This is a genomic window from Janthinobacterium sp. GW821-FHT03A03 (assembly GCF_059421435.1).
Map to the genome: position 1 here is coordinate 911825 of NZ_JBWKUZ010000001.1, position 226682 is coordinate 1138506.

Consider the following 226682-nt stretch of genomic DNA (forward strand, 5'->3'; position numbering starts at 1 on the left):
CGCCAATGCAGACGCCGGCAGTAGACATACCAGCGGAAGCGCCGGCGGCCGAACTGTGGGGCGTTCTCGCCGACGCGGCGCAAGAGACACACGCGGCGCAGGAGGCGCCTGCGGAGCTGTGGGGCGTCCCCGATGAGCCAGCACCGGAATGCATGCCGCCACCGGAACAATGGGGCGTGGTCGCCATCGATCCCGTCGAGGAAGCGGCCAGCCTGTGGCAGGCATTCCTGGAACAGTCGCGGCGCCGCGATGCGGCCGCCGTGCTGGCCGGCTTCCTCGAGCGCGAAGAATTGCTCAACCTCGACGTGCGCGAGGAATTCGACGTGTGCGCGCTGCGCTATTGCGCCAGCGCCGGCTACAACCTGTCGCTGCGCAACGCGCTGTTCGAGCAGCTGGGCTGGGAATACGATTTTTCCTACCTGGCGCGCCGCCATGGCGACCTGGTACGCGCTGCCGTGCAGCGCTACCGGGCCGACCGCTCGTTCGCCCATTTCAGCGACAACCGCGACAGCTATCCCGGCCTGGACTGCATCCTGTCGCAACAGCCGCCGTCGGCGTATGTGCGCCAGATGCTGGACAAAAAATTCAACCTGCAGCTGCGCGGGCTGCTGCAGACGATACGCTGGCAGCATGGCGACATGCTGGCCTATAAACTCGATACGGATTTGTTCGAGCAATGGGAGCAGGCGGTTTTTTCGCGGCGCTATTTCAAACAGACGGCCTTCGCATCGGCAGGCCTGGGCTTCGTGCTGCACCTAATCCTGTCCAGCCTGTTCAAGGTCGCCGGCGGCAGCCTGGGCGACATGGGCGCGTATGCCAGCCTGCTGGGATTCCAGGTGCTGGCCTTTTCCCTGCTGGCCATGCATGCGCTGCGCTGGCCCGCCCCCCTGTTCACGCGGCTGCAGGCACTGCAGGAAGCGCTGCAGAAACGCCTGCCCATGCTGCAAGCGCGGCCCGGGCTGCTGCAACTGGCCTGGATCGTGCCCTATCTGCTGCTGGCGCTATTGCTGTTTTTACCCGAACGGGGCGAGGCGCTGCGCATCGCGACCTCGGTGGGCTTGTGCGCCTCGGCGCTGCTGGCATATGCCATGAACCGCCAACTGCTCAACGGCGTGCTGCTCGCCGCTGCCCTGGGCCTGGCAATGGTCGCCGCCATGTTCATGAACGGCAAAGGCTCTACGGCACTCGTCATCGCCAATGGCATGCCGATGATGTTCTGCCTGTTATTGCTGGCCTTGCGCAGCGCCGGCGGCCTGTATGAAGAATGCGGCTTGCCCGTGGAGCGCTTGCCGCGCCTGCGCGTGGCATGGCTGATCGGCTGCGCCGGCCTGCTGCTGCCCCTGTACCTGCGGCTGCTGCCAGCCGTGCCGCTCGGTGCCGCGCTGTATGCCTGGTCGTGCGCCGGTCTGCTGATCTCGCCCAGCGATTTGCGCTGGAGGACGGTCTGGCCGCTGGTACTGGTGCCATCCCTAGGCAGCGTCTTGCTGGCCGGCCAGGCCGCGCCCGTCCGTGCCATGTCGATGATGCATAACGGCGTCGAGCTGGCCCTGATCGTGCTGTACTTCACCGTGCGCTGCATCTACCTGCGCTACGGCGCCGCCTTATCCAGACCCGGGCTGTCATAATCAGCTCCATGAATTCAACCGCAACCACTTAACACCGAAATAAGCGCCATGTCCACACAAACCAATTTATTTGACGATGCCCAGCCTGAGCCGACCGAGCCGGATGAACCGGTATTCGACGGCGAAGCGCTGACCCTCTCCACCTTCGCCGAGCGTGCCTATCTCGATTACGCCATCTCCGTCGTCAAGGGCCGCGCCCTGCCCGACGTCTGCGATGGCCAGAAGCCCGTGCAGCGCCGCATCCTGTATGCGATGAATGAGCTGGGATTGAATGCCACGGCGAAGCCCCGCAAATCGGCGGCCGTGGTCGGCGACGTGCTGGGTAAATTGCACCCGCACGGCGACCAGTCCGTATACGATGCGCTGGTGCGCATGGCGCAGGATTTCTCGCTGCGCTACCCGCTGATCGACGGGCAGGGCAACTTCGGCTCGCGCGACGGCGACGGCGCGGCGGCAATGCGCTACACGGAAGCACGTTTGACGCCGATCGCCAAACTGCTGATGGATGAAATCGGCATGGGCACGGTGGATTTCCAGCCCAACTACGATGGTTCGACGGAAGAACCAAAGCTGCTGCCCGCCCGCCTGCCGATGGTGCTGCTCAATGGCGCCTCCGGCATCGCCGTGGGTCTGGCGACGGAAATCCCGTCGCATAACCTCGCGGAAGTGGCCAAGGCGGCCGTGGCCATGATCCGCGATCCGAAGATCACGCACGCCGAATTGATGGCCATCATGCCCGGCCCCGATTTCCCCGGCGGCGGCCAGATCATCACGCCGCCATCGCAAATCCAGGACATGTATGCGAGCGGCCGTGGCAGCATGAAGGTGCGCGCGCGCTGGAAGATCGAGGAACTGGCGCGCGGCCAGTGGCAAGCGGTCGTCACGGAACTGCCGCCGGGCACCTCGTCGCAAAAGGTCCTGGAAGAAATCGAGGAACTGACGAATCCGAAAATCAAGCTGGGCAAGAAGGCGCTGTCGCCGGACCAGGTGGCCCTGAAGGCGCTGATCCTCAATTCGCTCGACACCATCCGCGACGAATCTGGCCGCGCCGCACCCGTGCGCCTCGTGTTCGAACCGAAGTCGAAGAACCAGGACCAGACGGAATTCATGCTGATGCTGCTGGCGCATACGTCGCTCGAATCGTCGACCTCGATCAATCTGGTGATGATAGGCGGCGATGGCCGACCGCGCCAGAAAGGCCTGGGCGACATCCTGCGCGAATGGATCGATTTCCGCTTCGAGACCGTCACGCGCCGCACCGGCTACAAGCTGGGCAAGGTCAAGGACCGCATCCATATCCTGGAAGGGCGCGAAGCGATCCTGCTCAATATCGACAAGGTAATCCAGATCATCCGCAATTCGGACGAGCCGAAGGCGGCCCTGATCGAAGCCTTCAAGCTGTCCGAGCGCCAGGCCGACGATATCCTGGAAATCCGCTTGCGCCAGCTGGCGCGCCTGGAAACGATCAAGATCCAGCAGGAACTGGCCGAGCTGCGCAAGGAAGAAAAGTCGCTGCAAGACCTGCTCGACAACCCGGGTTCGATGAAGCGCGCCATCATCCGCGAAATCGAAGCGGACGCCAAGCAGTTTGGCGATGCGCGCCGCACCCTGATCGAGGAAGCGCAAAAAGCCGTGGCGGAGCAAAAAGTGGTCGATGAACCGGTCACCGTCATCATCTCGGAAAAAGGCTGGGTGCGCGCGCGCACCGGCATCGGCCACGATGCGGCGCAGTTCACGTTCAAGGCGGGCGATACCCTGCATGGCGCCTTCGAGTGCCGCACGGTGGACACACTGCTCGGCTTTGGCAACAATGGCAAGATTTACTCGGTGCCCGTCTCGGCGCTGCCCAACGCGCGAGGCGACGGCGTGCCGATTACGACCTTGTGCGACCTGAGCGGCGGCACGCCCGGCAACGCCGTGCGCATCCTGCATTACTTTGCGGGCAATGGCGCCACCAGCTTGCTGCTGGCGTCGAGCGCCGGCTACGGCTTCATCGCCAAGGCGGGCGACATGGTCAGCCGTCTGAAGGGAGGCAAGGCCTTCATCACCCTGGATGACGGCGACGTGCCGCTCGAACCGAAGGTCATCCCGGAAGCCGCCAGCGCCGTGGCCTGCCTGACGGAAGGTGCGCGCCTGCTGGTATTTGGCTTGCTTGAGATGAAAACCCTGTCCAAGGGCGGTACAGGCGTCAAGCTGATCGAACTGGAAGGCAAGGACAAGCTGCTGGCTGTGCAGCCGATCAGCCAGCGCGGCGTGGTCGTCTCCGGCATCGGCCGGGCCTCGAAGCCGCAGGATGCCTCGCTCGGTGCAACCGCCCTGGCCGATCACATCGGCAAGCGCGCGAAGAAGGGCAAGGCGCTGGCGGCCAAGCTGAAACCGGTGTCCATGACCCCCATCGGCTGACCGCCATCAAGCGAGACAAAAAGACAGGCTCGCCTGTCTTTTTTTTGCCCATCGCACGTGGCGGCGGTAGGGGAAAATAAATTTACAGATATGCGCCATGCTCCCGTTATCCCTGCAGGCATGCCACCGGCATGCCGCCCACGGACAGGAGAGCAAGGATGACAAACAACGTTTCAGGCAGGCCGCCATGCAGCGCCTGACCCCGGCAGAACGGCTGGTGGCGGCCATGGCAGCCGAAGGTCTGCCGTATAAAAGCATCGCCAGGGAACTGGGCAAGTCACCGGCCACCGTGCGCAACCAACTGCATGCAATTTACGAGAAGCTGGACGTGGGCAACCGCACGGCGCTCGCGCACAAGCTGCGCGGCCAGCCTTAATGCCGCGCCAGGCGCAGCACGTCGGGTGTCGCTTCGACGATATCGATCACATCCTGCTTCCCGGCTGCATCCCCCAAGGCATAGCGGCCCATGCCCAGCGGCACCAGCTTGGTAACGGGGCCGGCGCGGGGACGGTCGTCGGGGCCGGGCGCCATCGACGTCAATGTCGCCTCCCCTTGCGCCATGGCGCCGGCGGGTGCGCCGAATTCGAGTACCTTGCGCCCTTTGCGGCTGGGAGGAAAGGCAAACGTGGCGGTGGGCCGGTACACCTCGATACCATCGGCATCCTCCTCGAAGGAATGCGTCCAGCTGCCGCTGGGAAGTACCGTTGTCATATCATGCATGCCGCCTCCCGTTTACAATATTGCCATCAGAAACACGATACCACGCCGCCCAGGCTTTCATAGCCGCTCACGGATGGCGACCAGGCCGTACCGTTCCACGCCTTGTGGAACAGGGCGCCATTCGTGCCAGTGACAAAGACATCAAGGCGATTCGCCGCCCAGGCCGTGGCGCGCGGACGCGAGGTGCACACGCCGTCCAGGCTCTCAAAGCCCGTCAGCGACGGCGTCCAGGCCGAGCCGTTCCACGCCTTGTGGTACAGCGCGCTGTCCGTGCCGATGACGAACAGGTCGAGACGGTTGGCCGCCCACGACACGGCTTCCACCTCGCCCACGCAGATACCGCCCAGGCGCTCGAAGCCGTCAACGGACGGCCCCCATTTCGCGCCATCCCACCATTTATGGTACAGCGCACCGTCGGTGCCGCTGACGAAGACGTCGAGCCGGTTCGGTCCCCAGGCCACCGCCTTCGGCGACGAGGTGCAAATGCCACCCAGGCGCTCGTAGCCCGTCAGCGACGGTCCCCAGGCCGTACCGTTCCACCACTTGTGGTACAGGGCCCGGTCCGTGCCGATGACGAACACGTCGAGGCGGTTCGGCCCCCACGCCACGGCTTCCGGCTGGCCCAGGCAGATGCCGCCCATGGCTTCGTATCCCGTCAGCGACGGCCCCCAGGCGGACCCGTTCCACCATTTGTGATACAGGCCGCGGTCCGTGCCGACGACAAACACGTCGAGGCGGTTCGGCCCCCACGCCACGGCGCGCGGGTCGCCCACGCACAAGCCGCCCATCGCTTCGTAGCCCGTCAGCGACGGTCCCCAGGCCGTGCCGTTCCACCACTTGTGGAACAAGCCGCTGTCGGTGCCCGTGACAAACACGTCAAGCCGGTTCGGCGCCCACGACACCACCTGCGGCGCGCTGGTACAGATGCCGCCCTGCCCTTCATAGCCGGTGACGGACGGCGCCCAGGCCGTGCCGTTCCAGGCCTTGTGGTACAGCGCGCGGTCCGTGCCCAGCACGAAGACGTCGAGGCGGTTCGCGCCCCAGGCCACGACGGGTGAAGAACTCTGGCGCGGCGTGGCGCCCGTGCCGCCCGTCCCCGTGCCGATGCTGGCGCGCGGCCCATCGAGACAGGCTTGCATGCGTGCCACCTGGCCCGCCGTGAACATGAACATGGCGGGGTCGTCCACATAATCCATGTAGTTCATGAACATGTCGCCATTCGGCCCATTGCTGCAGGAAATATGGGGGAACGAAGGCTGGCCCGTGTTCGGCCCGCCCTGGTTCGGTGTGTCGGCCACGTTGTCCGTGCCCGAACACCCCGTGCCGTCGTCGCCCCAGATATGGTTCAAGTTCAGCCAGTGGCCGATTTCGTGCGTGGCCGTGCGTCCCAGGTGGAAGGGCGGCGCCGCCGTACCGGTCGTGCCGAAGGCCGATTGCAGGATTACCACGCCGTCGGTAGCGGCCGGGCCGCCGGGAAACTGCGCATAGCCGAGCAGGCCGCCGCCAAGCTGGCAGACCCAGACATTGAGGTAGGTGTCCGCCGGCCAGGCATTCATGCCGCCCGTCGCCTGCGATTTGACGGCATCGTCGGCACCGAAGGACGTCACTGTCGTCTGGCGCCGCTCGATGCCGCTGGTGGCCGCGCCATTCGGATCGATCGCGGCCAGCGCGAATTCCACGCGCGCATCGGCCGTCAGCGGCAGGAAGGGTGCCGGCGTGTTGTTAACATCCGGGTTGACGCGCCGGTAATCACGGTTCAGCACATCGATCTGGCTGGCGATCTGCGCATCCGAGATATTCTGCGCCGCCGTGTTCCACACTACGTGCACCACCACCGGTATCTGCGTCACGCCGGAGCGCCCGGCAATGCTGCTGTCGCCCTCATACAGTCCTGCCAGGTTTTCAATATCGGCGCGGATATTTGCATAGGACGGATCCTCGGTCAGCAAGCGGCGATGCACATCCATCGTGGCGCAGGTGCGCACCTGAGGCGTGCCACTGCCCTGCCCACCACCGTCGCCGCCCATGCCCCCTGCGCCGCCCCCGCCATCGCGGTCGCCGCCCATGCCGCCGCCATCACCCACGTGCATGCAACTGGCGCCGGCCATGCCCTGCGATGCCTGCTGCATGCCGCCACCGGGCATGGCGCCGGCATCCACGGCGCCGGCATGGATGGCAGCCTGGTCCGCATAGGACACGCCCAGGCGCGGCCCCGGCATGGCGTCTGCGTCGTCCACATCAGTGCCAGCATGCACGTCTCCCTCCACCGGCATGGACTGCATGGCAGGCGCGCCTTCAGCCGAACCGGTTGCCGGTGTCTTTTTCGTTTTAGCGGTGCTCATGATGTCTCCCTTCGTCTGTCTGCCAGTTCACTATGGCACGCCGATCAGGCAGGGAATTGAGGCACATCAAGGATGGCAAGGCCGGCACAAAAGGCCGACAAAAAAAAAAGACAGCCGAAGCTGTCTTTTTTTCTGCAGGGAAACCTGCACGCGCAAATGGCGAATTATTTTGCGGCGGCAGCCTTGACTTCAGCGTCGGCCTTGGCCTTGGCTTCTTCCGTTTTGGTGGCGGCGATGGCCTTGTCGGCGTTCGCTTCGACTTTTTCCTTGGCGACCTTGGCATTCGCTTTCACAGCGGCCTTGGTCGCTTTCGCATCGGCCTTGGCATCGGTCTTGTCTGCCTTGGCTTCCGCTTTCAGCTTGTCTTCCGCATCGGCGTTGACAACTTTATCGTGGGCCTTGGCCTTGGTTTTACTTGCCTTGTGATGGGCGTCAGCTTTCTTTTCGTCAGCCTTCATCTCGGCCTTGGCGACATTGGCGTCAGCCTTGGCATCGACCTTGGCTTCCGAAGCGGCAGCCTTGTTGACGTCTTTTTGCGCGGAAGCCTGGGCTTTCACGACAGCTTCCGTGGCCGGCGCGGTTTGAGCGAAGGCGGCGGTAGCGAACAGGGTAGCGATCAGGGCGGCGAGTAATTTGTTCATGATGAGACCTTTCAATATGGTTTAATTTTATTCTTACTATAGGCGGGCAAAATGTTCAAAATTTGCCAGGCATCGCGCTGTTTCTTGATGTAGCGCAATGGCATGACTTCATAGTAAAGACAAAACAAAAACCAGACTGTGCGTTATCGCACTCAACGGAAAATATGTGCATTTCAGCAAATTTCCCATCGAGCGCTGCCCTACGCTTCAGATCTTCATGCGCCCACGGCCAGGGCCGCGTGGCGTGCCGCCACCCACTCCTCGTTGGCCGGCTCCACGCCTACCACGATGCGGCTGGCGTCGGTGGAGATACGGCTGGCGTTGCGCGCATTGGCCTGCGCATCGAGCACGGGGCCGAGGAAACCCAGCTCGGCGCAAATGCGCTGCCGCAACTCGGCGCTGTGCTCGCCGATACCGGCCGTAAACACCAGCATGTCCAGTCCGCCCAGCACGGCCGTCAGGGCGCCGATCTCGCGCACGATGCGGCGGATATACAGGGCCAGCGCGGCGCGGATGCGTTCGCCCGTGGCATCCTGCCGCTCCTGCTGCGCCAGCAGCACGGGCGGGTCGGCCGACACGCCCGACACGCCCAGCAAGCCAGACTCGTGGTAGAGCACATGCGCCACTTTTTCCAGCGACAGCTTTTCGATTTCCATCAGGTAGATCACGGCGCCCGGATCGAGCGAACCGCAGCGCGTGCCCATCATCAGGCCGTCGAGCGCGGAAAAGCCCATGGTGGTGGCGACGCTGCGCAAATTGTCCATGGCGCACAGGCTGGCGCCGCTGCCCAGGTGGGCCACGATGACCTTGCCGCGCGCGACAGCGCCAAAACGCTGTTCCAGCACCAGCGACTGGTATTCGTACGACAGGCCGTGGAAACCATAGCGGCGCAAGCCCCGTTCCCATGCATCGTAAGGCAGGGCCAGCATCTGCTCGACCTGCGGCACCGTATGGTGGAAGGCCGTGTCGAAGCACGCCACCTGGGCGATGTCGGGCCGCGATGTGAGCAGCACCTCGATCGCTTCCAGTGCGAACGGCTGGTGCAGGGGCGCCAGCGGCACATAGCTTTTCAGGTCCGCCAGCACGGCGAAATCGATGCGCACTGGGGCGAAATACTTGCTGCCGCCATGCACCACGCGGTGCGCCACGGCGCGCAGCGCACGCCCGTCCAGCTGCGCCACCACTTGCGCGCGGATGTATTCGAGCGCCGCGTGATGCGGCTGCTGCGGGTCCAGCTGCAAGGCGACCGCCGGCAGGCCGCCGGCGCGGTACGTGGCGCTTTCGCGGCCGATGCCTTCGACCTTGCCGCTCCATTGCGCCTGCTGCGGCAGCACGCCGCCCGTCTGCTCGAACAGGGCGAACTTGATGCTCGACGAACCGCAATTGAGCACCAGGATCAGGGTGCCGTCGGCGTGGGTGAATGGCGCGTTCATGGCGGCGTGCTCCGGTAATGGTTGGCCAGCATCACGGCGATGGCGCACGAGGCGATGCGGCTGGCGCGCGAATCGGCGCGGCTGGTGAGGATGACGGGAACTTTCGCGCCCAGCACGATGCCGGCGCTGTCCGCGTCGCCCATGTATTCAAGCTGCTTGGCCAGCATGTTGCCGCTTTCCAGGTCGGGCACCAGCAGGATGTCGGCACGCCCCGCCACTTCCGAGACGATGCCCTTGACGGTGGCGGCGGCGATCGACACGGCGTTATCAAAAGCCAGCGGGCCGTCGAGGATGGCGCCCGTGATCTGTCCGCGGTCGGCCATCTTGCACAGGGCGGCCGCGTCCAAAGTCGCCGGCATGTCCGCGTTCACCGTTTCCACGGCGGCCAGGATGGCCACGCGCGGCCGGGCCACGCCGATCACGTGCGCCAGGTCGATGGCATTGCGCACGATGTCGGCCTTCATGGCCAGGTTCGGCGCGATATTGATGGCGGCATCCGTGATGATGAAGGGGCGCGGATAGGCGGGCGTCTGCATCAGGAAGCAGTGGCTGATGCGGCGCTTGGTGCGCAAGCCAGCACTGGCCGATAGCACGGCCGACATCAGTTCATCCGTGTGCAGGCTGCCCTTCATCAGCGCCTCGACTTCCCCCTTGCCCGCCAGTTCGGCGCCGCGCGCGGCGGCCGCATGGCTATGCTCGACGTCCTCGATGGCGATGCCGGCCAGGCTCAGGCCCGCTTCGGCCGCCACCGCTTCCAGGCGCGCGCGCGGCGCCACCAGCACGGGCGTGATCAGGCCTGCCGCATACGCATCGAGGGCTCCCGACAGGCTCAGTTCATCGCAGGGGTGGATCACGGCCACCCTGATGGGGCCCAGCGTGCGCGCGTGCTCCAGCAGGCGCCGCGTGCCGTCGCCGTTATGCAGGCGGACTTCCGGCAGGGTAGCGCGCGCGCGTTCGATCTGCTCGGCGGGCGCAATCACCTGCGCTTCGCCGTCGAGCACCACGGCGCCATGCTGGTTGACGCAGCGGCAAGCCAGGGTCACGTGGCGGCTGCGCGGCTCGCGCGCCGTGACGGTGACGCTGATGTCCAAGGTATCGCCCACGCGCACGGGTTGCAAAAAGCGCAGGGTCTGGCCCGTGTAGACGGTGCCGGCGCCGGGCAGGCGCGTGCCCAGCACGGCGGAAATGAGGGCCGCGCCCCACATGCCATGGGCGATCACGCCCTGGTAGCGGCTGGCGGCGGCAAATTCCGTATCGAGATGCTGCGGATTGTCGTCGCCCGATATCACCGCGAACAGGGAGATATCGTCCATGCTCAAGGTGCGCGTAATGCTGGCAGTGTCGCCGATGGCGATCTGCTCGAAGGTGCGGTTACGCACGATATTCAAATCATCGTCTTGGGTAGTAGTCATCGTGGTCTTCTAGACAGGGGTAATGTGTTTGGCCGGTTTGGCTTTGGGTCCAGCATGGGAGGCGCGCGCGTCCGGCTGCGGTGCCTTTTCCTGCGCCGTGGCGGCGCGGTCAAAGACGCCCAGCATCTGCTGCAGGCTCGCCTCCTCGTCCGGCGTCGGCGCTTCGGGCACCTGCAGCACCTGCTGCAGCCACTCGGCCAGCGCGCCGATGTCGTCCGGATCGGCGCGCGACAGCAAGGCCGGCAAAGCGGCGATGGCGGCATCGAAATCATGCAGCATCAGGCGCGCCTGCTGCCTCACGATGTGGCGGAACTCCTCCATGCTGACATCCTGCCGGTATTGCGGCTTGATCAGTTTCAGGGCCAGGTTGACCCTGCGTTCGTCGGCGATCATGCGGAAGCGGTAGATATAGAACAGCGCACGCACGGCTGCCTCCACCAGGCCGCCGCGCTGCATGTCCTCGTCCATCTTGCGCGTTTCGCAACGCACGTATTCGCAATGCTCGGGCGAGATGCCTGGATGGGGGCGCGGCGGCGCGGTATCGCCGATGGCTTGTCCCGTCAATGCCTGCACCAGCGGCGAACCATACACCAGGTCAAAGGTCGTTTCCTGCAGCGTATCGCGCCAGTCGCGCCAGCTGTTCAAGCCAGCCGTAATGGCGCCGGAAAACGCCTCCTGCATGGCCAGCAGCGGGTTGTCGGGCGATACCGGCTGACGCTGGGCGCGCACTTTTTCCGCTTCCCTGGCCACCAGTCTGGCCAGCGGATTGTGATCGGTCCAACGCTCGTACGATACGCGCAGCGGGTGCGCGAGCTGCAGAAACCGCGCCGACTGCGGCGTGACCATGGCGCGCACCAAAGGCTGCGCAAACGTGCGGTACAAGGCCAGGTTCACTTCGGACACGCGCGCGGCGGCAGCGAACTTGCGGTCGTTTTCCACGCTAGGCTGCACGATGGCGCGCACGTCCTCGATGCCGCGGTGCTCGACCTGCAGCACATAGTCGCCGCTGGCCAGGTCCGCGTTCGGCGTATCGGGCGTCTTGTCGACGATCCTCGCTTCATAGATACCGGCCGGCAGCAGGTTGATCAGGTCGATATTGCTGGCGAATTTCTGGTGTTCCTTGTGCCCCACCTTGGCCGAGACGAAAATGCCCAGGTGGCCGATGCTGTCGTGCACGGCATACACGATGGTCTGGTCGTGCATCAGCACGTCGTTGTCGTCGCGGTACAGGTCCGTAATCCAGCCCAGCGCCTGCGGCGGCGGCGTGATGTTGTCGCCGTTCGAGCAGAACACGACGATGGGCGAACGGATATTGCGCAAGTCCAGGCGCACGCCGTCGGAGGTAATCAATTCCGCCGTGGCCAGGCGGTTGCCGATGAACAGATTGTCGACGATGTACTGCATCTCGACGTCGTTCAGGAACACATGGCCGCCCCAGTATTTTTCAAATTCCAGGTAACGGGGCGCCTCCGTATCGATGTTCGCATACAAGTTGTACTGCTTGCTCCACAGGGTGTTGGCCGGATTCAGCTTTTCGAAATTCTGCACCAGGCTGGCGCCGTCGAAGCGGCCCTTGCCCAGGTCGCCCGCCAGCGCCGTGGCCCAGCTGCCGCCCATCAGGCCGCCCGCATAGCGCATCGGATTGCGGCCGTGCCAGCCGGCCCAGTAGGACACGGGCGCGCCGGCCACGATGATGGGGCCGAACAATTCCGGACGCATGGCCGCCGTCATGAGGATTTGCCAACCCGCCTGGCAATTGCCGATGACGACGGGCTTGCCCTCGCTGAGCGGATGCAGGGCGATGACTCTCTCCAGGAAGGCCGCCTCGGCGTGCATCACGTCTTCCACTGTCTGTCCCGGCACGGGATCTGGCAGAAAACCGATGAAATAGCAAGGGTGGCCGGCGCGCAGCGCCACGCCGATCTCGCTTTCCGCCTTGAAGCCGCCGATGCCGGGACCGTGGCCGGCGCGCGGATCGACGACGACGAACGGGCGCTTCGATGGATCAGGCTCGGGCGCATCAGGCGTCAATATGCGCGCCAGGCCGTAGTTGACGGGACGGGCCAGTTCCAGGCCCGACATCACCACCTCGGCGGGAAAATCGAGCACGTTCGGCACTTCCTCGGCCAGGTGTTCCTGGTACTGGTTGCCGCGCCGGCGCATCACGTCAGCGTACAGCACGATGCGCTGCCACGAGTCGCGCGCATAGTCGCCCAGCATGCCCAGGGACGGCAAGCCGCCGCTGGAGAAAAATGGAGCAGATTCTATCTTCATGGCTATCCTTTAGATGCAAAAAAACGCCGGGCGATCCGGCACGGAACCTACGCCATCTGGCTGATGGTCTTGCGAAAGCGGGCAAGGGCGAACGTGAACAGGGCCGTGCCGATCGCCAGCAGGGCCAGGAAAGGCTTCCACACCACATCGATGCCGGCGCCCCGGTACAGAATCGCCTGGCTCAATTCGACGAAATGCGTGGTGGGCGCGATCAGCATGATGTTCTGCACCAGCTCCGGCATGCTTTCGCGCGGCGTGCTGCCGCCCGAGAGCATCTGCAGCGGCAGCAGCACGAGGATCAATAGCATGCCGAACTGCGGCATGCTGCGCGCCACGGTGGCGAGGAAAATCCCCATCGAGGTGGTGGCGAACAGGTGCAGGGCCGCGCCGCACAGGAACAGCGCGATCGAGCCCTCGATCGGCACGTGCAGCATGCCGCGCACCACCAGGTTCAGCGACAGGGCCGCGGCCAGCAGCACCACGAGGCCCATCGACCAGACCTTGCCCAGCATGATCTCGGCCGGTGTCACGGGCATCACCAGCAGATGCTCGATAGTGCCGTGTTCGCGCTCGCGGATCAGGGCTGCGCCCGTAAGGATGATCGACAGCATCGTCACCTGGTTGATGATTTCCATCAGCGAGCCAAACCACGCCTGGCTCAGCGAAGGATTGAAGCGCGCGCGCATCACCAGCTCCACCGGCGAGACGGTCGCGCCCCGATAGCGTTTGGCGAATTCGGACACCTCGCCGGCGACGATCTGCTGGATGTAGCCGCTGCCGCTGAAGGCCTGGCTCATGCGCGTGGCGTCCACGTTCAGCTGCAATTCCGCGTGGCGCCCGCCCAGCACGTCGGCCTGCAGCTTGGGCGGTATCGTCAGCACGAAGGTGTACTGGCCCGCGTCCAGGCCCGCGTCGACCTGGCTCTGGTTGATCATGGCCGGCGGCGTGAACTGCGGCGGGAAGAAGGCCGAGGCGATGCGTCCGGACAGCGGCGAGCCGTCCTCGTCGACGATGGCGATCGAGGCCATGTGCAAGGTTTCCGGCTTGGCCGTAGCGGCCACATAGATGGCCAGCGTAAACGTGTAGAGGATCAGGATCAGCATCATCGGATCGCGGATCAGGCTCCAGATTTCCTTCACGCCCAGGCGGTAGATGTTTTCAAGGTGGCGCATACGCTTACGACTCCTGTTTCTTCAGCAGCGCCACGGTCACGCCGAGGATCACGGGAATGGCGACGATCAGGGGCCAGAACGAAGCGTGCAAGTCGCCGAAGCCCAGCGCCTTGTTGAACACGCCGCGGCTGATGTTGAGCATGTGCGTGGCCGGATACATCAGGCCGATGGCCTTGCCCACGCCTTCCATCGACGAGACGGGATTGAGCAGGCCGGAAAACTGGATGGCCGGGATCATGGTGCCGATCATGGTCACGAACAGGGCCGCGATCTGGCTGCGCGTAAACGTCGAGGCGAACAGGCCGATGCCGGTGGCGCAGATATTGAAGATGAAGGTGGCGCCGATCAGGGTCGGCAAGCTGCCCTTGATCGGCACGCCGAAGGCGGTGACCGCCAGCAGCGCCATGAGGACGAAGTTGAACATGGCCAGCACGACGTACGGCACTTGCTTGCCGAGCAAGAATTCCAGGCGCGTGACGGGCGTCACGTACAGATTGATGATGGAACCGAGTTCCTTTTCGCGCACCACGGACAACGCCGCCAGCATTGCCGGCAGCATCAGCAGCAGCAAAGGAATCACGGCCGGCACCATGGCGGGCAGGCTTTTCACGTCCGGGTTGTAGCGGTAGCGCGTCTGGATGGCGACCGGGTTGCTCATCGTGATGCCGTAGCGGTGCAAGGCCTGGTCGGCCAGCCACAGCTGATGCATGCCCTGCACGTAGCCCTGCACGGTTTCCGCGCGCATCGGCATGGCGCCGTCGATCCACGCGCCCACCTGCGCCGGCGCGCCGCGCTGCACGTCGCGCGCGAAGCCGGGCGGAATCTCGATGGCCAGCGACAGTTCCCCGCTGCGCATGCGCTTGTCGATATCGGCGTAGTCGCGCAGCGGCGCCTTCTCGACGAAGTAACGCGAACCGGCCAGGTTGTTCGTGTAATTCTGGCTCAGGGTCGTCTGGTCGTGGTCGAGCACCGCATAGCTGAGGTCTTCGACGTCCAGGCTGATGCCGAAGCCGATGACGAACAGCAGCAGCACCGAGCCGCCCAGCGCCAGCGTCAGGCGCACGGGGTCGCGCCGCAACTCCAGCGTTTCGCGCCACATGTAGCTGAGCATGCGGCCCAGGCTGAAGCGGCTGCGCTGCTGCTGCTGCTGCTGCTGCTGCTGCTGCTGCTGCTGCGGTGCGGCCGTTTCAGCTTTCTGCACGGGCGCTTCGCTTTCCTGCGCCGCCGGCGCCGTGCCGCCGCCCGCCTCTTCCAGGTAGGCGATGAAGGCCGCCTCCAGCGACGGTGCGCCCTTCTTGCGCACCAGTTCCGCCGGCGCATCGCTGACCAGCACTTTACCCGCATGCATCAGCGATATGCGGTCGCAGCGCTCGGCCTCGTTCATGAAGTGGGTGGAGATGAAAATGGTGACGCGGTCGCGCCGCGCCAGCTCGATCATCAGGCGCCAGAAATTGTCGCGCGCGATCGGGTCGACGCCGGAGGTCGGCTCGTCGAGGATCAGCATTTCCGGTTTGTGCACCATGGCCACGGCCAGCGACAGGCGCTGGCGTATGCCCAAGGGCAGGCTGTCGGGCAAATCCTCCATCACGTCGCACAGGTCGAAGCGCTGCGCCATTTCGTCGATCCTTGCCGCGATCTCGCCCTCCGGCACGTGGAACAGGCGCGCGTGCAGCACCAGGTTCTGGCGCACCGTCAGTTCGCTGTACAGGGAAAACGCCTGCGACATGTAGCCGACCCTGCGGCGCGTGTCGATGTCGTTGGAATCGACCTCCTTGCCGAACAGCCAGGCCTTGCCTTCCGTGGCCGGCAGCAGACCCGTGAGCATCTTCATGGTGGTCGACTTGCCGCAGCCGTTCGAGCCAAGAAAACCGAAGATCTCGCCGCGGCCAATGCGGAAATTCACATGGTCGACGGCCGTGAAGTCGCCGAAGCGCATGGTCAGCTCCTGCGCCTCGATGGCGACGTCCTGCGCGCTGGCCGCGTCCAGCGGCGTGATGACCACGGGCTGGTGGCCCGCGCGCTTGGCTTCGGGCAGCAGCTTGATAAAGGCCGCTTCCAGGTTGTCGCTTTGCGTGCGCGCCAGCAGTTCAGCCGGCGTGCCCGTGTCCAGTACCTTGCCGTCATCCATGGCGACGAGCCAATCGAAACGCTGCGCCTCGTCCATGTAGGCGGTGGCCACCATCACGCTCATTTGCGGGCGCTGCACGCGGATGCCGGCGATCAGGTCCCAGAACTGGGCGCGCGCCAGCGGATCGACGCCGGTGGTCGGTTCATCGAGAATGAGCAGGTCGGGATCGTGGATCAGGGCGCAGCACAGCCCCAGTTTCTGCTTCATGCCGCCCGACAGCTTGCCCGCCGGCCGCGCGAGGAAGGGCTGCAGGCCCGTGCTGCGGGTCAGCTGATCGATGCGGCGACGGCGTTCGGCCGCGTCGTGGCCGAACAGGCGCGCGAAAAACTGCAGGTTTTCCTCGACCGACAGGGTCGGATACAGATTCTTGCCCAGGCCTTGCGGCATGTAGGCGATACGCGGGCAGACGTCGTCGCGATGGCGCACATCCTGCATGTCGCCGCCCAGCGCCATCACGCTGCCCTGCTGCACGGCGCGCGCGCCGGCCACCAGCGACAGCAGGCTCGATTTGCCCACGCCGTCGGGACCGATCAGGCCAACCATGCGGCCGGCCGGCACGTCCAGGTCGATGGCGTCGAGCGCCACCGTCTTGCCGTAATGCTGGCTGACGCCCTTGATGCTGACGACAAAGGGGGTTGCGTCCATGCTCACTGCGGAACCTTGGCCGTCAGTTCAGCGGGCCATGCCTGCTTTGCATCAAGACGCACCCAGGCCACGCCGGGCAAACCCACTTTGACGAGGGCCAGATGCTTTAGCAGCAGTTCGCGGCTGATCTGCGCTTTCACGCGGAACATGAGTTTCTGGCGCTCGCTGGCCGTTTCCACCGTCTTTGGCGTGAACTGCGCGCTGGCGGCAACGAAGGAAATCGTCGCTGGAATCACATAATTGGGCGCCGCATCAAGGATGATGCGCACTTCGCCGCCCAGCGCCACCTTGCCGGCCGCCGTCTCGGGCAGGAAGAAGGTCATGTAGACGTCCGACAGGTCGACCAGGTTGAGCACCTTGCCGCCGCCCGCCAGCACCTCGCCCTGCTGCGCCACCAGGTATTGCACGCGGCCGTCGCGCGGCGCCGTCAGCTGGCCATCGGCCAGATCCGAATCGATGCGCGCCGTGGTCGCCTCGGCGGCCACCACGGCGGAACGCGAGCCGACCACTTGCGCTTTTGCCGCGTCGATGGCAGCCTGCGCCGCCGTCACCTGCGCCTTGGCCGCATTCAGGGCGGCGGCCACGCTGCGCACGCGGGCGCGGTCGTCGTCGAGCTCCTGCACCGAGGAAGCCCCCTCCTTCGACAGGGTTTCGGAGCGTGCCAGGCGGCGCTTGGCCGCATCGAGTTCGCTTTCGCGCTGCGCCACCATGGCCAGCGCGGCCGCCTTGTCGCTCTCGCGCACGGCCACCTGCGCCTGCGCGCCGACCACGGCATCGGACGCCTGCTGCTGGCGTGCGCGCGCCTCGTCGCGCTGGGCCGTCAGGGAATCGACCTGCATGCTGGCCAGCGGCTGGCCCGCCTTGACGAAGTCGCCCTCGCGCACGAGGATCTCCTTGACCCTGCCGGCCAGCTTGGTGGCAACGTCGATTTCCGTCGCCTCGATGCGGCCATTGCCGCTGACAAAGCCTTCGCCAGGGCCCGTGGGGCGCATTTTTTGCCAGGCCACGTAGCCCAGCACGAGAACGGCCACGACCAGCGCGGCGGGAATGAGTTTTTTCTTCAGTTGTGGAGTCATGGGTATCAGGGCGATCAAATTAGTGGGCGGAAGCGGTGGCTGAACTGGCGGAGGTGACGGGCGCACCGCCGCCCAGGGCCGCATACAGGCTGACCTGGCTCGAGAGCAATGCGCGGCGCGTCTGCACCAGCTGCTGCTCCACCGTCAGCAGGTCGCGCTGGGCATCGAGCACTTCCAGGTAGGGCGCGGCGCCATTGTCGTAGCGCAGCTTGGCCAGGCGTGCGCGTTCGCTCTGCGCGGCCAGGGTGGTTTTGCCGATATCGACCTGCAGCGCCAGCCAGCGCCGGTTCGACAGCGCGTCGGCCACTTCACGGAAGGCGCCCTGCACGCTCTTTTCATAGTTGGCGACGGCGACGTCGCGGCGCACTTCGGCCAGCTCCATGTTGGCGCGCAGGCGGCCTGCATCAAAAATCGGCAGCACCAGGCGCGGCGCAAAATTCCAGGCGCCGCTGCCCGAATCGAACAAGCCGCTCAGTTCCGCGCTGGCCGTGCCGTAGCCCGCCGTCAGCGAAATGGTGGGAAAGAAGGCGGCGCGCGCGGCGCCGATATTGGCCTGCGCGGCGCGCAGCTGGTGCTCGGCGGCGATCAGGTCGGGGCGCTGCGTGAGCAAGGCCGACGGCAGGCCCGCATGCAGCGGCTGCAGCACGCTGGCGTCGTCGAAGCGGCGCACCTCACCAGCGACCGGCGTCAGGTCGACGGGACCGCCCACCAGCTGGGCCAGCGCGTGCGCCTGCACGGCGCGCGCCTGCTCCAGCTGGGCCGACAGCGACAGGGCCTGGCTGAGCAGGGTTTCCACCTGCGTCAGGTCCAGCTTGGAAATCGAACCGACTTCGAAGCGGCGCGTAAAGATGCGCAGCGATTCGGCGCGGCTGTCGACCGTGGCGCGCGCCAGTTCCACGCGTTCGTCGAGTTCGCGCAAGCCCAGGTAGCCATTGGCCACCTGCGCCACCAGGGCCACGCCGACGGCGCGGCGCGCCTCGTCGCTGGCCAGCAGGGTTTGCAGCGCGCTGTCATTCAGGCTGCGCACGCGGCCCCAGAAGTCGAGTTCCCAGGCGCTCACGTTCAAGCCCGCCTGGTATTGCGCGCTCGTCATGGGACGGCCCGTCACGCTCAGGTCAGCCGGCACCCGCGCGCGGCTGCCGGAGGCGCCCAGCGCGATGGTGGGAAACTGTTCCGCGCGCTGGATGCCGTACGCCGCGCGCGCCTCTTCCACGCGCAGGGCGGCAATACGGATGTCGCGGTTGCCGGCCAGCGCCCGCGCAATGAGCGCCTGCAGGCGCGGATCGGCAAAGTAGGCTTGCCAGGCCACGTCGGGCGCATGTGCGCCGGCAGCGTCATTTTCAGGATACTGCGCCGCCACGGGCAGCGGCGGTGGCGCATATGGCGGCGCCAGCGAGGCGCAGCCGGCCAGCAGCAAGCTGGCAGCAAATGCCGCCATTCTGGCGCAAGGGGGCAAAGCAGAAACAGCCATGGTCATCATCTTCCAGTCAATTCAGAATGTTGTAGCCGCCATCGACATACAGGGTGCCGCCCGTGATGGCGCGCGCGCCATCGCCGGCGAGGAAAGCGCACAGCGCGCCCACGTCCTCGATGGTGGCCAGGCGGCGCAGGGGCGAGCGTTCGATGGCGTCAGCCATCAGGCGGTCGAAATGGGCAATGCCGGAAGCGGCCCGCGTCTCCAGTGGCCCTGGCGAAATGGCGTTGACGCGGATGCCTTGCGGCCCCAGTTCGGCGGCCAGGTAGCGCACCGACGCTTCCAGCGCCGCCTTCACGGGGCCCATCAGGCCGTAGTCGGCGATGACTTCCTCCGCACCCAGATAACTCATGGTCATCAGGCTGCCGCCGTCCGGCATCAGGGGTTCGGCCAGCTTCGCCATGCGCATGAAGGAATGGCAGGAGATATCCATCGCCTGCGCAAAACCGTCGGCCGAACTGTCCGCCACGCGGCCATGCAAGTCCTGCTTCGGCGCGTAGGCGATGGAATGGACGACGAAATCAAGCGTGCCCCATTGCCGTTCAATCTGCGCGAACAGGGCTTCCAGCTGCCCCGGCACGGACACGTCGAGCGGTGCCATGATGGCAGCCTGCACCTGCCGCGCCAGCGGCTCCACATGGGGGCGGGCCTTGTCATTGAGCCAGGTCACGGCCAGGTCGGCGCCCGCTGCGCGCAGTGCGCTGGCGCAGCCCCAGGCGATGCTTTGCATGTTGGCGATACCCACCACCAGCCCCCGCTTGCCCTGCAACGTCGGAGACGGCGACACGGGCGCCATCATGACCTGGACGGACGCAATGGCGGCCAGGGCGTGGCCGCGTGCACGCACGGCACCGCGCCAGCGCAGACGGCGGCGGCGCCAGTGGCCAGCGTCATGCCGCCGGCACGCGCATAGGGCAACACGATGGGAGTGTGGGGATGGAGGGTACTGCACGCGTCGGGCGCGGGGATCGGCATCTTCATGAATCTGGCTTCCGTCACTGAAATTCGAAGCCCGCACCAGTGCATTCTCGGGGAACTGGTACGGGGCGAAAATTACTCTACAGCATTTCGATGCGTGATTCGCGATGTGTCCGATCCGCATGCAGAACGCTTTTGAGCTAGGTCAACTATAAGTGCGATTGCGGCGATGCAACATTGATGTACATCAAATTCTACATCAATATTATTTAAATGAAATAATTTCTAAGCAATCGAATCGTCATATGTATTTAATAACAGTATCGGGCTGACGGGAAGAAAAGGGCAGCAGCAAACGTAAATTGGTATTGCTGGAAACACCAGCACAGATGCACGGCTGCGACGCAGGAAGGGGAGGAAAGGCAAAAAAGGCGGCCATGCTATTGCATTGCAACATGGCCTACCATGAATTACAGGAATGACAGAAACGGCATTATTTGCCCGGCGCTGCCGCAGGACGCGAATACAGGTCGATGATGGTGCTGATGCCATCCCGGCACACGGAACAGAAGGTCTCGCTGCGGTCAAACATGATGCATTGCATCTCGGGCCGGTAGTAACCGGACGATTCGTAGTTCGCCCCCTCGAACGCGCCCACCGCATGACGCTGCGGGGCCTTGGAAAACAACTGCTGCGTGTAGGCCAGGTCGGCCTTGAACAAGGCGCTCATCTCGCTTTCCGGGCGGTTCGCCGCCCGCAGGGCCGCGCGCTGCTGCTGATACTCACGCGCATGGCTGTCGTACGCTTCCTTCGGCCATGGCGTCGGCAGCGGCGTGCCGGCCTTGATGTGGCTCTTCCATTTCAGTTTGGACGGATCGCGCAGCGCCGTGGCGTTCGGCTCCCACGGTTCCTGGCGCTCGCCATTCGACTGATAGGCCACGGGCGAAGTGTAGTACTCGTCGGCCAGGCCGGCGAAATGGTGGCCGAATTCATGCACGAACAGGTAATTGGCCCAATCGTTGTTCGCCGCCGCCGTGCTGAACTGGCCGAAGATGCCGCCGCCGCCATAGGTATCGTTATTGACGAGGATTTCGATGAACTCATACGGCGCGTATTGCGCCAGGTCGCGCAGGGCGCGGTTGTCCGTCGTCAGCACATAGCGCTCGCTGCCGAAGATATCGTAGCGCGTGCCCAGCGGCGAGGCGTGGTGCACGCCCGTCGATGGACGCGACACGCCTGACTCCTGCGTCGGCGCGGCCATGGCCCACAGGTTGAAGTCATTGGCCCGCTCGCGAAATGGCGAGACGGTAAACAGGTGCTCGGCCAGCTTGCGCGCCGTCGCCTCGAACTTGTCCATTTCGGCCGCCGTGTAGCCGTCGCCCATGATCAGCAGGTCGACCTTGTCGCTCGATGGCCCACTGATGCGGATCGGTATCGGCTTGACGGGCGCCGGCGGCTGTTTGTGGATCACATCCTGCGCGGCAGGGTCGACATCGGTGCTCCACACAATGGAAAACAGGCCGCGCTCGTCGCGTTTCAGGATGCGCACGCGCACCGGGCGCTCGGGCTGCGGGAAGCGCACGGATTCCTGGAAGGCCCGCGTGGTGGTTTTCGCTTCGTCGGTGCTGGCCCATTCGCCGAAAATGGTGGAAAAACCACGCGAATACAGCACCTGACCCGACTTGATGTCGACCACTTCCAGCATGTTGTTGCCGCGATTGCTGTCGTCGATGGGGCGCGCCAGGTTGCCCGGCCATGGCAAGGGCTCGACCAGCACGCGCTCGACCGCATAATGTTCACCCAGCGCATTGCCGCTATGCTGGTAATCGAGGCGCATGGTGGCTGGCTGGGCCGCCTGCACGGCGGGAACCATGCCGGCGGCCAGCGCCAGCGCGCACAGGAGGGATCGGATCGGGGTCTGCTGCATCTCATTCCTAACACGGTAGAAAAACGGGTAAAAGAAACGGTTTTCCGAACAAACAGCGGCGCCGGCGGCGGGCATGGAAAAATCCGGTGCGGCACATTGTAGCGACAGGAATCGGCGCTGCAAAGCACCCAGCTTGACCGCGTCGCGTAATCCCTTTATATTAGACTAATTAATCGATTAATTAAAAGGGCCGCCAAACACCATGCGCACCATCGATCCCGACAAACATGCGGCGCGCCGCGCCGCCATTCTCACGGCGGCGCGCAGCTGCTTCGCCCGCAAGGGCTTTCACCAGACCAGCACCGCCGCCATCTGCGCGCAGGCGGGCATGAGTCCCGGCAACCTGTTTCATTATTTCCCCACCAAGCAAGCCATCATCGGCGCCATCGTCGACCAGGAAGGCAGCGAGACGGCAGCCTATTTCGCCGGCCTGCAAGGCAGCGCGGATGCATACGGCGCCTTGCTCGACTTCATGGACCTGGTGCTGGCGCTGGCGGCCGACGCGGACTTTGCGGGCCTGACGCTGGAAATTTCCGCTGAAGCGATGCGCGACACGGACATCGCGGCCAGGGTGGCGCGCAATGACGCCGGCCTGCGCGGCGGCCTGCAAACCTTGCTGGAAGAGGCGGCGGCAGCAGGCCAGATCGACGCGGCGCTGGACCCCGCGCAAACGGCCGGCTGGATCGCCGCGCTGATCGACGGCATCTTCAACCGGGTCGCCGTCGATCCCGATTACGCGCCGCTGGCGCAGCGCGCCGGTTTGCACCTGCTGCTGGCACGCTTCCTGCACCCGGTCCGGGCAACAGCGGCGCCATGAAAGTCCCGCCCACGCGCATCGCCGACGTCGACGCCCTACGCGGCTGTGCCCTGTTCGGCATCCTGGTCGTCAATATCGGCGCCTTCGCCACGCCGTGGTTCGGCCTGGGCTTGAGCGATCCGGCCTTTCACGGCGGCGTCGACCGCGCCACGCATTTTCTCGTCGCGCTGCTGTTCGAGACCAAGTTCTATCTGCTGTTTTCCTTCCTGTTCGGTTACAGCTTCACCTTGCAGATGCAGGCGGCCACGCGCGCCGAGGCGCCATTCGTGCCGCGCATGCTGCGCCGGCAAGCAGGCCTGTGGCTGATTGGCGCCATGCATGCCGTGTTCCTGTTTCATGGCGACATACTGACCACCTACGCCGTGCTGGGCATCGTCCTGCTGGCGCTGCACCGCTGCGGCGAACGCCAGGCGCTGTCCCTGGCCCTGGTGCTAGTCGTCGTCTGCGCGGCATTCTGGTCAGGCATGGCCTGGCTGCAAAGCCTGCAGCCGGCGGGCGACGCTGCGGACAGCGCCGTGGCGATGGCCCAGAAAGCGGCAAGCGCGCTGGCCGCCTACCGCGCCACGCCGGCCGCCGTCGTCAATCAGCACCTGCGCGAACTGAGTGAAATCTGGATCGTCCTGCTGCTGGTGCAGGCGCCCTGCGCGCTGGCCATGTTCCTGTGCGGCCTGGCTGCCGGCAAGCGCGAGATGCTGCTGCACGCCGCCGACTATCTGCCGCTGCGCCGGCGCCTGCTGTGGGCCGGCGCGCTGGTGGGTGTGCCCGGCGCGGCCATTTATGCGTGGACCTCCGTGTATGTCGACAGTCAGGCATGGCAGGTAGCGGGACTGGCCGTCGGCCTGGCGAGCGCGCCGCTGCTGGCGGGCGCCTACCTGGCGCTGGCGCTGGCCCTGTTCGAGCGCCTGCGCGACAGCATGCTGTTTGCGCTGCTGGCCGACACGGGCCGCATGGCCCTGTCGAACTACCTGCTGCAGTCGGCCGTCTGCGCCTGGCTGTTCCTCGCGTATGGCGCGCGCTTGATGGGCAGCGTCTCGCCGCTGGGCGCCCTGGTGCTGGCCGCCATCATCTTCAGCCTGCAGCTTCCATTGAGCCGCTGGTGGCTGCGCGGCCACGCGTATGGCCCCGTCGAGTGGCTGCTGCGGGCCTTGACGATCGCGGCCCGGCCCCGCTGGCGGCGTGCCGGCGCAAGCTACTTGTAGCGGTACAGGGGCTGGCGCAGCTGGATCGGGCGGATGTCAAGGCGCAGTTTCAGTACCGAGTACGCTTCCGCCTCGGTCGAGCTGTAGCCGACGCTGTTGACCGTTTTACTGAAGCGGAATTCGAAGCCCAGGTCCGGATACGGGTCGCGCGGGTTGCCGAAGGCGATGCCGATGGCTTCCTGCTGGGCATTGTCGATCAGGTTACCCATCAGGTCCAGCACGGCGTTGTTGCCGAGGATATCGTTGGTAAACACGGGTTCGCGCATGTCGGGCTGGTTCGGATCGAGCTTGTTGTCGGCCTTGTCGGGTGAGGGCGTAAACACGCGCGTGACGAGATTGAATTTGTCGCCCCGGTCCAGGTAACTGATGGCCGCATTGCTGATATTGAAATTCTTCACGCCGCGATCGCTGATGGCGCCCGACAGGTCGATCAACAGGGCGCCACTGTAGCCGATGACCTCCACATCGCGCATGGCGTCGACCACCATGGCGCTGTTTTCATCGATGCCCAGTCCCAGGTGATAGCCTTTTTTCAGCATCACGGGAATCATGCGCGCGAAACGGCCACGCACCAGCAAATGCTGGTCGACGAAGACGTCGCTGCCGATGAAGCCCAGGCCCGGCGCGATTTCGCGGCCATCCGTCACGCCCATTTTCAGCATGTCCAGCACGGGCTTGGCATCATAGAACATGGTGGTGCTCATGATGGCCGCGCCGGCGCTGGAACCGGCGATCACGCCGCCGTTGCGGTAGACCGACCAGATGGCTTCCAGCGCGGCCGTGCGGCTGCCGTCCGGGCGCAGCAGGGCTTGCGTGATGCGGCCCTGGTCGCCGCCGGCAAAATAGATGCCGGTGGCCGACTTGATCTGCGTCACGATGGCCGGGTCTTCTGCAGCCTTGCGGTAATCGCGATTGGCCAGCTTGACGGCCAGCGGCACGAAAAAGGCATCGGCGCCATATTGATTGAGTTTTTTGATAATGCTTTCACCCGATTTTTCCGGGTTCATCGCGGCCGAGGCCAGCACGGCGATGCGCGCGCCTGGACCACCCGACAACTTGACGATGCGCTGCCACACTTCGGCATTGTCGGCACGCAGGCCGCCGCCGATAATGACGAGGGTGCCCTGCGGCGCACTGCCGATGGCGCTGCCGCCGGGCGCCGCCATGGCGTGGAAGCAGCACAACGCCAGCGCGGACAGCAGCGTGGCACAGAATTTCTGATACAGGCTTGCGGATGATTTCATGGTGCCTTTCAAATGCAAAGAAAGTGGCGCACACTTGTTGATACTGGCATGCGCCTTTGCTGCCAATACTGCTGCTTGCAATCCAACTCCATCGAACTACGATACTACCCGCTGTGTGTGACAGCGGTATTGCGGTATCTCGTGTTTTCCGGCCGTTTACCTGAAACTGTAACTGGCGCTGGCATAGAAGCGCCGCCCACGCGGGTCCGCGTAGCTGGGGTCATAGCCGGACAGGAAAAAATACGCCTGGTTCGAGTATGGCGGACTGGTATTGAACAGATTCTGGATGCCGGCGCGCAGCTTGAACTGCTGGCTGACCGCATACGCGCCCGACATGTCCCACAGCGTATAGGCCTTCACCCGGTTCGCTTTGACCACGCTGCCGTCGTCGGTATTGATGGCCGAGTTCTGGTCATCGTAGCCGCTCGAATACGTGTTCGACAGGCTGGCCGAATACGGCCCGTGGTCCCAATCCAGGGTAATCGTGTGGCGCCAGCGCTGCACCACGCCGTCCGTGACGAATTTATTGAGATTGCTGACAAAAGTATCGCCAGGGCTGGTCTGGATTTTCGAATCGAGCACGTAGGTGCCGCTCAGGTGGCCGCCGAAATGCCCCCATGCCGTTTTTACGCCATGCAGGTCGGCCGTGATATCGATGCCCGAGGCTTTTTGCGCGCCGCGGTTTTCCTTGCGCAGCTCGATGTAGCGGATTCCATTGTCTTCGTCGCGGTGTACGAGGTTGCCGTACTTGGACAGGTTGGACAGGATGATGTCGTCGCCGATTTCGCTGATCAGGTCCGTGCGCCTGATATTCCAGTAATCCAGGCTGAAGGTCCAGTGCTGGCCGGGTTCGAGCACCACGCCGGCCGTGAACTGGCGGCTGCGCTCCGGTTTCAGTTTGTCGTTGCTGTAGCGGCGCGTACGCCAGTTGTCGGCGCAGACAGAGTAGTCGTTGTTCTCGGCTTCGCAGTACACGGGATCGGGCAGGGTCGCCGTCTGGCTATAGACAGTGGGCCGGTGCAGGTCCGACATCGACGGCGCCCGGAAACCCTTGCCGGCCGAGGCGCGCAGCAGCACCTGCTTGCTGGGCATGTAGGTCAGGCCGACCTTCGGACTGAGGGCGCCGCCCACCTGCTGGTAATGGTCATAGCGGCCGGACAGCTGCGCCTGCCATTGCTTGCTGAACGGCAATAACAATTCACTATAGATGGCTTGCACATTGCGGCTGTCGCTGGTGGCCACGCCGCCTTCGGGCGCGTCATCGTTGGTGATGTTACCGCTCATTAGCAATGCGGATGGCCGGAAGTCCGTGCGCTCGCGCCGCACTTCGCCGCCCACCGCCAGCGCCATGTCGCCGCCGCCCATGGACATCAAGGCACGCGACACCTTGAAATCGAGCGCATCCATGACGCCGCGCGCATGCCGCACTTCGTCGTTGACCTGGATGTTCTCAAGCAGCGCCTTACCCGCAGCGCTGGAGGGGCCGAAGGGATTGATGGTGCCATCCGTGATGCCCTTTTGTAGCTGGTCGGCCAGGAGGTAGCCGTGCGTGTCCTTGTCCCTGACCACATTGACACTGTGATTCAAGCCCACGTCGTAATCCCAGCCGCCCACGGTGCCGGTGGCGCCCACCACGTAGCGCTGGCTTTCGCTGGTCAATTCGCTGGTGCGCATGCCCGCTTCGTTCAGGCGGATGCGCAGGGCCAGCGTGCCGGTCAACCCGGCAGCGCTCAGCTGCGGCACCATGCTGGCATCGATTTCGCCATCCGGCCGCGCTGTCGATCCCACGTAATAGCTGCGCGAACGGCTCAACGCCACTTCCGCATACAACTGGTGATCGTTGTTCAATTTGAGGACGCCGCGGGTCAGCAGGTTCTGCTTGTCCGTTTTCGGATACAGCTCGGTGTCGCCCATATAGTTATAGGTACACGCATCGACGCCGCCCGTGCCGGCCGGCAGGTACACATTGGCCGGTCCGCTGCAGCCTGGAATCGACAGATTGATCAGGCGATTCGTGATCGGCTGGCCATTGAGCAGAAAACCCTGCTCCTGCAGGTAGTCGCGCTGGTCGCTGCTCAGGCGGATATTCGCCGGACTGGTGTAACTGGACAGCAAATGACCGAGGCGCTCCGGCACATGCAGGTTCGGAATGAACTTGCGCTGCGAGGTGCTCAGGCGGTCAGTTTTCTGCAGGTCGACCACGGCAAAGATATTATAGCCATCCTCCGCCAGGTCGCCCGTGCCTGCCGTGATGCTGGCCGTGCGCTTGCCGGCCCCGCCTTCCTGCGTGCCGCCGCCGTAGGCATTCAGCTCCACGCCCTGGTAATCCTTGCGTGTAATAAAATTAATGACGCCGCCGATAGCGTCCGTGCCGTACAGGGCTGAAGCACCGTCGAGCAATACTTCCACGCGCTGCAGGGCGGCGGCGGGAATGTTGTTCAGGTCAACGCCCGCATCGTCACCGGGCGAGGCAAAGTTGGCCATGCGCCGGCCATTAAGCAGCACCAGGGTCGATGACGTGCCCACGCCGCGCAGGTTGGCGCTGTTGAAGCCGCGCTGGTCGCCGCCCACGTTGATGCTGGCCCCATCGGTCAGTCCGCCCACGTTGGCCGACACGCGCGCCATCAGCTCGGCCGCCGTCGTCACGCCCGCTTTTTCGATATCGGCGCGCGTGATGATCTGCACCGGCAGCGCCGTCTCCGATTCCAGGCGCTTGATGGCCGATCCCGTGATTTCCACGCGCTGCAGTTTGGGCTGCGCCAGCTCTTGCGCCAGCGCGGCGCTGCCCGGCATGGCCAGCGCCGCCGTGGCGCTCAAAATGCCCAGCGTCAGGCGCACGGCATGCGCCAGTACCGCTTCACGTGGCAGCGCAGTTCCGTCCTGTTGTTTTTTCGTCTGCATTCCCGCTCTCCCGGATGGTGTTGACCCTGATTTTTATAATGACTGCTTTTTAGGTACCGCCTTGCGCTGCTGTGCTGCCGTTTTCCTGGGGGGCTGCACCCCGTATTCGCCGCCATAGAGGTAGGCGGCGATCACCTCGCTCAGGCGTGCGGCCTTGTCGACGTTGTCCCTGTTCGATACCATCAGCGCCACGGCCAGCGCCTCGATCATGGCCAGCGCCGTGCTGGCGCTGCTGGGCAGAACGGGATGCCTGCTTTGCGCATACAGCGCGTGGTCGGCCAATTCGGCCAGTGGCGACGCGGGAGAGTCGGTGAGCGCCACGATGCAGGCGCCGCGGTCGCGCGCAAAGCTGGCCAGGCCGACGCAGTCGAGCGTATAGCGGGGGAAGGAAATCACCAGCAGCACGTCCTGTGCCGTCAGGTTGACGAGGTGGCCGGCCGCCACTTCCGAGCCGCCGATGCCCACCACTTCCACCACATGCGGGCAAAACGGTTGCAGATGCTGCACCAGCATGCCTGCCAGGTTGGCAGACAGGCCAAAACCCATCACATACACGACCTTGGCGTGCGTCAGGCGCCGTACCACGGCGTGCATATCGGGCAGCGACAAGGCGGCGGACGTGGCGGCGATGTTCGCGGCCGCATATTCCAGACTTTCCGTGACTGGCGAAGTGGCGCGCGCGCGACGCTCTATCGTATGCCGTAGCTTGTCGACCGGCTGCAGCAGCGCCTGCAAGGTTTCGGCCATGGCGCCGCGCATGGCCGAATAATTCTTCTGGCCGATGTCGCGCGCGAAGCGGCTGATGGTGGCCGTCGACACCTGGCAGCTGTCGGCCAATTCTTCGATACCCAGCGCAATGACGCGCATCTGGTTGCGCAGCAGGTAGTCGGCGATCTGCCGCTGCGAGGCAGAACCGCTGGCCAGCACATGCATCAACGCCTGTCCCAACGAAGACTGAGCGAAGGCGGCATCGGGCGACGACTGCGTTGTGGCAGGTGTTGTGCGGCCGCTGCTTCTGGCAGGACTGGCGGATGCTTTCATATCACTGGCGGCCTGTGTTCTTGGATACTGGGGATCAATGGCGGAAAGGCGAAATCGGGTCGCTGGAACTTACTCTACTCATATCAAAAAGAAAACTCAACAAATATTTGTAAAAGGATTTTCACTGATTTACTTCGTGAAAATATTGCTACATAATCGACCGCAAGCCATCAACCGCGCCCCATGTAGGAGCGAATCACCATGCAAGCACACCAGCACCCCATCTCCACGCCGCACGCCAGCGTCGCCTGCCAGTTGAGCAGTTTTCACTTTGGCGGCGCGGCCGCAGACAGCCGCAGCGGCAAAAAGGTTTACATCCAGGCGGCGCTGCACGCGGACGAGGTGCCGGGCATGCTGGTGTCGCAATTCCTGCGCCGCGAGCTGCTGGCGCTGGAGGCCGCCGGCAAGGTACACGGTGAAATCATCCTGGTGCCGGCCGCCAATCCCATCGGCCTGGCGCAGGCCATCCATGGCGCGCCGTTCGGCCGCTTCGACCTGACCACCGGCATCAACTTCAACCGCGCCTACCGCCACGTGGCCGATGAACTGAAAACCACGCTCGACGGCCAACTGGGACAGGATGCCAAGGCCAACGTGGCCCTGATACGCGAGCATGCGCGCGCCGCCGTCGCCGCCTGGCGGCCGGGCACGGATGCGGAAACGCTGAAAAAAACCCTGCTGGGCATGGCCATTGACGCCGACATCGTCCTCGACCTGCACTGCGATAACGAGGCGGCCCTGCATATCTATACGGGCACGCCGCTGGCGGCGCAGATCTCGCCCCTGTCCGCCCTGCTGGGCGCGCGCGCCGTGCTGCTGGAGCTAGCAGCCGGCGAAGAGCCATTCGACGAAGCCTGCAGCCGCCTGTGGTGGGACCTCGACAACCACTTCGGCGGCCGCTATCCGATTCCCGCCGCCTGCCTGTCAACCACCGTCGAATTGCGCGGCGAAGTGGAAGTAAGCTACGCCCTGGCCGAACGCGACGCCGCCGCCCTGCTGCGCTTTCTCGCCATCGAGGGCGTGCTGGACATCGCCGGCGCCGGCGACGACCTGCCCGCGCCGCAATGCGAACCGACACCGCTGGCCGGCGTGGAACCGATCCTCGCGCCGCATCACGGCGTGCTGGTCTACCTGCGTGAAATGGGCGACATGCTGGCCGCCGGCGACGCCGTGGCCGACCTGATCGACCCAGTCAGCGGCGAGACAACGACCTTGCGCTGCACCGTCGCCGGTGTCTTTTTCGCGCGCAGCGCGCATCGCCACGTCCTGCGCGGCATGAACGTCGGCAAGGTCGCCGGCGCCGTCGCCTTCCGCGGCGGCAGCCTGCTGAGCCAATGACGCCATGAGAAAATTCAAGCTCCCCAATACCTTTGTCCTGCTGTGCGGCATCCTGGCCATGATCGCCCTGGCGACCTGGCTGGTGCCGGGCGGGAAATTCGACACCCAGCTGGTGAACGGCAAGCAGTTGATCATCCCCGGCACGTTTCATTACGTCGACAACAAGCCGCAGGGCCTGGCCGCCCTGATGATGGCGCCCATCAAGGGCTTCGTCGACGCCAGCCTGATCATCGGCTTCGTGCTGATCGTCGGCGGCGCCTTCGCCGTGCTGCAAAAGACGGAGGCCTTCGACTCGCTGATCAAGGCCATCGCCAAGGCGCACACCAGTTCGCGCTTCGTGCGCGCCGCCATCATTCCCGTCTTTTTCACCATGTTTTCTCTGGGCGGCGCCACTTTCGGCATGAACGAGGAAGCCATTCCCTTCATCCTGATCTTCGTGCCGCTAGCCCTGGCCCTGGGCTACGACACCATCACCGGCGTGTCGATTCCCTTCATCGGCTCGCAGGTGGGCTTTTCCGCCGCCTTTTTAAATCCGTTCAACGTCGGCATCGCGCAGGGCATCGCCGGCGTGCCGATCTTTTCCGGCATCGGCTACCGCCTGATCGTATGGGCCATCGCCACGGCGGTCAGCATCGTGTTCTTGATGTGGTACGCGGCGCGCATCAAGCGCCATCCGGAAAAAAGCCCGACCTACCTGCTCGACATCGAAAAGCGCAACGAGCACTCGATGGACCTGGACAGCTTTGCCGGCATGACGCGCACGCACCGCGCCGTGCTGTGGATTTTCATGGCCACCCTGCTGATGATGGTCGTCGGCGTCGTCAAGTACGACTGGTTCATCGATGAAATCGCCGCCCTGTTCCTGGTGATGGCCATCATCGTCGGCCTGGTCGGCCGGCTCGACATGGACAGCCTGGTCGCCTCTTTTGTACAGGGCGCACGCGACATGGTCAGCGTGGCGCTGGTCATCGCGCTGGCGCGCGGCACCATGATCCTGGCGCGCGACGCACAGATCATCGACACCATCCTGCATGCGCTCACGCCCCTGGTGGCCTCGTCGAGTCCCGTCTTCGCCGCGCAAAAAATGTTCTTCATGCAGTCGGTGATCAACTTCTTCATCCATTCGGGCAGCGGCCAGGCGGCTCTCACCATGCCCATCATGGCGCCGCTGGCCGACCTGGTGGGCGTGACGCGGCAGACGGCGATCCTGGCCTTCCAGTTCGGTGAATTCACCACGCCGATGATCCCCACCTCCGGCATCACTGTCGGCGTGCTGGCGCTGGCACGCGTGCCCTGGATTACCTGGGCCAAGTGGATGATCCCGCTGCAGCTGATTTACCTGGTGCTGGCGCTGCTGCTGCTGATTCCCCCCTGCCTGATGCACTGGCAGTGAGCGCCAGCCTATGGGCGCAGGCCATCAACGCTGGTAGATGCCCGGCACATACCGCTCCATCAGCGTCTCCGGCTTGAGCGGTGCCGTAAAACCGAAGCGCGCATACAGGCCATGCGCCGTGCTGGTGGCCAGCATGAAACGGCGCAGGCCCTGCAAGCCGGGATGGGTCATCACGGCCGCCATCAGGCGCTGGCCGTAGCCACGGCCGCGGTATTCGTCCAGCACATACACGTCGACCAGATAGGCAAACGTGGCGTAATCGGTCACCACGCGGGCGAACGCCACCTGACGGCCGTCCAGCGTGCCGCCAAAGCAGAGAGAATGGTCGATCGCGCGCTGTACGGTAGCCAGCGGGATGCCGATGGCCCATGTCGATTGCGTGCTGAGAAATTGGTGGATGGCTGGAACGTCGAGTTCCGCCTTGTCGGTGCTGATCATCAAATCTGACATCGCGCAGGCCCTGCTATCGTTGAAAACTCGATCATCTGCCTTTTTGCTGCGGCTGTCACCAGGGCCGGATAGAACCGGGGGCGCCGCCCGTTCTGCCTGTCCGTGATGCGGTGTTGCTGTTTGCTGCGAATGTTTTTCGTACTGCCTGCATTACAGCGCAGCTTTTTCTTCGGCGCTCAAGCGCTTGGCGCTGACGTACACGGTGTGCATGGTGGCTTGATCGGCGCTGGCGACGATGGGGGCGGGCGCGGCGCGGAACTTCGGCACGGCGGCGGTGGCCAGGCTGGTGGCGGCAGCGACGGCGATGATGGCAACGAAGATGGCTTCCATGTTTTTGGCGATGTTCATGATGGTGTCCTTTGAGTGGCTGGTTGTGTGCTGCGATGATTGAACTGTAGGCCGATCCCCCCTGAAGCGCCATCGGATTGCGACCAAACGCACGATTTTGGGGACAGAATACAAAAAGCGCGGATGGAACGCACAAGCTGCCCACGCCGTGGCATTTGAGGCTTGCCAGCCCCATTCCTGGCCATTTACGCGCCCTGCAAGCCCCGAAAAGCCCTACCGCCGGCCAACCTTGTTTATAATCGCCCTACACTAAAGGACTTCTTTCATGACTGATCAATTCTCCAAAAAGGGCGAAGCCTGGTCGGCCCGGTTTTCCGAACCGGTCTCGGACCTCGTCAAGCGCTACACAGCTTCTGTATTTTTTGACAAGCGCCTGGCGCTGTTCGACATCGAAGGCTCGCTGGCCCATGCGGAAATGCTGCATGCGCAGGCCATCATCAGCCCGGCCGACTACGCCGAAATCCAGCGCGGCATGGCGCAAATTTCGCAGGAGATCGCCGCCGGCCAGTTCGAATGGCTGCTGGACCTGGAAGATGTCCACCTGAATATCGAAAAGCGCCTGACCGAACTGGTAGGCGATGCGGGCAAGCGCCTGCACACGGGCCGTTCGCGCAACGACCAGGTAGCCACCGACATCCGCCTGTACGTGCGTGCCGCCATCGACGACATCACCGCCCTGCTGGCGACCTTCCGCAGCGCGCTGACGGACCTGGCCGAACAGCATGCCGACACCATCATGCCGGGCTTTACCCACATGCAGGTGGCCCAGCCGATCACCTTCGGCCACCACATGCTGGCGTATGTCGAGATGTTCGGCCGCGACGCCGAGCGCATGGCCGACTGCCGCAAGCGCGTCAACCGCCTGCCGCTGGGCGCCGCTGCCCTGGCCGGCACCACCTTCCCCATCGACCGCCTGCGCGTGGCAAAAACGCTGGGCTTTGACGACGTCTGCCACAACTCGCTCGACGCCGTCTCGGACCGCGATTTCGCCATCGAATTCTGCGCCGCTGCCGCCGTGCTGATGATGCACGTGTCGCGCATGGCCGAAGAACTGGTGATCTGGATGAGCCCGCGCATCGGCTTCATCGACATCGCCGACCGCTTCTGCACCGGCTCGTCGATCATGCCGCAAAAGAAAAACCCGGACGTGCCGGAGCTTGCCCGCGGCAAGACGGGCCGCGTCTACGGCCACCTGACCGGCCTGTTGACCCTGATGAAAGGCCAGCCGCTGGCCTACAACAAGGACAACCAGGAAGACAAGGAACCGCTGTTCGACACCGTCGATACCGTCATCGACACGCTGCGCATCTTCGCCGACATGGCCGGCGGTATCACCGTCAAGCCCGAAGCCATGCGCGCGGCCGCCCTGCAGGGCTATGCCACGGCGACCGACCTGGCCGACTATCTGGTCAAGAAAGGCTTGCCGTTCCGTGATGCCCATGAAGCGGTGGCCCTGGCCGTGCGCGCCTGTGTCGACGCCGGCTGCGACCTGGCCGACCTGTCTTTGGAACAGCTGCGCGCCTTCTCCCCATTGACGGGCGAAGATGTGTTTGAAGTGCTGACCCTGGAAGGTTCCGTTGCCGCACGCGACCACGTGGGCGGCACCGCGCCACGCCAGGTGCGCGCGGCGATCGCCCGCGTACGCACGCAACTGGAAAAATAAGCAGGCTGCGTCCCTCCAGCGCCCCGCCGCAGCGATGCAGCGGGGCGTTTTTCATTGCGCGACGATTTTCGACAGTGCGGAAAACGCCGCCCCCGTCTGCGACGCTTCCAGCAGCAGCGTCAGCTCCGTGTAGGTGCAGAAGATGTTAATCAGATTAATGCGGTCCCAGGCCAGGCGCTTGAGGATGGCGTGATACACGCCCGGCGTATAGCAGGTCTCGGGGGCCAGGTGCAGGGTCACGGCCGTCACCCGTTCCAGGCGCGCCAGCTCCTGCTCCGCGCCGAAGACCTCCTCCACCAGCGCGTGCAGGCTGCGGCTGCAGATCACCATCACCTCGTTGACGCCCCGCGTCACCGTGATGAAAGTGCCACGCTGGGGCGCGGCCAGCGCCAGCAACTGGCGCTGGCAGGCATATGTCTGGTCGGAATAGCGATAGGTAAAAACCATCAGCTCACTGCGCGTGCTCAGTTCTCCTGCGCGGTGCGCCAGCACGATCTCGCCACCTTTCTGCTGCGGCATCCGCTCGGCCAGGCGACGCAGCGCCATCACCACGGCAGCCTGGCCCACCGGTTTCCATAGGTCGGTCTGCAATTGCGGTTGCAGCTGGCGCGCCAGCTCCGACAGGTTGAGCAAACCCCGGCCCAATCCCTCGCTGAGAAACGCCGATTCCATCACGATCTGTTCCACTTTGGTCGCTATCGAAAGCATAGTTCATAGGGCCGGTGATGCCGGTGCACGCACCAGGAGCCGGCAACCCTTCCTGAAAAAGAGGATGCACTGCGCCAGCGGCCACGCCGGACGACGCGGTCGGACTCGTTGAAAAATCCCCTTACGGGGGAAGAACCAAGGTAGTGACGGCTAGGACGGTGGATGCAGCATTAATGCCGCTCCAGAGGGAAAATGGCTGAAACCAACAGCAGAAAACAGAACTGATGTCATGTGAAACTCCCGATTTTTTCCCGATGCGCCGTATCTGGACGCGGTCATTGCCGCGTGCGCTTTTTTGTCTGCGCGTGATCCGCTGGGAACCACGCGAAGACCTAGTGTAGATCGCAATATTTAAAAAATGCAACAGTGTTTTTCCAACAGAACACACCATTGAGAGAAGTAGTCCAAAACAAAATTTGCAGCTTGCGACAAATCAAACTTTCCTACGATGCATTGTCAATAAATGTTCAATTTTTAACAAAAATTCGCCTAGTGACCCATTTCTTAAATTTTTTGACATGGCGATCTCGACAAGTTTAGTGTCCCCCTACCCGGCGTCATGCCAGAAAAAAAACGGCAGGCCATGCGCCCGCCGCCAGGCAAGCCGGGGTGGCCATCAGACATTGCGGCCAGCTCATTCACCATTTCCTTAACCGATACCATGGAGCAGAAATGAATTTACGTTTGACGATAGTTGCCGCATCCATCGCCGCCCTGCCGCTGATGGCCACGACGGCCGATGCCGCCACGCCGCTGCCACAAACCCTGATGGCCGCTCCGGTCACCCAGGCCTCTCCACAAGAGAACGCCAGCCTGGTCAACAAGCTGGGAGCACAGGCGCGCAGCCGCGGCCTCAATACCGAACACGGCTTCGCCGTCGGCGCCCAGCATCCGGGCGTCAGCGGCACGCGCGTGAGCCGCGTACAGCACACCTATAAGGGCCTGCCTGTCTTCGGTTCCGAGACGGTGGTGGTCAGCAACAGCGCCGGCGACATCGTCAGCGAATCCGTGTCGGACCGCGCATCGGGCCTGGGCAGCGGCGGCGTCAATTCCGTCACCCGCAGCGCCACCACCGATATCGACACCGCGCCGGCCATCAGCGGCGCCGCCGCCATCGCCGCTGCCGTGAAAAGCATCGGCGTGCCGGCCGTCGACCATGTACCGCCCCATGCGCAGCTGCTGATCTACCCCGTCATGAAAACCGTACGCGTGGCCGGCGCCGAAAACAAATCGGAAGCCGCGCTGAATGCTCTCGACGTGCAGGACGTGGTCGACCACTACGAGCTGGCCTATCTGGTGCAGACGCGCATGATCAGCGGCAGCAAGCCGGTCTACTACGACACCATCGTGAGCGCCAGGGATGGCCGCATCCTGCGCCAGTGGAAAGCCCTGAAAACCGTGGCCGGCATCGGCAACAGCCAGTACAACGGCCAGGTGCCGCTCAATACCACGCTCACGGGCAGCACCTACACCATGAAGGACCCCAGCCGCGGCACGGGCGGCAGCTTCGGCGGCATGGCCATCACGAACGCCAACCACGGCACCACCTCGGGCAGCGTGTACAGCAACACCAGCAACACCTGGGGCGATGGCCAGCAGTACATCAGCGGTGGCAGCACCACCAACGCCAACGGCCAGACAGCGGCCGTCAATGCGATGTGGGGACTGATGAACACCTACGACACGCACAAGAACGTGCTGGGCTGGTCCAGCCTGGACGGCAACAACACGGCCACCCACATCGCCGCCCACGTCAACACGGCCTACGACAACGCCTACTACGACAGCAGCTGCAAATGCATGTACATCGGCGACGGCGGCAGCGCGTTCAACAACCTCGGCTCGATCGACGTCATCGGCCATGAAATGGGCCATGGCATCACGGATGCCACTTCTGGTCTTATCTACTCGCAGGAATCGGGCGGCTTGAACGAATCGAGCTCGGACATCGCCGGCGAAATGGTGGAAGCGTATGCGCGCGCCGGCGGCACGGGCACCACGATTCCCAACACAGGCAACGATTGGATGACGGGCAAGGAAATCGCCAAGAATGGCCAGCCGCTGCGCTGGCTGTACAAGCCGAGCAAGGATGGCAGCAGCCCGAATGCGTGGAGCAGCAGCATCAAGAACCTCGACGTCCACTACAGCAGCGGCCCGAACAACCGCATGTTCTACTTCCTGTCGCAAGGCTCGAACTCCACCTCGAGCAGCGACTACTACAGCTCCTACCTGAACAAGAGCCCGCTGGCCATGACTGGTATCGGCAGCGACAAGGCTTACCGTATCTGGTTCAAGGCCGCCACCACCAAGTTCACCTCGTCGACCAACTACGCCGACGCGCGCAACAAGGTGCTGCAGGCAGCTGAGGAACTGTACGGCGTGGGCAGCGCAGAATCGATCGCCGTCAAGCGCGCATATGCGGCAATCAACGTTGGCACCGACGTCGATGAATCGACGACGGGCGGCGCGGTGAGCATCACCAGCCAGCCGGCCAGCATCAGCGTCGCACCGGGCGCCACCGCCTCGTTCGCCGTGGGCGCGGGCGGCGGCACGGCGCCGTACACCTACACCTGGTACCGCAACGGTGCCGTGATCAGCGGCGCCACGTCGCCCGCCTACAGCTTCACGGCGCAGGCGGCGGACAATGGCGCCGTCTTCAAGGCCTCGGTGACGGATTCCTCGTCGCCTGCCGTGACGGCCACGTCGAACAACGCCACCCTGACGGTCGGCACCAGCAGCGCCACCGAACGCGTGACGAACGGCGGCTTCGAGTCCGGCGCCACCGGCTGGAGCGGCACCACGGGCGCCATCGGCACGTTTGCTGGACAAGTCGCGTACGAAGGCACGAAGTACGCCTGGCTGGGTGGCAATGGCGCCACGGCCAGTGAATCGCTGACGCAAAGCGTAGCCATTCCGGCAGCCGCCACCTCGGCCAGTTTGAGCTTCGCGCTGCATATCGACACGGCGGAAACGGGCAATACCGTGTACGACAAGCTGGTCGTCACCGTGAAGAACAGCACCGGCACCGTGCTGGGTACCCTGGCCACGTACTCGAACGTGAACAAGGCGGCCGGCTACCAGATCCGTACGTTTGACCTGATCGCCTACAAGGGCCAGACGGTGCAGATCTCGTTTGCCGCCACCGAGGATGCATCGCTGCAAACCTCGTTCGTGATCGACAAGGTCAGCCTGGTCACCCAGTAAGCAGGTAAGTGCGTGCAGACTGGCCTGGCCGGCTTTCTGCACGCACACGTCACACAACACGATTGATTTTCTTGCAATTCCAGTCTACCCTGAGGCAACTGCTTTTTGCTTGCTGCTTGTTTTCTGCCGGTACCCGCGACGACTTGAACTTTTTTTGGATTGTTCCCGACCGATGCCTACTTTGACCGCACGCGCCTTCCTCCATAGCAGCCTGTCCATGTCCGCTCCTGTCGCCATGCTCAGCTGAGCCGACGATGCAGTTCCACCTCCAGGTGCAGGGCCCGGCGGGCAGCCAGGCACTTTCCGTCGACGCCGCCAGCGAGGCCGAGGCCATCCGCGCGGCCGTGCGCGGCGGCTGGCGCGTACTGGCCGTGGACGACGGCGCCATCGGGAATGCAGGCGCCGCAGCCCGTCCCGGCAAGCAGGGCCTGAACCTGCTGCAATTCAGCCAGGAGCTGCTGGCCCTCCTAGAAGCGGGTCTGAACCTGGGCGAGGCCATGGCCACCCTGCACAACAAGGAAACGCGCACCGGCGCGAAGAGCACCCTGGCCGCCATCGTGCTGACGCTGCAGCAGGGACAAAGCTTTTCCGACACCCTGGCCGATTTCCCCGACATCTTCCCCGACATTTACATCGCCACCGTGCACGCGGCCGAACGCTCAGGCAACCTGCCCGAGGCGCTGGCGCGCTTTGTCGCCTACCAGCTGCAGTTCGACGCCATCCGCAAAAAACTCATCTCCGCCGCCATCTACCCGTGCATGCTGCTCGTCGTCGGCGGACTGGTGACCCTGTTCCTGCTCGGCTACGTGGTGCCGAAGTTCAGCGTCGTGTATGAAAGCTCGGGCCGCGAGATTCCCTGGATGTCGCAAATGCTGCTGGGCTTTGGCCAGACCCTGGCGGCCCATCCGCTGCTGTGCGCCAGCGCGCTGGCCGCCGTGGTGGCCGCCGTGGTCTTTGGCATCACCAATGCCGGCGCGCGTCAGGCGCTGGTGCTGCGCCTGCTGCGCCTGCCCGTGCTGGCGGACAAGGCGGCCGAATTTCGCCTGGCCCGCTTCTACCGGGCCCTGAGCCTGCTGCTGCACGCGGGTATCCCGCTGCACAAGGCGCTGGCCATGGTGGCGCCCATGCTGCTGCCGGCGCAGCAGGAGCAGCTGGCGCAGGCGCGCCGCGCGGTGCAGGAAGGCATGCCGTTTTCCAGCGCGCTGGAACAGGCCGGCATGGCCACGCCCGTGGCGCAATCGCTGCTGAAGGTGGGAGAAAACACGGGCCGCCTGGGCGACATGCTGGAACGCTCGGCCAAGTTCCACGACGAGGAATTCGCCCGCTGGGTGGACTGGGCTTCGCGCCTGCTCGAGCCGCTCTTGATGACCATCATCGGCGTGGTGATCGGCGGCGTGGTCGTGCTGATGTACATGCCGATCTTTGAACTGGCCGGGAGTTTATCGTGAACCTTATCGTGAAGGTCCTGGCATGAACGCGCGCGAGGAGGAACGCACCGTGCTCGACGCAGCCATGCTGCGTCAGGCCCATGCCAGCGCACTGGCCCAGGGTCGCCCGCAAATAGCCGTGCTGCAGGAAACGGCGGCCCTGCCACCCGAAGTCTTTTTGCGCCAGCTGGCCGCCCTGTTCCGCTATCCGGCCTGGACGATGACCGAACTGCAGGCCGCCCTGCCCGCCTTTGCCCTGCTGCCCTACACCGATTGCGCCCAACGCGACTGCGTGCTGCTGCAACCTGGCGTTCCGGACGCGCCGCCCGTGCTGGTCATCGGCAATCCCTTCAGCGAGGACCTGCTGCAGTGGGCCGACTTCGCCCTGTCCACGCCCTTCACGGTGGCGCTGGCGCATCCGGACGACCTGGCCGCCTACCTGCAGCAGCAGGAAAGCGTGCAGCAGGCGATGCAGGTAATGCAGCACCAGGATGACGACAGCGACGTGCCGGGACTGGACCAGAGCATCGAGGATATCTCGCTGATCCGCATCAGCGAGGACAGCAGCCCCGTGGTCAAACTGGTGAACTCCACCATCTACGACGCCCTGAAATTCCAGGCCAGCGACATCCACCTCGAATGCGACGTGGCCAGCCTGGTCATCAAGTACCGCGTCGACGGCGTGCTGGTGCAGGCGGGCCAGGTGCAGGGGCTGCAGATGGCCGAACAGATCATCTCGCGCATCAAGGTGATGGCCGACCTCGACATCGCCGAGCGCCGCATCCCGCAGGATGGCCGCTTCAAGGTGCGCGTGAAAGGGGCGGAGATCGATTTTCGCGTTTCCATCATGCCCAATATCTTTGGCGAGGATGCCGTGCTGCGCCTGCTCGACCGGCGCGCGCTGACGGAGGCGGCGCAGGCGCTGCGCCTGGAAAGCCTGGGCCTGAACGAGGATGCCATCGAACAGATCCGTCGCCTGGCCGCCAAGCCGCACGGCATGCTGCTGGTGACGGGTCCCACGGGTTCCGGCAAGACCACCACCCTGTACGCGGCCATCACGGAAATCAACACGGGACGCGACAAGATCGTCACCATCGAGGACCCCGTCGAATACCGGCTGCCGCGCGTGCTGCAGATCCCCGTCAACGAAAAGAAGGGACTGACGTTCGCGCGCGGCCTGCGCTCCATCCTGCGCCACGATCCCGACAAGATCATGATCGGCGAAATCCGCGACGACGAAACGGCGCAGATCGCCGTGCAGGCCGCGCTCACGGGCCACCTGGTGTTTACCACCGTGCATGCGAACAACGTGTTCGACGTGGTCGGCCGCTTCCTGCACATGGGCGTCGATGCCTACAGCTTTGCGGCGGCCCTGAACGGCATCGTGGCGCAGCGCCTGCTGCGCCTCAATTGCGCCCATTGCGCCGTCGACGCCAGCGCCGAGGTGCTGGCCGACGCGCAGCAGCTGCGCGACAGCGGCCTGGCCCTGCATCAGGTGCAGGACTGGCAATTCATGGCCGGCAAGGGCTGCGGCCACTGCCGCGGCACCGGCTACAAGGGCCGCAAGGCCGTCGCCGAGGTGCTGATGCTCAGCGATACGATGCGCGAAATGATCTGCACGCGCGCGCCCCTGAGCCAGATGAAGGAAGAGGCGGCGCGCAACGGTTTTCGCCTGGCGCGCGAAGCGGGCCTGGACCTGGTGCGGCGCGGCGAAACCACTTTAGCGGAGCTCAATCGTGTCACTTATTGAACGCCTTACCCGCGCCACCGTGTGCCTGCACCTGGCTCCGCACGGGCTGCACGGCGTGCTGCGCCGCGCCGGCCATCCCTTGCCCGACACCGCCTTTCACCTGCCCATTGCGAATCCCGACGCCAGCTGGGAAGTGGCGCTGGCCACCCTGCGCGGCTGGCTCGAACACGATGGCGGCAAAAAACTGCCGCTGGCCGTCAGCCTGGCCAGCCGCTGGTGCGCCATGCTGATGGTGCCATGGAGCGGTGCCCTGCTCGACCGGACCAGCGCACAGCGCTTCCTGCACAGCCAGTTCGGCGCCGTCTACGGCGAGGGCGCGCGTGCCTGGCGCCTGGCCGCCGACGATGCACCTTACGGCACGCCGCGCCTGGCCTGCGGCATCGATGCGGCCCTGCTGCAAGGCGTGCAGGATGCGGCCGCCGCGCAGGGCCGGCGCTGCCTGTCCATCGAACCGATCGCCGGACCGGCCTGGCGCAGCATCGCCAGGGGAAAACCCGCCGCCTTCGCCCTGGTGGAAGCGGGACGGCTGCTGCTGGCGACAAGCAGCGGCGGGCGCATCACGGCCCTGCACAGCCAGTCCTGCGCCGCCGCCTGGGGCGACGAACTGGATCGGGCGTGGCGGCGCTGGAACTTGCGCGCGCCGCAGCTCGACGCCATCGAACAAGTGGCCTTGATCGACCTGAGCGGCGTGCCGCAGGCGAACCTGCACGAACGCTTCGTACCCGTTGCCGTGGCCGACGCCGCCCACCTGATGCGGGAGGCCGCATGGGCCTGAGCCGTCTGGAATTCCTGCCGCCCGGGGCGGCACAGACTTTCCGCGGTTGGCGCCTGACCCTGTGCCTGGCGGGCGGCTTGGTGCTGCTGCCGGCCGCCATGTACTGGCTGGTACAGGCACAGGAAACGCGGCGCCTGGAGGCGCAGCTGGCGCAGCTTCAGCCCGCGCATCCCGTACGCGCGCCCCTCTCGGCGAGCCAGCAGCGCGAACGCGACATCGAACTGAAACAGGTGGCCGCCGCCGTGCGCCAGCTCAACCTGCCCGTCACGCGCCTGGTCAAGACCGTACAGGCGCCGCGCGACGTACGCGTGGCCCTGCTGGGGCTGGACCTGAACGCGCAGCAGGGACAGGATGGCGCCAGCGTACTGAAAATTGCTGCCGAAGCGGAAACCCCGCAAGACATGCTCAACTACCTGGCCTTCCTGAATCAGCAGCCCATGTTCAGCTCCGTGTATCTGCTCAAGCACGAGATGAACAGTAACGCGAATGCGAACGCGCCCGCACACCCTTACCGTTTTCAGCTGGAGGCGCAATGGCGGCAATAAAACCCGTGTTAAAAGCCGGCGCGCCCAGGACCCGCGCACGCCTCCAGCTGCATATGCCTCCTCGCCTGGCGTGGGAAGCGCGGCGCCTGTGGCGTACCCTGGGCTGGCCCAGCGCCATCGGCGCGGCCTGCCTGGCGCTGGCCGCCGTCGCCGTGCAGCTGGGCGATGCCCTCGCCGGACGCCAGCAGCCATTGCGCGCGCAACTGGCCGTGATGGCGAAACAGGCGGCGCTGCCGCCCGCCCCCGTCACCCTCGATGCGGATGCCGACAGCCTGGCCGCCTTCCACGCCTACCTGCCCGCGCATGACAGCATTCCCGAGCAGCTGAAAACCTTGCTGGAAGTGGCGCAACAGAGCGGCGTCACCCTGGCCAAGGCGGACTACAAGCCGCAGGAAGACGGCAACACGGCCTTTTTGCGCTACCAGATCATCCTGCCCGTAAAGGCCGAATACGTGCAGCTGCAAGCCTTTATCGTCGACGCCCTGCAGGAGCTGCCCACCCTGACGCTCGACTCCGTGCTCTTCAAGCGCGAGCAGATCGAGGCGGGCGAGATTGACGCGCGCATCCAGTTCATCCTGCTGGTAAAGAAGGCGGAGGCGCGCCCATGAAAAAAGCCGTACTGGGAGGCGCCGCCGTGGCGACCTTGCTGGCCGCCCTCTTCGCCCCAGAGGACGAAGGCAGCATCGTGGGACCGGCCACGGCCACCACGCGCCAGGTGGAGCGGGTCGCACCAGCGCTCCTCGCTGCAACCACTGCCACTTCCGTCTTGCAAACCAATCGGGCACTGGCCATCGCCCCGCGCCGGGGACCCGACGACGAGGAAGCGGCCACCCTGTTCGCCAAGCAAAGCTGGCAGCCGGATACGCCCAAAAAAATCATGCTCGACCAGCAGGCCGCGCAGGCCACGCGCGCTGTCGCCGCCGTCGACGCGAACGCGCCGCCGCCGCTACCCTTTCAATTCCTTGGCCGCTTTGTCGACGAAGGCAAGGCCGCCTACTTCCTGCAGGCGGGCGAACGCAACGTGGTGGCGCGCCCCGGCGACACGCTCGAGGAGCGTTACCGCTTCGACGGCGTGGTGCAGGGCGCCCTGCAATTTACCTATCTGCCGCTCAACCAGAAACAGACACTCGCCGTAGGGGACCTCAATTGAAACGACGCACACCACGTACTGGCATCACCCTGCTGCCGATGCTGTCCCTGCTGGCCGCCTGCGCCGGCAACCAGGCCTACAACGACGGTCAGGCCATGCTGGGCGCGGGCCGCACGGAACAGGGCCTGGCCCTGCTCGAACAGGCGGCGCGGGCCGAACCGACCAATGCCAAGTACCGCATCGCCGTCACCAATGGAAAAATGCGCGCGCTGAACAACCTCAATGGCCGCGCCGAGGCGCTGCGCCAGCAGGGCAAGCTGCCCGAAGCGCAGGCGCTGTACCAGCAAGCGCTGGCACTGGATGCCAGCAACGACGTGGCGCAGCGGGGCCTGGCCGGCGTGGCGCAGGACGAGCGGCACCACAAGCTGGTGCAGGAGGCGCAGTCCAGCTACCAGCGCGGCGGCGAAGCGAATGTGGCGCAGGCGCAGGAAGCCTTGCGCCAGGTGCTGCAGGAGCGGCCCGCGCAGCGCGAGGCGCTGGCCCTGAAAGGCCGCATCAGTGACGAACAGGCGAAAGCCCGGCCGGCCGGCGGCAAGCTGGCGGCCGCCTACCGCAAACCCGTGACCCTCGAATTTCGCGACGCCCCCCTGCGCTCCGTGTTCGACTTCATCAGCAAGGTATCAGGACTGAACTTCGTCTTCGACAAGGAAGTCGATCCTGCCCTGCGCGCCACCATTTCCGTGCGCGACACCAGCATCGAAGAGGCGATTGCCATGCTGCTGGGCGCCAACCAGCTGGAACAAAGTGTCACCAGCGACAAGTCGATCACGATTTACCCGAACACGCCACAAAAAGTGAAGGATTACCAGCAACTGGTGGTGCGCACCTTCTTCCTTGCCAACGCGGACGTCAAGACAGTGGCGTTTTCCATCAAAACCCTGCTCAAGGCCAAGGACGTCGTCACCGATGAACGCCTGGGCATCATCATGCTGCGCGATACGCCGGAAATGGTGCGCATGGCCGAGCGCATCATCAACGTGCAGGACCTGGCCGATCCGGAAGTGATGCTGGAAGTCGAGGTGCTGGAAGTCAAGCGCACGCGCCTGATGGAACTGGGCGTACGCTGGCCGGAGCAGGCCAGCCTGACACTGGCCGGCGTCGCAGGCAGCACGGGAGGCCTGGGCGGCCTGAAGGTGGCGGACCTGCACCGCATCAATGGCGACAATATCAATCTGGGCATCGGCGGCGTCACCGTCAACGCCAACAAGACGGACAGCGACAGCAATATCCTGGCCAACCCGCGCATCCGCGTGCGCAACAAGGAAAAGGCGAAGATCCTCATCGGCGACCGCGTGCCGGTGATTACCGTCACGACGAATAACGGCGTCAGTTCCGACAGCGTCAACTACATCGACGTGGGCCTGAAACTCGACGTGGAGCCGAACGTCTACCTGGACGACGAGGTAGCCATCAAGATCAACCTGGAAGTGTCGAACGTCGTCAAGGAAGTCATCAGCAAGACGGGCACGCAGGCTTACCAGATCGGCACGCGCAGCGCGTCGACCGTGTTGCGTTTAAAAGATGGCGAGACGCAGGTGCTGGCGGGCCTGATCAGCGACGAAGACCGGGGCACGGCCAACAAGGTGCCGGGCGTGGGCGAACTGCCTGTGCTGAACCGTCTTTTCGGCAGTCAGAAGGACGACGCCATGCGCAGCGAGATCGTGCTGTCGATCACGCCGCGCCTGCTGCGCAGCATCCGCCGCCCGGACCTAGTGACGGCCGAATTCAGGTCCGGCACCGAGGCGTCCGTGGGCGGGCGCGCGAGCGTGGGCGGCACACAGGAAGCAATCGCCGCGCCCGAGCAAGCCCCGCCGCGCGCCGGCTCGCCCATGACGGGCGGCGACGAAGCGCCCGCCGCCGACAAGACAAGCAAAGGTGGCCAGTGAAGCATAAAGGCTTTACCTTCATCGAACTGATGATCACCCTGGCCATCATGGCGACCCTGGCCACGGTGGCCGTGCCGATGGCGCAGGTGGCCTTGCAACGGGCGAAGGAGCAGCAATTGCGCAATGCCCTGATCGAGATGCGCGAGGCGATCGACGCCTACAAGCGCGCCTCGGACAATGGCCGCATCAAGCTGTCGCTGGGCGCCTCGGGCTATCCGAAGAAGCTCGAGGAACTGGTCGAGGGCGTACCCGACCAGCGCAGCGTCTCGAAGCAGAACATCTATTTTTTGCGCCGCCTGCCGCGCGACCCGTTCCAGCCCAGGGAAGCCGGCAGCGCGGCCGACAGCTGGAGCAAGCGCGCCTATGCCTCGCCGCCCGACAATCCCAGCGAAGGCGAAGACGTGTTCGACGTCGCCTCGCGCTCGACCAAGGCGGGCCTGAACGGCGTGCCGCTCAATCAATGGTGACCGCCATGCCTACCACGACCATACGCCGCGGCTTTACCCTGATCGAACTGCTGGTGGTGCTGGCCATCATCTCGCTGCTGCTGACGATCGCCATCCCCCGCTATTTCGGCTCGGTGGAAAAGTCGAAGGAAGTCGCGCTGAAGGAAAACCTGCAGGTGCTCAGGAGCGGCCTGGATAAATACTATGCCGACAAGGGAGAATACCCGGCCGCGCTGGCCGACCTGGTCACTCACCACTACTTCCGCAGCGTGCCGCTGGACCCTGTTACAGAGTCGGCCGCCACCTGGCAATTGATCCCTTCGCCGAATGGCGAGATCGGCGGCGTGGCCGACGTGCGCAGCGGCGCCAAGGGCAAGACGCGCGAGGGCATTCCGTTTGAACAGCTCTAGTTTCCGGCGCGGCACACGGGGCTTCGCGTATATCTGGACCCTGATGCTGGTGGCCTTCATGGGCGTGGGTCTGGTGCTGGCCAGCGAACTATTTGCCACGGCCGCGCGGCGCGAGAAGGAACGCGAGCTGCTGTTCATCGGCCATGAATTCCGCAACGCGCTGGGCCGCTACTACGACAGCACGCCGGCCGACGGGCGGCCCCGCTACCCGTTGACCCTGCAGGAACTGCTGCGCGACCCACGCTTTGCCAACGCCCGGCGCCATCTGCGCCGCCTGTATGCGGATCCCGTCACGGGCAAGGCGGAATGGGGCCTGCTGCGGCAGGAGGGACGCATCGTCGGCATCCATTCGCTGTCGCCACAGCTGCCCATCAAGCAGGACAACTTCCTCGACGAAGACGCCAGCCTGCGCCGCAAGCAGCGCTACGCGGACTGGCAATTCACCTATCCGCATGACCTCGTGCTGGCCCCGCCCGATGCGGCCGGCGGCGCGCCGGGGCTCAAGCCGAAAGGCGCGAACTGATATCATGCCCGCATTCCATATTCAGCATCGAGCAAAGGAGCAGGCATGAGCATAGGTGGCACTTCCATCGAACAGGCATTGGCATCGCTGTCGGACATGACGGGCGGCATGGTCGCCATAGGCAAGGACGAACATGCGCAACGCATCGCCAAGGCGCAAGCGTTCATGCGCGAACAGGGTATCGCCGCCATCTACCTGAACGCGGGCGCCAACCTCACCTATTTCACGGGCACCAAATGGTATGCCAGCGAACGCATGGTGGGCGCCATCCTGCCGGCCAGCGGCGCCATCGAGTATATCGCGCCCGCCTTCGAGGAAAGCACCCTGCAAGGCTTCATGCTCGTCGAAGGCCGTGTCAATTGCTGGGAAGAGCATGAAAGCCCGTACCAGCTGTTCGCCGACGTGCTGGCGCGCATGGGAATCGCCCAGGACGCGAATCAACCGCCGCGCGTGGGCATCTGCGAAAGCGCCGCCTTCTTCATCTATGACGGCATCAAGCCACTGGCCCCTGGCTACACACTGGAAAACGCGCGCGCCGTCACTGCGTACTGCCGCAGCCGCAAATCCGAGGCAGAAATCGCCCTGATGCAACGCGTGATGGACATGACCCTGGCCGTGCACATGGCTACGGCCAGCATGCTGTACGAAGGCGTCACGACAGTCGAGGTGGAAGAATTCATCCAGCGCGCGCATCGCAAGGTGGGCGCGCCCCGCTCGTATTTTTGCATCGTGCTGTTCGGCGAGGCGACGGCCTACCCGCATGGCGTCAATTACGTGCAAACCTTGAAAGCGGGCGACACGGTGCTGATCGACACGGGCTGCCAGGTGATGAACTACATCTCCGACATCACGCGTACCTATGTGTTTGGTGCGATCAGCGAACGCCAGCGCAGCGTGTGGAATAGCGAAAAGGCCGCGCAGGCCGCCGCATTCGCGGCCGCCCGTCTGGGCGTGCCCTGCGGCGACGTGGACCGCGCCGCGCGCGTGTCCCTGGAAGCGGACGGTTACGGCCCCGGCTACAAACTGCCCGGTCTGCCGCACCGCACGGGTCATGGCATCGGCCTCGATATCCACGAATGGCCTTACCTGGTGGGCAATGACACGACGCCGCTCGACGTGGGCATGTGCTTCTCGAACGAACCGATGATCTGCATCCCCGGCGAATTCGGCGTCCGCCACGAAGACCATTTTTATATGACGGAAAATGGTCCGCGCTGGTTCACGCAGCCGGCGCACAGCATCGACGATCCGTTCGGGCTGCAGGCCTAAACCTCCCTCGCCAATGCCTGCCGCTGTGCCTTTGGCACGGTGGCAATCGGCGCCAGGCCGCCCTGCGCCAGCTTGAACACGGCCAGCTCCGCGCCCAGCTGCATGGCGTATTCCTGCAGCGATTCGGCCGCCGCCGACGCTTCTTCCACCAGCGCGGAGTTTTGCTGCGTCATCTGGTCCATATCGCCCTTGGTGGTGACCACCTGGATCACCACCTGCCGATGACGCGATATCGGACTCCATACTGCCCAGTTTTGCATACATGTCCGTCAGTGCCGCCAGCAGGCTGGCCTGATCGGCCGCCTCGGCGGCGATCTCCCTCAACAGGTCGCCGTTGGCCAACGCCATGGCGATGCTGGTATTGCAGGCATTGTGCACGTTGGACACGCAGCGTTCCATGCCCTGCTTGAATTGCACTTGCGCCAGCTCATTCATCTTTGCCAGATCGCCGATCGGCATAGCCAGCGTGCCTTGCATGCTCACCACGCTCGCTCGCGGGCCATCCTCCTCCATTTGCGATACTCCACCACACCGCACCCAGCGCAGAATACCCGCGCGCCCCCTCTGGTGCGACGACATTGCAAATAAATACAAATTAACTTTTTAATAAAAAAATTTACATCTTTGCCACAGTCTGCTGTAATGGCCATCCAGGGAGAATAATATGGCCAAGATACGCGTGATTCAATTTCATCCTTATGATCCAACCCACCCAAATGTTGGCGGCATAGGCAGCATTATTCGTGCGCTGATTAAATTTGCGCCATCGGACTTCGATATCTATTTCGTCGGTGTCAGCGTCGATATCCAGCTTCACCCGGTCGGCCAATGGCAGCGGCTGAAATTGGATGGGCGCAGCTTTCATTTCCTCCCGGTCATGGAGGCCCCTGTCGGTCGATTCGAAAAAATACCACGAACCCTCAAGTTCGCCTGGGCCTTGTGGCGCCATCGCGCACAAATTGACTTGCACGACGCCCTGTTGGAATTTCATCGGATCGAGCCCAGCGCCATATTCTGGTTGGCGTCCAACCATAAAGTCCTGTTCCTGCACGGCCATCATGGGAAAGACTATTACAACCCAAAATCCGAAGTGAAATGGTCCCGCTTCCCAGCCATCTATTTCTGGCTGGAGCGCCATTTGATCGTGCGGATCAAGCAGGTCTATATTGTCAGAGCGGACGCGGTCGCGCATTACCAACAGCGTTATCCGGCCATGCGCGACTGCATCCAGTTCATTCCCACTTGGGTCGATGAGACGATCTTCCGTCCGTTGCCGGCCACCGGACGCAGGCAGCTGAAACAGCAATTCGCCCGCCAACACCAGTTTGATCGGGGCAAGAAAATACTGCTGTTCGTGGGACGTTTTGTCGGTCAAAAGGATCCGCTGTTATTGTTGCACGCGTATCAGGAATTCAAACGCCATCGCGACGACACCATTCTGGTCATGATAGGCGCGGGAGAGCTGGAATCGGACATGCGACGCTTTATACGCGAGCAGGGACTGGAGGCAAACGTTCGCATACTTGCCCCCCGTTCCCATCAGAAGATTTCAGAATGGATGAATGCCGTCGACTGCCTGTGCCTGTCATCGGCCTTCGAGGGCATGCCCGTGGTTCTCCTGGAAGCCCTTTATTGTGGCGTGCCGGTGGTCAGCACCGATACTGGCGAGGCGTCCCGCCTGATTCCCAACGATAGCATCGGACGCCTGGTACGAGAACACGCGCCCCAGCCGTTCATGCAGGCGCTCAGGCAGATTTTGTCGCAGCCGTCGGATCCTTGGGCGTGCCAGCAGCAGGCAACTCCGTACACGGCGCAGACGGTACTGCATAGGCTACACTCCCGCTATCGCGAATTGGCCGAAATCGTCGACGCAAAGCCGCCGTCAATGGCCGCTCGATAACCAGGTAGACGGCATACCCCAAGCCCATGGTCCCCAACAATACCAGCAGATAGGTGCAGCGGGGCCCGAGCAGCGCCGCCAGATGGCTCTTGATCAGCAGCTTCAGCAACAAGCCCTGGAGTTGCTCGTGGATCAGGTAAATGGTATAGGATGCGTTTCCCAGTGCGACCAAGATTGCTGGCACGCGGAGATATCGTGACGTCTCCAACTTGGCCGCGCCAGCCAGCAGGAAAGCAAAGCCCAGTATCAGTCCCATATATGATAGCTCATGGGGCATTGGCGCAACCCACAGTGCGGCTGCCGATATCGCGCCTCCCGCCGCCAGTTCGATCCAGCCGCGCCCGCCGCGACGGTATAGGTAGAACGCCCCCATGCCAAACAGGAAATACAAATTATAGGCAGCGGTATAGACATTCCCCGCGCTGCGCTGCGCTACGGCCGGATAGTTATAGTAAATAATGCTGAACAGGGCGGCCGCTGCAAATCCAGCTACGCCCAGGCGCCGGTTAAGAATCAACAGCGAAAACACGGCATAAAATGCCACTTCATGAAACAAGCTCCAAGCCACCGTCAATGGCGGTACAGCGGAGGTGAATCGTATCAAGGTCAATGATGTTATCCAATCCCCCAAGCTAGAGGGAATGCGCGCATCAGTGCCCAAGCCGGCAGCCACCAGCAGGCAAAATGGGATGTTATATAACCAATAAATGGGATACAGGCGAATAAAGCGCCGGTAGATATAGGGCCGCCAAGCCGACGGCTGGCCTATCTCGTGGTAATGGGCAAACAGAATAATAAAACCGGAAAGGACAAAGAAGAACCGCACCCCGCCAATATGGCGCGTCCATTCATAAAAAACCGGCTCACCACCATAACGCGGCACTCCCATGGCGATCGACAGATGAAAGGCGGCGACACTGATGGCCGCCAGCGCCCGCCCAGCTTGTAGTGTTTTTAGCATTCCATAATATTAACATTGAATATTTTAGGATGGCCTCAAATTATCCGTCAATCGTCCTTCCCCGTAGGCGAATCGCCGACCATGAGCGTGGTCTGTGTGCTGCCGAAAAACAGCATCACGAGACCATGTTCGGCCGCCGCGTTTTAGGGTGGCGGCGGACTTGCCCTTCACGTATTCAGTCAAATCGGGCCCCGTAGCCAGGGACGCCTTGCCACGGTCCAGCGCCAACTGCGTAGTGATGCGAATGTCACCCGCTAAACTGGCAGGTGCCGTCGATACTGTTAAAAGCGCCTGCGAATACATTTCGCAGCGCTGACGCTGCATGTATCCGCACAGCCGACATTGCGGCAATCGAAAGTCATGAAGACAGGCAGGCCGAAGCGCACGCTGAAGCTGTCCGACACTCCGCAAACGAATCACACGGTGTAGCGCCCATCGTCCGCCGCGTGCAAAAAAATGCCGCCCACGCAAAAAATCGCGGGCGGCACCGGGCTGGCCACTGCTGCGGTAACGCTTACTCGCGCTTCGACACCAGGGTCAGGATGTCATAGCTGGCCACCAGTTCCTCGTTCTGGTTGGTTACCTGCACGTCCCACGCCACCACGCCCTGGCCCACGCCAAACACGTCCTTGCGGTTGCGGTCGACCTTGCGCTTGCACGTCAGGCGCGCGCGGATGGTGTCGCCGATGGCGACGGGGGCGACGAAGCGCAGGTTGTCCAGGCCGTAGTTGGCCAGCACGGGGCCGACGCCCGGAGATACGAACAGGCCGGCAGCGGCCGACAGCACGAAGTAGCCATGGGCGATGCGCTTGCCGAACTGCGACTCCCTGGCCGCGATTTCGTCGAAGTGCATGTAGAAGAAGTCGCCCGAAATGCCGCCGAAGGCGACGATGTCCGCTTCGCTGACCGTGCGGCGGTGCGTCAGCAGCGAGTCGCCCGTCTTCAGGTCCTCGAAGTGCTTGCGGAACGGGTGGATCGGGCTTTCATTGACGTCCGCGCCACGCACATACTCACCGGTGATCGCCGCCAGCATGGTCGGCGAACCCTGCACGGCCGCCCGTTGCAGATAGTGGCGCACGGCGCGCACGCCTCCCAACTCCTCGCCGCCACCTGCGCGGCCAGGACCGCCGTGCTTCAGTTGCGGCAATGGAGAGCCATGGCCCGTCGAATCGACGGAAGCCACGCGCTCGAGCACGTGCACACGGCCATGCGTGGCCGCCACTTGCGGCACCACGCGCGCGGCGATCTTCGGATCACGCGTCACCAGGGTGCTTACCAGGCTGCCCTTGCCGCGCGCGGCCAGGGCCAGCGCCTCGTCGATATCGTGGTAGCCCATCATCGTGCTGACAGGCCCGAACGCTTCCACGTCATGCACGGCATCGTTGCCGAAGGCGTCGCGGCACAGCAGCAAGGTCGGCGAGAAGAAACTGCCGTCCTGCGCGCCATCGCCGAGCGGATTGAATCCGTCCGCCGCGCCGAACACCACTTCATTACCCTGCGACAGGGCGGCAACCCGTTCAGCCACGTCATTTTGCTGCTCTTTCGACGCCAGCGCGCCCATGCGCACGCCTTCGATGGACGGGTCGCCCACCACCACCTTGGCCAGACGCTCGCGCAGGCGCGTGCCGACGGCATCCATCAGGTGCTCGGGCACGATGATGCGGCGGATCGCCGTGCACTTCTGGCCCGACTTGCCCGTCATCTCGCGCACGACTTCCTTGACGAACAGGTCGAACTCCACGTCGTCGGGCGTGACGTCCGGCGCCAGGATGGCGCAATTGAGCGAATCGGCTTCGCCGTTGAAGGGCACGGACTGGGCGATCAGGTTGGAATTCGTGCGCAGCTTGGCGGCCGTGGCGGCCGATCCCGTGAAGGTGACGAAATCCTGGCCATTCAGGCGGTCCAGCAAGTCGCCCGTGGAACCGATCACCAGTTGCAGGCTGCCGGCCGGCAGCAGGCCCGATTCATGCATCATGCGCACGACGGCCTGCGTCAGATAGCTCGTCGCCGTGGCCGGCTTGGCGATGCAGGGCATGGCCGCAAGGAAGCTTGGCGCGAATTTTTCCAGCAGACCCCAGATGGGGAAGTTGAAGGCGTTGATGTGCACGGCCAGGCCGCCGCGCGGCACCAGGATGTGCGTGCCGGCGAAACCGCCCTTCTTGCCCAGCGCGATGGCCGGGCCTTCATGCAGCACGTTCGACGACGGCAGCTCGTTGCTGCCCATGCTGGCATAGGCGAACAGGGTGCCCGTGCCGCCTTCAATGTCGACCCAGCTGTCGGCGCGCGTGGCGCCCGACAGGTGCGAGATCGCATACAGTTCTTCCTTGCGCTCGACCAGGTACAGGGCCAGTGCCTTCAGGCGCGCGGCGCGCTGCTGGAAATCGAGCGCCATCAGGCCCGGCACGCCCGTCTTGCGCGCATACGTAACGGCTTCGTCGAAGTCGATTTTCTCGGCATGCGTGTGATAGATGACGCGGTTGTTCAAGGCGCTGTGCAGGGGCACGGCGGCGCTTTCGCCCAGCCAGCGGCCGGCGATCAGGCTTTGCAGGGTGGATATGTGAGCCATGTTTTACTCCTATGTTGGTTTACTGTGCTGCGGCGTTCTTGTGCAAATGCAGCGGCAAGGCGGATTCGAAATTCAGGCGCTGGCGGTTCGCCTCGACTTGCGTCAAGGCTTCCACTTCGCGCATCGTCTGCATCGAGCGCACGGCCAGTTCGTGGTACTGGCCCGTGCCCGAGCTTTTCCATTTGATTTCATCGTCGGTCAGCGCGCGGATGATCTTGGCGGGCGTGCCCACCACCATGCTGCGTGGCGCGACGATCATGCCCGCCTTGACGAAACTCATGGCGGCGACGATGGATTCCTCGCCGATGACGGCGTTATCCATCACCACGGCGTTCATGCCGACGAGCGCGTTGCGGCCGATGCGGCAGCCGTGCAGCACGGCGCCGTGGCCGATATGGCCGTCAACTTCGACCACCGTGTCGCAGCCGGGAAAGCCGTGCATGACGCAGGTATCCTGCAGGTTCGCCCCCTCTTCCAGGATCAATCGGCCGAAATCGCCGCGGATCGAGGCCAGCGGGCCGATATAGCAGCGCGGGCCGACGATCACGTCGCCGATCAGCACGGCCGATGGGTGCACATAGGCGCTGGGGTGGACGACGGGGGTAACGCCGTTGATTTCGTAGACTTTGACCATGTTGTTCTCCTATTCATGCATTGGGGTGACGCTTCCCTGCCCCCCAAACCTTGCACTGCCGGGGTCGGACCCTCAGGGTCCGACCCCCAGTATTTGCCCTTCGGGTTACATACCCAGGTACGCGCTTTGTACCTGCTCGTTATGCAGCAATTCGGGACCGGGACCGGACAAGGTGATGGCGCCCGTCTCGATCACATAGCCGACGTCCGCGATCGACAGGGCCGCGTGCGCGTTCTGCTCGACGAGGAAGATGGTGATGCCCTGGTCGCGCAGTTCGGCCACGATGCGGAAGATTTCCGCTATCAGCAAGGGCGCCAGGCCCATGCTCGGCTCGTCGAGCAGCAGCAGTTGCGGGCGGCCCATCAGCGCGCGCGCCATGGCCAGCATCTGCTGCTGTCCGCCGGAGAGCGTGCCGGCCAGCAGCAGGCGCTTTTCCTTCAGGATCGGGAACAGGCCGTACATGCGCTCCATGTCGCCTGCCACGTCCTGGGCCGGGCGTGTAAAGGCGCCCAGGCGCAGATTGTCTTCCACCGTCATGGGGCCGAACACTTGCCGTCCTTCCGGCACCTGGCAGATGCCGGCGCGCACGCGTTTGTCGGCACTCATGCGGCTGACGTCCTGGCCGGCGAAGGCGATGCTGCCGGCGCTGATCGGCTGCACGCCGGAAATCGCCCGCAGCAGGGTCGTCTTGCCGGCGCCGTTCGCGCCCACCAGCGCCACCAGCTGGCCCTGGCGTACCTGCAGGTCGATGCCGTGCAGTGCCTGGATGCGGCCGTAGTGGCTGGTCAGGCCGGCGATATCGAGCACCAGCGGCGTTTGAGGTTTTTCCATCTTCATCATGCCGCCGCTCCCAGGTATGCCGCCACCACGTCGGGATTGGCGCGCACTTCGGCGGCAGTCCCTTCGGCCAGCTTCTTGCCATAGTCGAGCACCAGGATATGGTCCGACAGATTCATCACCAGTTTCATGTCATGCTCGACCAACACCACCGTCACGCCCGATTGCGCCACCTTGCGGATCAGGGCTTCGATCTCGCCCGTTTCCGTGTGGTTCAGGCCCGCCGCCGGCTCATCGAGCAGCAGCACCTTCGGCTTGGCCGCCAGCGCGCGCGCGATTTCCAGGCGTTTTAATGCGCCATACGACATCTGTCCCGCCTCGTCGTCGGTGTGCCGGCCCACGCCGACGAATTCCATCAGGCCCGCCGCCTCGTCGCGGCATGCCGCGTCGGCACGGCGCACCGACGGCAAACGCAGCATGGAGGCGAACAGGTTCTGGTTCAGGCGCAGGTGCGCGCCCACCATCACATTGTCGATGGCCGTCATGTTCATGCACACCTGCAGGTTCTGGAAGGTGCGGCTCATGCCGCGCCGCGCCAGCGCATCGGGCGGCATGGCGGCCACGTTCTCGCCATTGAGCAGGATCTCGCCTCTGGTCGGCGTATAGACACCGGTGATCAAATTGAACAGGGTCGTCTTGCCAGCGCCGTTCGGCCCGATCACGGAGTGGATATTGCCTTCCTTGACGGTGAAGCTCACGTCCTGCACAGCGTGCACGCCGCCGAAGCTCTTGCTCAGGTTGTTAATCGTCAGCATCTCACACCTCCCGTGCAGATTGAGGCGGTGCTTTCGGGGTAGCAGAACGCTTGCGCGAACGGCTTGCCAGGCTCGGCACCAGGCCCTTGGGCATGAAGATCATGGTCGCCATCAGGATCACGCCAAACACCACCGTTTCCCAGCCTTCAAAACTGGACAGCAGTTGCGGCAAGACCGTCAGCAGCGCCGCGCCGATGATGGAACCGAAGATCGACGCCATGCCTCCCACCACCACCATCGTCACCAGCTCGATCGAGTGGAAAAAACCGGCCAGATTCGGGGTGATGAAACCGATGTAATGGGCGCTGATGCTGCCCGCGATGCTGGCGATGACGGCCGACAGCACGAACACGCGCACCTTGAAGCGCGTCGTATCGACGCCGACCACGCGGGCCGCCACTTCCGAACCGTGGATGGCCTGCAGCGCGCGGCCGACAGGCGAATCGATCAGGTTCAGCGCCAGCCACGTGACCAGCAACAGCAGCACGGCGCACACCAGGTACCACGATTTTTCACCGGCGATTTCCAGGCCGGCGACACTGAAGGCGGAGACGCCGATGCCGTCCGGACCGCCCGTCCATTGCGTCTCGTTGTTGATGACGATGGAAATGATGATGCCCAGTCCCAGCGTCGCCATGGCCAGCGTATGGCCCTTGAGTTTCAGCACGGGGCGGGCCAGCAGCAGCGCCAGCAAGCCCGTGGCGACGGCGCCGGCGGCCAGCGCGGCCAGCGGCGGCCAGTTGTAGTGCGTGGTCAGCACGGCCGACGCATACGCGCCCAGGCCGTAGAAACCCGCGTGACCGAGACTGATCTGTCCCGTGTAACCCATCAGCAGGTTCAAACCGATGACGACGATGGCGTTCAGCGCAATGCGGATCGCCACGTCATAGTAGAACGCATTAGAGAGGAACAGCGGCAGGATGGCCAGCACGAGTGCCAGCACCAGCAAGCCGCCATGGCGCGAGCGGGTAAGGAAATGCTTCATACACGCTCCGAATTTTTAGCGCCAAACAAGCCTTGCGGCAGGAAGAACAGGATCAATAAAATCAGCACGAACGGCACGGCGTCCTTGTAGGCCGACGAGATGTAACCGGCCGTCATGGCTTCGGCGATGCCGAGGATCAGGCCGCCGGCAATCGCGCCCGCGCCGCCACCGAGGCCGCCGAGGACGGCGGCGACAAAGCCTTTCAGCCCCAGCATGATGCCCGCGTCATACGAGGTGTAGGTGATCGGTGCGACGAGGATGCCGCCCGCCGCGCCCAGCAGGGCCGACAGGCCGAACGAGAGCAGCAGCACCTTGCGCGTGTTGATGCCCACCAGTTGCGCGGCCAGCTTGTTGTGCGAGGTGGCCAGCATGGCCTTGCCCATCAGCGTGCGGCCGAAGAACCAGCCCAGCACCAGCACGATGACGACGGTCACGCCCAGCACCCACAGGCTTTGCGGCAGCAGGCTGGCGCCCAAAAAATCGATCGGCGCGTCGCCGGAAAAGGCCGGCAGCGAGTGCGTATCCTTGCCCAGCCAGATTTGCACGAAGCCGCGCAGCACTAGCGAGGCGCCGATGGTGATGATCAACAGGGTGATGACCTGCGCGTTCTGCGCCGGTTCGATCACGGTTTTTTCCATCAACAGGCCAACGATACCGGTGGCGATGACGGCCAGAATGATGGCCAGCGGCAGCGGCACGCCGGCGGCCGACATCACGGCGGCCAGCATCCCGCCCAGCATGATGAATTCGCCCTGGGCGAAATTGATCACGCCGCTGGTGTTGTAGATGATGGTAAAGCCCAGCGCCGCCAGCGCGTAGGCGGAACCGACCGTCATCCCGGAATACAGAAATTGTAAAAATTGAGCGACTTCCATGGTGTCTCCATTATGTTCGGCTATGCGCGGGCCGCCTTCGAGGGCGGCCTCGCGCAGGTACTCTGGCTTACATCACTTCGACAATTGCCATTCGCCGTTCTTCACTTCCACCATACGGAAAGCCGACAGGTCCAGGCCCATGTGGTCCTTGGCCGACATGTTGAACACGCCGGTGGTGCCCACAAAACCCTTGGTCTGTTCCAGCGCCGTGCGCACTTTTTCGCGGTCCGTGTCGCCGGCGCGCTTGATGGCGTCCACCGACAGGTTCAGGGCGTCGAGCGCATAGCCGCCGAAGGTCGACGGATCGATCTTGTAGCGCTCTTTATACGTCTTGTCGTAGCCGACGACGACAGCCTTCTGCGCGTCGCTGTCGGGCAGCATGGCGCCGATCAGAAGGGCCGGCGTCGGCAGGCGCACGCCTTCGGCGGCCTTGCCCGACAGTTTCAAATATTCGTCCGACGCCACGCCGTGCGACTGGTACAGCGGCAGCGCGGACATGCCCAGCTGGCCATAGTTCTTGGTCACCACGGCCGGGCCCTGGCCCAGGCCGAAGACGAATACGGCTTGCACGCCGGCCGTGTTCTTGATGCGCGTGAGCTGCGCCGTGATGTCCGTGTCTTTCGGACCGTAGGTTTCATCGGCCACCAGGGTGATGCCGTATTTGGAAGCGACGATCTGCGATTCCTTGCGGCCCGAGGCGCCAAAGCCGCTCGTTTCCGACAGCAGGCCCACCTTGCTGATGCCGCGCTTCTTCATGTCCTCGAACACCTTCTCGGCCGCCATGCGGTCCGTGTGCGGCGTCTTGAACACCCACTTCTTGACCGGGTCGATGATGACCACGGCGCCAGCCAGCGAGATGAACGGCATGCTGGCGCGGTCCACCAGCGGCGCCATCGCCATCGTCGCGCCGGTGGTGGTGCCGCCGATCAGCACGTCGACCTTGTCCGACTCGATCAGGCGCTTGGTAAAACCGTTGGCCTTGGCCGCGTCGCTGCCATCGTCATAGTGCACCAGTTCCAGCTTGCGCCCCAGCACGCCGCCGGCCGCGTTGATCTTCTCGATATACAGCTGCAGGGTTTTCAGTTCCGGGTCGCCCAGGAAGGCGGCTGGCCCCGTGACGGACAGCACGGAACCGATCTTGATGTTATCGGCCGCGTACGCGCTCGCGGCGGACATGGCCAGCACGCCGGCGATCAGGGTTTTCTTGAAGATATTGGCAATCATTGTGGTCTCCACCAGGTTGGCACTACGGTCAATTATGGTTGGCGCTTTTTTACAAGCCTGCGCCTTTTTTGTTTTTTTACTTTTTTATACGCGTTCAATGACGACAGCAATACCCTGCCCCACGCCGATGCACATGGTGCACAGCGCATAGCGCCCTCCCGTGCGCTCCAGCTGGTTCAGCGCCGCCATCACCAGGCGCGCGCCCGATGCGCCCAGTGGATGGCCGATGGCAATCGCCCCGCCATTCGGGTTCACGTGGGCCGCATCGTCGGCCAGGCCCAGGTCGCGCGTGACGGCCAAAGCCTGCGCGGCAAACGCTTCATTGAGTTCGATGACGTCCATCTGCTCAATGCTCAATCCTGTCTGCGCCAACACCTTGCGCGACGCCGGCGACGGGCCAAAGCCCATGATGCGCGGGGCCAGGCCGGCCGTGGCCATGCCCAGCACCTTTGCGCGGGGCGTCAGCTTGTATTTGTCGACGGCGGCGGCAGACGCCAGCAGGATCGCGCAGGCGCCGTCGTTCAAGCCCGAGGCATTGCCGGCCGTGACCGTGCCGTCCGCTTTCACCACGCCTTTCAATTTCGCCAGCATTTCCAGCGAGGTATCCGGACGCGGATGTTCATCCATCGTCACCATCTTCGGCTCGCCCTTTTTTTGCGGCACGGCGACGGGCACGATTTCGCGATCGAACACGCCGGCCGCGTTGGCGACGGCCCAGCGCTGCTGGCTGCGCAAGGCCAGCGCATCCTGGTCGGCGCGGCTGATGCCAAATTCCACGGCCACGTTTTCCGCTGTTTCCGGCATGGTGTCGATGCCGTACTGCTCCTTCATCTTGCCGTTCACAAAACGCCAGCCCAGGGTGGTGTCTTCGATTTTCGCCGCGCGCGAAAACGCGCTGTCGGCCTTGCCCATCACGAAAGGCGCGCGCGTCATGCTTTCCACGCCGCCGGCAATGATCAGCTCAGCCTCACCCGCCTTGATGGAGCGGGCAGCCATGCCGACCGCGTCCAGGCTGGAGCCGCACAGGCGGTTGATGGTATTGGCGGGTACTGCCGCCGGCAAACCAGCCAGCAGCGCGGCCATGCGGCCCACGTTGCGGTTGTCTTCGCCCGCCTGGTTGGCGCAGCCGTAGAACACGTCGTCGATGGCGGACCAGTCGACGGACGGGTTGCGGTCGATCAGCGCGGCGATCGGCAACGCGCCCAGGTCATCGGCGCGCACGCCGGCCAGCGCGCCGCCATAGCGGCCGAAGGGAGTGCGCACAGCGTCACAGATAAAAGCTTCGTTCATGTTGTTTCCTGCAGTATCGGTGAGGAGAAAATTAGGAGAAAACCTTAGGGCGCTGATCGACCACGCGGCGCGCCTTGCCCGTCAGAGTGCGTTCGATGCCGGCGGCGGCCACCAGGCGCACGCGCGTGCTCACGCCCACGTGCGTCTTGATGCGGTGTTCCAGCTCGCGCGCCAGGGTGTCCGTTTCGCTGGCAGAGATGGTGGATGTCAGGTCGATGCGCAGCTCGGCGATCACTTCCAGCTTGTCGAGGTGGCCGTCACGCGTGACCACCAGCTGGTATTGCGGCGCCAGCTTCGGCATTTTGAGGATCAGCTCTTCGATCTGCGTGGGGAACACGTTCACGCCGCGGATGATCAGCATGTCGTCGGAACGTCCCGTTATCTTGCCGATGCGGCGCATGGAGCGCGAGGTCGGCGGCAGCAGGCGGGTCAGGTCGCGCGTGCGGTAGCGGATGATGGGCAGCGCCTCTTTCGACAAGGAGGTAAACACCAGTTCGCCCTCTGCGCCGTCCGGCAGCACCTCGCCCGTTTCCGGATCGATGATCTCCGGGTAAAAATGGTCTTCCCAGATGACGGGGCCGTCCTTGCTCTCGATGCACTCGGACGCCACGCCAGGCCCCATCACTTCGGACAGGCCATAGATGTCGACGGCGTCGATGCCGGCGCGCGCCTCGATTTCCGAACGCATGGCGTCCGTCCACGGCTCGGCGCCGAAGATGCCTACCTTCAGCGACGATTCCGCCGGGTCCAGGCCCTGGCGCGTGAATTCCTCGATGATATTGAGCATGTACGACGGCGTGACCATGATGATCGATGGCTTGAAATCCTGGATCAGCTGCACCTGCTTCTCCGTCTGCCCGCCGGACATCGGGATGACCGTGCAGCCCAGGCGCTCGGCACCGTAGTGCGCGCCCAGGCCGCCCGTGAACAGCCCGTAGCCATACGAAATGTGCACCATGTCGCCCGAACGCCCGCCGCCGGCGCGGATCGAGCGCGCCACCACGTTGGCCCAGGTATCGATGTCGTTCTGCGTGTAGCCGACCACCGTTGCCTTGCCCGTGGTGCCGCTGGACGCGTGGATGCGCACCACTTGTTCGCGCGGCACGGCGAACAGCCCGAAGGGATAATTGTCGCGCAAGACTTTTTTATCGGTGAACGGAAATTTCGACAGATCGGACAGCGACTTCAGGTCGTCCGGATGCACGCCCGCTTCGTCAAAAGCGGCGCGGTAATGGGGCACGTTGTCATACGCGTGCTTGAGCGTCCATTTCATGCGTTCGAGCTGCAGCGCCTGCAGTTCATCCTTGCTGGCGCGCTCGATCGGCTCGAGGTCATTCGGGGCGGGAATTCGTTGGACCATCATTGTCTCCTAATCGGTTCTTTTACTATGTAATGCTGCAACGGCAGTTCAAGCCTGCTCTTGTATGACTTCACCCGCCACGCGGATCGACTTGCCGCGGAAGAGCGCGATGGCGCGGCCTTCCTGGTTGCTGACCTTGACGTCGTAGACGCCGCTCTTGCCGGCCAGCGCCTGCTCGACGGCGTGCGCCGTCAGCACGTCGCCTTCGCGGCCGGGCGCCAGGTAGTCGATGGTGCAGCCGGCGCCCACGGTATTCATGTTGTAGCTGTTGCAGGCGAAGGCGAAGGCGCTGTCGGCCAGGGCAAAGATAAAACCGCCGTGGCAGGTCTGGTGGCCATTGAGCATGTCGGCGCGCACCGTCATCGTCATGCGCGCATGGCCCGGTCCCACGTCGGCCAGGGCGATGCCCATGGCGGCGGTGGCGTTGTCGCGCGACAGCATGGAGGCGGCGGCCGCTTCGGCCAGGGCCTGTGCGGTCATGTTGTGGTCTTCATTCGGCATGAAAGCGATCTCCATTGGCGAGTTTTCGGCGCAGCAGCGGCGAGACCCGGTAGCGGTCTTCGCCATAACCTTGCGCCAGGTGGTGCAGCACTGTCACGATGTGCTGGACGCCCACCTGGTCGGCCCAGGCCAGCGGTCCGCGCGGGTAATTGACGCCCTTCTGCATGGCGATGTCGACGGCATCCGCCGTGCACACGCCCTGGTTGACGGCGTCGGCCGCCTCGTTGGCCAGCATGGCGACCGTGCGCATGACGGCCAGGCCGGCCACGTCGTCCAGCCGCGTGACGGTAAAACCGGCCGCCTGGAACAGGCCGACGACGGCCGCATAGGCGGCGTCGCTGCACTGGTCGGCGCGGGCCACGGCGATGCGTTTTGCACCTGCGTAGTCGAGCGCCAGGTCGAACAGCACCGTATCCGGATGCTGGTTATCGTGCGCGCGCTGGGTGGCGCTGCGGCCATCGGTGAGATAAATCGCGGCGCCGTTGCAATGCAGGGCCGGCGCTTCGTCATGCGTCTGGCCTTCCTGCGTGACGCGGCGGCTGACCGTGATGCCAGCCTGCTCCAGCCGTTGCACCAGGCTGCGGATGATGCCGCTATGGCCACGCCCATCGCCGCCGACGGCGGCCGACAGGGCGACGAATTCCGGCTTCGGCTGCTGGCCTTCCGCCTGCGCGACAGGGGCAGGCGCGCCTTCGCCATACAGGTAAAAACCACGGCCCGACTTGCGGCCCAGGAAGCCGGCGTTGACCATTTCCTGCTGCAGCACGGACGGCGTGAAGCGCGGGTCGTTGAAGTAGGCGCCGAATACGGATTGCGTAACGGAGAAATTCACGTCGTGGCCAATCAGGTCCATCAGCTCGAATGGGCCCATGCGGAAACCGCCCGCCTCGCGCAGCACGGCATCGATGGTGGCGGGATCGCCCGCCTGCTCGCTCAACAGGCGCCAGCCTTCCGCGTAGAACGGACGCGCGACGCGGTTGACAATGAAGCCGGGCGTCGATTTCGCGTGCACGGGACTCTTGCCCCAGGCAATCGAGGTGTCGTAGACGGTGGCGGCAACTTGTTCACTGGTGGCCAGGCCACTGATCACTTCCACCAGCGCCATCAGGGGTACGGGATTAAAGAAGTGCATGCCGACCAGGCGTTCCGGCCGGCGCAGCCTGGCGGCAATCGCCGTGACGGAAATCGACGAGGTATTCGTCGCCAGGATGCAGTCGTCGCTGACTAACGCTTCGAGTTCGGCGAACAGGCCGCGCTTGACGTCGAGGTTTTCCACGATGGCTTCCACCACCAGGGCAGCATGGCTCACGTCGGCCAGGCTGCCGGCCGCCTGCAGGCGCGCCGTGGCGGCAGCGGCTTCGTCCAACGTCATGCGGCCCTTTTCGGCCAGCTTCGCATACATTTTGCCAATGTCCGCCAGCGCCTTGCTCACCGCTTCCGCGCGCGTGTCGTACAGTTTGACTCTGTAGCCGGCGGCAGCGGCCACCTGCGCGATGCCGGCGCCCATGGCGCCGCTGCCGATGACGGCGACGATACTGTTGTTGTCCAAAGCTGCCATATCAGTGTCCCTTGAATTGCGGCGCGCGCTTTTCCATGAAGGCGGCCACGCCTTCGCGGTAATCGTCGCTGTTACCGAGTTCGCTCATCATGCGCGCTTCCAGCGCAAGCTGCTGCGGCAGAGTATTGGCGCCACTGAGAGCCAGCGCCTGCTTGGTGTACGCCAGGCCCTTGGTCGGCGCCGTGGAAAAGTGCACGGCCAGCTTGCGCGTCTCTTCCGCCAGCTGCGCGTCGTCCACGCATTTCCAGATCAGGCCCCAGTCCTCGGCCTTTTCCGCCGTGAGTTTTTCACCGAGCATGGCCAGGCCCATGGCGCGCGCCGAACCGATCAGGCGAGGCAGGAAGAAGGTGCCGCCCGTGTCCGGGATCAGGCCCAGCTTGCAGAACACTTCGACGAAACTGGCCGACTTGCCGGCGATGACGATGTCGCAGGCCAGCGCCAGGTTGGCGCCCGCGCCGGCGGCCACGCCGTTGACGGCGCAAATCACGGGCATAGGCAGGGCCTTCAAGGCCAGCACCAGCGGCGCGTAGTTTTTTTCCACGGACTCGCCCAGGTCCACGCCCTTCGAGCCCGGTTCCACGGCGCGGTCGGACAAATCCTGGCCCGCGCAAAAGCCGCGGCCCGCGCCCGTCAGCACGAAGACACGCACGGAGCTGTCGGCATTGACTTTCGCAATCGCGTCGCGCACTTCCTCGTGCATGGCTTGCGTAAAGCTATTGAGCTTGTCGGGACGGTTCAGGGTGAGCGTCGCAATGCCCTGCTCGATGGTGAAGAGGATGTTTTGGTAGGTCATGGCGTGTCTCGCTATTTTAGTTATTGGCCCGCAGCGGAAATCTGAGGTTAGACCCGACGGGGTAATTCGCCCCAATGGGGCGAATTACGATTCCGCAGGAACTGACCCCGGCTTTATTCTGCCTGATCGAAGTCGACGACGACCTTGTCGGTCAGCGGAAAACTCTGGCAGCTGAGGACGAAACCGCGCGCCACTTCATAGTCTTCCAGCGCGTAGTTGACGTCCATCTCGACCTTGCCGTCGAGGATCTTGCAGCGGCAGGTCGAGCATACGCCGCCCTTGCACGAGTAGCGCATGTCCAGCCCGGCGCGCAGGCCGGCGTCAAGGATGGATTCCTTGTCCTTGTCCATCGTGAAGGTAGTGTGGTTGCCATCCATGACGACGGTCACTTCCGTTTCCTTCACGGCATCCGCGGCCAGCTGGGCGCGCGGCTTGTGGGCGTTTTTCGGGATGCTGGCGGCGAACAGTTCGATCTTGATATTCTGCTTCGGCATGCCGGCCGCCTGCAGGGCGGCGGACACGCCCAGCATCATGTCTTCCGGGCCGCAGATGAAGGCGTTGTCGTAGTCTTCGACTTTGATCCAGTGCTGCAGGAACTGCTCGCATTTTTCCTGCGTGATGCGGCCGTTGAACAGTTCGATGTCCTGCTGCTCGCGGCTCATCACGTAGACGAGGTTCAGGCGCTCCAGGTACACATCCTTCAAATCCGTCAATTCTTCCTTGAAGATGACGGACGACGAGGCGCGGTTGCCGTAGAACAGGGTAAAACGGCTCAGCGGTTCCGTCAGCAGGGTCGTCTTGATGATGGAGAGTATGGGCGTGATGCCGCTGCCGGCCGCAAAGGCCAGGTAGTGCTTGCGGTTGAGGCAGTCGAGCGGCACGTTGAAGTGGCCCATGGGCGGCATCACCTCGATGGTGGCGCCGGCTTTCAGGGTGTCGTTGGCCCAGGTGGAAAAGGCGCCGCCTGGCGTGCGCTTGATGGCCACACGCAGGGTGCCGTCCTGCACTGCCGAACAGATGGAATACGAACGGCGCACGTCTTCCGCATTGATATGGGCGCGCAGGGTCAGGTGCTGGCCCTGCTGGAAGCGGAACTGCTGCTGCAATTCTTCCGGCACGTCGAACGTGACGGCGATGGTGTCGCGCGTTTCGTTACGCACGCTCGCTACGCACAGCGGATAAAATTTACTCATGCTTCATCTCCAGTTTCTTCGGAACGTGTGCCTGATTTTTTTAGTGGCACTTGAAGTAGTCAAACGGTTCGCGGCAAGCCAGGCATTTGTACAGGGCCTTGCACGGCGTGGAGCCGAACTGGCTGGTCAGCTGCGTATGCGTCGAGCCGCAGTTCGGGCAAATGACGTCCAGTTTCGGCATGGCCTGGCGCTTGACTCCACCACGCAAGCCGCTGATGTCGATCACCTGCTGCTGCGGCGGGGCGATGCCATAGCCTTGCAGCTTGGCCTTGCCCGCCTCGCTCATCCAGTCCGTGGTCCAGGCGGGCGCCAGCTGGTTCACCAGGGTCACCCTGGCCACGCCATGGCTGCGCAAGGCATCGGTGACGGCGTCGGCGATCACCTGCATGGCCGGACAGCCCGAATACGTGGGCGTGATCGTCACGATGCACGCATCGACATCCGTGACTTCGACGGCGCGCACGATGCCCAGGTCCACCACCGAAATGACGGGGATTTCCGGGTCGGGCACGTCGCCCAGCCAGGCCCATACCTGGGCCGCGTCCAGCGCTGCCACGGGCGGGTTCATTACCACTCCGCCCCGGGATAGGCGCGCTGCAGGAACTGCATCTCGGCCAGAATAAAACCCAGGTGCTCCGTGTGCGTGCCCTGCTTGCCGCCCTTTTGCATCCACGCGTCGGGCGCCGGCATGACAAGCGTCGCTTCGGCGAAGATCTCGGCCACGTGTTCGAGGAAGGCCCGGCGCAGCACGTCCGATGGCGGCGCGATGCCGGCGGCGACCATGGCCTGGTCGACGGCGTCGTACCTGAACATCTCGCCCGTGTACATCCACAGCTTGTCTGCGGCCGCCTGCGTTTTCGCGTGGCTGTCCGCCGTGCCGTCGCCGAGGCGCACGATGAGGTCGCCGCTGCGGCGCAGGTGATACGTCACTTCCTTGATCGACTTTTGCGCCACTTCGACGATGCGCGCATCCGTCGATTTCGTCAGTTCCAGCAGCTGGAAGTAGTGCCAGCTGTCGAAGAAGAACTGGCGCATCATGGTGTCGGCGTAATTGCCGTTCGGCTGCTCGACCAGCAGGCAATTCTTGAAGTCGTGGGCGTCGCGCAAGAAGGCGATGTCGTCCTCGTCGCGGCCCGCGTTTTCCAGTTCGGCCGCATAGCTGAACCACAAGCGCGTCTGGCCCAGCAAGTCCAGCGACACGTTGCTCAGCGCCATGTCCTCTTCCAGCGCGGGCCCCTTGCCGCACAGCTGCGACAGCTGCTGGCTGAGGATCAGGGCGTTGTCGCCCAGGCGCAGCAAGTAGTTAACCTTGTCATCCATTGCAGGCGCTCCCATCACAGGTTCTTGACTTCTTCCGGCATCGGGAAGAAGGTGGGGTGGCGGTACACCTTGCTGTTCGACGGTTCGAACAGGGCGCCCTTGTCGCCGGGGCTGCTGGCGACGATGTCGGCCGCGCGCACCACCCAGATGCTCACGCCTTCATTGCGGCGCGTGTAGACGTCGCGCGCATGGTTGACCGCCATGGCGGCGTCGGAGGCGTGCAGGCTGCCCACATGCTTGTGCGCCAGGCCGTGCTGGCTGCGGATGAAAACTTCCCACAATGGCCATTCTTTGCTCATGTTGCTATCCCCTCTAGTCGTATTTATATTCAGGCTACCGCTTTGTTAGCGGCTTGCTTGTCGGCGTAGGCAACCAGTGCATCGCGGAACCACTCACCATCCTCGTACGCTTTCACGCGCGTTTGCAGGCGTTCGCGGTTGCACGGGCCATTGCCCTTCAGGACATTGTTGAACTCGGACCAGTCGATTTCGCCGAATTCATAGTGGCCCGTTTCCGCATTGAACTTCAGGTCGGGATCGGGCACGGTCAGGCCCAGGTATTCGATTTGCGGCACGGTCTGGTCGACCATGCGCTGGCGCAATTCATCGTTCGAGAACAGCTTGATGCGCCATTGCGCCGACTGGGCGCTGTTGACGGAGGCGGCGTCCGACGGGCCGAACATCATCAAGGACGGCCACCACCAGCGGTTCAGCGCATCCTGCGCCATGGCTTTCTGTGCTGGCGTGCCCTTGCACAGCGACATCATGATGTCGTACCCCTGGCGCGCATGGAACGATTCTTCCTTGCAGACGCGGATCATGGCGCGCGCATACGGACCATACGAGCAGCGGCACAGGGGAATCTGGTTGATGATGGCCGAGCCGTCGACCAGCCAGCCGATGGCGCCCATGTCGGCCCACGACAGGGTGGGATAGTTAAAGATGCTGGAATACTTGGCTTTGCCCGAGTGCAACGCGGCCAGCAAGTCGTCGCGCGACACGCCCAGGGTTTCCGCGGCGCTGTACAGGTAGAGGCCGTGGCCCGCCTCGTCCTGGATCTTCGCCAGCAGGATCGATTTGCGTTTCAGGGTCGGCGCGCGCGTGACCCAGTTACCTTCAGGCAATTGGCCGACGATTTCCGAGTGCGCGTGCTGCGAAATCTGACGGATCAGGGTCTTGCGGTAGGCGTCCGGCATCCAGTCCTTGGCCTCGATCTTGATGCCTTCGTCGATGCGCGCCTGGAAAGCGCGCTCTTCCGATCCCATCTCGTCGATGGAACGGACGTTCTTGAGGCCGGTTTCAACCATTTGTGCGTACATGATGTGTCTCCCATGTCTTTGATTTTGCGCAGCAACGCGGTGCGATGAACAGATAATACGATACAAAAAACGATTTGCATACACTTGATGTGAGTCATTTTAAAAATTCGTATCTTGTGCAGCTTTTTTGTGCGTATGATATTGCTTATGAGAAAACACCCAGGGGACGCCACCAGCGTCCCGGCAAATTATTGCCGCGCTACCCGCGCAGCCAAGTAAACTGCTGCTTTTATTGAATCGACCGCAACACGGCCAGACCGGAACCACATGAAGAACACCCGCTGCACGGCATGGATAGCCGATTTCCTGGAAAGCGACCCACCGCGCTCGAAGTCCCTGGTGATGACCATCTTTGGCGACGCCATCGTGCCGCGCGGCGGCGCCATCTGGCTGGGCAGCCTGATCGAACTGCTGGCGCCGTTCGGCGTCAATGACCGGCTATTGCGCACCAGCGTGTTCCGCCTGGCACAGGAAGGCTGGCTCAGCTCGCAACGCGACGGCCGCCGCAGCGCCTATGCAATACGCCCGGAGGCGCTGGCCCGCTTCGAACGCGCCTACCGCCGCATCTATGCGCCGCTGGTGGTGCACTGGGACGGCAGCTGGACCCTGGTGATCGGTCCGGCCGGCAGCATCGGCGCGGCCGAACGGGGCGCACTGCGCAAGGAATTATTGTGGGCCGGCTATGGCTTGATCTCGCCCGGCATCTTTGGCCATCCGGCCAGCAATACGGAGGCGCTGGAAGATATCCTCGTGCGCAACGAGGTGCAGGGCAAGCTGTATGTCTGCCACACAACAGAGTTGCCCGGTGTCAGCACGCGTCCCCTGCGCGACATGGTGGGCGACTGCTGGGACTTGTCGGAAGTGATGGCCGGCTATGCAAAATTCATCGCCAGCTTCCAGCCCCTGCTGACCTTGCTCCAACAGGAACCCGTATTTGACGCGGAACAAGCGTTCGTCATCCGTTCGCTGCTGACGCACGCCTACCGCCGCGTGCAGTTGCACGACCCGCAACTGCCCGTCGAACTGCTGCCCGAACCATGGCCCGGCACGCAGGCCTATGCACTGGCGCGCGCCCTGTACCGCATCACGTATGCGGCCGCGGAAGAACATATCCTGGCCACCCTGCGGCGCGAGGATGAACAGGCACCGGACGTGGAGCCGTGGTTTTTTGAACGTTTTGGCGGACTGAACACCTGATTAAACGTCCATGGCGGCGTTGCAGGGCCTGGGCGTACGTTCGTACTGCCTGCGGCCCTGCGCCTTGCCCTGGCTATTTTTCACGTGTTCAGGAATAAGAACACCTATCAAAACCTACTGCGCGTCGGTATTTGCGGCCTGCGATGCTCACTGTACCTTCGTACAGTTGCGCTTCTCAACCACAACTCCCTTCCGCTCGCTACGGTTTTACTAGGTGTTGCAAGTCACCGCCTGCTCACTGTTTTGCCACCACCTGCTTGGCCCCCGCCAGCAAATCCTGCCCCAGCTTTTCCAGCGCATTGGCCTGCACCAGCATGGTGTCGAGGATGGCGACGTTGAAGGTGAACTCGGCCGGCGTGGTGTAGCCGGGGAAACGTATAATACGCAGCAATTCCTGCAAGGTCGTGCCCTTGCCCAGGTGCGCCAGTGCGTCGCTGAGGGCGCTGATTTTCTTTTCCAGTTCGCGTATGTGGTTGCTATGGTCGTCCATGATGCTCTCCCCGTGTCCGAGCTTCCACGTTAGCAAAGCATGTCCCGCCTCGTTTGCGCCAGCACAAAGGCGTGGCTAAAACGGGTATCATCGCGCCATTGCACACGATGCAAAACCCATACGTTTTTATCAGGAACACTCATGACCATTAAAATCAGCCAGCAATTCGACGCCGGCGCGATCGAGGTGCTGCGCGCCGACGATGCCCAGTCCATCGAGCTGAACATCCGCAAGGATTCCCACGCCGACATCACGCAGTGGTTTTACTTCCGCCTGCAAGGCGCGCAAGGCGAGGCGTGCACGATCCGCTTCATGAATGCCGGCAAGTCGGCCTACCCGGACGGCTGGAAAGATTACCAGGCCGTGGCCAGCTACGACCGCGAAACCTGGTTCCGCGTGCCGACCAGCTTTGACGGCACGGTGATGACCATAGCACACACCCCCGAGGAAGAAAGCGTCTACTACGCCTATTTCGAACCGTACCCATGGGACCGCCACCTGGCCCTGATCGACAGCGCGCAAGCGTCGCCGCTGGTGCGCCTGATCGACCTGGGCAGCACGGTAGAAGGCCGCGACATGAATCTGCTGGTCGTCGGCGACGCCGATGCCGAGAAAAAAGTCTGGGTCATCGCGCGCCAGCATCCCGGTGAAACGATGGCCGAGTGGTTTGTCGAAGGCATGCTCGAAGCGCTGCTGGACCAGGCCAATCCGTTTGCCCGCCAGTGCCTGCAGGACGCCGTCTTCTACGTGGTGCCGAACATGAACCCGGACGGTTCCGTGCACGGCAACCTGCGCACCAACGCGGCCGGCGCCAACCTGAACCGCGAATGGATGACGCCGACCATGGAGCGCAGCCCGGAAGTATTCCTGGTGAAACAGAAAATGCATGAAATCGGCTGCGACCTGTTCCTCGACGTGCATGGCGACGAAGGCTTGCCCTACGTCTTCGTGGCCGGCAGCGATGCGCTGGAAACCTTCACTGCTGAACAAAAGGCGGAGCAGGAACGCTTCATCGCCGACTTCAAGGTGGCCAGCCCCGACTTCCAGGATGAGCACGGCTATGAAGACGGCCCGTTCACGCCGGAAGTGCTGACCATGGGCTCGCCCCACATCACCCATGCCTTCGGCTGCCTGTCGCTGACCCTGGAACTGCCGTTCAAGGACAATGCCAACGATCCCGACCCGCAAACGGGCTGGAGCGGCGCCCGCAGCGCCGCCCTGGGCGCGGCCGTGCTGCAGCCTATCCTGTCCACCTTGCGCGCCTGAGTACCTGGGCCGACACGGCCTGCCTGATCCCATGCCCCGCACGCCGGGGCATTTTTTATGCCTGCACGGCAAGCGTTGTTGAAGCAGCGCTTTTTTTCGCGAACATCTTGCCCGCCAGAAATTATCGTCCTACACTTGACGACAGATTCGGGCCGCGCCACGCTGCGCTGCCCCGCAAGAATACACCGCCGGGCCAGTCGCCACGACTTTCCGGCCAAAGGAAATACGCATCCATGGCCTCGGCCATGGCATCACGGCCCTATCCCTGCCGCGCCAGCTCTCTGTAACGCAAACTGACCGCATCAGCACCGTCATCGACGCCGCCTGCCCGCATGGCCGGCCAAGGCCGGGACGGCGCCGAGCGCACGCTTTCCGCTTTTCGCCCAGGATGGATGACCTATGTCTAAGCTCAAAATCAGTACGCGCCTGGCCTGCAGTTTCGGGCTGATCATTGCCTTGCTTGCCATTGTGGCATTTGTTTCCGTAAGCCGCATTCGCAACATCAACGCATCGACGGAAAAAATCCTCAATGACCGCTATGTCAAGGTCATGCTGTCCAATACGATCCAGTCCGAAATCAATATCCAGGCCCGTCTGCTGAGCAACGCCATCATCGGCGCCAACGATGCAGACGAAGTCAGTAGCGCCATAGGAAAACTGGAGGCGTCGCGGAAAAAGAACGTGGAATTGCTGGCGCGCCTGAAAACCCTGGTCAACACGCCCAAGGGCCAGGAACTGTTCCAGGCCGTGATGAACAGCCGCGAAACGTACAGCAAGACGCGCGATGCGAACATCAAACTGTTGCAAGAAGGAAAATCAGAGACGGCGGGCATCTTCCTGCTGACACAGCTGCGCTATCCGCAAGAAAAATTCCTGACAGCACTGGCAGCCATGGCCAGCTTCCAGGAAGGGCTGATGGCCGCCGAAGGCAAGCAGGCGCTCGCCGACGGGCGCATGGCCATCATCCTGACCCTGTCCCTGTCCATTGCCGCGACGTTCATCGCCATTGCCCTGGCCATCCTGATCAGCCGCTCCATCAGCCGCCCCCTGGCCGAAGCCGTCAAAGTGGCGCAGCGCGTGGCCTCGGGCGACCTGTCGGGCAGCATCGACGCGCGCGGCAGCGATGAAACCGGCTTGCTGCTGCAGGCCCTGAAGGCCATGAACGACAATTTGCAAGGCATCGTGGCCCGCGTGCGGCACGGCACGGACGCCATCGCGCACGGCTCGCGCGAAATCGCCTCCGGCAATATGGACCTGTCCTCGCGCACGGAGCAGCAAGCCAGTTCGCTTGAGGAAACGGCCTCGTCGATGGAAGAACTGACGTCGACCGTCAAGCAGAATGGCGAAAACGCGCGCCAGGCCAATCAAATGGCCCAATCGGCCTCCAGCGTGGCCAGCAAGGGCGGCCAGGTGGTGGCGGAAGTGATCTCGACCATGGATTCCATCAATGCCTCGTCGAAGAAAATCGTCGACATTATCAGCGTCATCGACGGCATCGCCTTCCAGACCAACATCCTGGCCCTGAATGCGGCCGTGGAAGCGGCCAGGGCCGGCGAGCAGGGCCGCGGCTTTGCCGTCGTCGCCACGGAAGTGCGCAACCTGGCGCACCGCTCCGCCGCGGCCGCCAAGGAAATCAAGATCCTCATCGACGATTCCGTGCAGCAGGTCGGTCTCGGCAGCACCCTCGTGCATCAGGCGGGCAGCACCATGGAAGAGATCGTCAGCAGCGTGCGCCGCGTTACGGACATCATGGCCGAGATCACCTCCGCCAGCAACGAACAGGAAGCGGGCATCGAGCAGATCAACCAGGCCATCACGGAAATGGATGCCGTAACGCAACAAAATGCCGCCCTCGTGGAAGAAGCGGCGGCCGCCTCCGAAGCCCTGCAGGGCCAGGCAGGCAGCCTGGCCGAAGCCGTCAGCGTCTTCAAGCTCGACGGCACGCAGGCGCTGCCAGCGGCGCAGGTGCAGGCCATCCGCGCCCCGGCACGCGCGCCAGCCAAGCCTGCCGCCGTACCGCGCGTCACGGCCACCGCCGCACCCGCCAGGAATGCAGACAAGGCGGGCGCCCTGGCCGTGGCCGCCGACGCCGAATGGGAACAATACTGAAGCAGCGCTTGCAGAGCCAGCCTCAGCCCTTGGCCACCTTGCGCAAGGCATCGACCAGCTGGTCCAGGTGCGCCTCTGGCGTAAAGATGCCCGGCGTCACGCGCAGGCAGGCGCCCGACGCCAGGCCATCGCGCGGCACGGCAAAGATGCCGTGCTCCTGCACCAACTTTTTTGACAAGGCAAAGTTGTCAGCCGCGCTCGTCTTGCCTTTCAGGCGGAACGAGGCGATGGCGCTCGTCAAGCGCGGATCGGCCGACGCCAGCACCTCGATGCCTTCGATGCCGCGTGCCGCTTCCACCCAGCGGTTGCGCAGCAGCCGCAGCCGCGCCTGCTTGTTGGCCACGCCTATGTGCGCATGCAAGTCCAGCGCCGTCGGCAAGCTCAGGTAGGCGGCGAAATTCACCGTGCCCGTATGCACGCGCGTGCGGATATCGTCCCCCGCAGCTTCTCCCATGTAAGGGTCGATATCGGCCACCCGGCCCCGCTTGATGTAGGCGGCGCCCACGCCCACGGGCGCGCCTATCCATTTATGCAGGTTGATGCCGGCAAAGTCCGCCTGCAAATCGGGGATGGTCATGTCCAGCTGGCCAAAACCATGCGCTGTATCAACAATCACGTCGATACCCCGTTCGCGCGCCAGGCGGCTGATCTCGGCCACGGGCAAGACCATGCCGTTGCGGTGATTCACATGCGTGAGCAGCATCAGTTTCAGCTTCGGCTGGCGTTCCATGGCGGCAACATAGGCGGCCACCACATTGTCATGCGTAAACGGTTCCGGGATGGCAATGGAGACCACCCGGGCGCCGCACCGCTGCTCCAGCCAGCGCGTGACGGTGATCATATTGTCGTAATCGATATCCGCATACAGCACCGTGTCGCCCGGCCGCAGGCGGTTGTAGCCGGCGATCAGTATTTGCAGCGCTTCCGTGGCGCCCCGCGTGAGGACGATTTCATCGACGCCCACGCCCAGCGCCTTGGCGGCCGCCGCGCGGGCCGCCTCGAAATCCGCGGGAAAGCGCATGCGCGCATACCAGGCGTTGTCGCGGTTGACCATGTTCAATTGTTGCTCGTAATGGGCCAGCACGGGCCTGGCCATGGAACCCCAGAAGGCGTTGTCCAGTTGTACCACCGCATCGGTCGTATCGTATTGCGCGGCGACCGCTTTCCAGTACGCCTGGTCGGTGGCCAGCATCTCCGGCGTAGTGCCGGCCGCAACTTTGGGCAAGCCTGGCAGGGCGGCGGCCGGCGGCGCGGCAGCCGCGCCGCCGGCGGCAAACGGCAGGGCCGCCGCCAGCGGACCGGCGCACAGCAGCGCGCGGCGTTGAGGATTCATTTTCAAAAAAGTTCCCCCTTAGAATTTAATTTTGTATTCTACATACAGATTGCGGCCATCCGTGTCGTATGGCGCATTGCGCGAATAAATCAAACCGCGGCTGGCCTGGAACGTCGCTTCATCGGGATAGCTATCGAGCACATTGTCGACGCCCACGCGCACGGATTGCTTGTCGTCAATCTTGTAGCTGGCCGCCAGGTCGAGAAACTGCATGGCGCCGAAGCGCTGGAAGATATCGCCCGTGGCATTGCCCGAATTGTCCGTCCATGCCCCATAGTGGCGCACGCGGGCCAGCGCATTCCAGCGGCCGGTATCGTAAATTGCGCTGAGGGTGGCCTTCTGGCGCGGCAGGCGCTCTTCGAAGACCTGGCGCTGGGCCGGATTGGTCACCAGGCTGGACTTGCCGCCATCGACCTTCGTCGTGTTGTAGTTGTAGGCCAGGGTGAGGTTCAGCTTGCCGTCGCCGTCGCCGACGCGGCTCAGGTGGCTGCCGACGATATCGATGCCGCGCGTGGTGGTGTCGAAGTCGTTCGTGAAATAGCTGACGGAGGTGTAGCGCAGCGGATTGGCCACGCCGGCCGGCACGGCAAACGCAGCGGAGGTGCTGAAGCGGTCGCTGACCTTGATGTCGTACACGTCGACGGAACCGGAAAAACCGGCCGGCGTCTTCCACGTCAAGCCCAGCGACAGGTTTTTCGATTTTTCCGGCTTCAGCGCCTGCGCGCCGAGCAGGATGGCCAGCGGATCGCTGTTGGCCAGGCGGCCGCTGGTAAACAGCAGCAAGGTCTTGGTGTCGAGGCCCTGATTCGTGCTGTTGGTGTTCGACTGGCCCGGCGTTGGCGCACGGAAACCCGTCGAATACGAGCCGCGCAGGGCCAGGCTCTCGCTCAGGGCATAGCGGGCCGACAACTTGCCGTTGACGGTGCTGCCGAATTCCGAGAAATGTTCATAACGGGCCGCCCCGCCCAGGCTCAACGCCTTCGTCACGGGCACTTCCACGTCCAGGTAAGCCGCATAGCTGTCCTGGCCCCAGCTGCCCGCCTGGCGATCGCTGAAGCCGGGCGCGCCGTTGGCGTTCGCGTCCAGGCCGATGGCCGCGCCCTGCCCCACCGTCCAGGAGGCCGCATCGCCCGCCTTCACGCCATACGTTTCATTGCGCGCTTCCGCGCCAAAGGCGATATTGACCGGCTGCGGCAGCGACGCCACGGGCAATTCATAGTTGAAGTTGGCGTTGAGAATCTTTTCCGCCTGCGACAACTGTCCCAGGTAGAACGCCGTCGGGCTGGCCGGCCCCATGGAGGCGTTGATGGAATTGGCCAGGTGGTAATCGATGCGGCTGCGGCCGTAGGAAGCGCTTACGTCCCAGCCGAAGCGGTCGCTGAAGCGGCCGCGCAGGCCTGCCACCACTTGCAGGTCGTCCTGCTCGTTCGAATAGCTGGGGCTGAAACCGAGCGGATACAGGCTGCGCAAGTCCCAGCCGGGGAACAGGCTGCTGGTTTTATACGCGCCCGTGCTGGTGTCGGGATTTCTCCAATTAAAATCCGAGCTGCCGTCGCTGCGGCTGAACAGGCCGAAACCGTACAGTTCCAGCGTGTCGGACAGGGCCATGCCGGCATTGAAGCCGAGGCGTTTGCTGTCGAGTTCAGGCTGGCCCCAGCGCTGCACGGGATTGGGCACCTTCAGTGCCGGATGGGCATTCTGGAAGGCGATGGCGTCGGCCCGCTGGCGCGTGCGCGACGTGGGGTCGGACTTGGCCAGCGCGCCGAAAATCGTCGCCTTGCCTGTCTCGCCAAACGCAAAGCCCGTCTTCAGATTGAGTTCGTTACCCTTGCCGTCGCCTTCCGAATATTGCGAATGGTGCAAGGAAAGCTCCGTGCCGACCGTGTCGTCGAGGATGATGTTGATCACGCCGGCAATCGCGTCGGAACCGTACTGGGCCGAAGCGCCGTCGCGCAGCACTTCGATGCGCTTGATGGCGGATACGGGAATCTGCGCCAGGTCGGGCGCCTGCGCGCCGCGCGCGCCCAGCAAGGCGCTGCGGTGGAAGCGCTTGCCATTGATCAATACCAAAGTCTGGTCCGGCGACAGGCCGCGCAGGGTGGCCGGGCGCACGAAGACTTGCCCATCGGCCATTGGCAGGCGCTGCACCACGTACGAGGGCACGAGTTGCGCCAGCACATCGTTCAAGTCCGACGACTCGACGGCGCCGATATCCTCGCGGTTGAACACATCGACGGGCGCCATGGTGTCGAACTGGGTGCGGTTGCTGCCGCGCGTGCCGGTGACAATCACGGCTTGCGGTACATCAAGGGAGTCGCTGGCGGACACCGGGACAGCGGACGCGGCTTGCGCCTGGCCGGCAAACACGGCGTGCATGGCGCACAACAGGGCCGCAGCGCGGGCGATGCGGGTACGGGAACAGGTCATGGGAAAGTCTCTATGCAGTGATCGATCAAACAACGACGTGCTGCTGCAAGACTCGCATCTTGCATGAAATATCACGAAGTTCGGCCTACTTACATTAAAAGCATCTAAATCACGCAAATAACGTCAGATGGCGCCATCATACGAAGCGATTGTTTCCGCCGTATGACGTGCTGATCACTGCCTGAAAAACGCCGCACATGCCCTCCACTGCGGCTCCGGCGCGAGGATGCAGCGGAAGTGCGCACCGCTTGCTCGCCGTTGCAGCCATGCAGCCGGCATGTCTTCACTCTCCAGACAACCATGTTTTCATTCCTGCGCATCGAGCAATTGGCGCCGCATTGAGAGAGGAAAGTAAGAGTGCGGTGAGACAATTCGATAGATTTCCTACAATCAACACTCCCTATAATGCGGCGGCGCAACGACACGCATTCTTGTCGCTAGATTAGGTTTAAAGATGAAGAAACACACCATATTGTGCGCTCTCGTCAGCTTGCTCGCCGCATGCGGCGGCGGCGGTGGCGACGGTGGCAGCGGCGGGAATGGCGGCAGTCCGGATCTCAAACCGGTGGTTCCACCGGCACCGGTGCTGACATCCATCAATGCCGCAGATGCATTAAAGAAATTCCTGGGCAGCGACCTGACCATTTCGAATCTGGCATCCAATGATGGCAGTCTTGGCACCGCGACGCTCATCATCAGCCAGGAGTTGGGACAGCCAGCCCCATTCGTTACCAATGGCGTGTCGCAACAAGCGGCATCCGTCAAAGTCATTTCACTGCTGCGTAGCAATGCCAGCGGCAAGCTGCAATACCGCAATACCTGGAAACTGCATCTGGACGCGAATATGCAGCCTATCGGCATGGCCATCGGCTACGCCGATGCCGGCTACAAGGCATGCATGTCCGTCACGGGCCGCAATGAGTTGCCCACGCTCAGCAATGCATCCGGGACGTATTTTTCGGGAATTCAAACGTCCACGTATACCGAAGGTTTCAAGGCAGGGAAATACGCGAATTACTGCGATCCTAGCGGCACGGCGACCGCCGACGCGGAATGGTCAGTCGCCGCAGGTTCGCCAAATCCCTATTTCTGCCTGACGATGCCTGGCAGTTTGTCCACGGCCAGGACGAGAATGTGCATTCCAGTCGATGCGGCGGGTACGCAGAATCATTCCGCGTGGGTTAGACTCATCAACCCCGATGGCAGTGTCGCGATCGATTACAAGAACACGGCCTTGAACAAACCGATCGAACAGCTGGGTACCGTCATCGATGCCAACAACTATTGGTATGGCGCAGTATGGCGTCCGCTGGACGGCTATATTTACCAGCGCTACCAGGATACCAAATTTGCATCACAGCAAGCATGCAGGGATCAGACGGCGATTAACTGGAAAGCGACCTGGGATGCTGCGAATATTTCGTGGACCTGCGTCAACGTCAAAACACTGTAAGAAGTTAACGCAGCACTTCCCCTGGCACCGTTACCGGTGACAGGGGCGGTATCGAGTCACCATGGCCGCGTCACTTGAAGCCGCTTGTCGCTGGCAAATGTGCTGCGCACAGGCAGGCCTCAGCCGCCGGCCACCACCATGCGCTCGATGAGGATGGAACCGGTCTGCTTGGTGCCCCGGCGCAGCACATCGGCGCCCACGGCAACGATGTTGCGCAGCATATCCTTCATGTTGCCGGCGATGGTGATTTCCTCCACCGGATACTGGATCACGCCATTTTCCACCCAGAAACCTGACGCGCCGCGCGAATAATCGCCCGTCACGTAATTGGTGCCCTGCCCCATCAGTTCCGTCACCAGCAAGCCCGTGCCCAGCTTTTTCAGCATGGCAACAAAATCGTCGGTGGCCGCCGTCTGGCTGGACGTCAGGTACAAATTGTGCGAGCCGCCCGCGTTGCCCGTCGTCTGCATGCCCAGTTTGCGGGCGGTATAGGTCGACAGGAAGTAACCTTGCACCACGCCATCCTTGACGACGTCGCGGCTGACGGTTTTCACGCCCTCCTCGTCGAACGGCGCGGAACCGACGCCGCCGATCACGTGCGGGTCTTCGAAGATCTGTACGTGCGACGGCAGCACTTGCGTGCCGAGCGAGTCCAGCAGGAAAGTGGATTGGCGGTACAGGGCGCCGCCCGAGGTCGCCTGCACGTAGGTCCCCAGCAAGCCGGCCGCCAGCGGCGCCTCGAACAGCACGGGACAGGTGCGCGTGCCCAGCTTGCGCGCGTTCAGGCGCGACAGGGCGCGCTCGGCGGCATAGCGGCCGATGGCTTCCGGACTCGACATTTTTGAGGCGTCGCGCACGGAGGAATACCAGTCGTCGCGCTGCATCTTGGCTCCCTTGCCGGCGATGGGCGCCACCGACAGGGTGTGGCGGGAAAACGGGTAGCCGCCGATGAAACCGCGCGAATTGGCGGAAACAAAGTGCGATTGCTGCACGTGCACGCTGGCGCCCTCGCTGTTCGTGATGCGCGGGTCGACGGCGAAGGCGGCCGCTTCGGCCCGCTGGGCCAGTGCGACGGCTTCCTCGGCGGAAATCAGCCAGGGATAGAACAGTTGCAAGTCGCGGGGCGCCATTTCCAGCATGTCCGCGTCGGCCAGGCCCGCGCAATCGTCCTCGGCCGTAAAGCGGGCGATGTTGTAGGCCGCGTCCACCGTGGCGCGCAGGGCGGCAGGGGAAAAGTCGGACGTGCTGGCGTTGCCGCGTTTCTTGCCGACAAACACGGTCACGCCCATGCCCTTGTCCTTGTTTTGCTCGATCGTCTCGATCTTGCCTTTTCGTACAGAAACGGAAAGCCCGCCGCCTTCGCTGACTTCGACGGCGGCGTCCGTGCCGCCGGCGTCCCGCGCAAAAGACAACACATCACGGGCTAGTTGCTGCAATTGCTCTTGGCTATGGGTAAATACGGAGTCGTTCATGCGCTGTTTTCTTCGGAAAGCCGCTAAAAAGGTTATCATAGCAGTCGTTTACAGTTTACAGGAGCGGTCCACAAGTCCTCTCCCGCCTTATATATCATGCCAAATCCAAACCGGGGAGCTTGCGGCTTCCAATCCTCCGAATTCGAACAGGAATATGAACGTCCGTCGAAATCGGAACTCAAGCGCCAGATGACCGTCCTGCAAAAGCTGGGCGAAGAACTCGTCAATGAAGCACGCGACCGCGTCAAGCGCGTCCCGATGCCGGAAGACGTGCGCGACGCCATCCTCGAATGCCAGCTGATCAAGGATCACGAAGGCCGCCGCCGCCAGCTGCAATACGTGGGCAAGAAAATGCGCACCCTGGACGAGGAAGAGGTGGCCGCCATTCAACGCACCATCGATAGCTGGAAAGGCTTGTCGAAAGCCGACACGGCCGCCATGCACGCGATGGAACGCCGCCGCGACAAACTGTTGACGGATGACAAAGCCCTGACCGTCTTGCTGTCGGAAAACCCGGAACTGGACGTGCAGCACCTGCGCACCCTGATCCGCAATGCCCGCAAGGAACAAGCCGAGAACAAGCCGCCGAAAGCCTACCGCGAAATTTTCCAGATCCTGAAACAGATCGCCAAGAAGCAAAACGGCGGCAAGGATGATGCGGATGAAGATGGCGTCGAGCCAGAAGCAGACGAATAAGCAACTGGGGGGCAGACCCGGCGGGTCTGACCCCGAAATGAGCTAAAAACCGGGATAATCCCGGTTTTATTGTTTTTACGACACTCCAGACTTTTATAGGCGACCGATGTCCACCACTCTCGAAGACGAATTGATTATCGGCCTCGTGTCGATCTCCGACCGCGCCAGCGGCGGCGTGTATGAAGACCTGGGCGTCCCCGCCCTGGAGAGCTGGCTGTCCGCCGCCATCCGCACGCCGTTCCGCCTGGAAAAACGTTTGATCCCCGACGAGCGCTCGCAGATTGAACACACCCTGATCGACATGGTCGACCTGAACCACTGCCATCTGATCCTGACGACGGGCGGCACGGGCCCGGCGCGGCGCGACGTGACGCCGGACGCCACGCTCAGCGTAGGGACCAAGGAAATGCCCGGTTTCGGCGAACAGATGCGCCAGATCAGCCTGCAATTCGTGCCGACGGCGATCCTGTCGCGCCAGGTGGCCGTGATCCGCGAAACGCCCGAGCGCGCTTGCCTGATCATGAACCTGCCGGGCCAGCCCAAAGCCATCAAGGAAACCCTGGAAGGCTTGAAGGATGTTGATGGGAATCAATTGGTAAACGGCATCTTCGCTGCCGTTCCCTATTGTATCGACCTCATCGGTGGTCCCTACATGGAAACCGAGCCGGCCATCTGCAAGGCCTTCCGTCCCAAATCGGCGCTGCGTCCGGCGCAACCACTACCAGAGGAAAATACATGAGCACCTTGCTGGAAACCATAGAACTCGACAGCGCACCGAATCCCGCCGTCTCCATCATCTGGATGCACGGCCTGGGCGCCGACGGCAACGACTTCGTGCCCTTGGTCAAAGAGCTCGATTTGCGCGGCTGTCCCGCCATCCGCTTCATTTTCCCCAGCGCCGGCACCATGCCCGTCACCATCAACAACGGCTATGTGATGCGTGCCTGGTACGACATCCTCGTGAGCGACCTCGTGCGCCGCGAAGACGAGAGCGGCCTGCGCGCCTCGCAAGTACAGATCGAGGCGCTGATCGCGCGCGAAAAGGCGCGCGGCATTCCCGCCAGCCGCATCATCCTGGCCGGCTTTTCGCAAGGCTGCGCCATGACCCTGCAGACGGGCTTGCGCCACGCGGAACCGCTGGCCGGCCTGATGTGCCTGTCCGGCTACCTGCCGCTGGCCGACAAGACGGCGCTTGAACGCACGCCGGCGAGCCTGCAGACGCCGATCTTCATGGCGCACGGCACGGCCGACCCCGTGGTGCACATCGCCCGCGCGCAGCAGTCGCGCGACTTGCTCACCGGCATGGGCTACAAGGTGGAATGGCACGAATACATGATGCAGCACTCGCTGTGCCAGGAAGAGATCGACGCCATCGGCGCGTGGCTAAAAAAAGTACTGGCCTAACATAAAACAGGCGCGGCTTGCGCCACGCCTGTCCTCCTACGAAACGCCGGGAACGATCAGTTCGCCGGCGTTTTTTCGTTCCAGATTTTCAGCATGTCGGCCGACGCTTCCGAGCGGATACCGTTGTCCGTCAGCACCGATTCCGTGGCCGCCAGCATGTCCTTGCGGGGCACGACGACCATTTCGGCGTCGCGCTGCTGGAAGCGGAAGGTCAGCAACTCATCCGTCTGGTCACGCAGCAGGGCCACCAGGTGCGCCAGGCTGCGCACGCGCACGCCATTGACGGAATCGACGACCGAGAAGAAACGGGTGCTGTAGCCATTCATCAGCTTGTGCGGGAAGAACGGCGCGGCGATCACCACCAGTTCCTCGCGCTCGGCATCGGGCGCGTCGCCGCGGCGCGTCATCAGCGGATTGCCTGCAAAACTCATGCCCGTCAACACGCCCGCATTGCCATTCGGACCGGCCATGAATTCCGTGGTGGCGCGCGAAAACACCATGGGGCCGAAGATGAAATACGAAGGATAGTTGCCCTGCAGGCTAGGAATGAGCATCGGGTGCGCCGCCGAGACGGGCACCTTGATTTTCAGGGGCGCGCCCTGGCGCACCACGCTCAAAGGCAACTGGCCGTCTTTCGCCAGCTGCTGCACGCGGTACTGGAAGCGCACGCGGCTGTTGGCATTCAGCTTGACCATGCCCTGGTTATCGATAGGAAATTCACCGATCTGCGTGATGACATCCCACTCCTTGAGCGGATAGGCGGCGTCCTTGCTGGCAGGCGTCATCACGACGGCGCCCTCGACGCCCTTGGCCAGCTTCAGGTAGCTGCGCAGCGCCGGATTTTCCAGCGTTTGCGTTACATCAAGCAAGGCCGGCTTGCCCTTGGGCACGCCGCTTTCCTGGTCGCGCAGGAACAGCTCGATTTCCTCGTTGGGAATGATGTAGCCGATGTTTTGCGCATTGAGCATGCCGGCAAAGGCCAGGCCGATCATCTTGTCGCCGGCGATCACGGGACCGCCGCTGTTGCCCGGGTTGATGGCCGCGTCGATCTGGATGCGCAGGCCGGAGACGGGGAAGTTGTAGCGCACGAATTCGATGCGCGATACGATGCCCTTGGTGATCGACAGCGAGGTGCCGCCCGTCGGATAGCCATAGGCCAGCACGGCATCGCGCACGTCCGGCAAGACATTGGCGCGCGGCACCGGCTTGTGGCTGGCGAAAAAGCCGTCATCGTCGATCTTCAGCAAGGCCAGGTCCATGCCCCGCGAAATGGCCAGCACCGTGGCCGGTATCTTGTCGCCCGCACCATTCGCCTGGATCTGCACCTGGCTCGCATAGCCGACCACATGCGCGTTGGTAAGGATGCGCCGGCCCTCGATGACGACGCCGGAGCCCGTCACCTCCTGCGGCTGGGCCTTGCTCCAGGGTTTATAGGGGTCCGGCCCGCGCAGGGTGGAAAACACTTTGACGACGGAATTTTCCAGCGCGGAAGCGCTGGCGGTCGTCTCGGCGGCCAGCGCCCGCAGCGTCGTCAAGGGGGAAAAAGAAAGGGCCAGCGCCAGCAAGGCGCGGCCCATCAGGGTGAAGCACGGACGAGTTTTCATTGAGCAATTTAGCAATGGAAGGGAAGCAAAATTATATATTGAATAATTGCAACTTCATTACACTTTGTCCATCTTTACCCGAAGAACGCCTCTAAGTAATCCTCAGGAAATTATTGTGAATTTATGAAGAACAGAACCGGATGCTATGCAAGGCGCCCGCTGCTAGCAGCGGGCAAGCCTCGTCGGCCACCTTGCAGAGCGCCGGTTATGGAAGTCAGAAATCACAATAATTTATTGGGGGTTACTGCATCAGGCCGGCAGTGGCGGCACGCCCAAGGCCGGCACGGCCGTCTGCGCGCCATTCATTACCATGGCTAAAAATGTGTAATAGCCATTGATACCCATCAAGTCGACCACGCCCTGCTCGCCGAACAGCGCCAGCGCGCGCGCGTACGTGGCGTCGCTGACCCGCTTGTTCTGCTGCAACTCGATACAGAAGTCATGCACGGCTCGCTCGTCGTCTTGCAGGGCCGCGGGCGGGCGCCGCTGCGCGATGGCGTCCACGGCCGCCTGCGCGATGCCGTTCTGCACGGCCAGCGGCGCGTGGATGGCCCACTCGACCTGCTGGTCCCACTGGCGCGCCGTCACCAGGATGGCCAGCTCCGACAGCCGCGTGCCGATGGCGCTGCGGTAACGCAAATACTCGCCCATGCGCTGCGCCGCTTCCATCAGCTCGGGACTGCGGATCAGCGGCACGAAAGGGCCGTACAAGGCCCCGCGCGGGCCGTCGATGATGGCTTGCGCGGCCGCGCGCTGCTGCGCATCGAGCTGCGCCAAAGGCAGCGGCGGCAGCCGGTCGATAGCAAAACCGGCCATCAGGCGGTCCAGGCGACGACGTCCTGCTGCTGCTCGCCCAGGCCGGCGATGCCCAGGCGCAGGCTGTCGCCTTTCTTCAGGAAGCGCTGCGGCTTGCGGCCCTGGCCCACGCCCGGCGGCGTGCCAGTGGCGATGATGTCGCCCGGTTCCAGGGTCATGAATTGCGACAGATAGCTGACGATCTGCGCCACGGTGAAAATCATGGTTTGCGTATTGCCTGTCTGCATGCGCTTGCCGTTGACTTCCAGGTACAGGTCCAGGTCCTGCTCGTCGATGACTTCATCGCGCGTCACCAGCCACGGGCCGACGGGTCCGAAAGTGTCGCAGCCCTTGCCCTTGTCCCACTGGCCGCCCCGCTCCAGCTGGAACGAGCGCTCGGAAATATCGTTGACGACGCAGTAGCCTGCCACGTATTTCAGCGCATCGTCTTCGCTCACGTATTGCGCGCGCGTGCCGATGACCACGCCCAGCTCCACTTCCCAGTCCGTCTTTTTCGAGCCTTTCGGCAGCACGACATTGTCGTCCGGGCCATTCAGGCAGCTGATTGCCTTCATGAAAACGATGGGTTCGGCCGGAACCGGCATGCCTGCCTCGGCGGCGTGATCCGCATAATTGAGGCCGATGCCGATGAATTTGCCGACCTTGGCCAGCGGCACGCCGAAGCGCGGATTGCCGCGCACCAGGGGCAGGGTCTGCTCATCAATCCTGGCCAGCTTGCGCAGGGCCTTGTCGGACAGTTGCGCGCCGTCAATATCGGCAATCACGCCGGACAGGTCGCGCAGTTTGCCTTCTTCATCGATCAGGCCCGGTTTTTCCTTGCCTGGACGTCCATAACGAACGAGTTTCATAGTCTTCCTTGGAGTTGATCATTGCCGCTGTGCAGGCTGCCATTTTACCGGATGGCCCGGCGCGCCTGTAGCGGTCCATGAAAAACACGGGAATCGGGCCATGCATGCGCAGGAGCAATCAGGGCACGGCGGTGTTGCCGGCCGCGCCGGTGAGGGCCACTCGCGTAAAGGCTACCTCGTTCGCGCGGCTTTCCGTGACCGTGAATCCTGCGCAGGGCTTCGATGCCATGCACTGGAACGTCACCAGGCCAAATGGCCAGGGGCCAACGAAACGCTGCTTGCCGAACGGCGCCAGCGCGACGTCGCCACGCGCATAGCCCAGCACCACGCTGCCCTCCTTCGCCGTGACAGTGTAGAGCGCATGCAGTTCATCGCTGTAGTATTCGCCCAGCAAAGGCTGCAGTTCCTGGCCGGACAGCCGCGCGGGCGCAAGGCGCCTGGCGCGCACGGCGCGCGCATTACGCAGCCAGGTGCCGCTGCCGATGACGCCAGCCGCATCGGGCGCATCGAAACGGAAGCTGGCGTTGCTCAGCTTGACGAAGAACTCGCGCTCGCTCGCCGGGTAGAACTGCATCTTCTCGTCGCCTGCCGTCCAGCCGAACAACTGGCCTTGTTCCCTGGCAAATGTGATCGCCGAACCGTTTTCCAGCGCATAGGTGCCGAGCAAGGCGTCCAGGCGGGCGGGAGCAAGCGACACCTGCACGCCGTCCGAATAGTCGGGAACAGGTTTCGGCAGGGGTTCGAGCTGGCCAGCGAGATAAATGTCGGCTATGCGCTGGCCGAGCCGGCCAGCCTGCACGTCGGCGCCGTTGGCGGCGACGATGATCGTCAGCCGCTGCTGGGGAAAGTAGGCCAGATAGCTGCGGAAGCCGGCATCCGCGCCGCTATGATCGATGCTTTTCAGGCCGCGGTAAGTGCCGACCTCGACACCGCCGCCATAGGCGGTGGGCGTGCCATCGTTAAAGGTGGCCGATGTTTGCATCTGAGCAAGCAAGGCAGGGCCGCCGACGCGGGCATCGTCGAAATTGTTTGCCCACAGTAGCAGGTCCTCCGCAGTCGTCAACAGGTTGCTGGGACCGACCGTGGAGTACGACAGGGCGACGCTGGCGTAGCCGCCCGCCGGTGCCGGCTGGTAGGACCGCGCGCGGCGCGCGACCAGGGTCCCATATTGCTCATGGAAAACGGTATGCCGCATGCCGAGCGGCTCGAAGATGCGTTCCCGCGCAAACGCGGCCAGCGGCTTGCCCGCCACGTTCCTGACGATGGCCGCCAGCAGCGTGTAGCCGGTGTTGTTGTAGGCGAAATCGCTGCCGGGCGCAAAATTGAGGGCGCGCTGGCGGCGCACCAGGCGCATCACGTCCTCGTCCGTGATGACATCGTCCATGCGCCATCCAGCCATCGCCAGCAGATTCCACTGGTCGCGCAGGCCGCTCGTGTGACTCAGCAGGTGACGGATGCGTATCGTCTGGCCGAATTCCGGCAGCTCAGGCACGTACTTGCGCACGTCGTCGTCCAGCGACAGCTTGCCCTCCTGCGCCAGCAGCAGGATGGCGAACGCGGTGAACTGCTTCGACAGCGAAGCGACGTGGATGGGCGTAAACGAGGTGATCGCGCGGCCCTGCTCGATGTCGGCCATGCCGAAATTGCCCCGGTAGCTAATCTGGCCATCCTGCACGACTAGCACCGCCGCGCCCGGGGAATCGGGCCGGTTCCATGCTGCAAACAGGGCGTCCACCAGCTGTCCCCGGGCGGCATCCTGCGCAGCCGAAGGCGCCACAGGGTTGGCCTGGGCAGGCGGCTGCAGCGCCAGCAAAACGAGCGCGAGGTAATAAAGTGCCTTCATGTCTTTAATTTCCCTACGGAAATGGCTGATGACTGGAATTGTATAATATTTAATTGTCATAAAAATACAAAATCAGCTAGCTGACCGGCAGCCAGCGGCATCGCACCTCGCGCATGGCGCATTCTTATCGCCAGCACAGGCCTTGCCTTGCCGGTTGACGGACACGATCGAGCCCCACTAATCATCCTTGGCGTTGATCATTGCCGCCGTGCCGGCCCCGATCTTGCAGGTACCCCCGGCACGCTTGCGCTGGCGCATGAAATACATCGCCAGACCCGGCAGTTGCAGCGCCACGAGCACGCCAAACGCCGCCTGGTAGGCCTGCGGCGGATACTGCTGCGAGCTGTTCAGGGGCCAGCAGCCGAGGATCAGGCCAAAGCCCGCCTGCACCAGGAAGGCGCCCGTAAAAATGAGCAAGTTCAGGCAGGTGGCCGCCCTGCCCGTCAGGCTGGCCGGCATGCTTTGCGCGACGATCGCATACTCGAGGCCCGTCACCGTACCCAGCAGGGTAAACAGCACGGACAGCATGGGCAGGCCGGGCACGACGTTGCACGCCATCGCCACTTGCACGGCAATAAACAGGGCGATGCCCACGGCCGCCAGTTGCACGGGGGCCATGCCGCGCCGGCCCGCCCATTCTGTCAGCATGCCCATGCCGATGGCGCCAAAGATGACGGCCGCCATCCCCAGGTACAGCAGAAACGCCACGTTATGCTCGGACAGGCCGCCCACGTCGGCCAGCCAGCGCCCTATCCACAAGCCCTGCACGCCAAAAAACACCGTATGCGGCAGCAGGATCAGCGCGATGGTGCGGCGAAAGGCCGCGTCGCGATAGACACCCCATACGCTGGCCTTGTTCACGGCAGCGGCCGGCACTGGCATGGCCGGCGACAGCAGGCGGATCAGCACGCCGATGGCCAGCGCGGCCAGCGCCAGGCCCAGGAACACCCCGCGCCAGTCCGTGTAGTGCAGGGCCAGCCTGACGGGCATGGTGGCGGTGGCCGCGCCCAGGCCGCCGACGGCGATCAGGTAGCCGTGCACGGAAGGCAGGCGCGACGGCGCGACGGCGCACGAGACCGCCTTCACGGCGGCCATGAAACAGCCGCCGAGCCCGGCGCCCATCACGGCGCGCGCCCACATCAGCTCGGCAAAACTGTGGCCCCGGCTGAACAGCCACACGCCCAGCGCCGCCAGCGCCATCAGCCACACTTGCACGGCGCGGGGACCGTAACGGTCGAGCGCCATGCCGACTGGCAATTGCACGCACGCAAAAGCGAGGAAGAAGGCGCTGGTCAGCAAGCCCAGCTGCGCTGGCGTCAGGGCGATGGAGGCCAGCAATTCCGCCGTCAGCACGGCATTGACGCCACGCAACAAACACGACAGGTAATGCCCGAGCGCAAACGGCAGGAAGACCAGGCAGAACACGGCCACACCGGAGCGGGCTGGTGCGCCGGCGCCACGCATGTTCAGGCAGCCTGCGCCAGGCGGATGACTTTATGCGGCAGTTGCGGCACGGGCTCATCCGTTTCGAAGAAGAATTTTTCCTGGCCGAACGCGGGTTTCAGATGATCCATCCACGTCGCTTCCGCATCGAACTGTGCATAAAACGGCCGGCGCACCCAGTCCGGGTTGCGCGCCTGCAAGAACTGCAGGGCGAACAGCTTTTCGCCATGGATGGTGACGACGCCATCGATGACGACCTTGCCGGGAAACGCGCTCATCGATGGGCCCCGCACCGTGCGCGACAGGCCCGACACCTTCTGGTAGGCGGCCTGGAAAATTTCATGCGCGCGGGCCAGCGGCAACTCGAAATAGCCGCGCGGGCCCGTGTCCCGTTCGACAAACATATAGTAAGGAATCGCCCCCAGGCGCGTGCCCGTCTGCCACAGCTCGGCCCAGCTGTTCGGGTCTTCATTGATGTGACGGATCAGCGGCCCCTGCATGCGCAGGGTGGCGCCCGTGGACACGATGCGCTTGACGGCTTGCTGCGCGATGTCCTGGCGCAACTCGACGGCATGGCTGTAATGGCCCATCACGGCCAGGTTCTTGCCCGCCTTGACGATGCGCTCGAACAGCCGCATCAAGTCGTCCGCATCGCGGTCGGAGACGAAACGCTGCGGCCAATACGCCACCGCCTTGGTGCCGATGCGAATGTTCTGGATGTGCTCGAGGCCCGGCGCCAGCAGCGGTTCCAGGTAGGCGGCCAGTTGCCGCGTATTCATGATCATCGGGTCGCCGCCCGTGATCAGCACGTCCGTCACCTCCGGATGCAGTCTCAGGTAAGCGGCCAGCTCGTGCGATTCGCGCGCATCGAACTTCATGTCGTCCATGCCGACGAACTGGGGCCAGCGGAAGCAGAAGGTGCAGTACGCGTGGCAGGTCTGGCCGGCGCTGGGAAAAAACAGCACCGTTTGCGCATATTTGTGCTGCAGGCCGCGCACGGGCGCGTCGTTGACCCGGGGCACGTTATGCGTCATCTGCCCGGCCGGATGGGGATTCATGCCCAGGCGCAAGCCATGCACATAGGCGTTGATGGCGGCCTTGTCCTGTTTGCGCAGTACCAGGTCGCGCAAATGCACGTACTGCTCGGGCGGCAGCATGTCGCGGTGGGGAAAGACGAGGCGGTAGATGGGATCGTCAGGAATATTGTTCCAGTCGATCAATTGATCGAGCACATATTCATTGGTGCGAAATGGCAACACGTGCGAGACCACTTGCACGGCTTCGCGCAACTCTTGCGGCAGCCATTCCCACTGCCGCGCCTGTTGTATGGTTTGCCGGGTGTACGGCTTGAACTTGGGTGAAGACGGTTCGGTGATCAATGCGGACACGGTCGGCTCCTTGCCAGTAAATAGCGATAACGTCCATGAAATCAGCCAAAAACCGGCCAATTCCACCCTGTTTCTTGCCATGCAGTCAGACCCTGGCATGCTGTGAAAGTCATCATAATTCTTGCCAGAAGGAACCAAATTGCCACATATCAACAAGCTTGCCGATAGGCAGAGAGATGCAATTCGGCAAGACCTTAGTTTGTTCCATCGCAATTTGATGGAAGCGGCGCCGACGTAAATTACGACTTGGCAACACTTCCCTCGATTTCACAAGGAGCTGTCATGAAACGCTTATTCACGGGTAGCCTGCTGTGCCTGGCATTTGCCGGCGGCAGCGTCAGTGCCGCGGTAGAACCGACGGAGAAAGACGCCATCGCCATGGCGGAACGGGGCGCCGCCTTCATGAAGGCGCATGGCAAGGAAGAAATGATGAAGAAAATCACGGCGAAAGACCCGGACTTCGTGCAGGGTTCGCTGTACGTGGACATGCGCGACATCAAGACAGGCATCGTGCTGGCCCACCCCATCAACCCTTCCATCGTGGGCAAGGATTTGACGGACGTGCCTGACGCGAATGGCAAGAAATATCGCCGGGAAATCATTGAGCTGGCGCAAAAGCAAGGCAAGGGCTGGGTCGACTACCAGTACAAGAATCCCACCAGCGGCAAGATCGAGCCGAAGACCACGTATATCTTGCGCGTCAACGATGTGGTGCTGGAAGCGGGCATCTACAAGAAATAAGGCAGTCCCGGCGCAGGCGCGGCGGGCGGCGCGAGCCGGCCTGCCGCTGGGCGCCGTTTGCTCAGCCATAGCCAGGAGTCAAGCATGCTCAATCAACTACGCCTCGGTCCAAAATTACTGCTGGCGCCCGCGCTGGTCTTGCTGCTGCTGATACTCAGTTCAAGCGGCGCCTGGTATGGCATGGTGCGGCAAAATGCCTCGCTGGAAAACATGGTGCGGGTGCGCATCGCCCATCTGAAGGCCGCCGCCGACGTACTTGGCGAGGCCAGGCATGTGCACGGCAATATGTACCAGTTGCTGTCGTGGACCAATGGCAGCTTTGCAAAAGCCCGCATCGATGCGTTGGAACAACAGATCAAGGCGCGCCACACCGCCATCGGCACCCAGCTGGCCGCGCTGCGGGGCACGGCCACGGGCGCCGAGCGCAGCTTGCTCGACACGGCCATCAAGGCCCTGGCCGGGTACCGCAAGGCGGTGCTGGAAACCATGGAAATGGCGCAGATGGACCAGTCGATCGCCACCAACTCCATGCTCAAGGCGGAAACCCAGTTCGTCCAGTTCAATGCGCAGCTGGCGCAACTGTCCGCCCTGGAAACGACGCTCAGCAGCCAGGCCCATGCGACGGCCAGCGCGGAGTTCCGCAGCCTGGGCTGGAGCCTGCTGCTGACGGTGCTGCTGTCGATTCTCGTCTCCATCGTGGTGACCATGCTGGTGCGCCGCGCCATGCTGGCGGAAATCCGCGGCATCGCCGACGCCGTGCAAGACCTGGCCGCCGGCAAGCTGACCGCCGGCGCGCCCCGGCAGGGCAACGATGAAATCGCCGACACGTCGCGCGTGCTGGACCAGGCCATCGCGCAGTTGAACCAGACCTTGCGCACCATCATGGACGCCGTGCAATCGATCGACACGGCATCGCGCGAAATTGCCACGGGTAACCTCGATTTGTCGGCACGCACGGAAATGCAGGCGAGCTCGCTGGAAGAAACGTCGAGCGCCATGGAAACCTTGACCATAGCCGTCAACGACAATGCCGGCAATGCCCAGCTGGCCTGCGACCTGGCGGCACAGGCATCGAGCCTGGCCGTGCAAGGGGGCACGGCGATGCAGCAGGCAGTGGCGACGATGGCGACGATACGGGCCAATTCGCGCCAGATCGTGGATATTATCGGCGTGATCGACGGCATTTCCTTTCAGACCAATATCCTCGCGCTGAACGCCGCGGTGGAAGCGGCGCGCGCGGGCGAGCAGGGCCGCGGCTTTGCCGTGGTGGCGTCCGAAGTACGCACGCTGGCGCAGCGCTCGGCGCAAGCCGCCAGGGAAATCAAGACCCTGATCGCCACGTCCGTCAGCACCATCGACGGCGGCAGCGTGGCCGTGCAGCAGGCAGGCGAGCGCATGGGCGCCATCGTGGCCTCGGTACAGCAAGTCAACGACATCATCCAGAGCGTCAAACAGGCCAGCGCCGAGCAGGCGTCCGGCATCACGGAAGTGAACCAGGCCGTCACGCAGATGGATGACGTCACCCAGCAAAACGCGGCCCTGGTGGAGCAGGCGGCGGCCGCCGCCGCCAGTTTGCAGGACCAGGCCGTCAAATTGTCGGCGGCAGTCAGCGTCTTTACCCTGGATTCAGCCACGCCGGCGGCGCGCGCCGGCGCGGACGAGGACGCCTTTCAAGACCCCGCCAGGACGCCCGTCCAGGAACGGCGCGCGCTGCACAGCCCGCTACGCGGCAGGCCACACAACAATGCGCCAGGTAACGCCTCCCGCCGCCAACGCGGTGTTTAATGCCAGCATCCAGCCGCAGGCACGTACCGGCACACTCAAGAACGCCTAACAAAACCGTAGCGAGCGGCAGTGCTTTGTGGCGGAGAAGCGCAGCTGTGCTGAAGCACGGGGCCGCCGAGGCAGCGAGCATCACAGGCCGCAAAGCGCGACGCGCAGCAGGTTTGCTTAGGTGTTTCTAGATCGGCTTGCTCAGATAGGGCGAGCCGGCCAGCGCGAAGCGCCACGGCGTGTCCATCGCCCTGGAAATGCCGATGCGCGGGCCCGCCTGTACCGTAACATCTTCCTCGCGGGCCAGCAGCATGAAGGGCGGCGCATCGAGCGCCAGGCGGTTCTGCAAATGGCTCACACCGAGCGCCTGGCACACCTTGCCCGGCCCTGAACACAGCTGCCGCGCCGGCTCCACGCCGCGCCGTTCGCGCATGGTGTCGAGGCCCGCCAGCGGCTCGATGGCGCGGATCAGCACGCCCGCGCCATGGCCCGCTTCGCGGCAGACAAAATTCAGGCACCAGTGGATGCCGTACGAACGGTAGACATAGGCGTGCGCGGGCGGACCGAACATGGCCGCATTGCGCGGCGTCAAGCCGCCATATGTATGCGAAGCGGGGTCCAGCCGGTCATACGCTTCCGTTTCCACGATGCGCCCGCCCACGCCGTCGACCAGCACGGTCACGCCGATCAGCTAGCGCGCCACGCTGCAGGAATCGTCGATAAAATCGATACCGGCCAGGATTTTTTTCATCCGGCAATTGTACCGCCGCACCTCCCGCCGCACGCCTTGCCTGCCTTGAAAACAAATACAACTTAATATTTTGATCATCACTTCCCAAATAAGCATCGTCGTAAAATGATGAAAATCGCGGTTGAAGCAGGTCAAAACGGGGATTTTTTCCAGAATAGTTTGCAGAGACGAACTATTGCCGTGCATAAACAGCGATAATCGTCGGGCACTGCGCCGAACGCCCACGAGGCCGGCAGCGGCAGCGCGACAGAATAACCACCATGTAGGGCAATGATGATGAGAGCGGCAGCGCAAAAGCAGGTAGTGCAGGAAGATCCGGTTGACGCCCTGATGCGTTCCATCCGTATTCCGCCGCGTCCCAGCCTGCTGGTCGACTTGCAGCGCGAATTGGCCGAGGAAGACCCTTCTCCGCGGCGGATTGCGCGCATTATCGCCGACGATGTGGGCATGTCGGGCGCCCTGCTGAAACTGGCGAATTCGCCGTTCTATGGCGCCGCGCGCAAGGCCAAGTCGGTTGAGCAAGGCATCAACTTCCTCGGCATCAACCAGTGCAGCGCCATGATGACAGGCTTGCTGGCGCGCCAGGCGCTGGAAGCGGAAGGCGTGGAACTGACCAATTTCTGGGATGTGTCGGCCAAGCGCGCGCGCGCCCTGGTATTTACCTCGCGCAAGCTGCGCATCGCCCCGCCCGACATCGCCCACACCTTCGGCCTGTTCTGCGATATCGGCGTGCCCCTCTTGATGAACCGCTTCCCCGACTACGTCAACACGTACGCGGCGGCGGCCAACGATGCGCACAACTGTTTTACCCGCCTGGAAGACGCGCGCCACCAGACCAACCACGCGGCCATCGGCTGCTTGCTGGCACGCAACTGGGGCCTGTCCTCCGATGTCTCGTGGGCGATCTTGCATCACCACGACTACACGGTGCTGGCCGACCCGTCCACGGACGACGCCATCCGCTCGCTCGTCGCCCTGTCGCTGCTGGCCGAAAAGGGCATTCAGCGCTACCATGGCAACAGTACTTCGCTGGAATGGGACAAGGGCGGCGAACTTGCCTGCCAGCATCTTGGCCTGTCGCAGGAAGAAGCGGCCGACCTGCTCGACGAATTGCACGAGATGTTCGATACCGACCATTGATGTGCGGGGCCAGGCCCCCTGTATCATTCCCCCGGCGCGAGGCAAGCCGCCTCGCCGCCCGTTCGCCTGACTTTTACCCTGATAACTAATTGACCGCCATGCCCAAAAATAAGCGCCCTGTCCCCCGCAAATCCGCCAACACCCCTGAAGACAAGGATGAAGCCGTCACGCGCATGCTGTGCACGATGGCCCTGAACCTGGCGGAACAGGAAGACAGCGAATCGCAGGGCACGGTACTGGCCGAGCAGGCCGTCGAGTTCGGCCGCATCATCCGCAAGGCCTTGAATCAAAAGAAGGATGAAGTGCTGTACGACGCCATCGAGCGTTCCAAGTACGAGGATGTGGGCGCCTACCAGTACCTGCGCAGCCATATCGAGGAAGCGGCGTCCATTTCCGTGATCCGCCGCGAAAATGCCCCGGCCATGGAAATCAACGCCTTCGTCGTGCCCCTGCTGGTGCAAAGCACGGGCGGCCTGCGGGAAACGGACAGTTTCCAGGACCAGGACGCGTTCGAAGCGCTGGTAAAAAGTTTCCAACAGGCACAATTGGAAAGCGCCAAGGCCAAGGTGGTCCTGATGAGCCATGCCTACGACCTCGATGAAATCGACCGCATCACCTACAGCCACCTGCACGACATGGTGCGCGACGCCTATGCCTCGATGACGGACAAGAAGATCGCCGCCACGCCGGGCCTGGAACGCAGCATCGTCGGCTGGAGCGAGACGGCCTTCGGCCCGCAGGACACGGCCGTCGAACTGCGCTTCCTGCTGGGCTTTGCGCTGAAGCGCGTGGACGACCCGTTCTATGTGGAACCGCAGGATGAAGCGGCGCTCGACGCCTGGTTCGACGCCCGCATGGCGCGCTACCAGCAGTGGACGACGGAAGTGGGCGACCTGGTGAAACGCTGCCTGGCGCCGGCCGGCAGCGCCCTGGAAGTGAGCTTCCTTTACCAGGATCTGTTCCATGGCGGCAAGGAACAGGGCATGAGCGAGTATGCGATGCTGCAAATGATGTCCGGCATCAACCATGCGCTGGCGGAAAACAAGGTCGATGCGGGCGACGTTTCCGTCGTCGTCGGCCCGGCCGACGAGCACGGTGAAATGTTGTTGCGCGTCAATGTCAGCACGGCGGGCGGCGCACTGCTGCACAGCGCCGACAAGCCGCTGGACCTGGCCGCCGACCTGCAGGAAGAAGTCGACGATATCTGCGACGCGCTGGCCACCATCGGCGTGACGCAACTGTCCGTGGCCCTGAAATTCGATGCCAAGGGGCAACCGCTGGAAGTGCAGGCCTACGCGCCGGCGTAAGGACCGGCAACACGATCAGCGCGCGGCCGGCTCCGCTAGGCCGCGCAGCGACAGCCACGCCTGCAATTTCTGCGCATACGCCAGGGTGTAGGCCGGGCTGCTCGAAGGCAAGCTGACGATGCGGTAGCGCTGCGCATGGTCGCCCAGCACCTTGACGCCCAGCTTCGCCGCCGTGCCGCCATTGAAGGCGATCGTCTGCAGCCGCGGCAGGCTGGCGGCCAGGGCCACCAGGTCGTTGTCGTCTCGGAAGCGGATATTGCTGTCGAGGCTGCCCGTGCGCTGTGCCTGCGCCACCACGTCCCACAGGCCCACGCCATGCGCCAGCAAGCTGGCCAGACGCTCTTCATAGGGCAGGCTCTTCAAATCCACGCCCAGCACCTCGCCCAGCAGCGTCCAGAACTTGTTTTGCGGATGCGCATAGTACTGGCTGTGCGCCAGCGATTTTTCACCGGGCAAGCTGCCCAATATCAACAAGCGCGTGCCGGCGTCGACGACGGGGTCGAAACAGCGCTTGCGGGTGTCCGGCATGGCCGGTTCAGCAGACAATAAGCGGGGCAAAAGAGCATCCTGCGGGAGTGGGGCCAGCGTCTATTTTACTGGGGCCACCGCACGGGCACGGACAGGATGCCCTTGTCATCCCACACCAGCACCTGCGCCGTATAAAACCGGCCTTCCGGCACGACGGACTCGCCGACGCCATTGACATGGTATTGGTAGCCCGCACCATAGCGCTGCGCCACTATCGCGCGCGCCTGCCGGGCCGTCTCGCCCTGCAAGGCCGCCAGCCCGACGACGACGCCGCAGGCACCAAGGATCAGCCCGGCAATGGCGGGTATGCGCAGATCGGGCCGCCGGTATCCCCTGGCATCGCAGGCGGCCATGACGGCAGGCATGCCCAACTGCCGGCAGACGTAGTGTATGAGCCACAGCAAGAGCACGGTTTCCAGCACCAGCCAGCCATGACGCACGGGCGCCAGCTTGAACTGCGTCAAGGTCAGGGACAGCGGCTGCATGAACAGGGAATCGAGCACCAGCACGGTGGGCACCACCGAGAAAACCGCCAGCCAGCGCAGCCATCTCGCCGCGCGCAGGTTGCCGCGCAACAAGAATATGCCAAAAATCAATAATTCGATACCGCCAACGAAATAATTCCAGCTATCGGCCAGCACGATGTCAAACCAGGCACTCACTCTCAACACGACCCATGTGAACAGCAGCGCATAGCCCGCGGACCGCAAGTGGGGCTTGGCCGCATCCTGGAGTGCGGCGGCGGCGGGATCGAGCGGCTGGTCCTGCGGCCGCGCCGCCCACTGGCGCTGCTGTGCTTCCAGGTCATCCTGCTGGCGCTGGGCAATTTCCGCTTCGATGCGCTGGCGCCGCGCCGCATCGGCTCCGTCGGCGCCGGACAGGGCTTGCTGCAGGGACGCCATGGAATAGCGCTGGTAATCTGGATGGCGGTCTGGCGATGTCACGGATGCCTTTGCAATGCACGGAAATATTTCCAACAGGAAATAATAGCGCAAAAGTACCATTTCGACAACTCGCCACGACGTGCCGCGTGGGGCAACGGGTGTTCCGGTGTAAAATTTCCAACAAGAACAACACGCGGGAGACGCCCATGCGCACCATCGACACCCTGCTGGCCCGGTATGGCGAAAGCCACCGCAACCACGTCAATGAGCGGGTCCACATCGTGTGCGTGCCGCTGATCGTTTTCAGCCTGCTGGGCTTGCTGTGGAGCGTGCATGCCAGCGTGGCGCTGCTCGGCAGTATTCTGGCCTTATACTACTATTACAAGCTGTCGCGGCCGTTTGCGGCGGGCATGCTGCTCATGCTGGCCGCCATGCTGGGCCTGCTGCTGGCCATGCCGGCGCTGACCATCCTGCCCTTGTCGCTGGGCGTGTTCGTGCTGGCGTGGATAGGCCAGTTCATCGGCCATCAGATCGAAGGCAAGAAACCGTCCTTCCTCGACGATATGCGCTTCCTGCTGATCGGCCCGCTGTTCGTGCTGGCGTTTCTGTACCGCCGCCTGCGTCTGGCATATTGAGCGGCAGGTGGTCCCGCGGGACCGGTAACAGTTTTTTACTATTCGCAACTAGTTATCTTAAGCAAGTGTCCTTATGATAAGTAAGTCCAACTTGCCGGTCGACGTAATCGGCAGACCAACTTTTGTCCAAGGGAGTTCCATATGAAAGCACCAATTATTGCAGTGGCATTGCTGGCCACCCTGGCCGGCTGCGCCGTACAACCGAACTCGGCGAATGTGTACAACGCGCGCCAGGCGCAAAATGAGCAGTCGGTTCGCATGGGCACGGTTGAATCCGTGCGCCAGGTCACCATCGACAAGGGCGAAACGGGCACGGGCGTGCTGGCTGGCGCGGCGCTGGGCGGCGTGGCCGGCTCGACAGTCGGCGGCGGCAAGGGCGCCATCGCGGCCAGCATCCTCGGCGCGGTCGCCGGCGGCATGGCCGGCAAGAGCATCGAAGCGAATGCCTCGAACAAGCCCGGCCTGGAAATCACCGTGCGCCTGGACAATGGCGACATGCGCGCCATCGTGCAGGACGCGGACGAGCTGTTCCGCCCGGGCGAGCGCGTGCGCCTGCTGTCGGATGGCCGCAAGACCCGCGTCACGCACTGACGGGATCGCCGGCGCATGCGCTCAGCCGAAGGCGCCGGCAGCCATCAGCAAGGCCGACGGTGCCATGCCGTCATGCAGCCAGATGGCAACCCAGGTTGCCACGACGACATACACAAGCACGCTCCATATTTTGATCTGCAGTGAGGCTGGCATGGCGGTCTCCGTTCAAAGATGCAATTCAGAAAATATTTACTTGATATTAATGTAAATATTTTCAGAAATTCAACATTCTCCAGAAGCACTGCGCTGGCTCAATGCGGCGTGTCTCCTGACGCTGCATCGAGCAAGCTCGACCAAGACTCGCCATCCCCGCGCGATGTCCGTATACTTGCGCGATGTCCTCTCCTCTCCTGTTCATCATTGCCTGCCTGATCTGGGGCTCCACCTTCTGGGCCATCACCTTGCAGCTGGGCGACGTCGCTCCCGCCGTCTCCGTCGTCTACCGCTTCGGCCTCGCTTCCGCCACCCTGTTCGCCTGGTGCGCGCTGCGCGGCGACCGCCTGCGCCTGCCCTGGCGCGCGCAACAATGGATGCTGCTGCAAGGCCTGGCCTCGTTCGCCCTCAGCTATGTGTGCACCTACAGTTCCGAGCAATACCTGGTCTCGGCCCTCGTCAGCGTGCTGTTCGCGCTGATGGTGTTCTGGACGCCCTTGCTCAACCGCATCGCTTTCGGCACGCCCATCACCTGGAGCACCTGCTGCGCGGCCTTCGTCGCCATCTGCGGCATCGTGCTGCTGTTCTACCAGTCCATCGGCGCGGCCCTGCACGATATTTTCGGCGGCGGCAATGGCGGCAATGGCCATTTCCTGCTCGGTTTTATCCTGGCCCTGGTCGCCACCATTTCCAGCACCTGCGGCAACGCCCTCGTCATGAAGGTGCGCGAGCAGTCCGGCAACGTGATGCTGACCATGGCCTGGACCATGCTGTGGGGCACGCTCATGGTGGCCGCCTGGGCCATCGCCACGGGCCAGTCCTGGCAATTGCCCGCGCGCCCCAGTTACTGGATGGGCTTGCTGTACCTGGCCATCTTCGGCTCGGTAATCGCCTTCAGCGCGTATTTCACGCTGATCGCCCGCATCGGCACGCAAAAGACCGTATATATCGGCGTCGTCACGCCCGTCATTTCCGTGCTGCTGTCAATGCAGTTCGAACATTACCGGCCCGCCCCCATCGAATGGGTGGGCATGGTGCTGTGCCTGTCCAGCGTCGCCTGGGCCCTGACGTCGGGCGCGCGCAAGACGAGTAGCATTGCTTCCCTTTCCACCACTCCATCGACAAAGGCAACATGAGCACTTCTTCCTCCCTCGCCATCCGTCCCGCGGCCGCATCCGACGTGGCCGCCATCTTCGGCATGATCCATGAACTGGCCGTATTTGAAAAACTCGAACACATGATGATCGCCAAAGAGTCGATGCTGCACGACAGCCTGTTCGGCCCGCACCCCGCGTGCGAAGCGCTGGTGGGCGAGGAAAACGGCGAGGTGGTGACGTTCGCCCTGTTCTTCCACAACTTTTCCACCTTCCTGTGCCGCAAGGGCCTGTACCTGGAAGACCTGTACGTGAAGCAGTCGGCGCGCGGCAAGGGCTATGGCAAGCAGATGCTCGTGGCGCTGGCGCAACTGGCCGTCGAGCGCGATTGCGGCCGCTTCGAATGGTCGGTGCTGGACTGGAATGACAACGCGATCAACTTCTACAAGGGCATGGGCGCGGACGTGATGCCGGACTGGCGCATCTGCCGGGTCGCGGGCGATGCCTTGACGCAATTGTCGGCAGGCACGCCGAAAGCGGCCTGATTGGAATTGTAGCGACGGTCTGACAATGCAAGTTCCCAAAAAAATCCCCGCGGGCTAGCGGCACCGCGGGGTGAACCCATTGTCAAGTGGGAGGGGGAGAATGCAATCAACGGTTATCAATATAAACGCTACGACTGGTCACCGCGCGGACCTTTACATTTGCTTACCGGGCCTTACATTTCCCTTAAATCCGCCAGCCACGGTCCATGGCAGGCAGTGATTATTTCCGTGGTTCAATCAATGTGCCATGCAGGCCTATGTGTTGTTGCGCAACACCGTCACCACCCTGCGATTTTTTATGGATTTGGTACACTGTCAAGCAAGCGATGCAGCCAGCAAGGAAGGCGGAAATGAGCATGCGACAATCTCCTGGATGGGGTCCGGTGCGGCAAGGACCGGTATGAGGGTCTGCGCATAACAGACAACTTATGCTTGCAGGGAAGATTCAGTGTGGCATCTCCAGCCCATCGGGCCTTGCGGAAGATCAAACGCGCCACATTGGCCGCAGGAGGGCGTTTGATGCGACGCAAAGTGGCGGCATTGTGCGCACACAAAATGAACGAATTGTTATGACTCTGGGAGCCACATCATGAATGTCTCTGCCAAACCGCTGGTCATGAAAATCTACCGCGCCTACCTGCGTTCCCGATTGGAACGCTACACGCGCGACTTGCAAGCCATCGCCGAACAGCGCGAAAACGACTTCCAGGCCGAACGCATCCTGCACCAGGCCGTCGTCTCGGTGCGCTCGAAACTGCACTCGCTGTGACGCGTTCAGCGCTGGCCGGCCACGGCCCAGCGCTCCACCAGCTCGAACAGGCCTTGCGTCAGCAGGGCCAGCACGGCTGCGGGGATGGCGCCGGCCAGCAGCATGTCGTTGTCGTTCAGGGCCAGGCCGATGGTGATGCGTTCGCCGTAGCCGCCCGCGCCGATGAAGGCGGCGATGGTGGCCGTGCCCACGCTCATCACGGCCGCCGTTTTCACGCCCGCCAGCATGACGGGCAAGGCCAGCGGCAAGTCCACGTGCAGCAGGCGGTCGCGCCGGCTCAGGCCCAGCGCCAGCGCAGCCATGCGCAAGCCTTGCGGCACCTGCAAGATGCCCGTGCACGTGTTGCGCACGATGGGCAGCAAGGCGTAGACGAACAGGGCCGCCAGGGCCGGCACGGTGCCTATCATGCCCAGCACGGGGATCAATATCGCCAGCAGGGCCAGCGACGGCACCGTCTGCAGCACGCCGACCAGCGCCAGCACCGTTTGCCGCAGCGGCGCCGAAAACGCCGCCAGCACGCCCAGCGGAATGCCGATCAGGCACGCCAGCGCCACCGACAGCAGCACCAGGGTCACGTGCTGGCGCGTCAGGGTCCACAGGTCGTCGCCGAGGAGTTTGGCCAGCAGCTTGCTGCGCCCGGCGGCGGGCGCCGGTTTATGCGCCTGCATGCCGGACGCCAGCCACTGCCGCGCCACGCCGGCAAAGCTCTTGCCATCGATTTCCACGGCCGCATTCATGGCGATCATGTCGGCCTCGCTGATGCGTCCCTGCAGCGCCTGCAAGGCTTGCCAGGCGGCGGGAAAGCGCCGCGGCACGTCGAGCCGGTACAGCAGCATGGCATCGTAGCGGGGGAAATACTGCCGCGTGTCGGCCAGCACGCGCAAGCCGTACCGGCCGATCTTCGCGTCCGTCGAATAGATGTCGATCACATCCACCTGGCGCTGCGCCAGCGCCTCATAGGCGATGCCGTGATCGAGGCCGCGCGGGCGCTGCGGCAAGCCATAGCGCGCGGCCAGGCCCGGCCAGCCATCGAGCCTGCCGATGAATTCATGCGACAGGCCGAATGTCAGGGCCGGGTGCTGGGCCAGCTGTCCCAGCTGCGTCACCGAAGCATCATCGCCGCGCATGGCCAGCGCATAGGTATTGTTAAAGCCCAGCGGCACGCCCACGCCCAGGCCCAGCGGCGCCAGCTCGCGCCGCATCTGCGCCAAGTCGATGGCTTGGTCGTGCTTGAGGATTTCGCTGGCGATGGTGCCCATGTATTCGGCATACACGTCAATGCTGCCCGCCTGCAGCGCGGCCAGCACGATGGCCGTGTTGCCCAGGCCCTGGCGGTGCTGCGTCCTGGCGTGCGGCGCGGCGCTCTGCTTGATGATTTCGCCGAGAATATACGATTCCGTGAAGCGCTTCGAACCCACCTTCAGGGTGCCGCCATCCATGGCATGCGCGGGCGCGGCGGCGAAGACCAGCAACAACGGCAGGTAAAACAGCAAATAAGCAGCACGCACGCGGCGCTCCGGACGGATGATCAATCCGCCAAGCTTACCACCGGCGCGCGCCAGACACCGCCATGCACCACGCCCGCGCACGGGTTCAGGCCCAGCGCATACGCCAGGTCCGCCGGGCGCGCGATGCGCCACAGGGCGAAATCGGCGCGCTTGCCCACTGCCAGGCTGCCCGTTACATGCTGCAAACCGAGCGCGCGCGCCGCGTGGCACGTGACACCGGCCAGCGCTTCCTGCGGCGTCAAGCGCCACAGCGTGCACGCCATGTTCATTGCCAGCAGCAAGGACGTCAGGGGCGAGGTGCCAGGGTTGCAATCGGTGGACACGGCCATCGGCACGCCGGCCGCGCGCAAGGCCGCGACCGGCGGCGGCTGCGTCTCGCGCAGAAAATAATACGCGCCCGGCAGCAGCACGGCCACCGTGCCATGCTGCGCCATGGCGGCGACGCCCTCCTGCGACAAAAATTCCAGGTGGTCGGCCGACAGGCCGCCGTAGCGGGCGACCAGCGCCGCGCCGCCCAGGTCCGACAGCTGCTCCGCATGCAGCTTGACGGGCAGGCCCAGCGCCTGCGCCGCGTCAAACATGCGCTGCGTTTGCGCCGGCGTAAAGCCGATGCGCTCGCAAAACGCGTCGACGGCGTCAACCAGGCCATCGCCGGCCAGCTTGGGCAGCATCTGCGCGCACAGCTGGTCGATATACGCATCGGCCTGGCCCGCGTATTCGGGCGGCAGCGCATGCGCGCCGAGAAACGTGGTGCGCACAGTGACCGGAACCTGTTTCCCTATCCTGCGCGCCACGCGCAGCATCTTCGCCTCGCTGTCCGCATCGAGGCCGTAGCCGGACTTGATCTCCACGGTGGTCACGCCCTCGGCCAGCAGCGCCAGCACGCGGGGCAGGCTTTGCCGCAGCAGTTCGTCGTCGCTGGCCGCGCGCGTGGCGCGCACGGTGGACATGATGCCGCCGCCGGCGCGGCTGATGTCTTCATAGCTGGCGCCATTCAGGCGCGCCTCGAATTCGTCGCTGCGGTTGCCCGCGTGGACGATGTGCGTATGGCAGTCGATCAAGCCCGGCGTCAGCCAGCAGCCCTGGCCGTCAATCAGCACCGCGCCGCTGGCCGGCAGCTCGTCGCCGGGGCCGAACCAGGCGATGCGGCCGTCCTTGACGGCGATGGCCGCGTCCAGCAGCTCGCCGTAGCCGTGCTCCATGGTGGCCAGGTGGATGTTGTGGATGACCAGATCCCAGTCTTGCATGGTGTGCCCCTCTCAGGTGAACAGGTCGACGCTCAGCACGGCCGAGCGCTGCAAGGCTTCCAGCCGCCATTCCTGCGCATCGTCCGCATCGAGCAGCAGCGCGTCATGGCGGGCCAGCGCGAACTGCTGGCCGCCTCCGCGCGCCAGCACGGCGCCATCGCCGGCGACAAACAGCAGGGTCGTCGCGCTGCGCCGCGCCAGCTTGGCGGGCGCCGTGATTTTTTCCAGCTGGTGGCGGCAGCAGTCGCGCCGCGTCATGACATTGAAATCCGTCGTCGGCCCCCTGACCTGCGCCACGACGGCCGCTTCGCCGGGAAACCACAGCATCGGTTGCGCCGCGCTCAAGGTTACCTTGCGCGCGCCGTCGAGCGTCAGCTGCACGCTGTCGCCATCGACCAGCATCAGGCTGCGGTCGATGCCGGGAAAGCTGGAAAACGGCCCGCTGGCCGTGATGGTCGCCAGGCTGATGCGCCAGTCAAATTCCATCAGGCCGGCAGCGGGCGGGGAAATGGCGATTTCCATCGTGCTGCCGCCGCCATTCTTCCACGGCGCGGCGCGCAGGCATTCGTGGGGGATGAAGGTCGCCATCAGAGCGCCCTCAGTTGCGCCAGGGTGCGCCGGTAGGCCGCCGCAATGGCGTCCTGCGCCACGTGTCGCCCGCCGCGCACCTGCCACTGGCCGCCGCACAGGACGTCGCGCACCAGGTTGTCGTTGCCGCAGAAGAGAAAACTGCCCAGCACATCGGCGATGGCCACGCCGCACAGATTGACGTGCGCAGCGTCGAGCACCAGCAGGTCGGCGCGGCAGCCCGGCGCCAGCGCACCGAGCTTGCGCCCGGACGCCTGCGCGCCGCCCCGCAAGGCCGCCTGCCACAGGTAGTCGCCCACATGGCGTGCATCGGGCGCGGCGGCGACATTGCGCTGCTGGCGCTGCAGACGCTGGCCATATTCGAGCCAGCGCAATTCTTCCACCGGCGACTGCGACACATGGCTGTCGCTGCCGACGCCGAAGCGCCCGCCGGCGGCGATGAATTCGGCCAGCGGGAACAGGCCGTCGCCCAGGTTCGCCTCCGTCGTCGGGCACAGGCCCGCCACGGCGCCGCTGGCGGCGATCCGCGCCACCTCGTCGGGCTGCACATGCGTCGCGTGCACCAGGCACCAGCGCGCATCGACCTCGACCTGATCGCACAAATACTGCACCGGGCGCCGGCCGCTGTAGTCCAGACACTGGCGCACCTCGCCGTGCTGCTCGGCGATGTGGATGTGGATCGGGCGGCCCGCGGGCAGCGCCGACGCCACCTGTTTGATCTGCGTCACACTGGCCGCGCGCAGCGAGTGGGGCGCGAAACCCACTTCCACCTGCCCGCCGCGCTGCGGCGCCAGCGCCTCGATGATGCGCAGCACGTCGTCCGCACCGGTGCGAAAGCGCGCCTGCTGCGCTGTCAACGGCTGTTCCCCGAAGCCCGCATGGCTGTACAGCACGGGCAGCATGGTCATGCCGACGCCGCTGTGGCGCGCCGCCGCCAGCAACCGCTCGGCCGTCTCGGCGGGACGCGCATACAGGGCGCCTGCCGCATCGCGCTGCAGGTAGTGGAATTCGCACACGGACGTGTAGCCGTGGCGCAGGCATTCGGCAAACAGCTGCGCGGCGATGGCCTCCATCTGCTCCGGCGTGATGTGACGCGCGAAACGGTACATCAGCTCGCGCCAGGTCCAGAAGCTGTCAGGGCCGTCACCTGCAATCTCCGTCATGCCGCCCAGCGCCCGCTGGAAGGCGTGCGAATGCAGGTTGACCATGCCGGGCAAGACATATTCGGCCACTTCCGCGCCGGCGGGCGGCGTGGCGCCTTCCTCGACGCGCGTCAAATCGCCGGCCGCATCCCATTCCAGCAGCACGTCGCGGCGCCAGCCTTGCGGCAGCAGCGCATGACGCGCGAACAGACAGGTACTCAATGCGCCACCCATGCCACGGCCGCTTCCATCATCCGGCGCAGCAGCGGCTGCACCTGGGCGGCCAGGTCGGGCCGGTAGCCGAACGGCGCCGATTCGTCCATGCCAGGTTCATTCATGTACAGGCACTGGCACATCTCGAGCTGGATCGCATGCACGCGGCTTTGCGGCTGGCCGTAATGGCGCGTGATGTGGCCGCCCTTGAAGCGGCCGTTCAGCGCCACGGTGAATTGTTCCTGCGCGCGCGCCACGTCCACCACGGCGGACGTCAGGCCGCTATCGCAGCTGGCCCCATCTGCCGTGCCGAAGTTCAGGTCGGGCAGCTTGCCGTCAAAGAAGCGCGGCACGCGCGAGGCGATGGAATGGGCGTCCCACAGCACCACGGCGCCATGCACGCGCAGCAGGCGGTCCAGTTCCGCGCGCAGCTGCCGGTGGTACGGCGCCCAGTAGCGCTGCAGGCGGCGCCGCACGTCGGCCGCATCGGGCTCCTTGCCGGCCAGGTACAGCGGCTCGCGGTGGAAGGTATCGCCGGGCAGCAAGCCCGTCGTATCCTGGCCCGGATACAGATTCGTGTCTTCCTGCGGGCGATTCAGGTCGATGGTGTAGCGCGACCAGCGCGCCGACAGCACGGACGCATCCATCTCCTGCAAAAAGCCGTACAGCTCGCGCAAATGCCAGTCCGTGTCGGCCTTGACCAAGGCCTGCGGCGTCATGCGCGCGGCGATATCGTCCGGTATGTCGGTGCCCACGTGGGGCATCGACACGAGCAGCGGGATGCTGCCCTCATTAAAGCGGAAATCCATGCCTGTCTCCTTGCGCCCGCTCAAGCGTACAGCGGGGCGAACAAATTCTTGCAGGTGCTGCTCAATTCACCGTGCAGCACCATCTGCTTGGCCGCCTCGATATCGGGCGCGAAGAAGCGGTCGGCGTCGAAGAACGGCACCTTCTGCCGCAACTGGTGGTGCACGTGTTCCAGGTGCGGCGAGGTTTTCAGCGGACGGTGGAAATCGATGCCCTGCGCGGCGGCCAGCAGCTCGATGCCGACAATGACGGCCGTGTTGTGCGCCATGTCGTCCAGGCGGCGCCCGGCGAACGTGGCCATGCTCACGTGGTCTTCCTGGTTGGCGGACGTCGGCAGGCTGTCGACGCTGGCCGGGTGCGCCAGCGACTTGTTTTCCGAGGCCAGCGCGGCCGCCGTCACGTGGGCGATCATGAAGCCGGAATTGACGCCCGGGTCGCGCACGAGGAAGGGCGGCAGGCCCGAGAGCGTGGCGTCGATCAGCAGCGCGATGCGGCGCTCGGCCAGGGCGCCGATTTCGGCGATCGCCAGCGCCAGGGTGTCGGCGGCAAAGGCGACAGGCTCGGCATGGAAATTGCCGCCAGAGACGATCTCCGCCTGGCCGTTGGGACCATCCTGGAAGATCAGCGGGTTGTCCGTGACGGCATTGGCCTCGATCAGCAGGGTACGGCCCACATTGCCGATCAAGTCCAGGCAAGCGCCCATGACTTGCGGCTGGCAGCGCAGGCTGTACGGGTCTTGCACGCGCTCGTCGCCTTCCAGGTGCGAGGCGCGGATGGCGCTGTTGGCCACCAGCTGGCGGTACATCTGCGCGGCCAGTATCTGCCCCGGCTGCCCGCGCACGGCGTGCACGCGCGCGTCAAACGGCGAATCGCTGCCCTTGGCCGCGTCGAGCGACAGCGCGCCCGTGACCATGGCCGCTTCCAGCAGGCGCTCGGCCATGAACAGGCCGTGCAGCGCCAGCGCGTTCGACACCTGCGTGCCGTTGATCAGGGCCAGGCCCTCTTTTGCCGCCAGCACGACGGGCGCGATGCCCGCCTGCGCCAGCGCCTCGGGCGCCGCCATCAGTTCGCCGTTGACGCGCACTTCGCCCACGCCCAGCATGGCCAGGGTCATGTGCGACAGGGGCGCCAGGTCGCCCGAGGCGCCGACGGAGCCCTTGGCGGGGATGGCCGGCATGATGCCCGCGTTGTACAGGGCGATCAGGGTATCGACGATCAGCGGCCGCACGCCGGAAAAGCCGCGCGCCAGGCTGCCGATCTTCATCAGCATGATCAGGCGCACGACGGCGTCCGACAGCAGTTCTCCCGTGCCGACGGAATGCGACAGGATCAGGTTGCGCTGCAATTGCTCCAGCTTTTCATCGGGAATGCGCGTCTTGGCGAGCAGGCCGAAGCCCGTGTTGATGCCGTAGGCCGCATCGCCCTTGGCGACGATGGCTTGCACGGCGGCGGCCGACGCCTCGATGACGGGATAGGCCTCGGCGGCGAGGATCAGTTTCGCGGGCGCGGCCCAGACGGCGCGCAGGTCGCCCAGGGTCATCGCGCCCGGCTTCAGGGTCCAACTTTTGGCATGCTGTGTCATAGTCATTCGAGTCTAGGTCTCAAGGAATCATGGGAAGAATCAGGCCGTTGCGCTTGGCGCAGGCGGCCGCTGTTTCGTAGCCGGCATCGGCATGGCGCATCACGCCCGAGCCGCTGTCGTTGACCAGCACCCTGGCAAGGCGCTTCGCCGCCGCTTCCGTGCCGTCGGCCACGATGACCATGCCCGCATGCTGAGAATACCCCATTCCCACGCCGCCGCCATGGTGCAGCGAGACCCAGGTGGCGCCGCCGGCCGTGTTCAGCATGGCGTTGAGCAGCGGCCAGTCGGAGACGGCGTCCGTGCCGTCCTTCATGCTTTCCGTCTCGCGGTTCGGGCTGGCGACGGAACCCGTGTCCAGGTGGTCGCGGCCGATGACGATGGGCGCCTTCAGCTCGCCCGTGCGCACCATCTCGTTGAAGGCCAGGCCGGCGATGTGGCGCTCGCCCAGTCCCAGCCAGCAGATGCGCGCCGGCAGGCCCTGGAAGGCAATGCGCTCGCGCGCCATGTCCAGCCAGTGGTGCACCTGCTTGTGGTGCGGGAACAGCTGCTTGATCTTCGCATCCGTTTTATAGATGTCTTCCGGGTCGCCCGACAGGGCCACCCAGCGGAACGGCCCCCGCCCCTCGCAGAACTGCGGGCGGATATACGCGGGAACGAAGCCGGGGAAGTCGAAGGCGTTCTGCACGCCCTGGTCGAACGCCACCTGGCGGATGTTGTTGCCGTAATCGACGGTGTGCACGCCCATGGCGTGGAAATCGAGCATGGCCTGCACGTGGGCGGCGCAGGAATCGGCGGCGGCCACCGTCAGGCGCGCGTGGCGCTGCGGGTCCTGCTGCGCCGCCTTCCAGTCCGACACGCTCCAGCCGCGCGGCAGGTAGCCATTGACCAGGTCGTGGGCGGAGGTCTGGTCCGTCACCAGGTCCGGCACCAGGCCGCCCGCCTTGGCGCGGCGCACCAGTTCCGGCAGCACTTCGGCCGCGTTGCCCAGGAGGCCAATGGAAATGGCTTCCTTGCGCTGCGTATGGTATTTGACCAGCGTCAAAGCTTCGTCCAGGCTGGCCGCCTGCTTGTCCAGATAGCGCGTGCGCAGGCGGAAGTCGATGCTGCTTTGCTGGCATTCGATGTTGAGCGAGACGGCGCCGGCCATGGTGGCGGCCAGCGGCTGCGCGCCGCCCATGCCGCCCAGGCCCGCCGTCAGGATCCAGCGCCCGCCCCAGTCGCCGCCGAAATGCTGGCGTCCCGCCTCGGCGAAGGTTTCATACGTGCCTTGCACGATGCCCTGCGTGCCGATGTAGATCCAGCTGCCGGCCGTCATCTGGCCGTACATGAACAGGCCCTGGCGATCGAGTTCGTTGAAGTGCTCCCAGTTCGCCCATTTCGGCACCAGGTTGGAGTTCGCGATCAGCACGCGCGGCGCATCGGCGTGGGTCCGGAACACGCCCACCGGCTTGCCGGACTGGATCAGGAGGGTCTGGTCGTCTTCCAGTTCGCGCAAGGAAGCGAGTATCTGGTCGAAGCAGGCCCAGTTGCGGGCGGCGCGGCCGATGCCGCCATAGACGACCAGGTGCTGCGGATTTTCCGCCACTTCCGGGTCCAGGTTGTTTTGCAACATGCGGTAGGCCGCCTCGGCCTGCCAACTCTTGCAAGCCATGACCGTGCCGCGCGGGGCGCGGATGGTACGGCTGGCATCAAAGCGTGGATCGGTGTCCATTGTGCTGTTCATGCTGTCTCCTCGTAGGGTGCGAGCGGACATGCGTGGTCCGCTCTGGTACTCCCAGCATAGGTTGTCTATACAACCAAGTCAACAGGTTTTTGCAGCTGTCAAATCCTTACTTTTTCTCGAACACGCGCTTGCCCGCCACCCACGTCTGCAGCACCTGCGTCTTGCCGATGGCCTTGGGCTCGACGGTGAACAGGTCCTGGTCGACGACGATAAAATCCGCCCATTTGCCCGCTTCCAGCGTGCCGATGACCTTTTCCTGGTGCGCCGCCCAGGCCGCGTCGAGGGTGAAGCAGCGCAGCGCTTGCGTCACCGTCATGGCTTGCTGCGGATACCAGCCGCCGGCAGGGAACCCGTCGCTGTTCTGCCGCGTGACGGCCGCGTGGATACCCTCGAACGGGTTCGGCGACTCGATCGGGAAGTCGGAGCCGCAGGCGATGCGCGAACCCTGCTTGAGGAAGGTGCGCCACGCATACGCGCCCTTGATGCGTTCATGGCCGACGCGCTGCTCCGCCATGTTCTGGTCCGACGTGGCGTGCGTGGGCTGCATCGACGGCACGATGCCCAGTGCCTTGAAACGGGGGATGTCGGACAACTGCACCACCTGCGCATGCTCCATGCGGTGGCGCAGGCCCGCGCTATGGTACTGCGCGATCAAGGCTGCATAGCCGTCGAGGATTTGATGGTTGCCCGCGTCGCCGATGGCGTGCACATTCACCTGGTAGCCGGCGCGCATGGCTTTTTCCATCTTCGCGCGCATGGCGTCGTCCTTGTAGAACAGCAGGCCGCGGGTAGACGGATCGTCGCTGTACGGCGCCAGCAGGGCCGCGCCGCGGCTGCCCAGGGCGCCGTCGGACAGCAGTTTGACGGCGCGCAAGGCGTACATGTCGCGCGCATAGCTGTTTAATGGGCCGCTTTTTGACAATGTGTCGAAGTCTTCCGTCGTGTCGGCGATCATGCCGTACACGCGCACCGTCAGCGTGCCGTGATCCGCGTAGTCGCGGAACAGCCGGTCTTGCATCTGGCCGATGCCCGCATCGTGCACGCTGGTCCGGCCTACTTGCGACAGCTGCGCCAGCGCGCCATCGAGGGCGGCGCGGTTTTCCACGTCGCCCGGCTTGGGCAGCACGGCGTCCATCAAGTCCATGGCGCTGTCGACCAGCACGCCGGTGGCGTTGCCGTCCGCGTCACGTTCGATCTTGCCGCCGGCCGGATCCGGCGTGGCGCGCGTGATGCCGACCAGCGCCAGCGCGCGGCTGTTGGCCCAGCCCGCGTGGCCATCTACCCGGCGCAGCCACACTGGCCGCGCGCTTTCCGCCGCATCAAGTTCCGCGGCCGTGGGAAAGCGCCCCAGCTTCCAGATTTCCTGGTTCCAGCCGCTGCCGACGATCCAGCTGCGCTCGGGATGCGCGCGGGCGAAGTCGCCCACGGCTTGCACGGCGGCAGGCAATGAGGACGAACCGTACAGCATCACGCCGCTGGCGATCGTCCCCAGGCCGAACACGTGGCCGTGCGCGTCGATCAGGCCCGGCAGCACGGTCTTGCCCTGCACGTCGATGTGCAGGGCGCCCTTGGCCGCCTTGCGCTTCACCTGCGCGGCGCTGCCGACGGCCAGCAGCTTGCCAGCGTCGTCAAACGCCAGCGCCGTAAAACGCACCACCTTGCCGTTGGCGTCGAGCGTGTAGCCGTTGGCATTGTCGATGACGGTATCGGCATGCGCGTGGCCGATGGCCCCCAGGCAGGCGAGCGTGAGCAGGGTGCGGCACAAGGGCAAGGTCGGCATTTCCATCTCCAGGTCTTTTAATTGAAGTCAATGAACGAAAAGACGAGTGTATAGAAATTGGCAAAATGGTCAATCAGGCAGCAGTGGGTTTCCGTACCATCAGCCAGTAATCGCAGCCCGTGACGGCTTCCGCGTAGCGTCCCGCCACCGCGAAGCCCAGGCGGCCGTAGAATGGCAGGCTGCGCTCGTTGTACGTCTCCAGGAAGCACGCGGCCCCCGCCGCATCGACGGCCGCCAGGCCCGGCGCCAGCACGAATGCGCCCCATCCCCGGCCCTGCGCGTCCGGGTGGATGCCGGCGATCGACAAATACCACGCGTCTTGCAGACCATGCGGCGCCAGTGCGTGCTCCATGTTCGCGACGATGGCCGTGAAATGCGCGAAGCCCTGCTCTCCCAGCAGCACGCGCAAGGCATCCTCGCGCTGCGCGTAGGCGGCCTGGCGCAGCGCCGCCGGCGTATCCGTCGTCCAGATGGCGGCACCATTGCCTACCTCATTGCACCCATCGCCGGCCAGGTCGACGCGCCCCGCCTGCCAGCCCTCGGCCAGCGCCAGCGCAAAATACGCTTCCAGCATGGCCAGCCGCGCCGCCTCGTCGTCGCCGCACGCCACCGTGACGGCGCGGTAGAACGGGTCGCCGATCAGGGCGACGGCCAGGCTGCGGGCGGTGCGGGAGGCTTCGATGTTGGATGGGCTGGACATGGGATCTCTTTCTTTTCATGAAAACGCCCGGCATCTTAACGCAAGCGCCCAAGCCTTGCGCCCAGTCAATACTTCCCCGCCGCCGCTGGCCTACGCTGGCGTTTTATCGCGGAGTTTCCATGGCCAGGCACCATGTCATCAGCAAAACCGCGTGCGACGTGTTCTTCAAGCTCGTGGCCCACCAGAAGAAAAGCCTGGGCGCGCGCTTCGACAGCATGATCGTCACCTTCAGCGCCGACGGCCGACCCGTGCTGGGCGCCACCCTGCGCGACGCGACTAGCGGCTGCGAACTGCACCGCCTGGCCGGCCAGCCGGACGAATGCTGGTGTTGCGGCTACGACGAACAGCTGGAATTCGTCTCGCAAAACAAGATGCCGCTGGCGCACGCCGACTACCGGCTCACCTTGAGCAATGGGGAAACGTGGACGGGGACGACGGATGCGAAGGGACGTACGGGGCGCGTGGCCAGCAAGCAGGAAGCGCTGATTACCCAGGCCGAATTCCTGCCGCACGCGGACAAATCGCCATGCTGCGCCGCCGCGCCAAAACACGCGGCGCCAGCCGTCAAGCTCGTCCAGTTGGAAGGCATCAAGACCACCGACAAGGATGTCGGTTCGTCCGTCAAACAGGTCAAAGTCAAGGACAAGGTCCGCCCGCTGACCAGGGGCGAGATCGACATGGCGTGGATGCTGTTCCAGGATGCGATCGACTACGGCAAGGTCAAGGTGCATGGGGAGCCGTATCTATGGTTCGGCTTGCAACCGAAGGATGTGGCCATGACGCCGGATGGGGAGATTTACTTTCATGAGTCGGATTACAAAGAGGACTTTTCCAAAGAAAAAGATAGTCTGAAACACTGGTTTATGCACGAAATGGTTCATGTTTGGCAGTACCAACTCGGATATTCAGTAAAACTGCGGGGAGCCATTCGCCTGGGGCTGGACTACAAATATACCTTGCTCCCCAATCAGAAATTATCCAGCCATGACATGGAAGCGCAAGGTGATTTATTGGCGGACTACTTTGTGCTGAGGTTTTTAACTTCCACTCGCGCCATGCGCCAACAGCGCTATAAAAACTCCGGAGAACTGTTTAAAAAGGTACTCAATGATTTTTTTAACGACCGTAAGAGCCCGAAAAACTTGCCTGGCAACGATATTGACCATGAGCCTATATTCGATATTCCCTGACACATGGGCATATTCCCGCATGGCAGAAGCAGTTATCCAGTCGGCGCAGGGCATACCCTGCTTCTCGATTACAAAAAAGGAAGAGACGCGCAATGGCCTGCCATTTCTTGGCGCACTCATGGTTTCAGACATGTCCGTGCAACCAGTAAAAGAAGTATGGGGATTCTCCCTACCGCCAGACATGGCGTTACCCATCCGTGCCAGCACATGCATCCGCTATGGAAACCTGCCTACCGGCGCGACGGGCATACGCGCTGAAAAACTGATACCCGGGCATTTTTATCATGTGTTCCTGAATGGCAGCCCTAAAGATCCGTCCGATCCAACCTATGGTTACCAAGGAAAATTCTGCGTGAGAGCTACGGCGGATGGCGGCCAGCAAGTCATCCCCGTCAACAGCGACATGCAGGCCTGGATCGATGAAGTCTGTCCGACGCCTCCTTAACATTATGTCCTTATGCCATAAAACACTGCTCATACTGCTCGTATTCTCGAGCATGAACAGCAACGCGCGCTCACGCATGGCCGATGCCGACGTTACCTCGATCAATGGCGTGCCCTGCTTCAGCATTTCCAAAAAAGAAGAGAGGCGCAACGGCCAGCCCTTCCTCGGCGCCTTGAGCGTGTCCGACGTGACGGTCAAGCCAACGACGGAAATATGGGGGGTTCTCATGACGGACGGTAAGAAAATTCCGCTGTCTTCAACAAATTGCATTCCTTATGGGAATATTCCGGCACATGCCGACGCCGCGTCCGCGCCTGAATTGAAGACCGGCAGGGTGTACGAGGTATTTCTGAATGGCAGGCCTGCCGATCCTACCTATGGATATGTGGCAAAGTTCTGTCTCGTACAGCAGGTCTCTGCCAAGCCACGCCTCGTCGTCATCAAAAGTCATACACAGGCCTGGCTCGATGATACGTGCCCAGCCAGAAATTCTGCCCGATAGCACAAGGCATGCCATGAATCATCGCCACCTTATTCTTTGTCTGCTGGCGACCTTGACGAGCATGGATGCCTCGGCGAGGTCGCGCATGGCCGAAGCCGAGATTAGCTCATTCAACGGCATACCATGCTTTACCATTTCAAAAAAAGAAGAACGCCGCAATGGAACGCCAATGCTGGGCGCACTCATGGTTTACGATATCTCCATAAAGCCGCCTGCAGAGGTCTGGTCCTTCATTCTCCCTGGAGCGACGACCCTCCCCATGCATGCAAAAACCTGCTATTTGTATGGCCAAGTATCAGCAGGAGCCGAATCGACTGCCGCGACGATGTTGAGAACAGGCAGGATGTACAGCGTCTTCTTGAATGGCAGGCCGGATGACCCGTCTGACTCGACCCGTGGCTATAAAGGGAAATTCTGTCTCGTCGCGACAGCTAACGGTGGTCAACAGGTCATTCCCATCAAGCGCGATATGCTGGCCTGGATAGATGAAATCTGCCCCGTTCAGAAATAGGAAAAACATGGTCTCCTTGCAGCAGAACGCCCTGTTCATACTGCTCATGTTCCTCGGCATGCAGCCTGTGCAGGCAAGTTTTGCCTGATCCCCGGCGCCTCAGGTCGCCCCAAGATCGCTGCTGTCAGCAGGGACGCCCCGGCATGGATTGCTGAACTCTGCCCCGGCCAGCCATCGCTACGATCATTATCCCGCTCCGTATCGAATGCTGCAGCATGGCTATTTGCGTATGCGCAATACACTTTTCCCATTCCGCATAAGAATATCCATAAGTAAGCCGATCCATAAGGAAGCGCTTTGGAATATCGATACAAGGGCGACTTGAACGCTCTGCAAGGTCATGACCCGGTGGGAACAGGCGAATGCGTCGCGCTCGTGCAAGCGTACGCCCAAGCCCCCCGCACCATCCATTGGCGTCCAGGCCAGCACGTCCTGCACGCCGGGTATATCGCACCGGGGACTGCCATCGCCACGTTTTCCAGTCCGACCGCCGCTTTTCAACCCACGCATGGCAACCACGCAGCCCTGTTCATGTATGCGGCTCCGAAAGACCCTGCCTCGAATCGCCCCAAATACATCGTGGTGATGGATCAGTGGCAAGGGCGCCGGGTAAAGTCGCGTCGTATCGACTACTACAGTCCCGAAGTTGCCAAGGCAAGGCGCATCCTGGACTCAGATAATGCCGCCGCGTTCTATGTGATTCATTAACATGAGCAACGCCCTTCTCATCTTCATCCTCCTCACGGTGGCCGCGCCGGCCGCCATTGCGCAGGTGCCGCAGTGTCCGCGCGAGCTGAGCCCAGCTTCGGTCCAGGTGCGGCCTGCATCCGGATGGCTCGGTATCGTGCCTGCGCGCTTGCTGCTGTCCGGCGCAGGCATCGTGGCCGGGCCGCCCGAGGTAGAACCCCGGGCCGAGTTGCGCGGCGACACTGGCCGCCTCGGCAAATACGTTACCGAAACCACATACCCGCACCTGAAATCGATGGAAAAATGGTTGCTCTGCACCTATGGACGAGGAGGAGAGATCGAACTGGCATACCGCTTGCCCGTACAGGCTGATCGCTGCGTCATCCGAATATCTCGCAATCAATACAACGACACCGATATCGCCATTTCCTGCAACATGGTTCCCTAAAGGAAAACGTAAGGGCTATTGTTCCTCCCCCCGCTTCGCCGGCGCCCTGAACCATTCACCGGGCGGCACCACGTGCGACTCTTTCGGGTCGTCGATGTAATGCGGCGAGGTGATCTGCACGTCGAACTCGTTGAAGACGTCGATGATGTTCTGGTGCAAGCGGTTCAGCACTTCGGCGCGCTGGCGGGGGACTTCGGCGCTGGCGTAGGCGACCAGGCGGTATTGCACGTAGTAATCCTGCAAGGCCAGCTGCATCACGTACGGTTTCGGCGTGGTCGACAGTTCCGGCGTGCGGGCGGCGGCCAGTTCCAGCATGGCGTGCACTTGCCGCCAGGGCGTGGCGTAGCCGATGGTGACGGTGGAGTCGAGCACGAAGCCGCCGCCGGGCTGGGCGCGCGAATAGTTTTTCGTCGTTTGCGACATCACCCAGGCGTTCGGCAAGGCGACTTCCTCGCCCAGACCCGTGCGCAGGCGCGTCTCGAACATGCCCACGTCAACCACCGTGCCTTCGCTGTCGCCCACGCGCACGTATTCTCCCTTGCGCAGGGCGCGCGTGTACATCAGGATCAGGCCGCTGGCGCCCTGGCCCACGATGCTCGACGCGCCGATCGACACCATCAAACCGACCAGCACGGACAGGCCCTGGAAGGCGGCCGTGTGCGAGCCGGGCAGATACGGATACGCCATGGCCAGCGCGAACAGCCAGATCACCACGCTGGCGATGCGGCGCGTGGGCAGGGCCGTGTCCTTGTCCAGCCAGCCGATCTGCAGTTCACCGCTTTCCACACGCTTGAACAGCGAAGCGGCCGTGGCGGCGATCAGGCGCGCGATGGCGAAGATCACGCACACCAGCACCAGCCCCGGCAAGGCGCCGATGATGGCGTGGAAGACGTCGGCCGCCACGTCGAACAGGTAGCCGCTCAGGCTTTCGCCCCACGAGCGCGTGTACGGCAGGCGGCCCAGCACGAAGGCGGCCCACAGATAGGTGGCCATCAGGCGCAAGCCCCACAGCACGGCGCTCAGCAGCTGATACGCGAAGGCGATGTAGTGTTCGGCGTCGAGCACGCGCACGTTTTTCAGACGCACGTCGCGCAGGCGCGAGGCCAGCAGCACGCCGCTGCGGCGCTTGGCCCAATGGTACAGGCGCGTCAAGCCCATCCAGACCAGCCAGAACACGAGGGTGGCGGCCGCGCACACGGCGGCGGCGATGGCCAGGTAGCGCCAGCTGCCCTGCTCGCGATAGTCGAGCACGGCCTTGCTCAACTCGCCGGCCGCCGTTTTCGCCACGCTTTCCGTCGTGTCGCCGGCCAGCTGGTTGACATCGCCAGGCACGACGACGAACAGTTGCACGCCGTCGAGCAGCACCTGCGTGCCTTCGGGAATCGTGCGCGTGCTTGCCTGCAGCGGACCGTTTTTCCCCAGTACGCCTTCCAGGCGGCGCTGCGCGCCGATGGCCCGTTCGTCGGGCGGATAGCCGGCCAGCGCGGCGCGGAAGACGAATACCTTGCGGTTGGCGAACATCAATGGCGCCGTCCTGACGGCCGCGGCATGCGCGGGCGCCAGGACGGTCGCGGCTTCCGCAACGAGCGGGGATGCGTCCTCGTCCGCGTGGGCTGCGGGCAGCAGGAAGATCGTCAACAGGCACAACAGGCGAAGCAACACGGACATGGCAGAAATGAAAGAGTGACAAGAAGCAGCCATCATGCCATGTAATTGCGGAAACTCAAGCGCCGCGGCTACCGTTCAGCTCGCATCATGAAAAATGATGCCCAGGGTGTGGCGCAAGCCCGAGCGCAGGCGCGACACGCCATGGCGCATGTTGACGCGGTAACTGCCGCGCGTGCCGTTGACAGGCCGCTGCGCCACGGGAAAGAGCACGGCGTCGCCCTGCGCCAGCGGCACGACCTCCAAGCGCGACTGCATGCGCGGGCGCTGCTCCGTCAGCACGAACTCGCCGCCCGTGAAATCGTCTTGCGGGCGCGACAGCAGCACGGCCAGCTGCAGCGGAAACACGTGCTCGCCATACAGGTCCTGGTGCAGGCAATTGTAGTCCCCTTTGCGGTAGCGCAAGAGCAAGGGCGTGGGGCGCGTCTGCCCCGCCGCATGGCAGCGCGCCAGGAAATCGGCGTGACCGGGCGGAAAGCGCGTTTCCAGGCCCATGCTGGCGTGCCAGCGGTTGGCAATCGCCGCCAGCGGCCCGTACAGCTGTTCGCGCAAGGCGGCCACCACATCGGGCAGCGGATAGGCGAAATACTGGTACTCGCCCTGGCCAAAACCATGGCGCTGCATCACCACACGGCTGCGAAAGCGCGACGCCTCGTCATACTGCGCCGCCAGCGCCGTGCAGGCATCCGCAGCCAGCAAGCCCGGCACGACGGCGCAGCCGTATTGATTCAGCTCATCCTCTATCTGCCGCCAATCGAGCGCCCTCACCGTCCACCCTCGCGTTCGAGCAGCGCCTGCTTGCGCTCCACGCCCCAGCGGTAGCCGGACAGCGCGCCATCGTTGCGCACCACCCTGTGGCAGGGGATGGCGACGGCCAGCGCATTGGCGGCGCAGGCGCCCGCCACGGCGCGCGCGCCTTGCGGGGCGCCGATGCGGCGCGCCAGTTCGGCATAGCTGACCGTGCTGCCGGCAGGAATCTCGCGCAATGCTTGCCACACGCGCTGCTGGAACACGGTGCCGCGCACGTCGAGCGGCAAGTCCAGGCCGATCGCGGGCGCCTCGACCAGGCCCACCACCTGCGCCACCGTCCGTTCATAGTCAGGCTCGGCGCCGCGCAGTTCGGCGCGGGGGAAACGGTCCTGCAAGTCGCGCAGCAGCACTTCCGGGTCGTCATCGATCAAAATCGCGCAGATGCCCTTGTCCGTGCTGGCCACGAGGATGGCGCCCAGCGAGCAGGCGCCGATGGCGAAGCGGATCACGGCGCCGCTGCCGCCGTCGCGGAATGCGCCCGGCGTCATGCCCAGCAAGCCCGGCGTGGCCGCATACAGGCGGCCGCTGGAATTGAAACCGGCCGCATACAACGTTTCCGTGACGTTCGCCGCGCCCTGCAAGCCGGCCTTCAGGCGCTCGCCGCGCCGCGCCGCCGCGTAGGCTTTCGGCGTGATGCCCGTGTGCGCCTTGAAGACGCGGTGAAAGTGAAAGCGGCTCATGCCGGCGGCCCGGGCAAGGCTGTCCAGGTCAGGCAGCTCGTCGCTGGCGTCGATCAGGCGGCAGATATCGGCCACGATGGCCGCCTGGCGCTGGGCCAGGGGCGGCAAGTTCGGCTTGCAGCGCAGGCAGGGGCGGAAACCGGCCGCCTCCGCCTGCTCGCAACTGGCGTGGAAAGCCACATTGCGGCGCAGGGCGGGGCGCGCCGCGCAGGAAGGGCGGCAATACACGCCCGTCGTGCGCACCGAATAGTAAAAGACGCCGTCGGCGTCGGGCGCGCGCCGCTGCAGCGCATCCCAGCGTTCATCGTCAGTCAGGTAAGCGTGTTCCATGGCGAACTCCATGCAGGTCAATAGTATGCAGCCAGCATAGCCAGTGCCGGCCGGCGCCACACTCCGGCGCTTGCTTTTGAATTCAAAAAAAAGGCTGGCGGCAGGCATCGCGCTCGGTGCTAAAATCGGCCATCGCGCCTCCAGCCGGCGGCGCGCCCTGCCCGCGCCCCGGAGAAACCGCATTGGACGATCATACTACCCAGGAAAATACGCCCATTTTCCAGCGCATCAAGGATTTTCTGCTGGCCGGCATCGCTGCCGGGCGCTGGAAGGAAGGCGACGTGATTCCCTCCGAGCAAGCCCTGGTGAAACAATTCGGCGTCTCGCGCATGACGGTCAACCGCGCCGTGCGCGAACTGACCAGCGAGCAAATATTGACGCGGCGCCAGGGTTCCGGCACCTATGTGGCGCAGCAAAAATACCAGGCGACCTTGTTGGAAATCAAGAGTATCGCCGATGAAGTGCGCGCGCGCGGACATATCCACCGCAGCAGCCTGCAGCTGCTGGAGCGCACCAAGGCGTCCGACTTGCTGGGCAAGCAATTCGGCCTGGCCGCCGAGCACCCGCTGTTCCACTCGCTGATCGTGCATTTCGAGAACGGCGTGCCCATCCAGGTGGAAGACCGCTGGGTCAATCCCGAGTGCGCGCCTGACTACATGACGCAGGACTTTTCCAGCATCACGCCGAACGAATACCTGATGGCCGCCGCCCCCCTGCAAGGCGCCAGCTACAGCATCGAGGCGCTGTCGGCGCCGCGCGACATCGCCGAAATGCTGGCCATCGACACCAAACAGCCTTGCCTGGTGCTGCGCCGCCAGACGCGCTCGGGCGGCAGGATCGCCTCGATCGCCACCATGTGGCATCCAGGCCACCGCTATCAGTTCGCCGGTAGCTTTTCCTGAGAGCAGCTGAAAAACCGGCTGATTCAATAGCACGATTTCGCGCAAACTTTCTCACGAATTCTCACCGGATCGCGAAAAAAACAGCCATTTCGGGGCAAAAAAAATCCCGTTTTGGCTGTTTCAGAACTTAAATACTCCGACTAAATATTCGATGCTATAGTTGCCGCCAGAAAGCGCCGCAGGCGTTTGTTTGAGCGCGCGTCATGTACTGCCAGCCTAGTCCAATCACGCCCCAGAAAGGGATGCATTTGTCGTATTGCCGCCACACGAGTTCCAGCGCACCACGCCCCCGGCGCCTTGCGTTGCGCAGGCTCGCGCGTACGATGCTCGCGGCCGGCATTCCCTTGTCCCTGCCGGCAGTGGCGCAGGCGGCCGTGCCGGCGGCGGCGCACGTGCTGCTGTGGCCGTATGCAGCGGCCAGCGCCACGGCCCTGGCGGGATGGGCATGCTGGCAAGCCTGGCGACTGCGGCGACAATTGCACGGCGCGCAGGCGCCAGCGGACAGCGTTGCCGGAGCGCATGCCCCGCAAGCCTTGCGTGGCGCGGCCATGGCCGCCTGGACCTGGCAACGCCAGTCCGACCAGCTGCTGTTTTCTCCCCTGTACCAGGACGTGCTGGGCGACCGGCAGGCCCGGCTTGAACACACGCTGGCCGACTGGCTGGCCGAAGTGCACCGCGATGACCGCGCACGGCTGAGCCTAGCCTTCCGCCAGCATTTCGACGGCCAGGCGCCGGGCACCTTCAACTGCGAATTCCGCCTGCGCCACAGCGACGGCCACTGGCGCTGGCTGCTGGCGCGCGGCGCCGTGCTGACGCGTGCTTCCGATGGCGCCGCCATCCAGGCCAGCGGCATCGTCTGCGACATCAGCGAGCGCAAGCTCGACGAGGAGTCGCGCATGCGCTCCATGCTCGAAGCGGCACCCGAAGCCATGCTGGTGGCCGATGTCGATGGCAAGGTGCACTACGCCAACCAGATCGGCGCGCGCTGCTTCGGCTACCCGCTGGCCGAACTGACGGGCATGTCGCTGGAGCAACTGGTACCGGAAAGCACGGACAGCCACCCGGCCGGCGACCCGCAAGCGCGGCACAGCCTGCCCGGCAGGGTCATGATGGCGCGCCGCCGCGACGGCACCCACTTCCCCGCCAAGGTCAGCCTGTCGCCGCTGCGCATGGCCGGGCAAGTGTTTTCCATCGTCTCGCTGCGCGACATGACGCAGCGCCAGCGCGCCGAGGAAGCCCTGCACGCCAGTTCGGAACGCTACCGCCTGATCGTGCAGACGGCGGCCGAGGGCATCTGGATGACGGATGCGGACGGCAAGACCACTTTCGTCAATCCGAAGATGGCGCACATGCTCGGCTACACGGTGCAGGAAATGCTGAACCGTCCCATGCTCGACTTCATGGACCGCGACAGCCAGCTGCTGATGCAGCGGCGTCTGGCCAGCCACGGCAGCCTGGCCAGCCAGCCGGACCAGGTCGACTTCCGCTTCTTCCGCAAGGACTTGTCCAGCCTGTGGGGCTTGCTGTCGAGCACCAGCATCCAGTCGGAGAACGGCGAACCGGGCGGCACGCTGGCGATGATTACCGACATCACGGAGCGGCGCCAGGCGTCGATCGCGCTGTCGAACTCGAGCCAGCGCATGGCGTCCGTGTTCGGCGCCGTCACCAACGGCCTGGTGGTGCAGGACAGCCACGGGCATATCCTGGAAAGCAATGCGGCCGCCGAGCGCATGCTGGCCGCCAGCCCGGCCGGCAACAGCCTGTGGCAAGCCATCCGCGAGGACGGTTCCGCCTTCGACCAGCGCAGCCATCCCGTGCACATCACCCTGTCGACCGGTGTCGCCATGCGCGACGTGCTGATGGGCGTGAAGCAGCCCGACGGCAGCCTGTCGTGGCTGTCCGTAAATACCGAGGCCATCCGCGATGAATACGGCAAGGTGGGCATGGTGGTGGCCAGCCTGACGGACATCACGTATCACAAACGCAGCGAGAGCGCCTTGCGCGAGCTCAATGAACATCTGGAAGAGCGCGTGGCGCAGCGCACGGAGCAACTGGACCAGGCCAAGCAGGTGGCCGAAGAGGCCAGCCTGGCGAAGGGACAATTCCTGGCCAACATGAGCCATGAGATCCGCACGCCGATGAACGGCGTGATCGGCATGGCCTACCTGGCCCTGAAGACGGACCTGGAGCCGCGCCAGCGCGATTACCTGGAAAAGATCCGTTTTGCCGGCGAGCATCTGCTGGGCATCATCGACGACATCCTCGACATCTCGAAAATCGAGGCGGGCAAGCTGGAAATCGAACGCGTCAACTTCAGCTTCGACCATGTCGTGCAAACCCTGATGACGGTGGTGGCGCCGCGCGCCGCCGGCAAGAACCTGGAACTGCTGTTCGAGATCGACCCGCAATTGCCGGCCGTGCTCGTGGGCGACCCGCTGCGCCTGGGGCAGGTGCTGATCAACTACGCCAATAACGCCATCAAGTTCAGCGAACAGGGCAGCATCACCGTGAAAGTCCACAAGGTGGTGGCCGATGCAAAACACTGCCTGGTGCGCTTTGAAGTGTGCGACCACGGCATCGGCCTGTCGCAGGACGAGATGAGCAAGCTGTTCCAGTCCTTCCAGCAGGCCGACACCTCCACCACGCGCGAGTACGGCGGCACGGGCCTGGGCCTGGCCATCTGCAAGCAGCTGGCCCAGCTGATGGGCGGCGACGTGGGCGTCGACAGCCGCCCGGGCGCCGGCAGCACCTTCTGGTTTACGGCCAACCTGGGCATTTCCGACCAGGCGGCGCCGGCCATGCTCGACAGCATGGTGCAGACGGCGGCGGCCATGCGCGCCAGCGCCGACGCGGCCCTGGTGATGCGCACGCTCAAGCATGCGCGCATCCTGCTGGTGGAAGACAACACGTTTAATCAGCAGGTGGCGCTGGAATTGCTGGAAGAAGCGGGCGCCTCCGTCTGCCTGGCCAACAATGGCGAGGAAGCGCTCGACCTGCTGCGCCAGACGCAGTTCGACTGCGTGCTGATGGACGTGCAGATGCCGCTGATGGATGGCTTGCAGGCCACGCGCCACATCCGCGCCGACCCGCAGCTGGCCCATTTGCGCGTGCTGGCCATGACGGCCACGGCCACCAGCGAGGACCGCGTGCGCTGCCTGGACGCGGGCATGGACGACTTCATTTCCAAGCCCATCCAGCCGGCCATGATGTACCAGACCATCGCCAGCTGGCTGCCGGCGCGCGAGACGCCGCCGCCGCCGGCGCGCAGCCGCGCCGTGCCCGCCTTCAAGACGACGCTGGCCGGCGACCCGCAGGTGATCGACCTGTCCATCCTGGCAAAGTTGCTGGGCTACAACCCGCAAAAGGTGCGCAAGTTCGCCTTCAAGTTCCTGCAGACGACGCAGGATGGCTTTGCCGACATCGACGCGGCCCTGGCGCGCGGCGACGTGGGCCAGGTGCGCGAACTGGGGCACCGCATCAAATCGTCGGCGCGCACGGTGGGTGCGCTGGGCCTGGCGGAACTGTGCCACAGCCTGGAAACCCTGCCGCCGGGCGCGCCGGCCGACGAGGCGGAGCGGGCCCAGCGCATCGTCGCGCGCCTGTGGCCGCTGCTGGACCAGATTACCGAGCAAATCATGAACAACACCAGCTTTGCCAATGACGATTAGCTACCGCCAGTACGTTGCGGCAAGGCGCCGGCATCGACCACGATGCTGTATACAAACCAGGAACAGAAGGACATCACGATGAATAATGTATCCAGTCAACATCCTGAGGCCCTGGCCCAGGGCGAAGCGGGCCTGGCGCCACTGCGCGTGCTGCTGCTCGACGACGACGTCTTCATGCTCGACGTGCTCAGCGACATGCTGGAGCAGCTGGGGCAATTCGACATCCGCTGCGAGTCGCACAGCGAACAGGCGCTGTCCACGCTGAAGCAGCATCAGCCCGACCTGCTCATCTGCGACCTGTCCATGCCCGACATCGACGGCATCGAATTTTTGCGCATGGCGGCCGACAACGGCTTCCGCGGCGGCGTGGTCCTGCTGTCGGGCCTGCATTCGGCCGTGCGCCTGGCAGCCGAACGCCTGGCCGTGGCCAATGGCCTGTATATATTAGGCACCTTCCGCAAGCCGATGGAAAGCGCGGAATTGCAGCTCATGGTGAACATGCAACTGCAGCACACGGCGCGCCTGTCGCACGGGCAAGGACGATAGCGGCGGCCGCCCGACGGGCAGGGATGGAGGCGCTGCAAGCGAGCAGGCATGCGGCTTTGCCGCCCTGCCGGCGGGCGCGGGGTCGATATGCCTCAAGTTTTTCTGCAATAATCGCCACGCTTTGAAAAAATGGGTTATTATTTCAGCCATCCCCGCCTGCATACCTCTGGTCGCACCTTCCAAGAACATTGAAGTCGTGCCCATTGCCCCCATCTGCTAGCTGCATTCCAGGAAGCATGGATGGCGAACCAGCGTATGGTTAATTCCAGGCATTATTGATCCCACCCTCATTTGAGGAAAATATGAGCGAAAATATCAAACACATTAGCGATGCATCTTTTGAAGCAGACGTCCTGAAATCCGACTTGCCCGTCCTGGTGGACTTCTGGGCCGAGTGGTGCGGTCCCTGCAAAGCCATCGCGCCTATCCTGGAAGAAGTGGCCAAGGAATACGCCGGCCGCATCCAGATCGCCAAGATGGACGTGGACGCCAACCAGGCCGTGCCTGCCAAGTTCGGCATCCGCGGCATTCCGACCCTGATCCTGTTCAAGGATGGCGTCGCGGCTGCGCAAAAAGTGGGCGCCATGGCCAAGGGCCAGTTGACCGCTTTCGTCGACAGCAACATTTAATGTATGATAGGCAGCGCTGCGCCCGCAGCGCCGCCTGATTGGATAGACCGGGAAGCGGTTTTCGTACCATTCGTGCACAAGCTTCCCCAATAATTAATCAACGCCACGCAGTCCCCTCCCCTACCTTTACATCCCGTCTCGGGACACTCAACACATATGCATTTATCCGAACTAAAGGCCTTACACGTATCCGCCCTGCTTGAGATGGCGATCGGTCTTGACATTGACAACGCAGCCCGCTTGCGCAAACAGGAGCTGATGTTCGCTATCCTGAAAAAACGCGCCAAGTCCGGCGAACAGATTTTCGGCGACGGCGCCCTGGAAGTGCTGCCTGACGGCTTCGGCTTCCTGCGCTCGCCAGACGCCAGCTACATGGCGTCCACCGACGACATTTACATCTCCCCTTCGCAAATCCGCCGCTTCAATCTGCACACCGGCGATTCGATCGAGGGCGAGGTACGGACCCCGAAAGATGGCGAACGCTATTTCGCACTGGTCAAAGTCGACAAGGTCAACGGCGAATCGCCGGAGATGTCGAAACACCGCATCCTGTTTGAAAACCTGACGCCGCTGCACCCGAACGAGCCGCTGCGCCTGGAACGTGAAATGAATGGCCAGGAAAACATCACCGGCCGCATCATCGACCTGATCGCCCCGATCGGCAAAGGCCAGCGCGGCTTGCTGGTGGCGTCGCCGAAGTCCGGCAAATCCGTGATCCTGCAGCACATCGCGCATGCGATCACGGCCAACCACCCGGACATCACCCTGATCGTGCTGCTGATCGACGAACGCCCGGAAGAAGTTACCGAAATGCAACGTTCGGTGCGCGGCGAAGTCGTCGCCTCGACCTTCGACGAACCGGCCACGCGCCACGTGCAAGTGGCCGAGATGGTGCTGGAAAAAGCCAAGCGCCTGGTCGAAATGAAAAAAGACGTGGTGATCCTGCTCGACTCGATCACCCGCCTGGCGCGCGCCTACAACACCGTCATCCCGGCCTCGGGCAAGGTGCTGACCGGCGGTGTCGACGCGAACGCGCTGCAACGTCCAAAACGCTTCTTCGGCGCCGCGCGCAATATCGAAGAAGGCGGTTCGCTGACCATCATCGCCACGGCGCTGATCGAAACGGGTTCGCGCATGGATGACGTGATCTTTGAGGAATTCAAGGGTACCGGCAACATGGAAGTGCATCTGGAACGCCGCCTGGCTGAAAAACGTGTCTATCCGGCAATTAACCTGAACAAATCGGGTACCCGCCGCGAAGAACTGCTGATCAAGCCGAACGAGCTGCAAAAAATCTGGATTTTGCGCAAGTTGCTGTACTCGATGGACGAGATCGAGGCGATGGAGTTCATTCTCGACAAGATGAAGGCGACCAAAAACAACGCCGAATTCTTCGACATGATGCGCCGGGGCGGGTAAACCTACTGCGCGTCCCGCTCTACGGCCGGTGTTGCTCGCTGTACCTTCGTACAGCTGCGCTACTCGGCCGTATATCGGGCCTGCTCGCTACGGTTTCCCGCTCCCCGGTGCCGGATCGTAGTGCAAGCCGCTTTCGAGCGGCTTTTTTATTGCCTGCGATGGGAAAGCGCTATATAATCGACGGTTGCATTATTTTAAACCCTGGCAAGTGATCGGCAATCGGGTCAAGAAGCAGGAAGACCGACGAAGTGCTGTTTGGCTACCAAACTAGAGAGAAGACCATGAAAGTCGATACCCATCCAGAATACCGCGAAGTTGTTTTCCACGATCTGTCGTGCGATTTCAAATTCGTTACCCGCTCGACCATCCAAACCCGCGAAAAAATCACCCACGACGGTAAAGAATACCCACTGGTGAAGATCGAGGTTTCGGCTGAATCGCACCCATTCTTCACGGGCAAGCACAAAATCGTCGATACCGCTGGTCGCGTCGAGAAGTTCCGTCAGAAGTTCGGTTCGGTTGGTTCGAAAACCGCAGTCGCAGCAGGCTGATTTTTGCCGCTTTGCGGCAAAGCAGGGCAGCTTCGGCTACCAGAGAAAAGGCAGCTTCGGCTGCCTTTTTTGTCTTTGGCCGCTTTACTTTATACTCGCGCATACCCGACGCCATTCGTCGCGTCTTGCCACCATTCTGATACCGATTATCGATGAAGCCAGTCCGCCTTCCCGCCGCCGCCACACTCGCGCTGCCACGATGGGCCTTGTTTGCGCTCGGCCTGCTGTACATCCTGCCTGGCCTGATCGGCCGCGAACCGTGGAAAAACGATGACGCCGCCAGTTTCGGCATCATGTGGTCCATGGCCCATGGCGGCCTGAACGACTGGCTGTGGCCCAACGTGGCCGGCCTGTCGCTGCCCGATGAGGGCCCGCTGGCCTTCTGGCTGGGCGCCATCGCCATCAAGCTGTTCGGCTGGATCGATGGCGACGTCTTCGGCGCGCGCATGTCGACCATCGGCATTTTCGTCGTCAGCACCCTGTCCGTCTGGTACACCGCCTTCAACCTGGGCCGCCGCAATGACGCCCAGCCGCTGCGCCTGGCCTTCGGCGGCCAGCCCGAACCCGACGATTTCGGCCGCACCCTGGCCGATGCCGCCGTGCTCATCTACCTGGGCTGCCTGGGCCTGCTGCAGCACAGCCACGACATCACGGCCGAGGCCCTGCACGTTTCCCTGATGGCCTACCTGCTGTACCGCGCCGTGCGCTACGTGGAAGGCCCGTCCGTGCGCAATGCCGCCCTGCTGGGCCTGGCGCTGGGCGGCCTGACCCTCACGCGCGGCTGGATCACGCCGGCGGCGCTGAGCATCGCCATGCTGCTGTGCAGCGTGTTCCTGCGCCTGCCGCTGCTGCGCAGCGTGCGCCACCTGGCGCTGGCCGTGCTCGTGGCCCTGGCGCTGACCCTGGTCTGGCTGCTGCCAGGCGAACTGCTGCAACCGTACGGCCATTCGCCGCTGCAAGCGTGGATGGAGTGGAATTTCCGCCAGTTCAGCGCGCCCAGCGTGAAAAGCCTGCAATATTTCTTCCGCGTCGGCATCTGGTTCTTCTGGCCCGCCTGGCCGTTCGCCGCCTGGGCCGTGTATGCCTGGCGCCGCCAGCATCACGTGCTGCACATCGTCGTGCCGCTGACCTTTGTCGCCATGCTGGCCATCCTGGGCCTGTGCCACCCCGATCCCGAGCCGAGCCAGCTGCTGCCCCTGCTGCCGCCGCTGGCCGTGATGGCCGCGTTTGGCCTCTTGACCATGAAACGGGGCGCCATCAACGCCATCGACTGGTTCTCCGTGATGGTGCTGACCATCTGCGCCCTCGTGATGTGGCTGTTCTGGTTCGCCACGCTGACAGGCTGGCCGCCGCGCCTGGCCTACAATGCATTGAAACTGGTGCCGGGATTCAAGCCTGAACTGGAACTGGTGGCCTTCTTCGTCGCCGCCAGCGCCAGCGCGGGCTGGGTGGCGCTGGTGCACTGGCGCATCTCGCGCCAGCCTGCCGTGCTGTGGCGCGCCGTGGTGCTGTCTTCCGGCGGCCTGATACTGATCTGGGTCCTGATCATGACCCTGTTCCTGCCCGAGCTGAACTACAGCAAGAGCTACGCCAGCGTGGCGCACCAGATTTCGGTCAACTTGCCGCCTGGCAGCAAATGCATCAACAGCAACGTCGGACCGGCCCAGCGCGCCTCGTTCGCCTATTACGGCCACCTGCCGTTTGCCCATGTGGACCAGCAGCAGTGCGATGTGTTCTTGTTGCAAGACAGCATCAAAATCCCGGACAACCGGGAACAGCTGCCCGAGCACCACGGCGCCGACTGGATCAAGCTGTGGGAAGGCCGCCGCCCCACGGATGACGTAGAGCGCTTCCGCCTGTATCAGCGTATCAGGTAAGCAACAAAAAACCGGGGTCACCCGGTTTTTTTATGTCCGCAAGACAAGCTTCGGCAGCAGAAAAAATGTTGCATTAAAATATAGTTAATTACCTAAAATGAACTAACATTGTTTTTTAGATTATAATAGCGGCCTGCGCGATGGCGGTGTCTTGCTTTCCCGCCCGATTCGTCCCCCAATTCACTATGAGATAGTCCATGAAATTATTTTCCGCCCGTACCTTGCCGCTCATCAGCGCCGCCCTGTTCGCCTTTTCCTTCAGCGCCTCGGCGCAAGCGACCGTGATCGACCTCGGCGTTGCCAATGGTTATTCCGCCTTTATCTTCGGCAACATCGGCAGCAGCTCGGCCACAGGCTTTACCAGCGTCGGCGGCAGCATTGCCGCTGGCGGCAATATCTACCTGGACAACTACAACGTCGGCACGAGCAAGAAGCCAGGCAGCGCCAGCAACGCCATCGTCGCTGGCGGCAACCTGAACACGGGCTGGGGCACGCTCGGCGGTTCGGCCGTGTATGGCGTCAGCAATCCCAACGCCACGCTGACGGCGCCACAATGGTTCCCAAAAGACAACATTAGCAAAGGCAATGCCTCCACCCTGAACTTTGCGGCAGCCCAGCAACAATTGACGACGCTGTCGGGCGATGTGGCCAAGCTGCAGTCGAACGGTACCGTGATTTCGCAATACGGCAACATGACCCTGGTAGGCAACGTCAACGCCGACGTGAACATTTTCAACATCGATGCGTCGAATCTGCATAACCTGACCCTGGACCTGTCTTCGCTGAAAAGCACGGCCAGCATCATCATCAACGGCACGGCCACCAACATCACCATGAGCGGCGGCTTCGACAATTTCGGCGCCTTCGCCGACCGCACCTTGTTCAACTTTGCCAATGCCACCACCACCAGCCTGAACAATGTTGGCATCAACGGCAGCATCCTCGCGCCGCACAGCGCGTTCTCGGGTTCGGGCAGCATGAACGGCACCCTGGTCGCCAATTCGGTCAGCTCCATCAATTATGGCCACGTCTCGATGAACGGCTCCGGCTTCAACACCGTAAACGTGTCGGCCGTACCGGAACCCGGCACCTACGCCATGCTGCTGGCAGGCCTGGGCTTGCTGGCCTTCATGCGCCGCCGCACGCCAGCGCGCGCGCCGCAAGCCGCGATGGCCTGAGCTTTACGCTATATCAATAAAAAACACCGGGCCGCGCGAGCGTCCCGGTGTTTTTTTATGTGCCGGCGAAAAACTTAATCCGCGCTCAGTCCCAGGTCCGTCGCCACCTGCTTGCGCAATACATATTTCTGTATCTTGCCCGTCACCGTCATGGGGAATTCCTCGACGAAGCGCACATAGCGGGGAATTTTGTAATAGGCGATCTGCCCGTCGCAAAAGGCGCGGATATCCTCGCTGGTGGCCTGCGTGCCCGGGCGCAGGATGATGCAGGCGCACAGTTCTTCGCCGTACCTGGCGTCCGGCACGCCCACGCATTGCACGTCGAGCACGCTCGGGTGGCGGTACAGGAATTCCTCGACCTCGCGCGGATAGATGTTTTCGCCGCCGCGGATGACCATATCCTTCGATCGCCCGACGATGCTGCAAAAGCCGTTCTCGTCGATGACGGCCAGGTCGCCCGTGTGCATCCAGCGCGCCGCGTCGATGGCTTCGGCTGTTTTTTCAGGGTCGCCCCAGTAGCCCTGCATCACGGAATAGCCGCGCGTGAGCAACTCGCCCTTTTCGCCGCGCGGCACGATGCGGCCTTCCGCATCGATGATTTTCACTTCCAGGTGCGGGTGGACGCGGCCGATGGACGAGACACGCATCTCGCGCGGGTCTTCGATCGCCGTCTGGAAGCTGACGGGCGATGTTTCCGTCATGCCATACGCAATCGTGATTTCCGCCATGTGCATCAGCTCAATGACCCTCGTCATGACTTCCATCGGGCAGGGCGAGCCGGCCATGATGCCGGTGCGCAAGTTCGACAGATCGTATTGCTTGAAATCAGGATGATCGAGGATGGCGATGAACATGGTCGGCACGCCATGCAAGCCCGTGCAGCGCTCGGCCTGCACCGTTTCCAGCACGGCCTTCGGGTCGAAGCCTTCGCCAGGAAACACCATGGCCGCGCCATGCGTGACGCAGGCCAGGTTGCCCAGCACCATGCCGAAACAGTGGTACAGGGGCACGGGGATGCACAAGCGGTCCTGCTGCGTCAGGCGCATGGCCTCGCCGATGAAAAAGCCGTTGTTCAGGATATTGTGGTGCGTCAAGGTGGCGCCCTTGGGCGCGCCCGTGGTGCCGGAAGTGAACTGAATGTTGACGGCGTCGTCAAACTGCACGGTGGCGCTCACTTCTTGCAGGCGCGCCAGGTCGGCGTCCGTGATGCCGTCCATCATGGCGTCGAAGTTATGCATGCCCGGCGTGGCGGCCGTCCCCAGGCGGATGACGTGGCGCAATTGCGGCAGGCGCGGCGATTGCAGGGCGCCGGCGCGCGAACGGGCGATTTCCGGCACCACGTCCTGCACGATGGCCAGGTAGTCGCTGGACTTGAAGCTGGGCGACAGGATCAGCGCGCTGCACTGCACCTTGTCGAGCACGTATTCGAGTTCCGAACGGCGGTAGGCGGGGTTGATGTTGACCATGATCAAACCGGCTTTCGCCGTGGCAAACTGGGTCAGCACCCATTCGGCGCAGTTTTGCGACCAGATGCCGACCCGGTCGCCCGGCTGCAAGCCCAGCTTCAGCAAGCCGGCAGCCAGGCGGTGCACGCGCTGCTGGAACTCCAGATACGTCCAGCGCACGTTCTGGTGCGCCACGATCAGGGCGTCGTGCTGGCCGTGGCGGGCGGCGACGCCGTCCAGGTAGGCGCCTATCGTTTCGCCGATCAACGGCGTCTCGTGGGCGCCGTGTACATAACTCATTGCTTGCATACCGTCTCCAGGATGATGGCGCTTCAGCGCTCTTCTTGTGGTGATAGACATCAATAGCAAAAATTATAGCCGCAACCGCACCCGCCCGGCAGTGGCTTGCTGTAATGTGCAGGCCGGTGCACACTCCCGGCGCACGATACCGACACGACAGGCATGGACAGCACAGCATCCCCTCCCGCACAGGGCTTTATCCTCACCCGCCACTGGCGCGATACCCGCGACGGCACGGAGGTCGATTTCTGGCTGGCCACGGACGCCGGCCCCCGCCATGTGCGCCTGCCCGTGCAGACGTCGGTTGCCTTCATTCCCATGGAGCAGCGCGAACAGGCGGAACGGCTGCTGCGCGGCGAGCGCCACGCGGAGCTGCGCCCCCTGTCGCTGTGCGACTTTCATCATCGCCCCGTGCTGGGTCTGTACTGCAAGCAATACCGGCACTTGCTGAAGCTGGAAAAGCAGCTGCGCGCGCACGGCGTCGACGTGTACGAAGCCGACATCCGCCCGCCCGAGCGCTACCTGATGGAGCGTTTTATTACGGCGCCGGTGAGCGTCAATGGAGAAGCCGGGCAGGAAGTGCAGCTGAAACCGGCGCCCGGCTACCGGCCAGGCTTGAAACTGGCCTCGCTCGACATCGAGACGACGGCCCATGGCGAGCTGTACTCGCTGGCCCTGGAAGGCTGCGGCCAGCGCCAGGTCTACATGCTGGGGCCGCCAAACGGCGGCAATGAAACGCTCGATTTCGACCTCGAATACTGCGACACGCGCGCACAGATCCTCGAGCGCCTGAACACCTGGATGGAGCGCCACGATCCGGACGCCATCATCGGCTGGAACCTGGTGCAGTTCGACTTGCGCGTGCTCAAGGAACATGCTGAGCGTTATCAAGTGCCCTTGAAACTGGGCCGCGGCGGCGCCGTGATGGAATGGCGCGAACATGGCGGCAGGCAGGAACACTATTTTGCCGCCGCCGCGGGACGGCTGATCATCGACGGCATCGAAGCGCTCAGGTCGGCGACGTGGAACTTTTCCTCGTTCAGCCTGGAAAACGTGGCGCAGACGCTCTTGGGAGAAGGCAAGTCCATCGACAATCCCTACCAGCGCATGGCCGAGATCGACCGGCGTTTCCGTGAAGACAAGCCCGCGCTGGCGCGCTACAACCTCAAGGATTGCGAGCTGGTCACGCGCATCTTCGCCAAGACGGAATTGCTGACTTTTTTGCTGGAACGGGCCAGCGTGACGGGGCTGGCGGCCGACCGCAGCGGCGGCTCCGTGGCCGCGTTTGAACACCTGTATCTGCCGCTGATGCACCGGCAAGGTTACGTGGCGCCCAACCTGGGCGATGTCTCCGGCGACAACAGCCCCGGCGGCTTCGTCATGGATTCCCAGTCGGGCCTGTACGACTCCGTGCTCGTGCTCGACTACAAAAGCCTGTACCCGTCCATCATCCGCACTTTCCTGATCGATCCCGTGGGGCTGGTGGTGGGCACGAACGGCGATGAGGCCGATACGGTGCCCGGCTACCGGGGCGCGCAGTTTTCGCGCGTGAAACATTGCCTGCCCGCCATCGTGCAACAGGTGTGGCAGGGCCGCGAGGCGGCCAAGCGCGAGCGCAACGCGCCGCTGTCGCAAGCCTTGAAAATCATCATGAACGCGTTCTACGGCGTGCTGGGGTCCAGCGGCTGCCGCTTTTTCGATCCGCGCCTGGCTTCGTCGATCACCCTGCGCGGCCACGACATCATGCACCGCACGCGCGAGCTGATCACCGGGCAGGGTTATCAGGTCATCTATGGCGATACGGATTCCACCTTCGTGTGGCTGAAAACGGCGCATACGGATGAAGAGGCGGGCAAGATCGGCCGCGCCCTGGTGGCGCATGTGAACGCCTGGTGGGAACGCCACCTGCGCGAGGAGTTCGGCCTCGACAATGCGCTGGAACTGGAATTCGAGACGCATTACCGGCGTTTCCTGATGCCCACCATCCGCGGCTCGGAAGAAGGCAGCAAGAAACGCTACGCGGGTCTCGTGGGCAAGCCGGACGGCAGCGAGGACATGGTCTACAAGGGCCTGGAAACGGTGCGCAGCGACTGGACGCCGCTGGCGCAGCAATTCCAGCAAGAGCTGTACCGGCGCATCTTCCAGCGCGCCGCCTACCAGGATTATGTGCGCGACTACGTGGCGCGCACGGTGCGCGGCGAGTTCGACGCCTTGTTGGTCTACCGCAAGCGCTTGCGCCGTCCGCTCGACGATTACCAGCGCAACGTGCCGCCCCATGTGCGCGCGGCGCGCACGGCCGACGCCTACAACCTGGCACAGGGCCGGCCGCTGCAATACCAGAACGGCGGCTGGATCAGCTATGTGATCACGGTGGCGGGGCCGGAACCGCTGGAGACGCAGCGCTCGCCCATCGACTACCAGCACTACCTGACGCGCCAGCTGCAGCCGGTGGCCGACGCCATACTGCCCTTCCTGGGCGACGACTTTTCACGCCTCGTGTCGGGCCAGCAGGATTTGTTTTAGGTCAATTTTGCTGACCAGCACGGCCAAGCTGAGGTAATATCGGCGCCTGCCGGGCCAGTCCGCGGGCGCTGCGCGCCGCGGCAGCGTAAAATACGCCTTGGCGAAAGAATAAGAGCTGCATGAAGAAGAAGATGCCATTCCAGACGAGAATCATTCGCAACAGGATTTTCCCCGCTGAAATGGCGCATAATTTAACACTATGTTGAACCAGCGGGCAGCGCGTTTAGCCATCTGCCCTGCTAATTTTTGAATGAATTGATACCATGACCGAGATCACGTCCCTGAGAGACATCCCGCAAAAAAATATCTTCCGCAAGGGCGACACCTTTGTGCTGTTCGGCGAGCTGTTCGGCCGCGGCTATGTGAATGGCTTGCTGGACGAAGCGCGCAAGGCGGGCATGAACATCGTCGGCATGACGGTCGGCCGCCGCGATGAAAACCTGGCCCTGCGCCCGCTGAACGCGGAAGAGCTGGCCGAAGCCGAAGCCAACCTGGGCGGACGCATCATCAATGTGCCGCTGATGGCCGGTTTCGACCTCGACGCGCCGGCCGGTGAACCGACGCCGACGGCCCTGCTGGCCGACATGACCCTGAAAAGCTGGCAAGAAGACAAGCTGGACTGGGCGCAGATCGAACGCTGCCGCGAAGCCGGCATCGCCCGCTTCAGCGCTTCCGTGGCGAAAGCCATGGCCGAGCTGGACAGCCTGATTCCTGACGGCAGCAATGTCTATTTCGCCCACACCATGGCCGGCGGCATTCCGAAGGTCAAGGTCTTCCTGGCGATTGCCAACCGTATTTATAAAGGCCGCGGCGAGCGCTTCATGTCCTCGCGCGCCCTGCTCGACAGCGACCTGGGCAAACTGATCCTGATGAACTTCGACGAAGTCACGGCCAACACCCTGCAGCACCTGATCGACGGCAGCGCCGCCATCCGCGCGCGCATCGAGCAATCGGGCGGCCAGGTGCGCTACAGCGCCTACGGCTACCACGGCACCGAGATCTTGATCGACGGCAAGTACCAGTGGCAAACCTACAGCAACTACACGCAAGGCCTGGCCAAGATGCGCCTGGAAAACGTGGCCAAGGCCGCGTGGGAAAAAGGCATCAAGGCCACCGTCTTCAATTGCCCGGAAATCCGCACGAATTCGTCCGACATTTTCGTCGGCGTGGAACTGTCGCTGTTCCCCCTGCTCGACGCGCTGAAAAAAGAAGGCGGCGCGGCCTGGGCCGAAGAGCAATGGAAAATCTGCCAGGGCTTGCTGGAAGACGGCGTCTCGCTGCAGGACTTGCTCGACCGTATCGCCGCCTACAATGGCGATGCCACCAGCGTGCAGTTCCGCAACTTCGCCGCCTGGCCGATGGACAACACGCCGGAACTGGCCGACGTCATGATCGGCACCTCGGACGACATCACCAAGCTGCACAAGGACCGCAAGGAACTGATCACCGACCACCTGAGCTCGCTGGTGCTGGAAGGCACGGGTCCGCTGATGTTCCACGCCATGTCCGAGCCGCAAGCGCCCGTCGTCTGGCTGAACCACGACATCATCGCGCGCCTGCTGAACTCGGTTCACAACTGAGTTTGATCTAGCGCAAAGCACCGACGGCCCGGCTCATCCCCGGGCCGTCGGCGTTTCTGCGCAGGCGTTACGCGCGCAGAATGGATACGCCGCCGTCGGCCAGCAGCGCCGTGCCGGTGGTAAAACTCGATGCATCGGACGCCAGGTACAGCGCCGAGCGGGCGATCTCGTCCGGCGTGGCCAGGCGTTTCAAGACATGCAAGCCCGCCACAAAGGCCTGCGCCTCGGGCGTATTCGCCACTGCCCGCCCCATCGGCGTGTCGGTGCCGCCCGGCAGCAGGGCGTTTACCCGCACGCCGGCCGCGCCATACTCGGCCGCCAGGGCCTTCGTCAGGCCGATCACGCCGGCCTTGCTGGCCGCATACGCGGCCATGCCGGGCATGCCCACCGTATGGCCGACGAAGGTTGAAGTAAAGATCAGCGAGCCGCCGCCGCGCGCCGCCATGGCCGGCAGCTGGCATTGGGCGGCCAGGAAGGCGCTCGTCAGGTTGATCTCCAGCGTGGCGCGCCAGTCGTCGATGGCGACCTCGGGCGTGGCGCCCATGGGGCCCAGCGTGCCCGCATTGTTGAAGGCGATATCGAGGCCGCCAAAGCGCTCCATCGCCAGCGCGACGGCGCCGCGCGCGCACGCCGCATCGGCCACGTCGCCCACGCAGGCGACGGCCTGCGCACCGCTTTGCGCCAGCTGCGCCGCCAGCGCCTCGAGTTCCTGCCGCCGGCGCGCCACCAGCACCAGCCGCGCGCCCTCGCGGGCGAACAGCCGCGCCGCCGCATGGCCGATGCCCGAACTGGCGCCCGTGATGATGGCGACCTTGTTTTCCAATTGCAACATTTGCTTCCCCTTCAAGTGATTGAAAGGGAAAAGATAGGCCGGCAAGCCGGGCGCGGCACTCCGCTTCTTGCGCTGGAATCGATGCCGTCAGACTTTCATCGGCAATATCACCATCTGCAAGCCTTCCAGGTGCAGCCGCCGCTGCACGGCCAGCGAAGCCTGGTTGTGCAGCACGCGCGTAAACCAGTTATCGGTGGTAAAAATCAGCTTGCTGGTGAAAAAGATGCAGTTAGGAAATTCTTCATTGATCGCTTCGCACAGCTTGGTGATTTCATCGACGGCGTCCGTGCCGAAACCCAGGTAGGACGACGAAGCCATGCCGTGGCTGTGGCAAAAGTCGACGAAGAATTCCAGCGTGTCCGCCGCTTCCTGGCGCATCTGCGCCATCGCCCCTTCGCCGCCATACGCGTGCGAATCGACGGTGCGCGCATTGACGAACAGAAAATTCTTGAAGTGGCCGGGGAACATGCGCTGCACCCACAGCAGCGCGTGCAGGCCGCCGCCGCGCGAGGTGCCGACGATGAACACGGCCGTCTGCGCGTCCGGCTGCGGCTCGATGGGCACGATGGGGTCCACGTTCGCGCCGAAGGGCTGGTGCGCGAAGACTTCGTCGACTTCGAGGATGGCCTGCTTGGTGCGCCGGTAATGACGGCGGATGGCGATGCACAGGGCCGCGATGGCGGCGATGATCAGCACTGCGGCCCAGCCGCCGTGCATGAAGCGCTCGACCAGCAGAATGATCAGGATGCCGGCGCAAATGACGAAGCCGACCAGCGACAGCAGCAGGCGGCGCAGCCAGTGCGTGCCCGGCGTGCGGTTGCGCAGCCAGTACAGGCACAGGCCGAACAGGGAAATGGCGAACGTGAGGAAGACGGAAATCGAGTACAGCACGACCAGCAAGGTCACGCTGCCGCCCGTCCAGAACAGGATGGCCAGCGCCGCCAGGCCCATGACGACGATGCCGTTCTGCGTGACGAGGCGCGTCGACAGGTAGCGGAACTTGTGCGGCACCCAGGAATCGGCCGCCATGTTCGACAGCACCGACGGCCCGCCCAGGAAACCCGTATTGGCGGCGACGAACAGCAGGCCCGCCTCGAAGGCCAGCACGATCACCAGCAGCGCCTGGTTGAGCATCTCGCCGCCCAGGCCCATGCTGGCGATGATGATTTTAAACGTCGAGGCGTTCAAGGTCTCGCCCGGCGTCGGCGTGGCGTTCCACAGCAGGTACAGCAGGATGATGCCGCCCGCCGTGAACGCCAAGGACAGGGCCATGTAGAGCATGGTGATCTTGCCGGTGCGCACCCGCGGTTCGGCCAGCAGGTTGACGTTGTTCGAGACGGCTTCCAGGCCCGTATAGGTGCCGCCGCCTTGCGAATACGCTAGCAGCAGCATGCCGGCCACGCCGGCCCAGCCGATGCTGCCGGCCAGCGCCTGCGTTTCCGCCATGGTCACGGGCAGCAATTCGGGCAAGTGCGACGAGTGCGCGACGACGCCGTAGACGATCAGCACCAGGTGCGTGATGACGAAACCGATGAAGATGGGCAGCAGGATCTGGATCGCCTCTTTGAGCCCGCGCAAATTCATGATGATCAGCAAGCCGATAAAACACATCTCGGCCCACAATTTATAAGGCTGGAAGCCCAGCGGCAGGAACGAGGCCAGCGCGTCGACGCCGGAAGCGATGGAAATGGCGATCGTCAGCACGTAGTCGAGGATCAGCGCGCAGCCGGAAATGAGGCCCAGGTACGGTCCCACCAGCTTGGTGGCCACGCGGTAGCCGCCGCCGCCCGTGGGAAACAGCTCGATCACCTGGTTGTAGGCCAGCGCGATGATGAAAACGGTGACGGCCGTGGCCAGCGCCAGGTACAGGCCCAGGTGGGCGTGCGGCCCCAGCGCGCGGAAGGTTTCTTCCGGTCCATATGCCGACGAAGACAAGCCATCGGCGCCCAGCCCCACCCACGCCAGGAAAGCCACCAGCGCCATCGAATGGCGCGTCTCGGCCTTCATCGGGTCGAGCGGCTTGCCGAGGATAATTTCGCGTATCTTCTTGTATTTCATGCGTCTGGCCGGCATGCAGCGCCAGCATCGGGCCGGCAATACCGCCGATGATACCCGCAAATAAGCGTTGCCGGACGTTACGCAAAACACACGCCAAGCAAAAAACTTGCCGGATTGTGACAAATCAGTGATAATGCGTCTCGCGTTGCCGGGATGGCGGAATAGGTAGACGCACGGGACTCAAAATCCCGCGCTGGAAACAGCGTGCCGGTTCGATTCCGGCTCCCGGCACCACCAGACAAATCGAAGAAGTACCGATAAAGCCATTAAATCCAATAGAATCAAGGATTTAGTGGCTTTTTTCTTGCCCGCTCAGTCCGAACAATCCAGATTAAACCCGATAAAAACTGATAGGCGTTACGCCAAATTTACGCCATGATTACGCCAAATTGGAGAAGTCATGGCATCATTCAGAAAACGTTCAGGCGGCTGGCGCGCAGAAATAGCAGTGCTTGGTACCCGCGAATCAGAGACATTCAGTACTAAGGCAGAAGCCGTTGCATGGGCTGCCGAACGGGAAGCACAACTGCGCCGCAGTGACGCCACCGGCATCGTCGCAGGTAAAACCTGCCTACAAGCGTTTGAACGGTACCGCGATGAGGTATCAGTCCACAAGAAGGGGGCGCGATGGGAAACCATCCGACTTTCCGCAATCGCTAAGCACATCGTCGCCGACAAGAAACTGGGCGACTACCTAGTCGCGGAGATTACCCCGGACATCCTGGGGCAATGGCGCGATATGCGCCTTAAAACAGTATTGGGCTCAACGGTCAATCGAGACCTCAACTTGATCTCGCATGTTTTCACAACTGCGCGCCGCGAATGGAATTGGGCTTCAAAAAGCCCTACCGCAGACGTCCGGCGCCCTAAAGACCCTCCGCCGAGGGACCGTCTAATCAGTCAAGACGAGATCGACCGCATTTGTCTTGCACTTGCCTACGATGGCAAAATCACCAATGTATCTGGCGTCGTCGCAGCAACATTTTTGTTTGCAATTGAAACGGGCATGCGGTCAGGGGAGATTCTCAGCCTCACACCTGAACGCATTAGTGGCTCAGTTGCGCATCTTCCTCGCACAAAAAATGACAGTAAGCGTGACGTCCCACTTTCGAAGCGCGCGCTTGAAATCCTCGAAGAACTTCCGGTGCCTGCGGCCAGCGCCCCCTACTTCAACGTGACCGATGAAAGCAGAGACAGCCTCTTCCGAAAAGCAGTTACTCGCGCCGGCATCAAAGGACTCACTTTTCACGACTCCAGGCACGAAGCCATCACCAGGCTTGCCAAGAAACTGAATATTCTTGAACTAGCCCGGATGGTTGGCCACAAAGACATACGTCAGCTTCAAGTTTACTACAACGAAACAGCAGCAGAGATTGCCAAGAAACTGTAACCGCATCAAAGTGAGACAACATACAGACGAGGCGCCCGCAACTTACTAGAATAGGTGAAGCTGGGTGCCACAAACGCCAAAAGCGTTTGAAACCAACGTGAAAATGTGGTATAAAAGAGGGTTTATCGCGCCACATTGAACAACAATGGCCTAGTTATTGGCCTTGAGCAATGTTGCATGGACGCATCTTAGATCAAAAAAATAACCAAAAGAGCGCCAAGGCATCGCGGAAAAGCTTAATATCATCTTAATTTAGCAACAAGTTTCACCCAACCCCTACCTACAAACTGGAGAGTACCATGTCTGCCGCTAAGAATTCAGCCACCCTTCCCACGCAAAACGTGTCATTCGGTGATCTGTACGCTCAGCATTTCACTCCTAACTCCGACGCTGTGCGCGAGCCGTGCCAAGTGCAAGCATCCACTCAGTTCAAGATTTTTTCGTTGAATGATAGTCATGTAAACATTGTTTACTCAAACCAAGCTGGAAAGTAAGTACTAATGCCAAATTGGTCGGAGATACTTACAGAAATTCAAAAACTCGGAGCTAGCGGCGTACCACATCCAGTGGATGCTGTGCGCCGTTTGCACGTTAAAAAATTGGCCGACTACACGGGCCGAAACACCATAGTTTACTATTCAGGATTCCTTCATACCCAAGGTTCTGCCGCATTGGCCATTGGCGATATGGATATGAACGGATTCATGACAACTGTTCACAAAATGGACCGCACCAAAGGTCTAGATTTGGTTATGCACACCCCTGGCGGGGATGTCGCTGCGGCCGAGTCAATTGTTGCGTATCTGAGATCAATGTTCGGTACGAACATTCGTGTAATTGTTCCCCAGCTTGCTATGTCGGCCGGGACAATGATTGCATGTGCAAGCAAAGAAATTGTGCTCGGAAAGCAATCGAGCCTGGGTCCATTTGATCCGCAATTGAACGGCGTCTCTACTCCCGCGGTACTTGATGAATTTGCACGAGCACTGCAAGAAATCAAAGCCGATCCAGCTTGCACCGCGCTTTGGCAGGTAATCATTGGCAAATATCATCCAACATATCTAGACTCATGCCATCGCGCTACGGTATGGTCCAAAGAGATAGTGAAAAGCTGGCTGATGTCTGGCATGTTTGAGGACGACCCTCAGGCTGACGAAAAATCGAGCCGAGTTGTAGCCTCCCTATCCGATCATGACGTACACAAAACCCATGCTCGCCATATTTCCCTCGACAGATGTCGAGAGATAGGATTGAAAGTCTTGGCACTGGAAGGCGATGGTCAATTGCAGGAGCTAGTCCTTTCAGTTCACCATGCTTGCATGCATACCTGTGGCATGGCCCAAGTGCTAAAGCTTATTGAAAATGACAGTGGGGTTGGCATGGTCTTGACTATCGGGGCAACTGCGCCGTAACAAATTCCCAAAAAAATCAAAGGGTTACACGCTTCGGCCTGTAACCTTTTTTTGCATTTTCCAACGGTTTTTCTTATTTTCCAACGCAATCAAATTTCAGCGCTTCCACTGCGCAGGGCCAGTTCGCGCGGCGGCCGCTTTTTCCAAGTCCGCTTGAGAGGTGATCACTGAAATCTCTGTTTCTCCATCGAGTGGCACCAGTACTCGTCCAGGTCGCTGATCTGCCACAATCTCCGCGCCCCAAGCCATTGCCACATGAGCATTGGTCATGGGGTTAATTTCAAATCCACGGACCCGCAACCGCCCATCCCCAACCCACACAATGGCAGCGTCATACAATGGCGGAAGGATGAAGTCTTTCCCACCGCCGATTGGACTCAAGTGCGCTACACGCACTATGCGCTGGAAGTCTTTTTCGAATTGCTCGCTCATCGTAAATACACCTACGCCCGTGTAGCGCATGGTAATTCCCCTATGCCGAGGTAAGGGTACGCCTTGATCGGAATATAATTTTGCTGCTATTACAAGCACGGCGACACCTTGATATACTGTACATACATACAGTATATCCAAACATCAAGCGCTGTAAAGAAAACATTGGCCGAGCGTGCAGACGTCTGCACAGCAAGAGGCAAGCGTCAAAAGAGCGAGGGAGCGCAAAACTACACTGAGATGCGCCGTCTTAGGGCAACCCCAGCCAAGCCGTGCTCAGCATGATGCCCTGGAAGATTCGGTTGAACTGTGAGGGGCTCCCATCCGCTAGCAAGAAGACTTGAAATTACTCCCATCATGGGGACTGGCGCAACTGCGGCAGGAATGTTTCTTTCTTTCAAGAAATCGGTCAAATTCCTGTACACCTTCGACTTACTGGCATCAGGATGGTAAAAAATTATTTCGGCGCCTGCATTAACTGGAGCGCGCACATAACAAAGCTCCCAAAACTCGTTCATGTTGACCTATTGTGGATTAGCAAGATTTAATCCTTATATCATAAACAGTCTGTAACCTCTTAGATGCAACCGGCTGATTGCTGCCGTTCGCGCAGCGACAATCAACCATTCCTTTATGGCGTCATGCCATATTCGCGCACGAATGCCTGGCATGCACGGCCCGTCGCGGCAACCTCTTCCGTCTGCAGGATCAAGGCTTGAATATCTCGCGCCATCGCGTCAGGAAGTAGCCCGCCGACGGGATCGGCTGCAGCGCCTCCTTCGGGGCCACTGGCGCCGGCCGGGTCGGCAAGTCCAGCACTTGCACAGAAGGCGGGCTTCCGATGCTAAGGCAGCCCTCGATAATCGCCTCTAACTCATCCTCATATTTCCGCCCGCGTGGCCAGTCCCGCGCCAGCGCCAGGACAGTCTCGCCATCCGTTGCCGCCGGCGTCAGCCTGTCAAATTCGTAGACAGGGCGCTGCGGTACCTCCTTTACACATGGTGTAAAGACGGGAACTTCGACGCGCTGCGGCGCTGGCGGCGCGCTGCCGCAGCCGGCCAGCACCAATACAAGCATCCATTTCATCGCACGTCCTCCAGCAGCAGCCTGACAGTCGGCATGGCTTCGTCGCATGTCGTGGCGCGCGCGCCCCCGATCTGCGCCAGGGCGGCGGCGTACTTCTTGGCCTTGGCAGCGGCGGTCGCCTGGGCCACCGCACCCCGCTCTTGGGCCGCCAAGGTCGCCTTGGCCATGCCATCGATGGCGCGGTTTTGCTCGGCGATCGAGGTGCGCAGCGTTGCGCTGGCGCCCTGCTCTTTCACCAGCGCAGCGCGCGCGGCATCCCGGTCGCCGGCGGCCAGCCACCAGCCCGTGCCGGTGGCGCTGGCCACAACCAGCAGCGCACCGGCCAGGACAACGGCCGCCGCCTTCCAGATGCCGCTGACGGCGCCGGCCGCCAACGCGCCCAGGGCGCTCACGGCCGCACCTGCAAGATGCCAGCGCGCGGGCCGTGGCGGTCGATGGTGATGATGCGATTGATCGGCTTGGCTACCATCTTCGTGCTGACGTGCACCCAGGTCAGCTCATTGATGATCTGGCCGATACCGAACTCGTCCAGCTTGGGCAGCAGCGCCTGGCATACCTGGTAAGGCGTCATGCCACGCGCCTTGAAGTCGGCGGCCATGCCACGCACGTGATCGCTGCCATCGCTGCTGCCGACGCCACGATTAACCGGAATCGAGCGATACCCGCTGATGTCCGACATCGGAGTATCGATCCCGGCGCAAGCCGTCAGGTAATTGCGGATGCGCTGTAGCAGCTCGGCCGTACGCTGCAGTTCGGCCAGCACGGCGGCCGGCGGCGTGTTGTCGACGCCATGGCGCGCTGCCCAGTCGGAGGCGGTCAGTTCCTGCAAGGTGAAATTCTTGGTGAGGTTCACAGGCCACCCCGCACGTCCTTGACGATCGCAGCCGCATCGCGCGCCAGCTCGCCAATGTCTTTGTCCTTGCGTTTGTCGAGCCAGCGCACCGTGGCGCCCAGCACCCACCAGGCGGGCAAGCCGGCCGCCACCATCAGCGGCGCGGCAATGAAGAGGAAGCCCAGGGCCGGGTCGCTGCCGTACAGCACGGCGACGGCGCGCGCGCTGTCAAACAGGCCCGGCATCCAGTTGCGCACGACCACCACCAGGGCCGGGCCCATCAGGGCGGAAAAGAGAATGGTGACGAAGAAGCGCACGCCCGCTTCCTTGGCGGTTTTTGGCCACATGAACATGAATCCCAGTGAGGTTGCAGCAGCGCCGGCCAGGACCGGGATGCCAAAAATTTTAATCAGTGCGCCGCCGGCGGCGGTTGTTTCGATGGCCATGTAGTGCCTTTCAGGTGGTGGAAATGAAAAAACCCGCCGTAGCGGGTTTGTTGGTGAGAAGAGGTCAATCAACCGTCTCTTCTTTTTTGATGTGGGCGCAGGACAGCCTTGTCAGTCAATACGACTATCAGATTGCGTCGGCACGCCACCAGCCTCCAGCCATTTCAAAAACTCCACATAATCAATGTTTTTGATATCTGTCGGAATTGCCGCGCCGTCTTCACGCATTACAATATTTGTATCTTTAATTATCGTGTACATTGTAAGTTACCTATTTTTAGTTAAAGTTCGGCATTTGCTTCCCATTGTCCTTGTATATTGTACTGACGAGCCGAAATAGTGCTAGAAATCAAGAAACGCCTATTCGACGTATTGTATGCCTGCCCCTGAAATGCTGTAGGTGATCCACTTGCGCTAGTACCCTGGCAGGCCCAGCCAGTCGCATTGCCCGTATAGCCACGCAAAGTTACTGTTGGGGCGGCACGCATGTTTACCGGGAAACGAATAACGTACTTACCATTGTTCTCAAGAGAATCGATGGTTTCATTCGCATTAACACTCATGAGCAGGGTACTCGCATCGGCTGCAAGAGTCGTAGCAGGTACACCATCCGGGAACGAATTGCAGTAGTACCGTTGGCACAGAAGAATTTCTTCTGCAATCGAACGACGAGAGAACGGGGTAGCTGCGCCAACTTCAAACTGCACACCTGTCAAACCAAAAGTACTGTTAGCTGCCAACACAGAGACAGAACCCGTAGCACCGATGAGTGTGCTGTTCTGCCATACCCCTGCAGTACCAAGCAGGCCAGAACCTGAACCCAGATTGAAACGTACACGCAACCCTGCACCTGCTCCCAGAGTAATCGCATTATTGACATCACCGGGAATAGTCACCTTGATGAAAGTCCAAGTATTGGCAACAGGGATATTGAACGTAAACGGGTAGGAAGAAGCCACAGAACCATTGCTGATAGCACCCGAGTGCGTACCCACGACACCAGAACGAACCCATGCAGTCAACGTACAGGTTTTGGCATCCACAGAGCCATACAGAAGGTCAGCTAAGTTATACCCTTCAATGGACTGAACCACTTGGTAACCCTCGTTGCTCGGAGCAGTGTATGCACCTTGAGCACCCAAACCAAGATAGTAAGGGAAGCCTGCAGGCGTTACCCAGCCCTGATAGTTTGCTCCAAGGGCAAATTTACCCGCAACACTGATATCGTAGTTCCAGCGATCCACCGTATAACCATACGCTGGAATGACTGCAGATGGGATATTACGCTGGTTAACCCGCATATCACCATTGATGATTCGGTTGCGCATACCATTGAGGAACGATCCATTGATGCTGGCCGCTTTAAAGTCCTGCGCGGCATCGCCATTCAACGACGCTTTCAAATCCAGCGCAGCTTTTTGCGCGGTGCTGACCGGCTTGTCCTTGTCGGCAGTATTGTCGACGCGATCCAGTCCCACATCACCCTTGCTACCTGAAGTGGCCACCGCCGCAAACTGTGGTTTACCAGTAATACTGCCCCAGGTCGGCACATACGAGCCCGGCAGCGCGTCAGTAATGCCATAGCCGGCAAGCGTCGTCGCGCGTGCCGCCTTTTTCGCATCCAGCTCGGCCAGTGCCGCCTGCGCGTTCGTATCCAACTCGGCCAGCGCCGCCTGTACGTTCGTCGCAACGATTCCGCCCACCGGCGTGCTGACAACTTGCGAGGCCACATTGGTGGGGATCGTCACCCAGGCACCTTCCTGGAATACTCGCAGGCAGCCACCGTTCAGCACCGTGTCCCAGTAGGTCGCGCCAGCCAGCAGCCCGCCGCCATTATTGTCAACGTCCGGCGGCAGCGCCTTGGCGCCGAGGTAGCGCGCATCGAGCGATTTGAGCGCGGCCTCAGCCTTTGACGCAGCGATGGCTGCGGTGCCATCCGATTCGGCCGCCTCAGCTGCTGAAGCCGCTGAGGCAGCAGCGCTCGCGGCCGCCGCGGCGGAATTTTGCGGGATATCGATGATGTCCTGCGCCAGGGCCAGCCGGTTCAATTGCCGGATCAAGTCCTTCTGGCCATAGTAGAAATTCTTGCTCATTACAGTTCCTCGATGTCAAGATTGGTGGCGTACGTCTGGTAGTACGGGGTGGTAATGGCTGCGAGGCTGGCCAGCCGGCCATACACCTGGTGCGCCTGCTCCAGTTCGCCGTCTTCGCTGTCCGGATACAGGCTGACCAGCAGCGGGCGCGTCATGCCGTTGCCGCGCACGATGCGCCACAACTCCGCCCGATCCAGAGGGGTCATATGGTCAAGCGCGAGCGACAGCTTGCGATACAGCGTGCCCCGCTCAACGTACTGCCCACCCGCGCCGTTGCGATACAGCGTGCTGGTGTCGACCGGAGTAACACCTGCACCATACGACGCGTTCTCTTCCGGGCTCCAGTACGGACCGACCACCAAGCGCGCAGCCTCGATGTATCCAGCCGGGTTATCCTCGTCTGACAAATCGACGACCAGCTTCTTGATACTGTCCATTTCAAGCCAGCAGCGCGCATAGGTACCGCCGCCATAGCTGAACGCATTCACGCCCAGCTGCATCGCACCCCAGTCCCAACTGCCCAGCCTGGCGTATTCGCACGCCAGCACGACGCCCGTGTCGAAATCGGGCACGGCGTCGCCTGGTTCAACGTAGCCGCGCACGCGAATGGTCGCTGTGGGCGTCAGGTTGCAAAATGGAAGAGCCACGCCGCCGACGATTTCCGGCGTTGGCCAGGTCGACGTAATGCTCAGGTCCGTCCCGACGGAACGCAGCACCTCGCACTTTTCATCCGTTCTCAAATTTTCAACGACCAGCGCTCCTGCCTGACTCGATGCCAGCAGGACCGCACGGTCGGCGGCATTGTCATAAATGATGCGCAAATTACTCATGGGCTCTCAATTCAAATTCGAGGCATCGATCAAGATGGCATCGATTGGTCGGATCAAGTCGACTGGAGAGGCGCCACCGTCCTCGCGTACCCAGCGGTCCTGATAAATGTTGCGCACAATACTGCCGCCCTCAAGCTGCCACCCGCGCCCGTGATAGCGGTTGATGTAGAAAGCGGAATCCCGCACCGATGTGATGTTACGGTCCATAGGCCATCCCACCATCGCGGGCACGCCAACGCCACCAGGCAGCGGCCAGCTGATAACATTGGCGCCCATTGTCAGGCGCGCACGCCAGGTCAGCGGGATGCGCGCCAGGTCAGCGACACAGTTACCGCTGGCGTCATACAGCCAGCCGCCCCAGCCGTGTGCGGCGCCAGGCGAACCAAATACATACACTTCTGTCGCCTCTTCGATGTCGAAGCCGTTCGCGTCGAATGCGCCCGATCCCTTGTGAACGAGGATGGTCCATGTATCGCCCGACCTGGTGGTATTGATCAGGCTGGTCGTGCCGTTCGCCTTAACGGGCAACGCCACAAGAATGTCGCCTGGCCAGACGATGCTGTAGGTGCTCACCCCTCGCCCCTTCAAGATCGGGCCGTTGGTTGCCTGCGCCAGGCTCACAAAACTGGCCATGCCCACATAGCTATATGTGATGCCGCTGCTAGAAAACACGAGTTCCAACGCCGGATTGGTGACTTTTAAGAGAAACGACATCAAAACACCTGCACGGCAAAACGCCGCTCGGTCGAGCTGGCGACGACGGTCACGCGCGGATAGCCGAGCGCCGTGTCGGCAGTCACGCCCAACGTTCCCGCCACGGCCCACACTCGCAAGGGAATAATCTGTACCGAGCGGCCCGCAAACGCGGGGTAGGTAAGCACGGCCGTCGTCGCTGCAGCAAAGGTGCGCACGTCGGCCAGTACGCCACCAGCCACGTTGCGCGAATCCCAGGTGACCTGATTGGCGGCGTTGCGCAAGATCATGGCGGCGCGGCTCATGGCTTAAGACCTATGAAGATGCGCTCAACCCCGTTTTCGTCAACCATGTTCAGGCTGAAATTGTTCATGTTCAACCCCACGCCATCCGTGCTGCCGCGCAAACGAAAGGTGCCATCCGCATTAATTTGCACGTTGCCGTTTGCCGACTGGCAGGTATCGCTGAACGTCAGTTTCCCCGTCCTGGTTGTGAGGGCATCGAGCGCGCCCACCTTCAGACTGCTCAGGTAGGGTGTCGACCAGACGGTCTTGCCCGCGACAGGGTCATAGCTGCCATTCGACTGGAACCAGGCTTGGCCAGCCTCGGGCGCCGCGTTAATGGCATCCCGCCAAGCGCGCGTCTCTCCCCAGGTTCCCACCGCCGGCCGCACGTCGCCGTCCACCGCGACAGTCAACGGGTTGTAATTGAGCGACATGCCATCGATGAGCGTGTACGCCAGGCGCGCGGACTTGCCACTGAGTCCATTGCTACCTGGAATGCCGTTTGTGCCGTCCTGCACCTTATTCACTACCAGCTCGGCCTTGAACGTCACACCGCTGATATGCAGCAGGGTCACCTTGACCGTGATCTGCTGCACAGTCATGCTGGCGAAAGCCAGCGTGCGCTCGTTGCCAGCGCCCGTCAGCGCGCCGCCGGCGCTGATGCTCCACTGCACCTCGCCTTCCAGGCTGACCGGCAATGCCTTGAAGTGGATGGCGGCCGGCGCGCCCGCGCCAGCGGTGCTGACGTGGAAAACCGGCGTGTCCGCCGTCAGCAGCAAAGCGGCGCCGGCCGGCGGCGCGATGTTGCGCGGGTTGGTGGCCAGCAGCAGCTGGTCGCGGTCGTTTTCTACAGTGGCCATCAGATCGTCACTTCCACGGTGATACGGCCGGTCATCCAGTCCGGTGACAGGGATGTCACCACGCCCAAGGCCCCATCATCGAGGCCAAAGCGTGGATAGAATAGGCGAACGGGCGCCCCCAATTCCAGCAGCAGATGACGGGGCGTGGCCTCGAACCGGTAGGTGGTGCGCGGCACCTTGCGAATGGCCAGGCGGCGCACAGCCTCGGCCAGCGCATGCGTTTGCTTGAGCAGGCAGGTGTCCTGCTGCACCGGCTCGCTGTTGAGCCGGTACCGGGCCTCGACGCCAGCGTCGGATGCGGTGACCGTCAGCCATTCCTGTGCAAACAATTCCTTGTGCTGGTCAGGAATCGTGGTGGCCAGGCCTTGCTGTACGCTCCAGTTCTTGCAGTAGCCCAACTTGACGGCGGAGACCACGTCAGTGCGGCTGGCGATGGCAATGGAACGCTCGACAATATGGTGCGGCCGGATCTCGATTGCCGCACCTGCAGGCGGAAAATCGATCTGCAGCAAGCGCAGCTTGCCCGTGCGCGACATCGACAGCTGGGCGCCAACGCTGCCGGCCAGCTGCTGACACGCCACCAGCACATTGGTACGGTCCGCCAGATACAGGCCGACCGGCTGCCGGTGGGCCGCATCGAAAGCGGCCAGGTTGCCCAGGTCCAGGTCTGCCAGGGTAAAACGATCGGATGCCTTGCCGTAGCCGGTGACGATCCGCTGCACCAGGGAGGCGATGGTGTTGCGGTAGACGCCATCGCCCTTGTCACCCTGCACCGATGCCGTAATGGTGCCAAACGGGTTTTGCGTGAGCGTGAACATGCCGTGCGCGTTATCGAGCACCAGGCTGATCGGCATGCCGTTGCTGCGCGCCTCGATGGTCCGCTCGACGGCGCCGCCATGCACCTGGTAGCGCGGGCCGGCCTGATCTACCAGGTCGACCAGCAGCGGCGTGATGTTGTGCGCCTCGCCGAAGACCAGGGGCAGGATGGCATCCTTGTTCAGGCTGTCGCCACCCAGCTTGGCGTCGCTGACGGGCGTATTGAGGCGCTGCAGCTTGTCGCACAGCGTCAGGTTGAGCCGATCCGCGCTGCGGCTGCCGATGTCCGCCACCACGCCATCGAACACAAGGCGGAAGTCGGCGCGCGGCCAGCGCAGGTCGCCCGCCCATGCCTTCACGGGGCGATTCACCCAGATATCGTCCAACCAGGCATCGCGCGCGCCGGAGAGGTTGAGCAGCTCGATGTCGCCCACCGACAGGCCAGCCTCGGCCGACAGGGAGATCGACTCCGTCACCTGCATGCCGCCGGCGATGATCGGCTGATACACGACGTTGGCTGGAACATCGCCGGCGCCGGTCACATATCCGGCCGTGGCCAGGTAGCGCGTAGTTTCCACGCCCCCGGAATTGACGCCCACCTCAAACAGCATGGTGCGGACGGCGGCCGGATCAGCCAGCCATGCCGCAAATTGCACATCAGTCATCATGCGGGAATTCCTCTCTGTTTCGTCTGTTGGTTGTAAGCCGTCCGATCCAGGGCGCGCTCGGTACCGCTTACAATCGCATCGGCCGTGCCGCGATGTGCTTCCGCTGTCGCCCCCAGTACGTCGCCGGTCTGGCGCTCCTGATCCGCCCGCAGCCCCTTGACTTCTTCCCGCAAAGCCTTGATTTCAGCGACCAGGGCATCGGTATTGCCGCCGCTTGCCTGCGGCGCGCCACCGAAATACCGGCGCATGGCCGCCGCCGCTTGCGCGTCGACGACGACTTCCCCCTGGTGCAGCTCGGCCCGATAGCCGTCAAAAGGCACTCGCGCCAGACCAGAGGCATGCGATCCGTCCAGCATGCCGGCGGTGATGTTGGCCTTGCCGCCGGCCACCAAGGCGCGCCCCAGCGCGGCAATGGCGTCCTTCATGGCCACCGCCGTGCTATTCAAGGTCACCAGCTGGCCCACCTGCTGATCGAGCACCGACAATTGCTTTTCGGCTTCGGTCATTTGCGTGCCGGCCAGTGCCGCCAGGGCGGCCAGGTCCGACTGCACCCGGGTCACGTCGGCGGTGTAGGCATCGCTCGACGCTTTGACAATCTGATCGGCCGACAGGTACGCCGAGGCGGCGGCCGTCAGCGCGGCCTGCGCCGTGGTGTCGCCAGCGCGCGCCTTGGCCAGCGTTTCCTCGTATTGGCGCTGCGCCTCCATCATTTTCTGGACGGGCGTGAGCGTGGACAGCGTGCCAAGCTGCAGCGAGTCCTTGAACGTCTGGATACCAGCCGCGAACGTTTTCAGGCGCTCGATGGTCGATTTCAGCGCATCGGACTGCGTGGCATAAGCTGCGGCAACATCGCTGCGCGCGGACACTTCATCAAACAGCGCCCGGTTGCTGGCGTCGATACTCAGACGCTCTTTGGCGCGCAGCTGCAGTGCGTTGAGGGTCAGTTTGTCCAGCTCTGCCTGCAGGCCTTTACGTTCACTGGCAATTTCGCTGGCCGTCTTCGACGCTGCGGCAAGCCCGCCAACGGCACCGGAAAGCAAAGCGGTGTAGTCGGCCGCAGACTTGAATGCTGGCGCCAGGGCCAGCAGCTTGATATACATCTCCTGGTCTGCCGCGTTGGCCAGGTTCAGGCTCAGGACCTTCTTCTTGTAGTCCTCGACGGTGGTCGAACCCGCCATCCCCAGCTTGCCCAGCGTATCGGCCACAGTCGAAAGCACGGGCGCCATCCGCTCAGATTCCGTGAGAAAATTTTCGGCAAAGAAACCCGTTCCACTGGTAAATGCATCCAGGCCACCTGCCAGCTTAATCAGCTGTTCGCGCGCACCGATGGTCGCCACACCCACAGCTCCGAACGCATCTTGCGACGTGCGACCGATCGACAGCAGAGCCGCATCTACTGCAGCGTAGTCTGTCCCAACGCGCTGTAGTGTCTCGCTAAGTTCCTCCGTGCCAACCTTGAACTGTGCCAGATTTGGCACGATCTCCAGAGCAATCGAATTAGCGACGCCGCCAAAGAATTTTTTAACAGCCTCCTCGTTTTTGGCGGCATCGTTTGTCAAATCAATATTGAGAGACTGAGAACGGGTCTTGATACCTGCAGCATCCACACCAAGGGTAGTTGCCATGGCTGCAGACACATCCCGGATCGCCGAGTACGTGCTTGAGAAAGCGCTCGCCGTGGCCGCATCTACCTTGCCGATATCCGTGTCAGATTTATCGCTACGGAACCACCCTCCTTTTTGAGTCCAATCCGCAAAGGTCTCGCCTTTGAACGAGCTGTCAGCCCCCAACGTGCCCCGAATGCCGGACGCCGTAATATTTTTTTCCGACCTGCCAAAGGCGCGATTAATCAAGCCGCCAACGATGCCCCCAAGAATCGGCACAGAATTGGTCAATGTGGAGAAGTTAATAAAACCACCACCATTTCCGCCGTTGATGGAATAACCATTTGAGATCTTGTTCCCCAGCGCCCGACCGATTCCTGCCGCCGCCAGCCAGGCTGTCGCCACGGTAAGGGCAGAGCCGGCTGTGGAACCACTCGTCAACGAACTGGCCGTGCCTGAATCCCCTGCCTTCAGGTAAGCCTGCGCGGCCGTGCCGGCCTGATCACCGGACAGAGACATCCCCCTGCCGAAGCTCGACATCGAACTGGAATTAAAGAAATTCCCCGCCGAACTCAGTGCGTCACCCAGTGACGAGGTCATACTGGTGAAGCCGTCCGTGGCGATGTTGTAGGCACTCTTAGCGCTTTGCAACAGACCAGCTACCCCACCAAGGCCGCCGTTAGATGCTGATCCGCCCAACCCACCAGCTGCTGAGAACCCGCCTCCATCGGCACCTGTAGCAGACGCGCTGATGTTCAAGATCCACTTCTTGATCGTCATCTGGTACAGCAGGTCGAGCAAGCCGTTTTTCAGCGTGTCCCGCAGGCGATCAAAGGCGCTCTTCCCCGAATCGAAGATGCTCACGAATGTATCGTGCGCTGTTCGATCCAAGCTCTCCAACATCGCCTTATTCGCCTCAAAGTCCGCTGACTTTTGCGCACCTTCGCGCTGCGCTGCGGTCAGATTGCGAATCTCGGCGGCCTGGGCACGCAACAGTTCTGCTTCCTTTTCGCGTCCAAGAATAGTGTCCAGAATGCCCGCGTCCACCTCCTTACGCGTAGCCACCTCTTCCTGCTGGACCGCATTGAAGTCCGCGATTTGCTTTTTGCTTTTGCCGATCAGACTGTTCGCTGTTGTTTGCTCGATCACCTGCTTCCTGATCGCCGCCACGTCAGCATCACGCTTGTCCACCAGGTCGGCGTAATCACTTGCTGCAGCACGGGTAGCTTTTACATCCAGCACGAACTGTTCATTCGTCGCGGCACGGCGCCGACTGGCGATTTGTGCATCGATCAATGCAGCCTGGCCGCGCAGCGCAGCCTGTTCTTTTTCGCTGTTGGCCTTGCCCTTGGTCAGGGAAAGCTCCTCCAACAGTTGAGCCTTGTGCCGATTGAAAGCCTTGATCTCCAGCTCGGCTACAGCGAGCGAATACTCGATCTGAGCAGACAGGCTGGTCGCTAACCCTGCCTCACGGTTCGCTACGAGCGTTGCCATCGAACGCTCGGAGACGACGTCCTCGATGGCGCTGCGACGTCGGATCGCTTCGATTTGCGTATCGATCCCAACATTAAACAAATCCGTATATTTCTTTTGGATATTTAAAGCGCGCTCGCTCAACTGCTCCTCGGAAGCACCAGCCTCCAAGCCGCGGTTTCGGCTAGCCTCCAGCTCTTTCTCCATCTGCTGGCGGCGGGTCAGGTATTTGTCACCCTCCTTTGCCCAGTCGATAAAGCTATCTTGCAACTGCCGGTCAATCGCCTGTAGCTGCGCATTCGATGCAATTGCATCCTTTTGGTCGCGTAGGAGCGCAACCTTCTTCTCGGCGGCGATCAGGTCGGCCTTGCCATCGGCACCAGACCCAACGAAGGTAAAGCGCCGCTGCTTGGCCAGCTTGAGCGCTGCCTCTGCTTCCTTCAATTTCTCATCGAGCGTATCTTCTCGCCCGATGTTCAACATGTAGTCCCAGGCCGTCTTCGCACCACTGCCCAGCGACGCCCAGGCCCGCTCGAGGTAGCCAAGCGACTCCGTGACGCTCTTCGAGCGACTTTCCATCATATCGGCATACGCGTTTTGAGACACTTTCACGGCCTCGGCCGTCTTGCCTTGGTCCATCAACGCATTGACCTGGCTATAAGTGGCAGCAGTCAGGAACCGGTACTTTTCATTCAGGGACTCCAGCGCATCCAATGGCGACTTGCCCAATTCAGAAAAATCCTTTGCCATGTCGATGGCGCCGATGCTAAGCGCCTTCTGCGCACGCACCGATACTGTGGCGAATCGTTCCAGGTTCTCGGCTGCCACCACGCCAGTCGCCGCGAGTGCTGCCAGCGACTCGGCCGCGGCACTTTGGGTGCCGACGTTTTTACTGATGCTTCGAGCCATGTCGGCAAGTTGGCCAGCCGAGGTGCCGGCGGCATTTCCGGTCATCACCAGCGCCGTGCGGTACGCAGTGATTTCCTTGCTACCTTGATAGTAGGCGACTGCAACGCCCGCCACCGCTGCGACGCTCAGGGCCACAGCCGCAATCATGCCAAGGCTCACAGTACCGACACCCCTCATCGCGATGCGGGTATTGGCAACAGCCTCCGCGGTCGTGTTCGCCTGGCCGGCCAAATCACTTAAGCCAGCCCCGACTTGCTCAATGCCCGCGCTCGCCGCTTGCTGTTCTTTCGCTACATCGGCGAGGGCGCCGCCCACGTCAGCAATGCCCGCAGCCGCTGACGCCGCTCCAGCCGACGAAGAGAAGAAGGACGCCACTTCATTACCCAATATCTTGACGGTGTTCGAAACGCCGCCAAATGCGTCTTTGATCTGCCCACCTTGCTGGATCAGTACCAAAAGAGGATTTTGCCCGCCAGCCAAACTGGTAAAAATATCAGTCAACTGCGCTGGCATCTGACGCAGCGCGGCCGTGGTTTGAGCGGACGAAATGCCGAATTCCTTCATGACTGGATCAGTCGAGCGCAATGCGTTCTCGGCCAGCTTTTGCTTGGCGGATAGTGAATCAAGCTGTGCCAAATAAGGCTTCAATACGTCGACATTGACACCGCGCTGGCTAGCCAGCGTTTCGTAATACTTCGCACTGGATTTTGACCCCGATTCCAGCGTCGCAATGGTGCGCTGGATCGAACCGATCATGTTTCTGGTGGCAGACTCGACCTTTTTGGACGACGCGTCGCCAGCAGTTCCAATATCACTGAAGCCCTTGCCAACCTTGCCACTTAGATTATCAAGCGACTTTCCAGTCCGGGTGCCGGCCGCGCCAATCTTGGCGAAACCGGATTCTGCTGCCGTAGAGTCAACGCCGACTGCGATGGTTGCGCTACCAATGATTTCTGACATGATCGTCCAATAAAAAGGCCACCTCCAGGGTGGCGTTGCGAGGCATTATTTCGGCGCGTGTATGCAGGCCAGGGCCGCCTCCTCCATGATCTGGATTTGTAGCTCCAGCTCCGCATACTCTTCAGCACCCAGGTTCAAACGATCCATCTTGTGGAACAGAACGCCATAATCCAGGCCGGTGGGCCCGTTCATCGATGTCCTCCACTGCGTGGACAAGAAGCCGAACAGGTGAAATGCCTGGACGTTCTCTGGCCAGACATCGATGGGACCCGTCGCCACGTCATCGAGCGTCATACCAAACGCGGCCAATTCCTTTTCATCCGGGCCGCGCTCGTAAAGCGCCGTGGCGACGGCCTTTAGTTTTTTGCGCGAGCGCCCGACAATTCGCGCATGTACGTCTCCATGATGGCGTGGGCAGAACCGATATAATTTTCTGCCATCTTTTCAATGTTCTCCGCGTCGAATGGCTCCTCCAGCTCCCAGCCGCTGGCGACATCTTTGATGACTTCGATGTCGTCGCGACCAGTCAGACCTTCGACAAATTCGCGGAACTGTTCCTTGGAGCGGTGTTTGAACGTGAACTCGACGTTCACGCTTTTCCCGCCCGGAACTGTGATGGAAACATCTGCTTTAAAGGTCGGTGCAGCAGTCAGATTAAATTTTTGCTTTGCCATTTTCTTCTCTCAAAATGTAAAAAGACCCGACAAGGTGCGACCAAGCGGGCTAAAACCCGCCAGGGCAGGCGGGCAAGGGAAACGGATGTGGCGTGGCTACTACGCCGCGTAGCGCACTGGTGGCGTCTTCAGCGAGAAGGTCGCTGTCACTGCCATTACTTCGTTCTTTGTAAACGTCGGCGTCTCGTTCAACGAGACAATCGCGTTGTAAAGAATCACAGAGTTGTTAGGCAACGTAGTAATCAGGGCGCGCGGCGATCGGGACTCGGCAGCCGCCTTGATGGCCATGTAGCCGGGCAAAGTGGGATCGTCTGCAATTTTCAATGCAAGCGACTGCGCGCTGGCCTGGGTGGGCAGCTGACTGGAAAAATCGTCTTCGAGGAAAGACACTTCGGTGAAGCCCATTTCGCCGCCGCTAGACGTGTTTTCCAGCACCTGGATAATTTGCTCCTGCGTTTCGATCTCACGCACCGTAACGCGCCCGCCACCTGGGCGGAACATGCTAGTTTTCGTGGTATCGGTGCCTTCCAGCGCGAAAGCGCCGGCCGTCGACGCGCTGACGCGGAAAATGCGGTTGTTCAACTTGGACCAGCTCGACGTTACCTCCACAAGGTCACCGTCCTGCAGGCCATGTGCGAGGGCCGAGCAAACGGCGGGCTTGGCATTGGAGATCGCCGTTACGACGATAGGGGCACCATACGACAGCCCCAGCGAAAACGTGCTGCCATTTGGCAGTGATACAGCCATGATATTTCCTTTCAATGGACGAAAAAAAAACCGCATGTAGCGGCAGGTAATGCCCACGAAGGGCCAAGTAAAAAGGGAGCTTCGAGTTAAAGCCAGATCGAGAAATCTTGACGGGCGCCGCGCAGCTGCGTCACATCGTCTAATGTGGATACCGGCGCACCCTGCACGACAACCTGCAAGCCAGCCGCGCCCCGCAATGCCAGTTCCACCTGCGCGATCAGGCCGGCAGCCTCGATGCGCGCATCCGCCCAGACACAGACTTGCATCCAGCTATTGCGCTTTGATGGGGTCGTACTATCAAGAAAATTCAACGCAGCGCCGCCTACTTGTTGATAAACAATATAGGGGCGCGGACTGCCGGCCGGCGCCACGTCAGGAAATACGCGGTCGCCTACGAGCCGCCGCAGCGCTTGGAATACTTGAGTTTCTACGATCACGGGCGCCCCTTTGTCTCGATAAGCCGTTCCGCCATGCGATCATTTCCAGCAACAATTGCATCGCCTGCAAATGCCATGGCCGGCCGCAAGAACGGGAATGCCGGAGAACGGGAATTGCCGAACTCGATCTGATAACCGTGCGGCGCCTTCTTCTTGTTCCAGCTGACATGATAGGTTTTCAGGGTCGCACTGGAGTCGTCTTCCGCATAAACACGGTAGATGGCGCTCAGCAGCAGGCCACTTTTGCGGTTTCGTTCGGCGTTGCCGCGCGCCCCCTGGTAAATCACGGTGGCCATAGCAGCGGCACCAGCAAATGCCACCTCAGTCTGTACCCGTTCACTATAGGCCTTAACCTTTTCCGCCAGTCCGCTTAAGGCCGATGCATCGATGGTGAGCATTTACAAGGCTCCTTTCGAGCACATGAGTGCTAGCGTCCTGCCATCCTGGCCCAGTACAGCTTCGATGTTATAGACAAGGGCGCCATGCAGGATGCGCATCTTCGCCTCGATGCCTGCACGGTAACGAATCGTAATGGTCGATAGCACTTGATTTTGCGTTGCACCAGCGGCTGCAAACTCGCGGCCACTGATGTCACGGATTCCCGCCCACACCTTTCCGTCCCCATCAGGCAGCAGGTTGAACCAGTCAGCAGGTAATGGCTGACCGGCGGCGTCCTGGCCCGCGGCATGCACTTGGATGAGAACACGCTTATCCAGCCGTAGCGCAAGGCTCATACGGCACTCCGACAGCCGTCCAGCAAGCGGGCGATAAAGGGCGACGGAGCCAATTCTCTTTCAGTACGCGTATTCGGGTCAAACTGATCCACAAGCTTGGCCAGCAGATATAGCTGCACATTCGGCGGGATTTTCTCCGGCGCGTCACCGTAGCCACATTCAACCGTCACTACGACGGCGTGCGGCTCAAGTCTGGTTGCCGGCCAAGCCGTACCGTGAGCGGGCCCGAGGCTGGTCTGGTAACGTGCGGCTATCAGCTTGCATGCCGCTGGCGCCAGCGTCCGTTCAATACCTTCGACGTCAAGGTACTTCACAGACACAACGTTCAGCACGGGATGCGGCAAATCGATGGTTTCAGGGAAGGCGTCCAAGCGCACTTCCCACGTCTGGTGCATCAGGCACTGACCGATTTCATGCTCGGCGGTGGCCGTGATTCCTCTCATCCACAGCTCCAGGAACTGATCCATGTAATCACCATCGATGCGCATATTGGCTCGTGCCTGCTCGATGCGAACTGGCAGCGAAACCGGCGGGATAGTGCAAATTTTGCTCATGCCGCCTCCGGTTGTGTTGCGTAGGATTTGGCCTCGGCCAGCGCCGACATGGCTGCCAGGCCTAAGTTGTGCCCCCGCAGGTGCACCAAGGCGACGCTGGCATAGGACTCGGCGTCGGGCAGGCCAGCGCCGGTTTCAGTGTTAATCATGGATATCCTTTTTATTAATAGCCATTTGCTGCGCCGCAAACGCCCGAACCCTATTTTTACTTATGCCGCTAGCAATACCGCACCGTCGATCTGGGCCTGATCCGCCATCGCCACACCATTTTGGTGCAAGGAGTCCGCATACAAACCAAGTGGATTTGAAAGCTCATATGAGCCAAAACGTGAAGCGTGGTCAATCAGCGGTAAACCCTTTGCCATCGCAGCGCCGGTGATTGCATCCCAGTACGGCTGCACGAGAGGCGGCGCCGCTCTTGGCCAGGAAGCCAGACTCGCGGGCAAAAAAGTGCTGAGAATGCAATTGCTCCCGCCGGTCTGCACGTTGTCCACAATGGTATTAAGGCGCTGCGAGTATGTGGCCAAGGCCATCGCATTGTTCGCATCGTTGACGCCGATATCGAGAAGCACGACGTCGGGGGACATCACTCCAAGCTTGAAGGGCTGCGTGCCCTCCCAGGGATAGGTGTTGTAGATCAGATTGGCCACTCCGCCGCCCGAATTTCCGAGAGTCCAGACCGAAATCTTTGGCATGGTCGAGTCGTAGCAGTCGCAGCCGTAAACGAACACACCTGATCCCAGCGCCACAGGAGTGAACGTGAGGGTGTTCGCACCGCGCGGAAACGTCACGGTCTCCTTCTTGATGCTTTGCGCCACGTTGGCATCTATGGTTTTAATAACATTACCACCCACGCTGATAGTGAATGAGCCGAAACCCGGACGCGTCAAGTAATAGACGTCCGCCGTATCGGTCGGGTTGTCCGGAGTGAACGACATTGCATTTAGCGTGGTCAGGTTCGAGAACGCGATGCCAAAACCCGTCCACTGCACTACATTGAAGGCGCCGCTGTTTGTCCAGCCAGCGCCCATCGCAATGCGTGGATCGTATTGAGGAACAGTGGCGCCGACCGAATTGATATTGCCGTCACAAAAGAAACTGTCGGTATGAGCGGGCAGGCCGCGCGCATTCAAAAACGCTGCAAGCTGCGCAGCCCGGTTCTTGGCACGGGCGCCGATAAAATTGGCTGCACCTGTCGCGCCGAATCCCGCGGTGCGCGAATCTCCCATCACAGCAGCGATACCCCGGCCGGCCTTCGACAAAACCCGCGCCTTGGCGGCGCACCATTTTCGCATTCGGGCGGGATTGAAGTTCAGTACTCCGGCCGGCCCCGTTGCGGGCAGCAGCACGCCAGCGCTGTCAGCAAGTCCAGCTACATTTTTTACAACACGTGGCGCACCTAGCACCGCATTACTTACGCTCACGTCAACAGTTCCACTCGCGCACGTCAACAGGAACCGCTGCGGATCAGGATACGGCCCGATGGGCGCCAGCGCGCCGGCGCCGACTACCCAAGACTGCAGCGGGTTCGTGCCGCCCTGCACTGGATCAAGGAGATACACCACTCCAGCCGTTCCGGCGCCGCCGCTGACATTCAAGACTTGGCCCACTGGCAGCGCGACAATCGTGCGCTCACCCAGCTTCAGCGCGACGGGCTGGCCGCCAGCCAACGCAGGGACAGGCGCTGGGGCAACCACATCAGCGAAGAAGACTGTGCCGCCGGCCGTGTCGGTGCTTGCCATCTTGCTGGCGACCAGGCCGGCCTCGGTACCAGTATCCAGTGTGACGATGGCATTTGCCGGAAATTTTGCGTAAGCACACAGCAAGCGGATGGTCATGTTTAGGCCTTTTGAGTGGATTCAGCGTAGGCTACTGCGGCAGGGGCAGCATCGACGATGCCACCCATGCCCTGGACCAGGGTCGCGCCCAGCTCGACAATGTCATTTGGCACGCCGTACTCGCAGGCGACCAGGACGCGCGCCTTGATCACTTCTACTGCCGCCGTTTGGGCCGCTTGATCGTCAATGAAGGCTCCGCTTGTACCGCCCTGGTCGACGACGGTCTGCGCGACGGGCGTGGCATTACCAGTATTACTTTGATCGACGAGGGTCTGTTCGCTGGGCACGATACCGCCAACGTTGCCTTGCTCAACGTTGCCTTGCTCAACGCTGCCTTGCTCAACGCTGCCTTGCTCAACGCTGCCGCCGCTCGTCAACGTCGCTTCACTGTCCGGGACAACAGCAGGACTCTTCGCTTTACTCATGATGCGTTCCTTTATAGATATGGTAAGAGGCGGGCCGCAGCCCGCCAACCGCTTAGGTCGCGGACTGCTGGTACTGCTTGATGCCGTTTGCGTCCAGAAGGTTGCCACCCGCGCGCGACCAGGCCAAGAAGCCAACCTGACCCTTGCTGGTGTAGATCGAGTCTTCAAAACGGAAGAGGACCAAGTCCAGCACATCGCGGATCATGTACTTCTTGAAATCGCCGAACGCGATGGTTTTGGCGTTTGCCGCTGGCGTGGCCATGTCGTTATTGATAGCAACATCGGAACCCAGCAACTGCGCAGGGGTGCCGGTCTTGATGCCTGCCTCATACGACTCGGCCCAGATCGGACGGCCACTGCCGTCCTTGATCTTGCGCACGCCCTTGCGAGTTTGCTGGTGCATCATGAACCGGCAAGTGCCCGCCTCCTGATACGCCTGGTCAATCGATTCCTGCAGGTCGACCAGGTCTTCATAGGTGGTGACTACGGTCTGGCCCGTGGCGCCGATTTTGCCGACTCCGGCAACCGTCGAAAAGCCGGTAGGCTGGCCAGTACCGGAGCCAATGGTAAAGCCCTTGTTCATCGTGCGGCCGATACGGTCATTGATGCGCTTGGTGACCATGGCGATAATGTCGATGGAACTGTCCTGTAGCAGCTCCATCGGGATGGTGATAATTTTGGAGCTGGCCTTGAAGGTATTCAGGGCCACGGTGCCGAACGTCGGATCTGCGCTCGTCGCTTGCGTATTTTCTGGCACCCATTCACCCTCTTCCGACGTACCATCCGAAGAAGGGTAGCCCAGCGGATTGCCTTGCGACGTAGTGATGCTATCGGCCAGGCCGCGCATGCCGCCATACGCTTTCAACGACTCAATCAACTGTCTGGCGACATCCGACTGCACCGTGTAGCCGCCCTGGTTACCCGTGCCGGTCGACATGGTATTGCGAATTTCCGTCAGCTCTTCGCGCGTCATGTTCTGCGGGCCTTCGCGCAGCAGTTTGGCAAACAGCTCGCGCGACTTGTTGTTCTCCACGCGAGCGGCCGGGTTGGTGCGGAACTGTTCCACATCGCGGTTGTGGTCTTCGATTTCCATCTGCATGACCCGCTCGGTCGCAGTGATCTCGCTTTCCAGTGCTTCGATCTGGTCGGCACGCGCATCGAAGGCAATCTGGTCATCCTTGGTCCAGGCCCGGTCGCCTTTGTTCGCCAACTGGTTACGGGCTTCTTTTGCGAGCGCCTGACGCTGCTCGCGCAATACTTGAATCGATTTCATTGGTTCATTTCCTTATGATGGGCGTAAAAAAAGCCGCTCAAGAGCGGCCAGTATCAGGATTGCGCGAGCGCGTTATCCGATTTCATGCAGACGCAAGCGGTTCATGTTGCGCTGGCGGGTAGCTTCCCATTGCAGGGCATCCGCACCGGCATCTTCTACTTGCGGCGCGTTGTTGTAAGCCGATAGGTTCCACTTGTTTTCCACTTTGGCGACCTCGCTGATGGAGTCGACAAAACCGTTGGCAACAGCTTCCTCAGCCGTGAACCAGGTCTCGGCCTGCATCCATGCGATGATTTCGTCGTTGGACTTGCCTGTCTTCATGGCATAGTCGGCCACGATGGAATCATCGATCTTGCCGAGCAGCGCTGCCGTCTGAATCAGGTCGCCCTTGTTCCCATAGGCCATGGTCCAGGCTTCGTGGATCATGTAAAAGCTACCGGCCGCGATAGTCACCGTGGCGCAGGCGGCAGTCACATAGGTGGCCGCGCTGGCTGCCAGACCTTCGATCACCGCATGCACGTTGCCGTGCTGGGCAATCGCCGCCGCCATAGCCCGTCCGTCGAACACATCGCCGCCTGGCGAATTGACGCGCAGCGTCACCATCTTTCCGCTCAAGCTGGCTAGCGCCTTGTTGAACTCTGCAGCACCTGTCCCCCAGTAAGGGTCGATCACGTCATACAGGTATAGGGTGGCGTCGTCGCCCTCAGCGCGAATCTTGGCCGGCTCACGTCCAGCATTGTTACGAATCAGTTGCACCAGTTTTTTCATCATCATCCTAGGTTGGGGGTTCAGCGGTGGCAAGCGCCAAGTTGTCCGGCCGGAACAGAACGTCGCCACCAGGTACCGGCGGCAAGTTTTTGATGCGGCGCACTTCGTCAATCGTCATCCAACCAGGCCCCTGGGAGCCACCGATGCATTGCCGCAAATAGTCGCCCTCGGCCTTGGAATCGCCAGCCATCAGCGACTCCATCTTGTGTTCGACAAATGGCGAGGCACGCCGGAACAGCTTGCGATTGAGCTCCTGTCGAACAATGTCCAGGTGGGCCTGCATGGAAAACTTGATGAAGCCCAGGGTCTGCGCCTGCACTCCCGACCCCCACGAACTGGTGGACTCCTGGGCGCCAATCATGTGTGCCGGCACACCAAATGCGCGGGCGATATCGACAATCTGAAACTTGCGCGACTCCAGCAGCTGCGCGTCGACGGACGTCATGCTCATTTCTTTGAGGTCGACACCATTTGGCAGCACCATCGGCGTACCGGCGTTGCGTGCCCCTGCGTACTTCCGCAAGTATTCAGCGCGTAACAACTCAATTTGCTCCGCGTCCAGCTTGGCCTGCGCCTTCAACACGTGCTTTGGCGCCGCGCCGTTCGCAAAGAAGCTGCCAGAGAAGGTATCGGCCGCCAGCGAGATACCGATGGACTGGAAGGCCCCCCACTGGATGGCCGACATGCTGCGGATGCCATTAAAGCCAAACCCGGTAAAGTGCAGCATGTCATCCTGATGCACCGCATATGCACGGCCATCCTCGCCGGTAACGCTATACACCAGGTAGTCGCCCACCTTGCGGCCACTGACCAGGTCGGGATGAAGTGGACGCAAGGCGCGGACCCCGGCACCGGCCCGCACGATTTCCACATATCCATCGCCACGCATCATGCGGCTTTGCATGACCCAGCTCCACATCGCCGCGGCTGTCCAGTTACCAATCGGCTCCTCGTTCAGCAACCACCACAAGTCGGGCCGAATGCTTTCTCGATTGCCATCGGTCTCACGATAAATCGACAGCGGAAGAGAGGCAAGCGTGCCTGCCAGAAGGCGCACCGATGCAAATACCGCTGACACGCGCATCGATGAGTCCGGTGTGACGGCAAATCCACTGGCCGACTCGGCACCTCCCAGCACCGCAATAATCTGCGGGTCACTCGATCTAGTCACCGTAACGGAATTCTCAACGGCTCCCCCTACGGGTTCGACCCGCTCGACCATTCGTGCGCCTGGAGCGCCACCCGCCCACATAGCTGCGAGCGCTCGTATTGGATTAATCATTATGCTCAGCCGCCTTAGAGGGAAATAATTTGTACAGTTTCGTCTGGGTGAAGGATCATTGCCCGGTTCAAGCACATGATCAGGGCCACAACGCCGTCGATCTTGTTTTCCAACCGTTCCTTGTTCGGGAATATGTTTTCCTTCGCATCGCGGTGGCAGACCGTGTTGCTGACCATCCAGGTCAGCACAGGGTCACCGTCATGGTGAAAGCGCCCTTCCAGCACCAGCGCCTCCAGCCACTTCATCGGCTCGCTGAAATTCTTCACCGTCGCCCCCACTTCGATCATGGGCAGGTTGGCCGCGACCATGCGCTGGCTGAACTGCGTAGCTTGAAACGGATCGTAGGGTGCATCTGTCAGCGTGAACATTTCGTGGTCTGCCAACAGATCGTCTTCGATGACACCGAAGTCGGTAACGTTGCCCGGCGTTGAAACGATATGGCCGGCACTTGCCCAGCCTTTGTATTGGGAGTTTGTCCCGGCCTCGATGGCCGCCTCGTTCAACCAGTAGGTGCCAAATGCGTAGTAATGCTGCACGCCATCGATTTCGCGCCAGAACAGCTTCATCTTGGCCGCTATGTCCACCTTGCTGGCCAGGTCATGTGCCGCGATTACTTCCTGGCCGATGAACTGGCCAATCTTCATGTCGGGGTCGTAGCATGCCTCCCACGCCCTCATGTCCATCCAGGCGCTGTCGGCATTGACCCATATGTTGACGCGCTTGGTCAGGAACTCGTTCTGCGCGCTCATCATCTTTTGTGCTTTGCTGCAGGCGGCGCGCATGTCGCCCAGCTTGACTGATACACCCAGGTTGGGATTCGCCTTGCGCCAAACCGTTTCGTCTGCCCAGTCGTCGCCTTCGTCCAGCGTGAAGATGATGCAAAAAACCGTATCGTCAACGGCCACTTCGCCGGTTACCTTGTAGCCCATACCATCATGCGCATGCAAAGTGGTATTCAAGATCATGCACGCATAGCTGCGCTGCTCGTAGCACACCCCCGCACGGTCGCTACCGGCCGTGGTGATCGCAAAGCCCAGCGGCTGCGAGCGCGCCCCAGTCGATGAATCGACCACGTCGTACAGACCTCGGTCTTTCTGCGCATGCAGCTCGTCGGCGATAAATCCGTGTGTATTGAGGCCGTCGAGCGAGTCAAAGCCACGCGCCAACGGCTCAAATTTACTGTTTGTCTCGGTGTTGTAGATCGAAGACTTGTTGGCCTGCAGGCCCAGCTGGCCAAAGTCAGGCTCACGCTGCATCATTGCCGCAGCGGTCGACCAGACAATCTTTGCCTGCTCCTTCTTCGTCGCGAAGCTGTAGACCTGGGCGCCAGACTCATCGTCCGCAGCAACCAGGTACAGTGCGATGCCGGCCGCCATGGTCGACTTCGCATTCTTGCGGGCGACCTCTTCGTACGCACGTCGGAAGCGGCGCAGGCCGGAGACCTTGTCCAGCCAGCCGAACAAGTTGACCAGGATGAATACCTGCCAATCTTCCAGTCTGATCTTCTGGTAGGTTTTCACCTGCCCCACCCAAATCGGCTTTCCCCACTCCCCCTCGACGTGCGGCAATAGCTCGATAAATTCGCATATCCGGGTGCCCTCAACATGATCTAGCCGATAGGGCCAATCCGTTTCTTGCCGCTCCAGGTCATCTAGGTAGCGCCTGCACGCCGCCTTTTCCCACTTACCTGCAACTACATCGCCCTCGACCACGGCCTTTGCATACCGCAGTGCGCGCTCGATGAAGTCCATAATTACCTTTTACTGAAGTTCCCCAGGCTCTTCACGTTCGGTGGCGCATTGGGATCTACCGACGACATCTCCGCGCCAGCGATGGGCACCGGTTCAGCACCCACAATAGTTGGCGCGAACAGCGACAACTGGGTCGTGGCCGGCGCCAGATTGACCCGCGACGATGGGGTCAGACCGAAATCGCTACAGAGCTTGTGGTACAGCTCGATAGCACGGTTGCTGGCCATCAGCGCAATCGAATGAACCGTATTGCCATTGGAAGTGACGGTACTAAAGCCGCCACTTCCTGGGTTATTTTTCGCCGCAGCAGCAATCATGTCCTCGGCTTCGACATAGCGGCCCCACTGTGTGCAAAGCATCGCCAGCGCGCCACGGTCCATCGCCGAGACCATCTGGTAAGCAGCCAGCTCGGCGCACACTCGCACCCATTCCTTTTTTGCCTCGCCCTTCAAGTGGCGCGGGCAATCCGGCGCTTCAGCGACCGGGCGAAATTCGTTTTTGTTGACCGGGCGCCGACCTGCATTTCCATCGATGGCGCGCAGGGCACTCGGTTTTGCTTTACGTCCCATATACCCCCCCCTCCTAAAATAACGCGCTTGCGAAAATTCGACTACATGGCCGGTCTTTGACGTTTTCGGGTTTGACTTTTTGATGCCCCCAGGCAACATTTCTTGGGTGCAATATGTTGCTTTTATGCAACGATATCGATGCCCTTCGATGCCCCATTGCAACATTTCTAAACAACAACATTTTTCCACCGTCCGAACGCACCGTCCTCAGTCGCGGTCTTGATGTCATGGTGGGTCTTGCACAGCGGCTGCCAGTTGCCTTCGCTGTCCCAAAACAGGGCCTTGGCTTTGGCAATGGCCGCTGCATCACCACTATCCATCGCGGCCTTCAGCTTGTGGTTGATGATGTGGTCGACCACCGCAGCCGCAACGACGCGGCCCTCGTTCATGCAATGCCGGCAAAGCGGATGCTTGGCCAGGTAGCCTGCCCTCGCCTTGACCCACGCCGACGTATATCCACGCTCGTGCGCCGTGCCACGTGCTGCGGCATCCATCACTTGCATCTGCTTCTTGTGCTTGTCGCAGCGACCTGGTGCGGCGATCAAAACCCCGCAACCGGCATGACGGCAAATACTCTTCGCTGAACTGGCCATGGAATTGCCTAGAAATGCCTTGGAGGCGATGATGTGCAGACGTCTGCACAAAACGCCCCACAAGAAACGCGCCCGCCTTGTGGTTGATGCGTGCGCCCTGGGGCACTATCATCAACACAAATAAAAAAGCCCACCGAAATGGGCAAGCACCAGAAAAGAATGTATCCCCCGCTATGGAGCGGATCGAGATAGATCACCTCTTTCGCTGTTGAGAAATCGTCTCGTTAAACGCAAAAAAGCCCGCTTATGCGGGCCTTAGGCGTTACTGCTGCGAGAATGACCGAAATATACACCCGCTGTAACAACCGCGTCAAGCTATTGCAAAAACTCCTCGACCACGCCATCAGCGACAAAGCTTGGCGCCAGCCGGATAAAGGCCATCTGCTCCAGCTCCCGCAAGTGGCCATGCATCCTTGTCGATGCGCGTTGGTACGTCATATGATGACTGCCGAAAGACTTGGCCAGGTCACGCACCGTGATGTCCAGCTGCTTGTGATTGGCGAATAGGCGGCCAAGCATGCAGTCAATCGCCAACGGATTCAGGTCAGGATACATTGGCCGGAACCACTCCGCCAATCCCTTGATCGCCTCGATGCGCTCGGCAGAGAAAGCAAAACGGCGCTTGCCATCCACATCTTCGAAATCCGTCTGCCCGTACTTCGCCTGCAGCACCCACATTTCCGTTTTCGGCAGCCGATGCTTTACCGCCTGCAGCACCAGGGCGCACTGGGCGCGGACCTCGTTGCCATCCAGCCCACCGAAGTTAATTGACCCCGACGCCGTGCCGCGCAGCTGCTCCAGCCAGCAACGCTGCCTGCCGTTCAATTGCACCGACTCCATTGCCTTGATCAGCGCCGCCCGCAACGGAGCATCCTGCTTTGCCTCCTGGGCCATGATCAGGAACGACACATGCACCGCTTGCCCCACGTTTTCAAATACCGCTCCTTCCGCTTTCACTTCCATCGCCTAGCCCCTTTTCTCGTTATCAATCGCTTGCTGATCCAATGCTGCCTGCCATGCCACTTCACCCATCCTCCCCACATACCGCTCAGGCGTCCTATCCAGCGGCACGCCCCGATAAACCGGCGTGCCCACCTCATGCCCATTCTCAGTAGCGTGGAACCCCTGCCCACCACGCATGCCGCGCCGTATCGCCGCGTCCACCACCTCCGCCCCAAATGCCTCGCGGAACGTATCGATGATTGCCGCCACCTGGGGCATTTGCTCCCGCATGCTCACCTTCTTATTCATCGTCCTGCCCTCCACTTCGTTCTTCGATGAAAACCGGCCATATTCCGCTAACCCTTCATACCCATCACATACCCATCACATCGCTAACCCGCATGGATACTTACTTGTGATGGGTATGAGTACTGTTATTACTTCTTTCTACTTTCTGACAAAAAAAATACAGCGAACCATCGTCATTCAAACGGCCTTGTCCATCAATGCGCACATGTGTGCGTGCGCGAGAACCCGTAATACCCTTCATACCCATCACATCCCAGCATCCATGCGGGTTTGCGGTGTGATGGCTTTGTGCGATGTGATGGCTTAACCATCAACATCGGCCGCATCAACCCCGCTGCGACTCCGGTATGCCCTCAAACTTTTCTCGAACAGGCCCGATGCATCTGCCGCCCACTCTGCAAGCGTCTTGCCCTCTGGCTTCTTCCCGGCTAAAAACACGTTGCGCTGCTTGACCACCGATCCCAGCTCATACTTGATCAGGTGCTTTTCCAACGCCTCGCCGGCGTACCGCAACACGGTGGGCGAAAAGATGGTCTGCGAGATGTACTTCGATTCCCCGCTCTTGTCGCACCAGACCTTGTAGGCGTCGTATAGCTGGGTGGCGCCGCACGTGATGAACGGCAGAGGCAGGAAACCACGGCTCCAGTCGCGGTAGAAGCGCTCAGCCGGCGTCAGGCTCTTCTCGATCAGGTCATCCTTAGCGTCCGTATAGATCGGTTTGGTGTGCTCATCAAAGTCGCCCATGTCCAGCTCGTGCATCAGGTAGTGGTAGTACGCCTCGATGCCGCCGCTGGCGATCTCCTCGGCCACCTGGACATAGAACTCGCGCGACAATGCCGGCGGCGTCCAGATCACCAGGTAGCGCCGGTCCGTCTTGTCCAGGGCCAGCGGCTGCAGCTCGTTCGACAGGAACACGAAGTTCATGTGGTTCGCCTCGCCATGCTCAGGCAACCCCTTCGGGTTGATGATGATCATGTCGCCCGACACCAGGTACTTGAGCTTGCCCTTCATGTGCTTCAGCTCCGAGCGCGTCACCACCTCATCGGCCACCATGAACAACTTCATCGAGGCCCAGTCGTTGAACTGGCTCTCCAGCTGCGCATTGCCGATCACATAGCCGTACTCGCCGTAGATTTTCTTGATGACTTTCTCGAAGAAGAAGTTCTTACCGCTGCCCTCGTCGCCGTGCATGATGATCGACGTCTCCATCTTGGCGCCGCGATTGCGCAACGGATAGGCCAGCCAGCGCTCGACCCACTCGACCAGGGCGTCATTGCCGTCGCACAGGTGCGCAATCAGGGTCTGGATGCGCAGGCAGCTGCCGCGTCGCGGCTGCATCGCCCAGCCGTTGAACAGGTTCACGGTGGCCGTGGCGCCGCTCGATGCCGGCGACGGTACATCCTGCGGATCGAAAACGATGTTCTTCTTCAGCACCCAGCGCCGCGCCTCGCCGCCCCAAAACTTCATGACGTCATTGTTGGCCACGATGGTGCGCATGCTGGAGATCTTCATCAACATCCGCTGCGACACGTCCCACACCAGATCCTCGCCATACACCAGCACAAAGTTCTTCAGCACATACTCGACCTGGTTCCAGTGGTCGGCGCCGTAAACCTTTTTCGGTTTGTCCTTAGTCTGCTTTCCGTCACCCCCCGCCCCCGGCGCGGAAGCGGAGCCGCCCTCGTCAGGAGGCTCAGGCAGCGATCCATCGGCGTATCCCGCTTCCAACGTGGCGGCAAGACGCGCCTCGCTGTCGTCCGCCTCTGCGTCGACAGCGATCCTGCGGGCTGGCTGCTCCGCACCAGGGGGAGGGGGGGATTCGTCCGTCACGCCTTCCAGGAACAACACCCCGAAGTCAAGCACTGGCGCGATCACGCCGGCGTCGGGAAAACCAGAATCTGGCTGCTGCGCAGCAGGGGGAACGGGGGAGACGCCGCCGGCTACCGGAGCAGCTGCAGGCGGAACCATTGAACTGGCCGCTGGCGCGGCAAGAGGAACAGGAACGGCAGATTTAGGCTGCTTCGCAGCAAGGATGGCAACCCCGATCTGCGCCGCTACCGCCTCAAGCCCCTCCTCGATCTGCATGTCGTTGAAATCGGTGAGCTTGCGCCCCGCCCTGTCGACAAACGTCGGCATGACCATCGACGTCCGCTGCATCTTGCGGCACAGCGCCGAGCAGCTGGCCAGGCCGGCGTTCTTGAACGTATAGCGCTGTTGCCGGCGGCCAGTGCGCACGTCCGCCTCGATGTACGGCACGCCGGCCGCGTCTGTGCGCCACCAGGCGGTCACGTCGACGTTGACGCCGTCATCGGCCAGCACTACATGCGAAGCGCCATCGATCGGAACGGCGGCCAGTACCTGGTAGTCCTCGCGCAAGCGCTCGATGAAACGTTCGACCACCTGGTCATCATCGTCCACAAGAAAAAGCAGATGCGCCTGCGGGAACGCCTCGCGCAAAGCGGTAGCCACGGACGCCAAAGAACCGGCGTCAAAAGCCACGGCAACCGGCAGGTCGACGCCGGCCAAGGCGGCGCCGGCACGCGCACTCGCACACGTAGCGTAACCCTCGCCAATGCCAATGACCATCGCATCAAGCGGCTGTCCAAGCATGTGGTACGCGCCAGGCTTGTCCATGCCGGCGTTGTAGCGCTTCTCGCCAGCTTGGTCGATCTTCTGCAGACCAACCAACTGGCCGGCACGATGCAGCGGGATCAGCAATGAGCCGGCACGGTCGACGCGCACGCCCTCGCCAGCAACCTGCTTGCGGTCCAGGTAAGGATGTTGCACGGCGTTGCCTGCGGCTTTCATCCACTGATCGCGCGCACGGTTGGCGGCCAGCTGCGCTTCGCGCTGCTTCTTATCGGCCTCGCGGAGTTCGTTCTCGCGCAGCTTGGTAGAAAATTCAACGCGCTCGTCTTCCGTCATCGCCTCGGCGTCGACGGTGACAGGTACGGTATTCCTGTTGTCGCCCTGGTGGAAACCGAAAGCGCCAGTGACGACCCTGCGGCCGGTCTTGAGAACCAGTTCGCGCAGAATGTACCAACCCTTTTTCCTCGGGCCGAAGCGATGAAACTTGCCATCTAATACTGGGTGATTCGTTGGGAGCGGCGGCATATCACAGTCCGCCATTTGAGCAACTACCTGGGCAACATTACTCACTTACAGTCGCTCCCATCAGCCCAAGCATAGCCAGGCCGTGCGGCACGCGCTGGCTACCCATACGGGAAGGGATCGTTGCATAGTCAAACGAGCCAGGACGTGCCAACGGCGCGCGTACCATATTCACGGGAGACAGCGGGAGTTTCTTTCCGACGTAGCGTGGCCCTGCGATCTGGCCTGCGATCTGGCCTGGCGGCACCGCCTTGGTTGCAGCCGCGCGGCCAACAAAATCCCAGCCTTTCTCGGTCACCACGTAATCGCCAGCATCGCGGCGCACTACGTGGCAGCGCATCAGCGAGTTCACGATCTCACGCTCGAAGGCTGTAATCGGGCGCGTCCAGGCAATGGCATTCATCCAACCATGCAAGCCGGCACGGCCGCCCAGCTGGGCCAGCTTGCGAAAGGCGAGATCAGGGCGCGTTCCGGCGCGTGGGCCGTAATGGGCACTCATGCCGCTCCGTCCTGGCCGCCATCCGGCTTGCAATACACGCGAATGCTCAGCGCCATCATTTCGGAAAGCGATTGATGGACGCCAGCCATGATGGCATCGAGTTCAGCTCGTTCCTTCCCATCAATCTCATCATCGCCAGCGATGGCTTCCTCGAAACGCTCAGCGAAGCGGCCCAAACGGATATAGACCTCGCGGAACTTCTTGGCGATTACTTCGTTGCCATCCGACAGATCAGTTGGCAACCTAACGAAGGTACCGCCACTCGATGCCGCCACCGCTTCAGCAAACAGCGTAGTGCTGGAGAACGCCTGCAGCTGCAGGGCCGTGTCGACCGTCACGCCCTGGCCCTTGCGTTCGTAAACGCGGTTTTCCAGTCCGTTGCGGCTCATGCCCAGGGCAGCCGCGATTGCGTCCCAACCGCCAGGAAATGCCTTGATCATGCCAAGGTACGATTTTTTTATTTTCACAACATATCCTTCTCAGTGGTGGTTGTGGCCTGCAGTAGCAAAACGGTATTCTTGGCAATCAATCACTGCCAGACGCCGATGGGAGTCCAGCCCGGAGGTAGGCCCAATCAACATCGCTTCGCAAATCCTCACACCGGACGGCCCTTGAGGATTCCCGCTCGATCTTGATACAGAGGCCTTCGCCAAGCTTTTGCTGGATGCTTATCGCTTTACGCAGGTAACCCTCACTCGTTCCGACCCGCGCAAAAAATGAGGCCCTGTCGTGCTTGGTGAGGCTGTTTAGGTAACGGTGTAATTTATCCATGCCAAATATTACCAAACGGTAATGATAAAGGTCAACACCCTTTGGTAATTTACTAAGAGGTAATTCAAGGGGACAATCTGGTGATGAATATTCAAGACACCCGACGTGAGCGCCTTGCGCAGCTAATACAGGAGCACTACGAGTCTCAAGCGGACTTCGTCGCCAAAACGGGTGAAAGCCAGAGTGAGATTTCTGGGCTCCTCAAGACCAAGTCATTCGGCGAAAAAAAGGCCCGAAAGATTGAAGCAAAATGCGGCCTCCCCACAGGCTGGCTTGACGGCCTTGTGGAACTGTCACCACCAGACAACCTGCTTAAGTTTCAACGGGTTGTTCTTGCGGACCCGGACGAGAACAGCATGGTTTTCATTCGCAGGGTCAAGTTACGACTGTCTGCCGGAATTACAGGCTTTCAAGTTGAGGATGACCGGCGCGAAGGTGGCGTGTACGCTCTTAGCCCTGAATTCATTAGAGATCATGGGCTTGATCCAGATCGGCTGATCGCCATCCAAGTGAAAGGAGACAGCATGATGCCCGCTCTCTACGATGGGGACACGGTAGTAGTCAATACTGCCGACACGAAACCTGTCGACTCAGCCGTGTTCGCCGTCAACTATGACGGCGAAGCCGTGGTTAAGCGACTGACGAGAGATATCGGCGAATGGTGGCTCAGTTCCGACAACCGCGACCAAGCCAAGTACGGACGAAAACTTTGTCGCGACCGCGAGTGCCTAATAATCGGCCGCGTCGTCAAAAAAGACAGCAATTACGTGTAAGCTCACGCGCACCCTAAGTTCATCGCCCAGCCAGGCATATCACCAATTAGCACTATAAGAAGCCCCATTCGGGGCTTTTTTTTCGACCTCAATTTGTAACGTATTTCTCACAAAATCCCAATATCACCATTTAGTGTTGACTACATCATTACCATTTAGTAATATTCGCCAACGGTCAACCACATCGATGGAGTAAGAATAATGGGTCAAATGAGTATCTTTGCCGTCACGGTTCGCATGCCCGGCCAGCTGCCTTGCGATGCCCTTCCAATTGCCGCCATCGCTGCAGACGCTGCATCCGCGATCATGAACATGATCGACTGCTTCGGCCCCTGCATGGTATCCGCCAGGCCGCTCAAGGCAGTGCAATGAAGGCCACAGCCAAGCCATTGGCACACGATAAACACTTGAGCCAGGCTCTCGCCGCGTCCGCCGCACTGGCGCGCTTGCAGCACTTGGCCAAGTCCGTTCGCTGCGCTCCGACAGACCTGTCGTCCGACGGTGGCCGCAGTATCGACATGCTGCGGCTGCTCGACGTAATGCGGGCTCGCGGCTATCGCATCGATCCGCCCGTTATGGCCACCGCCCAACCCAACCCGCAGCACACTATCTGGCTAATCAACATCGTCGTGCCTACCGGCGTCAGCGTCAGGCTGGGCATACCACTGCCACGGGTGCCAGCATGACCACTCCGCTCGTCCACCTGGCAATCGACGTACGCAGCGTGCTGGCCAGGCCACTCCACGAGCTGCGCGGCTTCACGCACCCGGACGGCCGCGCCATGACTCCACGCCAGGCCAAGGCCGCCCTGGTGGCGCAGTTGGCCGACGGCCATGAGCTGCTGGCCGTCGGCCGCAGCACTCCTTTCGATTTCATTAAACGCTAACCGGGCTGTACCCGCCCACAACCAGGAGCCGCACATGAGTAGCGACCTCGTAATACCCACCATCGGAGGCATGAAGAAAGCCCCGGCCCGCAGCGAGAAACGCATCGTCGCCGACGAACTGGTCGACGACCAAGTATTCGCAATCACCGACTGGACCGACATCCGCCCCAGCTACACCAACCGCAAACGGTTCAACCAGACCGCGCTGGAGCAACTGGCCGCCAACATCAAGGAAGTTGGGATTGTCCAGCCCATCCTGATTCGCCCTGTCACGCCAACCGCTGACGCGCCTCAGCATTTCGAGATTGTCGCAGGCGAGCGCCGCTGGCGCGCCGGCAACATCGCCGAGCTGCAGCGCGGTCCGACCATGATCCGCAAGCTGACGGACCTGCAGGCGCGCGAAATCCAGCTGCTGGAGAACCTTCAGCGCGAAGACCCACACCCGATGGAAGAAGCCGAAGGGTTCCAGGAGCTGATGCTCAATGCCGGCTACACCGCTGATCGCCTGGTGGAAAAACTGAAGAAATCGCGCAGCCACATCTATGGCCGCCTAAAACTGTGTGCCCTGACGACCGAGGTCCGCGAGAAATTCCTCGATGATGCGATGTCCGCCTCGACAGCCCTGCTTATCGCACGCGTACCCGTGCCGGCGCTGCAGATCAAGGCCTTGGCCGAAATTAGCGCGTCATATCAAGGCACTGGCGAGCCTATGCCCTATCGCGCCGCACTCCGCCACATTCAAGAGCGCTATACCGTCGACTTGACGCGCGCACTGTTCAAACTCAGCGATGCCACGCTCCTACCTCTGGCCGGCGCATGTACCAAATGCCCGAAGAAAACGGGCAATCAACCAGACGTATTCAGCGACATCAAAAGTGCAGACGTCTGCACAGACCCGGACTGTTACGCTGAGAAGCGCATGGCACACGATACGCTGACCATTGCTGCTGCAAGTAAAACTGGCGTTCCGGTCTATGAAGGCGTCGAGGGGGCAACCATCTATCGCAAGAATACCTACGACCGCTATAGCCTGTTTGTCATGGCCAACTCCCCCCTTTGGGTGTTTGATCGCAACTCGCCTGCCACCCAAAATCAAGGCAATGCAGCAACTTACCTCGATGGCGGCCTACTGCCTGAGCCAGCGTGGTATGTAAAGCACGACGGCGGCGAAGTGACCCCGTTTTACGACAAGGCCCCAATCCAAAAATTGCTTGAAGACGCTGGCGCATGCGAAACGGCCGAAGTTCATGCGGCACGCATGGCCGATTTGCGCGCCATAGCGGAGAAAAATGAAGCTGCAGCGAACACGCCAGCCAAACAGGCCGAAGTAGCCAAGGCGCGCGCGGAAGCGGACGCTGCCGAAAAGCAGGCCGAACAGGACGAGCGCTACCGCATCGAATTGTACAAACGTCTGCGCGCTAAAGGCGCGAACGGATTCTCACTGGCCTCGCTGCGCGAATTCACAAAGCTGGCGCTCACGACGCGCGAACTGCCAGACCAGGCCCTCGCTGGCGTATACACGTTCAACACGTCCACCACCGAAAGCATCCATGCGTACATCGACCAGGCCGGCCTACCAGACGTGCAGCTGCTGTTGGTCGACATGCTGCTCGGCGATTGCCTGATCATGGATAACGTTTGGGACGAAGACGACTTCCCAAACGAAATGGCCACCATGCACGCAATGGCCATGCATGAAGGCATCGATTCCGATCAGGTGCGCCTGCAGCTGGAAATGGACGAGATTCCATTCGAGGACGTCCAGGTACAGCAACTGAGCGACTTCATCGCCAACTCACCAGGCCGCCTGAACGATCTCACCAAATACATCCTCGCCGAGTGCCCGCTGATGATCAATGCCCTTGAACAGGCTGCAAATACCCACGGCTGGCATTACGCGCCTGGTCAAGTCTGGCTGCGTGCCGGCGAGACAAGCACTCCTGGCGCGGCCCACGTGGCGCCGGAGCAATCCGACGACGAAGACGCAGACGACCTGGCAAATCAAATCAACCTGGCCGCAAGCGCAGAAGTGGCCGTGATCGATCCGCCTGCAGCAGCTGCGGTCGAGCAGCCAGAACCTGTAATCGAGAAGCCGGCGCCACGTGTACGCAAATCAAAAATCCCGGCGAAGCCTGCAGCATGGCCTTGGCCAACATCCGCATCACCAACCACCGCGAAGGAAGCACAATGAACAGCGAGAACATCGCGGCTACGCCCGCACATGAACGTATTGAAGTAGTCGAAGTCCAGGAACGCCTGTCCTGGCCAAACGCTCCAGCCGGCGCTTACTGCGACACCTGGCTGATGGTCAACGCGGGTGCACTCAATTTCAAAGCTAGCGAAGAGCACCAGGTATCAGCCATGGCCAACATTGGCCACCAACTGCTGCAGGAGATTGCCGCCTATCGGCCGGCATTCAAATGGGCCACTAGTCCGGCCGAGATCGTCGGTGCACTGATCGAAGAGAACAGCTCGAACACCCCGGCGTTACCGCCAGCCCTAACCTTGCAAGAAAAATGGCAAAACAGGGCGGCTGCATTTCGTCGTCGCCTGCTTGGATTGGAGAGGCACCTCGCCGACCAGGCAGAGCAACGGGAAGGCAAAGCAATCGCGGCGCACATGGCGGTGGTGCATGCATCGCTTGGCGCGCCATCAAAACGGCGCCAAGGCGGCGCTGAACCTATGGCCTATCGCCTGCGTATCGCCGTCGCGTTCGCATGGCTGGCGTGCGCGTTGGCCAGCTTGTACTGGTGGTATCCGTAATGCGGGGCGCCACAACCTCGCCAAGCCGCCACCAGCATTACCACTTACTTAGAAACAAAACGATATGGACATTCAACACACCACTAAAACCGGCAAGCACTCCAGGGAGCAAAACATGAGTGACGTTGATCTGATCGAGCGCTTGGCCGATGCTGTCGCCCAGCGGATGACGCCATCGATTCCGCTGGCCGTTGACCTGTGGGACATTGCCACGATTGCCGCGTACTTAAAACGCGAACCAGGTACGGTTCGTGAACAGATGGCATGCCTGCCCTCGTTTCCCAAAGCCATCCGCCTGCCGACATCAAAGGGCCGTGCACAGCCCCTGTACAATGCTAAAGAGGTGATCGCGTGGGCACAATCGTACCGCGAAAAAAATTAATTTCGGTTACGCCAAATTTACGCCAAGTAGCCGGAAACCCGCATTAATACGTGGACAGCGATTCCGGCTCCCGGCACCACAATCATGTATCACACGGTCTCACCAAATATCAAAACCCGCATGCTTTCAGGCTTGGCGGGTTTTTTGTTGTCCGTATTTGTCCGTCGGCGTACAGTCAAAGCCATGAACTTTGTTGGTACTTTTTGCTGGATTTAGGATTTTCTCTAAAAAAATACCCTCAGGAAGTGCGCCATGCCACTGTTCGCCCAGTTTGTCCGCCGTGCTCTACGAGGGCACGCCCAGCGGCGACAAATATCCCGGTAAGTTGCCGTATCTGCACGGGACTATTTTCCCAAAAAAGCATTTCCTTTAATGTATGATCCTCGATAGGTCTGATACCGCTTCGATAACTTTCCGATAATGGGAAGAAAAGGCATCAGTCAACCGTCTGGTGCCTGGATTTGACCGATATGCTCATGCCGAGCCGAATAAAATTACAAATAAAAAGTTGGATTATGAATAAAAAATTCGCTCTCTTTTTATTTTTGAACATGTTCGCCTTTTCTGCCTCGGCTCAGTGGAAAGCGACGACGAAGCAGGAATGTACCAAAAGGTGTGTCGAATCGGATGCTGGAAATCCAAGGAAAACGGCATTTGACGAGAAATTAAGGAAAATCCGCGAAAAGAAAATCATAGAGCAAGATGACGATAAACTTCAAGGATTGCTAAAAGAGGAAAAGCAGGAGGTCGAAAATTACAAGGACAACGTCGAAAAGATATGTACGTCCATTTGCAAAGGCAATCCTGAGGCCAGGTAATTAGCGCGTCACTCGTGGCCATGCTGGGTGCAAACAGACGGGTTCTGCGGGCCTAGTTGTACACATCATCTGTACCGGCGGCCGAACTGTGCCATGCATCAGCTACACGGCATGACGTCTGTGACATATTATTTATCATCGTTTGGCTTGGCAACATGCCGCCGTCCGGCAATGCCAACCGTCCCGAGTCAGCCAAAGGGCGACCTCATTGCCATTTCACGACACACAGACCAAAAGGATGCGGCCAATATGAACTACGAAGAAATCGGCAAATTCATCTATGGAGCATGCCGCAGTGGCGCCGCACCGATGGATATTGAGAACTGGATGGCCGATGATTTAGGGATTGCCCGCATACCAACCAGCGATAATGACGCCGCCGCCAGGCTGATGACTGCTTTTTTTGCCAAGTACGACGATAGCGAGAAGCTTCAGGAAAACTATGACCGTTTCGTAGCAGAACTAAACAATCGGCAATCATAACGCTACCGGCCGCGCCTCTGCGGCGGCTCAGGAACACAGCCTGACATCGACGGCAACCGGTCAAAAGCAGGCTGTTGCCGCACGTCAGGGCAGGGCCGCTGCTCGAATGCCGGGAGCCCAAGGCAGCCGGCGGCACCTGCGCTCAGCGGCGCGACAAGACCGGGATCGGCCGACTATTCCTTGCCATCATGGAAAGATGATTTCCAAACCGAGCACCTTGACGAAGAAGAAGGTGACGATCCCCAGGCCCAGCAGCAACAGCGTGAAGATTGCGACCACCTTGCCGCTCGCGCGCAGCACCGCGCGGTTCTGCTTCGCCTTGTTCTCATCCTTCTTACCTTGATCGTAATGCCACTTGATGGCGAAGAACATGCCCGTGACGAGCACGAAGGCCTTGAATGTCACGAAGACTATAGGAGTCCAATCGATCATTTTGCGTATTTCCAGTCTATTACTTGACACTATCTATCGTGAGGAGCACTGCCTCAATACGCTGCCTCAGCAGCTTCCGTGCAAACCATCCCCTACGGGCATCCTGTTTGAATCTTGCATTATATCCAGCCATGGAATAAGCATGGCATTCTGCAAAGTAATAGGCCGAATACGATGAGCGGGGGGAAAACGTCAGCGACCGTCATACAAGAATGGTGTTGCTGCATGTGCTGATGCATACTACTTCAAAACAATTTCCATACATTGAGACAAAATGTCCCAGTTGAAAACCATGCAAGATGAACATTTGACTATCTGGCTGCCGCGCTTGTCCGTCCCGGTGCGCAAGCGGCAATCGCCGCATTGATCCTTGCGCTGACGCCGCCTGGCGACGGGATCCTCGCTTGCGTGCCGCAGCGCCCCAATTCGGCCGGCACATCATCGCGGCGGAAGCGGACCGGCACCGGATGGCGCGCGACATCCTGGCGGGGCGCTGCAACGGCGCGGAAGACGGCCTGCATGTCAGGCTCGGGTTGCCGGCGTACAAGGAACTCCCCGCAGCTGGCGCATCCGTCTAGCCGAACGGCCGCACGCCAAACAGCACGCCATGCAGCCAGAACGCCAGCAGCAGCCACAGCGCACAGCCCGCGGCTATGGCGGCCAGGGTGCCTGGCGCGGTGCCGCCCTGGTAGCTGACGCCGGCCGCGCGGTCGCGCCGCACGGCGCAATACAGATCAACTGACGACCAGACGAGGAAGCCGCCGAACAGCAGCACGTCGGCCACGCTGCCGTTGGCCAGCAGGTGCGCGACGGCCCAGAATTGCGTGCCCAGCAGCATGGGATGGTGGACCCAGGTCTTGATGCGGTTGCGCGGCACATTGGCCGCCGCCAATAAAATCAGCGAGAACAGCATCAGCAGGCCGCTGGCGTGGCGCAAGCCCATGGGTGGCGTCCACAGCACCTGCGGCTGCTGGCGCGCCAGGGCGTAGCCCCAGATGATCAGGCCCAGGCCGGCAAACGCCACGAGCGAATAGACGCCCTTCCAGCGCTTTTCGCCGAGGCGCGCCAGCTGGGCGCTGCGCCAGCCGTCGGCGACGATGCGCACCGAGTGCACGCCCAGAAACAGCAGCAAACCGAGTATCAGCACCGTCATCGTGTTCTCCCGCAGTCAATACCAGTTATCGAGCATAGACGAGGCCATGGCCGGCGTCGTGCGCGCAGATCAACGTTCTTCGCGATAGTAGTCGCAGCCTTCAAACGTCGCGCGCAGCGCCTGCTGCAGCCGGGCGTAGCGCTCGGGCGTCAAGTTGAAACGCACATCGATCTGGCCGTCGTCATCCATCTGCATGGCCGCCTCGGCATCCATCTGCACGGACAGGCGGTTCGGATGCAGGATCACGGCATGCATGTGGCCATACCAGGCAAATTCCTGGCCGCCGTATTCAATATACGGTTCGTCCATGCCCAGCGCCGCGTCCTGCGCGTCGTATGCGTCGGCGCGCTGCAGCATCAGGTAGACTGGCTCGCCTTTGCCGGCTGGTGCGGCCAGGGTGGTGATCAGGGCGTCGTCTTCATGGATGACGGACAATTCGGTGGCGGTAAATCCTGCGGACATGGCATGCTTTCAACAATTCAAGGGATGGCGCCACCATAGCGCAAAAGCGCCTCGGACGACATAGGGCGCGGCGAATAAAGCGTGCCGCCTCCAGCCGTGCTGGCCGCCTATAATGGCCATTCCATCCATATTGCACAGGAGAACGCCTTGTCCGCAGCATCGCCCTACACCACCCGCCTGGCCATTCCCGCCATCGCCACCTACCAGCAGCTGCGCGTTGCCGCCGGCCTGAGCGCGAAAACCACGGAGGCGGCGGCCAAAGGCTTGCCGAACTCGCTGTTTGCCGTGCAGGTGCTGCTGGGCGACACGGTGGTGGGCATGGGCCGCATCATCGGCGACGGCGGCTGTTTTTACCAGGTGGCCGATATCGCCGTGCTGCCGGCCCACCAGGGCAAGGGCCTGGGCAAGCTGATCATGCGCGAAATCATGCGCTTCATCGACAGCGAAGTGCCGCCCAGCGCCTACGTCAGCCTGATCGCCGACGGCCAGGCGCAGGACCTGTACGCCCAGTTCGGCTTCAGGCACACGGCGCCCGCCTCCGTCGGCATGGCGCTGAAGCGCTAGGCGCCCGATGCCTGCCTGGCTGCTGAGTAGTATGGCGCTGGCGCTGCTGCTGTCGGCCGGCACCTGGCGGATTGAAGCCCTGCTGCAGCGGCGCGGCCAGCCACGCCGCCGTACGCGCTGGCTGTGGCTGGCGGCCATGGCCGCGTCCGTTCTGCCGCCCCTGGCCTGGCTGCCCGGCGTGCTGGCCAGCCTGCCGCCCGAGCTGTCGCAGCTGAAGCTGGCCTGGCTCACGTTATCAAGCGGCATGCTGACGCTGCTGGCGCTGCGCAGCATCTGGCTGCTGTCGCACCAACGCCGCTGGCAAAGAACCACCTTGCTGGGCACGCCTGTATTCTTGAGTGGCGGCATCGGCCCCTGCGTGGCGGGACTGCTGCGGCCCCGCATCGTGATGCCCGTGTGGCTGCAACTAATTCCCCTCAAGCAACAGGCGCTGCTGCTGGCGCACGAGCAGTGCCGGGTCCGGGCGCGCGACCCGCAACTGCTGGCCCTGGCCTACGCCTTGATCCTGATCATGCCGTGGAATGTGCCGCTGTGGTGGCAGCTGCACCGGCTGCGCTTTGCCATCGAAGTCGATTGCGACGCGCGCATGCTGGCGCAGGGCCACGCGCTGCGCGACTATGCCTTCGTCCTGCGACGGCACGGCCAGTATTATTCGGGGCTGACGGGCGCCTCGCCGCTGGTGCTGAACGACCCGCTGGCATTGCGCCGGCGCCGCCGCATCATGGCCAGGTTTCCCCGGGACGGCGCGGCGAACTTGCTATAGTAGCGGCCATGGCGCACAGCGCGCCGCCGCCCCCGGCCCATCCCCCAAGAAATCAGAGAGATACCATGCTTTACCTGCTAGCCATCGCCGTCGTCATCGCCCTGCTGTACTACGTCTTCAGCGGCCGCGCGCCCGCCCAGCCGCTGCACAAGCCGCTGCTGTCGATACGTCAGTACGTGCCGGCGATTCCCGCGGGCGCGCCCGTGCACCACTGGAGCGACGAGGGCCGTTTTGCGTCGGAGGTGGAAAACGAAGCGATGTACCAGAGCGCCATCGCCAAACTGGCCGGCGAACACGGTCCCGGCAACGCGGAAGAAAAATGCCTGGCCCTGCTCGTCTGCGACGACGCCAACCCGTTCCAGGACAAGGCCATCGCCGTCTTCATCGACGGCCAGCTGGTGGGCTACCTGTCGCACAACGACGCGCTGCGCCTGCGCCGCAACCTGGGCCGCCAGGACCTGGTGGGCCAGCTGACCTCGTGCGACGCCGTCATCCGCGGCGGCGGCCTGTGGAACGGCAAGCGCCTGGCGTATGCCGTCTGGCTCGACCTGCAGCCGTACAACTGAGTTACACGACGCGCGCCTGTCGGATGGCGCGCGTGGCGATAAAGCTGGGCAGGTATTTTTCAATTTCAAAGCGCGGCTGCGGGTGCATTTCCTCGTGGTAACCCGCCAGCACGAAACCGGCCGCCAGCTGCCCGCCGAGCTGGCTGTCGAGGCCGTGGCCGAAGACCAGCGCCTCGCCCTTCTCCATGCGCGCCGCCAGCACGTCCGCCGGCATATCGTCCACGTCCGAATACGGCAGCACGAAGCGGGGCCGTATCAAGCCCTGCTGTGCCCATTGCGGATCGCGGTCGCCGATGAACACGGCCGGATTGAAGAAGCTGCTCAGCAGCACGCCGCCATCGGCCAGCACGCGCGCGCATTCGCGCCACACGGGGGCGATGTCGGGTACGTACTGGTTCGACACGGGATGGACGATGACATCGAAACTGGCGTCGGAAAAACAGGCCAGGTCGCGCATGTCGCCCTGCACGGTGGCCAGCCGCAAGCCGTCGCGCGCAGCCACCATGCGGTCTTGCGCCAATTGCTGCTCAGATAAGTCAAAGACGGTCACGTGCGCGCCGGCGGCTGCCAGCACGGGCGCCTGCTGCCCGCCCGCACCGGCCAGGCACAGGATGCGCTGGCCCCGCACCTCGTCCAGCCAGCCGTCCGGAAGCGGCCCCGGCGTCAAATGGATTTGCCACTGCCCGGCGCGCGCCGCCGCGATGGTGGCGCTGTCGACGGGCTGCGACCACGGGCTGTTGCGGGCAGCCTGGGCATCCCAGGCGCGCTGATTATGCAGCAAGAAGTTGTTACTTAAAGACATAGTCATCCCTTCAGAAAAGCAGGGCGCAAATGTAGCACGAGGCACAGCCAGACGTCGCAGTTTGCAAAAAAACCACACAATTCCTGACCGCAACTTCCCGGCTTGCGCCGCCCTGCCACGGGCGCGGCGCGGTTTTCCGGCCGGACCCGCGATTACGCGACAGAGAAAATAATTATAATTAAGATATTTGTTTCCAGAAATCTGGTAAGGTAATCCGCATCGATCACCCACAGTGGCAGCGAGCCTACACGCGGCGCCGCGCCGTTTGCCCACGATGATACCTGCCAGCGTACAACAGCTGTTCCGCCTGCCCGCCGATCCGGCCCTGCTCCACGCCGGCCAGTATGCGCCGGGGCTCGTGCTGCTGTCGCTCGTGATCGCCATTTTCACGTCGTGGATGGCCTTCCAGATGACGGCCTACAGCCGCGCGCAGGCCAGCGTCAGCGGCCTGCTGCACCTGCTGTGTTTGCTGGCCGGCAGCCTGGCCCTCGGTTGCGGCGTATGGGCCATGCATTTCATCGGCATGCTGGCCTTCGAGCTGTGCACCAGCGTCGATTACGCCCCGGGCCTGACCTTGCTGTCCATCGTGCCCAGCGTGGCCGCCTCGTTCGTGGCCCTGGCCACCATCAGCCGGCGCGCCGTCACGGCGCCGCTGCTGCTGTGGAGCGGCCTGCTGGTGGGCCTGGGCATCGGCGCCATGCACTACACGGGCATGCACGCCATGCGCGTCGGCCTGGCGCTGCGCTACGACCCGCTGCTGTTCGCGCTGTCGCTGCTCGTCGCCGTGGTGCTGGCTACCCTGGCCCTGTGGATACGCTTCGGCCTACGCGGCTGGAACACGGCGCCGGGACCGTCGCAGCGCCAGCTGATCAGCGCCTGCGTCATGGGCGGCGCGATGACCGGCATGCATTACATGGGCATGCAGGCGGCCCGTTTCGTGGGGACGATTCCGCCGGGCCACGACGCCGATGCGGACCGCCCCATGCTGGTCGTCGGCGTGACCGTGCTCACCGTCGCCCTGACCATCTTCGTCGCCTCGGCCGTGGGCGTCCTGCGCTACCGCGAACTGTTCCGCCACCTGCACCAGAGCGAGAACTGGATGCGCTCGTTGCTCACGAGTACCATCGACGGCGTCATCACCATCGACAAGGCGGGCGGCATCATCGACTTCAACGGCGCCGCCGAGCGCATCCTGGGCTGGCGCCAGGCCGACATCGCCGGCCGCCACATCAGCGTGCTCGTCAGCGACGTGCGCCAGTCCGGGCAGCATGGCTTGCTGCACTACCTGCGCACGGGCGAGGGCGACGCCTTCCAGTCCAGCGAGGAAATCCTGTACCTGCGCAAGGACGGCGCCCCCGTGGCCGTGCAGCGCTCGATGGCCAGCGCGCGCCTGGCCGACCAGGATGTCTATGTGCTGTTCATAACGGACATCAGCGAGCGGCGCGCCATGCTGGCCGCCCTGCGCGACAGCGAACAGCAGCTGCGCTCGCTGATCGGCAACCTTCCCGGCATCGCCTTTCGCTGCACCACGGCCGAAAACCAGCCCATGCTGTTCATCAGCGACGGCGTGGAAGCCGTCACCGGCTATCCGCCCGCCGACTTCCTCGGCGCCGCGCCACGGCGCAGCATCATGGGCCTGATCGCCGTCGAAGACCGCGCCTACGTCACCGACGTCTTCAAGCGCAGCGTCGCCACGGGCGAGCCGTATCTGCTCGAATACCGGCTGCTGCACGCGGACGGCAGGCCGCGCTGGCTGTGGGAGCGCGGCAGCGTGGTGCACGACCCCGTGGGCGCCGTGCGCTGCGTCGACGGCGTCATCCTCGACATCAGCGAGCGCCGGCAAATGGAGGAAGACTTGCGCATGGCCAAGGAGAAGGCGGAACTGGCGGCCGCCACGGGGGCCAGCTTCGTCGCCAACATGAGCCATGAAATCCGCACGCCGATGAATTCCATCCTCGGCTTCACGGACGTGCTGCTCGATTCGCCGCTGACGCCGGAACAGCGGCGCCACCTCGACACGGTACGCCAGTCGGGGCGCTCGCTATTGCGCCTGCTCAATGAAGTGCTCGACACGGCCAAACTGGACAAAGGCGCCGTGGCGCTGGAACTGCGCGATTACAGCCTGCTGGCGCTGATTGACGAGCTCGCCTCCACCTACGGCATCCATGCGCGCGCCAAGGGCTTGCGCATGGAAGTGCAGTACGACCCGCAGCTGCCGGCCCTGCTGCACGGCGATGAATTGCGCATGCGGCAAGTGCTGGGCAACCTGCTCGACAACGCCATCAAGTTCACGGCCAGCGGCGCCGTCAGCCTGGCGGCCCGCCTCGACGACGGCCAGCTGCACCTGCTGGTGCAGGACAGCGGCATCGGCATCCCCGCCGGGCGGCGCGACGCCATCTTTGAACCGTTCGTGCAGGCCGACGCCTCGACCACGCGGCGCTTTGGCGGCACGGGCCTGGGCGCCACCATCAGCCGGCAGCTGGTGACCCTGATGCAGGGGCGCATCCGGGCCGATGCCGCCGTGCCGCACGGCAGCGTATTTCACGTGACGCTCCCCCTGCGCCCGGCGCGCCGGCAGGCGCCGCCGGCAGGCGCGCGGCGCAGCGTGCACCTGCCGCCGCTGCGCGTGCTGGCCGCCGACGACGTGCCGCACAACCTGGAAATGCTGTGTTTGCTTCTGCGCAAGCGCGGCCACACGGTGGACACGGCCGGCGATGGCGAGCAAGCCCTGCGGATGGCGCAGCAGCACGATTTCGACGTGCTGCTGCTGGACCTGCAAATGCCGCGCATGGATGGCCTGGCCGCCACGCAAGCCATCCGCGCCGCCGCCGTGCGCGATGGCCGCCCGCGCGTGCCCGTGATCGCCATGACGGCCAGCGTGCTGGCGGCGCACCGCAAGGCGGCGCGGGCGGCCGGCATGGACGGCTTCGCCACCAAGCCCGTCGAATGGCAGGCGCTGTCGCAGGAAATCGCCCGCGTGCTGGGCCTGGCCACGGGGCAGCGGCCCGCCATCGCCGGACTGGCGCCGCCCGGCGCGCCGCCGGCGCAGGCCAGCGATATCCATGCCGCGCAGCAAGCGGCCGCCACCCTGCTGCGCGCCCTGCGGCGCGGCGAACTCGATGACGGGGCGCTCGCCCGGCTGCGGCACGCCATGGGAGCAGCGGCGGACGCACTGGCGCCGCTGCAGCACGCCATCGACGACTTTGATTTTCCGCAAGCACTGTCGCTCTTGCGCGACTTGCTGCAAACGCTGCAACGGGAAGTCCCATGAGCGGACCGCGCCCAGGCAAGCCCCTGCTGCTGGTCGTCGACGACGAGGCGGCCAATCTGCAATTGCTGCGGCACATACTGCAGGACGACTACACGCTGCTGTTCGCCAAGGATGGCGCGCGGGCGCTGGCACTGGCGCGGCAGGAGCGCCCGGCCCTGATCCTGCTCGACGTGATGATGCCGGGCATGAGCGGCCACGACGTCTGCCGCCGCCTGAAAGCGGAAGCGCCGACGGCTGCCATTCCCGTCATCTTCGTCACGGCCCTGAACGACATGCGCGATGAACTGAGCGGTTTCGAGGCGGGCGCCGTCGACTACATCAGCAAGCCGCTCAGCCCCGCCATCGTGCGCGCCCGCGTGCGCACGCATTTGTCGCTGGTGCGCATCGAGGAATTGACGCAAACGCGGCTGCAGATCATCCAGCGCCTGGGCCTGGCGGCCGAATACAAGGACAATGAAACGGGCTTGCACGTGATCCGCATGAGCCATTACGCGCGCCTGCTGGGCGTGGCGGCCGGCATGGACGCGGCCGCCGCCGACGACCTGCTGCACGCGGCCCCCATGCACGACGTGGGCAAGATCGGCATTCCCGACCGTATCCTGCAAAAGCCGGGCAAGCTCGATGCGGACGAATGGGCCGTCATGCGGACGCACGCGCGCATCGGCGGCGACATCATCGGCGAACAGGCGCAGGGAGGCATGCTGGCGCTGGCGCGCGAAATCGCCCTCAGCCACCATGAAAAATGGGATGGCAGCGGCTACCCGCGCGGCTTGGCGGGCGAGGCCATTCCGCTGGCCGGGCGCATCGTCGCCGTGGCCGACGTCTTCGACGCGCTGACCTCGGCCCGTCCCTACAAGCGCGCCTGGCCCGTGCCGGACGCCGTCGCCTGGCTGCGCGAGCAGCAAGGCAGCCACTTCGATGCGCGCCTGGTCGACCTGTTTGTGCGGGAAATGCCCGCCATTGAGGCCATCCGCGTGCGCTGGGCGGAGCAGGAGGAAAAGCCCGCGGCCGCCTGAAAAGGGAACTCCCGCCACGCCCAGCGTTGTTGCGTCACACAAGGAAGTACCGGACAGGCCGGCGCCGATGCTGACCACTGGAAGGGCAAGGAGTTCGATGCCATTATGGCTGGCGGCACGCGCGGCATTTTGATGCATATCAAACAACTCGAAAATTCCCGGCAATGGACTTGCAGATAGTCACGGGCCGGTTTTTTTTGACCCACATCAAGCCCAGTAGAAGAAAACCGCCGTCCTTCACGCCAATGCTGGACTTGCCCGTGTTGCCGTTCTAGCCTTGTTGCCATCCTGACTAGCGAATGACACCATGGCTTACAAATCCATCCTCGTCCACGCCGACCTGTCGCGCCACGCGCCGCAGCGCATCGCCATCGCGGCCCGGCTGGCGCACGCGCACCAGGCGCACCTGATCGGCGCGGCGATGACGGGCGTGTCGCGCTTTACCCTGGAAAACAACCGCGGCATGCGCGGCGCTGCCGTCGCGGCGCAGATTTCGGCCCTGCACGGGCAGGCGGAAACGGCGCTGGACCAGTTTGAAACGCTGGCGCGCCAGGCCGGCGCCGTCTCGCTCGAGCGGCGCCTGATCGAAGACGATGAAGATGGCGGCATGGCCGTCAGCGCCCGCTACAGCGACCTGACCGTGCTCAGCCAGCACGACGACAGCGAAGCGCTGCCCGGCGCCATGAGCGACCTGGTGCCCTACGTGATGCTCAACGCGGCCCGTCCCGTGCTGATCGTGCCGCGCGGCGCCCGGCAAGCCCCGCTGGACGGCACCGTGGTGGTGGCCTGGGACGGCAGCATGGAAGCGACGCGCGCCATCGGCCACGCCCTGCCCCTGCTGCGCGCGGCGCGCCTGGTGGTGCTGGCCCTGCTGCATCCGCCCGCCGGCCACGCCCAGCCGGCGCGCCACCCGGGCGCCGACATCGCCGCCTACCTGAGCCGCCATGGCGTGCCCGTCGAAGTGCGCCCCGCCGTCACCACGGGCGACGTCGGCGCGGCGCTGCTGGCCATGGCCGCCGAGGTGCATGCCGGCCTGCTCGTGATGGGCGGCTACGGCCACGCGCGCTTCCGCGAAATTTTACTCGGCGGCGTGACGGAAACCGTGCTGCGCCAGATGACCTTGCCCGTGCTGATGGCGCACTGAGGTCCCGCGCGCCACGTTTTGTTGCACAATGGCTATACTTGCCTGATTTTCCATATCAAGGCAATGTAGATGAAGCAACAACTAATCAATTGGGGCAGCACCCTGGCGCCGTTCGGCAGCGACCTGCTGTGGACCGTCCTGCCGTGGATGCTGCTGTATGGCGTGCTCGGCTTTGTGCTGGCCCTCGGCATCTGCTACCAGCTGGCCAGAAAATGCCTGCTGGTGCGCCGCCCGCGCGCCTGGCACGTGGCGGCCAAGCTCAGCTATGTGTTGATCCTGGTCGCGCTGCCGCTTCTCGGCGGCGGTTTGGGCGCCGTGCACAGCGCGCACCGCGTGGTCAAGCAGGCCCTTGAGCGCGACCTGCAGCCGGTGGTCGAAGCGCAGATGCCGGCGCTGCGCGTCTACCTGGAACAGCAGGCCAGGCTGATCGCCCCGGGCCAGCCGGTCAGCATGCGCAGCCTGCTCGAGCCCCTCGTGCAAGACATGTATTACCGGCCCACCTCGGGCAGTTACTGGGAACGCAGCAAGGCGCGCTGGATCAATGAATTCATCCTGCGCCGCGCCAGCGTGCTGCTGACGCAGGTGCTGCAGGAACAGCTGATCGCCAGGGCCGGCGTGCTGGGCGAAGCGCTCAAGGGCGCCGGCTTCCGTGGCCAGGCGGCCGGCGAACTGGCCAGCCTGGGCACCGACCTGGCCGTGCGCCTGACCACCGATGTGGCGCGCCAGGCCGATTTCAGCAAACTCGACAAATCAGTGCCGATGATCTTCATCGACGCCATCCAACGCCAGGCCGGCGCCTATTTCAATTCGCTCAAGATCACGCTGGGCCTGTTCGCGCTGGCGGTACTGCTGCTGGTGTGGGGCGAGATCTTGCTGTACCGCCACTATTACCTGCGCCGCCATCCGGCCACGGCCCTGCCCGTAGCACCGATGTAAAAAAGCCGCGCCTCCTTGCGGATGGCGCGGCTTTCAGGCAACGGCTAAAACCTTAGGCTTTGCGCTGGGCCACTGCGTCGACGACGCACAGGGCCGTCATGTTGACGATGCGGCGCACGGTGGCCGACGGCGTCAGAATGTGCACGGGCTTGGCGCAGCCGAGCAGGATCGGGCCCACGGCGATGCCGTTGCCGGCCGCCGTCTTGACCAGGTTGTAGGCGATGTTGGCCGACTCGATGTTCGGCATGACGAGCAGGTTGGCGTCGTTCTTCAGTGCCGAATTCGGCATGATTTTCTGGCGCAGCTTGCTGTCGAGGGCCGTATCGCCGTGCATTTCGCCGTCGATTTCCAGGTCCGGCGCGCGTTCCTTGATGATGGCCAGCGCGGCGCGCATCTTTTGCGCCGAGGCGCTGTCGCTGGAACCGAAGTTCGAGTGCGACAGCAGGGCCGCGCGCGGCGACAGGCCGAAACGGGTCATTTCTTCGGCGGCCATGATGGTGATCTCGGCCAATTGCCCGGCGTCCGGGTTTTCATTGACGTGCGTGTCGACCATCACCAATTGACGCTCAGGCATGATCAGCACGTTCATGGCCGCGTAGACATTGCTGCCGGCGCGCTTGCCCAGCACCTGGTCGATGTATTTCAGGTGCAGCTGGGTGGTGCCGAAGGTGCCGCAGATCATGCCGTCCGCATCGCCCTTGTGGATCATCATCGAGCCGATCAGCGTATGGCGGCGGCGCATTTCCAGTTTAGCGTACTCCTCGGTGACGCCTTTGCGGCTGGTCATGGCGTAGTACGTATTCCAGTAATCGCGATAGCGCTCGTCGAAGTCCGGGTTGATGACGTCGAAATCGACGCCCTGCTTGAGGCGCAGGCCGAATTTCTGGATGCGCGCTTCGAGCACGGGCGGACGGCCCACCAGGATGGGACGCGCCAGTTTTTCATCGACCACCACTTGCACGGCGCGCAGCACGCGCTCTTCTTCGCCTTCGGCGTAGACGATGCGTTTGAGTTCGGCCGGCGTGGATTTGGCCATCAGGAACAGCGGCTTCATGAAGGTGCCGCTGCGATAGACGAATTGCTGCAGGCTGTCCGCGTACGCCTGCAAGTCCTTGATCGGACGCGTGGCGACGCCGGAATCCTCGGCCGCCTTGGCCACGGCCGGCGCGATCTTGATCAGCAAGCGCGGATCGAAGGGCATCGGAATCAGGTATTCAGGGCCGAACGACAGGTTGCTGATGCCGTAGGTGGTGGCCACGATGTCCGACTGCTCGGCGTGCGCCAGGTCGGCGATCGCGTGCACGACGGCGATTTCCATCTCGCGCGTGATGGTGGTGGCGCCGCAATCGAGGGCGCCGCGGAAGATGTAGGGGAAGCACAGCACGTTGTTGACCTGGTTCGGATAGTCCGAACGGCCCGTGGCGATGATGGCGTCGCTGCGCACGGCCTTGACTTCTTCGGGCAGGATTTCCGGATTCGGGTTGGCCAGCGCCAAAATCAATGGATTGGGCGCCATCTTGCGCACCATGTCCTGTTTCAGCACGCCGCCGGCGGAGACGCCGAGGAAGATGTCGGCGTCCGGGATGATTTCGGCCAGGGTGCGCAGCGGCGTGTCTTGCGCGAAGCGTTCCTTGTCCGGGTCCATCAGTTCCGTGCGGCCCTTGTAGACGACGCCGGCCAGGTCGGTGACGTAGATGTTTTTCAGCGGGAAGCCCAGATCGACGATCAGGTCCAGGCAGGCCAGCGCCGCGGCGCCCGCGCCCGAGACGACCAGCTTGCAGTCCGCGATTTCCTTGCCGACGGCTTTCAGGCCGTTCAGGATGGCCGCGCCGACGATGATGGCGGTGCCGTGCTGGTCGTCATGGAAGACGGGAATCTTCATGCGGTCGCGCAGCTGGCGCTCGATGTAGAAGCACTCGGGCGCCTTGATGTCTTCCAGGTTCACGCCGCCGAAGGTCGGCTCCAGCGAAGCGATGATGTCGACCAGTTTATCGGGGTCCGATTCGTTGATCTCGATGTCGAAGACGTCGATGCCGGCGAATTTCTTGAACAGCACGCCCTTGCCTTCCATCACTGGCTTGGCGGCCAGCGGGCCGATATTGCCCAGTCCCAGCACGGCCGTGCCGTTGGTGATGACGGCCACCAGGTTGCCGCGCGCCGTGTATTTGTAGGCGTTCGCCGGATCGATGACGATTTCTTCGCAGGGAGCCGCCACGCCTGGCGAGTAGGCCAGCGCCAGGTCGCGCTGGTTGGTCAGTTGTTTGGTGGGCGTCACGCTGATTTTGCCGGGGCGCGGGCACTCGTGGTACTCGAGTGCGGCCAAGCGCAATTGTTGACGCAATTCTTCTTTTTTATCAGATGACGAATCCATGCTGTGCTGCCTTCCTGTTTGGTCGATCGGGGTGCTTCCGATTTTATCAGACCGAATCTTTCAATTAGCTAGGTATTTTCCGCTAGCCACAGTCTGATATCACGAAAACGCATAACCTAGCATTGTAAGGCCGTCCGGCGGCACAAACGTCCTGAGCAGCAAAAACTATCAAATTTTAGATTTCAATTAGTTTTCATAATAACCATCCGCCAGCGCGCGGCGATGGTGCATCTAGTCGAAATTTTCATCGGTCAAGAAGGCATACTCGTCATCGATCAGCATGTGCAGATAGGCATCGAAACTGTCGGCGATGACCTGGTAATTGTCGGGATCGTGCAGGAAGCGCACGACCTGCCCCACCTTGCCCGACGCCGCGGGCGTGAAATCGACATACAGCCGCGACGAGCCGCCATTGTTCATGCAATGCGAAAAACACAGGCGCCGGCCCTGCTGGATGCCCGCGTCGATGCGGGCGTCGACGATGCCGGGGTCGTCTTCCAGGTAATGGCCGTAGATATCGGCGATGCTGCGCCGGTTCGCTTGCCGGTCTTCCAGTATCTGTTCGACGGAACTCAGGTAATACGGGTACTCGAACACGTCCGAGCCCAGCATGTACACCAGCACCATGCCGCCCGCATACTTCTGATGATAGGTGCCGTTGTACTGAGCCAGCAAGCGCAGCAGGCTGTCAGGACACAGCGGATAGGCCTGGCGCAAGCTGTCCAGTTGCGCCGCGCTGGCGCCGCTGGCCAGCGCCAGTTCCGCCAGCGGCTCCGGCGGCATGGCCTGGCGCAGGCCGGCTAAATAGTGGTCGACGATGTTCATAGCCGAAATATATCAGCTGGCCGATACGCCATGCGCACGCTAGCGCACAGCGGCCAGCCGCGTCCCCGGCGCGAAGCGCGTGGCAATCAGCAGCAACAGCACCACGCCGCCCGCCATCACCATCCACGCCTGGGCCAGGCTGGACGAATGCTGGCGGATCAGGCCGGCAATAAACGGCATGCTGCTGGCGACGATGTAGCCGCCGCCCTGCACGAAGCCGAGCAGCGCGCCGGCGCCGGCCGGGTCACGCACGTGGTCCATGCTGACGATCAGCGACAGGGGAAACAGGGCGCCGATGCCGCAGCCGAGCAGGATCACGGCGGGAATGGCCAGTTGCGCGGGCGCCGCGATCAGGCAAGCCAGGCCGGCCAGCACGGCCAGCAATACCGACAATAACAGCATGCGGCGGTCGGGGAAGCGGTGGATGACGCTGGAAATGAGCAGTCCCGCCAGCACTTCCACCAGGGTCAGGCCGCCGAGCAGCAAGCCGCTGTCGGCCGCGCTCCAGCCCAGTTCCGTATAAAACGGCGGCAGCCAGGCCAGCACCAGCGTGTACGCCCCTGTGCCGATGCCAAAGAACAGCATCAGCAGCCAGGCGCGGCCACTGCCCACGGGCAGGCTGGCGCCCGCGCCGCTGGCCGCGTCCACGCGCGAGGCGGCGGCGCGGCGCCACAGCAGCGCGGCGGCCACGGCGGGCAGCGCCCACAGGGCCAGCAGCGCATTCCAGCCCCAGCTTTGCGCCAGCGGTGAAGCGGAGGCGGCGGCAATGGCTGCGCCGCCCATGATGCCCGTCGTATAAAAGCCCATCAGCTGGCCCGCCCGCTCGGGGAAATGGCGCTTGATGAAGGCCGGCAGCAAGGCTTGCACCAGCGCAATGCCCAGGCCGCCCAAGGCCGCCGTGGCGATCAGCCCGCCGCTGCCATGCAAGGGCCAGCGCAAGGCGCAGGCGGCAGCGATGATGGCGATGCCCAGCGAAATGCCGCGCACCACGCCCAGGCGGCGCTGCAGCTGCGCGCCCGCCAGCGCGCACAGGCCCATGGCGAACACGGGCACGGTGGTCAGCAAGCCCGCGTCGGCATTGCTGATACCGGTGCCGGCCTGGATGCTGTCGAGCAAGGGACCGATGGCGGCCAGGATGGGCCGCAAATTCAGGCCCAGCAGGATGATGGCGGCCACCAGCAGGGCGGACGAGGACAGCGGCGAAGAGACGGGGCGTTCAACAGGCATGGCAGAGTAGTCCTTGCCTCGCAGGGAGGCACATGGTTTAATGCGTGACATAATCACTTGATGAAAAGTATCTTAACATAAAGATAGAAATCTATTTTGATGTCGAGATAAATGCATACGCCATGACGGATACCCCGCAAGAACACACGCGCGCGCAATTTGCCGCCGCACAATGGCAGCGCGAACTGCCGCAGATGGATACCGCCGCCATGCAGCTGGTGGGCCAGCTGGGCACGGTGGCGCAGCTGATGGCGCGCGACTGGCTCAACCCGCTGTTTGCGCAGCACGGCTTGCAGCCGGGCGAATTCGACGTGCTGGCGACCTTGCGCCGCTCGGGCGCGCCCTACAGCCTGACGCCGACGGCCCTGTACGAGGCGGCCATGCTGTCCTCGGGCGGCATGACCAACCGCATCGACCGGCTGGAAGCGGCCGGCCTGATCGAACGCCGGAAACACCCGACGGACCGGCGCGGCGTGCTGGTGGCCCTGACGCCCGGGGGATTGGAACTGATTGAAAAACTGGTGCTGCTGCACGTGGACAACGAACGCGCCATGCTGTCGCCGCTGAGCGCGGACGAGCAGCGCCAGCTCGACCAGTTGCTGGCCAAGCTGCTGCACGGCATGGCGCAGGCGAAGAAGGTTTAAGCGAGCAGCTGCGCCAGCTCGCGCAGCGCCGCATGGCCGCGCCGGGCCAGGCGCCGCAATTCTTCCGGCGTACAGTGGCCATACAGGGCCTGGACGTGGCCTTCGCTGGCGGCGCGCAGGTCGAGCTCGCCCGCGCCGGGGTCGGGCAGCTGCCCCTCGACAAGGGTCAGGAAATAATGGCGGGGCGCACCGTGCAGGTTGGCCGCGAACTGCAGCACCAGGCCGCTGTCGAACAGCAGCGCGCCGCTGCACGCCCCCGCCTCCAACAGCAGGCGATACGGCGGCAAGGGCCGCCGCGCCGCGCGCAGCACGCTGGCCAGGCGCAGCTGATAACCGAGCTCCAGTCCATTCGCGTGCAAACGGCCGCCTTGCAGATACACCTTGAACGATGCTTGCACGGCCCGGCTGGCGCGGCGGAACCAGCGTTCATCCTCATACAGGCACAGCTGGCCGCCATCGCATAGTTCATAAAAACCGCGCGCCAACAGTTCCGGCGCCGTGAAACTGGCAAGGCCGACGGCCTGTGGCTCGCGCAGCCAGCCATCGTCAAGGTAGGATTGCATCACGGCGTGGATATCGTGGAGGGGCATAGGGGCATGTTCGGCAGTGGCAAAGGCCCGTATTGTAGGCCAGCCTATAATAGACGGGCCACACCATCATTCAACGACCAGACTACGCCATGGCCCCACACGACGCGCTTTCCGAATTCGACCTGATCAAACACTATTTCGTGCGCCAGCGCCCCGGCCGCGCCACCCTGGGCATCGGCGACGATTGCGCGCTGATGACGCCCGGCGCCGGCAAGCAGATCGCCATCTCCTCGGACATGCTGGTCGAGGACCGGCACTTCTTTGCCGGCGCCGACGCCCGCATGCTCGGTCACAAAAGCCTGGCCGTGAACCTGTCCGACCTGGCCGCCATGGGCGCGCGCCCCGTGGCATTTACCCTGGCGCTGGCGCTGCCCCAGGCCGAGCGCAGCTGGCTGGCCGGCTTTGCCGAAGGCCTGTTCGCGCTGGCCGATGAATTTGGCTGTGAATTGATCGGCGGCGACACCACCAAAGGCCCCTTAAACATCTGCATCACCGTGTTCGGCGAACTGGCGCCGGGCCAGGCCCTGCGCCGCGGCGCGGCCGTGGCGGGCGACGATATCTGGGTCAGCGGCACCCTGGGCGACGCGCGCCTGGCCCTGGCCGGCTACCGCATGGAACAGGAGCTGGCGCCAAGCGACCTGGCGACGGCGGCCGCGCGCATGCACACGCCCGCGCCGCGCGTGGCGCTCGGCTGCGCGCTGGCCGAAGCGGGCATCGCGCATGCGGCCATCGACATTTCGGACGGCCTGGCGGGCGACCTCGGTCACATCTTGAAAGCGTCGCAAGTGGGCGCCACGCTCGACGTCGACGCCCTGCCGGCCGGCCCCGTGCTGGCGCGGCAAGCGGCCGCCCTGCGCCGCCGCTACACGGCCGCCGGCGGCGACGACTATGAACTGTGCTTCACGGCGCCGGCGGCGTCGCGCGAGGCCATCGCCGCGCTGGCGCTCAGCTGCGGCACGCCCGTCACGCGCGTGGGCCGCATCGAGGCCCAATCAGGCTTGCGGCTGGTCGATGCGCAGGGGCAGCCGCTGGACTTGCAGCTGTCGTCGTTCGACCACTTCAGCGAGTAAATCCTAGCGCACGGCCACGCGCGCCAGCCCCGGCTGGTTGACCATCCAGTAGTGCTGGAAGGCCAGGCGGATATTGTCGCGCAGCTGGGTGTCGTCCCACGGTTTCGTGTAAAAACGATAAATGGCGCCCCGGTTGATCGAGTCGAGCACGGCTTCGAGGCCCGTGTAGCCGGACAGGATGATGCGGATGGTTTCCGGGTACAGCTCCTTGACTTTGCTCAAGAACTCCGTGCCGCTCATGCTGGGCATGCGCTGGTCGCAGACGATGACGTGGACCCTGTGCAGGGCCAGCATTTCAAAGCCTTCGGCCGGCGTGCTGGCCGTAAGGATCTGGTAGCCCTCGGGGCGGAACAGGCGGTGCAGCGACGACAGCACGTTGACGTCGTCGTCGACGATGAGCAGGGTCTGGGCCGGCTGGGCGGCCGGGTCGTGGCCGGGCGGCAGGCCGGCGCCGGCGACGATCATCTGCCCCAGCTCCAGCGCCGGCAGCGAGCGGCTGAAATAAAAACCCTGGATTTCATCGCAGCGGTTGCGCCGCAGGTATTCGAGCTGCGGGCGCGATTCCACGCCCTCGGCCACCACGCTCAGTTTCAGGCTGTGCGCCATGCTGATGATGGCCAGCGCGATGGCCGCGTCGTTCGGGTTGCTGGTGATGTTGCGCACGAAGGCGATGTCGATCTTCAGCTTGTCGATGGGGAAGCGCTGCAGATACGCCAGGCTCGAGTAGCCGGTGCCGAAATCGTCGATGGCCACCTTCACGCCGATCTGCTTCAGCTTTCCCAGCACCACGATGGTGCGCTCGGCATTCGACATCAGCGCCGTTTCCGTCAGCTCCAGCTCCAGCAGTTCCGGCGCCAGCTGGTGCTGCGCCAGCGCGCGCGTCACCTCGCCTTCCAGGTCGCCTTCGGCGAACTGGCGGCTCGACACGTTGACGGCCACGTGCACGGGTCCCACTTCGCTGTCGCGCCATGCGGCGATCTGGCGGCAGGCGGCCTGGATCACCCAGGCGCCAACGCGCACGATCAGGCCCGTGTCTTCCAGCACCGGCACGAATTCGGCCGGCGCCACCAGGCCGTAGCCGGGGCGGCGCCAGCGCAGCAGCGCCTCGACGCCGCTGATGCGGCCCGTGCGCAAGTCCACCTTCGGCTGGTAGTACAGGATGAACTGCTCGTGTTCGAGCGCATGGCGCAGCGCCAGTTCCAGGTCCAGGCGCGCCAGCACCTGCACGTTCATGCCGGCCGTAAAAAAACGGTAGCCGTCGCGGCCCGCCTGCTTGGCGCCGCCCATGGCCGTATTCGCGTATTTGATCAGCGTTTCCGGATCAAGCGCGTCGTCCGGGTACATGGCGATGCCGATGCTGGCCGTCAGGGTGGCCGCATGGCCGCGCAGGTCGAACGGCGCGCGCAGGGCTTCGCGCACCTGGTTGGCCACGGCCACGGCTTCCTGCTGGTTGCGGCTCATGGTGAGTATCAGCGCAAATTCGTCGTTGCCCAGGCGGCCCACCGTGTCGCGCAGGCGCACGCATTCGACCAGGCGGTTGCTGAACTGGCGCAGCAGTTCGTCGCCCAGCGCCGCGCCCAGGGTGTCGTTGATGCTTTTGAAGCGGTCCAGCGCGATGAACAGCACCACGATGCGCCAGCTTTTTTCCTGCGCCAGCTCGACGGCCTGGGCCAGCGTCTGGTAAAACAGGCTGCGGTTCGGCAGCCCCGTCAAGCCGTCGTAGTGGGCCAGGTGCTTCAGGCGTTCCTGCGCCTGGCGCCGCTCGCTGATGTCGCGCGCAACGGCGATCAGCAGCAGGCCGCCCGCGCCCCCGCCCGCCACGGGCGCCTGCGCATACCAGTGCCAGCCCAGTTCCACGGGCACCAGGCTCAGGTCGCGCCGCACCAGTTCGCATTCCGTCACTTCCGTCGCCAGGTGGGCCGGGCCACCTGGCAGCGCGGCCAGGGGCGGCGCCGGCGGCGATGGCAGCAAGGTGCCCGGCGCCAGCGCCAGCAGCTCGGAGCGCGCATAGCCGAGCAGGCGGCAGGCGCCGTCGTTGACGTCGACCAGGGTCATGCCCAGCACGTCGACGAGGAAGATGGCGTCCGTGGTGGCGTCCATGGCGCCGCGAAAGCGCTGCAGTTCGGCCGTGCGCTGGCTCACCGTGCGTTCGAGCAGGGCGCTGTAGTGGCGCGCGGCGCGGTGCAGCAGCCGCACTTCGAGCATGTTGCGGATGCGCGTGAGCACTTCAAGCGCATCGAAGGGCTTGCTGATGAAATCGCGCGCGCCCGCCTCCAGCGCGGCCAGCTTGGCGTCCGGGTCGGCGGCGATCACCAGCACGGGCAGGTAGCCCTCCTGTTCCAGCGGGCGCAGCGCATCCATCACGGCATAGCCGCTCATGGCGGGCATCACCAGGTCGAGGATGATCAGGTCATACTGGTGGCGCTGGTGCAGCCCCGCCACGGCGCGCGCGTCGAGGGTGCTCGACAGGGCCGTGTAGCCGCCGCTGCCGAGCAGGTGCTCGAGCAGGCGCAGATTGACTTCCTGGTCATCGACGATGAGGATTTTCGCGGCGTAGATGTCGGCCTGGCTGATCATGGGACGCCGGCTCCCTTCTGCCGCCGCTGCTGCGCCACGTAGGCCAGCGTGCTATTGATCGCCTCGGTGAATTCCTCGAGGTTGATCGGCTTGGTCAGGTAGCGGTAGAAGCCCAGCGCCATGCTGCGCTCCACGTCGCCCGGCATGGCGTTGGCCGTCAGGGCGATGACGGGGATGTGCGCCGTGCGCGGATCGGCGCGCAGCAGCTTGAGCGCATCGATGCCGTTCACATTGGGCAGGTTGATATCCATCAAGATCAGCTGCGGCAGGTGCGTGCGCGCCATCTCCACGCCCAGGCGGCCATCCGTGGCCGTCAGCAGCTGCAATTGGGGGCAGTAGCGGACGATTTCCTCGACCAGGGTCAGGTTGGCGGGATTGTCTTCCACGTACAGCAGGGTAACGGGGGCGCTGTTGTCGAGCAGCGCCCCGGCCAGGTCCGGCCGCGGCAAGCCCGGCGGCGCGAGGCTGGGCAGGCTTTCGGCGGCGCGCAGCTCGATCCAGAAGGTGCTGCCCTCGCCGGGCACGCTGGTCACGCCGATGCTGCCATCCATCAGTTCCACCAGGCGCTTGGTGACCACCAGGCCGATGCCGCTGCCCTCCTCCGTGCCGCCCTCCTGCCCCAGGCGGTTGAAGGGCTGGAACAGCAGCGCGACCTGCTCGCTGTCGAGGCCGCTGCCCGTGTCGCGCACGCTGATGCGCACCAGGCCGCCCGGGCGCGGCGCGCAATCGATGGCCACGTCGCCGTGCTCGCGGTTGTACTTGAGCGCATTCGACAGCAAATTGAGCAGAATCTGCTTCAGGCGCGTGCGGTCGGCCAGCACGTTCAGCGCGCACGCCGCGGGAAAGGCCATGCCGATGCCGCGCTGGCTGGCCAGCGGCGCGATCATGTCGCGGCACTCCTGCAGGATGGCGTGCAGGCCGACCGGTTCCAGCGACAGGCTGACCGTGCCCGATTCGACCTTGGCCAGGTCGAGGATTTCATTGATCAAGGTCAACAGGTGACGTCCCGATTTCAGGATATGGCCGGCAAATTCCTTCTTTTGCTCCAGCGTCGACGGCAGGCGGTCGGAGCTGAGGATTTGCGCGAAGCCCAGGATGGCGTTGAGCGGCGTGCGCAATTCATGGCTCATCGACGACAGGAAGGCCGACTTGGCATAATTGGCGCTGCGCGCCTCTTCCATCGCCATGGCCAGTTCGCCGTTCGTCATTTCCAGCTGCACCGTGCGTTCGTGCACGCGCACTTCCAGCTCCTGGTTCAGGCGCATGACTTCCTGCTGCGCCTGGGCGCGCTGCTCGCCCTCGCGCGCCAGCTCGCCGTTCGAGCGTTCCAGCGCCTGCGTGCGCAATTCGATCTCGGCCAGCATCTTGTTGAAGGAATCGACCAGCTGCGCCACTTCATCGGCGCTGAGCTTGCGCGCGCGGCGCGAATAGTCGCCCGTTTCGATCACCTCGCGCGCCACGTCGGCGATGTCGAGGATGGGCTGGGTGATCACGTAGTCGAGGCGGCGCAGCAGCAGCAAGGCCACCAGCAGCGCCAGCACCGTCACGCCCAGGGCGATGGCCAGGTAATCGGCCGTGCGGCCCGCCAGTTCATAGTCGGCGCGCAGGTAGACGGTGCCCAGCAGTTCGCCATTGTCGACGATGGGCTTGAACAATTCCACGGATTTGCCCGCGATGCTGACGCCTTCCTGGCCCACCTGCGCCGGCAGCACGCCGACGCGCTCATTCGCGCGGTAGCTGGCAAACAGGCTGCCGTCGGCCTTGTACAGGGCGCCGGCCGTCACGCGCGGGCGGATGCGCATCAGGTTGAGGTTTTCCAGCGCCAGCCGCTCATCGTCGAAGGCCAGCGCGGCCGAGCTCATATGCCCGAGCAGCTCGGCCTGGGTGCTGATGTCGGCCACCAGGTTGCGGTGGTAGGCGCGCAAGTCGTAGACGACGATGGTGCCCAGCGAAATGACGAGCGCCACCAGGGTGGTCAGCAAGACCACCGACATCAGTTTGTGGCGTATCGAGCGCAGTCGTATCATCAGGCGCCCCCCGTCTGCACGCGGTAGGCGGCCAGCAGCATGCGCGCGCTGATGCGGATATGCGCCTGCGCCACGGGTTTCAGGGCCACGTCGAAGCGCACCTTGTCGTCGGCCATCACAAAATTGATCATGCTGCCCATCGCATACACCTCGTCCGAATCGGACACCGTCAGCAGCGCCAGGCCCCGGCTGGCCGCCAGCATTTCCTGCAACGCCGTTTTCTCCAGCGCGCCCAGGTACAGCACGTGCAGCCCCGCCAGCGGCTCGCCGCGCCGCACCTTCCTGACCTGCACGCTGCGCCCGTTGACGCTGTGGCCGGCCACGCTCAGTTCGAGCTGCTCGGCCAGCGCATCGGCACCGGCCACGCCGATCACCAGCGGCGCGTCGGGCCGGACGAAACTGCCATCGGGCCACTCGACAAAACCGGCAAACTTGTACAGGTACGCGGCCTTGACCTGGCGCTCCAGGTCCGCCGGCACCTGCGCCCGCGCCCCGGCGCACAGCACGCCCAGGAGCAGCAATAGCCAGCCCCAGCGGATGGGGCTGCGGATGGCGCCGCGCAGGGGGCGACGCAGGGGGCCGGCATGCTGCCGCCAGGTCCAGTTCAGAAGTGCCATGACAACCGAGTAAAGATAATGCATTCGAAGGCGCGGCGCCATGCCGCGTCCCTATTCGGGCGATGCGAACCAGGGTGGCGCAGCGGCAGACCGCCTGCCGCCCATATTGGTAGCAAATGTATAAAAGAGTGTACGCATTTTCGCTGATACCGGGGAAAGTTTCTTTTACCGCAGGCCATGCTACAGTCATGCTTCCTCCCCAGCACGCGCGCAATCACCGATGAGCAAAGAACTCTTTACCCTCTCCACCGCCGTGGGCCAGGCCTTGCAGGCACGGGGCCTGCTGCTGGCCACGGCCGAATCGTGCACGGGCGGCGGCGTGGCGCAGGCCGTCACGGACATCAACGGTTCGAGCGCCTGGTTCGAGCGGGGCTTCGTCACCTATTCGAACGGGGCCAAGAGCGGCATGCTGGGCGTGCCCGCCGAGCTGATCGCCGCCCACGGCGCCGTCAGCGAGGAAGTGGCCGCCGCGATGGCGCAAGGCGCGCTGGCCCACAGCGACGCCCAGGTGGCCGTCTCGACCACGGGCATCGCCGGCCCCACGGGCGGCGTGCCCGGCAAGCCCGTCGGCACCGTCTGCTTCGGCTGGGCCATGGACGGGCGCGTGCAGACGCAGCGGCTGGTGTTTGCGGGCGACCGGCAAGCCGTGCGCGAGCAATCCGTCATTCATGCCCTGCAGGGACTATTGCGCTTTATCAAGTAAGGCCGGCGATGCAGGCGCGGTCGCGGCCCGCCTGTTTCGCCGCATACAGGGCGCTGTCGGCGCGCATCAGCAATTCGTGGCGACCGGCGCCGTGGCGCGGGTATTCGGCGATGCCGGCCGAAAAAGTGCAGCCCGTCAAGCTGTGCGGCGCCTGCCGGATCAGCAGCTGGCGGTAGCGCGCGGCGATATCGTCGATCTTGTGCGCCGCGATGGCGCTGTCGGCTTCGCGCAACAGCAGGCAGAATTCCTCGCCGCCATAGCGGCACAACATGTCGCTGCCGCGCAGCTGGCTTTCCACCAGGCGCGCGAACTGGATCAGCACTTCGTCGCCGAAGTTGTGTCCGTAGGTGTCGTTGACGCGCTTGAAGAAGTCCAGGTCGATGATGGCGATGGCCACGGGCGCGTTTGCGTCGGCCTCGTGCAGGATGGCATTGAGGCAGGTTTCGAAATGGCGGCGGTTGTACAAGCCCGTCAGGTGGTCGCGCAGGGCCTGCTCCTTCAGGCTGTCCTGCAGCGAGTTGACGTGCAGGATCTGGTGCGCCAGTTCGCGGTTCAGGTGTTCGAGCTTGACGTTTTCCGTCTCGCGCGCCGCCTGCAGCTCCAGCGCCTTGTCGCGCTCGGCCTTCAGGCTGTGCATTTCCTTTTCCAGGTTGCGCATCAGCAGGCGCGAGGCGCGCGCCGACTTGCTGCTGGCCTCGTACGCGGCCTGGTATTGCTGCAGGAAACCATATGCGGCCTGCCATTCGCCCAGCTGGGCATTGATATCGGACAAACCGCGCAGGATCTGCTGCTGGTGAAACGGATTGCGCGTCCAGCTCAGCAGGCTGTGCGCCTGCGTCAGCGACGCCAGCGCCTGGGCCGTCTGGCCCGCATGCAGGTCCAGCTTGCCGCGCACCAGCCACGCGTGCATCTGCTCTTCCAGGTCCTGGCCCCGGCGCGCATAGTCCTCGGCGCGCAGCAGCAGTTGCAGGGCGCTGGCCGGCCGCTGCAGCAGGATGGCCGCGTGGGCGGCGATGCAGAACAGAAAAGCGCGCACGGCCAGGTCCTCTTCCGGCCACTCGTAAAACGGTTCCACCAGCGCCAGCGCCTCGGCCGGCTTGCCCGTGGCTAATAAACACATGGCCAGGTTGGCCGAAACGATGGTTTGCTGGTATTTGAGCTTTTGCGTGCCGATGATGTCGAGCGCCTCGACCAGCAGGGGGATGGCGTCTTCGTCATTGCCCAGGTCGTGCTGCGACGAGGCCAGGTTCGAGAGGCTGTTGACGCGGTGCGCGGGGCTGCCGAAGCGCTCGGCGATGTCGAGCGCCAGCAAAAAATTGCGCGGGCCGTCCTGCGTGTCGCCGCGGTTCAGGGCGTCGACGCCCAGGCGCGCGTACAGCATGAACTTGTGCAGCGAGTCGGGAATCTGCGCGGCCTGGCTGCGTGCCAGCAGGAAATGCTGCTCGGCGTCGGCAAAGTCGCCGCGCCGGCTCGCGTACGCGCCCTGCAGGGCGGCCACTTCCATGCCTCCTTCCAGGTCGCACGTCTGCTGGAAATACGCGCGCAAGCGCCCGCACGGCGGCTCGGCCTCGCCCGCGTAATAGGCGAGCCAGCAATGATTGAGTTCCGCATACGCGCTGCCGCGCGCATACTGTTGCCGTTGCGCCGCCGCCAGCGCCATCTGCGCCAGCCGCCGCGCCTGGCGGCGGTTGCCGACCAGGCAGGACAGGGTCTGCTGATTGAGGCGGTCTATGTCGGCTTTATCGAGACTGGAGATCGGCACTGCATCCTCATACACACGCTGGGGTGGATTTTTCGCACAAAACTTGCTCTGTATCAATGGTATCCTGATTAACATCATAACCAGATTCGCTGTCCCGCATGGCATCTTTGCAAAGGATTGTGGTAAAAATGCCAGTCGCGGCCACGCACGCGGCAATCGCCGCTGTCACGGATCTTTGATTGTCACTGACGCAACAACTTGGAGTAGTCGCAATGCAAAACACGGTACATTTCATCCTGCAGGGCAAGGGCGGCATCGGCAAGACGCTCGTCTCGACCCTGCTGGCGCAGTGGATAGGCGGCAAGGACGGCACGCCTTTGCGCTGCTATGACACCGACCAGGAAAACGCCACCTTCTCGCGCTACAAGGCGATGAACGTCAAGCACGTGCCCGTGATGACGGATGCGCGCAACATCGACCCGAAGCGCTTCGACGCGCTGATGATCGACATCCTCGAAGAAGACGGCAACTGCGTGGTCGACAATGGCGCGAACACGTTTTCGCCGCTGATGGGCTATTTGCTGGAAAACGACTGCTTTTCGCTGCTGGAAGAATCGGGGCGCAAGGTGTACATCCACACCATCGTCGGCGGCGGCGACACCCTGCACGACACGGCCACGGGCTTTGTCGCCACGGCGCAGGCGACGAAGGTGCCGCTGGTGCTGTGGCAGAACGAACACTTCGGCCTGCTGCAATCGGCGTCGGGCAAGCAGTTTGTCGAATCGCAATCGTATGCCGACAACCGCGCGCGCGTGAAAGGCAGCATCACCTTGAGCCAGCGCAACCCGGACACCTTCGGCGCCGATGTAAAAAAAATGAACACGGCGCGCCTGACGATGCAGGAAGTGCTGCAGAACGACAAGTTCAACATCATGGAAAAGCAGCGCATCAAGGTCGTCTACCGCGACATCTTCGAACAGCTCGACAAGGTGCAGTGGTAGATGGACCGGCACACACTGCGCAGCCACGTGTTCGACAAGACGGGCATCAAGGTCGACGTCGATGACCCGATATTCGCCCTCGTGGCGCTGAACGAAGCCGTGCTGGCGGACACCGTCGAACGCCAGCTGGCCCTGCTGGACGCGGCTACCCAGGCGCTGGCCGCGCAGGCGCGCGCCACGGGCGGCGTGCCGGCCGAAGCAGCGCCCGCCATGGCCCGGCCCGTGCCGCAAGTACCCGCGCCATCGCCGGCCGGGCCGGCCGGCTTTACGCCGCGCGAATGGCGTTTGCTGGGCGCGGCCGCCCTCGTCTCCGTCGTTTGCGCGCTGCTGGTGCTGGGCGGCGCAGCCCTGCTGTATCAACCGTAGCACCGACCGTAGCACCGTCGCGCTGCGCCAGCCACGAGCGGGCCGCAGCGTCTTCCCCCACCCTAGCCTGGAAGCATGCATGAAACCGATCAAACTGCTGGCCATTCCCGCCCTGATGCTGTCGCTGTACGGCGCCCCGCTCACGCTCGCCCACGCCGCCGGCGCCGCTGCCGCGACGGCCGCGACGGCCGTGCCAAATGTTGCCTACGAAAAATACACCTTGCCGAACGGCCTCGACGTGATTCTCGTGGAAGACCATAAATTGCCCGTCACGGCCGTCAACATCTGGTACCACGTGGGGCCGGCGAATGAAGCGCCGGGCCTGACGGGCTTTGCGCATTTGTTCGAACACATGATGTTTGCCGCCACCAAGCACGTGCCGCGCGGCATGGCCGACCAGCTGCTGGAAGGGGCGGGCGCCACGGATTCGAACGGCAGCACGGATTTCGACCGCACCAATTATTTCGACACGGTGCCGTCGAACCAGCTGGAACTGGCCCTGTGGGCCCATTCCGACCGCATGGGCTACCTGCTTGACGTGCTCGACCAGACGGCGCTGACGAACCAGCAGGACGTGGTGCGCAACGAGCGCCGCCAGAGCGTGGAAAACGCGCCCTACGGCATCGTGCAGGAAGCCCTGTACCACCAGCTGTTTCCGAAGAACCACCCGTATTACGCCAGCGTCATCGGTTCGCATGCGGACATCCAGAACGCGAAACTGGCCGACATCAAGGAATTCTTCACCAAATACTATGGCCCCAACAACGCCAGCCTGGTGATCGCGGGCGACATCGACAAGGCGAAGACCAAGGAACTGGTCAACAAGTATTTTGGCAGCTTCAAGAGCGGCCCCGCCGTGCCGAAACCCGATGTCGTGACGCCGCCCATCACGCAGGAACGCCGCCTGGTGGTGCAGGACCGGGTCGAGCTGCCGCGCGTCTTCATGGCCTGGCTGACGCCGTCCGCCTACGCCCCTGACGATGCGGAACTGTCGATGGCCGCGCAAATCCTCGCCGGCGGCAAGTCCAGCCGCCTGTATAAATCCCTGGTGTACGACAAGCAGATCGCGCAGGACGTGGGCGCCAGCCAGAGCTCGAACGCCCTCACCTCCGTGTTCACCATCGACGTGACGGCCCGCCCCGGCCACCAGCCCGAGGAAATCGAGCAAGCCATGCAGGCGGAACTGGAGCAATTGCGCGCCAAGGGACCCAGCGAGAAGGAAATCGAGCGGGCCCGCAACAGCATCGAGACAGCCATGCTGAGCCAGGTGGAAAAAGTGGGCGGCAACGCCAACATGATGAACCAGTACAACCAGTACCTGGGCGACCCCGGCTACCTGGGCAAGGATATCGAGCGCTACCGCCAGGTGACGGCGGCCGGCGTGCAGCGCGCCGTCGACACCTACCTGAAAAACCAGGCGCGCGTGGTCGTGTATGGCGTGCCGGGCAAGCCGGACCTGGGGCCGGAAGTGGCGACGCCGGCGCCGGGCAAGGTGAAACCGGCGCCAGGCACGGCCATCAATGCGGACGAGCCGTGGCGCAACGCCGTGCCGAAGGCCGGTCCCGCGCCGAAGATTGTTTTACCGCAAGCGACGTCCTTCACCCTGAGCAATGGCTTGACGGTGATCCACAATTACAACCCGGCCGTGCCGCTCGTCTCCAGCCAGCTGGTCATCAAGAGCGGTTCGGGCGCCAATCCGCTGGCGCAGCCAGGCTTGTCCAGCTTTACGGCGCAATTGCTGCAAGAGGGCACGGCCACGCGCAGCGCGCCGCAGATTGCCGATGACGTGGCGCAACTGGGCGCCTTTCTCGGCACGGGTTCCGGCGCGGATGCCTCGTTCGCCCAGCTGACGTCGCTGAAAACCACGTTCCCGCAAGCGCTCGACGTGCTGGCCGACGTGGTGCAGCACCCGCAATTCCCGCAAGAAGAGGTGGAGCGCCAGCGCGCCAGCCGCATCGGCGAACTGGCGCAGCAGCGCGAAAACGCGGGCGCCGTGGCGGCCCGCGTGGAAGCGGCCGCCCTGTACGGCCCGCAACATCCGTACGGCACCATCCAGCTGGGCACGGAAACGGCCCTGAAAGCCACCAGCCGCGCCGACCTGCAAGCGTTCTGGCAGCAGCATTACGTGCCCAACAATGCAGCGCTGATCGTCTCGGGCGATATCGGCGCGGCGGAATTGAAGGCGCTGGCGGAAGCGAAGTTCGGCAGCTGGAAGGCGGGCGCGGTGGCGCCATCCGTGACGGCGGCGCCGGCCACGACGAAAGCCAGGCTGATCCTGGTCGACAAGCCGGGCGCGCCGCAGACGGCCGTGCGCCTGTCGACCATCGCCGCGGCCCGGGCGACGCCCGACTATGCGCCGCTGCAAGTGATGAACGCGGCGCTGGGCGGCTTGTTTACTAGCCGGTTGAGCAATAACCTGCGCGAGGAGAAGGGCTACACCTATGGCGTGCGCTCGCAATTCCAGTACCGCAGCCAGCCGGGGCCGTTCTCCATCGCGGCCGGCGTGCGCACGGACGTGACGGGCCCGGCCGTATCGGAAACCTTCAAGGAAATCCGCGCCATGATCGCCAGGCCGCTCACCGCCAGGGAATTGTCGAATGCGCGCAATTCCCAGGTGCTGTCCTTGCCGGGCCAGTTCGAGACGAATGCCAGCATCAGCGCCAGCATGGCCAACACGTATGTCTACGGCCTGGGCCTCGACTACTACGCAACCTTGCCGCAGCGCTTTGCCAGCGTGACGGACAAGCAGGTGCAGCAGGTGGCGAAAAAATACCTGCAGCCGGAAAAGCTGATCGTCATCGGCGTGGGCGACAAGGCGAAGATCGCGCCGCAGTTGAGCAAGCTCAAACTGGCGCCCGTGGAACTGCGCGATGCGGAAGGGAACGTCAAATAGCCGGGGCCAAGTAAGCCCCAATAAATTATTGTGTTTTCTGACTTCCATAACCGGCGCTGTGCGGTGTTGCCCGCAGCTAGCAGTGCTCGCACTGCTAGCTGCGGGCGCCTTGCACAGCATCCGGTTCTGTTCGTCATAAATTCACAATAATTTCCCGAGCATTACTTAGCGGCGCTTGAACAGCGCCGCTTTGTCCACCAGCGCCGCGATCGCCACGCCCGCCGTGTAGGCGATCAAATCGATCCAACCAAAGGTGGAACCGAGCGCCAGATGCCCCAGCGGATGCGCGCGCAGCGCGACGAGCCAGGGCGTCTGGACCAGCTGGCCGAATTCGACGGCAAAGCAGATCAGCAGCGCAGTCAGCGCCAGCTGCCACGTGCGCATGCGCGTGGCGACGATACCCAGCGCAAAGACGATCATCATGGCCCACAGGGCGTCGCCCGGATACTTGCCCAGCGCGGCGGGAAGGAATTGTGGATAGGCGCGCGAGGCCAGGCCCAGCGCGATGACAGCCACGGTTGCGCCCACCTGCAGCAGGCGGCGGCGTTCAGGTTTTACCAGGAACATATTTCCATTCAAAGGCACAATACGGGCCGAACCATTGCGGCCCGTCCGGTATTGTACTGCGCGGCCGTGTCCGCCTGCAGCCTATCGCATCAAGCCAGGTCGACGTGCTGCGCCAGGAAGTCGAGGAAAACGCGCACGCGCAGCGGCACATGCCCGCCCTGCCCCACGAAGACGGCGTGCACTTCTTCGGTGTCGCCGGGATTGAATTCTTCCAGCACGGCCTGCAAACGGCCCGCCGCGATATCGGCGCGCACCTGGAAGGCGGCCAGGCGCGCCAGTCCCAGCCCTGCCAGCGCCAGTTGCCGCAAGGCTTCGCCATCGCTGGCCTGGGCATTGCCAATAACAGGCACGACGAGGTCGCCGCCTGGCAGGCGCAGCGGCCAGCCCGAGCGGGCGCGCGCGTAATTGGCGTCGAGCAAGTTGTGTGACGCCAGCTCGGCCGCCGCCCGCGGCGTGCCGCGCCGCGCCAGGTAGGCAGGTGCCGCCACGATCGCCATGCGCGTCTGGCCCAGCTTGCGCGCCAACAAGTTGGAACTCTTCAGGGGCCCGGCCCGCACGGCCACGTCCGTGCGCTGTTCGAGGATATCGACGACTTCATCCGTGAGCACGATGTCGAGCGTCACCTCGGGATAGCGTTCCAGGAACAGCGGCGCCAGCGGCAGCAAAAAATGCTGGCCGAACGGCACGTTCGCATTGACTCGTATCTTGCCGCGCGGCACATCCTGCACGCCGGCGCAGCGCTCCGCCTCGTCCAGCGCCGCCAGCACCTGCCTGCCCCGCTCATACAGGCCGCAGCCTTCGGCCGTCAGCTGCAGCTGGCGCGTGGAGCGGTTCAGCAGGCGCGCGCCCAGGCGCTCTTCCAGCCGGGACACGAGCTTGCTGACGGCCGACGGCGTCATGCCGCAGGCGCGCGCGGCGGCGGAAAAACCGCCCAGCTCGACCACGCGCACAAACACTTCCAGCTCGCCGGAGCGGTTCACATCGAGTCTGGCCATTGTGAATTCAACTCATAAATGTTCTTCAATGAGATAGTCTAGTGCATAAATGGCTTTGCTTGCATCATGCGCCCATTCCCCTTGATGAAGCGAGCCGCCATGCAACGATATTTCTCCCTCCCCGCCGCCCTGCTGGCGTTGGCCCTGAACACTTCCGCCGCCCAGGCGGCCGAACCTGCACCAGCCTCCGTCTCCACTTGGCTGGCCAGCTGGACAGCCAGCCCGCAAGCCGTGTGGGGCGGCGGCTTCCTGTTCCCCAGCAACGTGCCCGCCGTGCTGCACGGACAAACCGTGCGCCAGGTGGCGCGCATCAGCGTGGGCGGGCCGCGCGTGCGCATCGTGCTGTCGAACGCGTATGGCAAGGTGCCGCTGCGCATCGGCGCGGCCACCGTGGCCCTGGCAGCTTCCGCTTCGGCCATCGAGGCGGGCAGCCTGCGCACGCTGACCTTTGCCGGCCAGCCCTCGGCCAGCATCGCGCCGGGCGCGCCGCTCGTCAGCGACCCCGTCGACCTGTCCGTGCAGGACCTGGCCCGGCTGACGGTGAGCGTGCACCTGCCGCAGCCCAGCCCGACTGCCACGTTTCACTGGGATGGGCGCGAGACGGCATGGATCGCGCCGCAGGACCAGACGCGGGCAGTGAGTATTGACGAGGCGCAAACGGGCGTGCAGACCACCACGGCGCGCATCTTGCTCAGCGCCATCGAGGTGGCCGCGGCGCCGGGGGCGCAAGCCGTGGCCATCCTCGGCGATTCGATCACCGATGGCGCCAGCGCCAGCCTGGGGATGGATGCGCGCTGGCCCGATTTCCTGGCCGAACGCCTGGCGCCGCACGGCGTGGCCGTGATCAATGCGGGCATTTCCGGTGGACGGCTGTTGTCCGACGGCATGGGAGAGAACGCCCTGGCCCGCTTCGAGCGCGACGTGCTGGCGCAGCCAGGCGTGCGCACGGTGGTCGTCTTGTTGGGGATCAATGACATCAGCTGGCCCGGCACGGCGTTTGCGCCACAGGCACAAAGACCCACCCTGGAGGAATTAAGGGCAGGCTATGCGCAGCTGGTGGCCCAGGCGCGCAGCCGCGGCGTGCGCGTCATCGGCGCCACTGTGACGCCGTTCGCAGGCGCCCTGCCCGGCACGCCCCTGAGCAACTATTATCAAAAGGAAAAGGATGCCCTGCGCCAGCAACTGAACGCGTGGATACGCGGCAGCGGCCTGTTTGACGCCGTGCTCGACTTCGACGCCTGGGCGCGCGACCCGGCATACCCGCTGCGCCTGCTGCCCGCCTACGACTCGGGCGACCATCTGCACCCGGGCGACGCGGGCAACCGGGCGCTGGCGGAAGGCATAGACATGCCGCTGCTGTTGAACGGTCAGTCGCCCAGGCCCGCGTACAAGGCGGTGCTCAGGTAGCGCTCGCCGAACGACGGGATGATGGTGACGATGGTCTTGCCCGCGTTTTCCGGACGGCGCGCCACCTGCAGGGCGGCCCACAGGGCGGCGCCCGACGAAATGCCGACCAGCAAGCCTTCGTCGCTGGCGGCCAGGCGCGCCGTGGCAAACGCGTCGTCATTCTTGACGCAGATGATTTCGTCGTAGATGGCCGTGTTGAGGATTTGCGGCACGAAACCGGCGCCGATGCCCTGGATCGGGTGCGGCCCTTTCGTGCCTTTCGACAACATCGGCGACGCTTCCGGCTCCACGGCGATCACTTGCAGGCCCGGCTTGCGTTCCTTCAGCACTTCGCCCACGCCCGTGATGGTGCCGCCCGTGCCCACGCCGGCGACGATGATGTCCACTTGCCCGTCCGTATCGCGCCAGATTTCCTCGGCCGTCGTGGCGCGGTGGATAGCGGGATTGGCGGGATTGTTGAATTGTTGCAACATCAAATAGCGCGGATCGGCCGCCACCAGTTCCTCGGCCTTGCGGATGGCGCCCAGCATGCCTTCGCTGCCGGGCGTGAGCACCAGCTCGGCGCCATAGGCGCGCAGCAGGATGCGGCGTTCGCGGCTCATGGTGTCAGGCATGACGAGGGTGCAGCGATAGCCGCGCGCGGCACAGACCATGGCCAGCGCGATGCCCGTGTTGCCGCTGGTGGGCTCGACGATGACGGTGTCGGGATGGATCTTGCCCGCCGCTTCAGCGGCGACGATCATGGACAGGCCGATGCGGTCCTTGACGCTGTGCGCGGGATTGTAGAATTCGAGTTTGGCCAGGATGGTGGCCACACTGCCGGCGGCGATGCGGTTGATGCGCACCAGGGGAGTGTTGCCGATCAGTTCAGTGACGTCGTTGGCGATGTTCATGGAAGGACTCTCCGCTATTTCAAGAAACCCCAGTCTACCGCGTTTCAGCACGCCGATGGCGACGGCGCAAGCATGCGCCGCCGCCAAACTGAACAATTACTTCACGTCCAGCAATTCCACGTCGAAGATCAGTGCCGAGTTCGGCGGAATGTCGCCATTGCCGGCGCCGCGCGGACCATAGGCCAGTTCGCCTGGAATGATCAGGGTGCGCTTGCCGCCCACTTTCATGCCGGCCACGCCCTGGTCCCAGCCCTTGATGACCATGCCCTTGCCCAGCGGGAAGTCGAACGGGCCGCGGCCCACGGAGCTGTCGAATTTCTTGCCGCGCGAATCTTTCGCCAGCGGACGGTACAGCCAGCCCGTGTAGTGCACGACCACGGTATTGCCGGCGGACGCTTCCTTGCCCGTGCCGACCTTGTTGTCGATCAAGATCAATTTATCGGCCGCAGGGCCGGGGCTCAGTGAGACGGCCGAGGCGGGAACAGGCGCTGGCGCCTGTGCCTGCGCCAGCGACGCGGCGACGGAGCAGATCAGGGCAAACAAAACGGAGCTACGCGTCATGATGTATTCTTTCAGTGAGTTTCGGTGAGATCTCTGCCAATGCGAGTGGGCAGGGAACGCCAATAATAGCAAACCGCCGCAACGATAGGAAAAACTTGTCGCCCGATATCCATAGCCCCCGCCTGTTTTACGCACTGTGGCCCGACGCGGCCACGCGCGCGGCCTTCGCCGCCTGGCAGGCGTTGCTGGACGGCAAGCCCGTGCGCGCGGAAAAGCTGCACCTGACCCTGGCCTTCCTGGGCCAGCGCCCGGCCGGCGAGCTGCCCGCCCTGCTGGCTATCCTGGCACAATTGCCGGCGCGTCCCATGCCCTTGCTGTTCGACCACGCCAGCCACTTTAGCAAGCTGGCGCTGGCCTGGGCCGCCCTGGCGCAACCGTCGCCGGCCCTGCTGGACTTGCGCGCGGCCTGCATGCATGCGCTGGCGCAACAGGGACTGGCGCCCCGCTTCGCGCACGACCGCTTTACGCCGCACGTGACCCTGGCGCGCCAGGCGCCGCCACCGGCGAGCGGGGATTTCGCCCCCATCGCCTGGCAGGCGGACGAACTGGTGCTGGTGGAATCGCTGAAAAGCAGCGGCGACTACCGCATCGTGGCGCGCCGCAAACTGGCTTAGGCGGCGGCCGCCACTGGCTCGGCGGCCAGTTTGTCCTGGCGCAAGCTTTTCAGCGCATGGGCGGCCGCCACCATGCCGAAGCTGGCCGTCACCACCACGCTGGAGCCGAAGCCGGCGCAATTGAGGCCCGTCACGCCGGCGGACGTGCCATCAATGGCGCACGCTTCCGCACTCTCGGGCGTGCTCAACGGTTCCATGGAAAACACGGCGTCGACATTGAATTTGTTTTTGATGCCACGAGGAAAGCCATATTCGGTGCGCAACAGTTTGCGCACGCGCTTGAGCAGCGGTTCCTGCTCCGTCTTCGCCAGGTCGCGCACGGCGATCAAGGTCGGGTCCGTCTGCCCGCCCGCGCTGCCTATGGTCAGCATCGGCAGATTGCGCGCGCGGCAATACGCAATCACGGCCGCCTTGGCCTTGGCATTGTCGATGGCGTCGACCAGGTAATCGAAGTCGCGCCCGCCCAGCAATTGCTCCAGGTTATCGGGAGCAATGAAATCCTCGATCTGCGTGACCTGGCACAAGGGGTTGATCAGTTCGATGCGTTCGGCCAGGGCCGTGATCTTGGCCTTGCCGATGGTGTCGCTCATGGCCTGGATCTGGCGGTTGATGTTCGATTCGGCAACATTATCGAGGTCGATCAGGGTCAGGCGGCCGACGGCGCTGCGCGCCAGCGCTTCGACGATCCAGGAACCGACGCCGCCCACGCCGATCACGCACACGTGGGCGGCGCGGAAGCGTGCCAGCGCCGGGGCGCCGTACAGGCGGGCGATGCCGCCGAAACGGCGCTCAAAATCGATCTCGGTCAAGTCCATGGAAATTAGTTCATTGGTGGAGGTATGCATGCCGCCATTTTAACGGACACTGCGCTGGCGGATATTCTAAAATAGCCGGATTGACACAGCGACAAGGCCTGACTGTCGCCGCGCCCCCACACCGTCCACCACGAGAACTCGCCATGACCACTCCCCTGTTCGACTCCGTTCCCGGCTTTGACCAGCCTATCGCCGTCCTCAAGCATTGCCACGACAAGATCCGCAAGCAGCTGGGCACGCTGCAAAACCTGCTGGCCCACCTGGCGCAGCACGGCAACACGGCGGACGCGCAACAGGCGGCCAAGGCGGTGTTGCAATATTTCAATAAAGCCGCCCATCTGCACCATGACGATGAAGAACAAGACCTGATGCCCATGCTGCAAGCGACCGCCACGGGCGAGGATGCGGCCCTGCTGGTCACGCTGGTGCCCGAGATCCTGGCCGACCACCAGCGCATGGACCAGGCCTGGCTGACCCTGCGCCCGGAACTGGACGCCATCGCGGCCGGCACGGGCGTGCAGCTGTCGGCGCATGGCGTGCGCGACTACGTGGCCGCCTACCAGGCCCACATGGCCAAGGAAGAAGGCCAGCTGGCGCCCATGGCCAAGCGCCTGTTCAGCGCGCAGCAGATGGAACAGCTGGGCACGGCCATGCAGCGCCGCCGCGGCATCGCGCCGGACGCGTCCGAAGCGCCTGAAGTGCCTGAAGTGCCGGACGCAGCCGCCTTGCTGGCCGCCATGCGCACCGATTACGTCCAGTCCAGCCTGAGCGAGACGGATGTGCTGGCCGATCCCGTGGCCCAGTTCCAGAAATGGTTTGCCGAAGCCGTCCGCGCCCAGGTGATGGAGCCGAACGCCATGGACTTGTCCACCGTCAGCCCCGACGGCAAGCCCAGCTCGCGCATCGTGCTGATCAAGCAATTCGACGAGCGCGGCTTTACCTGGTACACGAATTACCACAGCGACAAGGGCCAGCAGCTCGAACACAACCCGCACGCGGCCCTGCTGTTCTTCTGGCGCGAGCTGGAGCGGCAAGTGCGCATCGAAGGCACGGTGGTGAAAACCACGGCGGCCGAGAGCGACGAGTATTTCAATGTGCGCCCCCTGCAAAGCCGGCTGTCCGCTATTGCCTCACAGCAAAGCGCTCCCATCGCCAGCCGCGCCGCGCTGGAAAGCCATTACGAAGCCGTGGCCGCCGCCGTCGGCGACGCACAGCCGCCGCGCCCGGCACACTGGGGCGGCTACCGTTTGCAACCGGAACGCATCGAATTCTGGCAGGGACGCCGTTCGCGCTTCCATGACCGCATCGTATATACGCGCGGTGCTGACGGGCAATGGAGCATGCAACGTTTGCAACCGTAAGCAGGACAGTCAAGGCGGCGCAAAGCAAGCTGTGCAATATAGGTGTAGGCTATGAGGGTAGAAGTTACTAAATGACATTGTTTCTCAATTTGCGGCCGCAGCCGGGGCCGCTTCATTGGAGGCCATTTTGTTTGTACAAAACCAACTCAAGTCCTGGATCGCTGGCATCCGCAGCAAGACCGCCTTGCCGCTGCGCATAGAATTATGGAATGGCCAGCACGTCGACCTGTCCAGCGAAGCGCCCAGGGTCACCATCCGCCTGCCGACCGTCGCCTCGGCCCGCTATCTGCTGAAGCCCTCGCTGGCCAACCTGGGCTCGGCTTATGTGGAGGGCAATATCGAGGTCAAGGGCACGGCGATGGACATGATTTCCATCTGCAATGCGCTGGCCCGCAACACCTTGAAACCGGAAGGCAAGCTGGCCCGCATCGTGCGCAGCTTTACGCACGACAAGAGCAAGGATGCCGAGGCCATCCGCTACCACTACGACGTGTCGAATGCCTTCTACGAGCAATTCCTCGACCCCGCCCTCGTGTATTCCTGCGCCTACTTTGAGCACGGCGATGAAACCCTGGCGCAGGCGCAGGTCAAGAAGATCGACCATATCCTGAAGAAAATCCGGCTGCAGCCAGGGCAAACCCTGCTCGACATCGGCTGCGGCTGGGGCGCGCTCGTCATGCGTGCCGCACAGCAATATGGCGCCCGCTGCGTGGGCGTGACCCTGTCGGAAAACCAGTATGCGCTGGCGCGCGAGCGCGTGGCGGCGGCCGGACTGGCCCACCTGATCGACATCCGCCTGCAGGACTACCGCGACGTGACGGGCCAGTTCGACCGCATCACCAGCGTGGGCATGTTCGAGCACGTGGGCTTGAAGCATTTGCCCGAGTATTTCGGCATCATCAACAAGCTGCTGGCGCCGGACGGGCTGGCGATGAACCACGGCATCACCTCGACCGACCCCGAGAATGGCGAAACGCCGTACGGGGGCGGCGAATTCATCGAAAAATATGTATTTCCGCACGGCGAACTGGCGCATATCGGCAATGTGCTGAAAACCATGCAGCAAGGCGGGCTGGAGGTGCTGGACGTGGAAAACCTGCGCCGCCACTATGCGCGCACCTGCGCCCTGTGGACGGAGAATTTCGAAACCCATGCCGAGCAGATCCGCCCGCTGGCGGGCGAGCGGCGCTTCCGCATCTGGCATGTCTACCTGGCAGGCTGCGCCTATGCCTTCGAGCAGGACTTGATCAGCCTGTACCAGATCGTCTGCGTGAAGGCCGGACGGCGCTCCTCGGCCTTGCCGTGGTCGCGCAACTACATGTATGAGCCGGCCGTGAAGCCGGCGCCCGTGCTGACGGCGTGAACGGCGGAACGCGCCCGGCATGGCGCCGGGCGTTTCATTTCAGGCGGCTCGCATACATGGCGCGGAACTTTTCCACCTTGGGCGCCACCACGAAGGCGCAATAGCCCTGCAGCGGATGCTGCTCGAAATAATTCTGGTGGTAAGCCTCGGCCGGATAATAAGGCTGGGCCGGCGCCAGTTCCGTGACGATGGGCGCATCCCACACGCCGGCCATCTCGGCCAGCACCTTGCGCGCCACTTTTTCCTGCTCGGCCGACTGGTAATAGATGACGGAGCGGTATTGCGTGCCGACATCGTTGCCTTGCCGGTTCAAGGTGGTGGGGTCGTGCAGCGTAAAGAAGATTTCCAGCAAATCATGGTAGCTGATGATGGCGGGATCGAATTCCAGGCGCACCACTTCGGCATGCCCCGTCGCGCCCGTGCAAATCTGTTCATACGCGGGATGGGGCACGCTGCCGCCCGTGTAGCCGGACTCGACGCGCATCACGCCGCGCGCCTCCGCGTACACGGCGGCCAGGCACCAAAAACAGCCGCCGCCGAATACCGCCACTTCCGTCTGTCCATTCATGATGCCCTCCTGCAACGCTACTGCGACTTATCATTTCACCACTGTAACGCAAAGCGCCACGGTCTGCAGCGCCGTCCGCAACGGCGCGTGGCGCACCGCACATAAGGCCACGCCGGCCAGGATTGCGCTGGGATGGCCGATTTTTGGCATAATGGCAGCAAATAGACAGGTCTCCCATGAACACACGCTCTCCCCGCGCGCCAGCGCAAGAATTCGATACGAAACATTTCCGTCAGGCCTTGTCGCAGTTTGCCACCGGCGTGACGGTGATTACCACGCGCCTGGCCGATGGCAGTTTCCGCGGCCTCACGGCCAGTTCCTTCAATTCCGTCTCGCTGTCGCCGCCGCTGGTGCTGTGGAGCCTGGGCACGGTGGCCAACAGCATGCCCATCTTCAGCGGCAACTCGCATTACGTCATCAATGTGCTGGGCGCCGACCAGGCGGAGCTGGCGACGCGCTTTTCACGCCGCACGCCGAATCCCTTCGACGACGTCGAGTACGAACTGTCGCGCACGGGCCAGCCCATCCTGAAAGGCGTGTCGGCCTGGTTCGAATGCCATAACCGCAGCCGCTACCCGGAAGGCGACCACGTCATTTTCGTCGGTGAAGTGGAACAATGCGCGTTTGCATCGCAAGCGCCCTTGATCTTCCACAATGGTCAGTTCAATATACCGCCGGCCTGAGTTACTGGACGAAAAAAAATCCGCCGAGGCGGATTTTTTGTTTTACAGGGTAAATTTATACCCGATGCTGACACTCACGGCGAGCGGGTCGAGCTTGATGTCCTGCGTCTGGCCCGTCGAGAACTTGGCCCGGGTCTTCAGGTAGGTCTTGACCACGGCCACGTCGGCAAACCAGCGCTCGTTGATGGACACGGTGCTGCCGACCACCAGGCTGCCGGCCAGCTTGTTGTCCATGCGGTAGGTGACGGGCGATCCACCCGGATCAAGCAGGGCCGTCATCTGGCCCGAACCAGTTTCCTTCTGGAAATAGGCATACGTCAGGCCCGCGCCCACGTAGGGACGGATCATCGCATTGGGCTGGAAGAAACGGTACTGGATGAAGGCCGTCGGCGGCAAGGCTTCCGCCGTGCCCAGTTTGCCCGTGCCCTTGATGGAGCCGTCGCCCATCAGGTCATGCTTGTACGGCACGCCGAGGATCATTTCAGCGGAAATATTGTCCGTAATCATGTAAGCAAACGTCAGAATGGGCTTGGTGTCCGCCTTGACGTCAGCCTTGGTGCCCGGCAAGGCCGGCGCGGAAATGTCGCCGCTTTCCACGTGCGGCGTGATCTTGTTGAGACCGACCTTGGCCATCCAGGTGCCTGCGCTTTGCGCCGAAGCGCCCGTCGCCATGGCCATCGCGGCAGCTGCGGCCAGCACGCGCACAGCGGTATTCAAACGATTCTTCATCTTGTCTCCTGTTTCATTATGTGCGGAGTGTTCCGCTATCGAATCTTGTCGCTGCCTGCGCCAGCCACGCCAACGTGGCGCCGCTGGCGCGGCCATCCCTTACAGCCAGCCCCGCACGACCATGTCCTTGGCCACGTAGCGGGCCAGCAACAGGTTGTTGAACGGCGTAGGATGCACATCGTCGGCATACGAGTAATGGCTGACGTCGCCGGTCTTCAGGTTCGTGCCATTGCACACGAGGGAGCTGCCCAGGATATTGCCTGGCGCACTCAAGTCGCATGCCGTCTCGCTGACGTTGGTCAAGCCATACGGGCCGGGATTGACGCCCTGGTCGTGGCTGACGGCAAACACGTCGACCAGCAGGACTTTCCCATTGCCCGTCAAGCCCGAGCTGAGTTCGCCATTGAAGGCGCTGACCATGGCATTGATGAGCGTCTTGGTATTGGCATCCTTGCTCAGGCCCGATGGCGTGCCGGCCACGTCCGGCAGATTGTTGACGATCACATAGTTGGCGCCCTTGGCGATGATCTGGTCCTTCACCAGCGCCACCAGTTCGATGCCCGCCTGTTTCATGGCGGCGACCAGCAACGGTCCCTGGGCCGCCGCGTAATCGGCGCCGGCCTTGGCGCCGGCAGCATTGCCGGTGACCGTCGCATCGGCTTGCGCCTTGGTGACCAGCGGGCCATATACGGTGGACGAGGCAACGGCCGTATTGCCCGCGACGACAGCAGCTTGCACGGCGGCACCGACGATGGTCGCCGAGGTGGCGCCAGGCGCCGCGCTGGCCGTCTGGATGGCGGCGCCGATGGAGGCGGCCGCCGTGGTGGGATTGGGTGCGCCGGCGGCCAGGGCCAGGGTCAAATTGGTGGCAAAAGCCTTGGCGCCCGCATCGGCGCCCGCCGCCTTGCCGGCCGCCGTCGCGCCGGCCTGCAATGCGCCCAGCTGGAACAGCACGTCGTTACCGCCGGCCATCACGAAGACAGCTTCCGTGCCGCTGAACTTGCCGCCGGACACGGCCAGGTGATTCGCGATCTGCGTCACCACGGGCACGGTCAGGGCGCCCAGCTCGCTGCCCGTCAGCTTGTTGTTCGGACCGACGGGATTGGTCACGCGCGAACCGCCCATGGCGTAGCCGAAGCAGCCCGGATGCTTGACGCGCGGCACGGACAAGCCCTTCGCCGCATTGCCTTCCAGGCCAGTCTCGGCGGCGCATGGCGCGGCCAGGCCGAATTGCGCGGCCAGGTGCTCGGTCCAGTTCTTGCCCGTCAGTTCAGGATTGATCTTGGTATTGTCGCCATTGATGGTGAACTTGCCGCCACCTTTCGCCAGCACCGTGCCCACGGCATACGAACCGACATCGGACAGGCTGTCGCCGAACGACACCTGCGCCGTGTATTTGACTTTCAGGGTTTGATCGCCGCCGCTGGAGCCGCCACAACCTGCCAGGACAGCCGCAGTCAGCACGGCAAGCGCGAATTTGGTTTGATGCATTTTGTCTCCTCGGGTCTTTTTTCTGGTTTCTAAACGAACGGGCGTGCTATTCGCTACCTGACTAATATGCCATCGTTCATTAGACTTGTATAGAAATTATGCTTGCAAAATCAACTAAATAACAACAACGCCCACCCTCCTGTCACGCCAGGGAAATGGCCTTAATTATGGGGGATGATGGATGTTTCGTGGCAAGCATCTCTATTGCGCTGCATCAAGAAAAAGCCCCTTGCGGGGCTTTCGATTATGCGGACAGGAATTGCTGCAAGATGCCACTTGAGCCGAAGGCGGCGCGCCGCAAACGGTCGTTGACGCCCAGCCACGCGGGGCCGGTGGGCGGCGCTTCGACGAGTATCAGCTCGGCGCCGACCTGGTCCATCGTGCGCAGCGAGGCATACAGCGCATGGGCGTAGTTTTCCGGGGTCGCCGCCAGACGCACGCTGGCGCTGGCCGGCGGCATGTCCGAGTAATGGATCAGGGCCACGCGGCGCCCGTCATTGAGCAGGCGGTTCAAGGTGGCGCTTACGTCGTCGCTGTGCTGCATCGCAACAGGCGTGTGCGGCGCGTAGTGCGATTCCAGCGTGCCCGAGGCGCGCGGCGCGGCCGCGTCCGCCACGGCCGGTGCGCGGCCGATGACGGCGGCGATCTGCTCGCGGCTGATATGGCCGGGGCGCAACAGCACGGGACCATGCGTGGCCAGGCGCGACAGGTCGACGATGGTCGATTCGATGCCGACAGCGCTCTGCCCGCCGTCGAGCACCAGGCCCAGCAAGCCGCTGGCGAGTTCCGCCGAGAATTCATCGCGCACGTGCTGCGCCGTGGTGGGGCTGACGTTGCCGAATTTGTTCGCCGAAGGCGCCGCCAGGCCGCCCTTGCCGCCCTTGAAGGCGCGTAGCAAGGCGATAGCCACCGGATGCGAAGGGCAGCGCAAGCCCACCGTATCCTGGCCGCCGGAGACGGCGTCGGGAATGTGCGCGGCGCGCCTGACGATCAGCGTCAGCGGACCGGGCCAGAAGGCGGCCACCAGCTGCTGCGCCTCGGGCGGGAGATCATCGGACCAGTGCGCCAGATCGGCGCCGGGCGCCACATGCACGATCACCGGGTGGTCCGATGGACGGCCCTTGGCTTCGTAGATGCGCGCCACGGCGGCCGGGTTTTCCGCATCGGCGCCCAGGCCGTACACAGTTTCCGTCGGGAAAGCGACGAGGCCGCCCGCTTCCAGTACGGCGGCGGCCGCCGCCAGGTCATGTGCGGCCACGCTCACGGTGCGATTCCCAGGATCAGGCAAGCGTCGCGCAGGCGCTGCTGCGCCTCCTGCAGGGTGGCCGCGATGAAGGTCAAATGGCCCATCTTGCGCCCGCGGCGCGGCTCGTCCTTGCCGTACAGGTGCAAACACGCGCCCGGCAGGGCCAGGATGCGGTCCCAGGCCGGTTCGCGCGGCGTGTCGGTCTCGTCGCTGTCGAACCAGGCGTCGCCGAGGATGTTGAGCATCACGGCCGGCGAATGCTGGCGCACCTCGCCCAGCGGCAGTCGCGCCATGGCCCGCACCTGCTGCGCGAACTGGCTGGTGACGCAGGCGTCCATCGTGTAATGGCCGCTGTTGTGCGGCCGCGGCGCCATTTCATTGACCACCAGGCTGCCATCTTCCAGCACGAAAAATTCGATGCACAGCACGCCGACATAGCCGAGTTCGGCAACCATGGCCTGCGCCGCCCGCTGCGCCCTGGCGGCGCAGTCGTCGGACACGTTCGGGCCCGGCACCGTGGTGGTAAACAAGACGCCGTCGCGGTGCACGTTCTCGGCGATCGGATACACGACCGATGCACCGTCCACGCCGCGCGCCGTCAGCACGGACACTTCATACGCCAGCGGCAGCATCTTTTCCAACAGGCAAGTTACTTCGCCCATTTCCGCGAACGCAGCGCGCACCTCGTCGCGCGTGCGCACGCGGTACTGGCCCTTGCCGTCATAACCCATGCGCACGGTTTTCAGGATGCCGGGCAGCAAGTCGTCGGCGATGCCGTCAATGTCCAGCTGCGTGGCGATGACCATGTGCGGCGCCGGCAGCACGCCCGATTTCGGCGCGCAGTCGACAAAGAAACGTTTTTCCGCGATGCGGTCCTGCGCCACGGACACGCCGTGGGCGTTGGGCGCCACGAACACGCGTTCGGCCAGGCGCGACAGGCTGTCGGCCGGCACGTTCTCGAATTCCGTGGTGACGGCCAGGCATTGCGCGGCCAGGGCGTCGAGGCCGTCAAGGTCGCCGTAGCCGGCATGGACCAGGCGCTGCGCCACCTGCCCCGCGGGGCAGGCGTCCGATGGTTCCAGTACGGCAACCTGGTAGCCCATGCTCTGGGCGGCCTGGGCAAACATGCGGCCGAGCTGGCCGCCGCCCATCACGCCCAGCCACGCCGGTGGGTTGGCGGCGGGCAGCAATGGGGAAGTCGATTTACTATTCATTATTTTTCAAACACATTATTCAGGCAAAACCATGGCCTTGGCGGCGGCCGTTTGCGTGGCACGGAAGGCTTCCAGCTGCTCGGCCAGGGCGTCGTCGTTGGCGGCAAGCATCGCCACCGCCGTCAGCGCCGCATTCGCCGCGCCCGCTTCGCCGATGGCGAAGGTGGCCACCGGCACGCCCTTGGGCATTTGCAGGATGGACAGCATGGAATCTTCGCCGCGCAGGTATTTCGACGGCACGGGCACGCCCAGCACGGGCACGATGGTCATCGCCGCCACCATGCCAGGCAGGTGGGCGGCGCCGCCGGCGCCGGCGATGATGGCGCGCAAGCCGCGCGCGCGCGCGCTTTTCGCGTACGCATACATTTCGTCGGGCATGCGGTGCGCGGAAATGACTTGCGCCTCATACGGCACGCCAAACTGTTTCAGGATGGCAACTGCATTCTGCATCACGTCCCAGTCCGAGGACGACCCCATGATGACGCCGACCAGCGGCTTATTGTGCTCAGTCATCTCAGGCCTTCAGCTTCTCGCCCGTCAGGCGTTCGATGGCTTCGAAGTACTTGGCCTGGGTTTTTTCGATGACGTCGGCCGGCAGCGCGGGCGCCGGTGCGGTCTTGCCCCAGGTCAATGTTTCCAGGTAGTCGCGCACGAATTGCTTGTCGAACGACGGCGGCGAGATGCCAGGCTGATACGAGTCCGCCGGCCAGAAGCGCGAGGAGTCGGCCGTCAGCACTTCATCCATCAGATGCATGACGCCGTTGTCGTCCAGGCCGAATTCGAATTTGGTGTCGGCGATGATGATGCCGCGCGTGGCCGCGTACTCGGCGGCCGTCTTGTACAGGGCAATGGCCACGTCGCGCATCTTGGCGGCCAGTTCCGCGCCGATGCGCTGTTCCATTTCAGCAAAGCTGATGTTTTCGTCATGCTCGCCCAGTTCGGCCTTGGCCGCCGGCGTAAAAATCGGTTCCGGCAGCTTTGCCGCCTGTTGCAGGCCCGCCGGCAGCTTGATGCCGCAGATGCTGCCCGTATCCTGGTAATCTTTCCAGCCCGAACCGATGATATAGCCGCGCACGACCGCCTCGACCATGATCGGTTTCAGGCGCTTGGCCACGACGGCGCGGCCTTGCACTTGCTCCACTTCCTCGGGCGCCACCACGGATTCCGGCGCCACGCCGGTCAGGTGGTTCGGCACGATATGGCCGAGTTTCTCGAACCAGAAGTCGCTCATCTGGTTGAGGACCTTGCCCTTGCCGGGGATAGGCTCGTTCATGACGACATCGAAGGCCGACAGGCGGTCCGTGGTGACGATCAGGATCTTGTCGTCGCCGACGGCGTAGTTGTCGCGGACCTTGCCGTGGCCCAGCAATGGCAGGGAGTGGATGGAAGTCTGATAGAGGCTGTTCATAGCGGGGGGAATAGTTGGATGAAACGAAACCGGCAGGCAGGGAAGGCGCCCGCCGGTCGAGAAAATCGGGCACGGAGATGCGGCTTCCGGCCCGTTCCAGACAGAATTTTACTTCACAATTTGCGACAGCTCGCCGGCCTTGTAGCGCTCGGCCATTTTTTCCATCGTGATGACCTTGATCTTCGAGGCCTGGCCTTCGCAGCCGAAGGCCTGCATGCGCGCGCGCACGATCTGCTCGGCGGCGGCGCGGGCTGGCTTGAGGAAGTCGCGCGGGTCGAATTTCGACGGATTTTCAAACAGATACTTGCGGATCGCGGCCGTCATCGCCAGGCGGATGTCGGTGTCGATGTTGATCTTGCGCACGCCGTGACGGATGCCTTCCTGGATTTCCTCGACGGGCACGCCGTAGGTTTCCTTCATGTCGCCGCCGAATTCGCGGATGATGGCCAGCAATTCCTGCGGCACCGACGAAGAACCGTGCATCACCAGGTGGGTGTTCGGGATGCGCGCGTGGATTTCCTTGATGCGGTCGATGGCGAGGATGTCGCCCGTCGGCTTGCGCGTGAACTTGTAGGCGCCGTGCGAGGTGCCGATGGCGATCGCCAGGGCGTCGCACTGGGTGCGCTGCACGAAATCGGCCGCCTGCGCCACGTCCGTCAGCAGTTGTTCGCGCGTCATGGTGCCGTCGGCGCCGTGGCCGTCTTCCTTGTCGCCCTTCATGGTTTCCAGCGAACCGAGCACGCCCAGTTCCGCTTCCACCGTCACGCCGATGGCGTGCGAGAATTTCACCACTTCACGCGACACTTCCACGTTGTATTCGTAGGAGGCGACCGACTTGCCGTCCGCTTCCAGCGAACCGTCCATCATCACGGACGTAAAACCCGAGCGGATGGCGGCCATGCAGACGGCCGGCGACTGGCCGTGGTCCTGGTGCATGACGACGGGAATGTGCGGATACGCTTCGACGGCCGCGTCGATCAGGTGGCGCAGGAAAGCTTCACCGGCGTACTTGCGCGCGCCGGCCGACGCCTGCATGATCACCGGGCTGTTGAGCGCATCGGCGGCAGCCATGATGGCTTGCACTTGTTCCAGGTTGTTGACGTTGAAGGCAGGAATGCCATAACCGTTTTCGGCGGCATGGTCCAGCAGTTGACGCATGGATACGAGAGACATGGTAATACTCCAGATAACAATAGAAACCGTTGCGGCGCTTCGCGGTCGATGACCGCGGCGGCGCCTGAATTCTTTCAATTAAATCAGAACGTCCAACAAGCTGCTCAGGGCCAGGCGCGTTGCCGGAGGCAGTACGACTGGTCCATCGGGTACAAACAAGCAATGCAACAACGCCCGGACTGGTTGTGG

At 63.0% G+C, this 226682-nt stretch carries 206 protein-coding genes, 1 tRNA gene and 2 pseudogenes (1 of these 209 cut by a window edge); 83 read left to right on the plus strand and 126 right to left on the minus strand.

Annotation, left to right across the window (positions count from 1 at the left end; all coding sequences use genetic code 11):
* The 3 genes from AC07VI_RS04150 to AC07VI_RS04160 form a co-directional block, all read left to right on the plus strand.
* Positions 1-1625: the 3' portion of a J domain-containing protein gene (locus AC07VI_RS04150; RefSeq protein WP_492995805.1), read on the plus strand. 313 nt of this gene lie to the left of the window's left edge; only the last 1625 of its 1938 coding nucleotides appear in the window; its start codon lies beyond the left edge, outside the window; it ends in the stop codon at positions 1623-1625.
* A 48-nt stretch (positions 1626-1673) separates the two neighbouring features.
* Positions 1674-4028 (plus strand): DNA topoisomerase IV subunit A, encoded by a 2355-nt coding sequence (gene parC, locus AC07VI_RS04155; RefSeq protein ID WP_086143712.1) that lies wholly within the window; start codon positions 1674-1676, stop codon positions 4026-4028.
* Between the two features lie 97 nt (positions 4029-4125).
* Complete coding sequence (locus AC07VI_RS04160; protein ID WP_086143711.1) at positions 4126-4404, plus strand: helix-turn-helix domain-containing protein; 279 nt, start codon at positions 4126-4128, stop codon at positions 4402-4404.
* Here the strand turns inward: AC07VI_RS04160 and AC07VI_RS04165 are convergent.
* The 12 genes from AC07VI_RS04165 to AC07VI_RS04220 all read right to left on the minus strand — a co-directional run bounded on the left by AC07VI_RS04165 (position 4401) and on the right by AC07VI_RS04220 (position 22190).
* Complete coding sequence (locus AC07VI_RS04165) at positions 4401-4748, minus strand: hypothetical protein (RefSeq protein WP_086143710.1); 348 nt, start codon at positions 4746-4748, stop codon at positions 4401-4403. The two genes, AC07VI_RS04160 and AC07VI_RS04165, sit on opposite strands and share 4 nt — an antisense overlap.
* A 26-nt stretch (positions 4749-4774) precedes the next feature.
* A complete protein-coding gene (locus AC07VI_RS04170; protein WP_492995808.1) occupies positions 4775-7090 on the minus strand; it encodes a DUF8189 domain-containing protein in 2316 nt (771 codons plus the stop codon).
* A 164-nt stretch (positions 7091-7254) separates the two neighbouring features.
* Positions 7255-7731, minus strand: a complete 477-nt coding sequence (locus AC07VI_RS04175) for a hypothetical protein (RefSeq protein WP_086143709.1) — start codon at positions 7729-7731, stop codon at positions 7255-7257.
* 215 nt (positions 7732-7946) lie between these two features.
* Entirely contained in the window at positions 7947-9164 is a 1218-nt protein-coding gene (locus tag AC07VI_RS04180) for an acetate/propionate family kinase (protein ID WP_086143708.1), read from the minus strand.
* Positions 9161-10576, minus strand: a complete 1416-nt coding sequence (locus tag AC07VI_RS04185; protein WP_492995811.1) for a bifunctional enoyl-CoA hydratase/phosphate acetyltransferase — start codon at positions 10574-10576, stop codon at positions 9161-9163. The genes AC07VI_RS04180 and AC07VI_RS04185 overlap by 4 nt, the downstream gene beginning before the upstream one ends.
* Before the next feature lie 9 nt (positions 10577-10585).
* Positions 10586-12850 (minus strand): DUF3141 domain-containing protein, encoded by a 2265-nt coding sequence (locus AC07VI_RS04190; RefSeq protein ID WP_086143706.1) that lies wholly within the window; start codon positions 12848-12850, stop codon positions 10586-10588.
* A gap of 47 nt (positions 12851-12897) precedes the next feature.
* Complete coding sequence (locus tag AC07VI_RS04195; protein ID WP_086143705.1) at positions 12898-14022, minus strand: ABC transporter permease; 1125 nt, start codon at positions 14020-14022, stop codon at positions 12898-12900.
* Positions 14023-14026: 4 nt separating this feature from the next.
* Positions 14027-16795 (minus strand): ribosome-associated ATPase/putative transporter RbbA, encoded by a 2769-nt coding sequence (gene rbbA, locus AC07VI_RS04200; RefSeq protein ID WP_492995814.1) that lies wholly within the window; start codon positions 16793-16795, stop codon positions 14027-14029.
* A 2-nt stretch (positions 16796-16797) separates the two neighbouring features.
* The gene (locus tag AC07VI_RS04205) at positions 16798-17871 is read right to left on the minus strand and encodes an HlyD family secretion protein (protein ID WP_086143972.1); all 1074 of its coding nucleotides are present in this window, start codon (positions 17869-17871) and stop codon (positions 16798-16800) included.
* 19 nt (positions 17872-17890) lie between these two features.
* A complete protein-coding gene (locus AC07VI_RS04210) occupies positions 17891-19348 on the minus strand; it encodes an efflux transporter outer membrane subunit (protein ID WP_086143703.1) in 1458 nt (485 codons plus the stop codon).
* 10 nt (positions 19349-19358) lie between these two features.
* Positions 19359-20141 carry an enoyl-ACP reductase FabI gene (gene fabI / locus AC07VI_RS04215; protein WP_086143971.1) on the minus strand — a complete coding sequence of 261 codons (783 nt, stop codon included), beginning with the start codon at positions 20139-20141 and terminating at the stop codon, positions 19359-19361.
* 615 nt (positions 20142-20756) lie between these two features.
* Positions 20757-22190, minus strand: coding sequence for an IgA Peptidase M64 (locus AC07VI_RS04220; RefSeq protein WP_172404639.1), 1434 nt, complete (start codon positions 22188-22190; stop codon positions 20757-20759).
* Positions 22191-22392: 202 nt separating this feature from the next.
* On the opposite strand from AC07VI_RS04220, the gene AC07VI_RS04225 reads away from it, so the two are divergent.
* Both AC07VI_RS04225 and AC07VI_RS04230 read left to right on the plus strand, forming a co-directional pair.
* On the plus strand, positions 22393-23007 hold the full coding sequence (locus AC07VI_RS04225) for a TetR/AcrR family transcriptional regulator (protein ID WP_086143702.1): 615 nt from the start codon (positions 22393-22395) through the stop codon (positions 23005-23007).
* Positions 23004-24206, plus strand: a complete 1203-nt coding sequence (locus tag AC07VI_RS04230) for a DUF418 domain-containing protein (RefSeq protein ID WP_086143701.1) — start codon at positions 23004-23006, stop codon at positions 24204-24206. Before AC07VI_RS04225 ends, AC07VI_RS04230 begins: the two co-directional genes overlap by 4 nt.
* Here AC07VI_RS04230 and AC07VI_RS04235 read toward each other — a convergent pair.
* From AC07VI_RS04235 to AC07VI_RS04245, 3 genes are all read right to left on the minus strand, one after another.
* Entirely contained in the window at positions 24197-25450 is a 1254-nt protein-coding gene (locus AC07VI_RS04235) for a cyanophycinase (protein ID WP_086143700.1), read from the minus strand. The genes AC07VI_RS04230 and AC07VI_RS04235 overlap by 10 nt on opposite strands.
* Before the next feature lie 156 nt (positions 25451-25606).
* Positions 25607-28351, minus strand: a complete 2745-nt coding sequence (locus AC07VI_RS04240; protein ID WP_086143699.1) for a TonB-dependent receptor — start codon at positions 28349-28351, stop codon at positions 25607-25609.
* Positions 28352-28384: 33 nt separating this feature from the next.
* Positions 28385-29284: a MurR/RpiR family transcriptional regulator gene (locus AC07VI_RS04245; RefSeq protein ID WP_226935432.1), complete on the minus strand. Its 900-nt coding sequence runs from the start codon at positions 29282-29284 to the stop codon at positions 28385-28387.
* A gap of 309 nt (positions 29285-29593) precedes the next feature.
* Here AC07VI_RS04245 and AC07VI_RS04250 point away from each other — a divergent pair, with 309 nt between their 5' ends.
* Together AC07VI_RS04250 and AC07VI_RS04255 are read left to right on the plus strand one after the other, a co-directional pair.
* The gene (locus tag AC07VI_RS04250; RefSeq protein ID WP_086143697.1) at positions 29594-30730 is read left to right on the plus strand and encodes a succinylglutamate desuccinylase/aspartoacylase family protein; all 1137 of its coding nucleotides are present in this window, start codon (positions 29594-29596) and stop codon (positions 30728-30730) included.
* A 4-nt stretch (positions 30731-30734) separates the two neighbouring features.
* Complete coding sequence (locus tag AC07VI_RS04255; RefSeq protein WP_492995819.1) at positions 30735-32123, plus strand: YfcC family protein; 1389 nt, start codon at positions 30735-30737, stop codon at positions 32121-32123.
* Positions 32124-32147: 24 nt separating this feature from the next.
* Here AC07VI_RS04255 and AC07VI_RS04260 read toward each other — a convergent pair whose 3' ends face one another.
* Together AC07VI_RS04260 and AC07VI_RS04265 are read right to left on the minus strand one after the other, a co-directional pair.
* Positions 32148-32561 carry a GNAT family N-acetyltransferase gene (locus AC07VI_RS04260; protein WP_253251886.1) on the minus strand — a complete coding sequence of 138 codons (414 nt, stop codon included), beginning with the start codon at positions 32559-32561 and terminating at the stop codon, positions 32148-32150.
* A 162-nt stretch (positions 32562-32723) separates the two neighbouring features.
* Entirely contained in the window at positions 32724-32921 is a 198-nt protein-coding gene (locus tag AC07VI_RS04265) for a hypothetical protein (RefSeq protein WP_076566245.1), read from the minus strand.
* A gap of 265 nt (positions 32922-33186) precedes the next feature.
* On the opposite strand from AC07VI_RS04265, the gene argH reads away from it, so the two are divergent.
* Positions 33187-34584, plus strand: a complete 1398-nt coding sequence (gene argH, locus AC07VI_RS04270; RefSeq protein WP_086143694.1) for an argininosuccinate lyase — start codon at positions 33187-33189, stop codon at positions 34582-34584.
* A 51-nt stretch (positions 34585-34635) separates the two neighbouring features.
* On the opposite strand, the gene AC07VI_RS04275 is transcribed toward argH, so the two are convergent.
* Positions 34636-35271, minus strand: a complete 636-nt coding sequence (locus AC07VI_RS04275) for a hypothetical protein (protein WP_319017123.1) — start codon at positions 35269-35271, stop codon at positions 34636-34638.
* Between the two features lie 693 nt (positions 35272-35964).
* Here AC07VI_RS04275 and AC07VI_RS04280 point away from each other — a divergent pair.
* The 12 genes from AC07VI_RS04280 (at position 35965) to AC07VI_RS04335 (ending at position 48677) form a co-directional block, all read left to right on the plus strand.
* Positions 35965-38496 carry a M4 family metallopeptidase gene (locus tag AC07VI_RS04280; RefSeq protein WP_086143692.1) on the plus strand — a complete coding sequence of 844 codons (2532 nt, stop codon included), beginning with the start codon at positions 35965-35967 and terminating at the stop codon, positions 38494-38496.
* 254 nt (positions 38497-38750) lie between these two features.
* Positions 38751-39944, plus strand: coding sequence for a type II secretion system F family protein (locus tag AC07VI_RS04285; RefSeq protein ID WP_492995823.1), 1194 nt, complete (start codon positions 38751-38753; stop codon positions 39942-39944).
* Positions 39945-39966: 22 nt separating this feature from the next.
* Positions 39967-41673: a GspE/PulE family protein gene (locus tag AC07VI_RS04290; RefSeq protein ID WP_492995825.1), complete on the plus strand. Its 1707-nt coding sequence runs from the start codon at positions 39967-39969 to the stop codon at positions 41671-41673.
* Entirely contained in the window at positions 41660-42448 is a 789-nt protein-coding gene (locus AC07VI_RS04295; protein ID WP_492995826.1) for a hypothetical protein, read from the plus strand. The genes AC07VI_RS04290 and AC07VI_RS04295 overlap by 14 nt, the downstream gene beginning before the upstream one ends.
* The gene (locus tag AC07VI_RS04300) at positions 42439-42993 is read left to right on the plus strand and encodes a hypothetical protein (protein ID WP_086143688.1); all 555 of its coding nucleotides are present in this window, start codon (positions 42439-42441) and stop codon (positions 42991-42993) included. Before AC07VI_RS04295 ends, AC07VI_RS04300 begins: the two co-directional genes overlap by 10 nt.
* A 53-nt stretch (positions 42994-43046) precedes the next feature.
* The gene (locus AC07VI_RS04305) at positions 43047-43601 is read left to right on the plus strand and encodes a hypothetical protein (RefSeq protein WP_492995829.1); all 555 of its coding nucleotides are present in this window, start codon (positions 43047-43049) and stop codon (positions 43599-43601) included.
* Positions 43598-44143 (plus strand): hypothetical protein, encoded by a 546-nt coding sequence (locus tag AC07VI_RS04310; protein WP_492995831.1) that lies wholly within the window; start codon positions 43598-43600, stop codon positions 44141-44143. The genes AC07VI_RS04305 and AC07VI_RS04310 overlap by 4 nt, the downstream gene beginning before the upstream one ends.
* Positions 44140-46029, plus strand: coding sequence for a secretin GspD/PilQ domain-containing protein (locus AC07VI_RS04315; protein ID WP_226935436.1), 1890 nt, complete (start codon positions 44140-44142; stop codon positions 46027-46029). The genes AC07VI_RS04310 and AC07VI_RS04315 overlap by 4 nt, the downstream gene beginning before the upstream one ends.
* Positions 46026-46496, plus strand: a complete 471-nt coding sequence (locus AC07VI_RS04320) for a type II secretion system protein (RefSeq protein ID WP_301178795.1) — start codon at positions 46026-46028, stop codon at positions 46494-46496. Before AC07VI_RS04315 ends, AC07VI_RS04320 begins: the two co-directional genes overlap by 4 nt.
* A 5-nt stretch (positions 46497-46501) precedes the next feature.
* Entirely contained in the window at positions 46502-46885 is a 384-nt protein-coding gene (locus AC07VI_RS04325; protein WP_492995833.1) for a type IV pilin protein, read from the plus strand.
* On the plus strand, positions 46872-47408 hold the full coding sequence (locus tag AC07VI_RS04330) for a type II secretion system protein (protein WP_492995835.1): 537 nt from the start codon (positions 46872-46874) through the stop codon (positions 47406-47408). Before AC07VI_RS04325 ends, AC07VI_RS04330 begins: the two co-directional genes overlap by 14 nt.
* 45 nt (positions 47409-47453) lie before the next feature.
* Complete coding sequence (locus tag AC07VI_RS04335; protein ID WP_086143682.1) at positions 47454-48677, plus strand: M24 family metallopeptidase; 1224 nt, start codon at positions 47454-47456, stop codon at positions 48675-48677.
* On the opposite strand, the gene AC07VI_RS04340 is transcribed toward AC07VI_RS04335, so the two are convergent.
* Positions 48674-48937 carry a hypothetical protein gene (locus tag AC07VI_RS04340; RefSeq protein WP_139842364.1) on the minus strand — a complete coding sequence of 88 codons (264 nt, stop codon included), beginning with the start codon at positions 48935-48937 and terminating at the stop codon, positions 48674-48676. The genes AC07VI_RS04335 and AC07VI_RS04340 overlap by 4 nt on opposite strands.
* Positions 48938-49341: 404 nt before the next feature.
* Between AC07VI_RS04340 and AC07VI_RS04345 the strand changes: the two genes are divergently transcribed.
* Entirely contained in the window at positions 49342-50577 is a 1236-nt protein-coding gene (locus AC07VI_RS04345; protein ID WP_086143680.1) for a glycosyltransferase, read from the plus strand.
* A gap of 16 nt (positions 50578-50593) precedes the next feature.
* Here the strand turns inward: AC07VI_RS04345 and AC07VI_RS04350 are convergent.
* From AC07VI_RS04350 to paaA, 18 genes and pseudogenes are all read right to left on the minus strand, one after another.
* Positions 50594-51538 (minus strand): annotated as a pseudogene (locus tag AC07VI_RS04350) (acyltransferase family protein); the annotation flags it as partial.
* A 514-nt stretch (positions 51539-52052) separates the two neighbouring features.
* On the minus strand, positions 52053-54104 hold the full coding sequence (paaZ, locus tag AC07VI_RS04355) for a phenylacetic acid degradation bifunctional protein PaaZ (protein WP_086143678.1): 2052 nt from the start codon (positions 54102-54104) through the stop codon (positions 52053-52055).
* 19 nt (positions 54105-54123) lie between these two features.
* Positions 54124-54738 carry a phenylacetic acid degradation protein PaaY gene (paaY, locus tag AC07VI_RS04360; RefSeq protein ID WP_046684302.1) on the minus strand — a complete coding sequence of 205 codons (615 nt, stop codon included), beginning with the start codon at positions 54736-54738 and terminating at the stop codon, positions 54124-54126.
* Positions 54739-54843: 105 nt separating this feature from the next.
* Positions 54844-55575: an ABC transporter ATP-binding protein gene (locus AC07VI_RS04365; RefSeq protein WP_070291038.1), complete on the minus strand. Its 732-nt coding sequence runs from the start codon at positions 55573-55575 to the stop codon at positions 54844-54846.
* On the minus strand, positions 55575-56330 hold the full coding sequence (locus AC07VI_RS04370) for an ABC transporter ATP-binding protein (protein WP_492995839.1): 756 nt from the start codon (positions 56328-56330) through the stop codon (positions 55575-55577). Before AC07VI_RS04370 ends, AC07VI_RS04365 begins: the two co-directional genes overlap by 1 nt.
* Before the next feature lies 1 nt (position 56331).
* On the minus strand, positions 56332-57315 hold the full coding sequence (locus tag AC07VI_RS04375) for a branched-chain amino acid ABC transporter permease (protein ID WP_086143675.1): 984 nt from the start codon (positions 57313-57315) through the stop codon (positions 56332-56334).
* Positions 57312-58190 (minus strand): branched-chain amino acid ABC transporter permease, encoded by an 879-nt coding sequence (locus tag AC07VI_RS04380; RefSeq protein WP_492995842.1) that lies wholly within the window; start codon positions 58188-58190, stop codon positions 57312-57314. The genes AC07VI_RS04375 and AC07VI_RS04380 overlap by 4 nt, the downstream gene beginning before the upstream one ends.
* A 72-nt stretch (positions 58191-58262) precedes the next feature.
* Positions 58263-59414 carry an ABC transporter substrate-binding protein gene (locus tag AC07VI_RS04385; protein WP_492995844.1) on the minus strand — a complete coding sequence of 384 codons (1152 nt, stop codon included), beginning with the start codon at positions 59412-59414 and terminating at the stop codon, positions 58263-58265.
* Between the two features lie 84 nt (positions 59415-59498).
* A complete protein-coding gene (gene pcaF, locus AC07VI_RS04390) occupies positions 59499-60704 on the minus strand; it encodes a 3-oxoadipyl-CoA thiolase (protein WP_086143672.1) in 1206 nt (401 codons plus the stop codon).
* 31 nt (positions 60705-60735) lie between these two features.
* Entirely contained in the window at positions 60736-62064 is a 1329-nt protein-coding gene (gene paaK, locus AC07VI_RS04395; protein ID WP_086143671.1) for a phenylacetate--CoA ligase PaaK, read from the minus strand.
* 48 nt (positions 62065-62112) lie between these two features.
* The gene (gene paaI / locus AC07VI_RS04400; RefSeq protein WP_086143670.1) at positions 62113-62565 is read right to left on the minus strand and encodes a hydroxyphenylacetyl-CoA thioesterase PaaI; all 453 of its coding nucleotides are present in this window, start codon (positions 62563-62565) and stop codon (positions 62113-62115) included.
* Complete coding sequence (gene paaH / locus AC07VI_RS04405) at positions 62555-64123, minus strand: 3-hydroxyacyl-CoA dehydrogenase PaaH (RefSeq protein WP_086143669.1); 1569 nt, start codon at positions 64121-64123, stop codon at positions 62555-62557. The genes paaI and paaH overlap by 11 nt, the downstream gene beginning before the upstream one ends.
* Position 64124: 1 nt before the next feature.
* The gene (gene paaG / locus AC07VI_RS04410; protein ID WP_086143668.1) at positions 64125-64916 is read right to left on the minus strand and encodes a 2-(1,2-epoxy-1,2-dihydrophenyl)acetyl-CoA isomerase PaaG; all 792 of its coding nucleotides are present in this window, start codon (positions 64914-64916) and stop codon (positions 64125-64127) included.
* A gap of 113 nt (positions 64917-65029) precedes the next feature.
* The gene (paaE, locus tag AC07VI_RS04415; protein WP_086143667.1) at positions 65030-66109 is read right to left on the minus strand and encodes a 1,2-phenylacetyl-CoA epoxidase subunit PaaE; all 1080 of its coding nucleotides are present in this window, start codon (positions 66107-66109) and stop codon (positions 65030-65032) included.
* A 40-nt stretch (positions 66110-66149) separates the two neighbouring features.
* Complete coding sequence (paaD, locus tag AC07VI_RS04420) at positions 66150-66677, minus strand: 1,2-phenylacetyl-CoA epoxidase subunit PaaD (protein ID WP_086143666.1); 528 nt, start codon at positions 66675-66677, stop codon at positions 66150-66152.
* Positions 66677-67429, minus strand: a complete 753-nt coding sequence (gene paaC, locus AC07VI_RS04425; protein ID WP_086143665.1) for a 1,2-phenylacetyl-CoA epoxidase subunit PaaC — start codon at positions 67427-67429, stop codon at positions 66677-66679. Before paaC ends, paaD begins: the two co-directional genes overlap by 1 nt.
* Positions 67430-67443: 14 nt before the next feature.
* Complete coding sequence (gene paaB, locus AC07VI_RS04430) at positions 67444-67728, minus strand: 1,2-phenylacetyl-CoA epoxidase subunit PaaB (RefSeq protein WP_070224239.1); 285 nt, start codon at positions 67726-67728, stop codon at positions 67444-67446.
* A gap of 29 nt (positions 67729-67757) precedes the next feature.
* Positions 67758-68747 carry a 1,2-phenylacetyl-CoA epoxidase subunit PaaA gene (gene paaA / locus AC07VI_RS04435; protein WP_086143664.1) on the minus strand — a complete coding sequence of 330 codons (990 nt, stop codon included), beginning with the start codon at positions 68745-68747 and terminating at the stop codon, positions 67758-67760.
* A 267-nt stretch (positions 68748-69014) separates the two neighbouring features.
* On the opposite strand from paaA, the gene paaX reads away from it, so the two are divergent.
* Positions 69015-69944 (plus strand): phenylacetic acid degradation operon negative regulatory protein PaaX, encoded by a 930-nt coding sequence (paaX, locus tag AC07VI_RS04440; protein WP_086143663.1) that lies wholly within the window; start codon positions 69015-69017, stop codon positions 69942-69944.
* A gap of 235 nt (positions 69945-70179) precedes the next feature.
* Here the strand turns inward: paaX and AC07VI_RS04445 are convergent, their stop codons facing one another.
* Entirely contained in the window at positions 70180-70434 is a 255-nt protein-coding gene (locus AC07VI_RS04445; protein ID WP_070224236.1) for a hypothetical protein, read from the minus strand.
* A gap of 141 nt (positions 70435-70575) precedes the next feature.
* Between AC07VI_RS04445 and AC07VI_RS04450 the strand changes: the two genes are divergently transcribed.
* A complete protein-coding gene (locus AC07VI_RS04450) occupies positions 70576-71700 on the plus strand; it encodes a M14 family metallopeptidase (RefSeq protein ID WP_086143662.1) in 1125 nt (374 codons plus the stop codon).
* A gap of 399 nt (positions 71701-72099) precedes the next feature.
* Positions 72100-73809, plus strand: coding sequence for a methyl-accepting chemotaxis protein (locus tag AC07VI_RS04455; protein ID WP_086143661.1), 1710 nt, complete (start codon positions 72100-72102; stop codon positions 73807-73809).
* A gap of 22 nt (positions 73810-73831) precedes the next feature.
* Here the strand turns inward: AC07VI_RS04455 and AC07VI_RS04460 are convergent, their stop codons facing one another.
* Both AC07VI_RS04460 and AC07VI_RS04465 read right to left on the minus strand, forming a co-directional pair.
* Positions 73832-75142, minus strand: coding sequence for an aminotransferase class V-fold PLP-dependent enzyme (locus AC07VI_RS04460; RefSeq protein WP_492995850.1), 1311 nt, complete (start codon positions 75140-75142; stop codon positions 73832-73834).
* Between the two features lie 18 nt (positions 75143-75160).
* The gene (locus AC07VI_RS04465) at positions 75161-77569 is read right to left on the minus strand and encodes a TonB-dependent receptor plug domain-containing protein (protein WP_492995852.1); all 2409 of its coding nucleotides are present in this window, start codon (positions 77567-77569) and stop codon (positions 75161-75163) included.
* A 454-nt stretch (positions 77570-78023) separates the two neighbouring features.
* Between AC07VI_RS04465 and AC07VI_RS04470 the strand changes: the two genes are divergently transcribed.
* A complete protein-coding gene (locus tag AC07VI_RS04470) occupies positions 78024-79022 on the plus strand; it encodes a hypothetical protein (RefSeq protein WP_139842363.1) in 999 nt (332 codons plus the stop codon).
* A gap of 119 nt (positions 79023-79141) precedes the next feature.
* Here the strand turns inward: AC07VI_RS04470 and pmbA are convergent, their stop codons facing one another.
* Positions 79142-80494 carry a metalloprotease PmbA gene (pmbA, locus tag AC07VI_RS04475; RefSeq protein ID WP_086143657.1) on the minus strand — a complete coding sequence of 451 codons (1353 nt, stop codon included), beginning with the start codon at positions 80492-80494 and terminating at the stop codon, positions 79142-79144.
* 96 nt (positions 80495-80590) lie between these two features.
* On the opposite strand from pmbA, the gene yjgA reads away from it, so the two are divergent.
* The 3 genes from yjgA (at position 80591) to AC07VI_RS04490 (ending at position 82594) form a co-directional block, all read left to right on the plus strand.
* Complete coding sequence (gene yjgA, locus AC07VI_RS04480) at positions 80591-81190, plus strand: ribosome biogenesis factor YjgA (RefSeq protein WP_086143656.1); 600 nt, start codon at positions 80591-80593, stop codon at positions 81188-81190.
* A gap of 106 nt (positions 81191-81296) precedes the next feature.
* Positions 81297-81929: a molybdopterin adenylyltransferase gene (gene mog / locus AC07VI_RS04485; RefSeq protein WP_492995855.1), complete on the plus strand. Its 633-nt coding sequence runs from the start codon at positions 81297-81299 to the stop codon at positions 81927-81929.
* Positions 81926-82594: an alpha/beta hydrolase gene (locus tag AC07VI_RS04490; RefSeq protein ID WP_086143654.1), complete on the plus strand. Its 669-nt coding sequence runs from the start codon at positions 81926-81928 to the stop codon at positions 82592-82594. Before mog ends, AC07VI_RS04490 begins: the two co-directional genes overlap by 4 nt.
* Positions 82595-82650: 56 nt before the next feature.
* Here the strand turns inward: AC07VI_RS04490 and AC07VI_RS04495 are convergent, their stop codons facing one another.
* From AC07VI_RS04495 to AC07VI_RS04520, 6 genes are all read right to left on the minus strand, one after another.
* Positions 82651-84198 carry a S1C family serine protease gene (locus AC07VI_RS04495; RefSeq protein WP_226935440.1) on the minus strand — a complete coding sequence of 516 codons (1548 nt, stop codon included), beginning with the start codon at positions 84196-84198 and terminating at the stop codon, positions 82651-82653.
* A gap of 249 nt (positions 84199-84447) precedes the next feature.
* Positions 84448-85014, minus strand: a complete 567-nt coding sequence (locus AC07VI_RS04500) for a carboxymuconolactone decarboxylase family protein (protein ID WP_086143652.1) — start codon at positions 85012-85014, stop codon at positions 84448-84450.
* Positions 85014-85862 (minus strand): fumarylacetoacetate hydrolase family protein, encoded by an 849-nt coding sequence (locus AC07VI_RS04505; protein ID WP_086143651.1) that lies wholly within the window; start codon positions 85860-85862, stop codon positions 85014-85016. The genes AC07VI_RS04500 and AC07VI_RS04505 overlap by 1 nt, the downstream gene beginning before the upstream one ends.
* A 118-nt stretch (positions 85863-85980) precedes the next feature.
* Entirely contained in the window at positions 85981-87705 is a 1725-nt protein-coding gene (locus AC07VI_RS04510) for a serine hydrolase domain-containing protein (RefSeq protein WP_492995859.1), read from the minus strand.
* Positions 87706-87882: 177 nt separating this feature from the next.
* Entirely contained in the window at positions 87883-89169 is a 1287-nt protein-coding gene (locus tag AC07VI_RS04515; protein WP_492995861.1) for an MFS transporter, read from the minus strand.
* A gap of 2 nt (positions 89170-89171) precedes the next feature.
* Positions 89172-90536 carry a KamA family radical SAM protein gene (locus AC07VI_RS04520; RefSeq protein WP_492995863.1) on the minus strand — a complete coding sequence of 455 codons (1365 nt, stop codon included), beginning with the start codon at positions 90534-90536 and terminating at the stop codon, positions 89172-89174.
* 282 nt (positions 90537-90818) lie between these two features.
* On the opposite strand from AC07VI_RS04520, the gene AC07VI_RS04525 reads away from it, so the two are divergent.
* Together AC07VI_RS04525 and AC07VI_RS04530 are read left to right on the plus strand one after the other, a co-directional pair.
* On the plus strand, positions 90819-91277 hold the full coding sequence (locus AC07VI_RS04525) for a cache domain-containing protein (RefSeq protein ID WP_034780434.1): 459 nt from the start codon (positions 90819-90821) through the stop codon (positions 91275-91277).
* Positions 91278-91361: 84 nt separating this feature from the next.
* Positions 91362-93062 carry a methyl-accepting chemotaxis protein gene (locus tag AC07VI_RS04530; RefSeq protein ID WP_099419311.1) on the plus strand — a complete coding sequence of 567 codons (1701 nt, stop codon included), beginning with the start codon at positions 91362-91364 and terminating at the stop codon, positions 93060-93062.
* A gap of 175 nt (positions 93063-93237) precedes the next feature.
* On the opposite strand, the gene AC07VI_RS04535 is transcribed toward AC07VI_RS04530, so the two are convergent.
* The gene (locus AC07VI_RS04535) at positions 93238-93741 is read right to left on the minus strand and encodes a DNA-3-methyladenine glycosylase (protein WP_492996386.1); all 504 of its coding nucleotides are present in this window, start codon (positions 93739-93741) and stop codon (positions 93238-93240) included.
* Positions 93742-93987 (minus strand): hypothetical protein, encoded by a 246-nt coding sequence (locus AC07VI_RS04540; RefSeq protein ID WP_492995866.1) that lies wholly within the window; start codon positions 93985-93987, stop codon positions 93742-93744.
* Between the two features lie 87 nt (positions 93988-94074).
* Between AC07VI_RS04540 and AC07VI_RS04545 the strand changes: the two genes are divergently transcribed.
* Complete coding sequence (locus tag AC07VI_RS04545; protein ID WP_086143968.1) at positions 94075-94941, plus strand: HDOD domain-containing protein; 867 nt, start codon at positions 94075-94077, stop codon at positions 94939-94941.
* Positions 94942-95039: 98 nt separating this feature from the next.
* The gene (locus AC07VI_RS04550; RefSeq protein WP_099374120.1) at positions 95040-96248 is read left to right on the plus strand and encodes a hypothetical protein; all 1209 of its coding nucleotides are present in this window, start codon (positions 95040-95042) and stop codon (positions 96246-96248) included.
* Positions 96249-96263: 15 nt separating this feature from the next.
* Here the strand turns inward: AC07VI_RS04550 and AC07VI_RS04555 are convergent, their stop codons facing one another.
* Together AC07VI_RS04555 and AC07VI_RS04560 are read right to left on the minus strand one after the other, a co-directional pair.
* On the minus strand, positions 96264-96776 hold the full coding sequence (locus AC07VI_RS04555) for a DNA-deoxyinosine glycosylase (RefSeq protein ID WP_086143644.1): 513 nt from the start codon (positions 96774-96776) through the stop codon (positions 96264-96266).
* Positions 96777-96841: 65 nt separating this feature from the next.
* A complete protein-coding gene (locus AC07VI_RS04560; RefSeq protein ID WP_139842362.1) occupies positions 96842-97720 on the minus strand; it encodes a hypothetical protein in 879 nt (292 codons plus the stop codon).
* 146 nt (positions 97721-97866) lie between these two features.
* On the opposite strand from AC07VI_RS04560, the gene AC07VI_RS04565 reads away from it, so the two are divergent.
* Positions 97867-98295, plus strand: coding sequence for an Mpo1 family 2-hydroxy fatty acid dioxygenase (locus AC07VI_RS04565; RefSeq protein ID WP_099374118.1), 429 nt, complete (start codon positions 97867-97869; stop codon positions 98293-98295).
* Between the two features lie 141 nt (positions 98296-98436).
* The gene (locus AC07VI_RS04570; protein WP_034780449.1) at positions 98437-98886 is read left to right on the plus strand and encodes an outer membrane lipoprotein; all 450 of its coding nucleotides are present in this window, start codon (positions 98437-98439) and stop codon (positions 98884-98886) included.
* A gap of 21 nt (positions 98887-98907) precedes the next feature.
* Here AC07VI_RS04570 and AC07VI_RS04575 read toward each other — a convergent pair whose 3' ends face one another.
* Complete coding sequence (locus AC07VI_RS04575; RefSeq protein ID WP_264296469.1) at positions 98908-99039, minus strand: hypothetical protein; 132 nt, start codon at positions 99037-99039, stop codon at positions 98908-98910.
* Between the two features lie 182 nt (positions 99040-99221).
* Here AC07VI_RS04575 and AC07VI_RS04580 point away from each other — a divergent pair, with 182 nt between their 5' ends.
* The 3 genes from AC07VI_RS04580 (at position 99222) to AC07VI_RS04590 (ending at position 101447) form a co-directional block, all read left to right on the plus strand.
* Complete coding sequence (locus tag AC07VI_RS04580) at positions 99222-100175, plus strand: DMT family transporter (protein WP_099374117.1); 954 nt, start codon at positions 99222-99224, stop codon at positions 100173-100175.
* The gene (locus AC07VI_RS04585; protein ID WP_086143640.1) at positions 100172-100678 is read left to right on the plus strand and encodes a GNAT family N-acetyltransferase; all 507 of its coding nucleotides are present in this window, start codon (positions 100172-100174) and stop codon (positions 100676-100678) included. The genes AC07VI_RS04580 and AC07VI_RS04585 overlap by 4 nt, the downstream gene beginning before the upstream one ends.
* 589 nt (positions 100679-101267) lie before the next feature.
* On the plus strand, positions 101268-101447 hold the full coding sequence (locus AC07VI_RS04590; protein ID WP_034746290.1) for a hypothetical protein: 180 nt from the start codon (positions 101268-101270) through the stop codon (positions 101445-101447).
* Positions 101448-101452: 5 nt separating this feature from the next.
* Here AC07VI_RS04590 and AC07VI_RS04595 read toward each other — a convergent pair whose 3' ends face one another.
* The 9 genes from AC07VI_RS04595 to AC07VI_RS04635 all read right to left on the minus strand — a co-directional run bounded on the left by AC07VI_RS04595 (position 101453) and on the right by AC07VI_RS04635 (position 112737).
* The gene (locus tag AC07VI_RS04595) at positions 101453-102886 is read right to left on the minus strand and encodes a glycine betaine ABC transporter substrate-binding protein (protein ID WP_086143967.1); all 1434 of its coding nucleotides are present in this window, start codon (positions 102884-102886) and stop codon (positions 101453-101455) included.
* 89 nt (positions 102887-102975) lie between these two features.
* Positions 102976-104202: an imidazolonepropionase gene (gene hutI, locus AC07VI_RS04600; protein WP_492995871.1), complete on the minus strand. Its 1227-nt coding sequence runs from the start codon at positions 104200-104202 to the stop codon at positions 102976-102978.
* A gap of 12 nt (positions 104203-104214) precedes the next feature.
* The gene (locus AC07VI_RS04605; RefSeq protein ID WP_492995873.1) at positions 104215-104790 is read right to left on the minus strand and encodes a HutD/Ves family protein; all 576 of its coding nucleotides are present in this window, start codon (positions 104788-104790) and stop codon (positions 104215-104217) included.
* Entirely contained in the window at positions 104790-106166 is a 1377-nt protein-coding gene (locus AC07VI_RS04610; protein ID WP_492995875.1) for a formimidoylglutamate deiminase, read from the minus strand. Before AC07VI_RS04610 ends, AC07VI_RS04605 begins: the two co-directional genes overlap by 1 nt.
* Positions 106151-106954, minus strand: coding sequence for an N-formylglutamate deformylase (gene hutG / locus AC07VI_RS04615; protein ID WP_086143636.1), 804 nt, complete (start codon positions 106952-106954; stop codon positions 106151-106153). Before hutG ends, AC07VI_RS04610 begins: the two co-directional genes overlap by 16 nt.
* Positions 106955-106974: 20 nt before the next feature.
* On the minus strand, positions 106975-108534 hold the full coding sequence (hutH, locus tag AC07VI_RS04620) for a histidine ammonia-lyase (protein WP_086143635.1): 1560 nt from the start codon (positions 108532-108534) through the stop codon (positions 106975-106977).
* Positions 108535-108553: 19 nt separating this feature from the next.
* Positions 108554-110257: a urocanate hydratase gene (gene hutU / locus AC07VI_RS04625; protein WP_099374116.1), complete on the minus strand. Its 1704-nt coding sequence runs from the start codon at positions 110255-110257 to the stop codon at positions 108554-108556.
* Positions 110258-110363: 106 nt separating this feature from the next.
* Positions 110364-112037, minus strand: a complete 1674-nt coding sequence (locus tag AC07VI_RS04630; protein WP_492995878.1) for an amidohydrolase — start codon at positions 112035-112037, stop codon at positions 110364-110366.
* Positions 112038-112110: 73 nt separating this feature from the next.
* Positions 112111-112737, minus strand: coding sequence for an N-acetyltransferase (locus AC07VI_RS04635; protein ID WP_086143633.1), 627 nt, complete (start codon positions 112735-112737; stop codon positions 112111-112113).
* 17 nt (positions 112738-112754) lie between these two features.
* Here AC07VI_RS04635 and AC07VI_RS04640 point away from each other — a divergent pair, with 17 nt between their 5' ends.
* The 6 genes from AC07VI_RS04640 (at position 112755) to AC07VI_RS04665 (ending at position 116520) form a co-directional block, all read left to right on the plus strand.
* Positions 112755-113927, plus strand: a complete 1173-nt coding sequence (locus AC07VI_RS04640; protein WP_492995880.1) for a hypothetical protein — start codon at positions 112755-112757, stop codon at positions 113925-113927.
* A gap of 19 nt (positions 113928-113946) precedes the next feature.
* Positions 113947-114372 carry a hypothetical protein gene (locus AC07VI_RS04645; protein WP_494808773.1) on the plus strand — a complete coding sequence of 142 codons (426 nt, stop codon included), beginning with the start codon at positions 113947-113949 and terminating at the stop codon, positions 114370-114372.
* Positions 114373-114448: 76 nt separating this feature from the next.
* Positions 114449-114874, plus strand: coding sequence for a hypothetical protein (locus tag AC07VI_RS04650; protein WP_143450604.1), 426 nt, complete (start codon positions 114449-114451; stop codon positions 114872-114874).
* 13 nt (positions 114875-114887) lie between these two features.
* Complete coding sequence (locus AC07VI_RS04655; RefSeq protein WP_492995884.1) at positions 114888-115385, plus strand: hypothetical protein; 498 nt, start codon at positions 114888-114890, stop codon at positions 115383-115385.
* Positions 115386-115706: 321 nt separating this feature from the next.
* The gene (locus AC07VI_RS04660; protein WP_494808774.1) at positions 115707-116093 is read left to right on the plus strand and encodes a BPSL0067 family protein; all 387 of its coding nucleotides are present in this window, start codon (positions 115707-115709) and stop codon (positions 116091-116093) included.
* A gap of 1 nt (position 116094) precedes the next feature.
* Entirely contained in the window at positions 116095-116520 is a 426-nt protein-coding gene (locus tag AC07VI_RS04665) for an STY0301 family protein (protein ID WP_086143628.1), read from the plus strand.
* A gap of 15 nt (positions 116521-116535) precedes the next feature.
* Here AC07VI_RS04665 and AC07VI_RS04670 read toward each other — a convergent pair whose 3' ends face one another.
* The 3 genes from AC07VI_RS04670 to ada all read right to left on the minus strand — a co-directional run bounded on the left by AC07VI_RS04670 (position 116536) and on the right by ada (position 120005).
* Positions 116536-118188 (minus strand): mechanosensitive ion channel family protein, encoded by a 1653-nt coding sequence (locus tag AC07VI_RS04670; RefSeq protein ID WP_492995887.1) that lies wholly within the window; start codon positions 118186-118188, stop codon positions 116536-116538.
* A gap of 75 nt (positions 118189-118263) precedes the next feature.
* Entirely contained in the window at positions 118264-118953 is a 690-nt protein-coding gene (locus AC07VI_RS04675) for a 2OG-Fe(II) oxygenase (RefSeq protein ID WP_086143626.1), read from the minus strand.
* The gene (ada, locus tag AC07VI_RS04680; RefSeq protein WP_099374316.1) at positions 118950-120005 is read right to left on the minus strand and encodes a bifunctional DNA-binding transcriptional regulator/O6-methylguanine-DNA methyltransferase Ada; all 1056 of its coding nucleotides are present in this window, start codon (positions 120003-120005) and stop codon (positions 118950-118952) included. The genes AC07VI_RS04675 and ada overlap by 4 nt, the downstream gene beginning before the upstream one ends.
* A gap of 182 nt (positions 120006-120187) precedes the next feature.
* Between ada and hutC the strand changes: the two genes are divergently transcribed.
* The 8 genes from hutC to AC07VI_RS04720 all read left to right on the plus strand — a co-directional run bounded on the left by hutC (position 120188) and on the right by AC07VI_RS04720 (position 130775).
* Positions 120188-120907, plus strand: a complete 720-nt coding sequence (hutC, locus tag AC07VI_RS04685) for a histidine utilization transcriptional repressor HutC (protein WP_099374109.1) — start codon at positions 120188-120190, stop codon at positions 120905-120907.
* A 344-nt stretch (positions 120908-121251) separates the two neighbouring features.
* Positions 121252-124575, plus strand: coding sequence for a PAS domain S-box protein (locus AC07VI_RS04690; RefSeq protein ID WP_494808775.1), 3324 nt, complete (start codon positions 121252-121254; stop codon positions 124573-124575).
* Positions 124576-124653: 78 nt separating this feature from the next.
* Complete coding sequence (locus AC07VI_RS04695; protein WP_086143963.1) at positions 124654-125121, plus strand: response regulator; 468 nt, start codon at positions 124654-124656, stop codon at positions 125119-125121.
* 302 nt (positions 125122-125423) lie between these two features.
* A complete protein-coding gene (gene trxA / locus AC07VI_RS04700) occupies positions 125424-125750 on the plus strand; it encodes a thioredoxin TrxA (RefSeq protein ID WP_077408631.1) in 327 nt (108 codons plus the stop codon).
* Positions 125751-125906: 156 nt separating this feature from the next.
* Positions 125907-127169, plus strand: a complete 1263-nt coding sequence (rho, locus tag AC07VI_RS04705; protein ID WP_034746249.1) for a transcription termination factor Rho — start codon at positions 125907-125909, stop codon at positions 127167-127169.
* Between the two features lie 281 nt (positions 127170-127450).
* Positions 127451-127720, plus strand: a complete 270-nt coding sequence (locus AC07VI_RS04710) for a type B 50S ribosomal protein L31 (RefSeq protein ID WP_034746247.1) — start codon at positions 127451-127453, stop codon at positions 127718-127720.
* A 152-nt stretch (positions 127721-127872) separates the two neighbouring features.
* Complete coding sequence (locus tag AC07VI_RS04715) at positions 127873-129597, plus strand: ArnT family glycosyltransferase (protein ID WP_086143624.1); 1725 nt, start codon at positions 127873-127875, stop codon at positions 129595-129597.
* Positions 129598-129794: 197 nt separating this feature from the next.
* Positions 129795-130775 carry a choice-of-anchor A family protein gene (locus AC07VI_RS04720; protein WP_086143623.1) on the plus strand — a complete coding sequence of 327 codons (981 nt, stop codon included), beginning with the start codon at positions 129795-129797 and terminating at the stop codon, positions 130773-130775.
* A gap of 74 nt (positions 130776-130849) precedes the next feature.
* Here the strand turns inward: AC07VI_RS04720 and AC07VI_RS04725 are convergent, their stop codons facing one another.
* Entirely contained in the window at positions 130850-132529 is a 1680-nt protein-coding gene (locus tag AC07VI_RS04725; protein ID WP_086143622.1) for an AMP-binding protein, read from the minus strand.
* Between the two features lie 153 nt (positions 132530-132682).
* Here AC07VI_RS04725 and AC07VI_RS04730 point away from each other — a divergent pair, with 153 nt between their 5' ends.
* Together AC07VI_RS04730 and AC07VI_RS04735 are read left to right on the plus strand one after the other, a co-directional pair.
* Positions 132683-135043, plus strand: coding sequence for a DNA polymerase II (locus AC07VI_RS04730; RefSeq protein ID WP_086143621.1), 2361 nt, complete (start codon positions 132683-132685; stop codon positions 135041-135043).
* A gap of 263 nt (positions 135044-135306) precedes the next feature.
* Positions 135307-136623: an enoyl ACP reductase FabMG family protein gene (locus AC07VI_RS04735; protein ID WP_086143620.1), complete on the plus strand. Its 1317-nt coding sequence runs from the start codon at positions 135307-135309 to the stop codon at positions 136621-136623.
* Between the two features lie 67 nt (positions 136624-136690).
* Here the strand turns inward: AC07VI_RS04735 and AC07VI_RS04740 are convergent, their stop codons facing one another.
* The gene (locus tag AC07VI_RS04740) at positions 136691-137455 is read right to left on the minus strand and encodes an SDR family oxidoreductase (protein WP_086143619.1); all 765 of its coding nucleotides are present in this window, start codon (positions 137453-137455) and stop codon (positions 136691-136693) included.
* 87 nt (positions 137456-137542) lie between these two features.
* On the minus strand, positions 137543-139513 hold the full coding sequence (locus AC07VI_RS04745; RefSeq protein WP_492996388.1) for an APC family permease: 1971 nt from the start codon (positions 139511-139513) through the stop codon (positions 137543-137545).
* Positions 139514-139660: 147 nt separating this feature from the next.
* Here AC07VI_RS04745 and AC07VI_RS04750 point away from each other — a divergent pair.
* From AC07VI_RS04750 to AC07VI_RS04760, 3 genes are all read left to right on the plus strand, one after another.
* Positions 139661-139747, plus strand: a tRNA-Leu gene (locus AC07VI_RS04750).
* 166 nt (positions 139748-139913) lie between these two features.
* Complete coding sequence (locus AC07VI_RS04755) at positions 139914-140903, plus strand: tyrosine-type recombinase/integrase (RefSeq protein WP_492995895.1); 990 nt, start codon at positions 139914-139916, stop codon at positions 140901-140903.
* 500 nt (positions 140904-141403) lie between these two features.
* Positions 141404-142315 (plus strand): SDH family Clp fold serine proteinase, encoded by a 912-nt coding sequence (locus AC07VI_RS04760; RefSeq protein WP_492995897.1) that lies wholly within the window; start codon positions 141404-141406, stop codon positions 142313-142315.
* Positions 142316-142411: 96 nt separating this feature from the next.
* Here the strand turns inward: AC07VI_RS04760 and AC07VI_RS04765 are convergent, their stop codons facing one another.
* From AC07VI_RS04765 to AC07VI_RS04930, 34 genes are all read right to left on the minus strand, one after another.
* Positions 142412-142777, minus strand: coding sequence for a hypothetical protein (locus AC07VI_RS04765; RefSeq protein WP_492995899.1), 366 nt, complete (start codon positions 142775-142777; stop codon positions 142412-142414).
* Positions 142778-143455: 678 nt separating this feature from the next.
* Positions 143456-143833, minus strand: a complete 378-nt coding sequence (locus AC07VI_RS04770; protein WP_492995900.1) for a hypothetical protein — start codon at positions 143831-143833, stop codon at positions 143456-143458.
* Positions 143830-144225 carry a hypothetical protein gene (locus AC07VI_RS04775; RefSeq protein ID WP_492995902.1) on the minus strand — a complete coding sequence of 132 codons (396 nt, stop codon included), beginning with the start codon at positions 144223-144225 and terminating at the stop codon, positions 143830-143832. Before AC07VI_RS04775 ends, AC07VI_RS04770 begins: the two co-directional genes overlap by 4 nt.
* A complete protein-coding gene (locus AC07VI_RS04780) occupies positions 144222-144686 on the minus strand; it encodes a D-Ala-D-Ala carboxypeptidase family metallohydrolase (protein WP_492995904.1) in 465 nt (154 codons plus the stop codon). Before AC07VI_RS04780 ends, AC07VI_RS04775 begins: the two co-directional genes overlap by 4 nt.
* Positions 144683-145012, minus strand: coding sequence for a hypothetical protein (locus AC07VI_RS04785; protein WP_289897448.1), 330 nt, complete (start codon positions 145010-145012; stop codon positions 144683-144685). The genes AC07VI_RS04780 and AC07VI_RS04785 overlap by 4 nt, the downstream gene beginning before the upstream one ends.
* Before the next feature lie 210 nt (positions 145013-145222).
* Positions 145223-145372, minus strand: a complete 150-nt coding sequence (locus tag AC07VI_RS04790; RefSeq protein ID WP_492995907.1) for a hypothetical protein — start codon at positions 145370-145372, stop codon at positions 145223-145225.
* Between the two features lie 20 nt (positions 145373-145392).
* The gene (locus AC07VI_RS04795) at positions 145393-147204 is read right to left on the minus strand and encodes a hypothetical protein (RefSeq protein ID WP_492995909.1); all 1812 of its coding nucleotides are present in this window, start codon (positions 147202-147204) and stop codon (positions 145393-145395) included.
* Entirely contained in the window at positions 147204-148034 is an 831-nt protein-coding gene (locus AC07VI_RS04800) for a hypothetical protein (RefSeq protein WP_492995911.1), read from the minus strand. Before AC07VI_RS04800 ends, AC07VI_RS04795 begins: the two co-directional genes overlap by 1 nt.
* Before the next feature lie 6 nt (positions 148035-148040).
* Entirely contained in the window at positions 148041-148748 is a 708-nt protein-coding gene (locus tag AC07VI_RS04805; RefSeq protein WP_099375978.1) for a hypothetical protein, read from the minus strand.
* Positions 148748-149032, minus strand: a complete 285-nt coding sequence (locus AC07VI_RS04810) for a hypothetical protein (protein WP_492995913.1) — start codon at positions 149030-149032, stop codon at positions 148748-148750. Before AC07VI_RS04810 ends, AC07VI_RS04805 begins: the two co-directional genes overlap by 1 nt.
* The gene (locus AC07VI_RS04815) at positions 149029-149871 is read right to left on the minus strand and encodes a hypothetical protein (protein WP_492995915.1); all 843 of its coding nucleotides are present in this window, start codon (positions 149869-149871) and stop codon (positions 149029-149031) included. Before AC07VI_RS04815 ends, AC07VI_RS04810 begins: the two co-directional genes overlap by 4 nt.
* Entirely contained in the window at positions 149871-151355 is a 1485-nt protein-coding gene (locus AC07VI_RS04820; protein ID WP_492995917.1) for a hypothetical protein, read from the minus strand. Before AC07VI_RS04820 ends, AC07VI_RS04815 begins: the two co-directional genes overlap by 1 nt.
* Positions 151352-156301 (minus strand): phage tail length tape measure family protein, encoded by a 4950-nt coding sequence (locus tag AC07VI_RS04825; RefSeq protein WP_492995919.1) that lies wholly within the window; start codon positions 156299-156301, stop codon positions 151352-151354. Before AC07VI_RS04825 ends, AC07VI_RS04820 begins: the two co-directional genes overlap by 4 nt.
* A gap of 45 nt (positions 156302-156346) precedes the next feature.
* On the minus strand, positions 156347-156595 hold the full coding sequence (locus AC07VI_RS04830; RefSeq protein ID WP_492995921.1) for a DUF1799 domain-containing protein: 249 nt from the start codon (positions 156593-156595) through the stop codon (positions 156347-156349).
* A gap of 62 nt (positions 156596-156657) precedes the next feature.
* The gene (locus tag AC07VI_RS04835) at positions 156658-156975 is read right to left on the minus strand and encodes a phage tail assembly chaperone (RefSeq protein ID WP_492995923.1); all 318 of its coding nucleotides are present in this window, start codon (positions 156973-156975) and stop codon (positions 156658-156660) included.
* 99 nt (positions 156976-157074) lie between these two features.
* Positions 157075-157722: a phage tail protein gene (locus AC07VI_RS04840; protein ID WP_492995925.1), complete on the minus strand. Its 648-nt coding sequence runs from the start codon at positions 157720-157722 to the stop codon at positions 157075-157077.
* Positions 157723-157808: 86 nt separating this feature from the next.
* Positions 157809-158159: a tail completion protein gp17 gene (gp17, locus tag AC07VI_RS04845; RefSeq protein WP_492995927.1), complete on the minus strand. Its 351-nt coding sequence runs from the start codon at positions 158157-158159 to the stop codon at positions 157809-157811.
* Positions 158156-158557: a hypothetical protein gene (locus AC07VI_RS04850; RefSeq protein WP_492995929.1), complete on the minus strand. Its 402-nt coding sequence runs from the start codon at positions 158555-158557 to the stop codon at positions 158156-158158. Before AC07VI_RS04850 ends, gp17 begins: the two co-directional genes overlap by 4 nt.
* On the minus strand, positions 158558-158893 hold the full coding sequence (locus AC07VI_RS04855) for a phage head closure protein (protein ID WP_492995931.1): 336 nt from the start codon (positions 158891-158893) through the stop codon (positions 158558-158560).
* Positions 158890-159447, minus strand: a complete 558-nt coding sequence (locus tag AC07VI_RS04860; RefSeq protein WP_492995933.1) for a head-tail connector protein — start codon at positions 159445-159447, stop codon at positions 158890-158892. Before AC07VI_RS04860 ends, AC07VI_RS04855 begins: the two co-directional genes overlap by 4 nt.
* Positions 159444-159596 carry a hypothetical protein gene (locus AC07VI_RS04865; protein ID WP_492995935.1) on the minus strand — a complete coding sequence of 51 codons (153 nt, stop codon included), beginning with the start codon at positions 159594-159596 and terminating at the stop codon, positions 159444-159446. Before AC07VI_RS04865 ends, AC07VI_RS04860 begins: the two co-directional genes overlap by 4 nt.
* Before the next feature lie 60 nt (positions 159597-159656).
* Positions 159657-161285, minus strand: coding sequence for an SGNH/GDSL hydrolase family protein (locus tag AC07VI_RS04870; RefSeq protein ID WP_492995937.1), 1629 nt, complete (start codon positions 161283-161285; stop codon positions 159657-159659).
* Positions 161286-161287: 2 nt separating this feature from the next.
* On the minus strand, positions 161288-161710 hold the full coding sequence (locus AC07VI_RS04875; protein WP_492995939.1) for a hypothetical protein: 423 nt from the start codon (positions 161708-161710) through the stop codon (positions 161288-161290).
* A gap of 52 nt (positions 161711-161762) precedes the next feature.
* Complete coding sequence (locus tag AC07VI_RS04880; protein WP_492995941.1) at positions 161763-162983, minus strand: phage major capsid protein; 1221 nt, start codon at positions 162981-162983, stop codon at positions 161763-161765.
* Positions 162984-163055: 72 nt separating this feature from the next.
* Complete coding sequence (locus AC07VI_RS04885) at positions 163056-163751, minus strand: head maturation protease, ClpP-related (protein ID WP_492995943.1); 696 nt, start codon at positions 163749-163751, stop codon at positions 163056-163058.
* Between the two features lie 7 nt (positions 163752-163758).
* Positions 163759-164973, minus strand: a complete 1215-nt coding sequence (locus tag AC07VI_RS04890) for a phage portal protein (protein WP_492995945.1) — start codon at positions 164971-164973, stop codon at positions 163759-163761.
* 74 nt (positions 164974-165047) lie between these two features.
* Positions 165048-166784 carry a terminase large subunit gene (locus tag AC07VI_RS04895; RefSeq protein ID WP_492995947.1) on the minus strand — a complete coding sequence of 579 codons (1737 nt, stop codon included), beginning with the start codon at positions 166782-166784 and terminating at the stop codon, positions 165048-165050.
* A gap of 2 nt (positions 166785-166786) precedes the next feature.
* The gene (locus tag AC07VI_RS04900) at positions 166787-167353 is read right to left on the minus strand and encodes a phage terminase small subunit P27 family (RefSeq protein WP_492995949.1); all 567 of its coding nucleotides are present in this window, start codon (positions 167351-167353) and stop codon (positions 166787-166789) included.
* A gap of 167 nt (positions 167354-167520) precedes the next feature.
* Positions 167521-167946, minus strand: a complete 426-nt coding sequence (locus AC07VI_RS04905; RefSeq protein ID WP_492995951.1) for an HNH endonuclease signature motif containing protein — start codon at positions 167944-167946, stop codon at positions 167521-167523.
* A gap of 315 nt (positions 167947-168261) precedes the next feature.
* Positions 168262-168909: a hypothetical protein gene (locus AC07VI_RS04910; protein WP_492995953.1), complete on the minus strand. Its 648-nt coding sequence runs from the start codon at positions 168907-168909 to the stop codon at positions 168262-168264.
* A 3-nt stretch (positions 168910-168912) separates the two neighbouring features.
* Positions 168913-169197, minus strand: a complete 285-nt coding sequence (locus AC07VI_RS04915; RefSeq protein ID WP_492995955.1) for a hypothetical protein — start codon at positions 169195-169197, stop codon at positions 168913-168915.
* Positions 169198-169500: 303 nt separating this feature from the next.
* A complete protein-coding gene (locus AC07VI_RS04920) occupies positions 169501-172311 on the minus strand; it encodes a DUF5906 domain-containing protein (protein WP_492995957.1) in 2811 nt (936 codons plus the stop codon).
* Between the two features lie 37 nt (positions 172312-172348).
* Positions 172349-172807, minus strand: coding sequence for a hypothetical protein (locus AC07VI_RS04925; RefSeq protein ID WP_492995959.1), 459 nt, complete (start codon positions 172805-172807; stop codon positions 172349-172351).
* Positions 172804-173274 (minus strand): YmfL family putative regulatory protein, encoded by a 471-nt coding sequence (locus tag AC07VI_RS04930; RefSeq protein WP_492995961.1) that lies wholly within the window; start codon positions 173272-173274, stop codon positions 172804-172806. The genes AC07VI_RS04925 and AC07VI_RS04930 overlap by 4 nt, the downstream gene beginning before the upstream one ends.
* A 387-nt stretch (positions 173275-173661) precedes the next feature.
* On the opposite strand from AC07VI_RS04930, the gene AC07VI_RS04935 reads away from it, so the two are divergent.
* The 8 genes from AC07VI_RS04935 (at position 173662) to AC07VI_RS04970 (ending at position 179683) form a co-directional block, all read left to right on the plus strand.
* On the plus strand, positions 173662-174351 hold the full coding sequence (locus AC07VI_RS04935; RefSeq protein WP_492995963.1) for a LexA family transcriptional regulator: 690 nt from the start codon (positions 173662-173664) through the stop codon (positions 174349-174351).
* Positions 174352-174719: 368 nt separating this feature from the next.
* A complete protein-coding gene (locus AC07VI_RS04940) occupies positions 174720-175037 on the plus strand; it encodes a hypothetical protein (protein ID WP_492995965.1) in 318 nt (105 codons plus the stop codon).
* Positions 175034-175237 carry a hypothetical protein gene (locus tag AC07VI_RS04945; RefSeq protein WP_492995967.1) on the plus strand — a complete coding sequence of 68 codons (204 nt, stop codon included), beginning with the start codon at positions 175034-175036 and terminating at the stop codon, positions 175235-175237. Before AC07VI_RS04940 ends, AC07VI_RS04945 begins: the two co-directional genes overlap by 4 nt.
* 34 nt (positions 175238-175271) lie before the next feature.
* On the plus strand, positions 175272-177428 hold the full coding sequence (locus AC07VI_RS04950) for a ParB/RepB/Spo0J family partition protein (protein WP_492995968.1): 2157 nt from the start codon (positions 175272-175274) through the stop codon (positions 177426-177428).
* Positions 177425-178000, plus strand: coding sequence for a hypothetical protein (locus tag AC07VI_RS04955; protein ID WP_492995970.1), 576 nt, complete (start codon positions 177425-177427; stop codon positions 177998-178000). The genes AC07VI_RS04950 and AC07VI_RS04955 overlap by 4 nt, the downstream gene beginning before the upstream one ends.
* Before the next feature lie 64 nt (positions 178001-178064).
* On the plus strand, positions 178065-178382 hold the full coding sequence (locus AC07VI_RS04960) for a hypothetical protein (protein ID WP_494808776.1): 318 nt from the start codon (positions 178065-178067) through the stop codon (positions 178380-178382).
* A gap of 515 nt (positions 178383-178897) precedes the next feature.
* Positions 178898-179200 carry a hypothetical protein gene (locus AC07VI_RS04965; protein WP_492995972.1) on the plus strand — a complete coding sequence of 101 codons (303 nt, stop codon included), beginning with the start codon at positions 178898-178900 and terminating at the stop codon, positions 179198-179200.
* A gap of 249 nt (positions 179201-179449) precedes the next feature.
* Positions 179450-179683: a hypothetical protein gene (locus tag AC07VI_RS04970; RefSeq protein WP_086143616.1), complete on the plus strand. Its 234-nt coding sequence runs from the start codon at positions 179450-179452 to the stop codon at positions 179681-179683.
* 186 nt (positions 179684-179869) lie between these two features.
* Here AC07VI_RS04970 and AC07VI_RS04975 read toward each other — a convergent pair whose 3' ends face one another.
* On the minus strand, positions 179870-180115 hold the full coding sequence (locus AC07VI_RS04975; protein ID WP_086143615.1) for a hypothetical protein: 246 nt from the start codon (positions 180113-180115) through the stop codon (positions 179870-179872).
* A 318-nt stretch (positions 180116-180433) separates the two neighbouring features.
* On the opposite strand from AC07VI_RS04975, the pseudogene AC07VI_RS04980 reads away from it, so the two are divergent.
* Positions 180434-180612 (plus strand): annotated as a pseudogene (locus tag AC07VI_RS04980) (PLP-dependent aminotransferase family protein); the annotation flags it as partial.
* 77 nt (positions 180613-180689) lie between these two features.
* Here AC07VI_RS04980 and AC07VI_RS04985 read toward each other — a convergent pair.
* Both AC07VI_RS04985 and AC07VI_RS04990 read right to left on the minus strand, forming a co-directional pair.
* Positions 180690-181268 carry an NnrU family protein gene (locus tag AC07VI_RS04985; protein WP_086143614.1) on the minus strand — a complete coding sequence of 193 codons (579 nt, stop codon included), beginning with the start codon at positions 181266-181268 and terminating at the stop codon, positions 180690-180692.
* 69 nt (positions 181269-181337) lie between these two features.
* Entirely contained in the window at positions 181338-181730 is a 393-nt protein-coding gene (locus AC07VI_RS04990) for an Imm10 family immunity protein (RefSeq protein WP_492995975.1), read from the minus strand.
* A gap of 147 nt (positions 181731-181877) precedes the next feature.
* On the opposite strand from AC07VI_RS04990, the gene AC07VI_RS04995 reads away from it, so the two are divergent.
* The 3 genes from AC07VI_RS04995 (at position 181878) to AC07VI_RS05005 (ending at position 183623) form a co-directional block, all read left to right on the plus strand.
* Positions 181878-182294 carry a GNAT family N-acetyltransferase gene (locus tag AC07VI_RS04995; protein ID WP_099419401.1) on the plus strand — a complete coding sequence of 139 codons (417 nt, stop codon included), beginning with the start codon at positions 181878-181880 and terminating at the stop codon, positions 182292-182294.
* Between the two features lie 7 nt (positions 182295-182301).
* Entirely contained in the window at positions 182302-183057 is a 756-nt protein-coding gene (locus AC07VI_RS05000; protein ID WP_492995977.1) for a M56 family metallopeptidase, read from the plus strand.
* A gap of 65 nt (positions 183058-183122) precedes the next feature.
* On the plus strand, positions 183123-183623 hold the full coding sequence (locus AC07VI_RS05005) for a hypothetical protein (protein WP_086143611.1): 501 nt from the start codon (positions 183123-183125) through the stop codon (positions 183621-183623).
* 1 nt (position 183624) lies between these two features.
* Here the strand turns inward: AC07VI_RS05005 and AC07VI_RS05010 are convergent, their stop codons facing one another.
* Positions 183625-184431 (minus strand): class I SAM-dependent methyltransferase, encoded by an 807-nt coding sequence (locus tag AC07VI_RS05010; RefSeq protein ID WP_413465872.1) that lies wholly within the window; start codon positions 184429-184431, stop codon positions 183625-183627.
* A 268-nt stretch (positions 184432-184699) separates the two neighbouring features.
* Here AC07VI_RS05010 and AC07VI_RS05015 point away from each other — a divergent pair, with 268 nt between their 5' ends.
* From AC07VI_RS05015 to AC07VI_RS05030, 4 genes are all read left to right on the plus strand, one after another.
* A complete protein-coding gene (locus tag AC07VI_RS05015; RefSeq protein WP_494808778.1) occupies positions 184700-187696 on the plus strand; it encodes an MHYT domain-containing protein in 2997 nt (998 codons plus the stop codon).
* On the plus strand, positions 187693-188712 hold the full coding sequence (locus AC07VI_RS05020; RefSeq protein ID WP_086148462.1) for a response regulator: 1020 nt from the start codon (positions 187693-187695) through the stop codon (positions 188710-188712). The genes AC07VI_RS05015 and AC07VI_RS05020 overlap by 4 nt, the downstream gene beginning before the upstream one ends.
* Positions 188713-189019: 307 nt before the next feature.
* Positions 189020-189856: a universal stress protein gene (locus AC07VI_RS05025; RefSeq protein WP_086148461.1), complete on the plus strand. Its 837-nt coding sequence runs from the start codon at positions 189020-189022 to the stop codon at positions 189854-189856.
* A 69-nt stretch (positions 189857-189925) separates the two neighbouring features.
* Complete coding sequence (locus AC07VI_RS05030) at positions 189926-190792, plus strand: hypothetical protein (protein ID WP_086148460.1); 867 nt, start codon at positions 189926-189928, stop codon at positions 190790-190792.
* Between the two features lie 52 nt (positions 190793-190844).
* Here AC07VI_RS05030 and AC07VI_RS05035 read toward each other — a convergent pair whose 3' ends face one another.
* The 3 genes from AC07VI_RS05035 to AC07VI_RS05045 form a co-directional block, all read right to left on the minus strand.
* A complete protein-coding gene (locus tag AC07VI_RS05035; RefSeq protein ID WP_086148459.1) occupies positions 190845-193163 on the minus strand; it encodes an NADP-dependent malic enzyme in 2319 nt (772 codons plus the stop codon).
* 231 nt (positions 193164-193394) lie between these two features.
* Positions 193395-193988 (minus strand): SMI1/KNR4 family protein, encoded by a 594-nt coding sequence (locus tag AC07VI_RS05040; RefSeq protein WP_099419360.1) that lies wholly within the window; start codon positions 193986-193988, stop codon positions 193395-193397.
* A 39-nt stretch (positions 193989-194027) separates the two neighbouring features.
* Positions 194028-195215, minus strand: a complete 1188-nt coding sequence (locus AC07VI_RS05045; protein ID WP_492995984.1) for an MFS transporter — start codon at positions 195213-195215, stop codon at positions 194028-194030.
* Between the two features lie 122 nt (positions 195216-195337).
* Between AC07VI_RS05045 and AC07VI_RS05050 the strand changes: the two genes are divergently transcribed.
* Positions 195338-195859, plus strand: coding sequence for a MarR family winged helix-turn-helix transcriptional regulator (locus AC07VI_RS05050; RefSeq protein ID WP_086145857.1), 522 nt, complete (start codon positions 195338-195340; stop codon positions 195857-195859).
* On the opposite strand, the gene AC07VI_RS05055 is transcribed toward AC07VI_RS05050, so the two are convergent.
* Positions 195856-196449 (minus strand): hypothetical protein, encoded by a 594-nt coding sequence (locus tag AC07VI_RS05055; RefSeq protein ID WP_086145858.1) that lies wholly within the window; start codon positions 196447-196449, stop codon positions 195856-195858. The two genes, AC07VI_RS05050 and AC07VI_RS05055, sit on opposite strands and share 4 nt — an antisense overlap.
* Before the next feature lie 89 nt (positions 196450-196538).
* Here AC07VI_RS05055 and thiL point away from each other — a divergent pair, with 89 nt between their 5' ends.
* Positions 196539-197519, plus strand: coding sequence for a thiamine-phosphate kinase (gene thiL, locus AC07VI_RS05060; RefSeq protein ID WP_086145859.1), 981 nt, complete (start codon positions 196539-196541; stop codon positions 197517-197519).
* Positions 197520-197522: 3 nt separating this feature from the next.
* Here thiL and AC07VI_RS05065 read toward each other — a convergent pair whose 3' ends face one another.
* The 3 genes from AC07VI_RS05065 to AC07VI_RS05075 are packed head-to-tail and all read right to left on the minus strand — an operon-like array spanning position 197523 to position 202740.
* Entirely contained in the window at positions 197523-200096 is a 2574-nt protein-coding gene (locus tag AC07VI_RS05065; RefSeq protein WP_099419362.1) for an EAL domain-containing protein, read from the minus strand.
* Positions 200093-202123 carry a sensor histidine kinase, YfiR-like protein-associated gene (locus tag AC07VI_RS05070; protein ID WP_086145861.1) on the minus strand — a complete coding sequence of 677 codons (2031 nt, stop codon included), beginning with the start codon at positions 202121-202123 and terminating at the stop codon, positions 200093-200095. Before AC07VI_RS05070 ends, AC07VI_RS05065 begins: the two co-directional genes overlap by 4 nt.
* Positions 202123-202740 (minus strand): TOL_0243 family YfiR-like periplasmic protein, encoded by a 618-nt coding sequence (locus AC07VI_RS05075; RefSeq protein WP_157792350.1) that lies wholly within the window; start codon positions 202738-202740, stop codon positions 202123-202125. The genes AC07VI_RS05070 and AC07VI_RS05075 overlap by 1 nt, the downstream gene beginning before the upstream one ends.
* Before the next feature lie 220 nt (positions 202741-202960).
* Here AC07VI_RS05075 and AC07VI_RS05080 point away from each other — a divergent pair, with 220 nt between their 5' ends.
* On the plus strand, positions 202961-203443 hold the full coding sequence (locus AC07VI_RS05080) for a CinA family protein (RefSeq protein WP_086145863.1): 483 nt from the start codon (positions 202961-202963) through the stop codon (positions 203441-203443).
* Here the strand turns inward: AC07VI_RS05080 and AC07VI_RS05085 are convergent.
* Positions 203436-205205 (minus strand): GGDEF domain-containing protein, encoded by a 1770-nt coding sequence (locus AC07VI_RS05085; protein ID WP_253251931.1) that lies wholly within the window; start codon positions 205203-205205, stop codon positions 203436-203438. The genes AC07VI_RS05080 and AC07VI_RS05085 overlap by 8 nt on opposite strands.
* A gap of 212 nt (positions 205206-205417) precedes the next feature.
* On the opposite strand from AC07VI_RS05085, the gene AC07VI_RS05090 reads away from it, so the two are divergent.
* The 3 genes from AC07VI_RS05090 (at position 205418) to AC07VI_RS05100 (ending at position 209405) form a co-directional block, all read left to right on the plus strand.
* Positions 205418-206146: a P-loop NTPase family protein gene (locus tag AC07VI_RS05090; protein ID WP_086145864.1), complete on the plus strand. Its 729-nt coding sequence runs from the start codon at positions 205418-205420 to the stop codon at positions 206144-206146.
* Positions 206147-206512 carry a conjugal transfer transcriptional regulator TraM gene (gene traM, locus AC07VI_RS05095; RefSeq protein WP_086145865.1) on the plus strand — a complete coding sequence of 122 codons (366 nt, stop codon included), beginning with the start codon at positions 206147-206149 and terminating at the stop codon, positions 206510-206512.
* A gap of 79 nt (positions 206513-206591) precedes the next feature.
* A complete protein-coding gene (locus tag AC07VI_RS05100) occupies positions 206592-209405 on the plus strand; it encodes a M16 family metallopeptidase (protein WP_492995989.1) in 2814 nt (937 codons plus the stop codon).
* A 165-nt stretch (positions 209406-209570) separates the two neighbouring features.
* Here the strand turns inward: AC07VI_RS05100 and AC07VI_RS05105 are convergent, their stop codons facing one another.
* Together AC07VI_RS05105 and AC07VI_RS05110 are read right to left on the minus strand one after the other, a co-directional pair.
* Positions 209571-209972: a ribosomal maturation YjgA family protein gene (locus tag AC07VI_RS05105; protein WP_086145867.1), complete on the minus strand. Its 402-nt coding sequence runs from the start codon at positions 209970-209972 to the stop codon at positions 209571-209573.
* A gap of 89 nt (positions 209973-210061) precedes the next feature.
* Complete coding sequence (locus AC07VI_RS05110; protein ID WP_086145868.1) at positions 210062-210967, minus strand: LysR family transcriptional regulator; 906 nt, start codon at positions 210965-210967, stop codon at positions 210062-210064.
* Between the two features lie 99 nt (positions 210968-211066).
* Here AC07VI_RS05110 and AC07VI_RS05115 point away from each other — a divergent pair, with 99 nt between their 5' ends.
* Complete coding sequence (locus AC07VI_RS05115; RefSeq protein ID WP_099374097.1) at positions 211067-212374, plus strand: SGNH/GDSL hydrolase family protein; 1308 nt, start codon at positions 211067-211069, stop codon at positions 212372-212374.
* Here the strand turns inward: AC07VI_RS05115 and cysK are convergent.
* Positions 212335-213267, minus strand: a complete 933-nt coding sequence (gene cysK / locus AC07VI_RS05120; RefSeq protein ID WP_086145870.1) for a cysteine synthase A — start codon at positions 213265-213267, stop codon at positions 212335-212337. The two genes, AC07VI_RS05115 and cysK, sit on opposite strands and share 40 nt — an antisense overlap.
* Positions 213268-213363: 96 nt before the next feature.
* A complete protein-coding gene (locus AC07VI_RS05125) occupies positions 213364-213828 on the minus strand; it encodes an FKBP-type peptidyl-prolyl cis-trans isomerase (protein WP_086145871.1) in 465 nt (154 codons plus the stop codon).
* 95 nt (positions 213829-213923) lie between these two features.
* Here AC07VI_RS05125 and thpR point away from each other — a divergent pair, with 95 nt between their 5' ends.
* Positions 213924-214442, plus strand: a complete 519-nt coding sequence (thpR, locus tag AC07VI_RS05130; protein WP_157792349.1) for an RNA 2',3'-cyclic phosphodiesterase — start codon at positions 213924-213926, stop codon at positions 214440-214442.
* Here thpR and tcdA read toward each other — a convergent pair.
* Positions 214439-215287 carry a tRNA cyclic N6-threonylcarbamoyladenosine(37) synthase TcdA gene (gene tcdA / locus AC07VI_RS05135; RefSeq protein WP_226935443.1) on the minus strand — a complete coding sequence of 283 codons (849 nt, stop codon included), beginning with the start codon at positions 215285-215287 and terminating at the stop codon, positions 214439-214441. The genes thpR and tcdA overlap by 4 nt on opposite strands.
* Positions 215288-215400: 113 nt before the next feature.
* On the opposite strand from tcdA, the gene pdxH reads away from it, so the two are divergent.
* Together pdxH and AC07VI_RS05145 are read left to right on the plus strand one after the other, a co-directional pair.
* Positions 215401-216618 (plus strand): pyridoxamine 5'-phosphate oxidase, encoded by a 1218-nt coding sequence (pdxH, locus tag AC07VI_RS05140; protein WP_099419364.1) that lies wholly within the window; start codon positions 215401-215403, stop codon positions 216616-216618.
* Positions 216619-216745: 127 nt separating this feature from the next.
* Positions 216746-217981 carry a class I SAM-dependent methyltransferase gene (locus tag AC07VI_RS05145; protein ID WP_492995994.1) on the plus strand — a complete coding sequence of 412 codons (1236 nt, stop codon included), beginning with the start codon at positions 216746-216748 and terminating at the stop codon, positions 217979-217981.
* 34 nt (positions 217982-218015) lie between these two features.
* Here AC07VI_RS05145 and msrA read toward each other — a convergent pair whose 3' ends face one another.
* Positions 218016-218549 carry a peptide-methionine (S)-S-oxide reductase MsrA gene (gene msrA / locus AC07VI_RS05150; RefSeq protein WP_086145875.1) on the minus strand — a complete coding sequence of 178 codons (534 nt, stop codon included), beginning with the start codon at positions 218547-218549 and terminating at the stop codon, positions 218016-218018.
* 176 nt (positions 218550-218725) lie between these two features.
* Here msrA and AC07VI_RS05155 point away from each other — a divergent pair, with 176 nt between their 5' ends.
* Positions 218726-219232, plus strand: a complete 507-nt coding sequence (locus tag AC07VI_RS05155) for a flavin reductase family protein (protein ID WP_086145876.1) — start codon at positions 218726-218728, stop codon at positions 219230-219232.
* Between the two features lie 42 nt (positions 219233-219274).
* Here the strand turns inward: AC07VI_RS05155 and AC07VI_RS05160 are convergent, their stop codons facing one another.
* From AC07VI_RS05160 to fba, 7 genes are all read right to left on the minus strand, one after another.
* Entirely contained in the window at positions 219275-219961 is a 687-nt protein-coding gene (locus tag AC07VI_RS05160; RefSeq protein ID WP_172404749.1) for an OmpW/AlkL family protein, read from the minus strand.
* Between the two features lie 99 nt (positions 219962-220060).
* Complete coding sequence (locus AC07VI_RS05165) at positions 220061-221452, minus strand: SGNH/GDSL hydrolase family protein (RefSeq protein WP_086145877.1); 1392 nt, start codon at positions 221450-221452, stop codon at positions 220061-220063.
* A gap of 244 nt (positions 221453-221696) precedes the next feature.
* Entirely contained in the window at positions 221697-222716 is a 1020-nt protein-coding gene (locus tag AC07VI_RS05170; protein WP_492995998.1) for an L-threonylcarbamoyladenylate synthase, read from the minus strand.
* A complete protein-coding gene (locus AC07VI_RS05175) occupies positions 222713-223912 on the minus strand; it encodes a 5-(carboxyamino)imidazole ribonucleotide synthase (protein ID WP_099374096.1) in 1200 nt (399 codons plus the stop codon). Before AC07VI_RS05175 ends, AC07VI_RS05170 begins: the two co-directional genes overlap by 4 nt.
* Before the next feature lie 15 nt (positions 223913-223927).
* Positions 223928-224425 (minus strand): 5-(carboxyamino)imidazole ribonucleotide mutase, encoded by a 498-nt coding sequence (purE, locus tag AC07VI_RS05180; protein WP_070311667.1) that lies wholly within the window; start codon positions 224423-224425, stop codon positions 223928-223930.
* A 1-nt stretch (position 224426) separates the two neighbouring features.
* Positions 224427-225320: a phosphoribosylaminoimidazolesuccinocarboxamide synthase gene (locus tag AC07VI_RS05185; protein ID WP_086145880.1), complete on the minus strand. Its 894-nt coding sequence runs from the start codon at positions 225318-225320 to the stop codon at positions 224427-224429.
* Between the two features lie 108 nt (positions 225321-225428).
* Entirely contained in the window at positions 225429-226493 is a 1065-nt protein-coding gene (gene fba, locus AC07VI_RS05190) for a class II fructose-bisphosphate aldolase (protein ID WP_086145881.1), read from the minus strand.
* Between the last annotated feature and the right edge of the window lie 189 nt (positions 226494-226682).

What these genes read in the sequence shown, in the direction of transcription:
- parC (WP_086143712.1), top strand. Translation starts at nt 1,674, where the DNA reads ATGTCCACACAAACCAATTTATTTGACGATGCCCAGCCTGAGCCGACC.
- AC07VI_RS04160 (WP_086143711.1), top strand. Translation starts at nt 4,126, where the DNA reads ATGCTCCCGTTATCCCTGCAGGCATGCCACCGGCATGCCGCCCACGGA.
- AC07VI_RS04165 (WP_086143710.1), bottom strand. Translation starts at nt 4,748, where the DNA reads ATGCATGATATGACAACGGTACTTCCCAGCGGCAGCTGGACGCATTCC.
- AC07VI_RS04170 (WP_492995808.1), bottom strand. Translation starts at nt 7,090, where the DNA reads ATGAGCACCGCTAAAACGAAAAAGACACCGGCAACCGGTTCGGCTGAA.
- AC07VI_RS04175 (WP_086143709.1), bottom strand. Translation starts at nt 7,731, where the DNA reads ATGAACAAATTACTCGCCGCCCTGATCGCTACCCTGTTCGCTACCGCC.
- AC07VI_RS04180 (WP_086143708.1), bottom strand. Translation starts at nt 9,164, where the DNA reads ATGAACGCGCCATTCACCCACGCCGACGGCACCCTGATCCTGGTGCTC.
- AC07VI_RS04185 (WP_492995811.1), bottom strand. Translation starts at nt 10,576, where the DNA reads ATGACTACTACCCAAGACGATGATTTGAATATCGTGCGTAACCGCACC.
- AC07VI_RS04190 (WP_086143706.1), bottom strand. Translation starts at nt 12,850, where the DNA reads ATGAAGATAGAATCTGCTCCATTTTTCTCCAGCGGCGGCTTGCCGTCC.
- AC07VI_RS04195 (WP_086143705.1), bottom strand. Translation starts at nt 14,022, where the DNA reads ATGCGCCACCTTGAAAACATCTACCGCCTGGGCGTGAAGGAAATCTGG.
- rbbA (WP_492995814.1), bottom strand. Translation starts at nt 16,795, where the DNA reads ATGGACGCAACCCCCTTTGTCGTCAGCATCAAGGGCGTCAGCCAGCAT.
- AC07VI_RS04205 (WP_086143972.1), bottom strand. Translation starts at nt 17,871, where the DNA reads ATGACTCCACAACTGAAGAAAAAACTCATTCCCGCCGCGCTGGTCGTG.
- AC07VI_RS04210 (WP_086143703.1), bottom strand. Translation starts at nt 19,348, where the DNA reads ATGACCATGGCTGTTTCTGCTTTGCCCCCTTGCGCCAGAATGGCGGCA.
- fabI (WP_086143971.1), bottom strand. Translation starts at nt 20,141, where the DNA reads ATGGCGCCCGTGTCGCCGTCTCCGACGTTGCAGGGCAAGCGGGGGCTG.
- AC07VI_RS04220 (WP_172404639.1), bottom strand. Translation starts at nt 22,190, where the DNA reads ATGCAGCAGACCCCGATCCGATCCCTCCTGTGCGCGCTGGCGCTGGCC.
- AC07VI_RS04225 (WP_086143702.1), top strand. Translation starts at nt 22,393, where the DNA reads ATGCGCACCATCGATCCCGACAAACATGCGGCGCGCCGCGCCGCCATT.
- AC07VI_RS04230 (WP_086143701.1), top strand. Translation starts at nt 23,004, where the DNA reads ATGAAAGTCCCGCCCACGCGCATCGCCGACGTCGACGCCCTACGCGGC.
- AC07VI_RS04235 (WP_086143700.1), bottom strand. Translation starts at nt 25,450, where the DNA reads ATGAAATCATCCGCAAGCCTGTATCAGAAATTCTGTGCCACGCTGCTG.
- AC07VI_RS04240 (WP_086143699.1), bottom strand. Translation starts at nt 28,351, where the DNA reads ATGCAGACGAAAAAACAACAGGACGGAACTGCGCTGCCACGTGAAGCG.
- AC07VI_RS04245 (WP_226935432.1), bottom strand. Translation starts at nt 29,284, where the DNA reads ATGCATGTGCTGGCCAGCGGTTCTGCCTCGCAGCGGCAGATCGCCGAC.
- AC07VI_RS04250 (WP_086143697.1), top strand. Translation starts at nt 29,594, where the DNA reads ATGCAAGCACACCAGCACCCCATCTCCACGCCGCACGCCAGCGTCGCC.
- AC07VI_RS04255 (WP_492995819.1), top strand. Translation starts at nt 30,735, where the DNA reads ATGAGAAAATTCAAGCTCCCCAATACCTTTGTCCTGCTGTGCGGCATC.
- AC07VI_RS04260 (WP_253251886.1), bottom strand. Translation starts at nt 32,561, where the DNA reads ATGATCAGCACCGACAAGGCGGAACTCGACGTTCCAGCCATCCACCAA.
- AC07VI_RS04265 (WP_076566245.1), bottom strand. Translation starts at nt 32,921, where the DNA reads ATGAACATCGCCAAAAACATGGAAGCCATCTTCGTTGCCATCATCGCC.
- argH (WP_086143694.1), top strand. Translation starts at nt 33,187, where the DNA reads ATGACTGATCAATTCTCCAAAAAGGGCGAAGCCTGGTCGGCCCGGTTT.
- AC07VI_RS04280 (WP_086143692.1), top strand. Translation starts at nt 35,965, where the DNA reads ATGAATTTACGTTTGACGATAGTTGCCGCATCCATCGCCGCCCTGCCG.
- AC07VI_RS04285 (WP_492995823.1), top strand. Translation starts at nt 38,751, where the DNA reads ATGCAGTTCCACCTCCAGGTGCAGGGCCCGGCGGGCAGCCAGGCACTT.
- AC07VI_RS04290 (WP_492995825.1), top strand. Translation starts at nt 39,967, where the DNA reads ATGAACGCGCGCGAGGAGGAACGCACCGTGCTCGACGCAGCCATGCTG.
- AC07VI_RS04300 (WP_086143688.1), top strand. Translation starts at nt 42,439, where the DNA reads ATGGGCCTGAGCCGTCTGGAATTCCTGCCGCCCGGGGCGGCACAGACT.
- AC07VI_RS04305 (WP_492995829.1), top strand. Translation starts at nt 43,047, where the DNA reads ATGCCTCCTCGCCTGGCGTGGGAAGCGCGGCGCCTGTGGCGTACCCTG.
- AC07VI_RS04310 (WP_492995831.1), top strand. Translation starts at nt 43,598, where the DNA reads ATGAAAAAAGCCGTACTGGGAGGCGCCGCCGTGGCGACCTTGCTGGCC.
- AC07VI_RS04325 (WP_492995833.1), top strand. Translation starts at nt 46,502, where the DNA reads ATGCCTACCACGACCATACGCCGCGGCTTTACCCTGATCGAACTGCTG.
- AC07VI_RS04335 (WP_086143682.1), top strand. Translation starts at nt 47,454, where the DNA reads ATGAGCATAGGTGGCACTTCCATCGAACAGGCATTGGCATCGCTGTCG.
- AC07VI_RS04340 (WP_139842364.1), bottom strand. Translation starts at nt 48,937, where the DNA reads ATGCAAAACTGGGCAGTATGGAGTCCGATATCGCGTCATCGGCAGGTG.
- AC07VI_RS04345 (WP_086143680.1), top strand. Translation starts at nt 49,342, where the DNA reads ATGGCCAAGATACGCGTGATTCAATTTCATCCTTATGATCCAACCCAC.
- paaZ (WP_086143678.1), bottom strand. Translation starts at nt 54,104, where the DNA reads ATGGCTCACATATCCACCCTGCAAAGCCTGATCGCCGGCCGCTGGCTG.
- paaY (WP_046684302.1), bottom strand. Translation starts at nt 54,738, where the DNA reads ATGGTCAAAGTCTACGAAATCAACGGCGTTACCCCCGTCGTCCACCCC.
- AC07VI_RS04365 (WP_070291038.1), bottom strand. Translation starts at nt 55,575, where the DNA reads ATGAAGATGGAAAAACCTCAAACGCCGCTGGTGCTCGATATCGCCGGC.
- AC07VI_RS04370 (WP_492995839.1), bottom strand. Translation starts at nt 56,330, where the DNA reads ATGCTGACGATTAACAACCTGAGCAAGAGCTTCGGCGGCGTGCACGCT.
- AC07VI_RS04375 (WP_086143675.1), bottom strand. Translation starts at nt 57,315, where the DNA reads ATGAAGCATTTCCTTACCCGCTCGCGCCATGGCGGCTTGCTGGTGCTG.
- AC07VI_RS04380 (WP_492995842.1), bottom strand. Translation starts at nt 58,190, where the DNA reads ATGGAAGTCGCTCAATTTTTACAATTTCTGTATTCCGGGATGACGGTC.
- AC07VI_RS04385 (WP_492995844.1), bottom strand. Translation starts at nt 59,414, where the DNA reads ATGATTGCCAATATCTTCAAGAAAACCCTGATCGCCGGCGTGCTGGCC.
- pcaF (WP_086143672.1), bottom strand. Translation starts at nt 60,704, where the DNA reads ATGAACGAAGCTTTTATCTGTGACGCTGTGCGCACTCCCTTCGGCCGC.
- paaK (WP_086143671.1), bottom strand. Translation starts at nt 62,064, where the DNA reads ATGGTCCAACGAATTCCCGCCCCGAATGACCTCGAGCCGATCGAGCGC.
- paaI (WP_086143670.1), bottom strand. Translation starts at nt 62,565, where the DNA reads ATGCCGAATGAAGACCACAACATGACCGCACAGGCCCTGGCCGAAGCG.
- paaH (WP_086143669.1), bottom strand. Translation starts at nt 64,123, where the DNA reads ATGGCAGCTTTGGACAACAACAGTATCGTCGCCGTCATCGGCAGCGGC.
- paaG (WP_086143668.1), bottom strand. Translation starts at nt 64,916, where the DNA reads ATGACCTACCAAAACATCCTCTTCACCATCGAGCAGGGCATTGCGACG.
- paaE (WP_086143667.1), bottom strand. Translation starts at nt 66,109, where the DNA reads ATGAGTAAATTTTATCCGCTGTGCGTAGCGAGCGTGCGTAACGAAACG.
- paaD (WP_086143666.1), bottom strand. Translation starts at nt 66,677, where the DNA reads ATGAACCCGCCCGTGGCAGCGCTGGACGCGGCCCAGGTATGGGCCTGG.
- paaC (WP_086143665.1), bottom strand. Translation starts at nt 67,429, where the DNA reads ATGGATGACAAGGTTAACTACTTGCTGCGCCTGGGCGACAACGCCCTG.
- paaB (WP_070224239.1), bottom strand. Translation starts at nt 67,728, where the DNA reads ATGAGCAAAGAATGGCCATTGTGGGAAGTTTTCATCCGCAGCCAGCAC.
- paaA (WP_086143664.1), bottom strand. Translation starts at nt 68,747, where the DNA reads ATGTACGCACAAATGGTTGAAACCGGCCTCAAGAACGTCCGTTCCATC.
- paaX (WP_086143663.1), top strand. Translation starts at nt 69,015, where the DNA reads ATGAAGAACACCCGCTGCACGGCATGGATAGCCGATTTCCTGGAAAGC.
- AC07VI_RS04445 (WP_070224236.1), bottom strand. Translation starts at nt 70,434, where the DNA reads ATGGACGACCATAGCAACCACATACGCGAACTGGAAAAGAAAATCAGC.
- AC07VI_RS04450 (WP_086143662.1), top strand. Translation starts at nt 70,576, where the DNA reads ATGACCATTAAAATCAGCCAGCAATTCGACGCCGGCGCGATCGAGGTG.
- AC07VI_RS04455 (WP_086143661.1), top strand. Translation starts at nt 72,100, where the DNA reads ATGTCTAAGCTCAAAATCAGTACGCGCCTGGCCTGCAGTTTCGGGCTG.
- AC07VI_RS04460 (WP_492995850.1), bottom strand. Translation starts at nt 75,142, where the DNA reads ATGAATCCTCAACGCCGCGCGCTGCTGTGCGCCGGTCCGCTGGCGGCG.
- AC07VI_RS04465 (WP_492995852.1), bottom strand. Translation starts at nt 77,569, where the DNA reads ATGACCTGTTCCCGTACCCGCATCGCCCGCGCTGCGGCCCTGTTGTGC.
- AC07VI_RS04470 (WP_139842363.1), top strand. Translation starts at nt 78,024, where the DNA reads ATGAAGAAACACACCATATTGTGCGCTCTCGTCAGCTTGCTCGCCGCA.
- pmbA (WP_086143657.1), bottom strand. Translation starts at nt 80,494, where the DNA reads ATGAACGACTCCGTATTTACCCATAGCCAAGAGCAATTGCAGCAACTA.
- yjgA (WP_086143656.1), top strand. Translation starts at nt 80,591, where the DNA reads ATGCCAAATCCAAACCGGGGAGCTTGCGGCTTCCAATCCTCCGAATTC.
- mog (WP_492995855.1), top strand. Translation starts at nt 81,297, where the DNA reads ATGTCCACCACTCTCGAAGACGAATTGATTATCGGCCTCGTGTCGATC.
- AC07VI_RS04490 (WP_086143654.1), top strand. Translation starts at nt 81,926, where the DNA reads ATGAGCACCTTGCTGGAAACCATAGAACTCGACAGCGCACCGAATCCC.
- AC07VI_RS04495 (WP_226935440.1), bottom strand. Translation starts at nt 84,198, where the DNA reads ATGAAAACTCGTCCGTGCTTCACCCTGATGGGCCGCGCCTTGCTGGCG.
- AC07VI_RS04500 (WP_086143652.1), bottom strand. Translation starts at nt 85,014, where the DNA reads ATGGCCGGTTTTGCTATCGACCGGCTGCCGCCGCTGCCTTTGGCGCAG.
- AC07VI_RS04505 (WP_086143651.1), bottom strand. Translation starts at nt 85,862, where the DNA reads ATGAAACTCGTTCGTTATGGACGTCCAGGCAAGGAAAAACCGGGCCTG.
- AC07VI_RS04510 (WP_492995859.1), bottom strand. Translation starts at nt 87,705, where the DNA reads ATGAAGGCACTTTATTACCTCGCGCTCGTTTTGCTGGCGCTGCAGCCG.
- AC07VI_RS04515 (WP_492995861.1), bottom strand. Translation starts at nt 89,169, where the DNA reads ATGCGTGGCGCCGGCGCACCAGCCCGCTCCGGTGTGGCCGTGTTCTGC.
- AC07VI_RS04525 (WP_034780434.1), top strand. Translation starts at nt 90,819, where the DNA reads ATGAAACGCTTATTCACGGGTAGCCTGCTGTGCCTGGCATTTGCCGGC.
- AC07VI_RS04530 (WP_099419311.1), top strand. Translation starts at nt 91,362, where the DNA reads ATGCTCAATCAACTACGCCTCGGTCCAAAATTACTGCTGGCGCCCGCG.
- AC07VI_RS04540 (WP_492995866.1), bottom strand. Translation starts at nt 93,987, where the DNA reads ATGCACGGCAATAGTTCGTCTCTGCAAACTATTCTGGAAAAAATCCCC.
- AC07VI_RS04545 (WP_086143968.1), top strand. Translation starts at nt 94,075, where the DNA reads ATGATGAGAGCGGCAGCGCAAAAGCAGGTAGTGCAGGAAGATCCGGTT.
- AC07VI_RS04550 (WP_099374120.1), top strand. Translation starts at nt 95,040, where the DNA reads ATGCCCAAAAATAAGCGCCCTGTCCCCCGCAAATCCGCCAACACCCCT.
- AC07VI_RS04555 (WP_086143644.1), bottom strand. Translation starts at nt 96,776, where the DNA reads ATGCCGGACACCCGCAAGCGCTGTTTCGACCCCGTCGTCGACGCCGGC.
- AC07VI_RS04565 (WP_099374118.1), top strand. Translation starts at nt 97,867, where the DNA reads ATGCGCACCATCGACACCCTGCTGGCCCGGTATGGCGAAAGCCACCGC.
- AC07VI_RS04570 (WP_034780449.1), top strand. Translation starts at nt 98,437, where the DNA reads ATGAAAGCACCAATTATTGCAGTGGCATTGCTGGCCACCCTGGCCGGC.
- AC07VI_RS04575 (WP_264296469.1), bottom strand. Translation starts at nt 99,039, where the DNA reads ATGCCAGCCTCACTGCAGATCAAAATATGGAGCGTGCTTGTGTATGTC.
- AC07VI_RS04580 (WP_099374117.1), top strand. Translation starts at nt 99,222, where the DNA reads ATGTCCTCTCCTCTCCTGTTCATCATTGCCTGCCTGATCTGGGGCTCC.
- AC07VI_RS04585 (WP_086143640.1), top strand. Translation starts at nt 100,172, where the DNA reads ATGAGCACTTCTTCCTCCCTCGCCATCCGTCCCGCGGCCGCATCCGAC.
- AC07VI_RS04590 (WP_034746290.1), top strand. Translation starts at nt 101,268, where the DNA reads ATGAATGTCTCTGCCAAACCGCTGGTCATGAAAATCTACCGCGCCTAC.
- AC07VI_RS04595 (WP_086143967.1), bottom strand. Translation starts at nt 102,886, where the DNA reads ATGGATGGCGGCACCCTGAAGGTGGGTTCGAAGCGCTTCACGGAATCG.
- hutI (WP_492995871.1), bottom strand. Translation starts at nt 104,202, where the DNA reads ATGCAAGACTGGGATCTGGTCATCCACAACATCCACCTGGCCACCATG.
- AC07VI_RS04605 (WP_492995873.1), bottom strand. Translation starts at nt 104,790, where the DNA reads ATGGCGACCTTCATCCCCCACGAATGCCTGCGCGCCGCGCCGTGGAAG.
- AC07VI_RS04610 (WP_492995875.1), bottom strand. Translation starts at nt 106,166, where the DNA reads ATGGGTGGCGCATTGAGTACCTGTCTGTTCGCGCGTCATGCGCTGCTG.
- hutG (WP_086143636.1), bottom strand. Translation starts at nt 106,954, where the DNA reads ATGGATTTCCGCTTTAATGAGGGCAGCATCCCGCTGCTCGTGTCGATG.
- hutH (WP_086143635.1), bottom strand. Translation starts at nt 108,534, where the DNA reads ATGACACAGCATGCCAAAAGTTGGACCCTGAAGCCGGGCGCGATGACC.
- hutU (WP_099374116.1), bottom strand. Translation starts at nt 110,257, where the DNA reads ATGAACAGCACAATGGACACCGATCCACGCTTTGATGCCAGCCGTACC.
- AC07VI_RS04630 (WP_492995878.1), bottom strand. Translation starts at nt 112,037, where the DNA reads ATGCCGACCTTGCCCTTGTGCCGCACCCTGCTCACGCTCGCCTGCCTG.
- AC07VI_RS04635 (WP_086143633.1), bottom strand. Translation starts at nt 112,737, where the DNA reads ATGTCCAGCCCATCCAACATCGAAGCCTCCCGCACCGCCCGCAGCCTG.
- AC07VI_RS04640 (WP_492995880.1), top strand. Translation starts at nt 112,755, where the DNA reads ATGAAAACGCCCGGCATCTTAACGCAAGCGCCCAAGCCTTGCGCCCAG.
- AC07VI_RS04645 (WP_494808773.1), top strand. Translation starts at nt 113,947, where the DNA reads ATGGCAGAAGCAGTTATCCAGTCGGCGCAGGGCATACCCTGCTTCTCG.
- AC07VI_RS04650 (WP_143450604.1), top strand. Translation starts at nt 114,449, where the DNA reads ATGGCCGATGCCGACGTTACCTCGATCAATGGCGTGCCCTGCTTCAGC.
- AC07VI_RS04655 (WP_492995884.1), top strand. Translation starts at nt 114,888, where the DNA reads ATGAATCATCGCCACCTTATTCTTTGTCTGCTGGCGACCTTGACGAGC.
- AC07VI_RS04665 (WP_086143628.1), top strand. Translation starts at nt 116,095, where the DNA reads ATGAGCAACGCCCTTCTCATCTTCATCCTCCTCACGGTGGCCGCGCCG.
- AC07VI_RS04670 (WP_492995887.1), bottom strand. Translation starts at nt 118,188, where the DNA reads ATGTCCGTGTTGCTTCGCCTGTTGTGCCTGTTGACGATCTTCCTGCTG.
- ada (WP_099374316.1), bottom strand. Translation starts at nt 120,005, where the DNA reads ATGGAACACGCTTACCTGACTGACGATGAACGCTGGGATGCGCTGCAG.
- AC07VI_RS04695 (WP_086143963.1), top strand. Translation starts at nt 124,654, where the DNA reads ATGAATAATGTATCCAGTCAACATCCTGAGGCCCTGGCCCAGGGCGAA.
- trxA (WP_077408631.1), top strand. Translation starts at nt 125,424, where the DNA reads ATGAGCGAAAATATCAAACACATTAGCGATGCATCTTTTGAAGCAGAC.
- rho (WP_034746249.1), top strand. Translation starts at nt 125,907, where the DNA reads ATGCATTTATCCGAACTAAAGGCCTTACACGTATCCGCCCTGCTTGAG.
- AC07VI_RS04710 (WP_034746247.1), top strand. Translation starts at nt 127,451, where the DNA reads ATGAAAGTCGATACCCATCCAGAATACCGCGAAGTTGTTTTCCACGAT.
- AC07VI_RS04715 (WP_086143624.1), top strand. Translation starts at nt 127,873, where the DNA reads ATGAAGCCAGTCCGCCTTCCCGCCGCCGCCACACTCGCGCTGCCACGA.
- AC07VI_RS04720 (WP_086143623.1), top strand. Translation starts at nt 129,795, where the DNA reads ATGAAATTATTTTCCGCCCGTACCTTGCCGCTCATCAGCGCCGCCCTG.
- AC07VI_RS04725 (WP_086143622.1), bottom strand. Translation starts at nt 132,529, where the DNA reads ATGCAAGCAATGAGTTATGTACACGGCGCCCACGAGACGCCGTTGATC.
- AC07VI_RS04730 (WP_086143621.1), top strand. Translation starts at nt 132,683, where the DNA reads ATGGACAGCACAGCATCCCCTCCCGCACAGGGCTTTATCCTCACCCGC.
- AC07VI_RS04735 (WP_086143620.1), top strand. Translation starts at nt 135,307, where the DNA reads ATGACCGAGATCACGTCCCTGAGAGACATCCCGCAAAAAAATATCTTC.
- AC07VI_RS04740 (WP_086143619.1), bottom strand. Translation starts at nt 137,455, where the DNA reads ATGTTGCAATTGGAAAACAAGGTCGCCATCATCACGGGCGCCAGTTCG.
- AC07VI_RS04745 (WP_492996388.1), bottom strand. Translation starts at nt 139,513, where the DNA reads ATGAAATACAAGAAGATACGCGAAATTATCCTCGGCAAGCCGCTCGAC.
- AC07VI_RS04755 (WP_492995895.1), top strand. Translation starts at nt 139,914, where the DNA reads ATGGCATCATTCAGAAAACGTTCAGGCGGCTGGCGCGCAGAAATAGCA.
- AC07VI_RS04760 (WP_492995897.1), top strand. Translation starts at nt 141,404, where the DNA reads ATGCCAAATTGGTCGGAGATACTTACAGAAATTCAAAAACTCGGAGCT.
- AC07VI_RS04765 (WP_492995899.1), bottom strand. Translation starts at nt 142,777, where the DNA reads ATGCGCTACACGGGCGTAGGTGTATTTACGATGAGCGAGCAATTCGAA.
- AC07VI_RS04770 (WP_492995900.1), bottom strand. Translation starts at nt 143,833, where the DNA reads ATGAAATGGATGCTTGTATTGGTGCTGGCCGGCTGCGGCAGCGCGCCG.
- AC07VI_RS04785 (WP_289897448.1), bottom strand. Translation starts at nt 145,012, where the DNA reads ATGTGGCCAAAAACCGCCAAGGAAGCGGGCGTGCGCTTCTTCGTCACC.
- AC07VI_RS04790 (WP_492995907.1), bottom strand. Translation starts at nt 145,372, where the DNA reads ATGTACACGATAATTAAAGATACAAATATTGTAATGCGTGAAGACGGC.
- AC07VI_RS04795 (WP_492995909.1), bottom strand. Translation starts at nt 147,204, where the DNA reads ATGAGCAAGAATTTCTACTATGGCCAGAAGGACTTGATCCGGCAATTG.
- AC07VI_RS04800 (WP_492995911.1), bottom strand. Translation starts at nt 148,034, where the DNA reads ATGAGTAATTTGCGCATCATTTATGACAATGCCGCCGACCGTGCGGTC.
- AC07VI_RS04805 (WP_099375978.1), bottom strand. Translation starts at nt 148,748, where the DNA reads ATGTCGTTTCTCTTAAAAGTCACCAATCCGGCGTTGGAACTCGTGTTT.
- AC07VI_RS04810 (WP_492995913.1), bottom strand. Translation starts at nt 149,032, where the DNA reads ATGAGCCGCGCCGCCATGATCTTGCGCAACGCCGCCAATCAGGTCACC.
- AC07VI_RS04815 (WP_492995915.1), bottom strand. Translation starts at nt 149,871, where the DNA reads ATGGCCACTGTAGAAAACGACCGCGACCAGCTGCTGCTGGCCACCAAC.
- AC07VI_RS04820 (WP_492995917.1), bottom strand. Translation starts at nt 151,355, where the DNA reads ATGATGACTGATGTGCAATTTGCGGCATGGCTGGCTGATCCGGCCGCC.
- AC07VI_RS04825 (WP_492995919.1), bottom strand. Translation starts at nt 156,301, where the DNA reads ATGTCAGAAATCATTGGTAGCGCAACCATCGCAGTCGGCGTTGACTCT.
- AC07VI_RS04830 (WP_492995921.1), bottom strand. Translation starts at nt 156,595, where the DNA reads ATGACGCTCGATGACGTGGCGACGGGTCCCATCGATGTCTGGCCAGAG.
- AC07VI_RS04835 (WP_492995923.1), bottom strand. Translation starts at nt 156,975, where the DNA reads ATGGCAAAGCAAAAATTTAATCTGACTGCTGCACCGACCTTTAAAGCA.
- AC07VI_RS04840 (WP_492995925.1), bottom strand. Translation starts at nt 157,722, where the DNA reads ATGGCTGTATCACTGCCAAATGGCAGCACGTTTTCGCTGGGGCTGTCG.
- AC07VI_RS04850 (WP_492995929.1), bottom strand. Translation starts at nt 158,557, where the DNA reads ATGCTCACCATCGATGCATCGGCCTTAAGCGGACTGGCGGAAAAGGTT.
- AC07VI_RS04855 (WP_492995931.1), bottom strand. Translation starts at nt 158,893, where the DNA reads ATGAGCCTTGCGCTACGGCTGGATAAGCGTGTTCTCATCCAAGTGCAT.
- AC07VI_RS04860 (WP_492995933.1), bottom strand. Translation starts at nt 159,447, where the DNA reads ATGAGCAAAATTTGCACTATCCCGCCGGTTTCGCTGCCAGTTCGCATC.
- AC07VI_RS04865 (WP_492995935.1), bottom strand. Translation starts at nt 159,596, where the DNA reads ATGATTAACACTGAAACCGGCGCTGGCCTGCCCGACGCCGAGTCCTAT.
- AC07VI_RS04870 (WP_492995937.1), bottom strand. Translation starts at nt 161,285, where the DNA reads ATGACCATCCGCTTGCTGTGTGCTTACGCAAAATTTCCGGCAAATGCC.
- AC07VI_RS04875 (WP_492995939.1), bottom strand. Translation starts at nt 161,710, where the DNA reads ATGAGTAAAGCGAAGAGTCCTGCTGTTGTCCCGGACAGTGAAGCGACG.
- AC07VI_RS04880 (WP_492995941.1), bottom strand. Translation starts at nt 162,983, where the DNA reads ATGAAATCGATTCAAGTATTGCGCGAGCAGCGTCAGGCGCTCGCAAAA.
- AC07VI_RS04885 (WP_492995943.1), bottom strand. Translation starts at nt 163,751, where the DNA reads ATGAAAAAACTGGTGCAACTGATTCGTAACAATGCTGGACGTGAGCCG.
- AC07VI_RS04890 (WP_492995945.1), bottom strand. Translation starts at nt 164,973, where the DNA reads ATGGTCGAGCGGGTCGAACCCGTAGGGGGAGCCGTTGAGAATTCCGTT.
- AC07VI_RS04895 (WP_492995947.1), bottom strand. Translation starts at nt 166,784, where the DNA reads ATGGACTTCATCGAGCGCGCACTGCGGTATGCAAAGGCCGTGGTCGAG.
- AC07VI_RS04900 (WP_492995949.1), bottom strand. Translation starts at nt 167,353, where the DNA reads ATGGGACGTAAAGCAAAACCGAGTGCCCTGCGCGCCATCGATGGAAAT.
- AC07VI_RS04905 (WP_492995951.1), bottom strand. Translation starts at nt 167,946, where the DNA reads ATGGCCAGTTCAGCGAAGAGTATTTGCCGTCATGCCGGTTGCGGGGTT.
- AC07VI_RS04910 (WP_492995953.1), bottom strand. Translation starts at nt 168,909, where the DNA reads ATGGAAGTGAAAGCGGAAGGAGCGGTATTTGAAAACGTGGGGCAAGCG.
- AC07VI_RS04915 (WP_492995955.1), bottom strand. Translation starts at nt 169,197, where the DNA reads ATGAATAAGAAGGTGAGCATGCGGGAGCAAATGCCCCAGGTGGCGGCA.
- AC07VI_RS04920 (WP_492995957.1), bottom strand. Translation starts at nt 172,311, where the DNA reads ATGCCGCCGCTCCCAACGAATCACCCAGTATTAGATGGCAAGTTTCAT.
- AC07VI_RS04925 (WP_492995959.1), bottom strand. Translation starts at nt 172,807, where the DNA reads ATGAGTGCCCATTACGGCCCACGCGCCGGAACGCGCCCTGATCTCGCC.
- AC07VI_RS04935 (WP_492995963.1), top strand. Translation starts at nt 173,662, where the DNA reads ATGAATATTCAAGACACCCGACGTGAGCGCCTTGCGCAGCTAATACAG.
- AC07VI_RS04940 (WP_492995965.1), top strand. Translation starts at nt 174,720, where the DNA reads ATGAAGGCCACAGCCAAGCCATTGGCACACGATAAACACTTGAGCCAG.
- AC07VI_RS04945 (WP_492995967.1), top strand. Translation starts at nt 175,034, where the DNA reads ATGACCACTCCGCTCGTCCACCTGGCAATCGACGTACGCAGCGTGCTG.
- AC07VI_RS04950 (WP_492995968.1), top strand. Translation starts at nt 175,272, where the DNA reads ATGAGTAGCGACCTCGTAATACCCACCATCGGAGGCATGAAGAAAGCC.
- AC07VI_RS04955 (WP_492995970.1), top strand. Translation starts at nt 177,425, where the DNA reads ATGAACAGCGAGAACATCGCGGCTACGCCCGCACATGAACGTATTGAA.
- AC07VI_RS04960 (WP_494808776.1), top strand. Translation starts at nt 178,065, where the DNA reads ATGGACATTCAACACACCACTAAAACCGGCAAGCACTCCAGGGAGCAA.
- AC07VI_RS04965 (WP_492995972.1), top strand. Translation starts at nt 178,898, where the DNA reads ATGAATAAAAAATTCGCTCTCTTTTTATTTTTGAACATGTTCGCCTTT.
- AC07VI_RS04970 (WP_086143616.1), top strand. Translation starts at nt 179,450, where the DNA reads ATGAACTACGAAGAAATCGGCAAATTCATCTATGGAGCATGCCGCAGT.
- AC07VI_RS04975 (WP_086143615.1), bottom strand. Translation starts at nt 180,115, where the DNA reads ATGATCGATTGGACTCCTATAGTCTTCGTGACATTCAAGGCCTTCGTG.
- AC07VI_RS04985 (WP_086143614.1), bottom strand. Translation starts at nt 181,268, where the DNA reads ATGACGGTGCTGATACTCGGTTTGCTGCTGTTTCTGGGCGTGCACTCG.
- AC07VI_RS04990 (WP_492995975.1), bottom strand. Translation starts at nt 181,730, where the DNA reads ATGTCCGCAGGATTTACCGCCACCGAATTGTCCGTCATCCATGAAGAC.
- AC07VI_RS05000 (WP_492995977.1), top strand. Translation starts at nt 182,302, where the DNA reads ATGCCTGCCTGGCTGCTGAGTAGTATGGCGCTGGCGCTGCTGCTGTCG.
- AC07VI_RS05005 (WP_086143611.1), top strand. Translation starts at nt 183,123, where the DNA reads ATGCTTTACCTGCTAGCCATCGCCGTCGTCATCGCCCTGCTGTACTAC.
- AC07VI_RS05010 (WP_413465872.1), bottom strand. Translation starts at nt 184,431, where the DNA reads ATGACTATGTCTTTAAGTAACAACTTCTTGCTGCATAATCAGCGCGCC.
- AC07VI_RS05015 (WP_494808778.1), top strand. Translation starts at nt 184,700, where the DNA reads ATGATACCTGCCAGCGTACAACAGCTGTTCCGCCTGCCCGCCGATCCG.
- AC07VI_RS05020 (WP_086148462.1), top strand. Translation starts at nt 187,693, where the DNA reads ATGAGCGGACCGCGCCCAGGCAAGCCCCTGCTGCTGGTCGTCGACGAC.
- AC07VI_RS05025 (WP_086148461.1), top strand. Translation starts at nt 189,020, where the DNA reads ATGGCTTACAAATCCATCCTCGTCCACGCCGACCTGTCGCGCCACGCG.
- AC07VI_RS05030 (WP_086148460.1), top strand. Translation starts at nt 189,926, where the DNA reads ATGAAGCAACAACTAATCAATTGGGGCAGCACCCTGGCGCCGTTCGGC.
- AC07VI_RS05035 (WP_086148459.1), bottom strand. Translation starts at nt 193,163, where the DNA reads ATGGATTCGTCATCTGATAAAAAAGAAGAATTGCGTCAACAATTGCGC.
- AC07VI_RS05040 (WP_099419360.1), bottom strand. Translation starts at nt 193,988, where the DNA reads ATGAACATCGTCGACCACTATTTAGCCGGCCTGCGCCAGGCCATGCCG.
- AC07VI_RS05045 (WP_492995984.1), bottom strand. Translation starts at nt 195,215, where the DNA reads ATGCCTGTTGAACGCCCCGTCTCTTCGCCGCTGTCCTCGTCCGCCCTG.
- AC07VI_RS05050 (WP_086145857.1), top strand. Translation starts at nt 195,338, where the DNA reads ATGACGGATACCCCGCAAGAACACACGCGCGCGCAATTTGCCGCCGCA.
- AC07VI_RS05055 (WP_086145858.1), bottom strand. Translation starts at nt 196,449, where the DNA reads ATGCCCCTCCACGATATCCACGCCGTGATGCAATCCTACCTTGACGAT.
- thiL (WP_086145859.1), top strand. Translation starts at nt 196,539, where the DNA reads ATGGCCCCACACGACGCGCTTTCCGAATTCGACCTGATCAAACACTAT.
- AC07VI_RS05065 (WP_099419362.1), bottom strand. Translation starts at nt 200,096, where the DNA reads ATGATCAGCCAGGCCGACATCTACGCCGCGAAAATCCTCATCGTCGAT.
- AC07VI_RS05070 (WP_086145861.1), bottom strand. Translation starts at nt 202,123, where the DNA reads ATGATACGACTGCGCTCGATACGCCACAAACTGATGTCGGTGGTCTTG.
- AC07VI_RS05075 (WP_157792350.1), bottom strand. Translation starts at nt 202,740, where the DNA reads ATGGCACTTCTGAACTGGACCTGGCGGCAGCATGCCGGCCCCCTGCGT.
- AC07VI_RS05080 (WP_086145863.1), top strand. Translation starts at nt 202,961, where the DNA reads ATGAGCAAAGAACTCTTTACCCTCTCCACCGCCGTGGGCCAGGCCTTG.
- AC07VI_RS05090 (WP_086145864.1), top strand. Translation starts at nt 205,418, where the DNA reads ATGCAAAACACGGTACATTTCATCCTGCAGGGCAAGGGCGGCATCGGC.
- traM (WP_086145865.1), top strand. Translation starts at nt 206,147, where the DNA reads ATGGACCGGCACACACTGCGCAGCCACGTGTTCGACAAGACGGGCATC.
- AC07VI_RS05100 (WP_492995989.1), top strand. Translation starts at nt 206,592, where the DNA reads ATGAAACCGATCAAACTGCTGGCCATTCCCGCCCTGATGCTGTCGCTG.
- AC07VI_RS05105 (WP_086145867.1), bottom strand. Translation starts at nt 209,972, where the DNA reads ATGTTCCTGGTAAAACCTGAACGCCGCCGCCTGCTGCAGGTGGGCGCA.
- AC07VI_RS05110 (WP_086145868.1), bottom strand. Translation starts at nt 210,967, where the DNA reads ATGGCCAGACTCGATGTGAACCGCTCCGGCGAGCTGGAAGTGTTTGTG.
- AC07VI_RS05115 (WP_099374097.1), top strand. Translation starts at nt 211,067, where the DNA reads ATGCAACGATATTTCTCCCTCCCCGCCGCCCTGCTGGCGTTGGCCCTG.
- cysK (WP_086145870.1), bottom strand. Translation starts at nt 213,267, where the DNA reads ATGAACATCGCCAACGACGTCACTGAACTGATCGGCAACACTCCCCTG.
- AC07VI_RS05125 (WP_086145871.1), bottom strand. Translation starts at nt 213,828, where the DNA reads ATGACGCGTAGCTCCGTTTTGTTTGCCCTGATCTGCTCCGTCGCCGCG.
- tcdA (WP_226935443.1), bottom strand. Translation starts at nt 215,287, where the DNA reads ATGCATACCTCCACCAATGAACTAATTTCCATGGACTTGACCGAGATC.
- pdxH (WP_099419364.1), top strand. Translation starts at nt 215,401, where the DNA reads ATGACCACTCCCCTGTTCGACTCCGTTCCCGGCTTTGACCAGCCTATC.
- msrA (WP_086145875.1), bottom strand. Translation starts at nt 218,549, where the DNA reads ATGAATGGACAGACGGAAGTGGCGGTATTCGGCGGCGGCTGTTTTTGG.
- AC07VI_RS05155 (WP_086145876.1), top strand. Translation starts at nt 218,726, where the DNA reads ATGAACACACGCTCTCCCCGCGCGCCAGCGCAAGAATTCGATACGAAA.
- AC07VI_RS05160 (WP_172404749.1), bottom strand. Translation starts at nt 219,961, where the DNA reads ATGAAGAATCGTTTGAATACCGCTGTGCGCGTGCTGGCCGCAGCTGCC.
- AC07VI_RS05165 (WP_086145877.1), bottom strand. Translation starts at nt 221,452, where the DNA reads ATGCATCAAACCAAATTCGCGCTTGCCGTGCTGACTGCGGCTGTCCTG.
- AC07VI_RS05175 (WP_099374096.1), bottom strand. Translation starts at nt 223,912, where the DNA reads ATGAATAGTAAATCGACTTCCCCATTGCTGCCCGCCGCCAACCCACCG.
- purE (WP_070311667.1), bottom strand. Translation starts at nt 224,425, where the DNA reads ATGACTGAGCACAATAAGCCGCTGGTCGGCGTCATCATGGGGTCGTCC.
- AC07VI_RS05185 (WP_086145880.1), bottom strand. Translation starts at nt 225,320, where the DNA reads ATGAACAGCCTCTATCAGACTTCCATCCACTCCCTGCCATTGCTGGGC.
- fba (WP_086145881.1), bottom strand. Translation starts at nt 226,493, where the DNA reads ATGTCTCTCGTATCCATGCGTCAACTGCTGGACCATGCCGCCGAAAAC.